This window comes from Pseudomonas piscis, from assembly GCF_009380155.1.
Taxonomy (GTDB): domain Bacteria; phylum Pseudomonadota; class Gammaproteobacteria; order Pseudomonadales; family Pseudomonadaceae; genus Aquipseudomonas; species Aquipseudomonas piscis.
On sequence record NZ_WHUV01000001.1, the window covers coordinates 902,997 to 1,123,671 of the forward strand.

229 protein-coding genes and 2 tRNA genes (1 of these 231 running past the window's edge) are annotated in these 220,675 nt (G+C 63.1%); 164 read left to right on the forward strand and 67 right to left on the reverse strand.

Translation table 11 applies throughout. The features are described from left to right. A protein-coding gene (locus tag GDH07_RS04175) for a Na+/H+ antiporter (RefSeq protein WP_022642570.1) crosses the window boundary here: on the forward strand, positions 1–383 show its end. The gene continues 1,264 nt to the left of window position 1, outside the view; only the last 383 of its 1,647 coding nucleotides appear in the window; its start codon lies beyond the left edge, outside the window; it ends in the stop codon at positions 381–383. 121 nt (positions 384–504) lie between these two features. Here GDH07_RS04175 and dapC read toward each other — a convergent pair whose 3' ends face one another. The 3 genes from dapC to map are packed head-to-tail and all read right to left on the reverse strand — an operon-like array spanning position 505 to position 5,276. Continuing rightward, positions 505–1,704 carry a succinyldiaminopimelate transaminase gene (dapC, locus tag GDH07_RS04180; RefSeq protein WP_152896750.1) on the reverse strand — a complete coding sequence of 400 codons (1,200 nt, stop codon included), beginning with the start codon at positions 1,702–1,704 and terminating at the stop codon, positions 505–507. 39 nt (positions 1,705–1,743) lie between these two features. Further along, positions 1,744–4,446: a [protein-PII] uridylyltransferase gene (locus GDH07_RS04185; RefSeq protein ID WP_022642572.1), complete on the reverse strand. Its 2,703-nt coding sequence runs from the start codon at positions 4,444–4,446 to the stop codon at positions 1,744–1,746. A gap of 47 nt (positions 4,447–4,493) precedes the next feature. After that, positions 4,494–5,276, reverse strand: a complete 783-nt coding sequence (gene map / locus GDH07_RS04190; RefSeq protein WP_152896751.1) for a type I methionyl aminopeptidase — start codon at positions 5,274–5,276, stop codon at positions 4,494–4,496. A 408-nt stretch (positions 5,277–5,684) separates the two neighbouring features. Here map and rpsB point away from each other — a divergent pair, with 408 nt between their 5' ends. The 23 genes from rpsB to ispD all read left to right on the forward strand — a co-directional run bounded on the left by rpsB (position 5,685) and on the right by ispD (position 31,968). After that, positions 5,685–6,422, forward strand: coding sequence for a 30S ribosomal protein S2 (gene rpsB, locus GDH07_RS04195; RefSeq protein ID WP_011059524.1), 738 nt, complete (start codon positions 5,685–5,687; stop codon positions 6,420–6,422). 202 nt (positions 6,423–6,624) lie between these two features. Continuing rightward, positions 6,625–7,491 (forward strand): translation elongation factor Ts, encoded by an 867-nt coding sequence (tsf, locus tag GDH07_RS04200; RefSeq protein WP_022642576.1) that lies wholly within the window; start codon positions 6,625–6,627, stop codon positions 7,489–7,491. 207 nt (positions 7,492–7,698) lie between these two features. Continuing rightward, positions 7,699–8,442 (forward strand): UMP kinase, encoded by a 744-nt coding sequence (pyrH, locus tag GDH07_RS04205; protein ID WP_007924076.1) that lies wholly within the window; start codon positions 7,699–7,701, stop codon positions 8,440–8,442. Continuing rightward, a complete protein-coding gene (gene frr, locus GDH07_RS04210) occupies positions 8,439–8,996 on the forward strand; it encodes a ribosome recycling factor (RefSeq protein ID WP_022642578.1) in 558 nt (185 codons plus the stop codon). Before pyrH ends, frr begins: the two co-directional genes overlap by 4 nt. Before the next feature lie 16 nt (positions 8,997–9,012). Beyond that, positions 9,013–9,768: a polyprenyl diphosphate synthase gene (gene uppS, locus GDH07_RS04215; protein ID WP_053134475.1), complete on the forward strand. Its 756-nt coding sequence runs from the start codon at positions 9,013–9,015 to the stop codon at positions 9,766–9,768. Beyond that, positions 9,768–10,574, forward strand: coding sequence for a phosphatidate cytidylyltransferase (locus GDH07_RS04220; protein ID WP_022642580.1), 807 nt, complete (start codon positions 9,768–9,770; stop codon positions 10,572–10,574). The genes uppS and GDH07_RS04220 overlap by 1 nt, the downstream gene beginning before the upstream one ends. After that, positions 10,571–11,761, forward strand: coding sequence for a 1-deoxy-D-xylulose-5-phosphate reductoisomerase (gene ispC / locus GDH07_RS04225; RefSeq protein ID WP_022642581.1), 1,191 nt, complete (start codon positions 10,571–10,573; stop codon positions 11,759–11,761). The genes GDH07_RS04220 and ispC overlap by 4 nt, the downstream gene beginning before the upstream one ends. A 49-nt stretch (positions 11,762–11,810) precedes the next feature. Further along, positions 11,811–13,163, forward strand: a complete 1,353-nt coding sequence (rseP, locus tag GDH07_RS04230; protein WP_053134478.1) for a sigma E protease regulator RseP — start codon at positions 11,811–11,813, stop codon at positions 13,161–13,163. A gap of 74 nt (positions 13,164–13,237) precedes the next feature. After that, a complete protein-coding gene (gene bamA / locus GDH07_RS04235; RefSeq protein WP_152896752.1) occupies positions 13,238–15,628 on the forward strand; it encodes an outer membrane protein assembly factor BamA in 2,391 nt (796 codons plus the stop codon). 45 nt (positions 15,629–15,673) lie between these two features. Beyond that, the gene (locus tag GDH07_RS04240) at positions 15,674–16,177 is read left to right on the forward strand and encodes an OmpH/Skp family outer membrane protein (protein ID WP_068580411.1); all 504 of its coding nucleotides are present in this window, start codon (positions 15,674–15,676) and stop codon (positions 16,175–16,177) included. A gap of 3 nt (positions 16,178–16,180) precedes the next feature. Then, positions 16,181–17,236, forward strand: a complete 1,056-nt coding sequence (gene lpxD / locus GDH07_RS04245; RefSeq protein ID WP_152896753.1) for a UDP-3-O-(3-hydroxymyristoyl)glucosamine N-acyltransferase — start codon at positions 16,181–16,183, stop codon at positions 17,234–17,236. Between the two features lie 113 nt (positions 17,237–17,349). Then, a complete protein-coding gene (gene fabZ, locus GDH07_RS04250; RefSeq protein WP_007924058.1) occupies positions 17,350–17,790 on the forward strand; it encodes a 3-hydroxyacyl-ACP dehydratase FabZ in 441 nt (146 codons plus the stop codon). After that, positions 17,787–18,563, forward strand: a complete 777-nt coding sequence (lpxA, locus tag GDH07_RS04255; RefSeq protein ID WP_053134480.1) for an acyl-ACP--UDP-N-acetylglucosamine O-acyltransferase — start codon at positions 17,787–17,789, stop codon at positions 18,561–18,563. Before fabZ ends, lpxA begins: the two co-directional genes overlap by 4 nt. Positions 18,564–18,565: 2 nt before the next feature. Next, on the forward strand, positions 18,566–19,696 hold the full coding sequence (lpxB, locus tag GDH07_RS04260; protein ID WP_152896754.1) for a lipid-A-disaccharide synthase: 1,131 nt from the start codon (positions 18,566–18,568) through the stop codon (positions 19,694–19,696). Continuing rightward, on the forward strand, positions 19,693–20,340 hold the full coding sequence (gene rnhB, locus GDH07_RS04265; RefSeq protein WP_172681665.1) for a ribonuclease HII: 648 nt from the start codon (positions 19,693–19,695) through the stop codon (positions 20,338–20,340). The genes lpxB and rnhB overlap by 4 nt, the downstream gene beginning before the upstream one ends. Positions 20,341–20,547: 207 nt before the next feature. Further along, positions 20,548–24,075 carry a DNA polymerase III subunit alpha gene (gene dnaE / locus GDH07_RS04270; protein ID WP_152896755.1) on the forward strand — a complete coding sequence of 1,176 codons (3,528 nt, stop codon included), beginning with the start codon at positions 20,548–20,550 and terminating at the stop codon, positions 24,073–24,075. A 139-nt stretch (positions 24,076–24,214) separates the two neighbouring features. Then, the gene (locus tag GDH07_RS04275) at positions 24,215–25,162 is read left to right on the forward strand and encodes an acetyl-CoA carboxylase carboxyltransferase subunit alpha (protein ID WP_022642588.1); all 948 of its coding nucleotides are present in this window, start codon (positions 24,215–24,217) and stop codon (positions 25,160–25,162) included. 132 nt (positions 25,163–25,294) lie between these two features. Beyond that, positions 25,295–26,611 (forward strand): tRNA lysidine(34) synthetase TilS, encoded by a 1,317-nt coding sequence (gene tilS, locus GDH07_RS04280; RefSeq protein WP_152896756.1) that lies wholly within the window; start codon positions 25,295–25,297, stop codon positions 26,609–26,611. A 274-nt stretch (positions 26,612–26,885) separates the two neighbouring features. Next, complete coding sequence (pyrG, locus tag GDH07_RS04285) at positions 26,886–28,517, forward strand: CTP synthase (RefSeq protein WP_031320990.1); 1,632 nt, start codon at positions 26,886–26,888, stop codon at positions 28,515–28,517. A gap of 5 nt (positions 28,518–28,522) precedes the next feature. Next, positions 28,523–29,368 (forward strand): 3-deoxy-8-phosphooctulonate synthase, encoded by an 846-nt coding sequence (gene kdsA, locus GDH07_RS04290; protein ID WP_031320992.1) that lies wholly within the window; start codon positions 28,523–28,525, stop codon positions 29,366–29,368. Between the two features lie 155 nt (positions 29,369–29,523). Further along, entirely contained in the window at positions 29,524–30,813 is a 1,290-nt protein-coding gene (gene eno / locus GDH07_RS04295; RefSeq protein WP_022642592.1) for a phosphopyruvate hydratase, read from the forward strand. Between the two features lie 172 nt (positions 30,814–30,985). After that, positions 30,986–31,264: a cell division protein FtsB gene (gene ftsB, locus GDH07_RS04300; protein WP_022642593.1), complete on the forward strand. Its 279-nt coding sequence runs from the start codon at positions 30,986–30,988 to the stop codon at positions 31,262–31,264. Beyond that, on the forward strand, positions 31,261–31,968 hold the full coding sequence (ispD, locus tag GDH07_RS04305) for a 2-C-methyl-D-erythritol 4-phosphate cytidylyltransferase (RefSeq protein WP_022642594.1): 708 nt from the start codon (positions 31,261–31,263) through the stop codon (positions 31,966–31,968). The genes ftsB and ispD overlap by 4 nt, the downstream gene beginning before the upstream one ends. Before the next feature lie 37 nt (positions 31,969–32,005). Here ispD and GDH07_RS04310 read toward each other — a convergent pair whose 3' ends face one another. After that, entirely contained in the window at positions 32,006–32,905 is a 900-nt protein-coding gene (locus tag GDH07_RS04310; protein WP_152896757.1) for a LysR family transcriptional regulator, read from the reverse strand. Positions 32,906–33,011: 106 nt separating this feature from the next. Here GDH07_RS04310 and GDH07_RS04315 point away from each other — a divergent pair, with 106 nt between their 5' ends. From GDH07_RS04315 to rpoS, 8 genes are all read left to right on the forward strand, one after another. Next, positions 33,012–34,124, forward strand: coding sequence for an S-(hydroxymethyl)glutathione dehydrogenase/class III alcohol dehydrogenase (locus GDH07_RS04315; RefSeq protein WP_152896758.1), 1,113 nt, complete (start codon positions 33,012–33,014; stop codon positions 34,122–34,124). A 91-nt stretch (positions 34,125–34,215) separates the two neighbouring features. Further along, the gene (gene fghA / locus GDH07_RS04320) at positions 34,216–35,061 is read left to right on the forward strand and encodes an S-formylglutathione hydrolase (RefSeq protein WP_152896759.1); all 846 of its coding nucleotides are present in this window, start codon (positions 34,216–34,218) and stop codon (positions 35,059–35,061) included. Positions 35,062–35,163: 102 nt separating this feature from the next. Beyond that, positions 35,164–35,637 carry a 2-C-methyl-D-erythritol 2,4-cyclodiphosphate synthase gene (gene ispF / locus GDH07_RS04325; protein ID WP_053134494.1) on the forward strand — a complete coding sequence of 158 codons (474 nt, stop codon included), beginning with the start codon at positions 35,164–35,166 and terminating at the stop codon, positions 35,635–35,637. Beyond that, positions 35,634–36,692: a tRNA pseudouridine(13) synthase TruD gene (gene truD, locus GDH07_RS04330; RefSeq protein WP_152896760.1), complete on the forward strand. Its 1,059-nt coding sequence runs from the start codon at positions 35,634–35,636 to the stop codon at positions 36,690–36,692. The genes ispF and truD overlap by 4 nt, the downstream gene beginning before the upstream one ends. Further along, entirely contained in the window at positions 36,680–37,429 is a 750-nt protein-coding gene (surE, locus tag GDH07_RS04335; RefSeq protein WP_152896761.1) for a 5'/3'-nucleotidase SurE, read from the forward strand. Before truD ends, surE begins: the two co-directional genes overlap by 13 nt. A gap of 41 nt (positions 37,430–37,470) precedes the next feature. After that, the gene (locus GDH07_RS04340; protein WP_172681667.1) at positions 37,471–38,106 is read left to right on the forward strand and encodes a protein-L-isoaspartate(D-aspartate) O-methyltransferase; all 636 of its coding nucleotides are present in this window, start codon (positions 37,471–37,473) and stop codon (positions 38,104–38,106) included. Between the two features lie 207 nt (positions 38,107–38,313). Next, complete coding sequence (locus GDH07_RS04345; protein WP_103324142.1) at positions 38,314–39,189, forward strand: peptidoglycan DD-metalloendopeptidase family protein; 876 nt, start codon at positions 38,314–38,316, stop codon at positions 39,187–39,189. Positions 39,190–39,299: 110 nt separating this feature from the next. Continuing rightward, positions 39,300–40,307, forward strand: coding sequence for an RNA polymerase sigma factor RpoS (gene rpoS / locus GDH07_RS04350; RefSeq protein WP_031320993.1), 1,008 nt, complete (start codon positions 39,300–39,302; stop codon positions 40,305–40,307). 515 nt (positions 40,308–40,822) lie between these two features. On the opposite strand, the gene fdxA is transcribed toward rpoS, so the two are convergent. Together fdxA and mutS are read right to left on the reverse strand one after the other, a co-directional pair. Then, positions 40,823–41,146, reverse strand: coding sequence for a ferredoxin FdxA (gene fdxA / locus GDH07_RS04355; RefSeq protein WP_022642601.1), 324 nt, complete (start codon positions 41,144–41,146; stop codon positions 40,823–40,825). A gap of 143 nt (positions 41,147–41,289) precedes the next feature. Next, complete coding sequence (gene mutS / locus GDH07_RS04360; RefSeq protein ID WP_152896762.1) at positions 41,290–43,869, reverse strand: DNA mismatch repair protein MutS; 2,580 nt, start codon at positions 43,867–43,869, stop codon at positions 41,290–41,292. A 184-nt stretch (positions 43,870–44,053) separates the two neighbouring features. On the opposite strand from mutS, the gene GDH07_RS04365 reads away from it, so the two are divergent. The 82 genes from GDH07_RS04365 (at position 44,054) to recX (ending at position 106,787) form a co-directional block, all read left to right on the forward strand. Beyond that, positions 44,054–44,797, forward strand: coding sequence for a LexA family transcriptional regulator (locus GDH07_RS04365; RefSeq protein WP_083456938.1), 744 nt, complete (start codon positions 44,054–44,056; stop codon positions 44,795–44,797). Between the two features lie 522 nt (positions 44,798–45,319). Next, complete coding sequence (locus tag GDH07_RS04370; protein ID WP_022642604.1) at positions 45,320–45,670, forward strand: phage holin family protein; 351 nt, start codon at positions 45,320–45,322, stop codon at positions 45,668–45,670. Between the two features lie 95 nt (positions 45,671–45,765). Further along, a complete protein-coding gene (locus GDH07_RS04375) occupies positions 45,766–46,377 on the forward strand; it encodes a hypothetical protein (RefSeq protein WP_246195900.1) in 612 nt (203 codons plus the stop codon). Continuing rightward, on the forward strand, positions 46,374–46,964 hold the full coding sequence (locus GDH07_RS04380) for a phage baseplate assembly protein V (protein WP_152896763.1): 591 nt from the start codon (positions 46,374–46,376) through the stop codon (positions 46,962–46,964). The genes GDH07_RS04375 and GDH07_RS04380 overlap by 4 nt, the downstream gene beginning before the upstream one ends. Before the next feature lie 43 nt (positions 46,965–47,007). Next, positions 47,008–47,193, forward strand: a complete 186-nt coding sequence (locus tag GDH07_RS04385) for a hypothetical protein (RefSeq protein WP_178124005.1) — start codon at positions 47,008–47,010, stop codon at positions 47,191–47,193. 4 nt (positions 47,194–47,197) lie between these two features. After that, the gene (locus tag GDH07_RS04390; protein WP_053134502.1) at positions 47,198–47,524 is read left to right on the forward strand and encodes a GPW/gp25 family protein; all 327 of its coding nucleotides are present in this window, start codon (positions 47,198–47,200) and stop codon (positions 47,522–47,524) included. Beyond that, positions 47,521–48,402 carry a baseplate assembly protein gene (locus tag GDH07_RS04395; protein WP_124345864.1) on the forward strand — a complete coding sequence of 294 codons (882 nt, stop codon included), beginning with the start codon at positions 47,521–47,523 and terminating at the stop codon, positions 48,400–48,402. The genes GDH07_RS04390 and GDH07_RS04395 overlap by 4 nt, the downstream gene beginning before the upstream one ends. A gap of 1 nt (position 48,403) precedes the next feature. Continuing rightward, the gene (locus GDH07_RS04400) at positions 48,404–49,009 is read left to right on the forward strand and encodes a phage tail protein I (RefSeq protein WP_152896765.1); all 606 of its coding nucleotides are present in this window, start codon (positions 48,404–48,406) and stop codon (positions 49,007–49,009) included. After that, the gene (locus GDH07_RS04405) at positions 49,006–50,979 is read left to right on the forward strand and encodes a phage tail-collar fiber domain-containing protein (RefSeq protein ID WP_152896766.1); all 1,974 of its coding nucleotides are present in this window, start codon (positions 49,006–49,008) and stop codon (positions 50,977–50,979) included. Before GDH07_RS04400 ends, GDH07_RS04405 begins: the two co-directional genes overlap by 4 nt. Continuing rightward, positions 50,976–51,356: a hypothetical protein gene (locus GDH07_RS04410; protein WP_152896767.1), complete on the forward strand. Its 381-nt coding sequence runs from the start codon at positions 50,976–50,978 to the stop codon at positions 51,354–51,356. Before GDH07_RS04405 ends, GDH07_RS04410 begins: the two co-directional genes overlap by 4 nt. Positions 51,357–51,455: 99 nt before the next feature. Then, entirely contained in the window at positions 51,456–52,622 is a 1,167-nt protein-coding gene (locus GDH07_RS04415) for a phage tail sheath subtilisin-like domain-containing protein (RefSeq protein WP_068605581.1), read from the forward strand. Between the two features lie 12 nt (positions 52,623–52,634). Beyond that, positions 52,635–53,144, forward strand: coding sequence for a phage major tail tube protein (locus GDH07_RS04420; protein WP_022643387.1), 510 nt, complete (start codon positions 52,635–52,637; stop codon positions 53,142–53,144). A 12-nt stretch (positions 53,145–53,156) separates the two neighbouring features. Then, the gene (locus tag GDH07_RS04425; protein WP_022643388.1) at positions 53,157–53,462 is read left to right on the forward strand and encodes a phage tail assembly protein; all 306 of its coding nucleotides are present in this window, start codon (positions 53,157–53,159) and stop codon (positions 53,460–53,462) included. 135 nt (positions 53,463–53,597) lie between these two features. Next, entirely contained in the window at positions 53,598–56,204 is a 2,607-nt protein-coding gene (locus tag GDH07_RS04430; protein ID WP_152896768.1) for a phage tail tape measure protein, read from the forward strand. 9 nt (positions 56,205–56,213) lie between these two features. Then, positions 56,214–57,059 (forward strand): phage tail protein, encoded by an 846-nt coding sequence (locus GDH07_RS04435; RefSeq protein WP_152896769.1) that lies wholly within the window; start codon positions 56,214–56,216, stop codon positions 57,057–57,059. Beyond that, positions 57,034–57,240 carry a tail protein X gene (locus tag GDH07_RS04440; protein WP_022643394.1) on the forward strand — a complete coding sequence of 69 codons (207 nt, stop codon included), beginning with the start codon at positions 57,034–57,036 and terminating at the stop codon, positions 57,238–57,240. The genes GDH07_RS04435 and GDH07_RS04440 overlap by 26 nt, the downstream gene beginning before the upstream one ends. 58 nt (positions 57,241–57,298) lie before the next feature. Beyond that, positions 57,299–58,342, forward strand: coding sequence for a phage late control D family protein (locus tag GDH07_RS04445; protein WP_152896770.1), 1,044 nt, complete (start codon positions 57,299–57,301; stop codon positions 58,340–58,342). An 87-nt stretch (positions 58,343–58,429) separates the two neighbouring features. Beyond that, the gene (locus GDH07_RS04450) at positions 58,430–59,581 is read left to right on the forward strand and encodes a glycosyl hydrolase family 18 protein (protein ID WP_152896771.1); all 1,152 of its coding nucleotides are present in this window, start codon (positions 58,430–58,432) and stop codon (positions 59,579–59,581) included. A gap of 51 nt (positions 59,582–59,632) precedes the next feature. Next, complete coding sequence (locus GDH07_RS04455; protein ID WP_022643397.1) at positions 59,633–59,824, forward strand: hypothetical protein; 192 nt, start codon at positions 59,633–59,635, stop codon at positions 59,822–59,824. A gap of 91 nt (positions 59,825–59,915) precedes the next feature. Continuing rightward, positions 59,916–60,407 carry a phage tail tube protein gene (locus GDH07_RS04460; protein ID WP_053134530.1) on the forward strand — a complete coding sequence of 164 codons (492 nt, stop codon included), beginning with the start codon at positions 59,916–59,918 and terminating at the stop codon, positions 60,405–60,407. 8 nt (positions 60,408–60,415) lie between these two features. Next, complete coding sequence (locus GDH07_RS04465; RefSeq protein WP_022643399.1) at positions 60,416–60,763, forward strand: phage tail assembly chaperone family protein, TAC; 348 nt, start codon at positions 60,416–60,418, stop codon at positions 60,761–60,763. A 29-nt stretch (positions 60,764–60,792) separates the two neighbouring features. After that, positions 60,793–61,047 carry a hypothetical protein gene (locus tag GDH07_RS04470; protein WP_031321344.1) on the forward strand — a complete coding sequence of 85 codons (255 nt, stop codon included), beginning with the start codon at positions 60,793–60,795 and terminating at the stop codon, positions 61,045–61,047. Between the two features lie 57 nt (positions 61,048–61,104). Continuing rightward, on the forward strand, positions 61,105–62,502 hold the full coding sequence (locus GDH07_RS04475; RefSeq protein WP_152896772.1) for a phage tail tape measure protein: 1,398 nt from the start codon (positions 61,105–61,107) through the stop codon (positions 62,500–62,502). Positions 62,503–62,540: 38 nt separating this feature from the next. Further along, positions 62,541–62,879 (forward strand): phage tail protein, encoded by a 339-nt coding sequence (locus GDH07_RS04480; RefSeq protein WP_022643403.1) that lies wholly within the window; start codon positions 62,541–62,543, stop codon positions 62,877–62,879. After that, on the forward strand, positions 62,876–64,438 hold the full coding sequence (locus GDH07_RS04485; protein WP_152896773.1) for a pyocin knob domain-containing protein: 1,563 nt from the start codon (positions 62,876–62,878) through the stop codon (positions 64,436–64,438). Before GDH07_RS04480 ends, GDH07_RS04485 begins: the two co-directional genes overlap by 4 nt. Further along, on the forward strand, positions 64,438–64,824 hold the full coding sequence (locus tag GDH07_RS04490) for a hypothetical protein (RefSeq protein ID WP_152896774.1): 387 nt from the start codon (positions 64,438–64,440) through the stop codon (positions 64,822–64,824). Before GDH07_RS04485 ends, GDH07_RS04490 begins: the two co-directional genes overlap by 1 nt. Next, the gene (locus tag GDH07_RS32220; protein ID WP_178124006.1) at positions 64,790–64,960 is read left to right on the forward strand and encodes a hypothetical protein; all 171 of its coding nucleotides are present in this window, start codon (positions 64,790–64,792) and stop codon (positions 64,958–64,960) included. The genes GDH07_RS04490 and GDH07_RS32220 overlap by 35 nt, the downstream gene beginning before the upstream one ends. 159 nt (positions 64,961–65,119) lie before the next feature. After that, complete coding sequence (locus GDH07_RS04495; RefSeq protein WP_152896775.1) at positions 65,120–66,457, forward strand: pyocin knob domain-containing protein; 1,338 nt, start codon at positions 65,120–65,122, stop codon at positions 66,455–66,457. Further along, complete coding sequence (locus GDH07_RS04500; protein WP_152896776.1) at positions 66,448–66,843, forward strand: hypothetical protein; 396 nt, start codon at positions 66,448–66,450, stop codon at positions 66,841–66,843. The genes GDH07_RS04495 and GDH07_RS04500 overlap by 10 nt, the downstream gene beginning before the upstream one ends. Then, positions 66,809–66,979: a hypothetical protein gene (locus GDH07_RS32225; protein ID WP_177409160.1), complete on the forward strand. Its 171-nt coding sequence runs from the start codon at positions 66,809–66,811 to the stop codon at positions 66,977–66,979. The genes GDH07_RS04500 and GDH07_RS32225 overlap by 35 nt, the downstream gene beginning before the upstream one ends. 61 nt (positions 66,980–67,040) lie before the next feature. Next, the gene (locus tag GDH07_RS04505) at positions 67,041–67,724 is read left to right on the forward strand and encodes a phage minor tail protein L (protein ID WP_053134540.1); all 684 of its coding nucleotides are present in this window, start codon (positions 67,041–67,043) and stop codon (positions 67,722–67,724) included. Positions 67,725–67,726: 2 nt separating this feature from the next. Further along, a complete protein-coding gene (locus GDH07_RS04510; RefSeq protein WP_022639481.1) occupies positions 67,727–68,503 on the forward strand; it encodes a C40 family peptidase in 777 nt (258 codons plus the stop codon). Between the two features lie 55 nt (positions 68,504–68,558). Then, positions 68,559–69,191: a tail assembly protein gene (locus GDH07_RS04515; RefSeq protein ID WP_053135694.1), complete on the forward strand. Its 633-nt coding sequence runs from the start codon at positions 68,559–68,561 to the stop codon at positions 69,189–69,191. 64 nt (positions 69,192–69,255) lie between these two features. After that, positions 69,256–69,864, forward strand: a complete 609-nt coding sequence (locus GDH07_RS04520) for a tail assembly protein (protein ID WP_152896777.1) — start codon at positions 69,256–69,258, stop codon at positions 69,862–69,864. Between the two features lie 60 nt (positions 69,865–69,924). Then, the gene (locus tag GDH07_RS04525) at positions 69,925–73,020 is read left to right on the forward strand and encodes a TipJ family phage tail tip protein (RefSeq protein WP_152896778.1); all 3,096 of its coding nucleotides are present in this window, start codon (positions 69,925–69,927) and stop codon (positions 73,018–73,020) included. 286 nt (positions 73,021–73,306) lie between these two features. Further along, positions 73,307–74,026: a hypothetical protein gene (locus GDH07_RS04530; RefSeq protein WP_152896779.1), complete on the forward strand. Its 720-nt coding sequence runs from the start codon at positions 73,307–73,309 to the stop codon at positions 74,024–74,026. A gap of 245 nt (positions 74,027–74,271) precedes the next feature. Then, positions 74,272–74,847 (forward strand): phage tail terminator protein, encoded by a 576-nt coding sequence (locus GDH07_RS04535; RefSeq protein WP_068580478.1) that lies wholly within the window; start codon positions 74,272–74,274, stop codon positions 74,845–74,847. After that, positions 74,844–75,026: a DUF2635 domain-containing protein gene (locus GDH07_RS04540; RefSeq protein ID WP_022642608.1), complete on the forward strand. Its 183-nt coding sequence runs from the start codon at positions 74,844–74,846 to the stop codon at positions 75,024–75,026. Before GDH07_RS04535 ends, GDH07_RS04540 begins: the two co-directional genes overlap by 4 nt. Continuing rightward, a complete protein-coding gene (locus GDH07_RS04545) occupies positions 75,026–76,522 on the forward strand; it encodes a phage tail sheath subtilisin-like domain-containing protein (RefSeq protein WP_152896780.1) in 1,497 nt (498 codons plus the stop codon). Before GDH07_RS04540 ends, GDH07_RS04545 begins: the two co-directional genes overlap by 1 nt. A 63-nt stretch (positions 76,523–76,585) precedes the next feature. Further along, entirely contained in the window at positions 76,586–76,933 is a 348-nt protein-coding gene (locus tag GDH07_RS04550; RefSeq protein ID WP_022642610.1) for a phage tail tube protein, read from the forward strand. After that, entirely contained in the window at positions 76,930–77,226 is a 297-nt protein-coding gene (locus tag GDH07_RS04555) for a phage tail assembly protein (RefSeq protein WP_152896781.1), read from the forward strand. The genes GDH07_RS04550 and GDH07_RS04555 overlap by 4 nt, the downstream gene beginning before the upstream one ends. Before the next feature lie 130 nt (positions 77,227–77,356). Next, on the forward strand, positions 77,357–79,318 hold the full coding sequence (locus GDH07_RS04560) for a phage tail tape measure protein (protein ID WP_246195901.1): 1,962 nt from the start codon (positions 77,357–77,359) through the stop codon (positions 79,316–79,318). Then, entirely contained in the window at positions 79,305–80,543 is a 1,239-nt protein-coding gene (locus GDH07_RS04565) for a DNA circularization protein (RefSeq protein ID WP_022642614.1), read from the forward strand. Before GDH07_RS04560 ends, GDH07_RS04565 begins: the two co-directional genes overlap by 14 nt. Positions 80,544–80,546: 3 nt before the next feature. After that, positions 80,547–81,587, forward strand: a complete 1,041-nt coding sequence (locus GDH07_RS04570; RefSeq protein ID WP_085599305.1) for a phage baseplate assembly protein — start codon at positions 80,547–80,549, stop codon at positions 81,585–81,587. A gap of 83 nt (positions 81,588–81,670) precedes the next feature. Next, complete coding sequence (locus GDH07_RS04575; protein ID WP_022642615.1) at positions 81,671–82,180, forward strand: phage baseplate assembly protein V; 510 nt, start codon at positions 81,671–81,673, stop codon at positions 82,178–82,180. After that, positions 82,180–82,578, forward strand: coding sequence for a phage GP46 family protein (locus GDH07_RS04580; RefSeq protein ID WP_022642616.1), 399 nt, complete (start codon positions 82,180–82,182; stop codon positions 82,576–82,578). Before GDH07_RS04575 ends, GDH07_RS04580 begins: the two co-directional genes overlap by 1 nt. Beyond that, positions 82,568–83,608 carry a baseplate J/gp47 family protein gene (locus tag GDH07_RS04585; RefSeq protein WP_053135669.1) on the forward strand — a complete coding sequence of 347 codons (1,041 nt, stop codon included), beginning with the start codon at positions 82,568–82,570 and terminating at the stop codon, positions 83,606–83,608. Before GDH07_RS04580 ends, GDH07_RS04585 begins: the two co-directional genes overlap by 11 nt. After that, positions 83,596–84,195: a YmfQ family protein gene (locus tag GDH07_RS04590; protein ID WP_053135666.1), complete on the forward strand. Its 600-nt coding sequence runs from the start codon at positions 83,596–83,598 to the stop codon at positions 84,193–84,195. Before GDH07_RS04585 ends, GDH07_RS04590 begins: the two co-directional genes overlap by 13 nt. Positions 84,196–84,205: 10 nt before the next feature. Next, a complete protein-coding gene (locus tag GDH07_RS32450) occupies positions 84,206–85,144 on the forward strand; it encodes a hypothetical protein (RefSeq protein WP_246195902.1) in 939 nt (312 codons plus the stop codon). A 2-nt stretch (positions 85,145–85,146) separates the two neighbouring features. Next, a complete protein-coding gene (locus tag GDH07_RS04600) occupies positions 85,147–85,545 on the forward strand; it encodes a tail fiber assembly protein (RefSeq protein WP_178124007.1) in 399 nt (132 codons plus the stop codon). A 13-nt stretch (positions 85,546–85,558) separates the two neighbouring features. After that, positions 85,559–86,479, forward strand: a complete 921-nt coding sequence (locus GDH07_RS04605) for a glycine-rich domain-containing protein (RefSeq protein WP_152896783.1) — start codon at positions 85,559–85,561, stop codon at positions 86,477–86,479. Continuing rightward, positions 86,479–86,997: a phage tail assembly chaperone gene (locus GDH07_RS04610; RefSeq protein ID WP_152896784.1), complete on the forward strand. Its 519-nt coding sequence runs from the start codon at positions 86,479–86,481 to the stop codon at positions 86,995–86,997. The genes GDH07_RS04605 and GDH07_RS04610 overlap by 1 nt, the downstream gene beginning before the upstream one ends. 138 nt (positions 86,998–87,135) lie before the next feature. Next, positions 87,136–88,065: a gp53-like domain-containing protein gene (locus GDH07_RS04615; protein ID WP_343038157.1), complete on the forward strand. Its 930-nt coding sequence runs from the start codon at positions 87,136–87,138 to the stop codon at positions 88,063–88,065. Beyond that, complete coding sequence (locus GDH07_RS04620) at positions 88,066–88,557, forward strand: tail fiber assembly protein (RefSeq protein WP_022642623.1); 492 nt, start codon at positions 88,066–88,068, stop codon at positions 88,555–88,557. 103 nt (positions 88,558–88,660) lie between these two features. Next, positions 88,661–89,554, forward strand: a complete 894-nt coding sequence (locus GDH07_RS32230) for a gp53-like domain-containing protein (protein WP_178124008.1) — start codon at positions 88,661–88,663, stop codon at positions 89,552–89,554. Beyond that, positions 89,555–90,052, forward strand: coding sequence for a phage tail assembly chaperone (locus tag GDH07_RS04630; protein ID WP_085599285.1), 498 nt, complete (start codon positions 89,555–89,557; stop codon positions 90,050–90,052). It begins immediately after the preceding gene. 12 nt (positions 90,053–90,064) lie between these two features. Then, positions 90,065–90,628 carry a glycoside hydrolase family 19 protein gene (locus GDH07_RS04635; protein ID WP_022642626.1) on the forward strand — a complete coding sequence of 188 codons (564 nt, stop codon included), beginning with the start codon at positions 90,065–90,067 and terminating at the stop codon, positions 90,626–90,628. 30 nt (positions 90,629–90,658) lie between these two features. Next, positions 90,659–91,174 carry a hypothetical protein gene (locus GDH07_RS04640; RefSeq protein ID WP_022642627.1) on the forward strand — a complete coding sequence of 172 codons (516 nt, stop codon included), beginning with the start codon at positions 90,659–90,661 and terminating at the stop codon, positions 91,172–91,174. Between the two features lie 18 nt (positions 91,175–91,192). Continuing rightward, positions 91,193–91,717, forward strand: a complete 525-nt coding sequence (locus GDH07_RS04645; protein WP_152896786.1) for a hypothetical protein — start codon at positions 91,193–91,195, stop codon at positions 91,715–91,717. 3 nt (positions 91,718–91,720) lie between these two features. Beyond that, complete coding sequence (locus GDH07_RS04650; protein WP_053135637.1) at positions 91,721–92,332, forward strand: phage baseplate assembly protein V; 612 nt, start codon at positions 91,721–91,723, stop codon at positions 92,330–92,332. Positions 92,333–92,342: 10 nt separating this feature from the next. Continuing rightward, the gene (locus GDH07_RS04655; RefSeq protein ID WP_152896787.1) at positions 92,343–92,675 is read left to right on the forward strand and encodes a phage baseplate protein; all 333 of its coding nucleotides are present in this window, start codon (positions 92,343–92,345) and stop codon (positions 92,673–92,675) included. Then, on the forward strand, positions 92,672–93,667 hold the full coding sequence (locus GDH07_RS04660) for a baseplate J/gp47 family protein (RefSeq protein ID WP_152896788.1): 996 nt from the start codon (positions 92,672–92,674) through the stop codon (positions 93,665–93,667). The genes GDH07_RS04655 and GDH07_RS04660 overlap by 4 nt, the downstream gene beginning before the upstream one ends. Continuing rightward, on the forward strand, positions 93,664–94,398 hold the full coding sequence (locus tag GDH07_RS04665) for a phage tail protein I (RefSeq protein ID WP_152896789.1): 735 nt from the start codon (positions 93,664–93,666) through the stop codon (positions 94,396–94,398). The genes GDH07_RS04660 and GDH07_RS04665 overlap by 4 nt, the downstream gene beginning before the upstream one ends. Next, entirely contained in the window at positions 94,395–94,931 is a 537-nt protein-coding gene (locus GDH07_RS04670) for a phage tail protein (protein ID WP_068580518.1), read from the forward strand. The genes GDH07_RS04665 and GDH07_RS04670 overlap by 4 nt, the downstream gene beginning before the upstream one ends. Positions 94,932–95,038: 107 nt before the next feature. After that, positions 95,039–95,791, forward strand: a complete 753-nt coding sequence (locus GDH07_RS04675; protein ID WP_152896790.1) for a hypothetical protein — start codon at positions 95,039–95,041, stop codon at positions 95,789–95,791. A gap of 11 nt (positions 95,792–95,802) precedes the next feature. After that, entirely contained in the window at positions 95,803–96,039 is a 237-nt protein-coding gene (locus tag GDH07_RS04680; protein WP_053135617.1) for a tail fiber assembly protein, read from the forward strand. A gap of 87 nt (positions 96,040–96,126) precedes the next feature. Beyond that, positions 96,127–96,330, forward strand: coding sequence for a hypothetical protein (locus GDH07_RS04685; protein WP_022642635.1), 204 nt, complete (start codon positions 96,127–96,129; stop codon positions 96,328–96,330). Between the two features lie 2 nt (positions 96,331–96,332). Further along, complete coding sequence (locus GDH07_RS04690) at positions 96,333–97,499, forward strand: phage tail sheath protein (protein ID WP_022642636.1); 1,167 nt, start codon at positions 96,333–96,335, stop codon at positions 97,497–97,499. Continuing rightward, positions 97,499–98,005, forward strand: coding sequence for a phage major tail tube protein (locus GDH07_RS04695; protein WP_022642637.1), 507 nt, complete (start codon positions 97,499–97,501; stop codon positions 98,003–98,005). Before GDH07_RS04690 ends, GDH07_RS04695 begins: the two co-directional genes overlap by 1 nt. Positions 98,006–98,263: 258 nt before the next feature. After that, entirely contained in the window at positions 98,264–98,833 is a 570-nt protein-coding gene (locus GDH07_RS04700) for a phage tail assembly protein (protein WP_152896791.1), read from the forward strand. After that, positions 98,830–98,955 (forward strand): hypothetical protein, encoded by a 126-nt coding sequence (locus GDH07_RS32635; RefSeq protein ID WP_022642640.1) that lies wholly within the window; start codon positions 98,830–98,832, stop codon positions 98,953–98,955. Before GDH07_RS04700 ends, GDH07_RS32635 begins: the two co-directional genes overlap by 4 nt. A 6-nt stretch (positions 98,956–98,961) precedes the next feature. Further along, positions 98,962–101,463, forward strand: a complete 2,502-nt coding sequence (locus GDH07_RS04705; protein ID WP_152896792.1) for a phage tail tape measure protein — start codon at positions 98,962–98,964, stop codon at positions 101,461–101,463. Continuing rightward, positions 101,463–101,846, forward strand: coding sequence for a phage tail protein (locus tag GDH07_RS04710; protein ID WP_152896793.1), 384 nt, complete (start codon positions 101,463–101,465; stop codon positions 101,844–101,846). The genes GDH07_RS04705 and GDH07_RS04710 overlap by 1 nt, the downstream gene beginning before the upstream one ends. Beyond that, entirely contained in the window at positions 101,839–102,051 is a 213-nt protein-coding gene (locus GDH07_RS04715) for a tail protein X (RefSeq protein ID WP_022642643.1), read from the forward strand. Before GDH07_RS04710 ends, GDH07_RS04715 begins: the two co-directional genes overlap by 8 nt. A gap of 9 nt (positions 102,052–102,060) precedes the next feature. Further along, entirely contained in the window at positions 102,061–103,071 is a 1,011-nt protein-coding gene (locus GDH07_RS04720) for a contractile injection system protein, VgrG/Pvc8 family (protein WP_152896794.1), read from the forward strand. A 56-nt stretch (positions 103,072–103,127) separates the two neighbouring features. Continuing rightward, positions 103,128–103,304, forward strand: coding sequence for a Com family DNA-binding transcriptional regulator (locus tag GDH07_RS04725; RefSeq protein ID WP_083236101.1), 177 nt, complete (start codon positions 103,128–103,130; stop codon positions 103,302–103,304). A 17-nt stretch (positions 103,305–103,321) separates the two neighbouring features. After that, positions 103,322–103,684, forward strand: a complete 363-nt coding sequence (locus GDH07_RS04730; protein WP_176719837.1) for a hypothetical protein — start codon at positions 103,322–103,324, stop codon at positions 103,682–103,684. 153 nt (positions 103,685–103,837) lie between these two features. After that, positions 103,838–104,020 (forward strand): hypothetical protein, encoded by a 183-nt coding sequence (locus GDH07_RS04735; protein ID WP_022642646.1) that lies wholly within the window; start codon positions 103,838–103,840, stop codon positions 104,018–104,020. Positions 104,021–104,170: 150 nt separating this feature from the next. Next, positions 104,171–104,485 (forward strand): hypothetical protein, encoded by a 315-nt coding sequence (locus GDH07_RS04740; protein ID WP_152896796.1) that lies wholly within the window; start codon positions 104,171–104,173, stop codon positions 104,483–104,485. A gap of 189 nt (positions 104,486–104,674) precedes the next feature. Continuing rightward, the gene (locus GDH07_RS04745) at positions 104,675–105,175 is read left to right on the forward strand and encodes a CinA family protein (RefSeq protein WP_053135608.1); all 501 of its coding nucleotides are present in this window, start codon (positions 104,675–104,677) and stop codon (positions 105,173–105,175) included. Positions 105,176–105,258: 83 nt separating this feature from the next. Further along, positions 105,259–106,311, forward strand: a complete 1,053-nt coding sequence (gene recA / locus GDH07_RS04750; protein WP_053135606.1) for a recombinase RecA — start codon at positions 105,259–105,261, stop codon at positions 106,309–106,311. Between the two features lie 8 nt (positions 106,312–106,319). Further along, complete coding sequence (gene recX / locus GDH07_RS04755; RefSeq protein ID WP_022642650.1) at positions 106,320–106,787, forward strand: recombination regulator RecX; 468 nt, start codon at positions 106,320–106,322, stop codon at positions 106,785–106,787. Positions 106,788–106,827: 40 nt separating this feature from the next. Here the strand turns inward: recX and GDH07_RS04760 are convergent, their stop codons facing one another. After that, a complete protein-coding gene (locus GDH07_RS04760; RefSeq protein WP_053135603.1) occupies positions 106,828–107,946 on the reverse strand; it encodes an LOG family protein in 1,119 nt (372 codons plus the stop codon). A 452-nt stretch (positions 107,947–108,398) separates the two neighbouring features. Here GDH07_RS04760 and GDH07_RS04765 point away from each other — a divergent pair, with 452 nt between their 5' ends. Beyond that, positions 108,399–108,593: a hypothetical protein gene (locus tag GDH07_RS04765; protein ID WP_152896797.1), complete on the forward strand. Its 195-nt coding sequence runs from the start codon at positions 108,399–108,401 to the stop codon at positions 108,591–108,593. Here GDH07_RS04765 and GDH07_RS04770 read toward each other — a convergent pair whose 3' ends face one another. Further along, positions 108,594–109,019, reverse strand: a complete 426-nt coding sequence (locus GDH07_RS04770) for a quorum-sensing-regulated virulence factor family protein (protein WP_152896798.1) — start codon at positions 109,017–109,019, stop codon at positions 108,594–108,596. Between the two features lie 189 nt (positions 109,020–109,208). Here GDH07_RS04770 and GDH07_RS04775 point away from each other — a divergent pair, with 189 nt between their 5' ends. Beyond that, a complete protein-coding gene (locus GDH07_RS04775; protein ID WP_152896799.1) occupies positions 109,209–109,919 on the forward strand; it encodes a tRNA-uridine aminocarboxypropyltransferase in 711 nt (236 codons plus the stop codon). On the opposite strand, the gene GDH07_RS04780 is transcribed toward GDH07_RS04775, so the two are convergent. Continuing rightward, a complete protein-coding gene (locus GDH07_RS04780) occupies positions 109,903–110,811 on the reverse strand; it encodes a DMT family transporter (RefSeq protein WP_152896800.1) in 909 nt (302 codons plus the stop codon). The two genes, GDH07_RS04775 and GDH07_RS04780, sit on opposite strands and share 17 nt — an antisense overlap. 233 nt (positions 110,812–111,044) lie before the next feature. Here GDH07_RS04780 and erdR point away from each other — a divergent pair, with 233 nt between their 5' ends. Together erdR and GDH07_RS04790 are read left to right on the forward strand one after the other, a co-directional pair. Then, the gene (gene erdR, locus GDH07_RS04785) at positions 111,045–111,695 is read left to right on the forward strand and encodes a response regulator transcription factor ErdR (protein WP_022642656.1); all 651 of its coding nucleotides are present in this window, start codon (positions 111,045–111,047) and stop codon (positions 111,693–111,695) included. 75 nt (positions 111,696–111,770) lie between these two features. Then, entirely contained in the window at positions 111,771–112,133 is a 363-nt protein-coding gene (locus GDH07_RS04790; protein WP_022642657.1) for a diacylglycerol kinase, read from the forward strand. On the opposite strand, the gene GDH07_RS04795 is transcribed toward GDH07_RS04790, so the two are convergent. Beyond that, complete coding sequence (locus GDH07_RS04795; protein WP_053135597.1) at positions 112,130–113,056, reverse strand: LysR family transcriptional regulator; 927 nt, start codon at positions 113,054–113,056, stop codon at positions 112,130–112,132. The two genes, GDH07_RS04790 and GDH07_RS04795, sit on opposite strands and share 4 nt — an antisense overlap. A 119-nt stretch (positions 113,057–113,175) precedes the next feature. On the opposite strand from GDH07_RS04795, the gene fpr reads away from it, so the two are divergent. Continuing rightward, entirely contained in the window at positions 113,176–113,955 is a 780-nt protein-coding gene (gene fpr / locus GDH07_RS04800) for a ferredoxin-NADP reductase (protein WP_003198368.1), read from the forward strand. A 69-nt stretch (positions 113,956–114,024) separates the two neighbouring features. Here fpr and tsaA read toward each other — a convergent pair whose 3' ends face one another. The 5 genes from tsaA to rimO form a co-directional block, all read right to left on the reverse strand. Then, positions 114,025–114,720, reverse strand: a complete 696-nt coding sequence (tsaA, locus tag GDH07_RS04805) for a tRNA (N6-threonylcarbamoyladenosine(37)-N6)-methyltransferase TrmO (protein ID WP_152896801.1) — start codon at positions 114,718–114,720, stop codon at positions 114,025–114,027. A gap of 11 nt (positions 114,721–114,731) precedes the next feature. After that, positions 114,732–115,193, reverse strand: a complete 462-nt coding sequence (locus GDH07_RS04810; RefSeq protein WP_022642661.1) for a YehS family protein — start codon at positions 115,191–115,193, stop codon at positions 114,732–114,734. Between the two features lie 53 nt (positions 115,194–115,246). Further along, positions 115,247–115,957 (reverse strand): rRNA pseudouridine synthase, encoded by a 711-nt coding sequence (locus tag GDH07_RS04815; RefSeq protein WP_022642662.1) that lies wholly within the window; start codon positions 115,955–115,957, stop codon positions 115,247–115,249. A gap of 82 nt (positions 115,958–116,039) precedes the next feature. Further along, positions 116,040–116,513, reverse strand: a complete 474-nt coding sequence (locus GDH07_RS04820; RefSeq protein WP_152896802.1) for a GNAT family N-acetyltransferase — start codon at positions 116,511–116,513, stop codon at positions 116,040–116,042. Positions 116,514–116,621: 108 nt separating this feature from the next. Next, the gene (gene rimO, locus GDH07_RS04825) at positions 116,622–117,959 is read right to left on the reverse strand and encodes a 30S ribosomal protein S12 methylthiotransferase RimO (protein ID WP_152896803.1); all 1,338 of its coding nucleotides are present in this window, start codon (positions 117,957–117,959) and stop codon (positions 116,622–116,624) included. A 357-nt stretch (positions 117,960–118,316) separates the two neighbouring features. Between rimO and GDH07_RS04835 the strand changes: the two genes are divergently transcribed. Further along, positions 118,317–120,158: a potassium transporter Kup gene (locus GDH07_RS04835; protein WP_413210262.1), complete on the forward strand. Its 1,842-nt coding sequence runs from the start codon at positions 118,317–118,319 to the stop codon at positions 120,156–120,158. 167 nt (positions 120,159–120,325) lie between these two features. Continuing rightward, the gene (locus GDH07_RS32235; protein ID WP_157064370.1) at positions 120,326–120,481 is read left to right on the forward strand and encodes a hypothetical protein; all 156 of its coding nucleotides are present in this window, start codon (positions 120,326–120,328) and stop codon (positions 120,479–120,481) included. Here GDH07_RS32235 and GDH07_RS04840 read toward each other — a convergent pair. The 4 genes from GDH07_RS04840 to GDH07_RS04860 all read right to left on the reverse strand — a co-directional run bounded on the left by GDH07_RS04840 (position 120,463) and on the right by GDH07_RS04860 (position 125,022). Continuing rightward, entirely contained in the window at positions 120,463–121,755 is a 1,293-nt protein-coding gene (locus tag GDH07_RS04840; RefSeq protein WP_053135581.1) for a virulence factor family protein, read from the reverse strand. The two genes, GDH07_RS32235 and GDH07_RS04840, sit on opposite strands and share 19 nt — an antisense overlap. Continuing rightward, on the reverse strand, positions 121,755–124,397 hold the full coding sequence (mprF, locus tag GDH07_RS04845; RefSeq protein ID WP_152896806.1) for a bifunctional lysylphosphatidylglycerol flippase/synthetase MprF: 2,643 nt from the start codon (positions 124,395–124,397) through the stop codon (positions 121,755–121,757). Before mprF ends, GDH07_RS04840 begins: the two co-directional genes overlap by 1 nt. 275 nt (positions 124,398–124,672) lie before the next feature. After that, positions 124,673–124,749: transfer RNA gene (locus GDH07_RS04855), tRNA-Met, on the reverse strand. A 196-nt stretch (positions 124,750–124,945) separates the two neighbouring features. Continuing rightward, positions 124,946–125,022, reverse strand: a tRNA-Met gene (locus tag GDH07_RS04860). A gap of 291 nt (positions 125,023–125,313) precedes the next feature. On the opposite strand from GDH07_RS04860, the gene dinB reads away from it, so the two are divergent. Continuing rightward, entirely contained in the window at positions 125,314–126,378 is a 1,065-nt protein-coding gene (dinB, locus tag GDH07_RS04865; RefSeq protein ID WP_152896807.1) for a DNA polymerase IV, read from the forward strand. A gap of 56 nt (positions 126,379–126,434) precedes the next feature. On the opposite strand, the gene GDH07_RS04870 is transcribed toward dinB, so the two are convergent. From GDH07_RS04870 to GDH07_RS04885, 4 genes are all read right to left on the reverse strand, one after another. Continuing rightward, on the reverse strand, positions 126,435–127,388 hold the full coding sequence (locus GDH07_RS04870; protein WP_022642668.1) for a hypothetical protein: 954 nt from the start codon (positions 127,386–127,388) through the stop codon (positions 126,435–126,437). Between the two features lie 17 nt (positions 127,389–127,405). Beyond that, the gene (locus GDH07_RS04875; RefSeq protein WP_031321022.1) at positions 127,406–129,121 is read right to left on the reverse strand and encodes a proline--tRNA ligase; all 1,716 of its coding nucleotides are present in this window, start codon (positions 129,119–129,121) and stop codon (positions 127,406–127,408) included. A 129-nt stretch (positions 129,122–129,250) separates the two neighbouring features. Then, on the reverse strand, positions 129,251–130,816 hold the full coding sequence (locus GDH07_RS04880; RefSeq protein WP_152896808.1) for an AmpG family muropeptide MFS transporter: 1,566 nt from the start codon (positions 130,814–130,816) through the stop codon (positions 129,251–129,253). 44 nt (positions 130,817–130,860) lie between these two features. Beyond that, positions 130,861–131,214, reverse strand: a complete 354-nt coding sequence (locus GDH07_RS04885; protein WP_343038164.1) for an MGMT family protein — start codon at positions 131,212–131,214, stop codon at positions 130,861–130,863. Between the two features lie 147 nt (positions 131,215–131,361). On the opposite strand from GDH07_RS04885, the gene GDH07_RS04890 reads away from it, so the two are divergent. Further along, positions 131,362–132,369, forward strand: a complete 1,008-nt coding sequence (locus GDH07_RS04890) for a DUF481 domain-containing protein (protein ID WP_152896810.1) — start codon at positions 131,362–131,364, stop codon at positions 132,367–132,369. A 95-nt stretch (positions 132,370–132,464) separates the two neighbouring features. On the opposite strand, the gene GDH07_RS04895 is transcribed toward GDH07_RS04890, so the two are convergent. Then, positions 132,465–132,674 (reverse strand): cold-shock protein, encoded by a 210-nt coding sequence (locus GDH07_RS04895; RefSeq protein ID WP_010445013.1) that lies wholly within the window; start codon positions 132,672–132,674, stop codon positions 132,465–132,467. A 351-nt stretch (positions 132,675–133,025) separates the two neighbouring features. On the opposite strand from GDH07_RS04895, the gene dcd reads away from it, so the two are divergent. Together dcd and GDH07_RS04905 are read left to right on the forward strand one after the other, a co-directional pair. After that, positions 133,026–133,592: a dCTP deaminase gene (gene dcd, locus GDH07_RS04900; protein ID WP_003258001.1), complete on the forward strand. Its 567-nt coding sequence runs from the start codon at positions 133,026–133,028 to the stop codon at positions 133,590–133,592. Positions 133,593–133,697: 105 nt separating this feature from the next. Further along, entirely contained in the window at positions 133,698–133,910 is a 213-nt protein-coding gene (locus GDH07_RS04905; protein WP_022642673.1) for a hypothetical protein, read from the forward strand. 50 nt (positions 133,911–133,960) lie between these two features. Here the strand turns inward: GDH07_RS04905 and GDH07_RS04910 are convergent, their stop codons facing one another. The 7 genes from GDH07_RS04910 to GDH07_RS04940 all read right to left on the reverse strand — a co-directional run bounded on the left by GDH07_RS04910 (position 133,961) and on the right by GDH07_RS04940 (position 141,657). Further along, a complete protein-coding gene (locus GDH07_RS04910; protein ID WP_152896811.1) occupies positions 133,961–134,725 on the reverse strand; it encodes an ABC transporter ATP-binding protein in 765 nt (254 codons plus the stop codon). Positions 134,726–134,738: 13 nt separating this feature from the next. Next, positions 134,739–135,857, reverse strand: a complete 1,119-nt coding sequence (locus tag GDH07_RS04915; protein ID WP_152896812.1) for a succinylglutamate desuccinylase/aspartoacylase family protein — start codon at positions 135,855–135,857, stop codon at positions 134,739–134,741. Between the two features lie 24 nt (positions 135,858–135,881). Further along, on the reverse strand, positions 135,882–136,592 hold the full coding sequence (locus GDH07_RS04920) for an ABC transporter permease (protein ID WP_152896813.1): 711 nt from the start codon (positions 136,590–136,592) through the stop codon (positions 135,882–135,884). After that, positions 136,589–137,317: an ABC transporter permease gene (locus tag GDH07_RS04925; RefSeq protein ID WP_103324186.1), complete on the reverse strand. Its 729-nt coding sequence runs from the start codon at positions 137,315–137,317 to the stop codon at positions 136,589–136,591. The genes GDH07_RS04920 and GDH07_RS04925 overlap by 4 nt, the downstream gene beginning before the upstream one ends. Before the next feature lie 56 nt (positions 137,318–137,373). Further along, positions 137,374–138,156: a transporter substrate-binding domain-containing protein gene (locus GDH07_RS04930; RefSeq protein ID WP_152896814.1), complete on the reverse strand. Its 783-nt coding sequence runs from the start codon at positions 138,154–138,156 to the stop codon at positions 137,374–137,376. 286 nt (positions 138,157–138,442) lie between these two features. Continuing rightward, the gene (locus GDH07_RS04935) at positions 138,443–140,872 is read right to left on the reverse strand and encodes a penicillin acylase family protein (RefSeq protein ID WP_152896815.1); all 2,430 of its coding nucleotides are present in this window, start codon (positions 140,870–140,872) and stop codon (positions 138,443–138,445) included. 146 nt (positions 140,873–141,018) lie between these two features. Further along, positions 141,019–141,657, reverse strand: coding sequence for a glutathione binding-like protein (locus GDH07_RS04940; protein WP_022642681.1), 639 nt, complete (start codon positions 141,655–141,657; stop codon positions 141,019–141,021). Positions 141,658–141,801: 144 nt separating this feature from the next. On the opposite strand from GDH07_RS04940, the gene GDH07_RS04945 reads away from it, so the two are divergent. After that, positions 141,802–142,350, forward strand: a complete 549-nt coding sequence (locus GDH07_RS04945) for a cysteine hydrolase family protein (RefSeq protein WP_152896816.1) — start codon at positions 141,802–141,804, stop codon at positions 142,348–142,350. Positions 142,351–142,403: 53 nt separating this feature from the next. Here the strand turns inward: GDH07_RS04945 and GDH07_RS04950 are convergent, their stop codons facing one another. The 4 genes from GDH07_RS04950 to GDH07_RS04965 all read right to left on the reverse strand — a co-directional run bounded on the left by GDH07_RS04950 (position 142,404) and on the right by GDH07_RS04965 (position 144,135). After that, a complete protein-coding gene (locus GDH07_RS04950; RefSeq protein ID WP_031321030.1) occupies positions 142,404–142,598 on the reverse strand; it encodes an SEC-C metal-binding domain-containing protein in 195 nt (64 codons plus the stop codon). Between the two features lie 6 nt (positions 142,599–142,604). Then, on the reverse strand, positions 142,605–143,090 hold the full coding sequence (locus GDH07_RS04955; protein ID WP_022642684.1) for an LEA/WHy family protein: 486 nt from the start codon (positions 143,088–143,090) through the stop codon (positions 142,605–142,607). Between the two features lie 66 nt (positions 143,091–143,156). After that, complete coding sequence (locus GDH07_RS04960; protein WP_152896817.1) at positions 143,157–143,633, reverse strand: YchJ family protein; 477 nt, start codon at positions 143,631–143,633, stop codon at positions 143,157–143,159. A gap of 4 nt (positions 143,634–143,637) precedes the next feature. Further along, entirely contained in the window at positions 143,638–144,135 is a 498-nt protein-coding gene (locus GDH07_RS04965; protein WP_022642686.1) for a DUF6231 family protein, read from the reverse strand. A gap of 190 nt (positions 144,136–144,325) precedes the next feature. Between GDH07_RS04965 and GDH07_RS04970 the strand changes: the two genes are divergently transcribed. The 3 genes from GDH07_RS04970 (at position 144,326) to GDH07_RS04980 (ending at position 146,236) form a co-directional block, all read left to right on the forward strand. Further along, on the forward strand, positions 144,326–145,015 hold the full coding sequence (locus GDH07_RS04970; RefSeq protein WP_152896818.1) for a PA1041 family peptidoglycan-binding anchor lipoprotein: 690 nt from the start codon (positions 144,326–144,328) through the stop codon (positions 145,013–145,015). Between the two features lie 191 nt (positions 145,016–145,206). Further along, positions 145,207–145,485, forward strand: coding sequence for a DUF1145 domain-containing protein (locus tag GDH07_RS04975; RefSeq protein ID WP_022642688.1), 279 nt, complete (start codon positions 145,207–145,209; stop codon positions 145,483–145,485). After that, positions 145,478–146,236: a collagen-like protein gene (locus GDH07_RS04980; protein WP_152896819.1), complete on the forward strand. Its 759-nt coding sequence runs from the start codon at positions 145,478–145,480 to the stop codon at positions 146,234–146,236. Before GDH07_RS04975 ends, GDH07_RS04980 begins: the two co-directional genes overlap by 8 nt. A gap of 52 nt (positions 146,237–146,288) precedes the next feature. Here GDH07_RS04980 and GDH07_RS04985 read toward each other — a convergent pair whose 3' ends face one another. Beyond that, positions 146,289–146,753: a CopD family protein gene (locus GDH07_RS04985; protein WP_152896820.1), complete on the reverse strand. Its 465-nt coding sequence runs from the start codon at positions 146,751–146,753 to the stop codon at positions 146,289–146,291. Between the two features lie 99 nt (positions 146,754–146,852). Between GDH07_RS04985 and dinG the strand changes: the two genes are divergently transcribed. The 5 genes from dinG to pdxH all read left to right on the forward strand — a co-directional run bounded on the left by dinG (position 146,853) and on the right by pdxH (position 155,058). Continuing rightward, positions 146,853–148,997 carry an ATP-dependent DNA helicase DinG gene (dinG, locus tag GDH07_RS04990; RefSeq protein ID WP_022642691.1) on the forward strand — a complete coding sequence of 715 codons (2,145 nt, stop codon included), beginning with the start codon at positions 146,853–146,855 and terminating at the stop codon, positions 148,995–148,997. A 349-nt stretch (positions 148,998–149,346) separates the two neighbouring features. Beyond that, complete coding sequence (locus GDH07_RS04995) at positions 149,347–151,707, forward strand: beta-galactosidase (protein WP_152896821.1); 2,361 nt, start codon at positions 149,347–149,349, stop codon at positions 151,705–151,707. Between the two features lie 105 nt (positions 151,708–151,812). Continuing rightward, positions 151,813–152,958, forward strand: coding sequence for a serine hydrolase domain-containing protein (locus tag GDH07_RS05000; protein WP_022642693.1), 1,146 nt, complete (start codon positions 151,813–151,815; stop codon positions 152,956–152,958). Positions 152,959–153,098: 140 nt separating this feature from the next. After that, the gene (locus GDH07_RS05005) at positions 153,099–154,385 is read left to right on the forward strand and encodes an OmpA family protein (RefSeq protein WP_152896823.1); all 1,287 of its coding nucleotides are present in this window, start codon (positions 153,099–153,101) and stop codon (positions 154,383–154,385) included. Positions 154,386–154,410: 25 nt separating this feature from the next. Then, positions 154,411–155,058, forward strand: coding sequence for a pyridoxamine 5'-phosphate oxidase (gene pdxH, locus GDH07_RS05010; protein WP_053135537.1), 648 nt, complete (start codon positions 154,411–154,413; stop codon positions 155,056–155,058). A gap of 10 nt (positions 155,059–155,068) precedes the next feature. On the opposite strand, the gene GDH07_RS05015 is transcribed toward pdxH, so the two are convergent. Then, positions 155,069–155,305: a hypothetical protein gene (locus GDH07_RS05015; protein ID WP_022642696.1), complete on the reverse strand. Its 237-nt coding sequence runs from the start codon at positions 155,303–155,305 to the stop codon at positions 155,069–155,071. A 174-nt stretch (positions 155,306–155,479) separates the two neighbouring features. Between GDH07_RS05015 and GDH07_RS05020 the strand changes: the two genes are divergently transcribed. Continuing rightward, positions 155,480–155,944 (forward strand): outer membrane lipoprotein, encoded by a 465-nt coding sequence (locus GDH07_RS05020; RefSeq protein ID WP_031321034.1) that lies wholly within the window; start codon positions 155,480–155,482, stop codon positions 155,942–155,944. A gap of 78 nt (positions 155,945–156,022) precedes the next feature. Here GDH07_RS05020 and nhaA read toward each other — a convergent pair whose 3' ends face one another. After that, the gene (nhaA, locus tag GDH07_RS05025) at positions 156,023–157,210 is read right to left on the reverse strand and encodes a Na+/H+ antiporter NhaA (RefSeq protein WP_022642698.1); all 1,188 of its coding nucleotides are present in this window, start codon (positions 157,208–157,210) and stop codon (positions 156,023–156,025) included. Positions 157,211–157,532: 322 nt separating this feature from the next. Here nhaA and GDH07_RS05030 point away from each other — a divergent pair, with 322 nt between their 5' ends. After that, a complete protein-coding gene (locus tag GDH07_RS05030; RefSeq protein ID WP_022642699.1) occupies positions 157,533–158,627 on the forward strand; it encodes a PLP-dependent cysteine synthase family protein in 1,095 nt (364 codons plus the stop codon). 42 nt (positions 158,628–158,669) lie between these two features. Here the strand turns inward: GDH07_RS05030 and GDH07_RS05035 are convergent, their stop codons facing one another. The 3 genes from GDH07_RS05035 to GDH07_RS05045 all read right to left on the reverse strand — a co-directional run bounded on the left by GDH07_RS05035 (position 158,670) and on the right by GDH07_RS05045 (position 161,741). Continuing rightward, positions 158,670–160,283: an NAD(P)/FAD-dependent oxidoreductase gene (locus GDH07_RS05035; RefSeq protein WP_152896824.1), complete on the reverse strand. Its 1,614-nt coding sequence runs from the start codon at positions 160,281–160,283 to the stop codon at positions 158,670–158,672. 112 nt (positions 160,284–160,395) lie between these two features. Next, complete coding sequence (locus GDH07_RS05040) at positions 160,396–161,070, reverse strand: COG3650 family protein (RefSeq protein WP_152896825.1); 675 nt, start codon at positions 161,068–161,070, stop codon at positions 160,396–160,398. Positions 161,071–161,141: 71 nt separating this feature from the next. Continuing rightward, positions 161,142–161,741 (reverse strand): short chain dehydrogenase, encoded by a 600-nt coding sequence (locus GDH07_RS05045; RefSeq protein ID WP_022642702.1) that lies wholly within the window; start codon positions 161,739–161,741, stop codon positions 161,142–161,144. Between the two features lie 105 nt (positions 161,742–161,846). Between GDH07_RS05045 and GDH07_RS05050 the strand changes: the two genes are divergently transcribed. After that, positions 161,847–162,755, forward strand: a complete 909-nt coding sequence (locus tag GDH07_RS05050; protein WP_022642703.1) for a LysR family transcriptional regulator — start codon at positions 161,847–161,849, stop codon at positions 162,753–162,755. Between the two features lie 245 nt (positions 162,756–163,000). Here the strand turns inward: GDH07_RS05050 and GDH07_RS05055 are convergent, their stop codons facing one another. The 9 genes from GDH07_RS05055 to GDH07_RS05095 all read right to left on the reverse strand — a co-directional run bounded on the left by GDH07_RS05055 (position 163,001) and on the right by GDH07_RS05095 (position 170,641). Further along, positions 163,001–163,501 (reverse strand): DoxX family protein, encoded by a 501-nt coding sequence (locus GDH07_RS05055; protein WP_152896826.1) that lies wholly within the window; start codon positions 163,499–163,501, stop codon positions 163,001–163,003. A gap of 19 nt (positions 163,502–163,520) precedes the next feature. After that, entirely contained in the window at positions 163,521–164,273 is a 753-nt protein-coding gene (locus tag GDH07_RS05060; protein WP_152896827.1) for an HvfC/BufC N-terminal domain-containing protein, read from the reverse strand. Beyond that, positions 164,270–165,154: an MNIO family bufferin maturase gene (bufB, locus tag GDH07_RS05065; protein WP_152897320.1), complete on the reverse strand. Its 885-nt coding sequence runs from the start codon at positions 165,152–165,154 to the stop codon at positions 164,270–164,272. The genes GDH07_RS05060 and bufB overlap by 4 nt, the downstream gene beginning before the upstream one ends. A gap of 28 nt (positions 165,155–165,182) precedes the next feature. Further along, complete coding sequence (locus GDH07_RS05070; RefSeq protein ID WP_022642707.1) at positions 165,183–165,485, reverse strand: BufA1 family periplasmic bufferin-type metallophore; 303 nt, start codon at positions 165,483–165,485, stop codon at positions 165,183–165,185. Between the two features lie 154 nt (positions 165,486–165,639). Further along, positions 165,640–166,341, reverse strand: coding sequence for an ABC transporter ATP-binding protein (locus GDH07_RS05075; protein ID WP_022642708.1), 702 nt, complete (start codon positions 166,339–166,341; stop codon positions 165,640–165,642). Further along, positions 166,342–167,109, reverse strand: a complete 768-nt coding sequence (gene livG, locus GDH07_RS05080) for a high-affinity branched-chain amino acid ABC transporter ATP-binding protein LivG (protein WP_022642709.1) — start codon at positions 167,107–167,109, stop codon at positions 166,342–166,344. Further along, complete coding sequence (locus tag GDH07_RS05085; RefSeq protein WP_085599181.1) at positions 167,106–168,362, reverse strand: high-affinity branched-chain amino acid ABC transporter permease LivM; 1,257 nt, start codon at positions 168,360–168,362, stop codon at positions 167,106–167,108. Before GDH07_RS05085 ends, livG begins: the two co-directional genes overlap by 4 nt. After that, positions 168,359–169,282 carry a high-affinity branched-chain amino acid ABC transporter permease LivH gene (livH, locus tag GDH07_RS05090; protein WP_022642711.1) on the reverse strand — a complete coding sequence of 308 codons (924 nt, stop codon included), beginning with the start codon at positions 169,280–169,282 and terminating at the stop codon, positions 168,359–168,361. Before livH ends, GDH07_RS05085 begins: the two co-directional genes overlap by 4 nt. A gap of 231 nt (positions 169,283–169,513) precedes the next feature. Further along, positions 169,514–170,641 carry a branched-chain amino acid ABC transporter substrate-binding protein gene (locus GDH07_RS05095; RefSeq protein ID WP_022642712.1) on the reverse strand — a complete coding sequence of 376 codons (1,128 nt, stop codon included), beginning with the start codon at positions 170,639–170,641 and terminating at the stop codon, positions 169,514–169,516. A gap of 339 nt (positions 170,642–170,980) precedes the next feature. Between GDH07_RS05095 and GDH07_RS05100 the strand changes: the two genes are divergently transcribed. After that, on the forward strand, positions 170,981–171,286 hold the full coding sequence (locus GDH07_RS05100; protein ID WP_022642744.1) for a DUF2288 domain-containing protein: 306 nt from the start codon (positions 170,981–170,983) through the stop codon (positions 171,284–171,286). A 262-nt stretch (positions 171,287–171,548) separates the two neighbouring features. On the opposite strand, the gene GDH07_RS05105 is transcribed toward GDH07_RS05100, so the two are convergent. Beyond that, positions 171,549–173,729, reverse strand: a complete 2,181-nt coding sequence (locus tag GDH07_RS05105) for a hypothetical protein (RefSeq protein ID WP_031321055.1) — start codon at positions 173,727–173,729, stop codon at positions 171,549–171,551. A gap of 198 nt (positions 173,730–173,927) precedes the next feature. On the opposite strand from GDH07_RS05105, the gene GDH07_RS05110 reads away from it, so the two are divergent. Then, positions 173,928–174,824: an NAD(P)-dependent oxidoreductase gene (locus GDH07_RS05110; protein WP_152896828.1), complete on the forward strand. Its 897-nt coding sequence runs from the start codon at positions 173,928–173,930 to the stop codon at positions 174,822–174,824. Here GDH07_RS05110 and GDH07_RS05115 read toward each other — a convergent pair. After that, complete coding sequence (locus GDH07_RS05115; protein ID WP_152896829.1) at positions 174,715–176,994, reverse strand: putative bifunctional diguanylate cyclase/phosphodiesterase; 2,280 nt, start codon at positions 176,992–176,994, stop codon at positions 174,715–174,717. The two genes, GDH07_RS05110 and GDH07_RS05115, sit on opposite strands and share 110 nt — an antisense overlap. A 144-nt stretch (positions 176,995–177,138) precedes the next feature. After that, a complete protein-coding gene (locus GDH07_RS05120; protein ID WP_152896830.1) occupies positions 177,139–177,507 on the reverse strand; it encodes a YkgJ family cysteine cluster protein in 369 nt (122 codons plus the stop codon). A 280-nt stretch (positions 177,508–177,787) separates the two neighbouring features. Between GDH07_RS05120 and GDH07_RS05125 the strand changes: the two genes are divergently transcribed. Further along, entirely contained in the window at positions 177,788–179,176 is a 1,389-nt protein-coding gene (locus GDH07_RS05125; RefSeq protein WP_281356296.1) for a spinster family MFS transporter, read from the forward strand. 75 nt (positions 179,177–179,251) lie between these two features. Here GDH07_RS05125 and rapA read toward each other — a convergent pair whose 3' ends face one another. After that, positions 179,252–182,101 (reverse strand): RNA polymerase-associated protein RapA, encoded by a 2,850-nt coding sequence (rapA, locus tag GDH07_RS05130; RefSeq protein ID WP_053135497.1) that lies wholly within the window; start codon positions 182,099–182,101, stop codon positions 179,252–179,254. Positions 182,102–182,318: 217 nt separating this feature from the next. On the opposite strand from rapA, the gene GDH07_RS05135 reads away from it, so the two are divergent. After that, on the forward strand, positions 182,319–182,660 hold the full coding sequence (locus GDH07_RS05135) for a hypothetical protein (RefSeq protein ID WP_022642750.1): 342 nt from the start codon (positions 182,319–182,321) through the stop codon (positions 182,658–182,660). On the opposite strand, the gene GDH07_RS05140 is transcribed toward GDH07_RS05135, so the two are convergent. From GDH07_RS05140 to gcvA, 3 genes are all read right to left on the reverse strand, one after another. Continuing rightward, entirely contained in the window at positions 182,657–183,853 is a 1,197-nt protein-coding gene (locus GDH07_RS05140; protein ID WP_152897321.1) for an aminotransferase class V-fold PLP-dependent enzyme, read from the reverse strand. The two genes, GDH07_RS05135 and GDH07_RS05140, sit on opposite strands and share 4 nt — an antisense overlap. A 5-nt stretch (positions 183,854–183,858) precedes the next feature. Continuing rightward, positions 183,859–184,329: a RidA family protein gene (locus tag GDH07_RS05145; protein ID WP_152896831.1), complete on the reverse strand. Its 471-nt coding sequence runs from the start codon at positions 184,327–184,329 to the stop codon at positions 183,859–183,861. A gap of 88 nt (positions 184,330–184,417) precedes the next feature. Continuing rightward, positions 184,418–185,290, reverse strand: a complete 873-nt coding sequence (gene gcvA / locus GDH07_RS05150) for a transcriptional regulator GcvA (protein WP_343038169.1) — start codon at positions 185,288–185,290, stop codon at positions 184,418–184,420. Between the two features lie 175 nt (positions 185,291–185,465). Between gcvA and GDH07_RS32240 the strand changes: the two genes are divergently transcribed. Together GDH07_RS32240 and ccoM are read left to right on the forward strand one after the other, a co-directional pair. Next, positions 185,466–185,609: a hypothetical protein gene (locus tag GDH07_RS32240; RefSeq protein WP_162165142.1), complete on the forward strand. Its 144-nt coding sequence runs from the start codon at positions 185,466–185,468 to the stop codon at positions 185,607–185,609. Positions 185,610–185,753: 144 nt separating this feature from the next. Beyond that, a complete protein-coding gene (gene ccoM / locus GDH07_RS32640) occupies positions 185,754–185,870 on the forward strand; it encodes a cytochrome c oxidase subunit CcoM (RefSeq protein WP_007959205.1) in 117 nt (38 codons plus the stop codon). A gap of 149 nt (positions 185,871–186,019) precedes the next feature. Here the strand turns inward: ccoM and GDH07_RS05155 are convergent, their stop codons facing one another. Both GDH07_RS05155 and GDH07_RS05160 read right to left on the reverse strand, forming a co-directional pair. Beyond that, positions 186,020–187,495, reverse strand: a complete 1,476-nt coding sequence (locus GDH07_RS05155; protein WP_053135489.1) for an inorganic phosphate transporter — start codon at positions 187,493–187,495, stop codon at positions 186,020–186,022. Between the two features lie 372 nt (positions 187,496–187,867). Continuing rightward, positions 187,868–188,068 (reverse strand): hypothetical protein, encoded by a 201-nt coding sequence (locus GDH07_RS05160; RefSeq protein WP_022642757.1) that lies wholly within the window; start codon positions 188,066–188,068, stop codon positions 187,868–187,870. A 664-nt stretch (positions 188,069–188,732) separates the two neighbouring features. On the opposite strand from GDH07_RS05160, the gene pcaR reads away from it, so the two are divergent. The 9 genes from pcaR to pcaC all read left to right on the forward strand — a co-directional run bounded on the left by pcaR (position 188,733) and on the right by pcaC (position 198,314). After that, entirely contained in the window at positions 188,733–189,575 is an 843-nt protein-coding gene (gene pcaR / locus GDH07_RS05170) for a pca regulon transcriptional regulator PcaR (RefSeq protein ID WP_152896832.1), read from the forward strand. Positions 189,576–189,874: 299 nt separating this feature from the next. Continuing rightward, positions 189,875–191,221, forward strand: coding sequence for a 4-hydroxybenzoate transporter PcaK (pcaK, locus tag GDH07_RS05175; protein WP_152896833.1), 1,347 nt, complete (start codon positions 189,875–189,877; stop codon positions 191,219–191,221). A gap of 211 nt (positions 191,222–191,432) precedes the next feature. Continuing rightward, positions 191,433–192,293 carry a CoA transferase subunit A gene (locus GDH07_RS05180; RefSeq protein WP_152896834.1) on the forward strand — a complete coding sequence of 287 codons (861 nt, stop codon included), beginning with the start codon at positions 191,433–191,435 and terminating at the stop codon, positions 192,291–192,293. Then, the gene (locus GDH07_RS05185; RefSeq protein ID WP_022642762.1) at positions 192,290–193,069 is read left to right on the forward strand and encodes a CoA-transferase subunit beta; all 780 of its coding nucleotides are present in this window, start codon (positions 192,290–192,292) and stop codon (positions 193,067–193,069) included. Before GDH07_RS05180 ends, GDH07_RS05185 begins: the two co-directional genes overlap by 4 nt. Further along, on the forward strand, positions 193,066–194,271 hold the full coding sequence (pcaF, locus tag GDH07_RS05190; RefSeq protein ID WP_178124028.1) for a 3-oxoadipyl-CoA thiolase: 1,206 nt from the start codon (positions 193,066–193,068) through the stop codon (positions 194,269–194,271). Before GDH07_RS05185 ends, pcaF begins: the two co-directional genes overlap by 4 nt. A 116-nt stretch (positions 194,272–194,387) precedes the next feature. Continuing rightward, positions 194,388–195,683, forward strand: a complete 1,296-nt coding sequence (locus tag GDH07_RS05195) for an MFS family transporter (RefSeq protein WP_031321069.1) — start codon at positions 194,388–194,390, stop codon at positions 195,681–195,683. Positions 195,684–195,728: 45 nt separating this feature from the next. After that, complete coding sequence (locus tag GDH07_RS05200) at positions 195,729–197,093, forward strand: 3-carboxy-cis,cis-muconate cycloisomerase (RefSeq protein ID WP_053135472.1); 1,365 nt, start codon at positions 195,729–195,731, stop codon at positions 197,091–197,093. Between the two features lie 11 nt (positions 197,094–197,104). After that, positions 197,105–197,893, forward strand: coding sequence for a 3-oxoadipate enol-lactonase (gene pcaD, locus GDH07_RS05205; RefSeq protein ID WP_053135469.1), 789 nt, complete (start codon positions 197,105–197,107; stop codon positions 197,891–197,893). A gap of 22 nt (positions 197,894–197,915) precedes the next feature. Then, on the forward strand, positions 197,916–198,314 hold the full coding sequence (pcaC, locus tag GDH07_RS05210) for a 4-carboxymuconolactone decarboxylase (RefSeq protein ID WP_022642766.1): 399 nt from the start codon (positions 197,916–197,918) through the stop codon (positions 198,312–198,314). Positions 198,315–198,400: 86 nt separating this feature from the next. On the opposite strand, the gene adeC is transcribed toward pcaC, so the two are convergent. The 3 genes from adeC to emhA are packed head-to-tail and all read right to left on the reverse strand — an operon-like array spanning position 198,401 to position 204,162. Then, entirely contained in the window at positions 198,401–199,864 is a 1,464-nt protein-coding gene (adeC, locus tag GDH07_RS05215) for an AdeC/AdeK/OprM family multidrug efflux complex outer membrane factor (protein WP_152896837.1), read from the reverse strand. Then, positions 199,861–203,001: an efflux RND transporter permease subunit gene (locus tag GDH07_RS05220; protein ID WP_022642768.1), complete on the reverse strand. Its 3,141-nt coding sequence runs from the start codon at positions 202,999–203,001 to the stop codon at positions 199,861–199,863. The genes adeC and GDH07_RS05220 overlap by 4 nt, the downstream gene beginning before the upstream one ends. 3 nt (positions 203,002–203,004) lie before the next feature. Then, positions 203,005–204,162, reverse strand: a complete 1,158-nt coding sequence (gene emhA, locus GDH07_RS05225; RefSeq protein ID WP_053135463.1) for an efflux RND transporter periplasmic adaptor subunit EmhA — start codon at positions 204,160–204,162, stop codon at positions 203,005–203,007. Between the two features lie 265 nt (positions 204,163–204,427). Between emhA and emhR the strand changes: the two genes are divergently transcribed. Next, a complete protein-coding gene (emhR, locus tag GDH07_RS05230) occupies positions 204,428–205,060 on the forward strand; it encodes an efflux system transcriptional repressor EmhR (RefSeq protein ID WP_022642770.1) in 633 nt (210 codons plus the stop codon). Positions 205,061–205,223: 163 nt separating this feature from the next. Then, complete coding sequence (locus GDH07_RS05235; RefSeq protein WP_085596116.1) at positions 205,224–206,108, forward strand: DMT family transporter; 885 nt, start codon at positions 205,224–205,226, stop codon at positions 206,106–206,108. 71 nt (positions 206,109–206,179) lie between these two features. Here the strand turns inward: GDH07_RS05235 and GDH07_RS05240 are convergent, their stop codons facing one another. Genes GDH07_RS05240 through GDH07_RS05250 form a run of 3 tightly spaced genes read right to left on the reverse strand, consistent with a single transcriptional unit; the run spans position 206,180 to position 208,752 of the window. After that, positions 206,180–207,229: an alkene reductase gene (locus GDH07_RS05240; RefSeq protein ID WP_053135457.1), complete on the reverse strand. Its 1,050-nt coding sequence runs from the start codon at positions 207,227–207,229 to the stop codon at positions 206,180–206,182. A gap of 35 nt (positions 207,230–207,264) precedes the next feature. Then, positions 207,265–208,431, reverse strand: coding sequence for an MFS transporter (locus GDH07_RS05245; protein WP_053135454.1), 1,167 nt, complete (start codon positions 208,429–208,431; stop codon positions 207,265–207,267). Positions 208,432–208,449: 18 nt separating this feature from the next. Beyond that, the gene (locus tag GDH07_RS05250; RefSeq protein ID WP_152896838.1) at positions 208,450–208,752 is read right to left on the reverse strand and encodes an ArsR/SmtB family transcription factor; all 303 of its coding nucleotides are present in this window, start codon (positions 208,750–208,752) and stop codon (positions 208,450–208,452) included. 154 nt (positions 208,753–208,906) lie between these two features. Between GDH07_RS05250 and GDH07_RS05255 the strand changes: the two genes are divergently transcribed. Next, on the forward strand, positions 208,907–209,497 hold the full coding sequence (locus tag GDH07_RS05255) for an acyl carrier protein phosphodiesterase (protein ID WP_022642773.1): 591 nt from the start codon (positions 208,907–208,909) through the stop codon (positions 209,495–209,497). A 6-nt stretch (positions 209,498–209,503) separates the two neighbouring features. Here GDH07_RS05255 and GDH07_RS05260 read toward each other — a convergent pair whose 3' ends face one another. Both GDH07_RS05260 and olsB read right to left on the reverse strand, forming a co-directional pair. Then, positions 209,504–210,298, reverse strand: coding sequence for a lysophospholipid acyltransferase family protein (locus tag GDH07_RS05260; RefSeq protein ID WP_152896839.1), 795 nt, complete (start codon positions 210,296–210,298; stop codon positions 209,504–209,506). After that, on the reverse strand, positions 210,298–211,053 hold the full coding sequence (gene olsB / locus GDH07_RS05265; protein WP_022642775.1) for an L-ornithine N(alpha)-acyltransferase: 756 nt from the start codon (positions 211,051–211,053) through the stop codon (positions 210,298–210,300). Before olsB ends, GDH07_RS05260 begins: the two co-directional genes overlap by 1 nt. 141 nt (positions 211,054–211,194) lie before the next feature. Between olsB and GDH07_RS05270 the strand changes: the two genes are divergently transcribed. The 9 genes from GDH07_RS05270 (at position 211,195) to GDH07_RS05310 (ending at position 220,561) form a co-directional block, all read left to right on the forward strand. Beyond that, a complete protein-coding gene (locus GDH07_RS05270) occupies positions 211,195–212,091 on the forward strand; it encodes an acyl-CoA dehydrogenase middle domain-containing protein (RefSeq protein WP_152896840.1) in 897 nt (298 codons plus the stop codon). Positions 212,092–212,164: 73 nt separating this feature from the next. After that, positions 212,165–213,262 carry a serine hydrolase domain-containing protein gene (locus tag GDH07_RS05275; protein ID WP_152896841.1) on the forward strand — a complete coding sequence of 366 codons (1,098 nt, stop codon included), beginning with the start codon at positions 212,165–212,167 and terminating at the stop codon, positions 213,260–213,262. Next, complete coding sequence (locus GDH07_RS05280) at positions 213,259–213,588, forward strand: hypothetical protein (protein WP_022642778.1); 330 nt, start codon at positions 213,259–213,261, stop codon at positions 213,586–213,588. Before GDH07_RS05275 ends, GDH07_RS05280 begins: the two co-directional genes overlap by 4 nt. Before the next feature lie 121 nt (positions 213,589–213,709). Next, positions 213,710–214,885, forward strand: coding sequence for a M20 aminoacylase family protein (locus GDH07_RS05285; RefSeq protein ID WP_152896842.1), 1,176 nt, complete (start codon positions 213,710–213,712; stop codon positions 214,883–214,885). 102 nt (positions 214,886–214,987) lie between these two features. Then, the gene (locus GDH07_RS05290; protein ID WP_152896843.1) at positions 214,988–216,298 is read left to right on the forward strand and encodes a citrate-proton symporter; all 1,311 of its coding nucleotides are present in this window, start codon (positions 214,988–214,990) and stop codon (positions 216,296–216,298) included. Continuing rightward, complete coding sequence (locus tag GDH07_RS05295; RefSeq protein WP_152896844.1) at positions 216,295–217,758, forward strand: amidase; 1,464 nt, start codon at positions 216,295–216,297, stop codon at positions 217,756–217,758. Before GDH07_RS05290 ends, GDH07_RS05295 begins: the two co-directional genes overlap by 4 nt. An 84-nt stretch (positions 217,759–217,842) precedes the next feature. Beyond that, positions 217,843–218,616, forward strand: a complete 774-nt coding sequence (locus GDH07_RS05300; RefSeq protein ID WP_152896845.1) for an IclR family transcriptional regulator — start codon at positions 217,843–217,845, stop codon at positions 218,614–218,616. Positions 218,617–218,820: 204 nt separating this feature from the next. Beyond that, positions 218,821–219,402: a YceI family protein gene (locus GDH07_RS05305; RefSeq protein ID WP_022642783.1), complete on the forward strand. Its 582-nt coding sequence runs from the start codon at positions 218,821–218,823 to the stop codon at positions 219,400–219,402. A 1-nt stretch (position 219,403) separates the two neighbouring features. Then, the gene (locus tag GDH07_RS05310; protein ID WP_085596105.1) at positions 219,404–220,561 is read left to right on the forward strand and encodes a phospholipase D-like domain-containing protein; all 1,158 of its coding nucleotides are present in this window, start codon (positions 219,404–219,406) and stop codon (positions 220,559–220,561) included. The last annotated feature ends 114 nt before the right edge of the window (positions 220,562–220,675 follow it).

Here is a 220,675-nt window from a genome sequence, read left to right on the forward strand (position 1 = left end):
GCCCTGACGACAAACGCCGGGGCGAAGTGCGCGATGCCTGGCGCAAGACCGCCGAGGCCGCGATCCACGCACTTGAAGCCGAGGAGGTCGCCGAGTCCGGCGAGGCTCCGGATGCCGCCCAGGCCGCCCTGAGCAGCGAGCTCAAGGGCCGGTTGATGGCCGAGTATCGGCACCAGCTGGAGGTCTACAACGATTCTGCCGAGGCCCAGGCCCTGGCCCAGCAGATGGACCTGCTGGAGCGGCGCCTGCGGCTCAAGGCCCTGCGCGCGCAACGGTTGGAGCTGTATCGCCTGAGCCGCCAGCATCAGATCGGCGACGATGTGCTGCGTGAAGTGCTGGCGGAACTGGATTTGAGCGAGGCGAACCTGGGATCGGTGAAATGACGCTGGTGTAGGAGCGGGCGGGCGGCGATCCGGCTTGCCCGCGATTCAGACGACGCAGTGCACCTGATGCACTGCGTTGTCGCCCATCGCGAACAAGCTTCGTTGCTGCAGGTTCGCGAGATTATTTACGGCGCAATACGAAATCGCGAATCCGCTCGGCAGCCTCGACGCATTCGGCCAGTGGTGCCACCAGGGCCATGCGCACGCGGCCGGCGCCGGGGTTGGTGCCGTCCACATCGCGGGAAAGATAGGAGCCCGGGACCACGGTCACGTGTTCCTGTTCGAACAGGTCGCGGCAGAACGCTGCGTCATCACCGGCCACGTTCGGCCACAGGTAGAAGCTGCCGTCCGGACGCTGCACGTCCATGACCGGTGCGAGAATCGCCAATACCGCATCGAATTTCTCGCGGTACAGCGCACGGTTGGCCCGTACATGGACTTCATCGTTCCAGGCGGCGACGCTGGCCAGTTGGGTCTGCACCGGCATGGCGCAGCCGTGGTAGGTGCGGTACAGCAAGAAGCCCTTGAGGATCTCGGCATCGCCGGCGACGAAGCCCGAGCGCAGGCCTGGCAGGTTGGAGCGCTTGGACAGGCTGTGGAACACCACGCAGCGCTTGAAGTCCTTACGGCCCAGCTCGGCGCAGGCGCTGAGCAGGCCGGGCGGCGGCGATTGCTCGTCGAAATACAGTTCGCTATAGCATTCGTCGGCGGCGATCACGAAGTCGTGCTCGTCCGCCAGGGCGATCAGCTTCTTCAGGGTCGCCAGCGGAATCAGTGCACCAGTGGGGTTGCCGGGCGAGCACAGGAACAGGATCTGGCAGCGCTGCCAGATCTCGGCCGGTACTGCGTCGAAGTCCGGGTTGAAGCCGTTTTCGTCCAGGCAGGGCAGGTAGTGCGGCTGGGCCCCGGCCAGGAACGCTGCACCCTCGTAGATCTGGTAGAACGGGTTGGGGCTGACCACCAGGGCGTCCTCGCCGCGATTGACCACGGTCTGGGTGAAGGCGAACAGCGCCTCGCGGGTACCGTTCACCGGTAACACGTTACGCGCCGGGTCGATCCAGCCTTCCGGCACGCCGAAGCGCCGCTCGCACCAGGCACCGATGGCCTCGCGCAGGGCCGGGATGCCCAGGGTAGTGGGGTACACGGCCATCTGGTCGAGGTTGTTGGCCAGGGCCTCGGCGACGAAGCTCGGCGAACGGTGCTTCGGTTCGCCGATGGACAGGGCAATGGGGCGCTTGTCTGGGTTGGGGGTGACGCCGCCGAGCAAGGCGCGGAGCTTTTCGAACGGGTAGGGCTGCAGCTGGTTCAGAGCGTTGTTCATCGGTGCGGGGTCTCGATCAAAGCGTCGGGTCATGACCTGTCAGATGCTCAGGCGGGTCATTTCGATAGTCGGTTCATGGCTGACGCTCAACTGGCTGACGATCGCATCCTGCAGGCGACTGCACAGCTGGGGGTCGGAAAGGGGCTGGTTGTGCGCGTCGGTAATGAAGAACACGTCTTCCACGCGCTCGCCCAGGGTGGCGATCTTGGCGTTCTGCAGCGACAGGTCGAACTCCAGGAAGATCTTGCCGATGCGCGCCAGCAAGCCCGGGCGGTCGGGAGCGCTGAGCTCCAGCACGGTGACCGGGCGCTGGGCGTCGTTGTGGATGGTCACCTCGGGGGCGAAGGCGAAGTGCTTGAGCTGGCGCGGTACCCGGCGCTGGATGATGGTCGGGTAGTCGTCGGGATTGCGCAGGGCATCGGTCAGGCCCTTGCGGATCTGCTCGACCCGCTCGGGGTTGTTGCCGATGGATTCGCCGTCGTTGTCCAGGACGATATAGGTGTCAAGGGTGAACTGGCTGCTGGAGGTGATGATCCGGGCGTCATGGATGTTCAGGTTGAGCTGGTCCATGGCGGCCACGGTCACGGCGAAGAAATCGTGCTGGTCGGGGGCATAGATGAAGATCTGCGTGCCGCCCTCGAATTCGCGCTGGGTGATTTCCTTGATCAGCACCAGCGAGCCGCCGTCGACCGGCTGCTGGAGGATGGCGTCGCTGTGCCAGGCCACGTCGCCGGCGGTGTGGCGCAGGAAGTAGTCGTCCCCCAGCTGTGACCAGAGTTGCTCGACCTCGTCCGGATCGGTGCCATTGCGCACCAGGATATCCAGGGCCGCGCTCTGGGTCTGGCGGATCTGCTCCTCGCGATCCACCGGGTTCTCCAGGCCGCGGCGCAGGGCGCGCTTGGTCTCGGTGTAGAGCTGGCGCAGCAGGCTGGCGCGCCAGGAGTTCCATAGGCTGGGGTTGGTGGCATAGATGTCGGCCACGGTCATCACGTAGAGGTAGTCCAGGCGGGTCTGGTCCACCACGACCTGGGCGAAGTCGTGGATCACTTGCGGGTCGGAGAGGTCCTTGCGCTGGGCTGTGGTGGACATCACCAGGTGGTTCTGCACCAGCCAGACGATCAGCCGGGTGTCCCATAGCGGCAGTTGGTGGCGGATGCAGAAGGCCTCGGCGTCCACTGCGCCGATTTCCGAGTGGTCGCCTTGCCGGCCCTTGCCGATGTCGTGGTAGAGGCCGGCCATGTAGATCAGCTCCGGCTTGGGCAGCTTGCCCATGAGCTTGCTGGCCAGCGGGAATTTCTCGGAAATGGGCGTGTACTGCAGTTTGCGCAGGTGCTTGATCAGGTTCAGCGTGTGGGCGTCCACGGTATATATGTGGAACAGGTCGTGCTGCATCTGCCCGACGATGAAGCCGAACTCGGGCAGGTAGCGTCCGAGAATGCCGTAGCGGTTCATCCGCCGCAGGTTGCGGTGGATGCCGATCTCGCACTTGAACAGCTCGATGAACAGGCTGGTGTTGCGGATGTCGTGGCGGAAATCGTCGTCGATCAGGTGCCGGTGCTCGCGCAACAGGCGGATGGTGTCGGCGCGCACGCCCTTGATCTCAGGGTGCTGGGCCATCAGCACGAAGATCTCCAGCATCGCGAACGGGGTGCGCTTGAACACCTTGTCGTTGATCGCTTCGATATAGCCGTCGTGCAGCTGGAAGCGGGCGTTGATTGGCTGGGGCGGTGCTTCATCCTCGGGCGCGAGGATCACCTCTTCGAAGTGCTGGATGATCAGGTCGCTCAGCTGGGCGATGCTCATCACCACGCGGTAGTACTGCTGCATGAAGCTTTCGATGCTCTGCTTGGCGTCTTCGCCCTCGAAGCCCAGCAGGGTGGCGATGGAGCGCTGGTGGTCGAGCAGCAGGCGGTCTTCGGCGCGTCCAGCGAGCATGTGCAGGGCGTAGCGCACACGCCAGAGGAACTCCTGGGAGGACGCCAGCAAGGCGTTCTCGCTTTCCAGCAGGAACCCTTCGCCGGCCAGGGCCCGCAGGTTCAGGGTGCCGTACTGGCGGCGGGCGACCCAGAGAATAGTCTGGATATCCCGCAGGCCGCCGGGCGAGCCCTTGACGTTGGGCTCCAGGTTGTACTCGGTATCGTTGTACTTGTGGTGGCGAGCCTTTTGTTCGGCGTGCTTGGCCAGGAAGAAGTCTTTGCTCGGCCACATGTGTTCGGTGCTGGTGACTTCCAGCATGCGCTGGCGCAGGCGCTCGGGGCCGGCGATGGTGCGGCTTTCCATCAGGTTGGTGATCACCGTCAGGTCGGCCCGGGCCTGTTCTGCGCACTCATCCACCGAGCGCACGCTTTGCCCCACCTCCAGGCCGATATCCCAGAGCAGGGTGAGGAAGCGTTCGATGGAATCGCGAAAGATCTCGTGGTCGGCGCTGTCCAGCAGGATCAGCAGGTCGATGTCGGAGTAGGGGTGGAGCTCGCCGCGTCCGTAGCCGCCGACCGCCACCAGGGCGATATCGGCTTCGGCGCTCCAGCTGAACTGGTCCCAGGCCTTTTGCAGGATGTTGTCGATGAACCAGGCGCGGTCTTCGATGAGCCGGCGGATCTCCCGTCCGCTGCGAAAGCGGTTGTCGAGCACTTCCCGTGCCTGGCGGATGGCTTTCTTGAAGGCTGCGATGGGGCTGGCCTTCAATGCCAGTTCCGCCTGGAACTGGCCGCGGTCGAAGAGTTCGGGATCCACCTGCGGCATCGATTGCTTTCCTTTCTATCTATAAGGTCGGGGCGCGGCGGTGTGGATCAGGGCGACACCCGGGCGATGGTGTCGTCGCTGCGCAGGGTGAAGATCTCGTAGCCGGTCTCTGTCACCAGCAGGGTGTGTTCCCACTGCGCCGACAACTTGCGGTCCTTGGTGATGGCGGTCCAGCCGTCGCCCAGGACCTTGGTATCGGCCTTGCCCTGGTTGATCATCGGCTCGATGGTGAAGGTCATGCCGGCCTTGAGCTCCATGCCGGTGCCAGCGCGGCCGTAGTGCAGGATCTGCGGTTCTTCGTGGAACACCTTGCCAATGCCATGGCCGCAGAATTCACGGACCACCGAGAAGCCGTTCTTTTCGGCGTGCTTCTGGATCACTTCGCCGATATCGCCCAGGCGGCATCCCGGCTTCACCAGCTCGATGGCCTTGTACATGCATTCCTGGGTGATCTGCGACAGGCGCTCGGCCCAGACCGGCACGGCGCCGACGTGGAACATGCGGCTGGTATCGCCGTGGTAGCCGTCCTTGATGACGGTCACGTCGATGTTCAGGGTGTCGCCATTCTTCAACGGCTTGTCGTTGGGAATGCCGTGGCACACCACGTGGTTGATCGAGGTGCAGATGGACTTGGGGAAGCCCTTGTAGTTCAGCGGGGCCGGGATGGCGCCTTGCACGTTGACGATGTAGTCATGGCAGATGCGATCCAGTTCTTCGGTGGTGACACCGGGTTTGACATGCTCGGCAATCATTTCCAGCACTTCGGCGGCCAGTTTGCCGGCGACACGCATTTTTGCGATGTCCTCGGGGGTTTTGAGGGTGACGGTCATACAGGCTCTCTTGACGCTCAGGGGGAGCGATAAACACGGGATGGCCAGAAAACCGCGCTCGCCAGGCTTGGCCTGCGATAGGGCCGCGAGGTTTTCGGAAGCCGCAAAGGTGCGATTCTAACAGAGGCTCGGCGCAAATCCGCGGTTGTGCCGGTGCTTGCCTTTATCCAAGGGTGCATTCTGGACCGATTCCAGGGGCAGGGCAAAAAACCGCGCAGATCGGCGGATGTGAAACCGGGTTCCGTTTTTGCCCTTGCTGTGATATAAAATGCGCCGCTTTCCGGGGATGTCCCTGAAAAGCCCAAACCCACACACGTGTCGACACGATGACCTGGGTGCCCTCAGCTCAAGCTGTTGGTTGGTCATTGGGATACGTGGAGGCCTAACCCGACTTATTAAGGAACTATCATGTCCCAAGTCAACATGCGCGATATGCTGAAGGCCGGTGTGCACTTCGGTCACCAAACCCGTTACTGGAATCCGAAAATGGGCAAGTACATTTTCGGCGCGCGTAACAAGATCCACATCATCAACCTGGAAAAAACCCTGCCAATGTTCAACGAGGCTCTGACCTTCGTAGAGCGTCTGGCCCAGGGCAAGAACAAGATTCTGTTCGTCGGCACCAAGCGTTCCGCCGGCAAGATCGTTGCTGAAGAAGCAGCACGTTGCGGTTCGCCGTACGTCGATCACCGCTGGTTGGGCGGCATGCTGACCAACTACAAGACCATCCGTGCTTCCATCAAGCGTCTGCGTGACCTCGAAGTCCAGGCTGAAGACGGTACCTTCGCCAAGCTGACCAAGAAAGAGGCGCTGATGCGCACTCGCGATCTGGAAAAGCTGGATCGCTCCCTGGGTGGTATCAAGGACATGGGCGGTCTGCCTGACGCACTGTTCGTAATCGACGTTGACCACGAGCGCATCGCGATCACCGAAGCCAACAAGCTGGGCATCCCGGTCATCGGCGTTGTCGATACCAACAGCAGCCCGGAAGGCGTTGACTACATCATCCCAGGCAACGATGACGCCATTCGCGCCATCCAGCTGTACATGGGTTCGATGGCTGATGCCGTGATCCGTGGCCGCAACAACGTTGCTGGCGGCACCGAAGTGTTCGAAGAAGCTGCAGCACCGGCGGCTGAAGCCTGAGTAACTGACGCTTAGCGTTTACTCAGTACGCAAAAAGGGGGCTTGGCCCCCTTTTTGCCAACTCGAAAATCATTTCGTAGCGGGCCCCGACAGTTTCTGTAATGCGTGGCTGCTATGAAGTGGGTTCGGGGTAGTGCCCAAGAATTGAGCGCCCGTTCAGTCGGGTGGAATGGTTGATAACCTATCCAAGAGGATTTTGAAAATGGCAGAGATTACTGCAGCGCTGGTCAAAGAACTGCGCGAGCGTACCGGCGAAGGCATGATGGACTGCAAGAAGGCCCTGACCAAGGCCGGCGGCGACATCGAGAAAGCCATTGATGACATGCGTGCCTCCGGCGCGATCAAGGCTGCCAAGAAAGCTGGCAACGTTGCCGCTGAAGGCGCTATCGCCATCAAGGACGACGGTAAAGCCGCCGTTCTGCTGGAAGTGAACTCGCAGACCGACTTCCTGGCTCTGCAGGACGACTTCAAGGCGTTCGTTGCTGCCAGCGTGGAAAAAGCTTTCGCTGACAAGCTGACCGACGCAGCTCCGCTGATCGAAGCTCAAGAAGCTGACCGCCTGATCCTGGTTGGCAAGACTGGCGAAAACGTCAACATCCGTCGTCTGGCTCGCGTTGAAGGTGACGTGGTCGGTACTTACCTGCACGGTAACAAGATCGGTGTTGCGGTTGTCCTGAAAGGCGGTTCCGTAGAACTGGCCAAAGACATCGCCATGCACGTAGCTGCCAGCAACCCTGAGTTCCTGCTGCCATCGCAAGTTTCCGCCGAAGCCATCGAGCGCGAAAAAGGCGTCTTCCTGCAGCTGAACGAAGACAAGATGAAAGGCAAGCCAGCTGACATCGTTGAAAAAATGATTGCTGGTCGTATCAGCAAGTTCCTGGCCGAGGCCAGCCTGGTTGAGCAAGCTTTCGTCAAGGATCCAGAAGTCACCGTTGGTGCTCTGGCCAAGAAAGGCGGCGCTGAAATCGTTTCCTTCACTCGTTTCGCCGTAGGCGAAGGCATCGAGAAGAAAGAAGACAACTTCGCCGAAGAAGTTGCTGCACAACTGGCTGCTGCCAAGCAACAGTAAGACGGTTTTACAACTGTCGCCCGAAAGAGGCTGCCCGCTCACGCGCGCAGCCTCTTTTCAAATGGGTAGGGCAATTTTGTTGTCCGCTCCCGGAACCGGCTTACAAAGCCGTGTTCTGATGGCGCTGTGACAGCGTCAAGCTAGAGTGAACGCAAGCTGCAAACAGCTCGCAAAGAATTTTTAAATACGCCGCAGGAGAGATTCGCAATGGCTCAGCAGGGCAGTGGTTATCAAGCTCGCTATAAACGCATTCTACTCAAGCTTAGCGGCGAGGCCCTGATGGGCTCGGAAGAGTTCGGGATCGATCCCAAGGTGCTGGACCGCATGGCGCTGGAAGTCGGCCAACTGGTCGGTATCGGTGTCCAGGTGGGCTTGGTGATCGGTGGTGGCAACCTGTTCCGTGGCGCCGCCTTGAGTGCCGCCGGCATGGATCGGGTCACTGGCGACCACATGGGCATGCTGGCCACCGTGATGAACGGCCTGGCGATGCGTGACGCGCTGGAACGTGCCAATATCTCGGCCATCGTGATGTCGGCTATTTCCATGGTCGGCGTGACCGATCACTATGACCGTCGCAAGGCCATGCGCCACCTGAACTCCAAAGAGGTGGTGATCTTCGCGGCCGGTACCGGTAACCCGTTCTTCACTACCGACTCTGCAGCGTGCCTGCGGGCCATTGAGATCGACGCCGACGTCGTGCTCAAGGCGACCAAGGTCGATGGTGTTTACACTGCAGATCCGTTCAAGGACCCGCATGCCGAGAAGTTCGATCATCTGACCTACGATGAAGTGCTGGATCGCAAGCTGGGAGTGATGGACCTGACGGCTATCTGCCTGTGCCGCGACCACAAGATGCCGCTGCGGGTATTTAACATGAACAAGCCCGGCGCCCTGCTGAACATCGTGCATGGTGGCGCTGAAGGAACCCTGATCGAGGAAGGCGAACAATGATCAACGAAATCAAGAAAGACGCCCAGGAGCGCATGAAGAAGAGCCTGGAGTCCCTGGCCCATGCGTTCGGCCAGATCCGCACTGGCAAGGCGCACCCCAGCATCCTGGGCAGCGTGATGGTGCCTTACTACGGCGCCGACACTCCTTTGAGCGGCGTCGCCAACGTGACCGTGAAGGATTCCCAGACCCTGCAGGTCGTGCCGTTCGAGCGCAACATGCTGGGGGCCATCGACAAGGCCATCGGCAGCGCCGGCCTGAACCTCAACCCAACCAACCTGGGTGAGTTGCTGCTGATCAAGATGGCGCCGCTGACCGAGGAAACCCGCAAGGGCTTCACCAAGCAAGCGCGCGCCGCTGCCGAGGACGCACGGGTTGCGGTACGCAACATTCGTCGTGACGCCCTGGGCGAGCTGAAGAAGCTGTCCAAGGACAAGGCCATCAGTGAAGACGAGGAGCGCCGCGCCGGTGCCGAAATCGACAAGCTGATCAAGGAGTTCGAGGGCCAGATCGCCAAGGCGACCGAGGAAAAAGAAAAAGACCTGATGGCCGTATAAGGATCAGGACGTTTTCATGGAAAAGACCAAACAGCCTGTGCCGTCTTCAGTGCCACGCCATGTCGCGATCATCATGGACGGAAACAACCGCTGGGCAAAAAAACGCTTCATGCCGGGTGTGGCCGGGCATAAGGCGGGTGTTGATGCGGTACGTGCAGTCATCGAGGTGTGCGCCGAGGCCAAGGTCGAGGTTCTGACCCTGTTTGCCTTTTCCAGTGAAAACTGGCAGCGCCCGGCCGATGAAGTCAGCGCCTTGATGGACCTGTTCTTCAAGGCGCTGCGTCGTGAGGCCAAGCGCCTCAACGACAACAACATCAGCCTGCGGATCATTGGCGATCGTTCGCGTTTCCATCCCGAATTGCAGGCGGCGATGCGCGAGGCCGAAGCCATCACCGCCGGCAGCGATCGTTTCATCCTGCAGATCGCCGCCAACTACGGCGGCCAGTGGGATATCGCCCAGGCTGCCCAACGCCTGGCGCGTGAGGTGCAGGCCGGCCATTTGCGCCCCGACGACATCACTCCGGACTTGCTGCAGGCTTGCCTTGCCACCGGCGATTTGCCGTTGCCCGACCTGTGCATCCGCACCGGTGGCGAGCATCGCATCAGCAATTTCCTGCTGTGGCAGCTGGCTTATGCCGAGCTGTATTTCTCCGACCTGTTCTGGCCGGACTTCAAACACGATGCCATGCGCCATGCGCTGGCCGATTACGCATCTCGCCAGCGGCGCTTCGGTAAGACGAGCGAGCAGGTCGAGGATGGAGCCCGGGTTTAATGCTCAAACAACGAATCATTACTGCGTTGATCCTGCTACCGATCGCCTTGGGTGGGTTTTTCCTGCTCGAAGGCTCGAACTTCGCCCTGTTCATCGGCCTGGTGGTCGCACTGGGTGGTTGGGAGTGGGCGCGGCTGGCAGGGTTCAGTGCGCAGCCGGCGCGAATCGCCTATGCCGTGGCGGTGGCGGCACTGTTGTTCATGATGCACCTGGTTCCAGGTGTCGCTCCATGGATCCTGGGAGCTGCGGTGCTGTGGTGGGGCTTGGCGACATTCCTGGTGCTCACCTATCCGCGTAGCAGCGAACAATGGTCCGGGGCAGCCCCCAAGCTGTTGATCGGCTTGCTGATCCTGCTGCCGGCCTGGCAGGGCTTGGTGTTCATCAAGCAATTGCCGCTGGGCAATTGGCTGATCATGGCGGTGATGGTGTTGGTCTGGGGTGCGGATATCGGCGCCTATTTCTCGGGCCGGGCCTTTGGCAAGCGCAAGCTGGCACCCCAGGTCAGCCCTGGCAAGAGCTGGGAGGGCGTATATGGTGGCCTGGCCCTGAGCCTGGTTATCACCGCGGTGGTGGGGCTGGTTCGTGGCTGGGGTTTTGGCCAGATGGTCGTGGGCCTTCTGGGGGCGGCCATCGTAGTCTTCATCTCGGTGGTGGGCGACCTGACCGAAAGCATGTTCAAGCGCCAGGCCGGCATCAAGGACAGCAGTAACCTGCTGCCTGGCCATGGCGGCGTTCTGGACCGGATCGACAGCCTGACTGCAGCGATTCCAGTGTTCGCAGTGCTGCTGTGGATGACCGCATCGTGAGCGGCGTTCAGCAAATCACGGTCCTGGGAGCTACTGGCTCCATCGGCCTGAGTACCTTGGACGTCATCGCTCGCCACCCGGATCGCTACCAGGTATTCGCTCTCACCGGTTTCAGTCGCCTGGCCGAGTTGTTGGCCTTGTGCGTGCGCCATGTGCCGCGTTTTGCCGTGGTGCCGCAAGAGGCGGCCGCCAGGCGCTTGCAGGAAGATCTGCGGGCTGCCGGGTTGTCGACCCGCGTGCTGGTGGGGGAGCAGGGGTTGTGCGAAGTCGCCTCGGCTCCTGAGGTCGATGCGGTGATGGCGGCGATCGTCGGTGCGGCCGGCCTGCGTCCGACTTTGGCGGCGGTGCAGGCCGGCAAGAAGATTCTCCTGGCCAACAAGGAAGCGCTGGTGATGTCCGGTGCGTTGTTCATGGAGGCGGTGGGGCGTAGCGGTTCGGTGTTGCTGCCTATCGATAGCGAGCACAATGCGATTTTCCAGTGCATGCCGAGGGACTTCTCTCGTGGTCTCGGCCAGGTTGGGGTGCGACGCATCCTCTTGACCGCCTCGGGTGGCCCGTTCCGGCAGACGCCGCTGGCCGAGCTGGAAGATGTCTCGCCGGAGCAGGCTTGCGCTCATCCGAACTGGTCCATGGGGCGCAAGATCTCGGTCGACTCGGCGAGCATGATGAACAAGGGCCTGGAGCTCATCGAAGCTTGCTGGTTGTTCGATGCCAGGCCGGCGCAGGTCGAGGTGGTAGTGCACCCGCAAAGTGTGATCCACTCACTGGTGGACTACGTCGACGGCTCGGTGCTGGCGCAACTGGGGAACCCGGATATGCGTACCCCGATCGCCAACGCCCTGGCCTGGCCGGAGCGAATCGACTCCGGTGTGGCGCCACTTGACCTTTTCGCCATTGCCCGCCTGGACTTCCAGGCGCCCGATGAGCAGCGATTCCCATGCCTGCGCCTGGCTCGTCAGGCGGCCGAGGCAGGCGGCAGCGCCCCGGCGATGTTGAATGCGGCCAACGAAGTGGCGGTCTCGGCATTTCTCGAGCGGCGCATCCGCTACCTGGAGATCGCGAGTATCATCGACGAGGTTTTAAATCGTGAGCCGGTGGTTGCGGTCAACGAGCTGGATGCCGTATTCGCGGCGGATGCCCAGGCCCGGTTGCTGGCTGACCAATGGTTGCAGCGTAACGGGCGATAGGATTCGCGACCCGCGCGAGTGACGGCGAATAGGAATGCGGAGAAAGTAGATGAGCGCGCTCTATATGATTGTCGGCACCCTGGTAGCCCTGGGCGTGCTGGTCACCTTTCACGAATTCGGTCATTTCTGGGTCGCCCGCCGTTGTGGCGTCAAGGTGCTGCGCTTCTCCGTGGGTTTCGGCATGCCCCTGGTGCGCTGGCATGATCGCCATGGCACCGAGTTCGTGATCGCCGCCATTCCCCTGGGCGGTTACGTGAAGATGCTCGACGAGCGCGAGGGCGAGGTGGCGCTCGCGGAGCTCGATCAATCCTTCAATCGCAAGTCCGTTCGTCAGCGTATTGCCATAGTCGCGGCGGGCCCGATTGCCAACTTCCTCCTGGCCCTGGTGTTTTTCTGGGCCCTGGCGATGCTGGGCAGTCAGCAGGTGCGACCGGTCATCGGTGAAGTCGAGGCCGGTAGCATCGCCGCCAAGGCTGGACTGAGTTCGGGTCAGGAAATCATCGCCATCGACGGCGAGCCGACCACTGGCTGGGCGGCAGTGAACCTGCAATTGGTGCGCCGCCTGGGCGAAAGCGGCACGTTGCAGTTGCTGGTTCGTGAGCAAGGCGCCACAGCCGATTCGCCACGCCAGTTGGTGCTGGATAAATGGCTCAAGGGCGCCGATGAGCCCGATCCTATTCGTTCCCTGGGTATCCGCCCCTGGCGCCCGGCCTTGCCTCCGGTGCTGGCCGAACTCGATCCGAAAGGTCCGGCCCAGGCTGGCGGCCTGAAGACCGGTGATCGCCTGCTGGCTCTCGATGGCCAGGCGCTCGATGACTGGCAGCAGGTGGTCGACTGGGTGCGTGTGCATCCTGCGGCCAGGGTCGTCCTGCACGTCGAGCGTGATGGCGCCCGAATCGAGGTTCCCGTGACCCTGGCCAGCCGGGGTGACAGCAAGGCCCCGAGCGGTTACCTGGGGGCTGGTGTGAAGGCCGTCGACTGGCCGCCGCAAATGTTGCGCGAAGTCAGTTATGGCCCGCTGGAGGCGATTGGCGAAGGCGCCCGGCGCACTTGGACCATGAGCGTCCTGACCCTTGAATCACTGAAGAAAATGTTGTTCGGCGAGCTCTCGGTAAAAAACTTGAGCGGACCGATAACCATTGCTAAAGTGGCGGGCGCTTCTGCCCAGTCGGGCATTGCCGATTTCTTGAATTTCCTTGCTTATCTGAGTATTAGCCTGGGGGTTCTGAATTTGTTGCCCATCCCGGTACTGGATGGGGGGCATTTGTTGTTTTATCTGATCGAGTGGGTGCGTGGTCGCCCCTTGTCGGATCGGGTGCAAGGTTGGGGGATACAGATCGGTATCAGCTTGGTGGTCGGAGTCATGCTGCTTGCTCTGGTCAACGATCTGGGTCGTCTGTAACGCTTCGCTGAATTGCGAATCTGCCGCATTTTGCGGCAGTTTGTTTATTGCCAGTTGGAATAAGAAAGGACTTCATGAAACGTCTGCTGCTAACTGCGGTTCTCTCCGTATTGATGATCGCCGAAGTTCACGCCGAGTCCTTCACTATCTCCGATATTCGCGTCAACGGCCTCCAGCGCGTTTCCGCGGGTAGCGTCTTTGGTGCCTTGCCGTTGAACGTCGGCGAGCAGGCGGACGACCGTCGCCTGGTGGAATCCACTCGTGCGCTGTTCAAAACCGGTTTCTTTCAAGACATCCAGCTGGGGCGCGATGGCAACGTCCTGGTCATCACGGTAGTCGAGCGGCCTTCGGTTGCCAGCATCGAGATCGAAGGCAACAAGGCGATCTCCACCGACGACCTGATGAAGGGCCTCAAGCAGTCCGGCCTGGCCGAAGGCGAAATCTTCCAGCGTGCGACCCTCGAAGGGGTGCGTAACGAACTGCAACGTCAATATGTTGCTCAGGGTCGTTACTCGGCCACCGTCGAGACCGAAGTGGTTCCGCAGCCGCGTAACCGTGTCGGCCTGAAGGTGAAGATCAACGAAGGCACGGTCGCGGCCATCCAGCACATCAACGTGGTAGGCAATACGGTCTTCCCCGATGACGACCTGATCGGCCTGTTCGAGCTCAAGACCACCAACTGGCTGTCGTTCTTCAAGAACGATGACAAGTACGCCCGTGAAAAACTCTCCGGTGACCTGGAACGCCTGCGTTCCTACTACCTGGACCGCGGCTATATCAACATGGATATCGCTTCGACCCAGGTGTCCATCACTCCGGACAAGAAACACGTCTATATCACCGTCAACATCAACGAAGGCGAGAAGTACAGCGTTCGTGACGTCAAGCTCAGCGGCGACCTGAAGGTACCTGAAGACCAGGTCAAGGCACTGCTGCTGGTGGAGAAGGGCCAGGTGTTCTCGCGCAAGCTGATGACCACCACCTCCGAGCTGATCACCCGTCGCCTGGGTAACGATGGCTATACCTTCGCCAACGTCAACGGCGTGCCACAACCCCACGATGACGACCACACCGTCGACATCACCTTCGTGGTGGATCCAGGCAAGCGCGCCTACGTCAACCGCATCAACTTCCGTGGCAACACCAAGTCCGAGGACGAAGTACTGCGTCGCGAGATGCGCCAGATGGAAGGCGGTTGGGCATCGACCTACCTCATCGACCAGTCGAAGACTCGTCTCGAGCGCCTTGGCTTCTTCAAGGAAGTTAACGTCGAGACTCCGGCCGTGCCGGGTGTCGATGACCAGGTCGACGTCAACTACGCCGTAGAAGAGCAGGCTTCGGGTTCGATTACCGCCAGCGTTGGTTTCGCCCAGAGTGCGGGCCTGATCCTTGGTGGTTCGATCACCCAGAACAACTTCCTGGGTACCGGTAACAAGGTCAGCATCGGCCTGACCCGAAGCGAATACCAGAGCCGCTACAACTTCGGCTACGTGGACCCCTACTGGACCGCCGATGGCGTGAGCCTGGGCTACAACGCCTTCTATCGCACCACTGACTACAAGGACCTCGATGTCGATGTAGCCAGCTATGCGGTGGATAGCCTGGGTGCCGGTGTCAGCGTGGGTTACCCGATCAGCGAGACTTCGCGCCTGACCTTCGGCCTGACGGCCCAGCAGGACAAGATCAAGACCGGTCGCTACACCGTCGACGAAATCTTCGACTTCGTGAACAAGCAGGGCAAGAGCTACCTGAACTTCAAGGCCTCTGCCGGCTGGTCCGAGTCGACCCTGAACAAAGGTGTATTGGCGACCCGCGGTCACTCGCAAAGCCTGGTGCTGGAAACCACTACCCCGGGTAGCGACCTGTCGTTCTTCAAGCTCGACTACCGTGGCCAGTTGTTCACGCCGCTGACCGACAACTACACCATGCGTTTCCATACCGAGCTGGGTTATGGCGATGGCTTTGGCGATACCAAGGGCTTGCCGTTCTACGAGAACTACTATGCCGGTGGTTTCAACTCGGTTCGTGGTTTCAAGGACAGCACCCTGGGCCCACGCAGTACGCCTAGCCGTGGTGTGGGTGTGACCGGTAACGCTGGTACCGTTAGCGATCCGGATCAAGACCCGCTGCCATTCGGCGGTAACGTGTTGATCCAGGGCGGTGCGGAGTTGCTGTTCCCTCTGCCATTCGTCAAGGACCAGCGTTCCCTGCGCACATCCCTGTTCTGGGATGTGGGTAACGTCTTCAGCTCTCGTTGTGAAAAGACATCCAACACCATCGCGGCGTCGAACGTGAAGCCAGAGTGCAACGATGTCAGCTTAAGCAACCTGGCCAGTTCGGTGGGTGTCGGCGTGACGTGGGTAACTGCTCTGGGTCCATTGAGCTTCGCCCTGGCGATGCCGATCAAGAAACCGAATGACGCTGAAACCCAGGTGTTCCAATTCTCTCTCGGCCAGACTTTCTAACCGTCTGGCCCAAGACAACGACAATGGATTTTGTAGGAGTGCATCGTGCGTAAGTTGACTCAATTGGTTCTCCTGGCCTCCGTTCTGGTCGCGAGCCCGGCATTTGCCGAAATGAAAATCGCCGTCCTGAACTATCAGATGGCTCTGCTGGAGTCGGACGCGGCCAAGAAGTACGCCGTTGACGCCGAGAAAAAGTTCGGCCCGCAGCTGAACAAGCTCAAGACCCTGGAAAGCAGCGCCAAGGGTATCCAGGACCGCCTGGTTGCCGGTGGCGACAAGATGCAGCAAGGCGAGCGTGAGCGTCTGGAGCTCGAGTTCAAGCAGAAAGCTCGCGACTTCCAGTTCCAGTCCAAGGAGCTGAACGAAGCCAAGGCCGTGGCCGACCGCGAAATGCTCAAGCAGCTCAAGCCCAAGCTGGACAGCGCTGTTGAAGAGGTCATCAAGAAAGGTGGTTTCGACCTGGTCTTCGAGCGTGGCGCAGTGATCGATGTCAAACCTCAGTACGACATCACGCGCCAGGTTATCGAGCGCATGAATCAGCTGAAGTAAGCCATGACCGCAATTATGAAACTCGGCCAGTTGGCCGAGTTCCTCGGCGCCACCTTGCGTGGCAACGCGGAGAAGGAAATCACTGGGCTGGCCACCTTGCAGGAGGCTGGCCCAGCTCAGTTGAGCTTTTTGGCAAATCCCCAATATCGCAAGTACCTGGTCGATAGCCAGGCAGGTGCGGTGTTGTTGAAAGCCGCCGAAGCCGAAGCCTATGTCGGTGATGCACTGGTGGTGGCAGACCCTTACCTGTCCTATGCCCGTGTTTCCCACTTCTTCGATCCCAAGCCCAAGGCTCCGGCTGGTATCCATCCGTCCGCGGTAATCGCCGATGATGCCCAGGTCGACCCAACGGCCAGTATCGGCGCCTTTGCCGTGATCGAAAGCGGAGCCCGGATCGACGCCGGCGTAACCGTTGGCGCTCATTGCGTCATCGGTGCCCGTAGCGTGGTGGGCGAGGGTGGCTGGTTGGCACCACGGGTGACCCTGTACCACGACGTGCGCATCGGCAAGCGCGTGGTGATCCAGTCGGGTGCGGTGCTGGGCGGCGAAGGTTTCGGTTTCGCCAACTCGAAGGGCATCTGGAACAAGATCGCCCAGGTGGGCGGCGTGACTATCGGCGATGATGTGGAGATCGGTGTCAACACGGCCATCGACCGTGGAGCCCTGGCCGACACCATCATCGGCAACGGAGTGAAGCTCGACAACCAGATCCAGATCGCCCACAACGTCCAGGTCGGTGATCACACCGCGATGGCCGCTTGCGTTGGGATCTCCGGCAGCACCAAGATCGGCAAGCACTGCATGCTCGCCGGCGGTGTCGGCCTGGTGGGTCATATCGAGATTTGTGACAACGTTTTCCTCACCGGGATGACCATGGTGACCCACTCGATCACCGAGCCGGGTGCCTACTCTTCCGGTACTGCCATGCAACCGGCTGCCGAGTGGCGCAAAAGCGCGGCCCGCATCCGCCAGCTCGATGATCTCGCGCGGCGTTTGCGCCAGTTGGAAAAGCGCGTTGGGGACGTGACCCCCGGCGACAATGCTTCATCAGATGGCTGATACCATTTCCACATCAAGTGTGCACAGCCGCTAGACTGCCTGCTTCCTTGATTTGCTAGAGGGGCGTGCGTTGACCGCATGCTCCCAATCTTTACTACAGGCTTCCCCCCGAAATGATGGACATCAACGAGATTCGCGAATACTTGCCTCACCGTTACCCTTTCCTGCTGGTGGATCGGGTGGTGGATCTGGATGTCGAGGGCAAGTGCATTCGTGCCTACAAGAATGTCAGCATCAACGAGCCGTTCTTCAATGGCCACTTCCCTGCGCATCCGATCATGCCAGGCGTGCTGATCATCGAAGCCATGGCCCAGGCTGCGGGCATTCTGGGTTTCAAGATGCTCGACGTGAAGCCTGCCGACGGCACCCTTTACTACTTCGTCGGTTCCGACAAGCTGCGCTTCCGCCAGCCGGTGTTGCCGGGCGACCAACTGATCCTTGAAGCCAAGTTCATCAGTTGCAAGCGTCAGATCTGGAAGTTCGAGTGCCAGGCATCGGTCGACGGCAAGCCAGTGTGCTCCGCCGAGATCATCTGCGCGGAACGCAAACTATGAGTTTGATTGACCCTCGCGCAATCATCGATCCGACGGCCGTCCTGGCCGACGACGTTGAGGTTGGCCCGTGGTCGATCGTCGGCGCTGGTGTGGAAATCGGCGAGGGTACAGTGATCGGGCCCCATGTGATCCTCAAGGGCCCGACCCGGATCGGCAAGCACAACCGCATCTACCAGTTTTCCTCGGTAGGCGAAGACACGCCCGATCTGAAATACAAGGGTGAAGAAACCCGCCTGGTAATCGGCGATCACAACGTGATCCGCGAAGGCGTGACCATTCACCGTGGCACCATCCAGGACCGTTGCGAGACCACCCTGGGCGACCACAACCTGATCATGGCCTATGCCCACATCGGCCACGACAGTGTGATCGGCAACCATTGCATCCTGGTCAACAACACCGCGTTGGCCGGCCACGTGCATGTGGATGACTGGGCGATTCTTTCCGGTTTCACCCTGGTGCACCAGTACTGCCACATCGGCGCCCACAGCTTTTCCGGCATGGGTACCGCCATCGGCAAGGACGTCCCGGCGTTCGTCACCGTGTTCGGCAACCCTGCCGAAGCTCGTAGCATGAACTTCGAAGGCATGCGCCGTCGTGGTTTCAGCGATGATTCGATCCACGCCCTGCGTCGTGCCTACAAGGTGGTCTATCGCCAGGGGCTGACGGTAGACCAGGCCCTGGCCGAGTTGACCGAAGCCGCCGAGCAGTATCCCGAAGTTGCACTGTTTCGCGACTCGATCCAGTCTTCGACCCGCGGCATCACCCGCTAATCATGAGCACTCTGCGTATTGCGCTGGTGGCTGGCGAAGCCTCCGGCGATATTCTTGGCGCTGGTTTGATGCGCGCCCTCAAGGCCCAGCATCCGGCGGTGGAGTTCATCGGTGTCGGTGGGCCATTGATGGAGGCCGAGGGGCTGGTCTCCTACTTTCCCATGGAGCGCCTGGCGGTCATGGGGCTGGTCGAGGTTCTCGGGCGCCTGCGTGAGCTGCTGGCCCGACGCAAGAAACTGGTGCAGACCCTGATCGCCGAAAAGCCGGATGTATTCATCGGTATCGATGCCCCGGACTTCACCCTGAATATCGAGCTCAAGTTGCGCCAGGCCGGGATCAAGACCGTGCACTACGTCAGTCCATCGGTATGGGCCTGGCGCCAGAAGCGTGTGCTGAAGATCCGCGAAGGCTGCGACCTGATGCTGACCCTGTTTCCTTTCGAAGCCAGGTTCTACGAGGAAAAGGGCGTTCCGGTGAAGTTCGTCGGCCACTCCCTGGCCGATGCCATCCCCTTGCAAGCTGATCGAGCAGCGGCTCGCGCCGAACTCGGTTTGCCCGACGGCCCGCTGGTGGCGTTGATGCCAGGCAGTCGTGGCGGCGAAGTAGGACGCCTGGGCGGCCTGTTCCTGGATGCCGCCGAGTGCTTGCGGGCCATGCGCCCGGGTGTGCGTTTCATTCTGCCTTGCGCCAATGCCCAGCGGCGAGCCCAGGTGGAAGAGTTGCTGGTCGGTCGCGACCTGCCGCTGACCCTGCTCGATGGCCAGTCGCATAAAGCACTGGCGGCCTGCGACGCGGTATTGATCGCCTCGGGTACGGCGACCCTGGAAGCCCTGTTGTACAAGCGGCCGATGGTGGTGGCCTACCGCCTGGCGCCGCTGACGTTCTGGATTCTCAAGCGCATGGTCAAGAGTCCGTACATTTCCCTGCCCAACCTGTTGGCTCAGCGCTTGCTGGTGCCCGAGTTGCTGCAGGATGCTGCGACTGCCGAGGCCCTGGCCAAGACCCTGTCGCCGCTGATCGAGGGTGGCGAGGAGCAGACCAACGGTTTCGACCAGATCCATCGCACCTTGCGTCGCGACGCATCCAACCAGGCCGCTCGGGCGGTGCTGGAACTGATAGGTAAAGCCCAATGAGCAATTCCAAGAAGCAGATGGGCCTGGACTTCACCCTGGTGGCCGATGCTGGCGACCTGGTGGCGGGTGTCGATGAAGTCGGACGTGGCCCCCTGTGCGGTGCGGTGGTTACCGCTGCGGTGATTCTCGATCCGAACCGGCCGATTCTCGGCCTGAACGATTCCAAGAAACTCACCGAGGCCCGTCGCGAACAGCTGTTCGACGAGATCTGCGAGAAGGCCCTGAGCTGGTGCATCGCCCGGGCGGAAGTCGAGGAAATCGACGAGCTGAACATCTTGCACGCCACCATGCTGGCCATGCAGCGGGCGGTGGAAGGCTTGAGCGTGACCCCGAAGTTGGCGATGATCGATGGCAACCGCTGCCCCAAGTTGGCAGTGCCGGCCGAAGCGGTGGTCAAGGGCGATAGCAAGGTCCCGGCGATCGCTGCGGCGTCGATCCTGGCCAAGGTCAGCCGCGACCGCGAGATGGCCGCCTTCGAGCTCATCTATCCCGGTTACGGTATCGGCGGGCACAAGGGGTATCCGACTCCAGTCCACCTGGAAGCCCTGGCGCGCCTGGGCCCGACTCCGATCCACCGGCGCTCTTTCGCGCCGGTACGCCTGGCCTATGAAGCGCGTGAAGCGCTGGGCCTGGTTCAGTCTTGAGGCTGATGTTTTAACCAAGGCCCGGTACAATCCGGCTGCTTTAAAGCTCCACGAACGACGGCAATGGCCTGCCGGCAGTGGCGATGAACCACTATCGATGGTCGCCGCGCGCAGGCCTTGGCTGCCTTGCGCTGTAACGCCGAGTTCGAGTCTTTAAATCGCCCGATGTCCGGGCCTCGTTGTTTTCGCGCTATTTACAGGATCACTATGCCGGCTTCATTCGTTCACCTGCGCCTGCACACTGAATTTTCCCTGGTCGACGGTCTGGTGCGGATCAAACCGCTGGTCAAGGCCCTGACCGGCATGGGCATGCCGGCGGTAGCGGTTACCGACCAGAGCAACATGTGCTCCCTGGTCAAGTTCTACAAGACCAGCATGGGCGCCGGGATCAAGCCGATCTGCGGTGCCGACCTGTGGCTGGCGAACAAGGACGATGCGGACGGCCCCCTGAGTCGCATCAGCCTGCTGGCGATGAATGCCGTGGGCTATCGCAACCTCACCGAGCTGATCTCCCGTGGGTTTACCGAAGGCCAGCGCAACGGGCTGACCATCATCGAGCGCGATTGGGTGGTGCAGGCTGCCGAAGGCCTGATCATGCTCTCGGCGGCCAAGGAGGGCGAGATCGGCATGGCCCTGGTGGCGGGCGACCTTGCGGTGGCCGAGGCCCTGGCCCTGGAATGGATGGGAGTGTTCCCGGATCGCTTCTACCTGGAAGTCCAGCGTACCAATCGTCCCAACGACGAAGAGCAACTGCATGGTGCCGTGGCCCTGGCCGACAAGATCGGCGCGCCGTTGGTGGCGACCAACGATGTGCGCTTCATCAAGCAGGACGACTTCGAGGCCCACGAGACCCGGGTTTGCATCGGTGAAGGCCGTGCCCTGGACGATCCGCGCCGCTCGAAGAACTACAGCGACCAGCAGTACCTCAAGAGTGCCGAGGAGATGGCCGAGCTGTTCAGCGACCTGCCCGAGGCGCTGGAAAACACCGTGGAGATTGCCAAGCGCTGCAACATCACGGTCCAGCTGGGCAAGTACTTTCTCCCCGACTTCCCGACGCCCAACGGCATGGGCATCGATGATTACCTGCGCCATGTGTCCCACGAGGGGTTGGAAGAGCGCCTGGCGGTGCTTTGGCCCAAGGACACCACGCCCAACTATGAAGAGAAGCGCCAGCTCTATCTGGATCGCCTGAAGTTCGAGCTGGATATCATCATCCAGATGGGCTTCCCCGGTTACTTCCTGATCGTTATGGACTTCATCAAGTGGGCCAAGAACAACGATGTACCGGTGGGTCCGGGGCGGGGATCGGGTGCCGGTTCCCTGGTGGCCTATGTGCTGAAGATCACCGACCTCGACCCGCTGGCCTATGACCTGCTGTTCGAACGTTTCCTCAACCCCGAACGTATTTCCATGCCCGACTTCGACGTCGACTTCTGCATGGACGGCCGTGACCGGGTGATCGACTACGTGGCCGAGGCCTACGGGCGTAACGCGGTAAGCCAGATCATCACCTTCGGCACCATGGCCGCCAAGGCGGTGGTGCGCGACGTGGCGCGGGTGCAGGGCAAGTCCTACGGCCTGGCCGACCGCCTGTCGAAGATGATCCCCTTCGAGGTCGGCATGACCCTGGAGAAGGCCTACGAGCAGGAGGAGATGTTGCGCGACTTCCTCAAGACCGATGAGGATGGCCGCGAAATCTGGGACATGGCCTTGAGGCTCGAAGGGGTCACCCGCGGCACTGGCAAGCACGCCGGTGGCGTGGTGATCGCGCCGACCAAGCTCACCGACTTCTCGCCGATCGCCTGTGACGAAGAGGGCGGCGGCCTGGTGACTCAGTTCGACAAGGACGACGTCGAGGCGGCGGGCCTGGTGAAGTTCGACTTCCTCGGCCTGCGGACCCTGACCATCATCAAATGGGCGATGGAGACCATCAATCGCGAGCAGGCCAAGAGCAACCTGCCCGACGTCAACATCGACTTCATCCCGCTGGATGACAAGAAGACCTACGAGCTGTTGCAGAAGGCCGAGACCACGGCCGTGTTCCAGCTCGAATCCCGTGGCATGAAGGAGCTGATCAAGAAGCTCAAGCCCGACTGCCTGGAAGACCTCATCGCACTGGTGGCGCTGTTCCGTCCGGGCCCGCTGCAATCGGGCATGGTGGACGACTTCATCAACCGCAAGCACGGTCGTGCCGAACTGGCGTATCCGCATTCGGACTATCAGTACGAAGGCCTCAAGCCCGTGCTGGCGCCCACCTACGGCATCATCCTGTACCAGGAACAGGTGATGCAGATCGCCCAGGTCATGGCCGGCTACACCCTGGGTGGTGCGGATATGCTGCGCCGGGCCATGGGTAAGAAGAAACCCGAGGAGATGGCCAAGCAGCGTGGTGGTTTCATCGAGGGTTGCGTTGCCAACAACATCGACGCGGACCTGGCCGGTAACATCTTCGACCTGGTGGAAAAGTTCGCCGGTTACGGCTTCAACAAATCCCACTCGGCGGCCTATGGCCTGGTGTCCTACCAGACCGCCTGGCTCAAGACCCACTACCCGGCGCCTTTCATGGCTGCGGTACTGTCGGCGGATATGCACAACACCGACAAGGTGGTGGTGCTGATCGAGGAAGTACGCAGCATGAAGCTGCGTCTCGATGCGCCGGACGTGAACAGCTCCGACTTCAAGTTCACGGTCAACGACGATGGCCGCATCGTCTATGGCCTGGGGGCGATCAAGGGCGTGGGCGAAGGCCCGGTGGAAGCGATCGTCGAGGCCCGGGCCGAAGGTGGCCCGTTCAAGGACCTGTTCGACTTCTGCAGCCGGGTCGACCTCAAGCGCATCAACAAGCGCACCCTGGATGCGCTGATCCGCAGTGGTGCCCTGGACCGCCTGGGGCCTTACTTCCATGACGAGCTCAAGGCCTACCAGGCCAATATCGACCGCAACCGCGCCGTATTGCTGTCGGCCCTGGAAGAGGCGATCAAGGCGGCCGAACAGACCGCCCGGACCGCCGATAGCGGCCACGCCGACCTGTTCGGCGGGTTGTTCGTCGAAGAGGATGCGGACGTCTATGGCAACCACCGCAAGGCTCGTGAACTGACGCTCAAGGAACGCCTGCGGGGCGAGAAGGACACCCTGGGCCTGTACCTGACCGGCCACCCGATCGACGAGTACGAGGGCGAGATCCGTCGTTTCGCCCGCCAGCGCATCATCGACCTGAAGCCGGCGCGCGATACCCAGACCGTGGCCGGGATGATCATTGCCCTGCGGGTGATGAAGAACAAGAAGGGCGACAAGATGGGCTTCATCACCCTCGACGACCGCTCCGGGCGAATCGAGGCCTCGTTGTTCGCCGACTCCTTCATGGCTGCCCAGGCCTTGCTGCAGACCGACGCCATGGTGGTGGTGGAGGGCGAGGTCAGCAACGATGACTTCTCCGGCGGCCTGCGCCTGCGGGTCAAGCGGGTAATGAGCATGGAGGATGCGCGGACCAACCTGGCCGAAAGCCTGCGCCTGAAAGTCCACAGCGATGCGCTCAAGGGCGATCAGCTACGCTGGCTGGGCGATCTGCTCAAGCGCCACCGCGGCGCGTGCCCCATTTCCATGGAGTACAGTCGCGACGATGCCAAGACCCTGCTGCAGTTCGGCGAGGCCTGGCGCATCGATCCGGCGGACAGCTTGATTCAGGCCCTGCGTGACCAGTTCGGGAAAGACAACGTCTTCCTGCAATACCGTTGACGGTGAGGTGCCATCAGTGCGCCTCGTCGTTACTTGAATTTTTAATATCGACCTCATCGCGCCAGTCCCTTAAGGTAGGGCGCGAACAGACAACCGGCCGGCCCCAGCTTCACTGGATGTCGACCCCAGACGGACGCCTATGAACCCGAATTTTCTTGATTTCGAACAGCCGATCGCCGACCTGCAAGCCAAGATCGAAGAGTTGCGCTTGGTCGGTAATGACAATTCGCTGAATATCGGCGATGAGATCTCCCGCCTGCAGGACAAGAGCAAAACCTTGACCGAGGATATCTTCGGCAAGCTCACCAGCTGGCAGATCGCTCGTCTGGCGCGTCACCCGCGTCGTCCTTACACCCTGGACTACATCCAGCACATCTTCACCGAGTTCGACGAGCTGCATGGCGATCGCCACTTCTCCGATGACGCGGCGATCGTGGGCGGCGTTGCCCGCCTGGACGAGCAACCCGTGATGATCATCGGCCACCAGAAAGGCCGCGAAGTGCGCGAGAAGGTTCGCCGCAACTTCGGCATGCCGCGTCCGGAAGGCTACCGCAAGGCCTGTCGCCTGATGGAAATGGCCGAACGTTTCAAGATGCCGATCCTGACCTTCATCGATACCCCGGGCGCCTACCCGGGCATCGACGCTGAAGAGCGCAACCAGAGCGAAGCCATTGCCTGGAACCTGCGGGTCATGGCACGCCTGAAGACCCCGATCATCGCCACCGTGATCGGTGAGGGTGGTTCGGGCGGCGCCCTGGCCATTGGCGTGTGCGACCAGCTGAACATGCTGCAGTACTCCACCTACGCGGTGATCTCGCCGGAAGGTTGCGCCTCGATCCTGTGGAAAACCGCGGAAAAGGCCGCCGACGCCGCCGAAGCCATGGGTATCACCGCCGAGCGCCTCAAGGGCCTGGGGATCGTCGACAAAGTGATCGCCGAGCCGCTGGGCGGCGCCCACCGCGATCCGGCCGCCGCTTCCGCGCTGATCCGTGCCGAGCTCAGCTCGCAACTGGCGATGCTCAAGGAAATGGATAACGACACCCTGCTGGCCCGTCGTTATGACCGCCTGATGAGCTACGGTCTCTGACCGCCCGCCGCTCCGGCTTGCCGGAGCAGGCCTGCTCGCGAACCTGGCGCCGTCGATCGCTCCGATCACGGCGTCTTGTTCATTCTGGGGCAACCGCAAGGCCAGCTGATCGCTGCTGCAGGTCCTGAACGCATGACTCCTCTCGCCGACTCTTTGCTGCAAACCCTGGCTCCCTGGCGCCAGGCCAGCGCGTGGCGCGTGGCCTTCTCCGGGGGGCTGGACTCCACCGTCCTGCTGCACCTGCTTGCCAATCTGGCGCGCCAGCATTGCCTCCCGGCGCTTTCGGCGATTCACGTCCATCATGGCCTGCAACAGGCGGCGGATGCCTGGCCGCAGCACTGTCAGCAAGTCTGCGACGCCCTGGGCGTGCCGCTGCAGGTAGTCAGGGTCCAGGTGCCGGCTGGCGCCAGCCTCGAACGTGCCGCCCGGGACGCGCGCTACAGCACCTTCGAGCAATCGCTGGCGAGCGATGAGCTGTTGCTGCTGGCCCAGCATCGTGACGACCAGGCGGAAACCCTGCTGTTTCGCCTATTGCGCGGTGCCGGGGTGCGGGGTTTGGCGGCGATGCCCCGGTGCCGTCCCCTGGGGCGTGGGCATTTGCTACGGCCCTTGCTTGACGTGCCTCGCGCCGAGCTCGAGCGTTATGCCGCCGAGCATCGGCTGGACTGGGTCGATGACCCTTCCAACAGCGATCACCACTATTCGCGTAATTACCTGCGACATCAGGTCATGCCGGTGTTGCAGTCGCGCTGGCCCCAGGCCGCGGCCAGTCTCGCTCGCAGTGCCGCGCATCTTGGCGAGGCCCAGGGCTTGCTCGGCGAGCTGGCTTCGATGGATCTGCGCGCCGCCGAACAGGACCGGAACCCGCTCTGGCTGCCCTTGCCAACCCTGGCCTTGGCGCCCCTGCGAGAGTTATCCGCTGCGCGCCAGCGCAACGCCCTCAGCCATTGGTTGGCCAGGTTCACCCGCTTGCCGGACACCGATCACTGGGCGGGTTGGGAAACCCTGCGTGATGCCAAGGACGCAGCCCTGCCGATCTGGCGCCTGGCCGATGGCGAGCTGCATCGCGGGAGGACGAACCTGTGGTGGTTGTCCGGAGCCTGGCTGCGGCCGGTCGGGCAGGGGGCTGAGTGGCACGCTCCGCAGCAACCGCTGTGCTTGCCGGATAACGGCCATGTGGCTTTCAGCGGCTCGGTGCCCGATGGCCCGCTGAGCATCCGATATCGTCTTGGCGGCGAGGTGATGCACCTGGGCGATCGCGGCCATCGCGATCTCAAGCGGCTGTTGAACGAGGCCGGGGTGCCGGCTTTCGTCCGTGGCAGATTGCCGCTGCTGTATCGCCGGGAACAACTGTTGGCCGTGGCGAACCTGCCAATGGCCGGCACAAACGCCCGGGGCGCCTGGCAATTGCATTGGCGACCACCGACCAGCGATCAAGGTTTGAGCTGAAAGGGGCTTTCCGGTAGACTACGCTCCCTTCTTGATACAACTTCTGTGGATTCGCCTGAATTGCAGGAGTTGCCGATTACCAAGCAGTCTTTGCTGGGCGATTCCAAAAAATGTGTAGCGAGCAACGTACCGGTGTTTTTGCATCCGGTCTGTCACAACGCGGCGGTTTTTTTGAAACATGCACTGTGATTAATGCAGGTGATCGGGGGCTTCGGCCTTCCTTCGCTTTCCCCGGCGGCACTGACCGCTTTAACGCAGACTTCTAGGGTTTTTCATGACGCGCTACATATTCGTCACGGGCGGTGTTGTTTCTTCATTGGGGAAAGGCATTGCCTCGGCTTCATTGGCGGCCATCCTGGAGGCGCGGGGGCTCAAGGTCACCATGCTCAAGCTGGACCCGTACATCAACGTCGACCCGGGCACCATGAGCCCGTTCCAGCACGGTGAAGTATTCGTCACCCATGATGGCGCCGAGACCGACCTGGACCTGGGCCACTACGAGCGGTTCATCCGCACGACCATGACCCAGAACAACAACTTCACCACCGGTCGTGTCTACGAGCACGTGCTGCGCAAAGAGCGCCGTGGTGACTACCTGGGTGCCACCATCCAGGTGATCCCGCACATCACCGACGAAATCAAGCGCCGTATCATCAAGGGCGCCGGCGATGCCGACGTGGCCCTGGTCGAAATCGGCGGCACCGTGGGTGACATCGAATCGCAACCGTTCCTCGAGGCCATTCGCCAACTGCGCGTCGAGGTCGGCTCCAAGCGGGCGATGCTGATGCACCTGACCCTGGTTCCTTACATCGCCACCGCTGGCGAGACCAAGACCAAGCCGACCCAGCACTCGGTCAAGGAACTGCGCTCCATCGGCCTGCAGCCTGACGTGCTGATCTGCCGTTCCGACCATCCGGTGGACGCCTCGTCGCGTCGCAAGATCGCCCTGTTCACCAACGTTGAAGAGCGTGCGGTGATCTCCCTGGAAGACGTCGACACCATCTACAAGATCCCGGGTGTGCTGCATGCCCAGGGCCTGGACGATTTCGTCGTCGAGCGCTTCGGCCTGCAGTGCAGCAGCGCCGACCTGTCCGAGTGGGACAAGGTCGTGGACGCCAAGCTGAACCCCGAGAAAGAAGTCACCATCGCCATGGTCGGCAAATACATGGAGCTGCTGGACGCGTACAAGTCGCTGATCGAAGCGATGAGTCACGCCGGCATCCAGAACCGTACCAAGGTCAACCTGCGCTACATCGACTCCGAAGACATCGAGAACCAGGGCACCGGCCTGCTGGAAGGCGCCGACGCCATCCTGGTTCCAGGCGGTTTCGGCCTGCGCGGTGTGGAAGGCAAGATCACCGCGGTGCAATACGCCCGTGAGAACAAGGTCCCGTACCTGGGTATCTGCCTCGGCATGCAAGTGGCAGTCATCGAGTTCGCTCGTAACGTCATGGGCTGGAAAGACGCCAATTCCACTGAGTTCGATCGCACCAGCGGCCATCCGGTCGTGGGCCTGATCACCGAGTGGGCCGATTCCACCGGCGCGGTCGAGACTCGTACCGAAGCTTCGGACCTGGGCGGTACCATGCGCCTGGGCGCCCAGGATTGCCAGATCGTCGCGGGCTCCAAGGTCCACGACTGTTACGGCAGCGACGTGATCACCGAGCGTCACCGTCATCGCTACGAAGTGAACAACAACCTGCTGCCGCAACTGATGGAGGCCGGCCTGCTGGTGTCCGGTCGTTCCGAAGACGGCGCGCTGGTGGAAGTGGTCGAGAGCCAGGATCATCCATGGTTCGTGGCTTGCCAGTTCCACCCCGAGTTCACCTCCACTCCACGTGACGGTCACCCGCTGTTCAGCGGTTTCGTCAAGGCGGCACTGGCTCAACACCAGAAGAAGGCGTGAACCTGATGGCGCAGAAGATCATCCGCGTAGGCAACATCGAAATCGCCAACGACAAGCCGATGGTGCTGTTCGGCGGCATGAACGTGCTGGAAAGCCGCGACATGGCGCTGAAGGTCTGCGAAGAGTACGTGCGGGTTACCGAGAAGCTCGGTATCCCCTACGTGTTCAAGGCCAGCTTCGACAAGGCCAACCGTTCGTCGGTGACCTCGTACCGTGGTCCAGGCATGGAGGAAGGGCTGAAGATCTTCGAGGAGATCAAGCGGACCTTCAACGTGCCGGTGATCACTGACGTGCACGAGCCCTACCAGTGCGAACCGGTGGCCAAGGTATGCGACATCATCCAGCTGCCGGCCTTCCTGTCGCGCCAGACCGACCTGGTCGTGGCGATGGCCAAGACCGGCGCAGTGATCAACATCAAGAAAGCCCAGTTCCTCGCGCCCCAGGAAATGAAGCACATCCTGAACAAATGCGTGGAAGCCGGTAATGACCAGTTGATCCTCTGCGAGCGTGGTTCCAGCTTCGGCTACAACAACCTGGTAGTGGACATGCTCGGCTTCGGCATCATGAAGCAGTTCGAGTATCCGGTGTTCTTCGATGTGACCCACGCCCTGCAGATGCCGGGCGGCCGCGCCGACTCGGCCGGTGGTCGCCGCGCCCAGGTCACCGACCTGGCCAAGGCGGGCATGAGCCAGTCCCTGGCCGGCCTGTTCCTGGAAGCCCATCCTGATCCGGACAATGCCAAGTGCGACGGTCCTTGCGCACTGCGCCTGGACAAGCTCGAACCGTTCCTGTCCCAGCTCAAGGCCCTGGACGAACTGGTCAAGAGTTTTCCGACGGTAGAAACCGCGTAAGACCAGTTTCTCCGGTAAAGTACCGCACGATTATTGCTCGGGCCTTCGGGCCTGAGCCTTATCGTCTGCAAGACTGCCTGTTTTTCCCGCCTTGCCGACGGTAGAAGATTTCCTACAGCTGCGTCGTTTTCGTCAACTTTGGAGTGTTTACAACAATGGCAAAAATCGTCGACATCAAAGGTCGTGAAGTCCTCGACTCCCGTGGCAACCCCACTGTCGAAGCGGACGTGCTTCTCGACAACGGCATCATCGGCAGCGCCTGCGCTCCGTCCGGTGCTTCCACCGGTTCCCGTGAAGCACTGGAACTGCGTGATGGCGACAAGACCCGCTACCTGGGCAAGGGTGTGCTCAAGGCGGTAGCCAACATCAACGGTCCGATCCGCGACCTGTTGCTGGGTAAAGACCCAATCGACCAGAAGGCGCTGGATCAGGCGATGATCAAGCTGGACGGTACCGAGAACAAGGCCAACCTGGGCGCCAACGCGATCCTGGCCGTGTCCCTGGCCGCTGCCAAGGCCGCCGCCCAGGACCAGGACCTGCCGCTGTACGCGCACATCGCCAACCTCAATGGCACTCCTGGCGTCTACTCGATGCCGGTGCCGATGATGAACATCATCAACGGTGGCGAGCACGCCGATAACAACGTCGACATCCAGGAGTTCATGGTGCAGCCGGTCGGCGCTAAGTCCTTCTCGGAAGGTCTGCGCATGGGTACCGAGATTTTCCATCACCTCAAGGCTGTGCTGAAGGCCCGTGGCCTGAACACCGCAGTGGGTGACGAAGGTGGTTTCGCCCCGAACCTGGCTTCCAACGAAGACGCCCTGAAGGTGATCTCCGAAGCCGTGGCCAACGCCGGCTACACCCTGGGCACCGATGTGACCCTGGCCCTGGACTGCGCAGCCAGCGAGTTCTACGAAGACGGCAAGTACAACCTGGCTGGTGAAGGCCAAGTGTTCACCAACGAAGGTTTCGCTGAATACCTCAAGGGCCTGACCCAGCGCTACCCGATCATCTCCATCGAAGATGGCCTGGACGAGTCCGACTGGGCTGGCTGGAAGATCCTGACCGACAAGATCGGTGACAAGGTACAACTGGTGGGTGACGACCTGTTCGTGACCAACACCAAGATCCTCAAGGAAGGCATCGACAAGAAGATCGCCAACTCCATCCTGATCAAGTTCAACCAGATCGGCAGCCTGACCGAAACCCTGGAAGCCATCCAGATGGCCAAGGCCGCCGGCTACACCGCGGTGATCTCCCACCGTTCCGGTGAAACCGAAGACTCCACCATCGCCGACCTGGCCGTGGGTACCGCGGCTGGCCAGATCAAGACTGGCTCGCTGTGCCGCTCCGACCGCGTATCCAAGTACAACCAGTTGCTGCGTATCGAAGAGCAACTGAACGGCAAGGCCAAGTACAACGGCCGCAGCGAGTTTCGCGGTTAAGCTGTAGATGGTAAAAAGACACCGGATTGTGTCGGAAAAGTCGCTACAGCGAATTTTTTGCCACTAATCTGATGCCTTAAGAGCACAAGCCTGGTTTTTCCAGGCTTCGTGCTATCAGTAGGTCCGAAGTTGCAGGCATGGCTGTCTTTTTTCACTGGATACCCGATATTCGATGCGCAGTCCCAATTGGTTGTTCCTGGTCTTGCTCTTGCTGCTGGCTGGCTTGCAGTACCGCCTTTGGGTGGGAAATGGCAGCTTGGCCCAGGTCGCCGACCTGACCCAGCAAATTGCCGACCAGCAGGCTGAAAACGAGCGCCTGCTGGAGCGCAATCGCGTACTCGATGCGGAAGTCATGGAATTGAAGAAGGGCATGGAGACCGTCGAAGAACGGGCTCGCCATGAACTGGGCATGGTCAAGGAGGGCGAGACCCTCTACCAGTTGGCCCAATGAGCGATCTGCTGCCGGCCTTCTGGGCCGTGATTCCTGCCGCGGGCGTTGGTGCCCGCATGGCCGCGGACCGTCCCAAGCAGTATCTGCAACTGGGCGGCCGCACTATTCTCGAACACAGCCTTGGCTGTTTCCTCGACCACCCCGGTCTCAAGGGCCTGGTGGTCAGCGTTGCTCCCGACGATCCTTACTGGCCGTCCCTGGCCTGTGCCCAGGATGGACGAATCCAGCGGGTCGACGGCGGTGCGGAACGCTCCGACTCAGTGCTCAACGCCTTGCTCCACCTGCATGCCCAAGGCGCTGCGGATGATGATTGGGTGCTGGTGCACGATGCCGCGCGACCTAACCTCGCCCGGGATGACCTGGACAAACTGCTGGCCGAGTTGGCGGACGACCCTGTGGGTGGCCTGCTCGCGGTGCCGGCCCGGGACACCCTCAAGCGTATCGACTCGCGGGGGCGGGTCCTGGAAACCGTGGATCGCAGCCTGATCTGGCAAGCCTATACCCCGCAGATGTTCCGCCTTGGCGCCTTGCACCGAGCCCTGGCCGACAGCCTGGTGGCTGATGTCGCGATCACCGACGAGGCCTCGGCCATGGAATGGGCCGGCCAGGCCCCACGCTTGATCGAAGGGCGTTCCGACAACCTCAAGGTCACCCGCCCGGAAGACCTGGAGTGGTTGCGCCAGCGCTGGGCCAACCGTCGCTGACCCACCGCTGTAGCCGCAGGCTGCGATAAGCCTGCAGCTACCGCTCCTGGTACTCCGGGCGCCGGGCCAGGCCTTCCTTGAGATAGTCCACCAGCTTGCGCACCTTGGGCGACAAGTGTCGTTGTTGCGGGTAGAGCGCCCATACTGCAGTGTTCGGCGGCTGATGGGCTTCGAGCAGTGAGGCCAGCGCGCCGCTCTGCAGATGCTCCAGCACGTAGTAGTCCGGCAGTTGGCACAGGCCCACTCCCTGCAACGCCGCATCCAGCACCGCCTGTCCGCTGTTGCAGCGCCAGTTGCCTTGAACCCGCTGGGCGAACTCGCGGCCATCCTGTTCCAATTGCCAGATATCCGAACTGCCGACCAGGCAGTTGTGGCGGCTCAACTCCGAAAGGCTATGGGGGCGACCGTAGCGCTCCAGGTACGACGGCGATGCACACAGGTACATGCGCCGGGGAGCCAGGCGGGTCGCCACCAGTCGCGAGTCTTGCAGGCGTCCCAGGCGCACGGCCAGGTCCAGCCCCTCGTGCACCAGGTCCAGGGGCCGATTGCTCAATTCGATATCCACCCGCAACTGCGGATACAGGCCCATGAAGCTGGTCACCAGCGGCACGATGAAGCGCTCGCCGTAGGCCACCGCGCAGGTCATGCGCAGCATGCCCTTGGGCTCGCTGGCCAGGTCGCCCACGGCGCGCAACGCCTCTTCCCGGCCATCCTGCAAGCGCTGGCAATGCTGGAGGAAGGTCTGGCCGGCTTCGGTCAGGGTTACCCGGCGGGTACTGCGGTACAGCAAGCGAGTCTGCAGGCGTTCTTCCAGGCGGGCGATCTGCCGGCTGATATGAGAAGAAGAGACACCGAGGCGTTCTGCTGCAGCGGTGAACTGGCTGCATTCGGCCACGGCGACGAACTCGTCGATGCCTTCCCAGCGGTTTTCACTCATGATGATTGTCTCTGTATAGCAATAATGTTTTGCTTTTGGTCGGATTATTCATCGTGGTGCGCTGTTTTACACTCCCTGTCTCGTTTTTATTCGCTGGAGACCCAGGATGATCAAGTCGCGCGCTGCCGTAGCCTTCGAGGCCAAGAAACCCCTCGAGATCGTTGAAGTCGATGTCGCCATGCCCAAGGCTGGCGAGGTGTTGTTGCGGGTGGTGGCCTCCGGTGTCTGCCACACCGACGCCTACACCCTGTCGGGCGCCGACCCGGAAGGGATCTTCCCGTCGATTCTCGGCCATGAAGGTGGCGCAGTAGTGGAAGCGGTGGGCGAGGGCGTGGCTTCGGTGGCCGTGGGTGACCACGTGATTCCGCTGTACACCCCGGAATGCGGCCAGTGCAAATTCTGCCTGTCGGGCAAGACCAACCTGTGCCAGGCCATCCGTGCCACCCAGGGCAAGGGCCTGATGCCGGACGGCACCACACGCTTCTCCTACAAGGGCCAGCAGCTGTTCCACTACATGGGCACCTCGACCTTCTCCGAGTACACCGTGCTGCCGGAAATCTCCGTGGCCAAGATCCAGAAGGATGCACCGCTGGAGAAGGTCTGCCTGCTGGGCTGCGGCGTGACCACTGGTATTGGCGCGGTGCTCAATACTGCCAAGGTCAAGCCGGGTGACACCGTGGCGATCTTCGGCCTGGGTGGCATTGGCCTGTCCGCGGTGATCGGCGCAGTCAAGGCCAAGGCTTCGCGCATCATCGCCATCGATATCAACCCGGCCAAGTTCGAGATCGCCCGCCAGCTGGGTGCCACCGATTGCATCAACCCCAAAGACTACGATCGCCCGATCCAGGAAGTGATCGTCGATCTCACCGACGGCGGTGTGGACTTCTCATTCGAGTGCATCGGCAACGTGCAACTGATGCGCGCCGCGCTGGAGTGCTGCCACAAGGGCTGGGGCGAGTCGGTGATCATCGGCGTGGCCGGTGCCGGCCAGGAAATCGCCACCCGTCCGTTCCAGCTGGTGACCGGCCGTGTCTGGCGCGGTTCGGCCTTCGGCGGCGTGCGTGGCCGCAGCGAACTGCCGAGCTATGTGGAGATGTCCGAGAAGGGCGAGATCCCGCTGGACACCTTCATCACCCACACCATGGGATTGGAAGACATCAACAAGGCCTTCGACCTGATGCACGAAGGCAAGAGCATCCGTTCGGTCATTCATTTCTAAGGAGCAGCGACAAACTGCAAGCCACAGGCTGCAAGTAGGGGCAACCGCTCTCGCAGCTTGAGGCTTGCTGTATGCGCGCTGGAGGTCCGCCATGAGTCTGGAAAACCTTTCCTGCCAGAAAAGCTTCGGCGGCTGGCATAAACGCTACAAACATCATTCCCAGGTACTGGGCTGCGACATGGTGTTCGCCGTCTACCTGCCGCCGCAGGCCGAGCAGGGCGGCAAGCTGCCGGTGCTGTACTGGTTGTCCGGCCTGACCTGCACCGACGAGAACTTCATGCACAAGGCCGGTGCCCAGCGCATGGCGGCCGAGCTGGGGCTGATCATCATCGCGCCGGACACCAGCCCGCGTGGTGCCGGGGTACCCGGTGACCCGGATGGCGCCTGGGATTTCGGCCTGGGGGCGGGGTTCTACCTCAATGCGACCCAGGAGCCTTGGGCCCAGCACTATCGGATGCACGACTATGTGGTCCATGAGTTGCCGGCACTGGTGGAGGCGCATTTCCCGGCTTCCGACAAGCGTGGCGTCAGCGGCCATTCCATGGGCGGGCACGGGGCCCTGGTTTGTGCCTTGCGCAATCCCGGGCGCTACCGCTCGGTGTCGGCGTTCGCGCCCATCAGCAACCCCATGGATTGCCCCTGGGGGCAGAAGGCGTTTTCCCGTTACCTGGGGGAAGAGCGCTCTCGTTGGCGTGAATGGGATGCCAGTGTCCTGATCGCCGAGGCCAGCGAAAAACTGCCATTGCTGGTGGATCAGGGCGACCGCGATGACTTCCTCGCCACCCAGCTCAAGCCTGAAGCCCTGCAGTTGGCGGCCAAGCAGGCCGGCCATGAATTGACCCTGCGCCTGCAGCCGGGCTACGACCATAGCTACTTCTTCATCGCCAGCTTCATCGATGACCACCTGCGCCATCATGCGCGGGCACTGAACGGCTAGGTCGTACGAGCCTTGGCGCCCGTCCGCGGGGACGCTCGTACCAGCCCTAAGGGCCAGCAAAGCAGGTAGAATCACGCCCTGACTTTTTCGGGGCGTTTTTTTATGCGTATTGGCCACGGCTACGATGTGCACCGTTTCGCTGAGGGCGACTTCATCACCTTGGGTGGTGTGCGTATCGCCCACCACTCCGGGCTGCTGGCCCATTCCGATGGCGACGTGCTGCTGCACGCACTCAGCGATGCCCTGTTGGGGGCTGCGGGGCTGGGTGATATCGGCAAGCATTTCCCTGACACCGATCCGCAATTCAAGGGCGTCGACAGCCGCGTACTGCTGCGTCACGTTGTCGCGTTGATCCATGCCAAGGGCTGGAAGGTCGGTAACGTCGACAACACCATCGTCGCCCAGGCGCCGAAGATGGCGCCGCATATCGCCACCATGCGGGCGCTGATCGCCGAGGACCTGCAGGTCGAGCTCGATCAGGTGAACGTCAAGGCCACCACCACCGAGAAGCTTGGTTTTACCGGGCGCGAGGAAGGTATTGCGGTGCATTCCGTAGCCTTGTTGCTGCGCGCATGAACGAACTGCAACTGTTGGGCCCGCGGGCCTATGGCGATGCCTTGGGCAGCGCGGTCCTCAAGGCCACGGCCGAGGATTTCCAGGTCGATGAGGTCCTGGACATTCCTCTGAGCGGCGATGGCGAGCATTTATGGCTGTGGGTGGAAAAACGCGGCCTGAATACCGAGGAAGCTGCCCGGCGGATCGCCAAGGCCGCCGGGGTCCCGCTGCGTACGGTGAGCTATGCCGGACTCAAGGACCGCCAGGCCCTGACTCGCCAATGGTTCAGCGTGCAACTGCCGGGCAAGGCCGATCCAGACCTGGCGGCAGCCGAAAACCACACCCTGAAGATCCTCAAGGCCAGCCGCCACAGGCGCAAGCTGCAACGCGGCGCCCATGCAGCCAATGGCTTCACCTTGCGCTTGACCGAGCTGCGGGCGGATCACGCGGCGATCGATGCCCGCCTGCAACTGATCGCTCGGCAAGGCATTCCCAATTACTTCGGTGCCCAGCGTTTTGGCCATGACGGCGGCAACCTGGCGGATGCCCGGGACTGGTCGGCACGCCAGGCGTTGCCGGAACAGCGCAACGTGCGTTCGCGCTTGCTGTCCGCCGCTCGTAGCTACTTGTTCAACCAGGCCCTGGGCGCACGGGTGGCCGACGGCAGTTGGCAGCAGGCCCAGGTGGGCGATCTGCTGGCCTTCACCGACAGCCGCAGTTTCTTCATGGCTGGAGCTGAGGAGTGCCACGATCCGCGCCTGGCGATTCTCGACCTGCATCCCACCGGGCCCTTGTGGGGTAAAGGCGACTCGCCTGCCGCCGGTGCTACCCAGATCCTGGAGCAGGGCGTCGCTACCCGTGAACCGGCGCTGTGCGATTGGCTGGTAAAAGCCGGCATGGAGCACGAACGACGCATCCTGCGGCTGCCCATTGGCGGTTTGACGTGGCATTATCCCGTGCCTGACATTCTGCAATTGGAATTCGTCCTGCCGGCCGGATGTTTCGCCACCGCATTGGTGCGCGAACTCGTCGATCTGGTGCCGGTGGGGCAGACGGACAGCCCATGCGTATTCTGATTTCTAACGATGATGGGGTAACCGCACCCGGTATCGCCGCGCTGCATGCTGCGCTGGCCGATCATGCCGAGTGCGTGGTTATCGCACCGGATCAAGACAAAAGCGGCGCCAGCAGCTCGCTGACGCTCGACCGTCCGTTGCATCCGCATACTCTCGGCAACGGCTATATAAGCATCAACGGCACGCCGACCGATTGTGTGCATCTGGGGCTCAATGGCCTTCTGGAGCATGAACCGGACATGGTGGTCTCGGGCATCAACCTGGGGGCCAACCTCGGGGATGACGTGCTGTATTCCGGGACTGTCGCGGCCGCCCTGGAAGGGCGTTTCCTGCAGCGTCCGGCGATTGCCTTTTCGCTGGTCTCGCGGCAGGAGGAGAACCTCGCCACCGCGGCTCATTTCGCGCGCAAGCTGGTCGAGGCGCAAGGCTTGCTGGATCTACCACCACGGACGGTGCTGAACGTGAACATTCCCAACCTGCCGCTCGATCGCGTCCGCGGTATCCAGCTGACCCGCCTGGGCCATCGCGCCCGTGCCGCGGCTCCCATGAAGGTGGTGGACCCCCGCGGCAAGGCCGGCTACTGGATCGCCGCCGCCGGGGACGCCGAGGATGGCGGTCCCGGCACCGATTTCCATGCGGTCATGCAGGGCTACGTATCCGTGACCCCGCTGCAGTTGGATCGCACCTTCAATGATGCGTTCAGGAGCCTGGACGGCTGGCTGGAGGGGCTGCGCTGATGGCCCGTGAGCAAGACGATCTGCTGCGCCGGGGAATCGGCATGACCTCCCAGCGCACCCGTGAACGCCTGATCCAGCGGCTCTACGATGAAGGCTTGTCCAACCCCCAGGTGCTGGAAGTCATCCGGCGCACGCCCCGGCATCTGTTTGTCGATGAAGCACTGGCCCATCGGGCCTATGAAGACACAGCGTTGCCCATCGGCCATAACCAGACCATTTCCCAGCCTTATATGGTGGCCCGCATGAGCGAGCTGCTGCTGGAGGCTGGCCCCCTGGACAAGGTGCTGGAGATCGGTACCGGCTCCGGCTACCAGACCGCGGTGCTGTCGCAGCTGGTGGAGCGGGTGTTCTCGGTGGAGCGGATCAAGGTCCTGCAAGATCGGGCCAAGGAGCGCCTGCAGGAGTTGAACCTGCGTAATGTGGTGTTCCGTTGGGGTGATGGCTGGGAGGGCTGGCCGGCATTGGCGCCTTACAACGGCATCATCGTCACCGCGGTGGCCACCGATATTCCCCAGGCGCTGCTCGACCAGCTGGCACCAGGCGGGCGCATGGTGATTCCGGTTGGCGCCGGTGAGGTGCAACAGCTGATGTTGATCGTCCGCGAAGAACACGGCTTTGCCCGGCATGTCCTGGGAGCGGTGCGGTTTGTACCCCTGCTCAATGGCCCCCTGGCCTGAGCATTTCTGCGAGCTGGGTGAATTCTGTCCGTCAGGCTGTGTCTTAGTGGCGTATCGGTCGTCAACCTGTGGGGCGACGACCCGTGACAAACCCCGGTCGTCCCTGTGCCGTGCCGGCGGTAAAGCGCCGGCGTCCGGTTATACTTGCGTCATTTCATGCCTGAGCCAGGCAATCTATATCGTCAACCATCAGAAAGGGAGCGGCGGGTGAGTCTCACAGTCATTGCGCAGCGTATGGGTACAACAAGCTTTCAGCGACTGATGATTGGCCTTGTCTTGAGTTCCTTGTTGGTTGGTTGCTCCAGCACCAGGTCCAGCAGCGTCGGAGTGGTTGATCGCAACAGCAATGCGGCACCGCAACGCCCGACCGTCACCACCGGCCAGTACGCCGTGCGCCGCGGGGATACGCTGTTCTCCATCGCCTTCCGTTATGGCTGGGATTACAAGGCATTGGCCGCCCGCAACAATATCAGCGAGCCCTATACCATCCATCCGGGGCAAACCATTCGTTTCGATGGCCGCACCGGTACCGCTCCGGCTACCGTGGTGACCAGTACCCAGTCCTCCGGTGCTTCCTCCTCGAGCAAAACCACGGTCATTCGTCGCCCGGTGACGACCACTACATCTCCGGCAACAGGTGCCGCAACCAGCCCGGCGAACAAGCCGAGCCCAGCTCCGGCGCCGGTTCCAGCCACTCCGGCAGGCCCTGCGCCGACCGGTTGGGGCTGGCCTTCCAACGGTGTTCTCATTGGAAAATTTTCTTCAAACGGTAGTTTGAATAAAGGCATTGATATCGCCGGGGATTTGGGACAGCCTGTTTTAGCTGCGTCTGATGGGACGGTGGTTTACGCCGGGAGTGGCTTAAGGGGCTACGGCGAATTAGTCATCATCAAACACAGCGAAACCTACGTCAGCGCTTATGGTCACAACCGTAAGCTTCTGGTTCGGGAGGGGCAGCAGGTCAAAGTCGGACAGACAATTGCCGAGATGGGATCAACTGGTACAGACCGGGTGAAACTGCACTTTGAGATTCGCCGACAAGGTAAACCTGTAGATCCGCTGCAATTCCTGCCACGTCGTTGATCCGTTACCAACCTGTTCCACTCGCTCACGTAGAGGGAACAGGTTCCAGTGTTGCCAGGGATATAGGCGACGCTCGAGCCTGAGGTCGAACTCACCAAAGGACTATAACAATGGCTCTCAGTAAAGAAGTGCCGGAGTTTGACATCGACGATGAAGTTCTCCTTATGGAGAGCGGAATCGATATGGATTCGATGTCGAATAATGAGGGGGCAACTCCACCTTCCGTTCGCACCAAATCCAAAAGCTCCGCTGCGATCAAGCAACACAAGTACATTGACTACACTCGCGCGCTCGATGCGACGCAGTTGTACCTCAATGAAATCGGTTTTTCTCCATTGCTCTCTCCCGAAGAGGAAGTGCACTTTGCGCGTCTATCGCAAAGTGGCGACCCGGCTGGGCGTAAACGCATGATTGAAAGCAACTTGCGACTGGTGGTGAAAATCGCCCGACGCTATGTCAATCGTGGGTTATCGCTGCTGGATCTGATCGAAGAGGGCAACCTCGGCTTGATCCGAGCGGTGGAAAAATTCGATCCCGAACGTGGTTTCCGTTTCTCGACCTACGCTACCTGGTGGATCCGCCAGACCATCGAGCGTGCAATCATGAATCAGACCCGGACCATCCGGTTGCCGATCCATGTGGTCAAGGAACTCAACGTCTACTTGCGCGCCGCCCGCGAACTGACGCAGAAACTCGATCATGAACCCTCTCCCGAGGAAATCGCCAACCTGCTCGAGAAGCCGGTGGCGGAAGTCAAACGCATGCTCGGCCTGAACGAGCGCGTTTCTTCGGTGGATGTCTCGCTGGGCCCGGATTCGGACAAGACCCTGCTGGACACCCTGACCGACGAGCGTCCGACGGATCCTTGTGAACTGTTGCAGGACGACGACCTTTCGCAAAGCATCGATCAATGGCTTTCCGAGCTGACCGAAAAACAGCGTGAGGTGGTCGTACGCCGGTTTGGCCTGCGAGGGCATGAGAGCAGCACCCTGGAAGACGTTGGCCTGGAAATTGGCCTGACCCGTGAACGGGTGCGGCAGATCCAGGTTGAGGGCCTCAAGCGCCTGCGGGAGATCCTCGAGAAGAATGGCTTGTCCAGTGAGTCGCTGTTTCAGTAGCCGCTGACCTGCCTATAAAAAGCCCCGACTGGTTCGGGGCTTTTTCATGGGGGGACGAAAAGTCTTGATTTGGAGGGGCACGTAGGAGAAGCGGAACTGTTCTTAATTCCCATGTAAGCCAAAGATTACTTTTTCGTAATCTATTGGGGCTCGATCACTTCTGAGTTGCCTAAATCGACTTAGGTAATTTTTTATCTAACTGATTTAAAAGGCTTTTTATTTATTGCTGGATTAGGTTGGACAGAATTTCCCGCTGATAGTGCGATTGCCGTTATCTGGGAAGTCTCTAATATCAACCCTGTGTCGACGGATAGACACAGCCATCAAGGATGATGGTCAGGACATCGCAAGAAGCGATTCATCAGGATGATGACAAGGAACACAGGGACTAGGGAAAAAATGTGGGCGGGTCATACCGCCCCTTTTTTTTGCCTGTCGAAAAGTGCAGTCGCAAATCCCTGAGTCCATAAACGCAAAAAGGCCCGCAAGGGGCCTTTTCAAGGAACGCCGAAGTATCAGCGTTCGAGATCCTTGATCTTGCCTTTGACGCCATCCCACTCTTCGGCATCGGGCAACGAATCTTTCTTTTCAGTGATGTTCGGCCAGATCTCTGCCAGCTCGACGTTCAGCTGAATGAATTCTTGCATCTCGTCCGGGACTTCATCCTCGGAGAAGATGGCTACAGCAGGGCATTCAGGCTCGCACAGTGCGCAATCGATGCACTCATCCGGGTGAATTACCAGGAAGTTCGGGCCTTCGTAAAAGCAGTCCACCGGACAGACTTCTACGCAGTCGGTGTACTTGCACTTGATGCAGTTGTCGGTGACGACGAAGGTCATTTCTAATTTTCTCCTCAGGCGGCGGCAGCGGAGCCCCTACAGGATTGGGGTCGCCAGGTTTGGGAGCGATAGTCTGTGGACCAGGCTAATAGTCCACAGCATCCCAAACCGCGCGAGATTCTAACAGCTTGAAGGCGTTCGCGTTAGATGCGTGTCTTCAATGTGTAAAGCATTTCCAGTGCCCGACGAGGGGTCATGTCGTCCAGTTCCAGCTTGGCCAACTCGTCCAGAACCGGGTGTGGCAGGCTGGCGAACAGGTCGCTTTGCTGCGGAACCGAGGTTTTTCCCGGTGCCGGTTTGGCTACTTCATGGGGCAGGCTGGTGGTTTCCAGGCGGCTCAAATGCTCCCGTGCGCGGACGATCACAGCGCTCGGAACCCCGGCCAGCTGGGCTACGGCCAGGCCATAGCTCTGGCTGGCAGGCCCGGGCAGGACGTGGTGCAGGAAGACGATCCGTTCATTGTGCTCGGTGGCATTGAGATGCACGTTGGCCACCAGCGGTTCGCTTTCCGGCAGTACTGTCAGTTCGAAGTAGTGGGTGGCGAACAGGGTATAGGCCCGCAGGTGGGCGAGACGTTCTGCCGCAGCCCAGGCCAGGGAAAGACCGTCGAAAGTGCTGGTGCCACGCCCCACTTCGTCCATCAGTACCAGGCTGCGCTCGGTGGCGTTGTGCAAGATGTTCGCGGTTTCGCTCATTTCCACCATGAAGGTCGAGCGCCCGCCGGCCAAGTCGTCGCTGGAGCCGATTCGGGTGAAGATCCGGTCCACCAGGGACAGCTCGCAGCTTGCCGCCGGCACGAAGCTGCCGATATGGGCCAGCAGCACGATCAGCGCGGTTTGTCGCATGTAGGTGGATTTACCGCCCATGTTCGGCCCCGTGATCACCAGCATCCGGGTGCTGTCGTCCAGGTTCAGGTCGTTGGCCACGAACGGCGTGGTCAGCACTTGTTCCACCACCGGATGACGGCCCTGGCTGATGCGCATGCACGGTTCGCTGACGAAGCGCGGGCAATTCAGGTCCAGGTTCAGGGCGCGCTCGGCCAGGTTGCTCAGCACATCCAGCTCGGCCAGGGCTCCGGCGGTGTCCTGCAGGGGCGGCAAATGGCTGATCAGGGTTTCCAGCAGGGCGTCGTAGAGCATCTTCTCGCGCGCCAGGGCGCGGCTCTTGGCCGACAGGGCCTTGTCTTCGAAGGCTTTGAGTTCAGGGGTGATGAAGCGCTCGGCCCCCTTGAGGGTCTGGCGCCGGATGTAGTCCGCAGGGGCCTGTTCGGCCTGCTTGCTGGGCAATTCGATGAAGTAACCGTGGATGCGGTTGTAGCCGACCTTGAGGTTGGACAATCCGGTACGGGCCTTTTCCCGCGCTTCCAGGTCGATCAGGAACTGGCCGGCGTTCTCGCTCAGCGATTGCAGCTCGTCCAGCTCGGCGTCGTAGCCGGTCTTGAGCACACCGCCGTCGCGGATCACCGCTGGCGGGTTGTCGATGATGGCTTTCTCCAGCAGCGCCGCCAGTTCCGGATAGGTAGCGGTGGTGATAGCCAGTTGTTTGAGGTGCGGCGCTTCCAGTTCGGTCATCGCCACTTGCAGTTCAGGCAATGCCGCCAGGGCGTCCCGCAGGCGTGCCAGGTCCCGTGGCCGAGCGTTGCGCAAGCCGATCCGCGCCAGGATCCGCTCGATATCACCGATTTCCTTCAACTGCGGCTGCAGGCGTTCGAAGTGATAGCCATCGAGCAGGCAGGTGATAGAGGACTGGCGTGCCTCCAGGACCTTCAGGTCACGCAGCGGTCGGTTCAGCCAGCGGGTCAACAAGCGGCTGCCCATGGCGGTCTGGCAGCGATCGACCACCGATTGCAGGGTATTGTCGCGACCGCCCGCCAGGTTGGTATCCAGTTCCAGGTTGCGTCGGCTGGCGCCGTCCAGCACCACGGTATCGTCCAGGCGTTCGTGGCGCAGGCTGCGCAAATGGGGCAGGGCGGTGCGCTGGGTTTCCTTGGCATAGCTGAGCAGGCAGCCGGCGGCGCCGATGGCCAGGGTCAGGGTCTCGCAGCCGAAGCCTTTGAGGTCCTGGGTGGAGAACTGTTGGCACAGGCTCTTGTGCGCCGAGTCGCGCTCGAAGTCCCAGGGGGCACGGCGCCTTGTGCCACGGCGCTTTTCCGCTGGCAGGCCCTGTGGCCAGTCATCCGGGATCAGCAACTCAACCGGATTGATGCGCTCCAGCTCCGCCAGCAGGTTTTCCCAGCCCTTGATCTCCAGGACGCTGAAGTTGCCGCTGGTGATATCCAGCACCGCGAGGCCGAACAGGCGCTCGTCACCCAGTACCGCAGCGATCAGGTTGTCCCGGCGCTCGTCCAGCAACGCCTCGTCACTCACGGTCCCTGGCGTGATGATCCGCACCACCTGGCGCTCCACCGGGCCCTTGCTGGTGGCCGGGTCGCCCACCTGTTCGCAGATCACCACCGACTCGCCGAGCTTGACCAGCTTGGCCAGGTAGCCCTCGGCGGCATGGTAGGGAATGCCACACATGGGAATGGCCTGGCCTGCCGACTGGCCACGTGCGGTGAGGGTGATATCCAGCAGCTTGGCGGCCTTCTTCGCGTCTTCATAGAAGATCTCGTAGAAGTCGCCCATGCGATAGAACATCAGCTGGTCGGGGTGTTGGTTCTTGAGCCGCCAGTACTGCTGCATCATCGGCGTGTGGGAAGACAGATCGGAGGTATTTTTACTCATTGATATATAGGCGGATTCGTTGAATGGCTGATGCAAAGGGGCGCACAGGCCCGGCTTCTTGCTGATGGTCGCAAGGTTACCACGGGTGCCGGCGGCCTCGCAGGCGCCCGGGCAAGCCAGGGGGGCGAATAAATGCATTGAATATGCAAAACAGCATTTGTCATCCCGATAAAGTTCGAGCAATATGCGCTTTATGCAAATACGCAACGTTTCTACCGTCTTAAGAGAGCTGCTGGATCGCGATGGAATCTCCCCCACGGAGCTTCACCGTCGCACCGGTGTGCCTCAATCCACCCTCTCGCGGATCCTCAGCGGGAAGATCGTCGATCCTTCGGACAAGCACATTTCCAAGATCGCCGAGTATTTCCAGGTGAGCACCGACCAACTGCGCGGGCGCGTGGATATCGCCCCGGCCCGCAGTGCGGTGCGCGACGAGATTCATTCGGAACTCAAGGACATAAGCCTGTGGGACGACGATACCCCCGTCGATGACGACGAGGTGTCGGTTCCCTTTCTGCGCGAGGTTGAATTGGCTGCTGGATCAGGAAGATTCGTCATCGAGGAGAGCGAGCGCGCCAGCCTGCGCTTCGGCAAGCGCAGCCTGCGGCATAACGGCGTGCAGTTCGACCAGGCCAAGTGCGTCACGGTGCGCGGCAACAGCATGTTGCCGGTACTGCGTGACGGCGCCACGGTCGGGGTCAATGCCGGCAAGTGCGCCATTGGCGATATCGTCGATGGCGACCTGTACGCCATCAATCACAATGGCCAGTTGCGGGTGAAGCAGTTGTACCGCCTGCCCACCGGTATCCGCCTGCGCAGCTTCAACCGCGATGAGCATCCTGACGAGGACTACAGCTTCCAGGACATCCAGGAAGAGCAGATCAGCATCCTCGGTCACGTCTTCTGGTGGGGCATGTACGCCCGCTAACCCGCCACCCGCAAACCAAGCCCGCCCCTGAGCGGGCTTTTTTTTGTCCTGCAAAACCCCTTCATCCCCAATGCCTATGCGGCTTCCATGCATGGGAGCAAAAAACTCGCATAAATAAATGCATTTACGCATTGACTGCATATGCATGAGTGCATAATATTCGTCTCAAGCCGTTCGAAAACGGCTGCAACAACGCTCTTTAGTGGCACAAGCAAAAGGCAGCGATGAACCGGCCTCGACGGTTCAGAGGGTTGGCAACTGACCCGGGTGTGCAGCGTAAAGCACCAGAAGCAGTTATCCGGCGGACAGGGGTCGCGGTCGGAGGAACAATTTAAATGGGTCCGTACCGCGCCAGTAGCGCCGAAAGACCAAGGATTGCATTACTGAAAAGCCCGGGCGACCGGGCTTTTTGGAATGCCTGCCTAACGTGGGCCGCCAATAGACAGGGACCCCTTGAATCATCGTTTCGAGTTTTTCATCAACCGGCCGCTTCTTTGGCCCCAATCCACACGGGAGACCTGAATGACAAACGAGCAACAAGCGTTGCTGGATATGCCGATCTGGATGGTCATCGTCCTGGCGCTGCTGGGCGGCGTGTCCGGTGAAATGTGGCGTGCCGACAAGGAGGGCGCCCGTGGCTGGGCACTGCTGCGACGCCTGGTGCTGCGTTCTGGGGCCTGTGTGATCTGTGGTGTCTCGGCGATCATGCTGCTGTATGCCGCCGGCGTCTCGATCTGGACCGCCTGCGCCTTCGGTTGCCTGACTGCCATGGCCGGCGCCGACGTCGCCATCGGCCTGTACGAGCGCTGGGCGGCCAAGCGCATCGGTGTGTGCGAGGTGCCCGAGCGTGACTCGCACTCCGATCGATCCTGAACGGCCTTTCATCAACCCCATTTGCACCTGTCGGCAAGCCCGGGCGGGTGCACCTTGCCTGTGCCTGGCCGGTGGAGCGCTGGCCGGCGCTTTTCATGCGTCTTGATCGACAGTGGTACCAGCGCGCCGGCCTGCGGGCCAGGGCCTCGCTGGTATCGCCGTCGACCCGATTCCAGGACTGGACAATGAGCGAACTGACGATATTGCACGACGCTATCGCCGCCACGATCAAGGCGGCGATGCCCGCTGTCCGAGCGGTGGAGGCGTTCCCCGAGACACCCGATGGCCTGGCCAGGCCGGCAATCGTCTTTGCCATCACCGCCATGGATCCAGCTGTTGATCCGGGCGATGGCCGTAGCTGTGTGAAGGCCACGTTCGAGGCCAGCATGCTGGTGGACGCCAACCTGCCAGGGGCAGCTTTGCAAGCGGTCGAACTGGCGGCGCAAATGGCCGACCTGCTGCATTGCCAGCACTGGAACCTCGATTTCGTCGAGGGCACCAGCAGCGTGCGGGCCAAGCCTGCCGACGCCACCAGCGAGTCGTGGCGCAAGAAGGCCTGGACCGTGCAATGGCAGCAGTTGGTGTACCTCGGCCAGGAACAGTGGCCCTGGGCCAACCAGGGCCCGGGGTCGCTGCTGCTCGGTTTCGCTCCTGATACCGGGGCTGGCCACGAAGATGGCTACTTCTCCCCGGAGCAACTGGCATGAGCTTTGTCGCCGCGACTCACGATCGCATGCTCGCCGGCCTGATCATTCCCTGCAGCGTGGTCGGGGTCGACCTGGCCGCCGCCATGGTGCGCGTGTCCGACGGTGCCGGCTGGACCAGCGCCTGGGTGCGCTGGCACAGCCAGGCCGCCGGCAAGGCCCGGCACTGGCGGGCGCCGAGCCTGGGCGAGCAGGGGGCCTTGATCAGTCCCAGCGGCGAGCCGGCCCAGGGCACCTTCGTCCCGGGGCTGTATGGCAACGCCGGGACCCAGCCGGACAACCGCGACCATGTCGAAGTCTGGCGCTTCGACGATGGCGGCTCGCTGGTCTACGACTGGCAGGCCAAGAGCTACAGCATCAGCTTGCCCAGCGGCACGGTGACCATCCAGGTGGCCGGCAGCTCGGCGGTGATCACCGATAGCGCGATCACGGCCAAGGCCGACACCATCACCCTGACCGGGCAAGTCACCTTGAACGGTGATGTGCAGATCAACGGCGCCAGCTTGCAGCACAACGGGGTGAACGTCGGTTCCACCCATACCCATCCGGGCGTGATGCCCGGCGGTGGCTCGACTGCCACGCCGCAATGACCACCCGCCCGCTACCGCGGGCTTTTTTATGCCTGGAGCAACCATGAGCAGCAAGAAAAAGAACACCGGCCCGGTCGTGTTCCGCGACACGGTCTACACCTCCCGCATCCTGGTCCTGCCCGATGGGCGGATGCTGAACGTCGCCAATGGCCAGGTCGCGGTCGAGGCCAGCGACAACCTCGCCCGGGATTACCTGGGCCAGCACCCGGATCTGCAAGCGCAGGAGTGACGCGATGATCGGAATGGATCGCCGCACCGGCCAGTCGTTGTCGGGCATCGCCCATGTGCGCCAGTCCATCGAGGACATCCTGAGCACGCCCCTGGGCAGCCGGCGCATGCGCCCGGAATACGGCAGCAACCTGCGGCGCTTCGTCGACCTGCCAGTGACCGGTGGCTGGAAAAGCGCGGTACAGGCCGAAGTCGCCCGGGCGCTGTTGCGCTGGGAGCCGCGGCTGAAGCTGGAGCAAGTGCAGGTGGTTTCGGTGGTGGCGGGCCAGATCACCTTTCAACTGACGGGCCAATACCTGGGCAATAGTGCGATTTTGGAGGTGACGGCATGAGCACCCTGGATTTATCGGCGCTACCGGCGCCACAGGTGCTGGAAGCCCTGGATTTCGAAGCGCTGTACCAAGACAAGCTGGCGACCTTCCGCCAGCACATGGGCGGTAACTGGAGCGCCGCCCTGGAGAGCGACCCGGTGGTCAAGCTGCTGGAACTGGCGGCCTACCGCGACCTGCAATTGCGCGCCCGGGTCAACGATGCGGCCAAGGCCTTGCTGTTGGCCCACGCCCAGGGCAGCGACCTCGACCAGCTGGCGGCCAACGTCAAGCTCAAGCGCCTGGTCATCCGCCCGGCCGACCCGCAAGCGCTGCCGCCCACGCCGGAGGTCAAGGAGACCGACGACGCCCTGCGCGAACGCATCCAGCTGGCCTACGAAGGCCTGACCACCGCCGGGCCGCGCAACAGCTACATCCTGCATGCCCGCAACGCTTCGGCCCTGGTGGCCGATGCCGCGGCCCAGAGCCCATCGCCGGCCTGCGTCACCGTCACCGTGCTGGGGCTGGAGGGCGATGGCAGTGTCGCCCCCGAACTACTGGCGACGGTGGCCACCGCCCTCAATGACGAGGACGTGCGGCCCCTGGGCGATCGGGTCACGGTACAGAGCGCCCAGGTGCTGCCCTACCGCATCGATGCGGTGCTGCACATGAAAGGCCCCGGGCCGGAAAGCGATGCCGCGTTGGCCGAGGCCCGGCGTAAGCTGGCGGCCTGGATCAATCCGCGCCGGCGCCTCGGGCTGGAAGTGCCGCGCTCGGCCATCGATGCCCAGTTGCACGTCGCCGGGGTCTCCCGGGTCGACCTGGCCAACTGGCAGGACATCGCCCCGACCCCGGCCCAGGCAGCCTACTGCACCGGCTACAGCATCACGCTGGGAGGCTGACATGAGCAGCCTGCTGCCGATCAACGCCACCCCGCTGGAGCGCGCCCTGGCCGCCGCCAGCACCGGCGACACCGCCGTCGTCCTGCGCACCTTGTACAACCCCGACACCTGCCCGGCGCACCTGCTCTCGCAACTGGCCTGGGCCTGGTCCGTGGATCGCTGGGACCCGACCTGGTCCGAGACGGTCAAGCGCAACGCCATCAGGGCCTCGTTCTTCATCCATGCCCGCAAAGGCACCATCGGTGCGCTGCGCCGGGTGGTGGAACCTCTGGGCTACCTGATCGAAGTGGTCGAGTGGTGGCAGATGGTGCCCCAGGGCGAACCGGGCACCTTCGCCCTGAAAGTCGGTGTGATGCAGACCGGCATTTCCGAAGCGACCTACCAGGAGCTGACCCAACTGATCGACGACGCCAAGCCGGTCAGCCGCCATATGAGTGGCTTGGCCATCAGCCTGGAAACCGCCGGGACTATCGGTTACGGCGTCTTCCTGGAGCAGGGCGAAGAGCTCGACGTGTATCCCCCGGCATCTCGCGATATCGAAGTGATCGGCCGTTTGGCGCCGGTCGTGTGCATTGACGAAATAGACACCCTGGATGTGTACCCATGATCGATTCCAACAGTCAGTTCTTCGCCACCCTCACCTCGGTGGGCGAGGCGAAGCAGGCCAACGCCACCGCCCTGGGCATTCCCTGGACCTTCAAGGAGATGGCGGTGGGGGATGCCAATGGCAGCGACCCCGTACCGAACAAGACGCAGACCAAGCTGATCAACGAATGGCGTCGGGCGCCGGTCAACCAAGTGCGAACCGACCCCGCCAACCCGAATGTCATCATCACCGAGCAGGTGATCCCCCCTGATGTCGGTGGGCATTGGCTTCGTGAAATCGGCCTGTTCGATGCCGACGGTGACCTGGTGGCGGTGGCCAACTGTGCCCCTACCTTCAAACCTTTGCTGGCCCAGGGCACCGGCAAGACCCAGATCATCCGCATGAACTTCATCGTGTCGAACACCGCGCAGATCGTGCTCAAGATCGATCCGTCGGTGGTGTTGGCCACCCGGCAGTATGTGGATGACTCGCTGGCCACAGCGCTGCCAGCGAACAAAGCAGCAGGCACTTATCGGCAGGTCACCATCGATAAACGCGGTGTCGTACTCACCGGGACCAACCCGACGACAGTGGCCGGTTATGGCATCACCGATGCGTTCACCAAGCCGGAAACTACGGCGGCAATCGAACAGGCGGTGGCTGCCTTGGTTGCGTCCGCTCCTGGTGCTCTCGACACTCTGAAGGAGCTTGCCGACGCGCTGGGTAATGACCCGAACTTTGCTACCACCATGACCAAAACCCTTGCGGCGAAAGCCAACAAAGCGACGACTTTAGGGGGCTACGGAATCGTAGATGGAGCGACCAAATCGGACCTTAATAGCGCAGTCAGCGGGTTACTGCCTAAAGCTGGTGGCATAGTCTCGGGTCCTATTTATCTGGCAAATGGAACGGGGGACTCGCCAGAAATAGCGTGGAAGACGCCGGAACTTGAAGTCTATGCCGATGTTATAAATAGAACTCTTCGGTTCTTTTCTTACTTCAACGGGCAAACCGAGTTTCCGTTGGTGATTGATGTTCCAGGAAAGTCTGCATCATTTTTCGGTAATACGGCCTGGCACTCAGGCAACTTCAATCCGCAGGAAAAAGCGAATAAGTCCACAACTCTAGCGGGTTATGGAATCACTGATGCCTACTCCAAGGGTGGGACCTATTCTCGAGATGAAGTCAACGAACTATTCGAGGGGCTGTCCGCGTTGCCGGTGGGAGCTATGGTGCCTTTTCCCAAGGGCACGGCAGCTCCGGGTTTCCTGGAAGCCGACGGCAGCGTGCAGAGTATTGCTACTTTCCCCGATTTGGCGGCGTACCTAGGGGACACTTTCAACAAGGGTGACGAGGGCGTCGGGAGCTTCCGATTACCTGATTCTCGCGGTGAGTTTTTTCGAGGCTGGGACCATGGGCGCGGAGTGGATGTGGGCCGGGCATTGGGAACTTATCAAGCAGATGATTTCAAGTCTCACACCCATCTAATCGGTAATCAGAACACCTATGGTAGCGGCAGCTCGGCAGGTCCACTTCATAACGGTGGAAAGTCTGGAGACTTGTCGCAACCCACTGGCGCCGTTGGGGGAGTTGAAACCCGTCCGCGCAACCTGGCAGTAATGTGGTGCATCAAGGCCTGGAACGCCCCCGTCAACCAAGGAACGATTGATATAGCAGCGCTAGCGGCACAGGTTGTCGGGTTCTCGGCTCGTGCGACAGCCCTAGAAGAGCGACCACGGGGCCTTGGTGATGGTCAGGCTTGGCAGAGCGTAACCGCGGTCCGAGTCTCAGGCACTGTCTACACGAACACCACCGGGCGGCCAATCTTTGTGCAAGTGTCGTTTACGACTGGCGGCGTTTATGTCGTTGTCGATGGTGTGAACTTGACGGCATCTGCATATCACGCGGCTTTTATCGTGCCTGCGGGATCGACCTACAAAGTCACATATGGCAGTCCGACAAACCTGACTTGGGTGGAGCTTCGTACATGAGATATTTCAACAACCCCAAAACAAGCGAAGTGCATGCCTACGATGATGATGTCCCTGGGCACTTCATAGCCAGCTATCTGCTACCAATGTCCGATGAGGCGGTTCGATCGTACATTGCCAGTGCAACAGCGCCTCTACTCGACCCAGCGACCGAGGAGCGTAATTGGCGTGATGTCGAGTTAATCTCTTTGCTCTGGTTACGCGAGCGGCACCGTGATCAGATTGAGATAGAAGCACCGACCACACTTACAGTCGACCAATTCAAGGAACTGCTTAAGCATATCCAGGCCCTGCGCAATTGGCCGCAATCCCCCGATTTTCCGCAGATCGAGCACCGTCCGGTGGCGCCGCCCTGGCTCGCCGAGCAAACACGCTAAACGCCCCGCCATCCGGGGCGTTTTCATATCCGCGCCTTAGCGCACCGTCTTCTCTTCCAGCCCCGCCACCCGGGGCTTTTTTATGTCTGGAGCTTATCCATGAGTGGTTTTTTCCACGGCGTCACTGTCACCAACGTGGACACCGGCGCACGCACCATCGCGCTGCCCACGTCCTCGATCATCGGCCTGGTGGACACTTTCACCGAGGGCCCGGGCGTCAGCGCCAAGGCCAATGACCTGCTGCTGATCACCAGCGAGCGCGAAGCCATTGCGGCCTGGGGCCCGAATGCCGCGATCACCAAGGCCTGCCAGGCCATCTACCAGCGGGCCAAGGCGGTGATCGTCGCCTGTGGCGTGACCAAGGTCGAAGATGCCGAGCAGCAGGCTTCGGCGATCATCGGCGGCGTCCTGGCCAACGGCAAGCGCACCGGCCTGCAAGCGCTGCTGGACGGCAAGAGCCGTTTCAACGCCCAGCCACGCCTGCTGGTGGCGCCCAAGCACAGTGCCACCCAGGCGGTCGGTACGGCCCTGGTGGGTCTGGCGGACAAGCTGCGCGGCCTGGCCATCATCGACGGCCCCAACAGCACCGATGAAGCAGCCATGGCCTACGCCAAGAACTTCGGCGCCAAGCGCGCGTTCATGGTCGACCCGGGCATCCAGTATTGGGACACCGCCGCCAGCGCCACTGTCGATGCCCCGGCCTCGGCCTGGGTCGCCGGCCTGTTCGCCTGGACCGACAACGAGTACGGCTTCTGGGCCTCGCCTTCGAACAAGGAGTTCGTCGGGGTCACCGGTACCTCCCGGGCCATCGAATTCCTGGACGGCGACGAGAGCTGCCGGGCCAACCTGCTGAACAACGCCAACATCACCACCATCATTCGTGATGCCGGCTTCCGCCTGTGGGGCAACCGCACGCTGTCCAGCGATCCGAAATGGGCCTTCGTCACCCGAGTGCGGACCATGGACATCGTCATGGACGCCATCCTCTACGGCCACAAGTGGGCAGTAGACCGCTCCATCACCGCCACCTACGTCAAGGACGTCACCGAGGGCCTGCAGGCCTTCATGCGCGACCTGAAGAACCAGGGCGCGATCATCAACTTCGAGGTCTATGCCGACCCCGAGTTGAACACCGCCAGCCAGCTGGAGCAGGGCAAGGTGTACTGGAACATCCGCTTCACCGACGTACCACCTGCCGAGAACCCGAATTTCCGTGTCGAAGTCACCAACCAGTGGCTGACCGAAGTCCTCGATAAAACCGCTTAAGGAGCCGCAGCAATGGCAATGATTCCCGAAACCCTGGCGAACATGAACCTGTTCGTCGATGGCATCAGCTTTCAAGGCGACGTGCCGAGCCTGACCCTGCCCAAGCTCACCCTCAAGACCGAGGAGCACCGGGTCGGCGGCATGGACCTGCCCATCGAGCTGGACATGGGCATGGAGAAGCAAGAGGCCGGCTTCACCACCACCGGTGTACGCCGCGAATCCCTCAAGCTGTTCGGCCTGACCGACAGCAGCGCCTTCAACGGCGTGTTCCGTGGTGCCTTCAAGGGCCTCAAGGGCAAGACCACCCCGGTGATCGTGACCCTGCGCGGCCTGCTCAAGGAAGTCGACATGGGCGACTGGAAGTCCGGCGACAAGGCCGAGATCAAGCACAACGTCGCCGTGAGCTACTACAAGCTGGAAGTCGACGGGCGCCTGATCTACGAGATCGATGCCCTGGGCATGAAACGCGTGATCAACGGTGTCGACCAGCTCGCCGCCCAACGTTCGGCCCTGGGCCTGTAAGGAACTTCCTCGATGTCTGAAGCAATCAATGGCACGCCGTCCTGGATGGTGTTGAGCCCCGAAAACGTGGTGATCAGCCTCAGCAAGGCGGTGTCGATGAACGGCGTGCAGTGCGACAAGCTCACCCTGCGCGCGCCCACCGTGCGTGATATCCGCGCTGCCAACAGCGCGGCGGCCGGCGATGACGAACAGCGCGAGCTGATGCTGTTCGCCAGCCTGGCCGAGGTCGGCAGCAAGGACCTGGAGGGCCTGACCCTCAAGGACTACCAACGCCTGCAGGCCGGTTATTTTCGCCTGGTGCAAGACGACGAGCTTTGACCCGGCAGTGATGAAGGTGGCGGCGAAGCGGCTCGCTCGCGAGCTGCATTTTTGCGCTGAGGAAATCATGACCATGCGCTATTGCGACATGGTCTGGTGGCTCACGGATTGAGCCTGTCACCACGGGGGCGGCAAATGGCGAACAACAAGCTGGTATCGACAGTGATAAAGATCGGCGGCGCCCTGGACTCGACCTGGGATGCTGTCTTCAAGACTGTGGAGGATCGGATCAAGGAGCTCGAAGAGCAGGCCCGCAAAGCCCATAAGTTGCAGAACGCTGTCGGCGAAACCCAGCGCCTGCGCCGGGAACTGAGCCGGGCCCGGAAACAGGGTGCGGCTTCGGTCAGCGACTTGCAGTCCAAGCTGGATACCAATCTGGACAGACTGCGCAAGCAGGGCATCCAGGTACGTAAGCTGAACCAGGAGTACCAGGCCTTGGGCCGCGCGGCCCGAGGCCTAGAGCTTCGGACCAAGGAACAGCAGCAGATCAAGCAGGGCAAGACGGACCTCAAGTCCAGCTACGAGCTGACGAAAAAAGCCGTGGGGGCGCTGGCGGTGCCGGTCAAGATCAACGCCGACTACCAGGCGACGATCCGCGACATCGCCATCAAGGGCAATATCGCCAATACCCCGCAAGAGGCGCAGCTGGCGCGCAATGTCCTCCAGGTTTCCCGGGATTCCGGGCTGGGTCGCGGCGAGGTCGCCAGCCTCATCGCCGGGATGACCGCCAGTGGCACGTCGTTGGACAAGGCCCAGCAGTATGCCGGGTTGGCGGCCAAGTTCGTGGTTGGCCAGGGGGCCGACATCGGCGACACCGCGACCTTGATCCGGGCCCTGGAGACGCAGGCCGGGATCACCGATCCCAAGACCCTGGAGCGGGCCCTGGAGGCCATGGCCCTGCAAGGCCAGGCGGGCAACTTCGAGGCGGCCGACATGGCTCGCTTGCTGCCCGACCTGCTCAAAGGCGCCAAGGACATGAAGCTCACCGGCATGGATGCGGTGAGCCAGGTGGGGTCGATGCTGCAATTGCAGATGTCGACGGCCAACGGCGCCGATCAGGCGGCCGGCAACCTGAAGAACTGGATGGGCGAGATTCGCTCACCGGCCACTGCCGCAGCTTATGCCAAGGCCGGCCTCGATTATGAGGAATTGCTGCAGACCGGCCTGAAAAAAGGCATGTCGACCCTGGAGGCGAGCTTCGCCTTGGCCATGAAGTACATCCAGGTCACCGACCCGGCCAAGGCCGCGCAGATGACCGCGGTCCAGGCGCAGATCAGCCAGCAAACCGATCCGCAGAAGGCCCAGGCGATGCTGGCCGCCCTGGCGCAGTCGCTGTACGGCGACGACCAGTTCGCCAACATGCAGGTCGATGCGGCGTTGCAGGCTTACGCCCAGGGCCAGGATGGGTACCAGAAGCTCAAGCAGGACTCGCTGACGGCCTCCGGCGTGCTGGATAAGAACCAGGCCGAGCGCCGGGGGACGTCGGCGCAGATCTGGAAGGAAGCCGATGGCGCGGTCGACAACCTGCAGCAGGCGTTCGGCCAGGCCCTGACCCCGGCCACGGACCGCTTGGGCCAGAGCATCACCTGGTTGGCGAATGGCATGACCGAGCTGACCAACCAGGCCGCTCCGGCGGTACTGGGGGTGACGGTCCTGGCCGGCGGCTTGCTGGCGCTGAAGAATCTGCAAGCGGCCCATACCCTCGGCAAGGGCCTGTTCAACGTGGCCCGTGGCTCGATGATGGGCAATCCGGACTTCATCCAGAAGGTGCTGGTCACCAACCCGGGGGCACTGGGTGGCGGTGACTACGACATCGACACCAGCCGTGACAAGAAAGGAGGCAAGGGACGCAGGGGTGGCCCGGGCGCAAAACCAGGCCGCAGCTGGCCCGGTAGAGCCGCCCAGGCGGTTAGAAATGCCTTCAGGCCGGGCGTTGTGGGACGGGTTGCAAAAGGAGCGGCCAGCCTGGGCATGTCGACGCTCAGGGGGGCTGCGAATCTGGGCATGTCGACTTGGCGAGGGATCAAGACGGTGGCTCAGTATCTGTGGCCCAAGGTCAAGGGCAAGGGCGGGGGCAACGTGGCGCAGGCTGTGCTGGGTGCGGGTTTCCAGGTTGCCGATACCTACCTGAATGCCAAGACCAAGGACGAAAAGGCCGAAGGCTATGGTCGCGCCGCAGGTGGGCTGGCAGGCGCTATGCTCGGAACCAAGGCCGGTATGGCAGCAGGAGCTGCTATCGGCTCTATCGTCCCAGGGCTTGGAACCGCCATTGGCGCAGGCGTAGGCGGCCTGGTAGGGGGCGCTCTTGGCTACTGGGGCGGTGACGCCCTGGGTGGGCGCCTTGGCAAATCGATGTTCGGCGGCGATGACTCGCTCAAGTCGATGCCCGCCGCCGGCCCGCTGATGATGCGTGACGCCGGCAAGAACATCCCGCCGGTCATGGACGATATCGCCAACTCCTTCAAGAGCGGGCAGACCCCGCCGCTGATGGGCCAGGTGGTGCGTTCCATGCCGCCGGCGCCCGGCACGTCGAGCACCCTGGCCGAACCCTTCAAGGCCCCCTTGGCGCCGGCGATCGAGCAGCAGTTCAGCTTTGCGCCGGCGATATCGGTCACCGTCCAGGGCGATGTCAAGGACCCGGCGCAACTGGCCCGGGAACTGGAGCCCTACCTGCGTTGGCAGTTCGACGAGTACAGCCGCCAGGCCTCGGCTCGCCAGCTGTCCGATGCACCTCACGTTTAAGGAGACGCCATGGCCTACATGGAACAGCTGCAATCGGGGTTGCAATCCCTGGTGGCGGCAGCGGAGGCGGGGCGGCGCAGCGCGGACGAGATGCTGGGGCCCATGAACGGGGCCATCGGCGATATCACCGGCGCCGCCCTGGAGCTGGAGAACCTGCCCGTGGTCGGGCCGCAAGTCGGCACCCGGCTGCGCCGCATCCTGCGCGGTATCGATGCCGCGCAAAGCCGGGTCGGCGAGGTGGCGGCCCAGTACAACCAGGCCGTCACGGTAGCCGGGCAGGTGCAACAGCGCCTCGGCGCCTTGCAAGAGCAGACGGCCAAGGTCGGGGCGGCGATCAACCGTATTGGCGGGCAGATCAGCCCGGCCCTGGGCACGATCTTTCCCAGCAGCCTGTTCGCTGCCAAGGAAACGCCCACCGCCGAAGCGGTCAAGCCGTTTCCGCACCTACTGATCCTCCAACCCCTGGGGGCTGCTTCCCAACCCTATTACTTCAACCTGGACACGGCGGCCTTCGACGATTTGCGGCGCCAGACCAGCTTTCGCTGGACTGGCCAGGAGCGCCTGGGGCGCAGCAGTGCCCAGCAGGCGGTGGGCCTGGGCGACGAACGCATCAGCCTCAAGGGTGCGATCTTCCCCGGGTTCAAGGGCGGACTGGGGCAGTTGCAGGCCTTGCGCAGCATCGGCCGGCAATTGCGCCCCTTGAGCCTGACCACCGGCTACGGCGAGGTCCTGGGCACCTGGTGCCTGACCAGCATCGACGAAGACCAGGGCCATTTGCTGGCCGGCGGTATTCCACGCAAACAGGCCTTCTCACTGGAGTTCGTAAGCTATGGCGACGACTTGCAGAACCTCTGACGGCGATCTGCTCGACACCTTGTGCCAGCACTACTACGGGCATTTGAACGGCACTGTCGAGGCGGTGCTGGATGCCAACCAAGGCCTGGCCGACGAGCCCCAGCCATTGCGGGCCGGGGTGCTGATCCTGCTGCCGGACCTGCCGGCGCCGGAACAGGCGCTGGTCCAGCTATGGGACTGAACCCTGGTCTTGCTTCTGCAAATTCCTTTACTGATCGGCACCCAGTGCGAGGCGTTTTATGACCCCAGAGTTTCGTATCGTTGCCGATGGCCGGGACATTACCAGCCAGATCAACGACCGGTTGCTGTCCCTGCGCACCTCGGACAAACCCGGCATGGAGTCGGACGAATTCGAGCTGCGCATCGACGACCGCGATCGTGCGATGGTGCTGCCCAGCCGTGGCGCCAGCATCGAGGTGTTCATGGGGTATGCCGGCCAGGGGCTGACCCGCCTCGGGCGCTACACCGTGGATGAGGTTGTGGTCTCCGGACCACCGGACACCCTGGAGATCCGCGGCAAGGCCAGCGACATGCGCGGCAGTGGCAAGACCACCCGCAGCGGCAGCTGGGAAGATGTGCCGCTGCAACAGGTGGTCCGCGACCTGGCGGCCCGTAACGGCTGGACCCCGGTGTGCCCGGTGGCGATCAAGGTCCTGCGGGTCGACCAGCTCAACGAGTCCGATTTCAACTTCATCACCCGCCTGGCCCGGCAATACGACTGCACCGCCAAGGTCGCCGAAGGCAAGTTGCTGGTGCTGCCGCGCCAGGCGGGACAGAGCGCCAGCGGCAAGGCCCTGGGCAAGGTCACCATCCACCGCCACGAGGTGAGCCGCTATCAGTTTCGCCTGGGCGACACCAGCAGCCACAAGGCGGTGCAGACCCGTCACCAGGACAAGAAGAGCGGCAAGCTGCAGGTGATCGAACTGGGTAACGACAGTGCCCCGGCCGGGGTGCCCGCGGTGCACACCGACCGGCATATCTACCCGAACAAATCCGCGGCAGAGCAGGCCGCCAAGGCGCGCCTGGCGGCGTTCAACCGCAGCACCGCGGCCCTGCGCCTGGATCTGCCCGGACGCATCGACCTGTTCGCCGAACGCCTGATCGACGCCCAGGGTTTCAAGGCCGGGCTGGATGGCGAGTACCTGGTGGATTCGGTGGAGCAGGTCTTCAGCCCGTCGGGCTGGAGCACCACGGTGGAGTGCAACGCCGGCAAGCAGGGCAAGGCCCGGGCCAAGGGCAAGCCGAAACCCCAGGCCAAGCCGCTGAAGGTGCTGCAACTCTAGGTCGGCGGCGCCCGCTGCAAGCCTTTGGGCGGCCCCTTTGCGGACGTCCGGTTTTTTTCCCGATGCGGTTCACCCGCAGGAGATTTCATGAATTCCAACATCATTCAGCCGGCCTCGACGCGAGGCATCCGGCGGTTCTTGCGTGGCCTGCTTGGCGGCTGCGCCCTGGCACTGGCCAGTGCGGCCCAGGCCACGCCCTTTGTCCTGGCCTACACCGACGGCCAGGTCGAGACCTCCTACAGCAACCTCAAGGCTTTTTATCGCAACCTCTCGGCAGTGGGCCTGGGCAGCACCTACGGCCTGACGGTCACCGGCCAGTTGCACCAGGAGGGCATGAACGACACCACCCGGCAGATCATCGCGTTCGCCAAGTCCAGGTCCTTGCCGCTGTACCCGACGGTATCGGACTACAACCAGGACATCGCGGCCTTCGACCCGGCCATTTCCCACTCCATCGTCAACAACAAGGCCTTGAGTGCCAGCACCATCAAGCAGTTGGTGACGCTGGCCCGGGATAACGGGTTCGCCGGTATCAACCTGGACTTCGAACAGGTTGAACCGCGCAACGCCCAGGCGTTTTCCGCCTATGTCAAAGCCCTGGGCCAGGCCCTGCATGCGCAAGGGCGCAAGTTGATCATCAGCGTGCCGCCCAAGCTCGACGACCAGCAGCCCGAATACCTGCAAGGCTACGACTACCGGGCCCTGGCAGCAGCGGTGGATTACTTCCAGCTGATGACCTACGACCAGGTGGGCCCGGGCTGGAGCAGCGGCGGCTTCCACGGCGAAGTCTGGCCGGGCCCGGGCTCGGGGCTTGACTGGCAGCAAGCGCTGCTGGCCTACGCGGTGACGCGAGTACCGGCCGACAAGCTGCTGTCCGGGCTGGCGGCCTACGGCCAGGACTACAGCATCGGCAATCGGGTGCACTGGTCGGCCTACGAGGAAATCATTGCCGAGCACAACGCCGTCACCCACCTGGACGTCCCCTCGGCCACTCCTTATGCCACCTGGGGTCCGGTCAACAGCTTCGCCGACGGCGTCGAGTGGACTGCGGAGCGAGCGCAGCCGGTGCTCTGGTATGACGACGCCCAGAGCATTCGCAGCAAGGCCGCCCTGGTCGGGCGCCTGGGCCTGGGCGGCACCAGCGTCTGGGCCATGGGCTACGAAGACGCAAGTTTCTGGAGCGCACTGCAGGCCGGCCTGGCCAAGGCCCCGGCGTTGCTGCCCAGCGGACGCGAATGACGCAGTCCCGCGCTCGCTTAATAACCTTCGATGGATACGGAGCACCCAGCCATGAATGACGAAGAACTGGCGGCCATCAATCGCCTGATCGCCGCCCTCCAGGCCCAGGCCGATGGCCAGTCCGCCTTGAACGGCGCGATCCGCCTGCTGGCGCAGAGCAACCAGGCCCTGGTGGACCTGATCAAGAGCCGTGAACCGGACCCCAACGCGCCACCCTACCTGGATGGCTCGCCAACTCCTTGAGCCCTGGCACCGGCGCCTTTGGTCCGCACCCGAGCAACACACCCTCGACCCGCCAACCGCGGGTTTTTCATTGTTTTCTGGAGAACACCCGATGTCGATTCTTACCCAAGGTACGCAAATCTTCGCCCTGGTCCCGCCTGTGACCGGCAGCGGCCCCTACACCGTGCTGGAAGTCGAGCACGTCACTTCCTTCGAGCCCGGCGGCGCGCCTGCTGAGCAGATCGAGGACACCACCCTCGACGCCCAGGAGCGCAGCTACAAGAAAGGCCTGCGTACCCCTGGCACTGCCAGCCTGGGGCTCAACGCCGACCCGGCCAACGCCAGCCATGTGCGCCTGCACCAACTGTCCGAAGCCAATGGCGAGACCAGCATCAAGTGGGTCGTGGGCTGGTCCGACGGCAAGGGCATCGCGCCGACCGTCAACACCAAGGGCGACAACTTCGAGCTGCCGACCACTCGCACCTGGTTCACCTTCGACGGCTACGTCTCGGACTTCCCGTTCAACTTCGCCCTCAACGCCGTGGTCACCACCACCGTGACCATCCAGCGCACCGGTGGCTCCACCTGGATCAAGAAGGCCTGAGCATCGCCATGAACCTCAAGCAACTCAAAGCCAAGGGCGGCATCGTCGATGCCCTGCCCGTGAAGAAGCAGGTGAGCTGGACTCACTTGGACAGCAAGACCGGCAAGGAGGTGACCGACACCTTCACCTTGCACATCCGCCGGCAGTCCTTCGGGGTCATCGAGCGGCTGTTCGCCGACAGCGACAACGAGCAGAGCCGCAACGCCCGCTACATCGCCGCTTCGGTGGCACTGGGCACCGATGGCGGCGAGGCCCTGAGCTACGAGGATGCCTACGGCCTGGAGCCGACCCTGGGGTTTTTGATCCTCAATGCGGTCAATGAGGTCAACGGCACCGGCGGTGCGGCAAAAAACTGACGGCCGCCGATGAGTTCTGGCACGAGTTGGTGCTGAACGGAGTCGGCGGCCGGACGATTGCCGAAGCCAAGGAACGCATGACCTACCACGAAGCCCTGGCATGGGGACGCTATATCGACCGATATGGCTCCTTGCATACCGGTAGGCGGCTGGAGGCGGGCAGCGCCCTGGTGGCGCTGCAGACCCACCGGCTGGGCGGGGGCGTGGCGGAGTTGTTGGACTTCATGCCCCATGAACAACGTTTGGGCCTGTCGCTCGAACGCGCGATGAACGAGTGGCGCTGATCCCAGGCCACTTTTCCCGAACCCGTTTTGACGGGTTTTCATGACCCGGAGAACCCCATGGCAACAGCTTCCCAAGGGCTGGACCTGAGCGGCCTGGAGCGGGCCCTGGACAAGGCCCAGCGCATTACCGACCAGGCCATGCGCAACATGCAGCGGCGCATCGACGAGGCCGGCAAGAAAATCGCCGAGTCCATGACCCTGTCGTCCGCCTCGGCGCTGGACGCCAGCGCCAGTGCCTTCGACGACATGCGCAAGGCCTATGACCCGGCCACCACCGCGGTCGACCAGTACATCAAGAAACAGGGCAGCCTGACGGCGTTGCTCAAGCAGAACAAAAGCGCTGAAACCGACTACGCGCAGACCCTGGAAAAATCGGGGAAAAAACTCGCGACGTATTCCGACGAATTCGACAAGTTGCGCAGCGACGGCGCGCTGGCAGCGGCCCAGGTGGGCATGGGTGCGCGCCAGAAGGAACGGGCCAAGCTCCTGAGCGACAACGACCTGAAGTACGCCCAGGCCCGCAAGGCCCTGGATGCCCAGTTTCCAAAGGGAGCGACCCAGGCGCCGGCCACCTATGCCGACCAGGCCGGGATCAAGTTCCCCTCCGGCGATGCCTACGGCAAAGGCGGTGAGCAGGGTGACGAATACGCCACCAGGCTCGAAGAGCTCAAGACCAAGCACAGCGAAACCGCACTGCAGATCCAGAGCAACTACCAGCAGATGACGGAGGCGATGCAGGACTGGAAGAACGGCGCCTCGGAAGCCTTCGACGACTACATGAACGCCTCCGACAACACCGCAGCCCAGTCGAAGGCCGTGTTCGCCAACGCCTTCGACAAGATGGGCGCGGGTATCGTGCAGTTCGCCACCACCGGCAAGTTTTCCTTTTCCGACTTCGCCAGTTCGGTACTCAAGGACATGGCGATGCTGGCGGCCAAGACGGCCGCATCGCGGGCGTTGAGCTCGCTGTTCAGCATGGCCGGCTCGGCCCTGATGAGCCTGTGGCCGGGTTCTGCTGCGACTCCTGCTGCCCAGCAGTTCACGGTGGATGGCGCCACCACTGTGTTTAAACCACAGCTGGATGCATCCAGCTTGCGCTTTGCCAAGGGCGGGGTCTTCAGCAACACCGTGGCCAGCGCTCCGACCCTGGCGCCCATGGCTTTGTTCGGCGAAGCCGGGCCCGAGGCGATCATGCCCCTGAGCCGGGGCGCCGATGGTTCCCTGGGCGTGGTGGCGCTGGGGGGCGCACCGGCCGGCAGCACCAGCAACCAGCAGGTGGTGATCCAGCAGACCATCAACGTCGGCGAAGGCCAGGGCGCTGCCCAGGGAGCCGGCGCCAACCAGCAGAACCTCGCCAACGCCTATGCCAGCGCCGCCCGACAAGGCGCTGCCGAACAGATCGCCCGTGACCTGAAGCCGGGCGGCCAGATCTGGTCCGTCATCAACGGCCGCTGATACCCAGCGGCCGCGACGGCTCACGCCCGGAGAAAAGCATGACCATCGAAACCTTCGCCTGGGTGCCCAAGGTGGAACCCGTGGGCACCGTCGAATTCCGCCTCAAGTCGGCCCGCTTCGGCGACGGCTACCAGCAGGTGGTCCAGGACGGCATCAACAACAAGACCCAGTCCTGGCCGCTGACCTTCGTCGGCGACGAAAGCCGGATCAAGCCGATCATCGCCTTCATCGACGCCCATCGCGGCGCCACGCCGTTCTACTGGACCCCACCCCTGGGAGAACAGGGGCTGTACCGCTGCAAGACCTACCAGCCCTCGCCGTTGGGCGCAGGGATGTACACCCTCAGCGCCACCTTCGAACAGGCCTTCCATCCATGACCCTCAAAACCATCAAGGCGGGCGCCCAGCCCAATGATGGCACCGGCGACAATCTGCGCAGCGGTGCCCAGATCATCAATGAGAACTTTGCCGAACTGGATCAGCGAGCGGCGCAGGCCAGTACTGAGATCGGTAAGCTCGATGCCCTGACCAAGGCGCTTGCTGACAAGACCGGACCTGGTCTCGACCCCGCTGTGCGAGCGATTCTTACACGCTGGGGGCTAGGAGATTCGGTAACGACCCTCGAAGAGCGCCTGCTTAGCTGGATCACGGTTTCCGCATTGGTGTTCGTGTTCCCTCAAAACGGGCAGAACTCCTTGCCTACCAGGGAGACGGGGTACTACGTCGTGCATTTGCAAAACGCCGACCCCAAATATGCGGCCCAATTGGCTTTTAACGGTTCTATTGGCGTCATGTTCCGTCGGGTCAAGGCCGGTGATGCATGGACGCCGTGGACCCGGCTGATACAACAAGGTGATTTTGGAGTCGGGTCCAAGGACGATGCGGCTTACGTAGGTAACAACCTGAACCCCAACGACTATCTCACCGGTGGTGATGTAGTGGGCCAGTTCAACATGGACGGTACGTTGAGAACCGGTGCCCTGATCGTACAGGCTGGTAGCAACGCCACGGTGTGTGCGCAGCAGTTTGTAGACTGGGCGACCGGAAAAATGTACTCGCGTGCGAAAAGCTCCAGCACCTGGAACCCTTGGCGCGCCGTTGTTGCTGTTGGCGATTTTGGTTTGGGTAGCAGCGATATGGCGCCCGACATGTCCGCAAACTCGGCGAGCGTGACGCGGTTCTATCGATCGTTCAATGATGCCGACAGCGCAAACCTTGGGCTTACCGCAGGGATTCACCTTCAGCGTGACAACGCACGATCTGGCGATATCGCTTTGAGCTGGATCGACGAGTCGGCGTACTTTCGGATCAGCAACAGCATGGGGACGCGCGGGGCTTGGCGCAAGCTGGTCAAGGTAGGGGACTTTGGAGTTGGCGCGGTATCCCTACAAGCATGCAATGATGCCAACGTCATTGAGGCGACAGGGGACCTCCTGCTTCATCCCGGGACGTTAAATGGACCAACTCCAGGGATTTACGGAACCATACGGACGACCTTCTATGAAAGGTCTTCTGGAAACTTTACACAGCTCGCCATTGCCACTAATGGGGTGGGGATGTTCTATCGAGGGTGCATTAATGGTTCGGTTCAGCCATGGATGCGCATCAACGAAGAATCAATAACGAACGGCAATGGGACCGCAGTCAAGTTTTCGGATGGGACCATGATTTGTTGGCACACAAGCGGTGCAGTCCGGACAACCTCAAATCAAGTCTCGGCAGGTGTTTTCCTCGGTGAAGCTGAAATTTTTACTTTCCCCGTCCCATTCGTGACGATAGGTGCCGTGATGCCGACCGTCGCCTACTCCGCGACCGGGTATTGCTGGGCCTCAGTCGGAGAAGGGAACAACCCTTATCAGTGCAGGATTGTAGCGTTCAGCCATACGAACAACGCTCAATACCAAGCCAAATATTTTGCCGTCGGGAGGTGGCGATAATGGTCATTATTAATTTTTCTCCCGTGTGTACGGACAGACTGCCAACTCTCGAATCGGTGTCCATCGAGGGCTACGCCATCACCATCAACGGCGAGTTGTTCGACTTTTCGCCGCTTGAGAAAGGCTACGAACTTTCGCTCGATGCTATCGACTCGCCCCTGTTCGCCGACAAGGCCGTTATGTCCACCGAAGGCGTCCTGTCGATCACGCTGTTCATGCCCTACGACGAAGCCACGGCCACCGATGCCATCCGCTTCCCTGAGCCTGTGACCGTCACCACCGCCGGCCCGGTGGATATCCCCACCGATCACCCCGCACAGCTCCCCGTAACTCCAACCGTCGAGGACGACCATGGACTTCTCGCGGAGCAAGAAAACCTTCACTGAGCAGGACCGGAAAGCCAACGAGGCTCGGGAGTACCTGCGCCAGACCGACTGGCTGGTGGTACGCAAGCTGGAAACCGGCAAGGACGTCCCAGCCGATATCGCAGAGAAACGTGCCGAGGCTCGCAGCCTGATCTAGGCGCAGCCAGCGCCCACCCCACCCGCCATCGCGCGGGTTTCTTTTTGCCTTGTGCAAAGACCTGGTGACCATCGTCGGACTGGCCTCCTGATCGGCTGCTCCTGACCACCGAGTGGAGGGCAAGCCCCTCAGTACCCATCTTTAACAGGCTGTTCATCCATGACCCTCAAAACCATCAAGACGGGCGCCCAGCCCAACGATGGCACCGGCGACAACCTGCGCACCGGTGCCCAGATCATCAATGAGAACTTTGCCGAGCTGGATCAGCGAGCGGCTCGGGCCAGCGCCCAGCTCAGCTCGATCGAAACGGGTGCGACCAAAAACCGGTCGGATGCCGAGCTGCTGACCCGCGCGAACCATACAGGCGCACAACCGGCCAGCACGATCAGCGACTTTTCGCCCGCAGTAAAGATAATCCTCCAGCAGTACGGGTTGGCGGAAAAAATCCGGGATATACCTGAGGGTCAATTAAATGGTCTTTCCGTGAATACCTTCACCTTTTGCAGGCCGGCTGGCGCCGGGATTCTCCCTTCGCAGGTAAACCATTACGTCATTCATCTGCAATTGAACGACGCGGGATTTGCCATGCAAATCGCTGTGAATTTCTTGAGCGGGAAGTCCTATAGCAGAATCAAAGATAACGGCAATTGGCAGGCCCAATGGGTCGCCGGAATCGCCAAGGGGGATTACGGTGTTGGCGCCAAGGATGATGCTCCATTCGTAGGGGTGAACCAGAACCCCGATACATATCTAACCGGTGGGTACGCGGTGGGGCAGTTCACCATCCTGGGTACAAGTTTGACCGGCGTGCTCATTACCCAGGCTGGTAGCAACGCCACGGCGGCATCCCAGCAGTTCGTAGACTGGGCGTCTGGAAAAATGTACTCGCGAGGGAAAAGCTCAAATGCCTGGAGCCCGTGGCGCAGCCTGCTAGCTGCCGGAGACTTTGGCGTTGGCGCAACCGACCCTTTAGACATAACTAATACAGATACCCTTGCAGGCGGAACTTATCGAGTCAAGGACATTACGCCGGGTGGTCCTGGGATATGGGGGTCGCTATACAATTACCCTCACAATAGCAGTTCATTTACGCAACTGGTGGTTAGTATTTCTGATGACTCAGTATGGAGCCGAAGGAAACTAAACGGACAAACGTTTTCATGGGTTCGTCAAACTCCTGAATTCATCGCAAATGCAAATGGAACTGCTGTTAAATATGCAGATGGAACTATGATTTGTTATTTTGCAGCTCCAACTAAAGACGTGACTAACAGGGCGATTGGCTCAATTTTCGCGTCTGATCAAAGATCATTCACTTTCCCAATACAATTTGTTTTCGAACCTATTGTGGTTTGGTCGGCGGGTTCGTCGTCTAATGGCATATGCTGGGGAAGCTGCGACTGGTCGTCTGTTAGTCAAACAAATGGTCGTTTAAATAGCTCATATTCAACTATTGACGGATATTTGCGCTACATAGCTATAGGTAGATGGAAATAATGGTAAAAATTACATTTTCTCCAATTTATGCTCCGACATTTGATCTATTGAAAACTTTGAATGTTGAAGGATACAAACTTACGGTAAACGGAAAGGAATTCGATTTCTCGCCACTTGAGAAGGGCTACGAGCTGTCGCTTGAGGCCATCGGCTCTGAGTTGTTCACCGATAAGGCCGTCATGTCCACCGATGGCGTCCTGTCGATCACGCTGCTCATGCCCTACGACGAAGCCACGGCCACCGACGCCATCCGCTTCCCAGTTCCAGTCACCGTCACTGCCGCCGGCCCGGTGGATATCCCTACCAACCACCCCGCACAGCCCCCCGTAACTCCAACCGTCGAGGACGACCATGGACTTCTCGCAGAGCAAGAAAACCTTCACTGAGCAGGACCGGAAAGCCAACGAGGCCCGGGAGTACCTGCGCCAGACCGACTGGCTGGTGGTACGCAAGCTGGAAACCGGCAAGGACGTTCCAGCCGATATCGCAGAGAAACGTGCTGAAGCCCGCAGCCTGATCTAGGCGCAGCCAGAGCCCACCCCACCCGCCAGCGTGCGGGTTTCTTTTGCCTTGAGGAAACACGATGCCAATTACGGCCGATATCCAGACCCTGGAGCCTGGCGCGTGGGTGGAGCTTTTCGAGCTCGACGCCACCAGCCTCGGCGCCGAACTCTACCGCTTTCACGGTTACCCCCAGCAGTCGTCGATCTTCTGGCAGGGGCTCGAGTATTCCCCCTGGCCGATCCAGGCCGAGGGCTTCGAAATGACCGGCAAGGGCTCGCAGCCGACCCCGACCCTGTCGGTGGGCAACGTCGATGGTTTCATCACCGCCCTGGTGCTGTATTTCGAAGACCTGGTAGGGGCCCGGCTGATTCGCCATCGGACCCTGGGCAAGTACCTGGACGGCCAGCCCGAGGCCGACCCCGAGGAAGAGCTGCCGCCGGACATCTGGTACGTCGAGCGCAAAGTCGCCGAAGACAACGAGGTGGTGCAGTTCGAGCTGTCCAGCGCCCTGGACTTCAACGGCGTGCAACTGCCACGGCGACAGATCGTCGCTAACGTCTGCTGGTGGCTCAGCTGCGGCGGTTATCGCGGCCCTTACTGTGGCTACAACGGCGGCCCGGTGGCGGACGTCAACGACGTGATCGTCACCGATGCCGCCAAGGATAAATGCGGCGGGCGCCTGAGCAGCTGCAAGCTGCGTTTCGGCGAGAACAACCCGCTGCCCTACGGTTCGTTTCCTGCGGCGGGCCTGCTACGGAGCTGAACATGAACAAGGCGAACCTTGCGGCCATCGAGCGCCACGCCCTGGCCGAATACCCCCGCGAGTGCTGCGGGTTGCTGATTCGCGAGGGCCGGCGGCGGGTCTATGTGCCGTGTCGCAATACCGCCGCCACCCCCAGCGAGCACTTTCGCCTGGCTCCCGCGGACTACGCGGCAGCCGAGGAGCGCGGCGAGGTGCTGGCGGTGATCCACAGCCATCCGGATTACCCGGCCACGCCCAGCGAGGCGGATCGGGTGGCCTGCGAGGCCTCCGGGCTGCCCTGGTACATCGTCCAGGTACTGGCGGACGACGCCGGCCAACCGCGTATTGGCCAGTGGGCCCAGCTGGCGCCCAACGGCTACCAGGCACCCTTGGTTGGCCGGGCCTTCGCCCATGGCGTGCACGACTGCCTGAGCATCATCCTCGACTACTACCGGCGCGAGCTGGGTATAGAACTGGGCGACTACCAGCGCGAGGACGGCTGGTGGGACAAGGGCGGCAATCTCTACCTGGAGCACTTGCCCGAGGCCGGTTTCGAGCGGGTAGGGGACCTGCGCCAGGGCGACGTGGTGTTGATGCAGATCCGCTCGCCGGTGCCCAACCACGCGGCCATCTACCTGGCCGATGGCGTGCTCAAGAGCGAGCCGGCGCACTACCCGGCGCCGGGCTCCATCCTGCACCACCTCTATGGCCGCGACAGCAAGCGCGACACCTATGGCGGCTACTGGGACGAGGTCACGGTCAGCATCTGGCGCCATCGCCAGCTCATGGCGTCGGCTTGAGGCCGCTGCCTTTCCCGGCTGCCAACCGGGGATCTTTCTTCCTGGGAGTCATGTGATGAATCAGCAAAAAGTCCGGGTCGTGCGTTTGTACGGCTCGCTGGGAGCCCGCTTCGGCCGGGTGCATCGGTTGGCGGTGGGCAGCGCTGCGGAGGCGATCCGCGCCTTGTGCGTGCTGGTGCCGGGATTCGAGGCCTTCCTGATGGAATCCAAGGATCGCGGGGTGACCTACTCGCTGTTCCTCGGGCGCGACAACCTGGGCCAGGATCGCCTGCATGCTCCTTGCGGCAACAGCGATATTCGCATTGCTCCGCTGCTCATCGGCAGCAAGCGCTCGGGCGGGTTGCAGACCATCATTGGCGTCGCCCTGGTGGTGGCCGCGTCCTATTTTTCCGGTGGCATTGCCGCCGCGGGTGGCAGTTCAACCTTGATCGGGACTACCGGCACCACTGGCTGGACCTTCGCCGCCAGCATGGGCATTTCCCTGGCCATGGGCGGGGTAATGCAGATGATGTCGCCGCAGCTCAAGGGCCTGGGGGCCATGGACCGTCCCGACAACCGCGCCAACTACAGCTTCAACGGCCCGGTCAACACCACGGCCCAGGGCAACCCGGTGGGACTGCTCTATGGCCAGTTGATCGTCGGCAGCTCAGTGATCAGCGCCGGCATCTACGCCCAGGACCAGCTCTGAAACAGCGGTCTGCGTTGTCCATCCCAACCCGCCGCGGCGGGTTTTTTATCGCCAGGAGAACCCCATGGGCTTGGCCGTAGAACCACAAAAGATACAAACCGTGCTGCTGTCCGGCTCCCTGGCACGGCTGTTCGGGCGTGAACACCGGGTGGCCATCAGCGCAGGCTTCAAGGACGTGATGGGTTACTTCCGGCAGTTCCCGGGTTTTGAGCGCTACATGGTGCAAAGCGCCGACAAGAGCCTGCGCTTTGCCGTGTTCAACGGCCGGCGCAACTTGTCCGAGACCGATATCCACCAGCCCCTGGGCAAGCAGGTGATCCGCATCGCCCCGGTGCTCGGCGGCTCCAAGCGCGCTGGGGGCTTGCAGACCATTCTCGGCGCGGTGTTGATGGCCGTGGCCTACTACAACCCCTTCGGCTTTCTCACCGGCCCGGCAGTCACTGCCATGATGATGACCGGAGCGACCTTGGTGATGGGCGGCGTGACGCAGATGCTCGCGCCCATGCCCAAGGGCCTGGGCGCCCAGGAGCGCCCGGAAAACTGCCCCAGCTACAGCTTCAACGGGCCACTCAACACCACGGCCCAGGGCAATCCGGTGGGCCTGCTCTATGGCCAGTTGACCATCGGCAGCACCGTGATCAGCTCCGGCATCTACGCCCAGGACCAACTCTAAGCATTCCCGTCTTCCACCTGCCTGCGATGCCGCGGGCCTCATTTCGCCTGAAGGAAAGCCATGACCGACCACATTCTCGCCGGTAGCAAGGGCGGCGGCGCCAAGCCGCCCCGTCCCTCCGTGGAAGCCCCGGACAGCCTGCACAGCACGGCCTATGCCCGGATCCTCGATCTCGTCAGTGAAGGCGAGATCGTGGGCCTGAAGAACGGCAAGCGCTCGGTGTTCCTCAACGAGACGCCCCTGGCCAACGCCGACGGCAGCCTGAACTTCTCCGGGGTCAGCCTCGAGACCCGCAACGGCAGCCAGGACCAGACCTACATCCCGGGCTTTCCGGCGGTGGAGAACGAGTCCCAGGTGGCGGTGGAACTGCGCAGCGACCAACCCTGGACCCGCGCCATCACCAACCTGCAACTGTCGGCGGTGCGCATCCGCCTGGCGGTCTCGCGCCTGGCCCAGACCAACACCAGCAACGGCGACACCAACGGCTACACGGTGCGTTACGTCATCGAGCTGTCCACCGACGGCGGGGCGTTCGTCGAAGTGCTGCAATCGGCCTTCAGCGGCAAGAGCTCCAGCAAGTACGAGCGCTCCCACCGGGTCGACCTGCCAGCGGCCAAGGCCGGCTGGAGCGTGCGGGTGCGGCGGCTGACGGCGAACTCCAGCAGCGGGGCGATCGCCGATACCACCAGCGTGGAGTCCATCACCGACGTGATCGACGCCAAGTTGCGCTACCCGGGTTCGGCGATCATCGGCCTGCAGTTCGATGCCTCGCAGTTCCAGTCGATTCCCAACCGCTCCTTCGAATTGCAAGGACGGATCATCCGCGTGCCGAGCAACTACGATCCGGCCACCCGGACCTACAGCGGCGTGTGGGACGGCACCTTCAAGTCGGCCTGGACCGACAACCCGGCCTGGATCTACTACGACCTGCTGCTGCACCAGCGTTATGGCCTGGGGCATTTGCTCAACGCCGGCCAGGTGGACAAGTGGGAGCTGTACCGCATCGGCCAGTACTGCGACCAGCCGGTGTCCGATGGCAAGGGCGGCACCGAGCCGCGCTTTACCTGCAACCTCTATCTCTCGGTGCGCGCCGATGCGCTGAAAGTGCTGCAGGACCTGGCCACCACCTTCCGCGGCATGGCCTATTGGGGCGCAGGCTCGGTGATGGCGGTGGCCGATATGCCGGAAGACCCGGTGTACACCTACAGCAACGCCAACGTGATCGACGGCAAGTTCGTCTACGGCGGCTCGGCGAAAAAGACCCGCTACAGCGTGGCCCTGGTGAGCTGGAACGACCCGGCGGACTTCTACCGGCAGAAGGTGCAGTACGTCGACGATCCGGAAGGCATCGCCCGTTATGGCGTGCAGCAGACCGAGATCACCGCCACCGGCTGCACCTCCCAGGCCCAGGCCCAGCGCATCGGCAAATGGGCGCTGCTGACCAACCGCCTGGAAACCGAAAGCGTGAGTTTTTCCGTGGGCCTGGACGGCACCCTGGTGCGTCCGGGGCAGGTGATCCGCGTGGCGGACAACGACCGGGCCGGTCGGCGGATCGGCGGGCGCCTGCGCTCGGCGACCCTGGACGCCCTGGTGCTGGATGCCGACGTCAAGGCCTACCCCGGCGATACCCTGACCTTGATCATGCCCACCGGCAAGGCGATCTCCCGGGTGATCAAGTCCGTGGGTTATCCACTGACCTGGGACAGCACTGGCATCACCTGGGACAGCGGCGCCACCACCCTCGACACCACCGGCTTTCCCGCTGAAGTGCAGCGGGTGGTGCTGGAGAAAAAACTCGAGGAGCTGCCACCGGTGCACTCGATGTGGGCCATCGATTCGCCGACCCTGGCGGTCCAGCAGTTTCGCGTGTTGTCGGTGGCCGAGGACTTCTCCGACTCGGCGATCAAGTACAGCATCAGCGCGGTCAAGCATGTCGCCGCCAAGTTCGCGGCGATCGACAACGGCGCGCGCATCGACCAGCCACCGGTGACGGTGATCCCGCCGAGCGTGCAGAACCCGCCGAAGAACGTGCGGGTGCGCAACGAGCATTTCGTCGACCAGGGCAGCGCGGTCGGGGTCATGACCATCGACTGGGAACGCCCGGACAACGCCATCGCCTACGAGGTGCACTGGCGCAAGAACGACGGGGATTGGGTGTTCGCCGGACGTACCGGGGGCAACGCCTTCGAAGTCAGCGGTATCTATGCCGGGCGCTACGTGGCCAAGGTCCGGGCGATCAACGCCCTGGACATCGGCTCGGTGTTCGCCACCTCGGCCGAGACCGTGCTCAGTGGCAAGACCACACCGCCGCCGATGGTGGCTTCCTTCAACGCCGAGTCGATCGTGTTCGGCATCAAGCTCAAGTGGAGCATCCCGGCCGGGCTGAGCACCGCCGACCTGCAACGGACCGAGATCTGGTACAGCCAGAGCAGCGACGTGGCGACCGCCACCAAGTTTGGCGACTACGCCTACCCGCAGACCGACCTGACCATCATGGGCCTGGCCGCTGGCGTACGGTTCTTCTTCTGGGCGCGCCTGGTGGACAAGATCGGCAACCAGAGTGCCTTCCATGGGCCGATCACCGGACAGTCATCCTCGGATGCCGGACCGATCCTCGAATACCTCAGCGACAAGATCAGCGAGACGCAACTGAGCCAGCACCTGCTGCAGAAGATCGAGTCCGGCGGCGGTGCCCAGGTTGAAGTCGAGACCATGAAGCGCGAGCTGGCGGCGATGTACTCGATCAAGACGCAACTGACGGTGGATAACAAACCCTATCTGGCGGGGATTGGTGTCGGGGTCGAGAACGATAAGGGTGTCATTACCAGTCAGGTATTGGTTGCGGCTAATCGGTTTGCGGTTGTCGATCCTAATACTGCCAAGGCGATATCCCCGTTTGTTATTCAGAATGGTAGTACCTATATAGACTCTGCATATATTGCTAAGGGCTCGATAACCACTGCTCATATTGGTGAGTATATCGAGTCTGATGATTATGAGGCAGGTAGTCGAGGCTGGCGTTTAGATAAGGCGGGGAACCTTGAATTTAATGGGTCTATATCTGGCGGTGGTCATCTAAGTATAACTAATCGCTCAATCAAGGTTATCGACTCTAATAATAAGCTTCGAGTGCATATAGGGGACTTGACAGCATGAGTTTCGGGTTTGCGATATATGACTCTGATCAGAAGCTAGTTAACACGATGACTGGTCAGTCTTTGCGTGTGGTAGAGCGTTTTTCAGTCGGGAAAATTGAGGCTGGAGAAAAAAGCGTACCCGGTTATGGGCCACATAATGCGTACGTATACTCCATACCTAAAGGAGATCCTTCACAGGTTGGTGTCTCGGTATATCTCATGGATGGGAAAATAGTCTGGAGTTACGCCTGGTATTATCGACCAGCCTACATGTGCCCTAGCGAAATAGTTTTGGTGGTAAAAAAATGAACTATGGGATGATTATAAAAAATCCTGATGGAGATACTCTCGTAGACTCTAACTTTCTTAATTATTCTCTAGGTTCTTCAGGAGTGACGGACTGTGGAGTTGGCGTTACTCAAGTATCATTCAAGGCTTCTATCAACTCGGCTAATCTACCTATCATTTGTGTTGCTCAATGGTCAGGGGCAGGACTGATTGGGGGTATTACCGTTTTAGGTGCGCCTGGAGCTTGGACGGGAATTTCAGTCAGGGTAAGAGGCGCAGCAATCAAGTTGGATTGGCAAGTATATGCCACCGACTTGCCTCCAGGAGAACGATGGACACTTTCTGTCTTCAATGAAAAGGATAAGTGTGTATTTGATGCTGGTCGGAGAATGCTCACGTTTTCAGGAGAAATATCCGGAGAAACATCTGGCTGGGTTAAAGCTGGTGGAAGCCCGTTTGTTAACGGTCGTGACGATCTATTTCACTATGGGACGTCGCCGGTTAAGAATGGTCAGTATGTTGCATTAGGCTTGCTGGCGTTCGCTTTTTTTGGGCTCACCAATAGTAACTTTGGTCCGGTTTCTGTGGTGACTGAAGTGGGTTTTGGATGGGAGTCTGCAGGCAGGCCTTTACTTTTTCTAGAGTCGTTTATGGATGCTCCGGCAGGGATGTTTCCATACGGGATCCCAGGGGCCGTATTCTTTGACTTGCCTTCAATGCCGATTCTAAATGTTTAAATTTTATATGCTTTATTGAAATCATCAGGTCGGATGAATACCAGTTGAAAAGACTTTGTGTCGAGGGTGGCTCCCTGCTTTTTTAGATTGGTGTTGTTTCGGCTCTAATGTATTGGGTGTCGTGGGATTATGTAAAGAGCTTTGTAGACGTCCGTTTTTACGGGGCTTGGCTCTCCACATAGCGCAGTAATATCCCTTTGGAACATAAATGACTTATGGGGCTTTAATAGTTATTAGGAAACCTGATGAATATTACCGCTGTTGCCAAACAGCTGCGTAATCAATGTCCGAGTATTGCCGAACATGTGATAGCAGGTCCGGTACCTGCAGCAGCTGCCATATCCTCCCTCGTAGTTGCTTACATTCTGCCTGTGGCGGACCTCGCCACTCCCTCCACCGCACAAAACACCTTCCGCCAGATCATCCGCGACCGCTTCGAAGTCGCCTTGCTCCTCGATGCCACTCACCCGCAACAGGCCCTGGACCAGCTCCATGACCTGCGGGCCGAGGTCTGGCGCGCGCTGGTGGGTTTCAAGCCTGGTGCCGAGTACAGCCCGATCCAGTACGAGGGTGGTGAGCTGGTGCCGGTGGGCAACGAGCGGTTGCTCTATCGCCTGCGCTTTTTCGCCGAGTTTCAGTTGGGGCGCAATCGTTCCGGGCAGCCGGCGGAAACCTGGCATGAACGTGAACTCGACGGCTTGCCGTCCTTTACCGGGGTCACGGTGCGGGTCGATGCCATCGATCCGGCGGATCCCAATTTGAAAAGCCCGGGCCCTGATGGGCGCCTGGAGCTGACTTTCTCAGGAGAGCTGAAGCAATGAGCAAACGCATCACCGTGCTGCCGGCCGCTGGCCGTGCCGTACCCGATCCGGAAGCGGGCGACCTGCTGCCGGTCACCGGCCGTGAAGTCACGGACAACGCCTGGTGGCGTCGCCGTCTGGCCGATGGCGATATCACCATCAACGCCGTGCAAGCGGCACAACCGAAGGGAGCCCAATAATGGCGATCGGATTCAGCAATATCCCCGCGGACATTCGTGTTCCGCTGTTCTATGCCGAGATGGACAATTCGGCGGCCAATAGCGCCTCGTCGGCCATGCGCCGCCTGATCGTCGCCCAGGTCAACGACAACGTGCCCGCCAGCGACGTGGGCAAGCTGGTGCTGGTGTCCAGCGTGGCCCTGGCCAAGAGCATCGGCGGCCAGGGTTCGATGCTGGCCTCCATGTACGAGACCTTCCGCAAGACCGACCCGGTCGGCGAGATCTGGTGCCTGCCGCTGCACAACAGTGAAGGCAGCGTGGCCAAGGGCACTTTGACCCTGACCGGCAGCGCCACCGAGAGCGGCGTGCTCAACCTCTATGTGGGCGGCGTGCGGGTCCAGGCCGCCATCGCCAAGGGCGCCACCGCAGCCCAGGCGGCCACCGCCCTGGTGCAGAAGATCAACACCTCGGCCGACCTGCCGCTGAGTGCCAGCGCCGCCGAAGGCGTGGTGACCCTGAACGCCAAGTGGACCGGCGACAGCGGCAACGACATCAGCCTGCAGCTCAATCGCCTGGGCAAGAGCAATGGCGAGAGCACCCCGGAAGGCCTGGCCATCGTCATCGGCAAGATGGCCGGTGGTGCCGGCGTGCCTGACCAGGTCGCCGCGGTCGCTGCCCTGGGCGATGAGCCGTTCGAGTTCATCTGCATGCCCTGGACCGACGTCGCCAGCCTCAACACCTGGCAAGCGGTCATGGATGACAGCGTGGGTCGCTGGTCCTGGGCCAAGCAGCTGTTCGGCCATGTCTACACCGCCAAGCGCGGCACCGTGGGCACCCTGGTCGCCGCCGGGCAGGCGCGTAACGACCAGCACATGACCATCCAGGCCCTGGAACCGGGCGTTCCGCAACCGGCCTGGGTCCAGGCTGCGGCACTGGCCGCGCGCACCGCGGTGTTCATCTCCGCCGATGCCAGCCGTCCGACCCAGAGCGGCAGCCTGCCAGGCCTGGACCCGGCCGCGGCCAGCGAGCGCTTCACCCTGACCGAGCGCCAGTCGCTGCTCAACTACGGCATCGCCACCGCCTACTACGAAGGCGGCTACGTGCGCATCCAGCGTTCGATCACCACCTACCAGAAGAACGCTTTCGGCCAGGCGGACAACTCCTACCTGGACAGCGAGACCCTGCACCAGTCGGCCTACATCGTGCGCCGCCTGCAAAGCGTGATCACCAGCAAGTACGGGCGCCACAAGTTGGCCGCCGATGGCACCCGCTTCGGCGCCGGCCAGCCGATCGTCACCCCGAGCACCATTCGCGGCGAGCTGATCGCCCAGTACGCCAAGCTGGAGCTGGAAGGCCATGTGGAAAACGCCGAGCTGTTCGCCGAGCACCTGGTGGTGGAACGCGATGCCCGGGACCCGAACCGCATCAACGTGCTGTTCCCGCCGGACTACATCAACGGCCTGCGAGTGTTCGCGCTGCTCAACCAGTTCCGCCTGCAGTACGACAACGTCGCCTGAACGCGCGTTCGACTGTGAATCCAGCCCACCTTGCGTGGGCTTTTTATTGAAGGGAGAAACACCATGGGTCAAGTGATTGCGGGCACCTGCTACGTCAAGGTCGACGGTGCTCAACTGACGATCAACGGCGGCTGCGAGGCGCCGCTGATGTCCACCAAGCGTGAAACCGTCGTGCCGGGTTTCTACAAGGAAGTCGAGGTCACCCCGACGTTCAAGGTCACGGCGCTGCACACCCCGGACTTCCCGCTCAAGCAGCTGGTGGCCGGTACCGACATGACCGTCACCTGCGAATTCAACAACGGCAAGGTCTTCGTCCTGGCCGGCGCCTACCTGGTGGACGAGCCGGTATCCAAGGGCGACGACGCCAGCATCGCGCTGGTGTTCAACGGCGTGAAGGGGACCTGGCAATGACTCAAGTCGTGAAGCTGCAAATGGCCATCGAGGCCCACGGCGAAACGCTCGATGAACTGATCCTGCGCCGCCCGACGGTGCAGGAGGTGCGCAACATCAAGGCGCTGCCGTACCGGATCGACAAGAGCGAGGAAGTGAGCCTGGACATGGATGTCGCGGCCAAGTACATCGCGGTCTGCGCCGGTATCCCACCGTCCTCGGTGAACCAGCTGGACCTGGCCGACCTCAACGGCCTGAGCTGGGCCGTCGCGAGTTTTTTCATGAGTGCGGCGTCGCAGCCATCGGCGACCTGATCGCGGCCGCCTATGACCTGGCCTGGTTCTGGAAGGTTGACCCCGAACAGATGATGGCCAGGCCATTGGATGTGCTCCGCGAGTCACTGGAGCACGCGCAACGGATCAATGCGATGCAGCAGGTGCAGTGATGGCGAATATTCAACAAAGCATGAGCCTGACGAACATCCAGACCACGGTGCACATGTCCGTGGTGGTGCTCGGCGCACAGAAACTCGAAGCCCAGATGTCGGGGATCCGCGCCAGGATCGGCGCCTTCAAGAAGAGCATCGAGGATAGCGGCCTCGGCTCCCTCGACCTGGGCGGCTTCATCAAGGGTGGCGGTCTGCTGGAGCCGTTCATCCATGGCATCAAGCAGGCGATCAAGGCCGAGGACGACCTGCAAGCCAGCAGCCAGCAACTCACCCAGCTCAAGGCACCGCAAGTGCCCCTGGGAGAAACCTCGGCCCACCTCAAGCAGTTCGACGACGCCTTGCAAGGGGTGTCGCTGAAGATGGGCCAGGCACTGCTGCCGGCGGTCAACAACTTGATCACCGGGCTGACCCCGCTGATCAGCAGCATCGGCAGCTTCGTCGCCGACAACCCGGCCCTGGTGGAAGGCTTGGCCGCAGCGGCCGTGGCCTTCACCGTGGTCACCACCGGGGCCATGGGCCTGGCGGCGGTGGTCGGCCTCTTGGCCTCGCCGGTGGGCATCGTGGCGGCGGCGATCGCCGTGGCCGCTGGTTTGATCGTGGCCTACTGGGAGCCGATATCAGGGTTCTTCAGCGGGATCTGGAACAGCCTGCAGCAGGCGGCGCAGGTGGCCTTCGCCACCTTCAAGAGCCTGTTCGGCTGGAGCCCGTTGCAGGCCCTGGCCGGTGCCTGGGGCGCGCTCACGGGGTTCTTCTCCGGGCTCTGGAGCTCGGTGGTCGGCGAGGCGACCCAGGCCTGGGCGCCGCTCAGCGAGTTCTTCAGTGGCTTGTGGCAGGGCATCCAGGCCCTGGCGTTGCCGCTGCTGGATTTCTTCAAGACCTTGTTTTCCTGGAGCCCGCTGGGGCTGGTGATCGATAACTGGCAGCCATTGACCGGGTTGTTCTCGGCGCTGTGGGAGCTGTTGCGGGCACTGTCGGTGCCGGTGATGAGCTTCTTCAAGACCCTGTTCGACTGGTCGCCCCTGGGTCTGGTGATCAACAACTGGCAGCCGCTGCTGGGCTTTTTCGGGCGCTGCTGGGATGGCCTGCGGGCGCTGTCGGAACCGGTGATGAGCTTCTTCAAGACCCTGTTCGACTGGTCGCCCCTGGGTCTGGTGATCAATAACTGGCAGCCGCTGCTGGGCTTTTTCGGGCGCTGCTGGGATGGCCTGCGGGCCCAGGCGGAACCGGTGCTGGGGTTCTTCAAGACTCTGTTCGACTGGTCGCCCCTGGGCCTGGTGATCAATAACTGGCAACCGCTGATGGACTTCTTTTCGGCCACCTGGGACCAGTTGCTGGCGCTGAGCGCGCCGGTGGGCGAGTTCTTTCGGGCGTTGTTCGATTGGTCGCCGATGCCGCTGATCAATGCGGCCTGGGAGCCCGTGGCCGGGTTCTTCAGTGGCTTGTGGGACTCACTGCTGGCGGTCACGGCGCCGGTCCAGGGGGTCTTGCAGGAGCTGTTCAACTGGTCGCCCATGGACATGGTCACGGCCAACTGGCAGCCCATCGCCGACTGGTTCTCGGCGTTCTGGGACAAGCTCAAGGGCACCCTGGGTGGTATCCGGGAAATGCTCGGCGGCAGCTTTGGCGGCTTCATCGCCAAGATCACCGGCAAGGTCGAAGGCCTGACCGAGGCCCAGCAGCGCACCAACGCCGAAGGCAAGGGCCAGTTGGCCCCGGCATTCTTCGGTGCCGAGGCTTCGCCGGCGGCGCGCAACCTGAACCAGGGCTCCGGCGCGTTGGTGCAGCAGAGTGCGGCCAACAATCGCACGCAACTCGAAGGCGGCCTGACGGTGCGCTTCGAAAACGCCCCGGCGGGCATGCGCACCAGCCAGCCGCAGACCAACCAGCCGGGCCTGGCGGTGACTCCGCGCATCGGCTATCGCTCACTTTCCCTAGGAGGTTCCAATGAGCTGGCGTGATCGGTTGTTGCCGGCGTCGTTTCGCGGCGTCGGTTTCTGGGTCGACCAAGCCAAGACCCCGGTGGGCCAGAAGGGCCAGTTGCATGAGTACCCCCAGCGCGACCAGCCCTTCTACGAAGGGCTCGGCCAGCAGGCCAAGGTCCACGACCTGACGGCCTTCATCGTGGGCGAGAACTGCCTGGAGCAGCGCGACCAATTGCTCCAGGCCCTGGAGCAGGGGGCCGGGGAACTGGTCCACCCTTGGCTGGGACGGATGCAGGTCAAGGTCGGCGAGTGCGAAATGACCCATACCCGCCAGGACGGCGGCCTGGTGACGTTCGCCCTCAAGTTCCACCCCGACCAGCCGTTGCTGTTCCCCACGGCGGTGGTCAACTCCCGCGAGCAATTGCTGGTGGCCGCCGACAGCCTGCTGGGTTCGGCGGTGCGGCGCTTCGAGGAGGTCATCAGCCTGATCAAGGCCGCACGGATCGCGGTCAAGGAACTGCGCGATTGCCTCAAGGACGTCTACGCGGTGATCGAGCATGAGTTCAAGGAGCTGATCGACACCTACAAGGACCTGCGCCAGCTGGTGCTGGCGCTCAAGGAGCTGCCCCGGGAGGTCAGCGCCGAGTTCAAGGGCTTGCTCAAGGACATTCGCGAGCTCAAGGACTTCGCCCGCGAGGGTTATCGCGGGGTGCTGGCCAATGCTTCGCAACAGGTCGAGGCGGCGAAGAAGATCGATACGCCCAAGCTCACCACCGGCAAGGATACGGTGGCCGCGGCCCAGGCCATGGCCAACCTGGTGCAGGACATGCTGCTGGTGAAGCTCGGCTACCAGGTCGCGCAGATGCCGGCGGCAGCGCCGGTGGTCAAGCTCAACTCCACGCCCTCGGTGGCCCAGCAGGCGGTCCAGCCGGTACGCCGCCTGGATGTACCGGTGGCCGAGGATGTGCTGAGCCTGCGTGATGCCCTCAATGAGGTGATCTGGCAGGCCGCGCTCAAGGCCGATGCCCTGCATTACCAGGCGCTCAACAGCCTGCGCCAGCAGCTGTTCGGCCATCTCACGGCGGTGTCGTCCACCGGCGTGCGGCTGCTGACCCTGTCGCCCAAGCAGAGCCTGCCGGCCCTGGTGGTGGCCTACCAGCGCTTTGGCGATGCCACTCGGGTGGGGGAGGTGAGCCAGCGCAACAAGGCGGTGCATCCAGGCTTCCTGCCGCCGGCCGATCTGAAAATCGCCGAGGTGTAGGCCATGAACCCAGCACAAGATGCCGTCACCCTGACCGTTGACGGCCTGGACTACGGCGGCTGGAAAAGCGTCGAGATCAGCGCGGACCTGGAGCGCCAGTTCCGCAGCTTCAGCCTCAACATCACCTGGCAGTGGCCGGGGCAACTGGAGGTCAAGCCGATCAAGCCCGGCTCGCGTTGCCAGGTGCGTATCGGCAGCGACCTGGTGCTCACCGGCTACGTGTACAAGGCGCCGGTCAGCTATGACGCGCACCAGGTCAGCCTGAGCATCGAAGGCAGTTCGTTGACCCAGGACCTGGCCGACTGCGCAGCCATCAACCGCCCGAGCCAGTGGCAGGAACAGAGCCTGTTGAGCATCGTCCAGGCCCTGGCGGGCGCCTATGGCGTGGGCGTGGTCAGCGAGATCCCGCAGACCGCCAAGCTCGGCAAGCACAGCATCGTGCCCGGGGAGACGGTGTTCCAGTCCATCGACCGCTTGCTGACCCTGTACCGGGTGTTCTCCACCGATGACGCCGAGGGCCGCGTGCTGCTGGCCAAGCCTGGCAGTAGCGGGCGGGCCAGCGATGCCCTGGAGCTGGGCAAGAACATCCTGTCGGCCAATGCGCCGATGGATTTCAGCCAGGTGTTCTCCGAGTACCGGGTCATCGGCCAGCACAAGGGCAGCGACCAGAAAAGCGGCGCTGCGGTCGCCGAGGTCTCGGGCCAGGCCCGGGACCCGAGCATGGCGCGCAAGCGGGTCACGGTGATCAGCGAAAGCGCGCAGCTGACCCCCGAACTGGCCCAGCAGCGGGCCGACTGGGAGAGCGCCACCCGCATGGGCAAGGCGCTGACCACCAGCTATCGGGTCCAGGGCTGGCGCCAGGGCAACGGCGATTTGTGGCGGCACAACACCCTGGTGCGGGTGATCGATAAGGTCCTGGGCTTCGACCAGGACATGCTGATCTCCAAGGTCACCTATTCGCTCTCCGAACAGGGCTCGATCACCACCTTGCAAGTGGCGCCGCCACACACCTTCGACGCCAACCCCGTCCCCGCGAAAACCTGAGCCGCCCCCGGCGGCGTACAGGCCACCGGGGCCCGCCATTGCCTGCCCGATGCGTCGGGCCCGGGCCAGCCAAGGAATCCACCATGAGCCTACTGACACGCCTGTTGGCGCGCGGCACCGTCGTGCTCGCCAACTCGGCCAACAAATTGCAATCGCTCCAGATGCGCCTGACCGCTGGCGAAGTGAATGATGACATGGAGCATTTCGAGCCCTACGGTTTCACCAGCAATCCGCTGGCCGGGGCCGAAGGCATCGCCACCTTCCTCGGTGGCGACCGCTCCCACGCCGTGGTGCTGGTGGTCGCTGACCGCCGCTATCGCCTCCAGGCCCTGGCGCCCGGCGAGGTGGCGATCTACACCGACGAAGGCGACAAGGTGCACTTCAAGCGTGGCCGGGTGATCGATATCCAGACCGGCACCCTGAACATCCGGGCGGACACGGCGGTGAACATCGATACGCCGACCCTGACCCAGACCGGCAAGATCGTCTCCCAGGGCGACCAGGTGGCCGGCGGCATCAGCCAGATGCGCCACCAGCATGCCGGCGTGCAGCCGGGCCCCGGCCAGACCGGCGCACCGGTGGGAGGCCCATGATGTTCCTCAGCCACGACCTCAAGACCGCGCTGACCCGCGCGGTGCTGATCAGCCTCTACACCTGGCGCCGCGCCGCCGACGATGACGTGCTCGACGATGACGAGCGCTTCGGCTGGTGGGGCGACAGTTTTCCCACGGTGGCCGACGACCGCATCGGCTCGCGGCTGTGGTTGCTGCGCCGGGTCAAGCTGACCCGCCAGACCCAGCTCGACGCCGAGTTCTACGCCCGCGAAGCCCTGCAATGGCTGATCGACGATGGCCATTGCAGCGCCGTGGACATCAGCAGCGAACGCCTCGACGCCCAACGCCTGAACCTGCGCATCGTGCTGGTACTGGCCGGTGGCGAGCGCCTGGACATCAACCCCGAACACAGTTGGCAGGTGACCTATGCCGTTTGAAACGCCTTCGCTGCCGGTGCTGATCAAGCGCACCCAAAGCGACCTGGCCAGCGATTCGCTGCGCCAGTCCGATGCCCAAGTCCTGGCCCGAACCCTCAGCGGCGCCGCCTTTGGCCTGTATGGCTACCTGGATTGGATCGCCGAGCAGATCCTGCCGGACAAGGCCGATGAGTCGACCCTGGAACGGATCGCCGCCCTGCGCCTGAACCAGCCACGCAAGGCCGCCCAGGCGGCCAGCGGCAACGTCAGCTTCATGGCGTCGGCCGGGGCGGTGCTGGATGTCGATACGCTGCTGCAGTCCAGCGATGGCCGCAGCTACAAGGTGACCGCCGCGCGGACCACCAGCAGCGGCCTGAACAGCACCAGCATCGCTGCCCTGGATGCCGGTTCCCTGGGCAATGCCGAGGCCGGCCTGAGCCTGATCCCGGTGCAGCCGATCCAGGGCATCAGCGGCAGCTTCACGGTGCTGGCGCCAGGGCTGGTGGGCGGCGTCGCGCGCGAGAGCCTGGAGTCGCTGCGCTCGCGGGTGATCCGTTCGTACCGGGTCATTCCCCACGGCGGCTCGGCCCAGGACTACGAGACCTGGGCTCTGGAGTGCCCCGGCGTGACCCGCGCCTGGTGCCGCGGCAGTTACCTCGGGCCGGGCACCGTGGGCCTGTTCGTGATGCGTGACGATGATCCGCACCCGGTGCCGGATGCCGCGCAACTGGCCGAGGTGCAAGCGCATATCGAGCCGCTGCGGCCGGTGACCGCCGAGGTCCACGTACTGGCCCCGGTGCAGCAGCCGGTGACCTATCGCCTGCGCCTGAGCCCGGACACCAGCGCCGTGCGCGCCGCGGTGCAAGCCCAGTTGCGCGACCTGCACCACCGTGAAGCCGGTCTCGGCGAAACCTTGCTGCTGACCCATATCGCCGAAGCCATCAGCAGTGCCACCGGCGAGAACGACCACAAGCTGATGGCGCCCAGCGCCGACGTACCGGCCGCCAACAACCAGCTGCTGACCTTCGGAGGTTGCGTATGGCTGGAATGAGAAGCGCGGCCCAGTACCAGGAACAACTGCGCAGCTTGCTGCCCAGCGGCCCGGCCTGGGACCCGGAGCAAGTGCCTGAACTGGAGCAGGTGCTCGAAGGCATCGCCCAGGAACTGGCACGCCTGGATGCCCGGGCCGCCGACCTGCTCAACGAGATGGACCCGGCCGGGGTCAGCGAACTGGTGCCGGACTGGGAGCGGGTGATGGAGCTGCCCGACCCCTGCCTGGGGGCCACGCCGCTGTTCGACGACCGCCGCCTGGCGGTGCGCCGGCGCTTGCTGGCGGTGGGTAGCCAGGCGCTGAGCTACTACGTGGAAATCGCCCGCAGCCAGGGTTACCCCAACGCCACCATTACCGAGCTGGAGGCTCCGCGCATGGGCCGCGCCCGCTTCGGCTCGGCGCACTTCGGCACCTGGCAGGCGCAGTTCATGTGGACGCTCAACACCGGCGGCCGGCTGCTGCTCGGGCGGCGCTACGGCGCCAGCTACTGGGGCGAACGCTTCGGCATGAACCCCGGATCGGCCCTGGAGTGCCTGATCCACCGCAGTGCCCCGGCCCATACCCGGGTGCATATCAATTACGACTAGAGGGCAGGTAATGGACTTTCCCAGAAGTGTGCCCAGCGCGGGACTGGTCAACGGCCGGTTCGCCGACGAAAACCCGCTGACCGGGACGCCCGGCTCGTTGATCACCGCCGCCTGGGGCAATGGCGTGACCGAGGAGTTGCTCAATGTGATTCGTGCGGCGGGCATCACGCCAGCCGAAAGCGAATCGGACCAGTTGCTCAGGGCCTTGAAGAGCGTACTGGCCCAGGATGCCCAGCCCCTGGCCGCGTTGGCCTTTCCCACCGTGGCCACGGCCGACGGGCGTATCGCGGTGACACCGGGTACGGCTGCGGCGGGCGGCACGGTCATGGTACCCGGCGGGGTGCTGGTCAGCCTGGGCGAAGAAGCCCTGGTGGGCATCACCGCCCGTCCGCGGGCGCTGTACAGCGTGCCCTGGATGTCCCCCGACCTGGAGATCAACAGCACCTACTTCTTGCGCATGCAGGTCATGGGTGGGGCGTTGGGTTGCTACCTGCAAAAGGGCACCGACAACGATGCCGTTCCCCCTGCGCTCAAGGGCGCCGCCGGCGCCTCCGGAGGTGGTTTCGATTCCACCTGCATCGACATGCTCCTGGCCAAGGTGGTCACCTCCGGTGCCGGGACCCTGCCCAAGCTGACCTTGCTGGCCAACAAGGCGCGGCTGGAAGCCGTGGGGGGCTGGTCCGGAGCTAGCGGCAGTTACTCGCTGCCCCTGAACTGGGCCAGGAAACCCCGGGCCTATATTTCCGGGCTGTTGGACTACGACGGTAACGTCAAGACCGACTACGGCGTAGTCGCGGAGGACACCGGAGGGGATCTTGCGTCGGTGAAATCAATCATGCCCGCTGGGGGCTTTAGCGATCGCTATATGGGGCGTGTGCTGATTCTGTCCTGGGCACAGAACGTTAGCGCCGCCGGGCTGATCAACGCCCGTGTCAGATGGGAGGCCTAGGAATGAAAGCCATTATCGAACAGGGCGTCGTGACGGCCCTGGTGAGCGGCGATATCGACGGTGGCGTCGAGTTGCCGCCAGGCCTTGCGGTGACCGTCGGCTGGCGCTACCAGGATGAGCTGTTCAGCCCGGCTCCGGACAGCCTTGGCGCCGAACCACAGCAGCCGCTTTTGCAAGCCGAGCGCGACTGGCGCCGCACAACCCTGGCCAGGACCGACTGGCTGGTGGCCCGCCACCGCGATGAACTCGACGCCGATGCCCCGGCGACCCTGGGGCGCAAGCAGTTCGCCAAGCTGCTGGCTTACCGCCAGGCCCTGCGGGACTGGCCGGCCTCGGCCGGCGAGTCGCAAACCCAAGCGCGACCCGAGCCGCCCAAGTGGCTGGCGAAGTTGCCCCACTGACAGGACATGAACCATGGATTACCCGAAAAGCGTACCCAGTGCGGGCCTGGTCAATGGCCGCTTCGTCGATGAAAACCCGCTGACCGGCTCGCCGGGATCGCTGATTCCCGCCGACTGGGGCAATGGCGTCACCCAGGAGATCCTCAACGTCATCAAGGCGGCCGGCCTGGTGCCGGATGAACGCAAGACTGACCAGCTGACCCAAGCCATTGGCGAGTTGCTCGACTTCAAGCGCTTGAAGAATACCCCCACCACCCTGGGCGGCTACGGCATCAGCGATGCTGGCGGGCGGCTGTTGACGGTGAAGCAGTTTGAAACCGTGGGCATCACCCTGTACCGACCCGACCCCAGGGCCAAGCGCATTCGCGTACGCCTGGTGGGCGCCGGTGGTTCCGGCGGCGGCTGCCAGCCGGTGCCCGCAGGTAGTTTCACCGTGGGTGGCGGCGGTGGTTCTGGCGCCTATGCCGAGGGCTTGTTCGATGTGACCTCACAGATGCTGGCGGGGGTGCCCGTAACCCTGGGTGCCGGTGGCGAGGCGCGCGCGGTGGTGGGGGCCAGTGGCGGTAGCGCCTCTTTCGGCAGCTACATGAGCGCCTCTGGGGGTATGGGTGGCCAGGTGATCACCTTTGTGTCGGATTCCCCCGGATTCGTCCAGGGGGGAGCAGGAGGTCAAGTGGTGACGGGCGGCAACCTTTCCAGCGCCCGTGGCATACAGGGCGGTTATGCCATGAACAATCCGAACTGGGGAACGTTGGCGGGCTGCGGTGCAGCCAGTCCGTTCGACGGCGGGACTGCCGCTACCGGACTGAACAACATAGGCCTCCCCGGGGTACGTGGTTCGGGAGGCGGCGGCAGTTGTTCCTTCCTAGCCACTGCCGCCTGCTTGAGCGGCGCCGGTGGCAATGGCTTTTGTGAAATCTGGGAGTACGCGTGATGGCCCGTTATGTCCGTGTGGAAGAGGGCGTGGTGGTCGAGTTGATCGAGACCGGCGACTACGCCATCGCTGATTTGTTCGCCCCGCAGTTCCTCGCATCCATCCACCCTGCGCCCTCGGGGCGCGAAGTGCGGATGGGTATGGAGTTGCAGGCCAGCCCAGTGCCGGCTTCGGCGACTGAGGCAAGTGAGCCGGTGGCTGCGCCGCTGGCGACACCGCCAGGCGACAAGCTGGAAACCATGGCCCGGGCCCATGTGGCCGAGGTGGTGGCCCAGGGGGCGGAGGCCCGGGAGCGGCAATGGCGCAGCGACAGCCTGGAAGCCAGCCAGTGGCTGGCGGCCCGGCACCGCGATGAACAGGACCTGGGCCGTGGCACCAGCCTTAGCGCGCAGCAGTACCTGGAGTTGCTGGAGTACCGCCAGGCCTTGCGCGAATGGCCCGGTTGCCAGGGGTTTCCGGCCGTTGCGGCGCGCCCGCAAGCCCCCCAATGGTTGCCAGGCAACCTGCCTGGCCAATGACCGGCGCGAATCCTTCGAGCCGTTTTCAATCATCTCAAGACGCCTGCCCGCCACCCGGGTGCCGACGTTGCCTGGCCGCTGGCCGAGCCGCGTCGCACCCGGGGCGTAGCGGTGGGCGTCCTTATCAGGACATCACCTGTGGACTATCCAAAAAGCGTGCCCAGCTCCGGGCTGGTCAATGGCCGGTTCATCGATGAAAACCCGGTTGCCGGCACACCGGGGTCGCTGATCCCGGCCAGCTGGGGCAACGCGATCACCGATGAAATCCTCAATGTGCTGTCGGCCGCGGGCATCGCTCCGCTGGAAGGCAGCAACAACCAGCTGATCACCGCGCTGCGCAGCGGCGCGCTGTTCCAGACCAAACCGCAGTTCGACAACGGCAAGTCGGCAGCCACCACCGAGTTCGTGCAACGCGCCCTGGGCTCGCTGCGCGATGTGGCGGTCTACAACGCGGCCACCACCCTGACCGCCGCCGATATCGGTCGTTGCGTGCGCTTCGGTTATGGCGGCTACAGCATCACCTTGCCCGCGGCCGGACCGGCCATCGCCAATGGCAGCGCCCTGTACCTGATGAACACCGGTACCGGGGCCATGACCGTGGTGGTCAATGGTGGCGACAAGATCGCCGTCGGCAACGGCTACCTGAGTAGCTTCGAGTTCGGCGTGGGCGATTCGGTGGTGCTGGTCAAGCATCTCAATGGCGAGTGGACGGCGCTGCTGGGCAGCGTACCGATGCGCTACATGCCGGGTTTTGCGTGCTTGATGGGAGGTACTGGCTACCAGAAATTGCCCAGTGGCTTGATCGTGCAGTGGATCGCCGGTGGCTCCGACAGTAACGGCAACATGATCGTGTCACTGCCTATCCAGTTTCCCAACGCGGTGCTGGGCGGCATTGCCAACGAACTCAATCCCCTGGGCTGGGGTGCCACAGGCCGGACCACGGTCTGGGCCTTCGACCTGCCCAGCAGCAACAAGGCGGTGGTGGTGGCCAAGGCCCGGGACATCATCGGCAACAACGTACCGGTGCCCAATCCCATTGGCGGCCGCATCCTGGTTTGGGGGTATTGAATGAGCAAGTATTTTCTAGCGCAGACCCTGGGTTTCCTGTGCTCCGACGAGCATGAACCGGCGCTGCTGGAGCAGGCGGTGAAGATCACCGACCTGGAGTACCAGAAGCTGTTCGAGGGCCAAGCCCAGGGCCGGGCCATCGCTGCCGACGAGTTGGGCCGGCCGATCCTGGTGGAACGTCCCGGGCCTTCGGCCGAGACCTTGGCGCTGATCGAGCGGGCCTGGCGCGACGGCCAATTGCAGGAGACCGACGGCGTGGTGGCGCGCCATCGCGATGAGCTGGACGCCGGTGGCGCCACCAGCTTGTCGGCGGCTCAATTCCAGAGCCTGCAGGATTATCGGCGACTGTTGCGCCAATGGCCGGCCCAGGACGACTTCCCCGCTAGCGACAAGCGCCCCGTACAAGTGATGCCGGCCCCGGCAGCGGCTCCCGCGGTGAAGCGTACCCGGGCCAGAAAGCCCGCGCAGCCGGCACCGGATGCAGCGTCCTGATGCGGCACTGATATTCATCTTCAGCGTGAGCTGTCCTGACCGAGCACCGCCATAAATGGCGGTGCTCGTCAGTCGAAAAGCCAGAGATGGCAGGAGTTAAACAATGGATTATCCAAGGAGCGTGCCCAGCGTTGGCTTGGTCAACGGCAGGTTCGTGGATGAGGATGCCGTGGCGGGAACCCCCGGGTCGCTGATTTCCGCGAGCTGGGGCAATTCGGTGACCGAAGAATTGCTGAACGTTATCCGGGCCTCGGGTACCACACCGGTCGAAGGGGTGAACAACCAGCTGCTGACGGCCTTGCGTGGCAAGGGTGCTTTCGATACGGCGCCGAAGTTCGATGCGAGCAACAAAGTCGCGACCACCGAGTTCGTGCAAAGGGCCCTGGGCAGTTACTCGGGGCAAGCCAACTATGATCGCGACGTGGCCCTGGCCCCTGGCGATGTCGGCAAGCTGATTGCCCTGACGGCCCCGGTGACCGTGACCTTGCCCGAGTGGGCGGCGGTGGCACCCGGTGGCCTGATCACGGTGTTTGGCTGGGGCGGGGCCTTTACCGTGCAGGGCCGGGCTGGTGACAACCTTTCGCAGATCTCCGGTGCCAGCAGTGGCCCGATGACCTTCACCGCAGGTACCCGGGCGGTATTCCGGCGCAACCTGTATGACCGTGGCTGGAGCCTGGACGATGGCGATGCCGCGCTGAAGTATTCGCCCATGTTCAGCGCTTCGTATGGCGCTTCGGGTTTTCAACGACATCCGAGCGGCATCATCGATCAGTGGGGAATTTGCACCAGCAATGAATCCGGTGACGCCTACGTCACCTTTCCGGTTGCCTTTCCAAATGGCGTGCGCTCCATTGTGGCCAACCATGCCGGCACCGGTGCGGCCATGGTGATTGCAGTATGGAACAAGGTAACCAACCAAGGTTGCCAGCTGAGGGTTTTCAACCACTTGGGGAACAGCTCGCAGTGGCTCATCTATTACCGAGTAGTGGGGTACTGAATGAACAACTCGACGATCTTTTTCAGCCCAAGCACCTGTGGTGCCTACTTGCCGGCGATCCATGGCAGCGATATGCCGGACGATGTGGTGGAGGTGCCCGAGCGCTACTGGCATTCGCTGTTGAGCGAGCTGGCCCTGAGCCCGAAGAAAATGGCCGCCAGGGACGATGGTTATCCGGTCCTGGTCGACTTACCTGCCCCCGATGCGCAGTGGCTACAGGAGAACGAACGTAGCTGGCGCGACGCGCAGTTGCTGCAAACCGATGGGGTGGTGGCCCGGCATCGCGACCAACTGGAGGCCGGGGTAGAAACGACTCTCTCGGCCGCCGAGTTTGCCAGCTTGCAGCAGTATCGCCAGCAGTTGCGCGACTGGCCTGTCCAGCAGGCTTTTCCGCAGCAGGCGCTGCGCCCGCAACTTGCGGTGGCCGAATCGATTTCGGCCGAGTCCAGGAGCTCATCCAACCCACTGTTCGCGCTGTTTCGTGGGAAGAACAAATGAAAGGAATCCTCTATGTCGATCACTGAAGAGCAGTTGCTCAAGATCATGCCGAACGCCCGCCGCCAAGCGGGCGTTTTCGTATCTCCGCTCAACGCTGCCATGGCTCGTCGGCAGATCGATACGCCCAAGCGCCAGGCGGCGTTCCTGGCGCAGATCGGCCATGAATCGGGGCAGTTGCAGTACGTGCGCGAGCTGGGCAACGACCAGTACCTGAGCAAGTACGACACCGGCACCCTGGCCGCGCGGCTGGGCAATACCCCCGAGGCCGATGGCGACGGCCAGCGCTATCGCGGGCGTGGGCTGATCCAGGTCACGGGGCGCAGCAACTATCGCCAGTGCAGCCTCGGCCTGTTCGGCGACGAGCGCCTGCTGGAGTTGCCCGAGCTGCTGGAGCAGGCGCAATGGGCCGCCGAATCCGCAGCCTGGTTCTGGGAGCGGGCGGGGCTCAATGCCCTGGCCGATCGTGACGAATTCAACGCCATCACCCGGCGCATCAATGGCGGCCTGAACGGCCTGGAAGATCGCCGCCAGCTCTGGGGCCGGGCGCGCTCGGTACTGGGCCTGCCGGCAGCCTGAGGCCGCCGGCCTGCGCCAAGGAGAATCAGCATGAACATTCGCAGTTGGCTGGCCGTGGCGGTCATGGCCGGGCTGCTCTATGCCCTGGGCTACATCACCGGGGTCGGCAGCGAGCGTAGCCGCAACCACGTCCTGGACGAGGCGCGCCTGCGCCAGTCCTTCGAACAGGGCCGGGCCCTGGGTACGGTCAAGGAGAAGGTGGTGGTCGAGTACGTCGACCGCATCGTCAAGGTCTACCAGGCGGGCGCCACTATTACCAAGGAGGTCCCTATCTATGTTTCCCAAGCCGCTGATAGCGCTTGCGTGGTGCCTGCCGGTTTTGTCCGGGTGCACGACGCCGGTGCCCACAACCTGCCCGTGGCCGGAGGCCCCCGCGGCACTGATGGCGCCGCCTCGGGCCTTGCACTCTCTACCGTCGCCGCCAGCGTCGTCGACAACTACAACCAGTGCCACGCCAACGCCGAGCAACTGAAGGCGTTGCAGCAGTGGGTGCGCGAATCCCAGGCCCTGTTGCAGGGCGCCCCAGCGGTGGCCCGGCATCCCTGAGGGGAACAGGAGACTTTCATGTCCGTACCGGATATTCGTAAACCTTCCGAACTGCTGCTGGCCATCGAGCGTGGCTTGTGCCAGGCGGAGCCGGGCCTGCAGGTGGGCACGCGCCAGGACTTCGACAACACCTCCGGGCAGCCGTGGCTTTTGCTGGATATCGAGCGCAACCAGCAGGCTCCGCGCTCCAGCCAGGGGCGCCAGGCGCAGTTGCTGCGCATCGTCCTGCAGCTGCGTGTGCCGCGCCAGGCGGGGTCGGCCCAGGCCACCTGGGACCTGGTCAGCCGGCTGCTGACGGTGCTGGCGGATAACCGCTGGGGCTGGTCGGCCGAGCAGTGCGGTGCGGCGGGCAACATCGTCGCGCAGCCTTTGCCGGTGACCGATCCGCAGCCGACCCATGACGCCTGGAGCTTGAGTTTCGAGCAGGCCATCTACCTGGGCCCGACGCTGCTGGACGACCCTGTGGGCAAGCCGTTGTTCGCCCGCACCTGGGAAGTCTCCAGCATCGACGATCCGAGCCAATACCGAGCCCTGGAGGACTGAACCATGTTCGATGCCTTCCTTAGGGTGCAACTGGCCCCGATCATCGAGCGCCTGGCCGAGATGGAAACCGAGCTGGACGACCTGCATCGGCGTGCCGAGAGTTTCTGCCGGATCGGCGTTTGCCATTCGGTGGACGCCGCCAGCAATACCTGCCGGGTCAGTCATGGCGACCTGCTGACCCCGGCCATCCGTTTCTTCAACCCCAGCGCCGGGGAGCAGAGCGAGTCGCGCATTCCTTCGGTGGGCGAGCAATGCCTGTTGCTCAACCACGGCGCGGGGGAGGGCGGGGGCCAGTCGGTGGCTTTGTTCGGCCTCAACAGCCAGCGCTTTCCCCCGGCCGCCACGGTCGCCGGCCTGACCCGTCGGCAATACCGCGACGGCAGCCAGAGCAGCTACGACGACACCAGCCACACCCTGAACTGGAGCAACGGCCCGGCGGCATTCAGCGGCAGCCGTGAAGCGCTGGAGTTGAGCCTGGGCAATGCCCGCCTGGTGATGACTGCCGATGCCGTGGACCTGAGCCTGGGCGCCAGCGGCCTGCGGCTGGACGCCGGAGGTGTGCACTTGCGCGGCCCGCTGGTGGAGCACCAGGGCCGAGTCATCAGTACCGCATAAGGAGTTCGCCATGATCGGCGTTGATAGACACACCGGGGCAGCGGTCGATGACTGGCTGCAATTCGTCCAGCGTGCCACCCGAGCGCTGACCACCCCTTTGGGCACCCGGCAGAAGCGGCCGCTGTACGGTTCGCTGATTCCCCAGTTGCTGGGGCGCAATCTCGGTGATGACCTGCTGGTCCTGGCCCAGAGCCACGCCGCCGAGGCGTTCTACAACAAGACCAACGGCATCGCCGACTTCGAGCCCGAGGTCATCGTCGCCAGTCGCCAGGGCGCGGGCTTGCTGCTGCGCTTCGCCGGGACCTGGAACAACCGCCGGCAATCCTTCGAGGTGGTGACATGAGCATGCTGATTCCCGGGCAGAACCAGCTCGAAGAACCGGAGATCGTCAAGGTCGACGAGTTCGAGCCGTTGCTGGCCGAGTTCAAGGCCTTCGTCCTTGACTATGTGGCTGCCCGCTCCCCGGAGCAGGCGGCCAAGTTGCGCACCAGCCTGGACAACGAAAGCGAACTGCTGACCATGGCCTTGGAGGCCTTCTGTGTGCGCTTGCAGACCCACGAACGCAAGTACAACGCGCGGATCCGCCAGATGCTGGCGTGGTGGGCCACCGGCAGCAACCTGGACGCGCGCCTGGCCGACATGGGCCTGGAGCGCCAGCTGCTGGTGCCGGGCGACGACCAGGCCTTTCCGCCGGTGCCGCCGGTATACGAAAGCGACGACGATGCCCGGCTGCGCTACTACCTCGCGCCCCATGCGCCAGCGGCCGGTTCGCGGATGCAGTATCGACGGGAGATCTTCACCCTGGGGGAGCGGCCGGTGGTCAAGGTCGACTCCGGCGACGCTGGGGTAGTGACGGTCACCTACACCTTCGACCCGGATGGCTTCGCCGCCCAGGTCAAGGATGGCAACGCCCGGCGCACGGCGCCGGGGGAGGTGATGGTGACGGTGCTGTCACGCTCCAGGGATGGCATGCCATCGGCAGAATTGCTTGATGGCGTGCGCAGGCACTTCGCCCGCCCGGATGTGAAGCCGGAAACGGATCGGGTCACCGTCCAGGCAGCGCAAATCTTGCCCTACCGGATTCGCGTGGTGGCCAAGATCAATCCGGGACCCGATTCCGGATTGACCAAGGTCGCGACACAGCAACAGCTCCAGGCCTACGCCGACAGCTGTCACCGCCTGGAGGGGCGGGTCGACCCGAGCTGGATCGATTTCACCTTGCACAAGGCTGGCGCGGTGCAGCTGGAAATCCTCGAACCCTTGCAGCCCATAGTCACCAGTGCATTCCAGGCGCCTTATTGCCTGGGGGTTGAAGTGGAGGTGCGGACTCTATGAACGAAGACAGTGCACCTTCGAGCTTGCTGCCGAGCAACAGCTCGGCACTGGAAAAGGCTCTCGACCTGGGATTTGCCCGGTTGCTGGAGCGTGTGGCACCGCCGTTTCCCCAGTTGATGGACCCGGCCCGTACCCCGGCGCAGTTCCTGCCTTACCTGGCTGCAGACCGTGGGGTCAACGAGTGGGATGCCGGAGCCGGTGAAACCGAAAAGCGCCTGACCGTGGCGTTGTCCTGGCAGATCCAGCGCCAGGCCGGGACCCACAAGGCCTTGAGCCACGCGGTCGAGTCCCTGGGCTTCAAGCCCAATATCGCCGCCTGGTACGAACAACGGCCCCAGGCACACCCCTACACCTTCGATGTGCAGGCCGTCATCGTGCGGGACTGGTCCAGTGGCGATCACAACCGCTTGATACGGCGCATCAACGCCGCCAGGAGCGAGCGCGACGAAGGCACCATCACTGTGGTCCATCAGACCGCCGCCGGCCTGGGCGTGGCCGCGGCCGCCGAGCCGGGCCTGAGCATCGGCGACGACAGCCACCCGGGGGCATTGCCCCGGGTCCGCCTGCATGGGGCTTTGGGCGTGGGCGCTGGGGCCGGTACGCCATTGAGCGATGGCGAGCTGTACCTGGCCGGCGTGCTGCCTGAATTCGGGCTCGATGCCCGACTCAACAATGCTGGGGTTGCCCAGCACTACACCATCAACGACTACGACCTCAGGGCGCAGCTATGACAGAAGACATTACGCGCTTGGTTCGCTTCACTTCCGCCGGTCTGGAGGAAGTGCTGGCGGCCAAGAACCAAGGCTTGAAAGGGCAGATCACCCACATCGGCGCCGGTACCGGTCGCTACGATCCGAGCGGTTCGCAAACCAGCCTTCGCGATGAGCGGCAACGGGTGGCAATCGTGGATTACGAGGACCTGGGTTCGAACCAGCTACGGATGGCGGCGCTGTTCGATGGCGCGGACGAATACGAGATTGGCGAGTTCGGTTTCTACCTGGCCAGCGGTACGTTGCTGGCGGTGTATTCGGTGGCCGGCAAGCTGCTGACGTACAAGGCCGCCGCTGCCCGGGTGCTGCAGAAATTCACCCTGGATATCTCGCCGTTGCCGGCCCAGAGCGTGACCGTGGTGGTCGGGAGCGAGAATCTCAACATCTTGCTGGCAGATGAGCTGGCCACGCTCTCGGCGGCCAGCATCGACCATATGAACCGGGGCCTCGACGTGCTGTTTCGCCTGCGAGCCCTGGAAAAAAGGACCGTCTGACGGGCCTTGAATCAGGCTTGCAGGTGCCAGTGAAGTGGTTCAGTCACTGGTGCTGAATGGGCAACGCCGTTGTGAACAGTCGCAACGCAATCTAAGGAGTTAGGACTTTGAGTACAGAACAGCAACTGGCCGCGGTGGTAAACGCGGCGAACAACTTGACCAATACCGTCACGGGCAAGGTCGGCGAGATCGACCAGGCCATTGCCAACTCTCGCCAGCAATATGACTCGCAACTTGCGGATCTGAAGAATCGACTGCCACGCCTGGCTGTCACCAAGAACTTCACGTTGATGCCCAATGCCGCAGGGACGGCCATTGACGGCTGGGGGACCCATGAACTGGTCACCTCGACCAAGCTTAGGACGATCTCTCCTGTCTCCCAGACCATGGGCCGAGCGGTAGCCGATGTCGAGTTCATGTTGAAGGTGCAGGCCGATGTCCGGGAGCAGTATCCCAACTTTGATATCCGCGCGACGGAGTATTGGCGTGGGGCGATCAACGTCTGGCAGATGAAATGGACCCAGACTGATATCAGTCCCTGGCTTGCCTTTCCCTATGCCAGTGACCAGACGCTGGCCAACGGTGGTGCGGCAGTGCCCTTGAACTCCTATCTGACTTTGGGGGCATTCGTGCGCGTAGTCGAAGGCTCGCTCAGTGGTGCCTGGAGCCACGGTTGGGAGAAAGGAAAGTGGCGCTGGTGTTCGACCGTGATGTCTCCGTCTGGACAGTTCGGAGCGTATTACCACTTGCACCCGGTACGTACCTCGTCCGTCGGGTTGGTTGAAATCATGCTGGCCGGTGCTTGCACCGGCGTGGTCACCGAGCCCGGTGACTGGGGCACCATGCTGGCCATTAGCTAAGGAACAACACCATGAAACCTACCTTTGTACCTGCCGAGCTGCATCCGATCATCAAGTGGGAAATGATTCGCAAGGCGCGCGATGAAGACCTGGCCGCCAGTGACTATGCCGCCATGCCCGACTACCCCATGGGCGAAGCCAATCGTCCGGCGTTCGCCGCCTACCGCCAGGGGCTGCGGGATATTCCCGAGCAGGGCAGCGATCCGGATGCGGTCGCCTGGCCGGCCAAGCCGGAATTCCTCAAGTAACTCTTCCGCCGCGCAAGCGGTTTTTTTACGCCTGAACAAAGCCCCGTCCCGGGGTTTTTGCGTTTTTGTCTCTGGAGAAACATGCATATGGCTATCCGCCAGAAATACACCGTGCTCGTGCCATTCCCCACCGGTGGTGGGCACTGGTCGAGCGTCGGCGAAGAACTCGACCTGCTCGATGTCCAGGCCAGCGCGCTGCGCAGTGCCGGGCGCCTGGAGCTGACCAGCGTCCTCGCGGCGCAGACCCCATCCACCAAGGCCGCCAAGGCCGCGACCAAGAAGGCTGACTGACCATGGCTGAGGTTTTGAACTTCGAGCACAACGGCATTACCGTCAATGCCAGCGAATCCCCCGAGGCCATGGGTGGCCTGGGCGACAACGTCATCGGCCTGGTGGGCACCGCGCCCAACGCCCATGCCTCGCTGGCCAAGAACACGCCGATCCGCATCAGCAACTTCAGCACCCAGGCGTTGCTGGACCCCACCGGCGCCGAGGCCGGCACGCTGTTCCAGGCGGTGCTGCAGATCCTCAAGGTGGTCAAGGTGCCGGTCTACGTGGTGATCGTCGACGAGGGCGCGACCCCGGCCGACACCCTGAACAACGTGATCGGCGGCGACGAGGCGGTGACCGGGCGCAAGCTGGGCCTGGCGGCCCTGAGCAGCGTGCCCGAGGACCTGACCATCATCGGCGCCCCGGGCTTCACCGGCAGCAAGGCGGTGGCCGGTGAGTTCGCCGCGTTCGGCAAGCGCATCAAGGCGCGGGTGGTCCTCGATGGCAAGGATGCCTCGGTGGCCGACCAGGTGGCGTACAGCAAGGAACTGGGCGGCGCCGACCTGGGCTTCGACCGTTGCCTGGTGGTGCACAACCTGCCGGCGGTGTACTCCAAGGCGGCCAAGGCCAATGTGTTCCTGGCCCCGTCGAGCCTGGCCATCGCGGCCCTGGCCAAGGTCAAGCAGTGGGAGAGCCCGGGTAACCAGGTGACCTTCGCCGAAGATGTTTCGCGCAGCGTGGAATACAACATCCTCGACACCTCCACCGAGGGCGACCTGCTCAACCGCTACGGCATCAGCTACTACGCACGCACCGTGCTGGGCGGCTTCTCGCTGCTGGGCAACCGCTCCATCACCGGCAAGTTCATCAGCTACGTCGGCCTGGAGGACGCCATCAGCCGCAAGCTGGTCAAGGCCGGGCAGAAGGCCATGGCCAAGAACCTGACCAAGTCGTTCATGGACCAGGAGGTCAAGCGCATCAACGACTGGCTGCAAACCCTGGTGGCCGACGAGACCATCCCGGGCGGCAAGGTCTACCTGCACCCCGAGCTCAACAGCGTCGAGAAGTACAAGAACGGCACCTGGTACGTGGTCATCGACTACGGCCGCTACGCGCCGAACGAGCACATGATTTATCAACTCAATGCCCGCGATGAAATCATCGAGCAGTTCCTGGAGGACGTTCTCTAATGTTTACCAACCGAGTCAGACAGGCCATCGCGGCCACCCTGCAAGGCCTGCCGCTGTCGGCGACGGTGGAGGAGTTCACGCCACCGAAGATCGAGTTCGAGATGCAGGAAATGCGTGGCGGGCGTTTCATCGGCGAGGAAATGGCCAAGGGCGGCAAGGTCCTGGGGGCCAAGCTGGTGCTGCAAGGCGCAGGTCCGGAAGTCATGCTGGCCCTGGGCGTCAGCGTGGGTGACGACATCCTGCTCAACGTCCGGGAAGCCGGGCAGGACCAGGACGGCAACACCTACTTCGTCTACCACACCGTGGGCGGCAAGCTGAAGTCGCTGGAAGAGGCCCCGCTGAAGATGGGCGACCAGCCCAAGACCACCCTGGACTTGAGCTGCCGTACCTACAACCGCCTGGAAAACGGCGTGCCGGTGATCGACGTCGATGTGCGCACCCAGAAGTTCATGCTCAACGGGGTCGACATCCTCGGCGCGGCGCGGCGTGCGGTGTTGCTGCCCTAAAAGGCGCGACCCTTCCTTGCCAATGCCGGTCAGTCAAGCGCGGTGATCCCCTGTAGGAGCAGCCGGTCGACGCTCGATTGCTCGCGAGGGGCGTTAAAGCCAGTGGATAAACCCTGTTCCCTTGAGTCCATCGCGGGCCAGCCTCGCTCCTGCAAGTTCCCCAACTGACCGGCATTGCCCTTCCATGCCGCCGGTGCCTGCCGGGTCCTGCCCGACTTGCCGTCGGCGGCGTTTTTGTTTTTCCAAGGAATTGATCTCATGTCCTGGACACCTCCGGTCCATGTGCTGCTGGCGCCGATTACCGGCGACGATGGCAGCACCCTTGAGCGGATCGCGCTCAAACCTTTGTTCTACGCTGCGCAAAAAGACGCCCTGGCCCGTGCCGGGGATGATGAAGACGATCAGTTCTTCGCCCTGGCCAAGCTCGCCACGGGGCTGTCCGACAAGGAGCTGGACCAGCTCAAGCGTCCGGACTACGTGAGCATTGCCCAGTACGTACACGATATGTCGACCCGTCCGACTTCTTACTTTCTGGAGCAGGGCGAGCAGGCCGACCCGGACCAGGTACCGCTGCTGTTGCCGCTGGACCTGGCCGGCCAGGGCCGGACCTCGCTGACCCTGGAAATGCCAGCGCTGCGCGCGACCAAGGTGATGAAGAAACTCGCGACGCCCAAGGAACGGGCCGAGTTCATCACTGCCCATTGCACCGGTCTGATGATCCCGGACCTGGCCATGCTGACCGTGCCGGACTGGACCCAGTTGCAGGTGCGCATCGACGATTTTTTAAACAAACCGGCGGACTTCTTTCGCAGCGCGACATCGAAGTGATCCTCGATGTGGTGCCGCTGATCTACTCGGTGACCGAGGCCGAGATCCTGGAGTGGGACGCCGGCAAGGCAATGCGTCGCTACGACATAGCGATGACCCGCCTGGGCCTGAACAAGGAGTAGCGTGCGATGGCACAAGGTAACTTTTCCCTGAGGTTCGCCGCGGTGCAGCAGGCTGGCGGATTGTCCGCCGATGTTGCAGCGACGTTGCAGTGGTCGGCCCCTTTGCCGGAGCGCGATGGCGCCCTTGGCGGCGGGCTCAGGCAACTGGTTCGTGGGCAGGAACGACTGCTGGCGGTGGTCGAATCCCTAAGGGGCGTGCTGGTCTCCCAGCGTTCGTTGCTGATGACCCTCAATGACCGCCAGGTCCTGGCCGCACCTGCTGCGACGCAGCCAGCCAAGGCCTCGGTGCTGGACAACAAGCCCCTGAGCCATCTCAAGCCGGCCATCGGCCTGGATACCGCGATGGTGGAGCTCAAGCGGGTGCTGCCGCTGACTGCCGAGCAGCAGCGGCAGATGGTGGAGCAGCATATCAAGCTGGCCAACGAACCCCTGGTGGCCCCCACCGGCGCCACCGCCACTGACCTGGCACGAGTCGGGCTGGCGGCGGCCAAGGCCGGGGTCGGCGTCGAGGGTTCGGGCGCTTCGGCCCAATACCAGCCGCAGCAGGTGCTGGACTTTGCCCGGGATGCGGCGCTGGTCGGCTCCGGCCTGGAGTTGAAGGTCAAGCAGGCGGGGGACTTGCTGTTGGGCTGGCGCAGTGCGATGCAACTCGACCGAGGTCAACGCCTGGACCTGGCCGATGCCACCCAGCACCTGGGCAGCGGGCTCAAGGTCTCGGCGGCGGACATCGGTTCGATCCTCGGCCGTTATGGCGGCAATGCCGTGGCCGCGGGCATGACCCCGGAACAAGCGGCCGCGCTGCTGGCCGCCTTGCTCAAGTCGGGGGCTGACCAGGCCAGCGCCGGAGTGGCATTGGCCCAGTTCAGCCAGGCCCTGGTCCAGGGTGACAAGGCCTCGCCGGACCAGCTTGCGGCCTGGCGTGAGCTCAAGCTCGATCCACGAGCCGTGGCTCGCGATATGCAAACCCAGGCACCGCAGACGATCCAGGCGGTGCTCGCGGCGTTGCAGGCACGACCGGCCGAACGCCAGGGCGCCATCGCCGCGCAGCTGTTCGCCGACAATGGTGCGTTGCAGGCGCTGTTGCCACGCCTGGACGGGCTGGCCCAGGCCTTTGCCCTGGTGGCGGACAAGCCGCAGTACGCCAGCTCGCTGCGGGATGGCCAGGGGGCGGTGGCCAAGGCTGCCCAGGAGGCCGCGCAAACGCCCCAGGCCCAGTGGAACCGCCTCGATGCCCAGGTTGATGGCTTCAAGAGCTCCGTGGGTTCGGCGGTGCTGGCCGACTATGGCAGTTCGTTGACCGGCGCTGGGGCGGTGCTGCAGAAGTTCGGCGAGCTGGCGCAGATGTTCCCTCATGTGGCCGCTGCCTTGGCGGTCTCGGTGGCTGCGGTTTCGGCGCTGGTGAAGCTCAAGGGCCTCTACACCGATGTCCGTGACCTGTTCTCGTTGGGCAAGAAGCCTCGCGGGCCCCAACCTCCGGCGGGAGGGGCGGGTGGCGGTGGTATTCGCTCACGGCTGGGCCCGGTGTTCTCGCGCATGGCGGGCACGGTTGCGAACCTGGCCGGCAGGAGCGCGGCCGCCGTGCAAGCGGCGGGCAGGGGGCTGGGCGCGACGGTGTCTGGCCTCGGGACCCGGCTGGCCGCGATGACCCGGCAGGCCTCTGCCAGGGTGGCTGCCGGCGCCGGGCAGCTGTCATCGCGGTTGGCCGGCACGGTGTCGAACCTGGCTGGCAGGAGCGCGGCCGCCGTGCAAGCGGCGGGCAGGGGGCTGGGCGCGGCGGTGTCTGGCCTCGGGACGCGGCTGGCCGCGATGACCCGACAGGCTTCTGCCAGGGTGGCTGCCGGCGCCGGCCAGCTGTCATCGCGGTTGGGAACAGCGATGTCCGGGTTGGCCACCCGAGCGGCGGCCATGGCGCGCCTGGCCGCTGAGCGAGTGGGTTCCACGGTGGGCCGGCGTTTGTCCGGCAACGCCCCGCGACTTCCAGGAGGGGGCGGGGGCCGGCTGATGGGCAAGTTGTTCCGGCCCTTGAGCCTGATCGAGGCTGGAGTCGACCTGGTACAAGGCTGGCGCGAGGGTGACTCCGGCAAGGTCGGCGCCGCCGTGGGTTCGGTCGGCGGTGGCCTGGCAGGCACGTATGCCGGGGCCAGCGCCGGAGCGGCGATCGGCACGCTGATCTTCCCGGGTGTCGGTACTGCCATCGGTGGCCTGTTGGGTGGTGCCCTGGGCGGCCTGGCCGGTGGCGAGACCGGTACCTGGCTCGGTGACAAGCTTGGGCGTCAGGCGGACCGCCTGGCCGCGCCGGCGGCGGTCAGCCAGAACCTGGCGGCGGCGCAGGCGGAGAACCGGCAGATCAACTTTGCCCCGGTGGTGCATATCCACGGCCAGGACCAGGCCAGTGCCCAGCAACTGGCCGACCGGGTGGTGCAGCAACTGCAGGCGCAGTGGCTGCCGCTGGCGGGCGATTCACTGGCCGTGCGGCGTGGCGCGGCGTTGACCGATGGAGTGGCGTGATGAAACAACAAATGGCATTGGGAGATTTCATCTTCGGCCTGTCCCGCAGCTTTGCCTATGACTCCCTGGTGCGTACCACCGATGGGGGCTGGAAGCCCCTGAACATCCTGGTGAGCAAACCCCGGACCAACCAGGGCGGGCAGGCCCTGGAAACCTTGAAGATCACCGGCAAGGCCATGTACGGCGTGGCCATGGCGCGCCTCGACGAGTTGCGTGCCTTGCAGGCCCGCCGCGTGCCGCTGCCGTTGATCGACGGCGTGGGGCGCAATTGGGGGCGCTGGGTGATCAAGAGCGTCACCGAAACCCAGAGTTCGGTCATCGACGACGGTACGGCGATGCTGATCGATTGGGTGCTGGATCTGGAGGAGTTCGCCAATGCGTAGGGCTCGAAGCATCGCCGGCGATTCGGCGAACCTGTTGCTGTACCGCGAATTGGCCCGCAGCGACGACGAGGTCGAGGAGGCGTTCTGGCGCCTCAATCCCGGGCTCGCGGAGTTGGGGCCGGTGCTGCCGGCCGGAGTCTGGGTGCTGCTGCCGGAAGTGGAAGCGCGGCCGCGGGCGCTGGCGCCGGTTTCGGCCTGGGATTGAGGAGGCCACATGACACTTGGATTTACACCCGTGGTGGAGATCTACGGCGCCAACTCGGAGCTGATCATGCAGCGCTTGCTGGATTGGCAGCATGTGGATGCCGCGGGCATCGAGTCCGACCAGCTCAAGCTGACCCTGGACATCGAGGGCCTGGAGGGCCTGCCGAGCCTGGGCGGGAAGATCGGCTTGCGGGTCGGCTATCGGGAAACCGGGTTGGTGGACAAGGGCTTGTTCGTGGTGAACCAGCGCACCCCGTTGCTGTTCCCCATGCGCTTGAAGCTGGTGGCCACTGCCGCGCCCTTTGGCGCGGCCGATGAGAGTGGTTTCCGCCAGCGTCGCAGTGCCAGTCATGGGCCAACAACCCTGGGCGCATTGTTTCGCCAACTGGTCAGCCGCCATGGTTTTTCGCCCCGGGTGGCTCCGGAGCTCGAAGGCAAGGTGATCGAGCACATCGACCAGTCCAACGAGACCGACATGGGCTTCCTGACGCGCCTGGCTCGGCGCTACGACGCGGTCACCAAGCCGATCAACGGGCTCTATGTGCTGGCCCGCAGCGGCCAGGTCAAGTCCCTCTCGGGCAAGCCGCTGGAAGATGTGACGCTGAGCGTGACCCGTGACAACCGACCGGGGGACCGGGCCTTCATCACCGCCTCACTCGATGAGGAAGCACGGATGAAGTACAGCGGTTGCATCACTGCCTGGTGGGATGGCGCCGCAGGCCAGGAGCGACGGGTGAGCCTGGGGATCAAGCCGTTCAAGACCTTGCGCCAGCGGTATCAGAGCGAGGCCGAGGCGCGGGCAGCGGCGGAAGGCGAGATACGCAAGCTGGAGCGGGCGGCGCGCAAGGTCAACATCGACTGCCCGGGCAATCCCGCCCTGGCGGCCGAAGGCTTGCTGCTGCTGGATTCAAGCTGGCCGGGGTTCATGCAGGGGCGCTGGTCGATCGACAAGGTGACGGCCAGCGGCAGCCACGAGCAGAGCTATCGCTGCCTGGTGCATGCCAGTTGCATTGGCGCCTAGGTGGCTCGTAGCTCGGACCTGGTGGACTGGGCGGTTGAAATCAAAGGAATTGCAAGATGCTCAAAGAGTGCAGATGCGGTAGTTGCAAACGACTGCTCGCCCGGGTGGGCGAGTTCACGGAGCTCCAGATCAAGTGTTCGCGTTGCGGCACCTTGAATCATGTGAAGGGCTTGAACCTCGGGCGATCGCCATCGAGCGACATGGCTGCGCAATCCAGCGCGCCAGATCATTGAACTCAATAGGTGAAACTGTGGAAGCTGCAAAAATCGGTAAACACTTTCGTGCGCTGTACCCCAATGGGAGCGTGGTGCAATTGGTCGCCCCCTCGGAGAACACCGACGGCCTGTGCATTCGCTACGCCAACGCCGCCGCCGGCAACGGCTATGTGAACCTCTATGCCTCGCCCAAGGCACCTTCGAGCCCGGGCGATATCGACACTCGCATTGTCTTTTGCAGCAACAACCCGGGGCGTGCCGGCGAGCAATCCCAGGTGTTCTTGCCCTATCCGCTGCTGATTCCCGCAGGACACGGTATCTGGGCCAGTAGCGGCAGCTTCCAGGCTGGCGCGGCTCCCACTGGTGGCCTGGGGCTGTCGTGGGATTTGCTGGGCTGACGCCAGGGGCGGGACGGCCTTCGACCTGCCCGGGCATTGTTTTGCATCATCAACGACCGGCAGGGCGGTGATCTGCCGCACGGCTGGCCGGGTGCAAAAACTTCCCGGACAAGGGTGTCCGGGGAGACATTCAAATCGCAAGGAGAAACAAACATGGCTGAGAAATACATTTCGGTTACCGCGGTGAACGGCCAGGCGGCGCTGGTCTCCGTAGGCAGCGTTTCCAAGGTGATCGACCAGGGCAACTACCGGGTGATCTACCAGGGCTCGGACACCAACAACTACCAGGTCACCAATACCCTGGCTTCGTTGAAAGTGGCGCTGAACGCAGTGTAGGTACTGTGGCGAGCCTGAGAAGGTGAGCGCTGTTCGCTCCGGATCCGATGTCTTCGAGGCCAGACACCGGATGCTGTGAAGGCCTGGAGCCTCGAGCGATCCATGTGGCATTCGCCGCTTTTTCATCAAACAACTTCAGGAACATGACCTATGGAACCCATTCGAGTCGGCACTAAATTCATCAATCACAAAGGTTATGGCGATTCTCTGCATACTTTTATCGAACCTGCCCAGAATGTTTCTGGTGCAGTCATCCGGACCTGTTCTGTCAATGGTGGAACGCTTTATTGCAGTAGCGTCAAGCCAACGGGTTATTCATTGAATGCGACGCCCGCGTTCTTCTCCAACCCTCTTGGCGCCCACACCTTGCCCTATGAAGTGCTCATTCCTGCAGGCCAGGGAGTGTGGTGGGCTCCGGTCAATTCAAACTCCAGCGCCATGCTGACCTACGATCTTCTCCCGTGAATGTCTTGATCCGGCAGGGCTAGTCCAGCGAGCAGCTCCTTTGATAGTCCAAGTGTAGTGTCGTGCCGGTTGACCCGACGTGCGAGCTCTTTGCCGGGCCGGGCTCGCTGCTCCTGGGACGGCGTGTCACTTGCAAGCCATGGGGCCTGGTGTAGGTTAGGCACATGCCCGCCTCATCAGGAGATCAACGTGAAAGAAATCACCCAGCTTGCCGCGGAACTTGGCCGTCGCCTGCAGGTTCTCAATGCCCACGTCAGTACGGCGGAGTCTTGTACGGGCGGCGGGATCGCCGAGGCCATCACCCGGGTGCCGGGCAGTTCGGCCTGGTTCGAGGCCGGCTACGTGACCTATTCCAATCGCCAGAAAACCGAGCAATTGGGAGTGCCCACGGGGCTTTTCGAGTCAGTGGGGGCGGTCAGCCGCGAAGTGGTGGAGGCCATGGTCCGTGGCGCCCAGGCTCGCAGCCATGCGCGTTTCGCCGTGGCGGTCAGTGGCATCGCCGGACCGGATGGCGGTTCGCCGCAAAAGCCGGTGGGCACCGTATGGCTGGCCTGGGGCGTGGGCGAGCGGCTGGTGACCGAGTGCCGGCACTTCCCCGGCAACCGCGATGAGGTCCGCCGACAAACGGTGAAGGCCGCCCTAGAGGGGCTGCTGCAACATGCGGCGGCAGAAATCGCAAATCAGGGGTAGGCGATCTGCGAACGCTGTGGAATAATACTGGCTACTTATACAGGTGTTGGCCGTCAGGCCTTATTGATTACGTGAGGACTTTAATGGACGACAACAAGAAGAAAGCCTTGGCTGCGGCCCTGGGTCAGATCGAACGTCAATTCGGCAAGGGTGCCGTAATGCGTATGGGCGATCATGACCGCCAGGCGATCCCGGCTATTTCCACTGGCTCTCTGGGTCTGGACATCGCTCTGGGCATTGGCGGCCTGCCAAAAGGCCGTATCGTTGAAATCTACGGTCCTGAGTCGTCCGGTAAGACTACCCTGACCCTGTCGGTCATCGCTCAGGCACAGAAAGCCGGCGCTACCTGCGCGTTCGTCGATGCCGAGCATGCCCTGGACCCAGAGTACGCTGGCAAGCTGGGTGTCAATGTCGACGACCTGCTGGTTTCCCAGCCGGATACCGGCGAGCAGGCCCTGGAAATCACCGACATGCTGGTGCGTTCCAACGCAGTTGACGTGATCATCGTCGACTCCGTGGCAGCCCTGGTACCCAAGGCCGAGATCGAAGGCGAGATGGGCGACATGCACGTGGGCCTGCAAGCCCGCCTGATGTCCCAGGCGCTGCGCAAGATCACCGGTAACATCAAGAACGCTAACTGCCTGGTTATCTTCATCAACCAGATCCGTATGAAGATCGGCGTGATGTTCGGTAGCCCGGAAACCACCACCGGTGGTAACGCCCTGAAGTTCTACGCTTCCGTTCGTCTCGACATCCGCCGTACCGGCGCGGTGAAGGAAGGCGACGAGGTGGTGGGCAGCGAGACTCGGGTCAAGATCGTCAAGAACAAGGTAGCTCCACCTTTCCGTCAGGCCGAGTTCCAGATCCTCTACGGCAAGGGCATCTACCTCAACGGCGAGATCATCGACCTGGGTGTGCTACATGGCTTCCTGGAGAAATCCGGAGCCTGGTACAGCTACCAGGGCAACAAGATCGGCCAGGGCAAGGCCAATTCGGCCAAGTTCCTGCAGGATAACCCTGAGATCGGTAATGCCCTCGAGAAGCAGATCCGCGACAAGCTGTTGAGCGGTTCTCCAGATACCAAGTCTGCTCCGGTCAAAGAAACCGAAGACGATATGGCTGACGCTGACTTCTGATTGAGCCGATGATCGCCGTACTCGATACCCTCGTCGCGGTGCGGCGAGCTGCAATGGACCTGCTCGCGCGACGCGAGCATGGTCGAGTCGAGCTGACGCGCAAGTTGCGTCAGCGCGGCGCCTCTCCTGAAATGATCGACACCGCCCTCGACCGCTTGACGGAAGAGGGTTTGTTGTCCGAATCCCGCTATCTCGAAAGCTTCATTTCCTACCGTGCCCGTTCGGGCTACGGGCCTATGCGCATCCGTGAAGAGCTTGGCCAGCGTGGTTTGCAACGCAGTGATATCGAACTTGCCTTGCGTGAGTGCGGAATCGACTGGCAAGAGCAACTACGGGATGTCTGGCAGCGCAAGTTCGCCGGGCAGCTACCAGCCGATGCTCGGGAGCGTGCCCGGCAAGGGCGTTTCCTGGCATACCGTGGATACCCCATGGAAATGATCAATCGCGTGTTTAGCCGTCGCGGCCTGGATGATTGAGACGCTGCCCGCCGCATGAAGCGGCGGGCGATGCTGTTGCTCAGTTGGCCTTGCTGGTTTCCCTTTCTCGTGGTGCGGCCCTGGCTTGTTGCCTGGACCAGTTTTCCGGCAGGTTGATGAAGTCGATTAGCTCGCGCAGGCGGCCATTGTCTCGGGCATTGAAAGCGAACGACAGCCGCGCCAGATGGCTGAATTGCACGTCGTCCTGCTCTTCGGTGCTGTAGGCATGCTGGTGGAACTGGCCGCTCAGGCACAGGTCGGCGAATTCCTCGTGCATCCTCTGCAACGCCTGCTCATTGAGGTTGTGGTTCATGCGGATGACGAATTGCTGCTTGAGCCAGCGACTGGAGTGGAAGTTGGCATAGAACTGCTGGATTTCCTGCACCGCTTCTTCGGTGCTGTGCACCAGGCGCATCAACTTCATGTCGCTGGGCAGGATATAGCGATTGGCTTCCAGTTGGTTATGGATGAAATCCAGGGCACCTTGCCAGAACTGCCCACCGGGAGTGTCCAGCAACACCACGGGTACCAGCGGGCTCTTGCCGGTTTGGATCAGGGTCAGCACTTCGAGTGCTTCATCGAGGGTGCCGAAGCCGCCGGGGCATAGGACCAGGGCGTCGGCTTCCTTGACGAAGAACAGCTTGCGAGTGAAGAAGAAGTGGAACGACAGCAAGTTTTCGGTACCGCCAACGGTTGGGTTGGCGTGTTGTTCGAAGGGCAGGGTGATGTTGAAGCCCAGGCTGTGCTCCAGTCCGGCGCCATCGTGGGCCGCGGCCATGATGCCGCCGCCGGCTCCGGTAATGACCATCAGGTCCGAGCGAGCCAGGGCTGCCCCCAGTTCCCTGGCCATGGCATATAGCGGATGCTCGCTGGGAGTGCGGGCCGAGCCGAACACCGTTACCTTGCGCCGGCCCTTGAATTGCTCGAGCACCCTGAAGGCATGCTCCAGTTCCCGCAGGGCCTGCAAGGTGATCTTGGCGTTCCAGCGGTTGAGGTCCTCCTCGGCCATGCGCAGGACGGTAAGGACCATATCGCGATAAAGAGGGATGTTCGGACTGTTGGGGGCGATCAGGGTAAGTTGTTCTTCGACCTGGCTTGTGAGATCGATGCCATTGCTTTGAAAGTGGCGGGCCAGCAGGTCGTTCGTTTGGTAGGGCATTCAGCTTCTCCTTCTGCGCAGAACCTGATGCACGCCCGGCATGTACCAGCGCGCCACGACACTGCCTGTGTCGCTGCCTGCCTGGCTTGGCGGCCTGGGCAGTTCTTCGATCCGGTCACGACTGGCGATTGTGGGGCGTGGCCGGCTCGTCCTCAGAGGTCCTGCTTTCCTTTATTTGAGAAAAAACTCGCACTGCAAGACGCGGTTGGCGGCCTCCTGAACCGCCGTGGGCAATCATCGGGAATCTCTGGACATGGCTCGATCATGTGCCCATGAAGTCTTGGCTGGCAACCGCTTCTTGCTGATTTTTCAGCTGTGCGCGCCGCTTATCAGGAGGGGCGGCAGCACTTGCAAGCTCTGATTTACTAAGTGGTAGCGCATGACCTGGAAGCGAGTCCAGGACGAGGTTTGCGTGGTTTCGTCGGCATCGGCCAGGGGCATGGAGGCAATGGATGACCACGGTCACGCTGGATATTGATCAGCAACTCTACCAGCAGTTACAGGAAGCCGCGGTGGCCCATGGATTGAGCCTGGAGGAGGAGTGTCGCCGCCGTTTGGCGGGAGAGGAACGACCTTCGCCTTACTTACAGGCTCTGGTAGCGGAGTTGCGCGCTGACGATCAACAGCGGCGCGCAACCCACGATTGATCATTTCTTCTTTGAGGCGCCTTGCGCTGGGCAGTCCGATTCCTGGAAGCGCGCGGAGGCCACAGGGCGGTTGGTCCGGTTTTCGGTGAACTCGTAGCGCATGACCGCTCCCTTGGCCATCAGCTTGCGATAGTTGGGGTTGCGGCAGACGCTGGCCCCCAGTTGCAGATAGACGGCCTTGGGGTTGGCGCGCATTTGTGCAGCGTGGGCAGCCTGGACGCTCAAGTGGTTGATCAGTTCCTTGCCGTCAACGGTGTAACCCTGGTCGAGGATGTTCTCGTTGATTTCCCGGGGAGTGCCGATGTTGCTCTCCTCTGCGACCTTCTCCAGCATCTTGCTCAGTTCGAATTCTTGCAGCGACGCCGCCTGGGCACCCAGGGGCAGGGCCAGCAGAAGGGCGACGGTAGGAATGGTAAAGCGCAACATGAAACTCTCCTGGTGCAGTGACTGATGCTTCGACCAGTCACTCGACTGTGCGTTCAGTGGCGTCGGATTATAGGTGCAGAGTCGGGAAGGCGGTACAGGTTTGCATGGAGAGCTCTGATAAACTTGCGCGACTTTTCCCCTTCGAGTCATTTTCGTGTCGATTCCCCCCTCTTGCCGGTGTGGCCAGTGATGAGCCATGCGGTTTCCCGTCTACGCGACCAGCGTATGGCTCGCGTGCTCAAGCCTTTTGTCGCCCGTGGTTCCCGGGCTGAACGCTGCCCGCGTTGCCGGGTGATCCCCAGCCATTGCCTGTGTGCCTGGCGCCCCAAGGTCACGGCCGACTCGGCCATGTGCCTGGTGATGCACGATGTCGAGCCGCTCAAGCCGAGCAATACCGGCTGGCTGATCGCCGACGTGGTTGCCGATACTTCGGCGTTTCACTGGTCGCGCACCGAGGTGGATCCACAGTTGCTGGCGCTGCTGGCCGATCCGCAATGGCAGCCGTATATCGTGTTTCCGGGGGAGTTCGTGGCACCGGAGCGGGTGGTTACCGAGGTCCGGCGCCAGGAGGGCAAGCGTCCGCTGTTCATCCTGCTGGATGCCACCTGGAGCGAAGCTCGCAAGATGTTCCGCAAGAGCCCGTACCTGGAGCATCTGCCGGTGCTGAGTCTTTCGTCCGAGCGGCTTTCACGTTACAAGCTGCGCCGCTCCAAGCGTGACGATCACTTTTGTACGGCGGAGGTGGCGGCGTTATGCCTGGAGCTGGCCGGGGACGACCAGGTCAGCCAGGTACTGGATGCCTACCTCGATGTGTTCAGCACCCATTACCTGTCGGCGAAATTCCAGAAGGCGATCGATCCGGATGACGAAGTCCATGCCCGGCTCAAGCCTTTTGTCTAGCTCCGGCGTTTAGTCGTGGGGCCTGGGGCCAGAGTTGTGCCACCAGCATTCCCGTAAGCATCAGGGCGCAGCCGATGTAGCCGCGCATTTGCAGTGATTCATCCAGCAGCCAGGCTCCGGCAATGGCTGCGAACACCGCTTCCAGGGACAGGATGATCGCCGCATGGGAAGCGATGGCGTCTTTCTGGGCGATCACCTGCAGGGTGTAGCCGATGCCGACGGCAACCACGCCGCCATAAAGAATGGCCGGCCCGGCGTCGACTATGGCAGGCCAGTCGATGGGTTCCAGGCACAAGGCAAGGGCCAGGCTCACCACCGAGCAGGTGGCGAATTGCAGGAAGGCCAGGCGAATCGGATCGTGACGGCTGGCAAAGAGGCCCACCAGGATTACATGGCCGCCCCAGACGAAGGCGCCGATCAGTTGCAGCCAGTCGCCCGGCGCGACATGGAAATTGGCGCCGACACTCAACAGGAACATGCCCACCACGGCCAGTACCGCGCCAAGCCAGGTACCCAGCCCGGTTCGGTGGCCGATCAGCAAGCCCAGCAGCGGCACTACAATGACATACAGGCCGGTGATGAATCCGGCATTGGTGACGCTGGTGAACATCAACCCGACTTGTTGCAGGTTGATCCCCAGGGCGAGCGCCAGGCCCATGAGCACGCCCCCCAGCAGCAGGCCTTGGGTGAGCATGGGTTCGGACGGCCGGTCACCGGCCGGGCGGCGCAGCACCAGTGGTAGCAGGCACAGCGATCCAAGGGCGAAACGCAGGCCGGAATAAAGGAAGGGGCCGATATGGTTCATTCCGGAGGTTTGTGCGACGAAGGCCGAGCCCCAGATCACTGCGGTGACCAGCATCAGGGCGTCGGCACGCAAGGCTTGGCTGCGCATGATGGCTCTCTTATTAGTTAGCTGGCCAAGATGCCGCAAAGCTTCGAACTTGACCACCCCGGCTTCGCTGGGCATGCTTGGCGCCGGTTAGGGCGCCAGCGCTGTTTGAACCGCCGTTTTACTCAGGCTTTTCGCGGCGTTCGTGCTCTTTGGGTGCCGCATTCTGGCGAGCCCCGTGCTTTGGTGAGGATTGAATGCATCAGTCCTGCCATGAAAACAGGATCATCTGAAAAATGGCCACATACGAAATCCTGATTGCCGATGACCACCCGCTTTTTCGCAGTGCGCTGCACCAGGCCGTTACCTTGGGCCTGGGTTCCGACGTGCGCCTGGTTGAAGTGGCGAGCATCGCCGAACTGGAAACCCGCCTTACCGAGAAAGCCGACTGGGACCTGGTCCTCCTGGACCTGAACATGCCCGGCGCCTACGGCTTTTCCGGGCTGGTGCTGTTGCGCGGCCAGTATCCACAGATTCCCGTGGTAATGGTTTCGGCTCAGGAAGAAGCATCCGTGATGGTGCGCTCCCGCGAGTTCGGGGCCAGCGGTTTCATTCCCAAGTCCAGTTCCCTGGAAGTCATCCAGCAGGCCGTGCGCAGTGTGCTCGACGGTGATGTCTGGTGGCCGCCGCAGGCCTTCGAGCAGGTCAGCGTCTCGGACGAGGCCAAGGCCGCCAGCGAGGGCCTGGCAAGCTTGACGCCGCAGCAGTTCCGGGTACTGACCATGGTGTGCGAAGGGTTGCTGAACAAGCAGATCGCTTATGAGCTGAACGTGTCGGAGGCGACGATCAAGGCCCACGTGACCGCGATCTTCCGCAAATTGGGTGTTCGTACCCGGACCCAGGCGGCGTTGCTCTTGCAACAACTTGAGTCAATTTCCGGCCATTGATCGGCTTTTCGTTCACGCTTTTTTGACTTTGGTTGAACTAGCTTCCCCACACCTTTTCTTGCAGTTGCCCAGCTTATGTCGCCTTTCAAAGGTCAAACCGGTCTCAAACGCATCCTCAACGCCACTGGCTATTCCTTCGATGGCCTGCGCGCGGCCTTCACCGGTGAAGCGGCTTTCCGCCAATTGGTGCTGCTCAATGTGATCCTCGTGCCCCTGAGCTTCCTGCTCGATGTCAGCCGGGTCGAACGTGCATTGTTGATCGCCGTCTGCCTGTTGGCGCTGATCGTCGAGTTGCTCAACTCGGCGGTGGAGGCGGCCATCGACCGGATCTCCCTGGATCGCCACCCGTTGTCGAAGAACGCCAAGGACATGGGCAGCGCGGCGCAGTTCATCGCCCTGAGCATGATCACCATCGTCTGGGCGGTGATCCTGATCTAGGGAATGCTCGGTAGCACTATCTCGTCGCTGCGCCGTACACCGGAAGTGAAGGCGCGACAAAGCTCGAGGAACTCGCGCATCGCCGAAGTCTGGTACTTCTGCTTGTGCCAGATGAAATAGAACTGCCGGGCCAGGTCCAGGCCCGGTGTTTCCACCGGTACCAGGCTGCCGCGGCGAAATGCGTCGCGCAGGGCCAGCCTGGAGATGCAGCCAATGCCCAATCCCGATTCCACGGCGCGCTTGATGGCCTCCGTATGCTCCAGCTCCAGGCGAATGTTCAGGGCGCTGCGGTGATGACGCATGGCCTGGTCGAAGGTCAGCCGCGTGCCCGAGCCTTGTTCCCGCAGGATCCAGGCTTCGCGGGTCAGGTCCTCCATGGTGGCGTGGCCACGCTTGGCCAGCGGGTGCTGGGGGGCGCAGAACACCACCAGTTCGTCCTCGACCCAGCTTTGCACTTCTATATCCGGATGGTTGCAGTCGCCTTCGATTAGACCCAGATCAATTTCGTAGTGGGCGACCTGTTGCACGATATGCGCAGTGTTCTGCACATGGAGCTTGACCTGGCTTTCAGGGTGCACCTGCATGAAGCTGCCGATCAGCAAGGTCGCCAGGTAATTGCCGATGGTCAGGGTCGCGCCCACCGACAGCGAGCCGAAACCGGACTTGCCATTGAGCAGGTCTTCGATTTCCTTGGCCTGGTCCAGCAGTGCCACGGCTTGAGGCAGCAGTTGCTTACCCAGGGCGTTGAGGCTCAGGCGTTTGCCGGCCCGATCGAACAGCTGGCAACTGGACTGGCGCTCGAGTTCGGTGATCGAGGTGCTCGCTGCCGATTGCGACAGGGCCAGGAGCCCAGCGGCCCGGGAGACGCTCTCTTGCTGGGCGACGGCGACGAAAACCTGGAGTTGACGGAGAGTGAATCGCATATCGATATAACCGATAACCCTTATCTTAATAATCCAGTTAACAGATATTGTCGCTGCCATTAGAATGCTGTGCAATTGCGCTCATGGTCAGCGCAGGCAATTTCTAGGAGTCCCCGTACATGAGCAACATGAACCACGAGCGTGTCCTCAGTGTTCATCACTGGAACGACACTCTGTTCAGCTTCAAGTGCACCCGCGATCCGGGCCTGCGCTTCGAGAACGGTCAGTTCGTGATGATCGGCCTGCAACAGCCCAACGGCCGTCCGCTTATGCGTGCTTACTCCATTGCCAGCCCGAACTGGGAAGAGCATCTCGAATTCTTCAGCATCAAGGTTCCTGACGGTCCGCTGACCTCCCAGCTGCAGCACCTGAAGGAAGGCGATGAGATCATCATCAGCAAGAAACCAACTGGTACCCTGGTTCTGGATGACCTGAAGCCTGGCAAGCACCTCTATCTGCTCAGCACCGGCACTGGCCTGGCGCCGTTCATGAGCGTGATCCAGGATCCTGAAACCTACGAGCGGTTCGAGAAAGTGATCCTGTGCCACGGCGTTCGCTACGTCAATGAAGTCGCCTATCGCGAGTTCATCACCGAGCACCTGCCGCAGAACGAGTTCTTCGGCGAGGCCCTGCGCGAGAAGCTGATCTACTACCCCACCGTGACTCGCGAGCCATTCGAGAACGAAGGCCGCCTGACCGACCTGATGCGCAGCGGCAAGCTGTTCCGCGACATCGGCCTGCCGCCGATCAACCCGCAGGACGATCGCGCCATGCTGTGCGGCAGCCCGAGCATGCTGGACGAGACCAGTGAAGTGCTCAACAGCTTCGGCCTGACCGTCTCGCCGCGCATGCGCGAGCCGGGTGACTACCTGATCGAGCGCGCCTTCGTCGAGAAGTAAGCGCCTCGCATCGAGCAAAAAGCCCGCGTTGCCTGTGAAGGCAACGCGGGCTTTTTTGTTTGTGCAGGATCAGTTGGCTGGCACCACTGCCAATATCCGGATCAGTCCGGGCTCGGGGTAATGCCAGCGCACGTCCAGGTCCCAGAACTGGGCACCGTACTCGCGCTCCGGACTGGGCACCTGATAGGCCGGACGAGGGTCCTGGGCCAGGCACTGCTCGATCAGTTCCAGCAATGGCTCCTGCAGGCGCAAGGCGTGCAGCTGCGCCTGTTCCAGGGCCTGGGGTTGCCATTGCACCGGAATGAGCACCGGCGCGGTGCTGGCGATTTCATTGCGGGCCCCGGCGATGCTGTCGGCATAGGGCACGTAGGGCTTGATGTCGAGGATCGGCGTGCCATCCAGCAGGTCGATGCCGGAGATCCACAGGCGATTCGCCTCGACCCGGTCCAGCTTGACCACCGACTGGCCTATGCCGTTGGGCCTGTGGGTGGCCCGGGTGGCGAAGACGCCCATGGACTTGTTGCCCCCCAGGCGTGGTGGGCGCACCTTGAGTCGTGGCTTGTCCTCCAGGGCCTGGTGGAACATGAACAGCAGCCAGACATGGCTGACCTGCTCCAGCCCCTGGACCGCGTCGCCCTGGTCGAAGGGCGGCACCAGCTCCAGCACACCGCGGGCGGCTGGTGCCAATTGCGGCTGGCGCGGGATGGCGAACTTCTCCTTGAAACAGGAGCGCACGAAGCCGATGGGGGAGACGCTGTAGGCCATGGTCGCCAGGCTTAGCCGCGCACGCGCAGGGTCAGGCCCTTGAGGAAGTTGCGCAGCAGCTGGTCACCGCAAGGCCGGTAGTTGTTGTGCCCGGACTTGCGGAACAAGGCGCTCAACTCTGGCTTGGACACCGGGAAGTTGGCCGCCTTGAGCACGGCATGCATGTCGTCTTCCTTCAATTCGAAGGCTACGCGCAATTTCTTCAGGATGATGTTGTTGGTCACCGGCAGTTCGATCGGCAGCGGCGGGCGGCTGTCATCCTTGCCGCGCTTGAAGATCACCAGGCCATCGAGGAAGTACGCCATGGTCTGGTCCGGGCAGCGCACGAAGCCTTCTTCCTCGTCCTTCTTCAGGTAGCTGACGATTTCTTCCAGGCTGGCGCTGAAACCGGTGAGCTTGATGATATCGACCATCTTCTGGTCGCTGATGTCGAGCATGTAGCGCACGCTGCGCAGTACATCGTTGTGGATCATGTTGAGGTCCTGGTCTGTGCACCTGTCCTGAACGAGGACAGGGGCTGGGGAATTCAGAATTTCTCTTTGGCCGACAGGTAGCGCCATTGGCCCAGCGGCACCTTGCCGATCGATACGCCGCCGATGCGGATTCGGCGAATGGCGATGACCTGCAGGCCGACAGCCTGGCAGAACAGCGCGATCATCCCGGGTTGTGGATTCTTCAAGGCGAAGCGCAGGCGGTTCTCGCTCTGCCAGCTGGCTTTCACCGGCGGCAGCTCGCGCCCCTTGTAGGTCACGCCGTGGTTCAGGCGGTTGAAGCCGTGCTCGATCATCTGCCCGGAAACCTCGACCAGGTATTCCTGTTCGATCTTGGAGGCATCGGCACTGAGCTTGCGCTGAACCCGCCAGTCCTGGGTGAACACCAACAGGCCGCTGGCGCCGGGTTGCAGGTCGTCGCTGGCATTGAGGCGGGCAAAATGCCCGCGCAGGGGGCGTTTGCCGAAGCGATGCTCATCCGACAGGCTGGCAGCACTGATCGACAGCCGGGCGCTTTCCACGTCCTGGCCGGCGGGCACGTTGAGCAGGATGGTCACAGGCTCCGGAGCGGTGGCCTTGGCCTCGGGGTCGAGGACCACCTTCTGGGCGCCGACCTTGAACTGTGGCTCGTCGATGACTTCGCCATCCACGGTGACCCAGCCGCCTTCGATGAACAGCTCGGCTTCCCGGCGGGAGCAGCCGACCAGTTCGATGAGGCGTTTGGAGAGACGAATCGGGTCGGTCATGACAGGGGCCGTTGTAAAAGAGGGCAGCTATTGTACCTGCCTGGCGCCGGTTAATCGCGGGTCCATTTACCGGGCGTGGCCATTAGCCGCTTCGCGCCTGCGCCTGTGGTTGCTTCAGGCGCATGTGCAGCAGAGGGTAGGGCTGGCCCATGCCATCCTGTTCCGAGCGACCGACGATCTCGAACCCTTGCTTGAAGTAGAACCCCAGGGCCTGGGGGTTCTGTTCGTTGACGTCCAGCTGGATGGCATTCAGGTGTTCCACGGCGTAGTGCAGCAACTGCCGACCCAGGCCCTGGCCGCGGTGGTCCGGATGGATGAACAGCATCTCTACCTTGCCCGCCGCGACCCCGGCGAAACCACTGATGCGCTGGCGCTGGTCGCGGGTACAGATCAGCATCACCGCATCCAGGTAGCGGGTCAGCACCAGGTTCCTCAGCAGTTCGATATAGCTATCCGGGAGAAAATCGTGGGTGGCGCGTACCGAGGCTTCCCAGACCTGGGTCAGTTCCGGGTAGTCGCTGAATTTCGGGGTATGGATGACTGGATGTTGGCGCATGCCGCCTGCTCCTTGGGCTTGGGTTGAAGCACATTCCAGAGCAAACGATAGACCTAAAAAAGCCCCGCATCTCGTTGCGAGAGCGGGGCTTGGCAGTTTTTTTACGCCTTACAGGATCTGGGCCCAGAGATCGTACTCGTCGGCGTCGGTCACCCGGCAGCGGACCTTGTCGCCCGGCTTCAGGTGGCTGGCATTGTCGATGAAGACGTTGCCGTCGATCTCCGGGGCATCGAAGAAGCAGCGGCCCACGGCGCCTTGCTCGTCGACTTCGTCGATCAGTACTTCGATTTCCTTGCCGACGCGCTGTTGCAGGCGTGCCGAGCTGATTTCCTGCTGGTGCGCCATGAAGCGCTCCCAACGATCCTGCTTGACGTCATCCGGCACCACTTCCAGGTCCAGGTCGTTGGCCGGAGCGCCTTCGACCGGGGAATACTGGAAGCAGCCGACGCGGTCCAGCTGGGCTTCGGTGAGCCAGTCCAGCAGGTACTGGAAGTCTTCCTCGGTTTCGCCGGGGAAGCCGACGATGAAGGTGGAGCGGATGATCAGCTCGGGGCAGATTTCGCGCCAGTTCTTGATCCGGGCCAGGGTCTTGTCTTCGAAGGCCGGGCGCTTCATGGCCTTGAGCACTTTCGGGCTGGCGTGCTGGAACGGGATGTCCAGGTACGGCAGGATCTTGCCGGCGGCCATCAGCGGGATCAGCTCGTCGACGTGTGGATACGGGTAGACGTAGTGCAGGCGGACCCAGACGCCCAGGGTGCTCAGGGCTTCGCAGAGTTCGGTCATGCGGGTCTTGACCGGCGCGCCATTCCAGAAGCCGGTGCGGTACTTGACGTCGACGCCATAGGCGCTGGTGTCCTGGGAGATTACCAGCAGTTCCTTGACCCCGGACTTGACCAGGCGCTGGGCTTCGTCGAGCACGTCGCCCACCGGGCGGCTGACCAGCTTGCCGCGCATCGACGGGATGATGCAGAAGCTGCAGCTGTGGTTGCAGCCTTCGGAAATCTTCAGGTAGGCGTAGTGCCGTGGGGTCAGCTTGACGCCCTGTGGTGGCACCAGGTCGATCAGCGGATTGTGGTCCTGCTTCGGTGGCACCACTTCGTGCACCGCGCTGACTACTTGCTCGTACTGCTGTGGGCCGGTCACCGCCAGCACGCTGGGGTGCACATCGCGGATGTTGCCTTCTTCCACGCCCATGCAGCCGGTCACGATGACCTTGCCGTTTTCCTTGATGGCTTCGCCGATCACTTCCAGGGATTCGGCCTTGGCCGAGTCGATGAAGCCACAGGTATTGACCACCACGACATCGGCGTCCTGGTAGGTGGACACCACGTCATAGCCTTCCATGCGCAGTTGGGTGAGGATGCGCTCGGAGTCGACCAGAGCCTTGGGGCAACCCAGGGAAACGAAGCCGACCTTGGGGTTGGCTGGCGCGGTAGGGGTGGACATGTCTAACCTCGGTATAGGTGTCTGGCCGCTCGGCGATCTGGATGGATGCGCTGGCGGTGAACGGGCGCTTTGGGCGCCTCTGATCAAAAAGTGCGCAATTCTAGCGATGAGCAGCGCACTTGACCAGCTTTATGCAGGGAAATACGACGAGTGCTGCGCTATGCTTCGCGCCGTTGCGCACAGGCGAATTCTTGTAGTCAATCAAACGTCTGTAACAACAAGTAAAGCCGCACATGCTGCAATACCAAAGCATAGCGTTTCATTCTAAGAAGCCGGGTCTGGAATCAGGAGTATTGGATGGGTCAGGCAAGTAGTCAGGCGGCGGGCGCCGAGCATTCGGTCGCGCGGCCTTTGAGCATGCTGGTCGCGGCGGTAGGGGTGGTTTATGGCGACATCGGTACCAGCCCGCTCTATACCCTCAAAGAAGTCTTTTCCGGCAGTTATGGCGTCCAGGTCAACCATGATGGGGTGTTCGGCATCCTGGCGCTGATCTTCTGGTCGCTGGTCTGGGTCGTCTCGATCAAGTACGTATTGTTCATCCTGCGTGCCGACAACCAGGGTGAGGGCGGGATCATGGCCCTGACCGCCCTGGCCCGGCGCGCATCGGCCTCCTACCCGCGCTTGCGCTCGGTGCTGGTGATCCTTGGCCTGATCGGCGCCTCGCTGTTCTATGGCGACAGCATGATCACCCCGGCGATCTCGGTACTTTCGGCGGTCGAAGGCCTGGAGCTGGCGTTCAGTGGCCTGGAGCACTGGGTGGTACCGCTGGCGCTGGTAGTGCTGGTGGCGCTGTTCCTGATCCAGAAGCACGGCACCGATCGCATCGGCAAGCTGTTCGGCCCAGTGATGGTGGCCTGGTTCCTGGTCCTCGGAGGCTTGGGCATCCACGGCATCGCCCAGCATCCTGAAGTGCTGCAGGCGTTGAACCCGGTGTGGGCCGTGCGTTTCTTCATCTCCCATCCGGGCATGGGCGTGGCGATCCTGGGGGCCGTGGTACTGGCCCTGACCGGTGCCGAGGCGCTGTATGCCGACATGGGCCACTTTGGGCGCAAGCCCATCGCCCGGGCCTGGTTCGCCCTGGTGTTGCCGGCCCTGGTGCTGAACTACTTCGGTCAGGGTGCGTTGTTGCTGGAGAACCCCGAGGCGGCACGCAACCCGTTCTACCTGCTGGCACCGAGCTGGGCCCTGATCCCGCTGGTGGGGCTGGCGACCCTGGCCACGGTGATCGCTTCCCAGGCGGTGATTTCCGGCGCCTTTTCCCTGACCCGCCAGGCCATCCAGCTGGGGTATATCCCGCGGATGTACATCCAGCACACCTCTAGCGCCGAGCAAGGGCAGATCTACATCGGTGCGGTGAACTGGTCGCTGATGGTCGGGGTGATCCTGCTGGTGCTGGGCTTCGAGTCTTCCGGGGCCCTGGCGTCGGCCTATGGCGTGGCGGTGACCGGTACCATGCTGATCACCAGCATCCTGGTGTCGGCGGTGATGTTGCTGCTGTGGAAATGGTCGCCGGTGCTGATCATGCCGATCCTGCTGGGCTTCCTGCTGGTAGACGGGCTGTTCTTCGCCGCCAACGTACCGAAGATCGTCCAGGGCGGTGCCTTCCCGGTGTTGGCGGGGATCGTGCTGTTCGTCCTGATGACCACCTGGAAACGCGGCAAGGAGCTGCTGGTGGATCGCCTGGACGAAGGGGGGCTGCCGTTGCCGATCTTCATCGGCAGCATCCGCGTGCAGCCACCGCATCGGGTACAGGGCACCGCAGTGTTCCTCACTGCTCGCCCGGATGCCGTGCCCCACGCCTTGTTGCATAACCTGTTGCACAACCAGGTGCTGCATGAGCAAGTGGTGTTGCTGACGGTGGTCTACGAGGACATTCCACGGGTGCCGGCTCAGCGTCGGTTCGAGGTGGACTCCTACGGCGAAGGCTTCTTCCGGGTGATCCTGCACTTTGGTTTCACCGACGAGCCGGACGTGCCCGAGGCCCTGAAGCTGTGTCACCTGGACGAGCTGGACTTCAGCCCGATGCGTACCACCTACTTCCTCAGCCGCGAGACAGTGATCGCCTCCAAGCTGGTGGGCATGGCCCGCTGGCGCGAAGTGCTGTTCGCCTTCATGTTGAAGAACGCCAACGGCAACCTGCGCTTCTTCAAGCTGCCGGTGAACCGGGTGATCGAGCTGGGAACCCAGGTCGAGATCTGAGGCCGCCCAAACAAAAAGCTCCCGCCTGGTGGTTCAAGGAAATGGTAGGAGCGAGGCCTGCCCGCGATGGACTTCAGAGCGCTGCGTTTGCCCAGTAGACGCACGCTACGACCATCGCGAGCAATCGAGCGTCGACCGGCCGCTCCTACAGGGATCACTTCGCTTGAGTGAACAGCAAGACCGCCGCAGGGGTTTTTTGTGCCTGCCTGGATGCCGGGATTGTGTTGCGCCAGGCGAAAAAAAGCCCTCGCTGGGAGGGCTTCTATTTCTCGGGTGTCAGCGTGGCCGATGACCCTGGTACCGTTCAGTTGCTGGCGTTTTGATTGGCCTGGCGCTTCTCGATGATCTCCACCAGACGCTTGGCCAGGGCCGGGTAGTTCTCGTCGAAGTGATGGCCGCCTGGCAGTTTCATCGCTTCGCCAACGGCGGTCTTGTCGGTGCAACCGCTCTCGTTGACTTCTTCCACGCCGTAGATGCAGACCACCTTGGGCGCTGGCAGCTTGGCCATTTCCGGCCCGGTGGCGGCTTCCTTGCCGGCGTTGCCCAGCCAGCCCTCGACTTCGATCTCGAAGCTGCCGGTGCGGGCGAAGGCCAGCAGGATAATGGCGTCGACCCGCTGCTGCTCGGCTTCCGGCAGGCGGTTGTAGATGGCCGGCAGGACGTCGGCGCCGAAGGAGTAGCCGGTCAGGACGAAACGCTTGGTGCCCCACTTCTGCCGATAGTGCTGCATCAGTTCGGTGAGGTCGGTGGCGCTTTGCTCCGGGGTCTTGTGCTGCCAGTAGTAGCGCAGGGTGTCGATACCCACCACCGGATAACCGAGCTTGGCCATTTCCCCGGCCACGTCGCGGTCCAGGTCGCGCCAGCCGCCATCGCCCGAGAGGAACAGGGTCACGGTGTCCTTGGCCTGGCCGGCCGGGACTTCCACCACAGGAATGTTCAGGCCGCCGTTGTCCGAACCCACCAGCAGCTTGCGCAGTTCGTTGTTCAGCACCTGGGGCAGGTGGACGTCGTAGTCGCTGATGCTGGTAGTGGCATTGGGGGTGTCGCGTACGAAGCCGGCGCTTTCGTCATCCGGGTTGTCGTTCCAGGCCACCAGCCAATGGCCATGGCTCATGGTCTTGGGTAGCGGGTCGGTGCAACCCGGCGCCGGGTCGATGGTGAAGCCCACCGATACGGCCTGGGCCTTGTCGTCGTTTTGCGCGGCGATCCAGCGCCAGGCCAGGGCGGCACCCGGGCCGATGCCGCTGACCAGGGTCGCGGGCCCGGCCAACTGTGGCAGGGCGTTTTGCAGGGCCTGTTCCTGCAGCTTGCAGTCGTCCTTGGGCAGGATCACCTGGACGATCTGCGCTGCGCCGCCGCGGCTCAGGGCCAGCAGTTGCTTGTCGCTCAGGGTCGAATCCGGCAGTACGGCGACCAGTACGCGGGCCTTGGCCTTGGTGCCGGGGGTTACACGGGTCAGGGTCGAGCCATCGGCCTGGGGCAATTGCTCCAGGGTCGGTTCGGGCGCGGGGCGATTCCACCACCAATAGCCACCACCTGCGATCAGTGCCAGAACCACCAGGGTGGCCAGCAGATACCGCCAAGTACGTCGAATCATCAGCGTTTCACCAATCCAGTCAGGCCGCCCGCGATCAGGGCGGCGGTGTCGGCCAGTGCTACCAGCGGGTCCAGCCCTGCCGGCACGGCCATGTAACGGGGTTCCCAGTCAGGCTGGAACTTGTCTTTGAAGCGGCGCAGGCCCTGGAAGTTGTAGAGCTGCTCGCCGCGGCGGAACACCATCGAGCCCAGGCGTTGGGTCAGCGGTGCTCCACGGCGCGGTTGCAGGCCGGAAAGGGGCACCATCCCCAGGCTGAAGCGGGCATATCCATGATTTTTATAATGCTGGATCAGGCCGACCATCATGAACTCCATGGTCAGCTTCGGAGCATCCGGGTGCGCGCGCATCAGGTCGAGGCTGGCCAGGTCGTGGCTGTAGGTCTCGAGCAGGTTGGCGAAGGCCACCGGGCGTCCTTCAAAACGAATGATCGCGATGCGGAAGTACTTGAGGTAGTCGTCGCTGAAGCGACCCAGGGAGAAACCCTTCTCCCGGACGTTCTTGCCGGTCAGCCAGGCGTCGGAGATCACCTTCAGTTCGTCCATCGGCGCTTGCCCGGGCTCGTGGATCTCCAGCGACAGGCCGTCGCGGGTACCACGGTTCCAGGTGTAGCGCAGGTCCTTCATCTCCTTGCCCTTGGCTTCCAGGTCGAAGCGCTTGAGATCGACCCGGGCCTCTTCGCCGAGCTTGATCGCGGTCAGGCCGATGTCCATGTAGTAGGGCAGGTTCTCCGCCCGTACCTGGTAGAACACCGGGCGCGCGTGGTGCACATCGCACAGGTCACGGAACTGCCAGATCATCTCGGCACGTTGCTGGGTCGGGCCGATGGGGTCATACAGCGCCACCAGGCTGCGACCGCGACGGGCATACATCAGGAATGCATCGTCGTTGGGGTGGAACAGCAGCGCCTTGTCGCCGGTCAGCGCCAGGCCGCCGTCGGGCTGGGAGGAGGCCATGAGGATCTTCGCCGCCTTGTCCAGTTCTTCGCCGGTGGGCAGGTGGATCACCGGGCGCGCGGTGCGCAGCAGCCAGGTCAGGGATACCACCAGCAACAGGACCGCGGCGCCCAGCAGCGAGCGCAGGCCCCGTGGGGCATCGGCGTCGAGGGTGAACTGCCACCACAATTGGTGGCTGTAGGGCACATCCTGGTAGGCGAACAGCAGCAGCCAGATCGACGCCCCGAGCACGCAGACGCTGGCCACCAGGTACAGCGGCGAGAACGGCAATTCGGTGAGGCGGCTAGGACGATAGAACGAGCGACGGAAGACGGCCAGCAGGCTGGCGGTCAAGGTCATCAGGCAGGCTTCCTCCCAGTCGAAACCCTTGAGCAGGGACAGCACGGCGCCCACCAGCAGCAGGATGGTGGTGAGCATCCAGGCCGCCGACAGGCGCCGGCGCAGGCCCTGGGCCAGCAGCAGGCAGAGCACGCCGATCAGGCTGGCGCCGAAGTGCGAAGCGTCCACCAGGCGATGGGGAATCAGGAAGCCGATGTGCTGCAGGCGGGTATCGATTTCCGGGGTGGCGCCGGAGAACAGCAGCACCACGCCGGAGAGGAACACCAGCACCGCGAGGACCGGAGCCGCCAGGCCCGATGCCGCGCGCAGCGTTTGGCGAGTCTGGAACAGGCGCTGGGCTTCGTTGATCAGCAGCAGCACGCAGGCCACCAGCATCGGCAGCACGACGTAGATCAGTCGATACAGCAGCAGTGCCGCCGCCAGTGGCGCGGCTCCCAGCTTGTCGGCGAAGGCCGCCAGCAGGATCGCCTCGAACACCCCGACGCCGCCTGGTACATGGCTGAGCACCCCGGCGGCCAGGGCCAGCAGGTAGACCAGCAGGAATGCGCCGAATGGCGGAGCCTCGGGCAGTAGCAGGTACAGCACGGTGGCGGCCGCGGCCACGTCCAGGGCGGTGATGATCAGTTGCAGGAGTGTCAGGCGGCGTCCGGGCAGGCGCAGGGTACGACGACCGATCCGCACCAGCAGGTTGTCGCGCAGGGGCTGTTCCGGCAGGCGGCGGCGATAAAGCCCCATGGCCAGCACCGCGCCGAGCAGCAGTACGGCGATGGCGATGCCGGCCAGCAGGCCCTCGGGCAGGCGCAGTGCCGTCGAGGCGGCGGGCAGGTTGCTCAGGGTCGCCAGGGCGGCCAGGGGCGGCAGGGCACAGCCCAGGGACAGGCTGGCGAACAGGGTCATGTGGGCGACGTCGGCAGCGCCCAGCCCGTGCCGTGCATAAAGCCGGTAGCGCACCGAGCCCCCGGAGAGCAGCGACAGGCCGATGGCGTTGCCGATGGCGAAAGCGGTGAATCCGCCCAGGGCCAGGGTGCGCCCGGAAAGATCGACCCCGGCATAACGGCTGGCAGACCACTCATAGCCCAGCAGGATGATGAAGCCGACGATGGTCGCGCCCAGTGCGCCGAGCAGGGCCGGCTTGGGTACTTCCAGGATCGAGTCGTGCAGGGCGTAGAAATCCAGCTCGCTGAGCAGGTGGCGGCAGGCGACCAGGGCAATGGCGAACAGCAGCAAGGTCACCACCAGGCCGAGCGGCTGGCGGTATTTGCTCAGCAGTTCCAGCCAGCGCAAACGAGTGACTGTGATGGGTTGTGTAGCGGTATCGGTGTCTTGTGAATCAGACGTGTTGGCGCGCATCAATCACCTCGTGGATTGTGCGCGACAGGATGGGGGTATCCGGCCAAGTTACCAATCCCTGTGGAAAAATAATTTCAAATATTAACGCGTCTCGGCGTGGCCCGACGACCCGGCGTGGGTGGCGCAAGGACAGGCTTGAGACAGAGCATAGCTTGCATATTGAAGAGTCGAAGCATCGCCAAAGGTTCGCAATACTTTGCCAGGTCTTTGTTGCGAAAGGATTTTTTCTACAGGTACAAAAAAGGCCACTCTTTCGAGCAGCCTTTTTTGATATTTGGTTGCGGGAGCCGGATTTGAACCGACGACCTTCGGGTTATGAGCCCGACGAGCTACCAGACTGCTCCATCCCGCGTCTGTGGGGCGGCATTCTACAGGTGAACGACCGAGTGTCAACCGTTAATGTCCATCAGGGTCAAATAAGCGTCGATTTTTCTACTTCGATGCTTAACCCATGGTCACTCAAGGAGTTTTTCCGAAGTACCCGGGGGAGGACAAAAATCGACGCGCACAAAAAAGGCCACTTCAAAGAAGTGGCCTTTTTCTATATCTGGTTGCGGGAGCCGGATTTGAACCGACGACCTTCGGGTTATGAGCCCGACGAGCTACCAGGCTGCTCCATCCCGCGTCTGATGTGGCGGAATTCTACAGGGAGTTGAGAGGCTGTCAATCATTAATTTTAAAAAATTGCTTTCGGCTCAACCGGTTAGCCGCTTGAGACAGGCTTTGAAAACCGCTTGGAGGTAGATGGCACGGGGCTTTCAGCTCTATTGCCGAGGGACTATCCATTGAGCGGATAAATCCTCGGGTGGCTCTCGTGCACCCGCAGGATGATGCAAGGTACTGGTGCTATATACAGGTGTCGTTAGATACTGGGCGCCTGTCCATTCCGGCGGTCTTCCATGATCCCTGCCTTCCCATGATGCAGCGCAAAATCATCCATATCGATTGCGACTGTTTCTACGCTGCCATCGAAATGCGCGACGATCCGCAATTGGCCCGCAAGCCCCTGGCCGTTGGTGGCTCCGCCGAGCGGCGAGGGGTGATCGCTACTTGCAACTACGAGGCCCGTGCCTACGGGGTGCGTTCTGCGATGTCGTCCCGGCATGCGCTGGCGCTGTGCCCGGACCTGGTCATCGTCAAGCCGCGCATGGATGCCTACCGCGAGGCATCCAGGGAGATCCACACGATCTTTCGCGACTACACCGACCTGATCGAGCCGCTATCGCTGGACGAGGCCTACCTGGATGTCTCCGACAGCCCGAACTTCTCCGGCAGCGCCACGCGTATTGCCCAGGACATCCGCCGGCGCGTTTCCAACCAGTTGCACATCACGGTGTCGGCCGGCGTTGCGCCGAACAAGTTCCTGGCCAAGATCGCCAGTGACTGGAAGAAGCCCAACGGGCTATTCGTGATCACTCCGGGCCAGGTCGAGGATTTCGTCTCCGAGCTGCCAGTGAGCAAGCTGCATGGAGTGGGCAAGGTCACCGCGGACAAACTCAGCCGGCTGGGTATAACCAGCTGCCTGCAGTTGCGCGACTGGAGCAAGTTGGCGCTGGTGCGTGAGTTCGGTAGTTTCGGCGAGCGCCTATGGAGCCTGGCGCGAGGGATCGATGAGCGGCCAGTACAGAATGACAGCCGGCGGCAATCCATCAGCGTGGAGAACACCTACGATACCGATCTGCCGGACCTGGACAGCTGCCTGCAGAAGTTGCCGGAGCTGATGGAAACCCTGGCCGGACGCATGGCGCGCATCGACAGCAGCTACCGACCGGGCAAGCCGTTCGTCAAGGTGAAGTTCCATGACTTTACCCAGACCACCCTGGAACAGGCAGGGGCCGGGCGTGACCTTGAGAGTTATCGGCAGTTGTTGAGCCAGGCCTTCAAGCGTGGCGGCAAGCCGGTGCGACTGCTGGGCATAGGCGTACGCCTGCACGACCTGCGTGGTGGTCACGAACAGTTGGAGTTGTTCAGGGAGTCATAGGGGAGGAGGGCGAGCCAGGCACCAGGAGCATGAGCCCATGGTGCCGGTCGGGACAATCAGTTGCTGCCAGGATCCGCCACCAGGCGGCCGGCGTTCTTGGTCAGGGCCTTGAGAAACTCTTTCTGCAATTCCGGATCGTTGCGGGTGAGCTCAATCAGGCTCTGCTCCAGTTCGCTGGCTTCTTCTTCGAGGCCCAGTTGCGACAGGCGCTTGACCCGGTGCACCCACTCACTGACTTCGTCGTCCTCGAGGTCGTCGTAGATCAACGCGTGGGCCTCCACCAGTTTGCTGCGCAGGCCGGGACTGATGCTCAGGGATGAATCGGAGTGCACCTCGTCCTGGGCATCCTCGACACTGATCTGCAGCTTGCCGATGTGCTTGAGGTCCTGCTCGGAAAACGGGTCGTTCAGGAGGTTCAAGCTCAGCACGCCGTTGCGATCGGTACTCAGCTCGTAGGTCTGCTTGCCAGCCTTGACCTGCACCGGGCGTTCGCTCCAGGGCAGGCTCGAATATTCCACGCGCTTGTCGCGCTGGACCTCGTCGATTGCCGCCAGGTTCTGCTGGGCTCGACCATGGGATGGCATGTTCATGAACGGGTTGACCCCGGAGACGCCGTAGCTGAGCCAATCCTTGGTGACGCTATCCGGCAGGTTGCCCAGGGCGAACACGTTGACCACGTTGGCGCCGACACCGGCCACCAGGGCCACCGCGCCCAGCGGAATCTCGTAGATCTCCCGCCAGGGTTGGTAGGGGGTATAGCGGTCGTAGCGGCGTGTAACCTCGAACTCGGTGACCTCGAAGGTTTTCTGCTCGTGGATACGTACCCGTCGTTGCGGCAGCTCAAGCACCTTGGGCTCGCCGACATCGATCTGCAGGCTGTGGTCGAGCAGCTTGCGCTCGACCCGCTCCTCGTGCTCGCTGCGTTGCGACATCTGGTTGGCGCAGCCGCTGACCAAGAGGGCGCCGCACAAGGCGGCGCCACCGAGGCTTAGGGTGTTTCGCTTGAACATGACTTCTCTATCTGGTTTCAGCGACGGATACGGGCTTGGAGGAAGGACAGCACGTCGGCCACTGGCAGCGCTTGCGCCTCGGCTTCGGTACGGCTCTTGTATTCCAGGTTGCCATCGGCCAGGCCGCGGTCACTGACCACGATGCGGTGCGGAATGCCGATTAGCTCCATGTCCGCGAACTTGATGCCCGGGCTGGTCTTCTTGTCGCGATCATCCAGCAGGACCTCGAAACCGGCAGCGGTGAGCTGCTCATAGAGCTTGTCGGTGGCCTCGCGAACCTGTTCGGTTTCATAGCGCAGCGGCACCAGGGCAATCTGGAACGGAGCCAGGGTGTCGCTCCAGATGATGCCTTTCTCGTCGTTGTTCTGCTCGATGGCGGCAGCCACCACGCGAGATACGCCGATACCGTAGCAGCCCATCTCCAGGGTGACCGGCTTGCCGTTCTCGCCCAGCACTTCGCACTTCATCGCCTGGCTGTACTTGCTGCCCAGTTGAAAGATGTGCCCGACTTCGATGCCGCGCTTGATCTCCAGCACGCCCTTGCCGTCCGGGCTCGGGTCGCCGGCGACCACGTTGCGCAGGTCGGCCACGGCTGGAACCGGCAGGTCGCGCTCCCAGTTCACGCCGAAGTAATGCTTGTCGTCGATGTTGGCGCCGACGCCGAAGTCGCTCATCAGGGCCACGGAGCGGTCGATGATGACCGGCAGCGGCAGGTTCACCGGGCCCAGGGAGCCGGCGCCAGCGCCGATGGCTGCACGCAGTTCGGCTTCGGAGGCCATGACCAGCGGGTCGGCGACGCCTGGCTGCTTGGCAGCCTTGATTTCGTTGAGCTCGTGGTCGCCACGGATGATCAGGGCGATCAGCTTGCCCGGCTCTTCGGCGTGCACTACCAGGGTCTTGACGGTCTTTTCGATTGGCAGGCCGTAGCCTTCCACCAGCTGGGCGATGGTCTTGGCGTCAGGGGTATCCACCAGGCGCATGGTTTCGGTCGGCGCCGGGCGCGAGGTTTCGCGAGGCACGGCCTCGGCCTTCTCGATGTTCGCCGCGTAGTCGGAGCCGTTGCTGAAGATGATGTCGTCTTCGCCGGATTCGGCCAGTACGTGGAACTCATGGGAGCCGGCGCCGCCGATGGAGCCGTTGTCCGCTTCCACTGGGCGGAACTTCAGGCCCAGGCGGGTGAAGATGTTGCAGTACGCCTGGTGCATGCGGTCATAGGTGACCTGCAGCGACGCCTGGTCGGCGTGGAAGGAATAGGCGTCCTTCATGATGAACTCGCGACCGCGCATCAGGCCGAAGCGTGGACGGATCTCATCACGGAACTTGGTCTGGATCTGGTACAGGTTCAGCGGCAGCTGCTTGTAGCTGCTCAGCTCGTTGCGGACCAGGTCGGTGATCACTTCTTCGTGGGTCGGGCCTGCGCAGAAGTCGCGATTATGGCGGTCCTTCAGGCGCAGCAGCTCGGGGCCGTACTGTTCCCAGCGACCGGATTCCTGCCACAGCTCGGCCGGTTGGATGCCCGGCATCAACACTTCAAGCGCGCCAGCGGCGTTCATTTCTTCGCGAACGATGGCCTCGACCTTGCGCATCACCCGCAGGCCCATCGGCAGCCAGGTGTACAGGCCGGAAGCCAGTTTGCGGATCATGCCGGCGCGCAGCATCAGCTGGTGGCTGATCACGACCGCGTCGGAAGGCGTTTCTTTTTGTGTGGCGAGCAGATATTGACTGGTACGCATGGTAGGCCGTTATCGGTTGCTTAAGACTAGAAGTGACGGAGCATTGTACGGGCGCGTGCCGCTGGCGTACAGGATTGCGCTCGGCAGGGGCGGGGGCGCTCTGGAAAAGCCCGCAACCCCTGGGAAACGTTAGGATTCTTCGCCGACGGCGTTGTTGCTGGCCGAGGTTTGTTCCTCGGCTTTCGGGCCGGCGCGATGGCTTTCCTGGAACCAGTGCAGGGCAATCAGGATCAGGGTCGGGACACCGAGGATCGCGGTGATGAGGAAGAAGTCGTGATAGCCGAATTTTTCCACCATGACCCCCGAATAGCCGCCGATCAGGCGTGGCAGCAACAGCATGATGGAGCTGAGCAGCGCGTATTGGGTGGCCGAGAACTTCAGGTTGGTCAGGCTCGACAGGTAGGCGACGAACGCCGAGGTGGCCATTCCGGAGCTGAAGTTGTCCAGGGAAATGGTGACGATCAGCATCTTCAGGTTCGGCCCCATGTCGGACAGCATGAGGAACAGCAGGTTGGTGCCGGCGGATGCGGCGCCACCGATGAACAGGATCGGCAGGATGCCGAAGCGCACGATCAGCAGGCCGCCCATGCCGGCGCCGATCAGCGTCATGATCAGGCCGAAGATCTTGCTGACCCCGGCGATCTGGTCCTTGGTGAAGCCCTGGTCGATGTAGAACACGTTGGCCATGACCCCCATGACCGTGTCCGACATGCGGTAGGTAGCGATCAGCCCCAGCAGCAGGAACGCCTGCCAGCGATAGCGCAGGATGAAGTCGTTGACCGGCGTCAGTACCGGCGCCAGGCCGCGGCGGCCCATGGCCGACAGGCACAGTGCGGTGAGGGTGATATAGAGGATGGCACGCAGGAAGGCCCGATCCTCCAATAGCAGGTCCAGCAAGCTGACGTCGTGGAAGATCACGCTGGCGAAGTCGGTGTTGTAGAGCTGGGTGAAGGTGGCTGGCACCGAGACCAGCAACACGATCAGCACGAATACCGAGATCAGTTGGTGGGCGAAGCTGTAGCGCCCCGCCGACAGCTGGGTGCGCAGGGGCACTGCGGGTTCGCGCATGAGCAAGGTGGTGATCAGCGCCGGGATCATCAGCACCCCGAACAGCACGTAGGTGCCGGTCCAGGCCGAATGCTTGTAGCTGAAGCCGGTGGAGCCGAAACCTTCGGCGAAAAACAGCGCGCCGGCGGTGGCCAGCAGCACCGCCACGCGGTAGCCGGACATATAGCTGGCAGCCAAGGCGGCCTGGCGGCTGTCGTCGGCGATCTCCAGGCGGTAGGCGTCGATGGCGATATCCTGGGTGGCCGAGGCGAAGGCCACGATCACGGCAATGGCGATCAGCCAGGACAGGTGTTTCTGTGGATCACAGAAGCCCATGCCGATCAGGCCCAGGATCACCAGCGCCTGGGCCAGGACCAGCCAGGATCGTCGTCGACCCAGCTTGCCCAGCAGCGGCAGGCGCCATTGGTCGAGCAGGGGCGACCACACCCATTTGAAGGCATAGGCCAGGCCGATCAGGCTGGCATAACCGATGGTTTCGCGGGCCACTCCGGCCTCGCGCAACCACACCGAAAGCGTCGAGAACACCAGCATGTAAGGCATGCCGGCAGCGAAACCAAGCAGCAACAGCACGAGCGTCGAGGGGCTGGCATAGGCGGCAAGTGCGGCGCGCCAGGTTTTACGGGGCATGGGCTGGAGTCTGCCTCAAGGATTACGGAAACAAAGCGCGCACTCTAACCGCTGTGCTCTACCGGACGCCAGCCATGGCGCTGAATATCCACCCTGTTGTTCAGGACACTGACTCCTTCGTCGCGCAGCCGTGCCCGTTGTTCATCCCCCGATGGGCTGCCTGCGGGCAGGCTGATGCGACCGCCGGCACCCAGCACTCGGTGCCAGGGCAGGCTGGTGTCGGCAGGCAGCTGGCTGAGGGTACGTCCGACCCAGCGAGCCGCTCGTCCCAGGCCGGCCATTTCCGCCAGTTGGCCGTAGCTGACCACCTTGCCTTCGGGAACCTGGGCCAGGGTCAGGTATAGCGCCGTGCGTCGGATTTGCGCGGGCGTCTGTGGCTCTTCGCTGTGTTCGGTCACATTCGCGGTTCCAGATATAGGTGTTCGTAGTGACTGAAGGCCGATGAGGATTGAACTCATTCGCAATAGTCGGGTCATTCGTGGTCAGGGCCTATTTCAACTGGAATAATGCCGTTTTTTTCGCAATTCCGAGTTTTGTATTTAGCTATGTTGCCTAGAATTCTCGTGTGTTTCGCAATGCTTGGCGCTTCCTTGCCCGTGCTGGCCGATGTCGTGTGGTTGAAGAACGGTGACCGCGTCAGCGGCAAGATCAAGGTATTCGACGGTGGCAAGCTGCTGATCCAGACCGATTATGGCGGGGCTATCTCCATCGACTGGAAGCAGGTCAAGACCCTGGAAAGCGACCAGGAACTGTTGGTCAAGGAAGATGCCTATTCGGGGGAGAGAGCCAAGTCGCTGCGAGCGTCGGAGGAGGGCAAGGTCGTCCTGGCCAATGGCGAGGCGCCCAGGACGGTGGATCTGGCCAGTATCCAGCAGATCATGAAGCCCAAGCCGCTGGTGGAAGACATCGTGTGGAAGGGCAATGTCGACGTGGCCATGGACTACAAGCGGGCCGAGAAGGATACCGACCGCTATGACATCGACCTCAAGACCTCCGCGCGCCATGGCGCCTGGCGACACAACGCCGAGGCCGAATACAACCGCGAGTTCCAGGACAAGGCGGTGACCACCGATAACTGGCAGGCCGAATACGCCCTGGACCGCTTCATTACCCAGCAGTGGTTCTGGCAGGGCCGCTTGACCTACAAGCGCGACAAGGTCGAGGACCTCGAGCAGCAACGGGTGGTGGGTACTGGCCCGGGCTATCAGTTCTGGGACGACGAACTGGGAGCCTTCTCCCTGGGTTCGCTGCTCAACCGTACGGACTACCGGTATGCCGATGGCGGCAAGGACAACTTCTATTCCCTGGCCATGAAGTGGGACTACAACCGTTACCTGATCGGCAAGCGGGTCGAGTTCTTCACTGCTGGCGAAGTGAGCAGGCCGCTGTCCGGGGTGGCTGATTACGCTCTGGATGCCGAACTGGGCTTGCGCTACAAGGTCACCGATTGGGCTTCGCTGAACCTCAAGGCGGAAAAGGACATGATCCGTGGTACCGAAAACAGCGACCTGGACAAGACTCGCTATACCGTGGGCTTTGGCGTGACCTGGTAACCCCGGGCGCGCTCCAGCGGCAGTTGCGGGAAAAACCTTCGGGCACAAAAAAGCCCCGCTGTTGAGGGCGGGGCTTTTTACTGGATCAGTGCAAGTTAGATAACTTGTACTTCTTCAGCTTGCATGCCTTTCTGGCCGCGAGTAGCGACGAAAGAAACCTGCTGGCCTTCTTTCAGGGTTTTGAAGCCGTCAGCCTGGATGGCTTTGAAGTGTACGAACAGGTCGTCACCGGATTGTGGGGTGATGAAGCCGAAGCCTTTCTCATCGTTGAACCACTTAACGGTACCGGTTTGGCGATTAGACATGGTGTATCTCCTTGGACAAAGTTAACTGCGACTCGGGAAAAGCCCGGGCCGAGACTGAGTGCAAAGAGCAGGAAAAATTCTTGAAGATGGTTGGATCGAAATTCAACATCGTGTAGAGATTCTCAGTGACACAAGCAGCACAGTGGCGCCACCTTAAACCTTTTTCCCGAACGTGCCAATGGCCATTGCGAAGGTTTCTCGGTTTTCGTGATCGGTGACCGGCCATCTGTCTTGTAGCCCTTGAAAAACGCGGGATGGAGCGAGAAAAGCAGCCTGGACTTTGAACCCTGCCCCGCGCCCCGGTAAGATGCCGCACAGAATTTTTCACCTCGTTATTTCAGGACTCCCGCCATGAGCATCAAATCGGACAAGTGGATTCGCCGCATGGCGCAAGAGCACGGCATGATCGAACCGTTCGTCGAGCGCCAGGTGCGCGGCGAACAGGACAGCCGGGTCATCTCCTTCGGCGTCTCCAGCTACGGCTACGACGTGCGCTGCGCCGACGAATTCAAGGTGTTCACCAACATCAATTCGGCCACCGTCGACCCGAAGAACTTCGATGCCGGCAGCTTCGTCGACATCAAGAGCGACGTGTGCATCATTCCGCCAAACTCCTTCGCCCTGGCCCGTACCGTCGAGTACTTCCGCATTCCGCGTGACGTGCTGACCATTTGCCTGGGCAAGAGCACCTACGCCCGTTGCGGCATCATCGTCAACGTCACCCCGCTGGAACCCGAGTGGGAAGGCCACGTGACCCTGGAGTTCTCCAACACCACCACCTTGCCGGCGAAGATCTACGCCAACGAAGGCGTGGCGCAGATGCTCTTCCTGCAGTCCGACGAAGAATGCGAAGTGTCCTACAAGGACCGTGGCGGCAAATACCAAGGCCAGCGCGGCGTCACCCTGCCGCGTACCTGATCCCGTTCGTCTGACGAACAGCGGGAATTCCTCGGCGGGCGGACACTCTATTGCAGTGTCCGCCGGCACGCGCAAGGCGTGCCGGGTACAGCCCAGGAGTGCCCCATGAAGATCGATCCCCGAATAAGCGCCACCTTGGCAAGGCTCGAACCCAATCAGGTTGGAGTACTGGCCTGGAGCTTGCTGGCGCATCCTCCTGTCGACATGGCGGGGGGCATCCCCGGCCAGCCAGATCCCGATACCCCACAGCCCGCCGAGCCCAGCGAGCCTGGCGAGCCGACCCTGCCGGACGAGCCGCCACCCGCGCCTGTGGCCTGAGCCGCAGGGCGCCTGGCACCCGCGCCCGCTGAAGCGGCGCGGGCGACGGGCTACTTCAGGTTGCCGCTGAGGAACTGCTTCAGGCGCTCGCTCCTGGGGTTGCCCAGGACCTCTTCGGGCGCACCTTCTTCTTCCACCAGGCCCTTGTGCAGGAACAGCACCTGGCTTGAGACCTTGCGCGCAAAGCTCATCTCGTGGGTCACCATGATCATGGTCCGGCCTTCCTCCGCCAGCCCCTGGATCACCTTGAGCACCTCGCCCACCAGTTCCGGGTCCAGGGCCGAGGTGGGCTCGTCGAACAGCATTACCTCCGGTTCCATGGCCAGCGCCCGGGCGATGGCCACCCGTTGCTGCTGGCCGCCGGAGAGGAAGGCCGGGTACTGGCTGGCGACCCGGGCCGGCAGGCCAACCTTGTCCAGGTAGCGTCTGGCCCGCTCCTCGGCGTCCCTGGTGCTGACCCCTAGTACCCGGCGCGGAGCCATGGTGATGTTCTCCAGTACAGTCATGTGGCTCCACAGGTTGAAATGCTGGAACACCATCGCCAGCCGGGTACGAATGCTCTGCAGCTGCGTGGGGTCGGCCACATGCATGCCGTGGCGGTCCTTGACCATGCGGATCTGCTGGCCATCCAGGCTCATGGCCCCGTCATCCGGGGTCTCGAGGAAGTTGATACAACGCAGGAAGGTGCTCTTGCCCGAGCCGCTGGCGCCGATCAGGCTGATCACGTCGCCAGTTCTGGCCTTGAGGGAAACACCCTTGAGCACTTCATTGTCGCCATAGCATTTATGCAGGCCTTCAACGGTCAATTTGTACATGGGGCATGCATCCTCAAGGCGAAAGTAGATAGCCGCTGCGATAGGCTTCGCGACCGGCGACATGGGCGACCACCATGCCGGCGGTGGCCATGCGGCGCAGCGAGCGGGCATACATCAGCCCGGCGTTGCGGCAATGGATGGGGGTGACTCGGTCGGTGATCGGGTCGATGATCTCGGCCACTTGCTGTCCGGCTTCCAGGTACTGTCCCGGCAGGGCGGTGAACACCAGCAGCCCGCCCAGCGGCGTCGCCACCGGTTCCACTGCGGCCAGTGGCGTGGCTGGAAACGCCAGTTCCGGCAGCTGCGGTGCCTCGCCAGCGATGGCGCCATAGTGGGTCAGGTAGTCCAGCAGGGCCTGGCAATCGCGGCTGGCCAGCGGGTGATTGACGTCGCCCTGGCCGCGCAGCTCGACGGTGACTGCCAAGGTGCCGGTGGGGATCGTGAAGCGCTCGCCAAAACGTTGCTGCAGTTGCCACCAGGGCAGGGTGAAGCACTCATCGAACGACAAACCGCCCGAGTCGGTGGCCAGCAGGCTCGCCTGGGAGCCGATGTAGCGGGCGAGCGGTTCGATCCGTGGCCAGGCCTCGGGGGTGGTGTACAAATGCGCCACGGCCTCGAAGTCGCAATGCAGGTCCAGTACCAGTTCGGCATCGCAGGCCAGCCGTTGCAGGGTCAGGCGCAGGGACTGCAACTGGGTCTCGGGCCGCTGGCGCGCCAGGGCATCGGCCAGGTGTCGGCGGATCAAGTCGAGATTGTGCTGGGGATCCTCATCGAGCAGGTCCTGGATCGCATCGCCCACCTGCAGGCCGAGGTCGGCGAAGCTGCGATTGAAGTTCTGCCCGCTCTCCAGTTCGTAGCGCCCCAGGGGGACGTCCATCAATACCTGCTCCAGGCCGATGGGGTTGGCCACCGGTACCAGGACGATTTCGTGGCGCAGGCGGCCGGCGGCCTCCAGTTGCCCCAGGCGTTGCTTGAGGTGCCAGGCCACTAGCATGCCGGGCATTTCATCGGCGTGCAGCGAAGCCTGGATGTAGATCTTGCGAGCGGCCTGGGCGGGGCCGTAGTGAAAGCTGTGGACCTGCCGCGCAGTGCCCGGCAACGGTGCGAGCAGGTCGTGGATCTCATGGCGCATTGGGTGTTTTTCCTGCTGCAAGTCCTAGTGGGTCGGGCCAAGGAAGGCCAGCCAGCGGCGTTCGGCCAGGCGGAACAGGCCCACCAGGGTGAAGGTCACGCACAGATAGATGAGCGCGGCGATGCCGAACGACTGGAACGTCAGGAAGGTCGCCGAGTTGGCATCACGGGCGATTTTCAGGATGTCGGGAACTGTCGCGGTGAAGGCCACGGTGGTCGAATGCAGCATCAGGATGACTTCGTTGCTGTAGTACGGCAGCGAACGGCGCAGGGCCGAGGGCATGATCACGTAGGCATAGAGCTTCCAGCCGCTCAAACCGTAGGCCTTGGCGGCCTCGACCTCGCCATGAGCCATGCTGCGGATCGCCCCGGCGAAGATCTCCGTGGTGTAGGCGCAGGTGTTCAGGGCGAAGGCCAGGATGGTGCAGTTCATCGCATCGCGAAAGAACGCATCCAGCACCGGCTGGGCGCGGACGGCGGCGATGCTGTAGATCCCGGTGTAGCAGATCAGCAACTGGATATAGAGCGGCGTGCCGCGGAACAGGTAGGTGTAGAACTGCACCGGCCAGCGTACCAGGCGCTTGGGCGAGACCCGGGCGATGGACAGCGGGATCGATACCACGAAGCCGATGGCGATCGAGGCCGTGAGCAGCCACATGGTCATGGCCAGGCCGGTGATGTGGTAGCCGTCGCTGTAGAGGAACGGGCGCCAGTATTCCTGCAGGAGTTCGATCATCGCACGGCCTCCCGGGCACCCGCGGCATAGCGCCGTTCAAGCCGACGCAGGACGAAATTGGAAGCGCTGGTGATCAGCAGGTAGATCAGCGCCGCCAGAACCAGGAAATAGAACAGCTGGTAGGTGCTCTTGCCGGCATCCTGGGCGGCCTTGACCAGATCGGCCAGGCCGATGATCGACACCAGGGCCGTGGCCTTGAGCATCACCATCCAGTTGTTGCCGATGCCCGGCAGGGCGAAGCGCATCATCTGCGGGAAGACCACGAAGCGAAAGCGCTGGCCGCGCTTGAGGCCATAGGCGGTAGCCGCTTCCACCTGGCCCCGGGGCACGGCGAGGATCGCGCCACGGAAGGTCTCGGTGAAATAGGCGCCATAGATGAAGCCCAGGGTGATCACCCCGGCGCTGAAGGGATTGATCTCGATGTATTCCCACTCCATGAAATCGGTGAAGGAAGTCAGCCAGGTTTGCAGGCTGTAGAAGATCAGCAGCATCAGCACCAGGTCCGGCACGCCGCGAATCAAGGTGGTGTAGAGCTGGGCAGGTATGCGTAGCAAGGCAAGGCTGGAGAGTTTGGCGCTGGCGCCGATCAGGCCCAGCAGCACGCTGACCAGCAGCGATAGGACCGACAATTTGACGGTCATCCAGGTACCTTCCAGCAGCAAGGGGCCGAAACCCTTCAAGCTGAACGCGGAAAGCCCCAGGTTTGTTAGGAGTTGTTCGAACATCGATCAGTGACCCGTGACGATAAAAAAGGCGCCCATCGAGGATGGGCGCCGGCAGGTTATTTACCGCTGTAGAGGTTCAGGTCACCGAAGTGTTTTTTCTGGATGGTGGCGTAGGTGCCATCATCGTGTAACGCTTTGATACCTTTATCCAGGAGCGCTTTCAGCTCGTTGTTACCTTTCGAGATACCCACCGCGGTCTTGGCTGGCAGCAGGGGGTCGTCCACCGGTTTGCTGATCTCATAGTCAGCGCCCTGGGGCGACTTGAGGAAGCCCAGTTCGGCTTGCAGCATGTCCTGGATCGATGCGTCCAGGCGCCCGGAAGTCAGGTCGGCATAGACCTGGTCCTGGTTCTGGTAGGCCTGGGTCTTGATCCCGGCCTTGTCCAGCACGGCCTTGGCGTAGGCTTCCTGGATGGTGCCTTGCTCGTAACCGATGGTCTTGCCCTTGAGCGAGGCGGTGTCTTCGCTCAACCCCGAGCCTTTCTTGAATACGAAGGCGGTGGGGCCGGAGAACAGCTCGTTGGAGAAGTCGATCACTTTTTCCCGGGCCGCAGTCACGGTCATGGACGAGATCACGCCATCGAACTTGTTGGCCTTGAGGCCAGGGATCATTCCGTCGAAGTCGCTTTCGACCCATTTGCACTTGACCTTCAGCTCGGCACAGATGGCGTTGCCCAGGTCGATGTCGAAGCCCACCAGGCTGCCGTCGGCGGCCTTGGATTCGAAAGGCGCATACGAAGGATCGACGCCGAAGCGCAGCTCCTTGTATTCCTTGGCCAGCGCCGAGCCGGCGGCCATGCACAGAGCCAGTGCAGAAAGGGTCAGCAATGCTTTTTTCATTATTCAATCCCTAAGAGCCGATATGAGCGCTTGTGGCGCATGAGTGCTGTTACTGCAACGCATAAGACTTAATGAAAGTAGCAATTTCCGAACCAGAGTCCCGAACAGCTGTTTTAAAAGCCAGGGGAGCCTTGGTGAGGCAGCGCTCGCGCTGAAAGAGGGCGGGTGCTCAGCTGGCGCTTAAGGAACAGCGGTGCCAGCCGGGGATGGTTGCGTACAGGGTGCACGTTGTGGGGGCAGGCCCCGCTCGTACTGGGTGCACGAGCGGGGCGCAAGGACGGGGGAGTTACTTGCCCGGGACCAGGGTCAGGCGGGTCTTGCCGTAGCTGCGCTCGAAGTTCTGCGGCTGCATCGGGAAGCTCAGGTACTGGGCCTTGAACCAGCCATCGATGCCATTGGCGTAGTGGGGGCTGGCCGGGTTGCCGGACTGGCCGCTGCTGTTGAGCCCCATCAAGGGCTCGCTGAGGCCGAAGTCGACGATCATGCGCAAGGCCGGGGCGGCGCTGACGGCAAAGTCCTGGCCCCAGCGGTACGGCGCGGCGTTGATGGTGTTGTGGTCGCCGCCGGCCTGCGATGGCCCGCGGATGGCCTTGCCGTCGTTGCCGATCCAGCTGTAGCTGTGCAGCTTGCCCCACTGCCAGGCCTTGCGATCGTTGCCCAGCAGTTGCTCGCCGGACTTGACCGCGGCGGCCAGGCTGCGGGCCAGGATTGCCGGCTTGTCTTCCTTCTGTGGCGTGCGCGGGTCGTCCCAGAACGGGCTGTCTTCCTGGCCCAGCAGGTGGTCGGCCTGGGCCGAGTAGGACAGGCTGCCGTTGGCGACGAAGGCCTGCCAGGAGGCGGCGGATTCCGGGCCCAGCTTGTCGAGGAAGACCTGCCGGGCGCTCTCCTGCAGGAACAGCTCGTACAGTGCCGCATCCGCCGAGCCGGCGCTGAGCTTGCCATCGAACGCCATCAGGCGGCTGTAGGCCTCGCGGGCCCTGGCCCGGTCGGCATCGGGCAGGGTATCGATGGCCTTCTTCAGCGGTTGGGCCATGCCGGGGGCCTCGAACATCTTCTTCAGCTTGGCAGCGAACAGGGTGGTCTGGTCGTATTGCATGGCGATCAGGCTGCGGTTGTCCTGCTTGCCGCTGGAGGCGAGCTGGGCCAGGCGCTCGGCGCGTTCCGGGGCGTCCCAGGAGTTGGACAGCTGCATGCCGTAGCCACGGGAAATCACCCGCTGGTTGGCGATGGCGAGCCAGCCCTGGGCCGGATCCTGGTCGTAGGGGTGCAGCATCGGATCGGCATAGCCGTCCCAGTCATACCGACCCTCCCAGCCAGGGGAGGGCAGCAGGCCTTCGCCTTCACGACGGTTGGGGAAGCGTCCGGTGACCTGCCAGCCGATGTGGCTGGCATCGGCGAACAGCAGGTTCAGGGCGATGGCGCGGATTTCCCGGCTGGCGTCCGAGGCCTTCTCGGCGCTCTGCGCCCGGGACAGGTCGAAGAACGCATCCAGGCTCCGGTCGTCCTTGAGCTCTGGCATCTGCAGTGCCAAGCCCAGGCCGTTGGCCTGGCTGGCGCCCAGGGCGCTGTTGAGCAAGGGGCCGTGGCGGGTTTCGTACACCGCTTCGCGAAGCGGGCGCTGGCCCTTGACGAAGTAGGTCTCGTTGCGCACGGCCACCGGCTGCCATTTGCCGTTGTTCAAGTAGTACAGGGCATTGCCCTGGCGCTTGAGTTTTTCCAGGAACAGGTCCTGGTTGTCGCCTTGCACCGAGCTCAGGCTCCAGGCCACCTTGCCGTTGAAGCCCTGGAGGATCGCCGGCAGGCCGGGGATCGCGGCACCGGCGGCCTGGTACTTGGGCGCGCGCAACTGGACGTAGTGCCAGGCAGCGGCCTGGCTGTCGCTGGCCAGCAGGCTCCGGCCGTTACGGCTGCGCTGGGGCGCGATGGCCAGGTCGCTGCCACCGCTCAGGCCCAGGGTGTTGAGCCGGGCCAACTGGCTGGCGGCGCGGCTGAGTTCGTCCAGGCCGGGGATCTCGAGGTTCAGGCCCTTGAGCTTCTCGGCCTCGGCCAGGGGCAGGGGCTCGTCGGGGTAGCTGGGGGTCAGCCAGGGCAGCTTGTCGCTGCCGACTTTGCGTGCCAGCACCAGGGCGTTGAGCTCTTCGAACAGGTTGGCGGATTGCCCGAAGTTCAGCAGGCAGAAGATCAGCGCCGAATCTTCGGGTTTCCAGTATTCGGGGGTGTAGCCGTAGGCCGCCAGGTCCGGCGGCAGCTTGTCGCGATAGCGGAACAGGTAGGCGTTGACGCCGCGCGCATAGACCTCGAAAAAGCGCTTGATCCGTGGCGAAGAGGCCTTGTACAGCTCGTCGGCGCTTTTCTTCAGGTTCACCGCGCGCATCAGGCGGTCGACGTCCAGGGCTTCGGCGCCGGACATTTCCGCCAGGCGGCCCTGGGCCAGCAGGCGCAGGGTCACCATCTGGCCGATGCGGTCGCCGGCATGGACGTAGCCCAGGCTGAACAGGGCATCGTGGAAGCTGTTGCTCTCGATCAGCGGCACGCCTACGGCGTTGCGGCGTATCGAGACGTTCTGGGCCAGGCCCTTGAGCGGTTGCACACCAGAGGTGGGAGGCAGGCTGTTCTGGGCGTTCCAGGACTGGCAACCGGCCAGGCTCAGGACGCCGGCTACTGCCGCGGCAACGCCGAATCGGGGAAGAACATGTGAGAAGGCTGGCGAGGCCATGGCAAAGCTCCTGCGGGGGGTAGCGTCGATAAAGGCGCTACGTTAGTGAGCAGGCGTGTGCCGCGCAAGCGGGGCGACAGGTATTTATCGCAGGCCCGGACGAAGGCCTGCGCCGCAGGGTTGCAGGAGCGCTTGCGGGGCCCGGTTCAGGCCGGGTTGACCCGTTCCACTAGGGCGTAGGCACGCTCGGTGGCCGGTCGCGCCTTGATGCCGTTGAACCAGCCATGCAGGTGCGGGAAGTCCTCGAGCCTCTGGCTCTGTTTCTTGTAGGAGGCGACCCAGGGGTAGATCGCCATGTCGGCGATGCTGTAGTCGCGGCCGGCGACGAAGGGCCGGTCCGCCAGGCGTCGATCCAGGACACCGTAGAGGCGGGCGGTTTCGTCCACGTAGCGCTTGACGGCGTAGGGGATCCGCTCCGGGGCGGCGTGGGCGAAATGATGGTTCTGCCCGGCCATCGGCCCCAGGCCCCCCATCTGCCAGAACAGCCATTGCAGGGTTTCCTGGCGTCCGCGCAGGTCCTGGGGCAGGAAGCGGCCGGTCTTCTCCGCCAGGTACAACAGGATCGCCCCGGACTCGAACAGCGACAGTGGCGCGCCGCCGTCGGCTGGCTGGTGGTCGACGATGGCCGGGATGCGGTTGTTGGGCGCGATCTTGAGGAACTCGGCCTTGAATTGCTCGCCCAGGCCGATGTTGACCGGGTACAGGTTGTAGGGCAGCCCGGCTTCCTCGAGGAACAGCGAGATCTTGTGGCCGTTGGGGGTGGTCCAGTAGTACAGGTCGATCATGCAGCGCTCCAGGTGGATGTGACTTGTATAGGGACAACGAACCCCGGCATTGGATCGCTCCGCCGCTGTTCGAGGGCTTGCCCGGGATTGTGGGGTAGTGCTGAAGTGGCAGCCTTCGAACGAATGTCCCAAGGACGAGCCTCCATGCCCCTTACCGCTGATACGGCGCTGATCATCATCGACCAGCAACAAGGCATCCTGCACCCCCGATTGGGGCCGCGCAACAATCCCCAGGCCGAGGAGCGCATGCTGCAGTTACTCGCCCACTGGCGTGAGCGCAACTGGCCGGTGGTCCATGTACAGCACCTGTCACGCTCGCCGGACTCGGTGTTCTGGCCCGGTCAGTCCGGGGTGGAGTTCCAGTCGCGATTTCGTCCCCAGGGGCAGGAGAAGCTGGTCCAGAAGCAGGTGCCGGATGCGTTTTGTGGCAACTCCCTGGAAGCGGACCTGCGGGCTGCGGGGATCGGGCAAGTGGTCATCGTCGGCGTGGCTACCCACAACTCGGTGGAGTCCACGGCACGCACGGCCGGTAACCTGGGATTCGTGGTCTGGGTGGTGGCCGATGCCTGCTTCACCTTCGACAAGCCCGACTTTGCCGGACGGCTGCGGACTGCCGAGGAGGTGCATGCCATGTCACTGGCCAATCTGCATGGCGAATACGCCACGGTGGTGAATCTGGCGCAGCTGCTTTAGGCGCTGCAGCGCTTGCCGGCAAGGCCGCCGGCAGGCGTTGTTTCACGGCTGGATCAGGCGCCGTGGCACTTCTTGAACTTCTTGTTGCTGCCACATGGGCAGGGATCGTTGCGGCCGACGTCTTTCAACGCGTTGCGCACCGGCTCCTGGTGGCCGTGGTTGCAATGCGGGCCGTGGACATGGCCATGGTCGTGATGGTCGTGATCGTGGTTGCAGTCAGGGCCATGGACATGGGGTTGCTGGGTCATTGAAGGTCACTCCGGGATAAAATCGCCGGGAATTATCACGCCATTGCGCTTCAGGTGCACGTCTTTGCCGATGAATAATCCCACTTCCAGCTCGCCTTCCAGGCGATAGGGAATCGGCCGGTCGGGCTTGTGCAGGAGTTTCACCAGGTCACGGATCTGCGGCCACAGGTTGGTGCGCACCGGCACCTTGAAATAGCGACTGCTATGGGGTGTGACGGTGAACCAGTGCTCATGCTCGCCATCGCTGAGCAAAAAGCGCTCCAGGTAGACCCGGTAGGTCAGGCGGCGCACGGTCAGGTCTTCGTCGTTGGGATTGTCCACCCGCAAGTGCAGGGTGAAGCGCTGCTCCAGCAAGTTGGCCTTGACCACCTCGACCTTGACCAGGTGCACCTCGGGATCGATGTCTTCGTCGGCGAACCACGACACGCAACCGGACAGGCCCAACATCCCGAGCAGGCAGAGAATTGGTAGCAGGCGCAGCTCACCGATCATTGCAAGGCTCCCTGTGGTCTCCCCTGTATCCATCCTGGATCGGGGCTGATCGTGGCGGACGAGGGCTCAGCGGCTGAGGTAGCCCGCGCAGCACTTCTTGTATTTCTGCCCGCTGCCGCAGGGGCAGGCATCGTTGCGCGAGGCCTTGAGCTGTACCGTGGGGTCGATGAAGTACCAGCGTCCCTGGTTCTGCACGAACGACGAGCGTTCGCGATGGCTGTGCTCGCCCTGGCTGTCGTGCCAGCGGGCGGTGAAGGTGACGAAGGCATGCTCGGGCTGGCCGCCGAATACCTCCGAGTTTTCCACCTGCAAGCCCAGCCAGGTGCTCTGGGCGCTCCAGTCGCTGATGGATTGGCGATCCAGCCCTGCCTGTTGGGCCGGCAGGGTGGTGGCTACCAGGTAGTCCACCTGCCCCAGCACATAGGCGCTGTAGCGCGAGCGCATCAGGGCCTCGGCGCAGGGTGCGGGATGGCCGGCATGGTAATGGCCGCAGCAGGCGTCCAGCAGGTTGCCGCTGCCGCAGGGACAGATCGAAGCGCTCATCGTGTTACCACCAGTACTTTCCAAAATTTTCCGGGTTCGCCCAGAAGCGTGAATTGAGCCAATCGGGCACTTGCTTGTATTCAAGCAGATCGTAGGTAAACAGCGTCAGCACCTGTTGCTCCCGCTGGAAGCGCTCGCCGGCTTGCAGGGCCAGGGAGAAGAAGTCGGTTTCCTGCCAGCCGCAGGCGGCCAGGTCGGCCAGCACGGCGATGCGGCTGGCGTTGAGGTTGCGGATGCCTCCAAGCAGGTTCTGGCCCTCGCGCTTGGGCAGGTGCTCCAGGCAATCCACCACCAGGGCCAGGTCGAAACGCTGCGCGGCCAGGTCGGCGGGCAAGGGCCCGGGGGCGGCCTGGGCCACTTCGGTGGCCGGATGGGCGGCCTTGAACGCGGCCAGGGCAGGAAAGTCGCTGGCGCCGATCAACAGCAGCCTTTGCGGTGCATAACGGTCCAGCAAGGCAGCCAGTGCCTGCTGCGGGGTACGGGCAGAAATACCGACGCTCATCATCGCTCCTCGATCAGAGCGTCCAAGACTAGCTTGCCGGCATCCGCGGGCCTAGAGCGGTTCTTCATTTATTCGCAAGCCCCCCGTGTTTACGGGGCGAAACAGGCGCTGGCGGTTTGCTGGCGCGGGCCTTCGGCCGGGTCTTTACTCCGTGAATCGGCCCTCGAGCCGATCCCTCAGGAGAAATCAGATGAGCATCATTCGTACGGCAGTACCCCTGGTTCTGTTGACCGGTGTGTTGACTGGTTGTGCAGGTTTGCAAAAAACCGACTGGCCGATCTGCGCCGCGGTAGGCGGCGTCACCGGCGCGGCGCTGGGCGCCACCGAAAGCTCGGCGTGGGCGGGCGGTGGCGCACTGGTTGTCGGTGGCTTGGCGGGCGCCTATTGCTGGGTGCATGGCGATGGCGACGAGGATGGCGATGGCGTTCCGGACAGCCGTGACAAGTGCCCGCATACGCCCAAGGGCGTGCAGGTCGATGCCAGCGGCTGCCCACTGCCTCCTCCCGTGGTGGAAGAAGTCGTGGTGGTCAAGGAAGAAACCATCGTCGTGCGCGATGTGCACTTCCACTTCGACTCGGCCAAGCTGACCGAGGCCGACAAGGCCAAGCTCAACACCATAGTGACTCGCCTGAAGCAAGAGTCTGCCTCGGCACAACTACGGGTGACGGGGCATACCGACAGCGTCGGCAAGGCGGCCTACAACCAGAAACTCTCGGATAAACGCGCTCACTCGGTGGTGGAGTACTTGATCCAGAGCGGTATTCCCCGTGCCAGCTTCGTCTCGGTGACCGGCGCCGGAGCCAGCCAACCCGTGGCGGACAACAAGACCACAGAAGGACGGGCCATGAACCGTCGCACGGAAATCCAGATCAATCGTTGAGTAGACACGCCCGGCGCGGCCCGAGGTGCCGCGCCGAGGCGTCCAAGCGTGGCATGGGGGAGGCGGGCGCAGCGATCCTCGTCGATCCGGTCGCTAACGCACTGTTGTGGGAAGAATTTTCGTCTCCCTCTGGCTTATCCCGGTAATAAGTCGTTACTGTGCGCGCAAAGAAGAACTTACAAGGGGGGCATATGAAGGTCTTATGGGGGCTGGGGAAGTTTCTGACCCTGCTGTTTTGGCTGGTTGTGTTGATCAACCTGGCCAGGCCGTTGATCAATCCACTGCACTTGCTGGTCAACCTGGCGGGTAGCCTGTTGCTGCTGACCCATCTGTTGGAGCTGGTGCTGTTCAACGGCAGCCTCAAGGGCCGTGCCCATCCTTGGCGTGATCGCCTGCAAATCCTGCTGGTAGGTATTTTCCATCTGCAGACCCTTCCAGCCCCCGTTATCGTCGAGGCCGATCATGCGTAAGCTTTGCCCGCTGCTCCTGTTCTTCAGCCCCCTGGTCCTGGCCCAGGAGGTCAGGGTCGAAACCAATTCCTTCATGCGCTTGCCCAATGCCACCAGCAGCCTGGTCCTGGAACGCTTGGACGTGGCCGACTTCGCTACCTTGCTGGTGCCAGCCAATGTCACTGAACTCAAGGTCGAGGACCTGCACCTGGGGCGCGAGGCGCGGATCGCCATAGTGCCCACCGGGCAGAGCCTGCATCTGGTGATCCAGCGGGCACAATTGGACGAGGGCAGTCAGTTCACCTCCCGGGGGGCGCCGGGGACCTATGAAAAGACCGCCAAGCCCGGTCGCAACCTGAACCTGCGGATCGAGTCGCTACAGGCCCAGGAGTTGTCGGTGGATGCCCGGGGTGGCACCGGGGCGCCGGGTTATGTCGGCCTGGATGGAGCCAATGGTGATGAACCAGGCTGCACCTGGGGCCAGGCCGGACGTGGTGCCGATGGGGACAATGGCGGCAATGGCCACCCGGGTGCGGCGGGTGGCCAGGTACGCCTGGAGCTGCCGCGGGATTTCCCCGACGAGCAGATCAAGGTCTGGGTCGATGGCGGTGCCGGCGGTTTGGCCGGGGCCGGTGGCAAGCCGGGCGCGGGCGGTAAATCCAAGGGCTGCCTGGTCTACCGGGCCGACGGTGGCAAGGGCGGACGTCCCGGTGCCCAGGGCGAACCGGGTCCGGAAGGCGTGGCGGGCTCGCTGACCGTGCAGCGTCTTTAACCGGCTTTGCCAGGTGTCATGCCGATCGCCCGCTCCTGCGGGCGATCGCGTTTCAGAGGCTCGGTCGGGCAGCCGCCAGGGCCACCAGCAGCAGGCCGATGATCAGGTTGATACCCACCAGGCGGCGGATCCGCCCGAGCACCGCGGCACCGGCCGGCCAGTCCTGGGCCGCCACCGTCTGGCGCAACTCCGGCAGTTGCAGCGACTGGATACGGATGAACAGCGCGGTCATCACCAGGTATACGCCCATCATGATCTGCACATAGCGCGGTGCGGTTTCAAAGCCGTTGAACCGCAGGTGCAGCAGGCCGATGCCGCTGATCGGCAAGATCACCACTGCCGCCCAGACCCAGGCGAAGAACCGCGGGAACACCTGGGCCCACAGCTGGAGCCGCTGGGGCCCCTCCAGGGCCACCACGGCGGCGGGCCGCAGGACCATCCAGGCGAAGAACATGCCGCCGACCCAGACCAGGGCGGCCAGGACGTGCAGGCTGTAGGCGAGGGCGAAAGCGGTCATTCGGGTACTCCGTTCTGCGCAGGATGAATTAGCGGGGTATGATAGCGGCCGATTCGAACCACTGAAAATTTATCCAGCGTTTTGTGCGCCTGAAGAACCATGATCAGCAACGAACTCAAAACCACGATCCAGGGCGCCTACTCGCGTTTTCTCGAAGCCAAGAGCCTCAAGCCGCGTTATGGCCAGCGCCTGATGATCGCCGAGGTGGCCAAGGTCCTGGGTGACGTCGATACCGACGACGAGGGCCGGCGCAGCGGCGATCCGGCGGTGGTCGCGGTAGAGGCCGGCACCGGTACCGGCAAGACCGTGGCCTACAGCCTGGCGGCGATCCCCACGGCCAAGGCCGCCGGCAAGCGCCTGGTGATCGCCACCGCCACCGTCGCCCTGCAGGAGCAGATCGTCTACAAGGACCTGCCCGACCTGATGCGCAACAGCGGCTTGAACTTCAGCTTCGCCCTGGCCAAGGGGCGCGGGCGCTATATGTGCCTGTCCAAGCTCGACATGCTCCTGCAGGAAGGCCACGCGCAGACCGCCACCGCCCAGCTGTTCGAAGAAGAAGGCTTCAAGATCGAGGTGGACGAGGCCAGCCAGAAGCTGTTCACCAGCATGATCGAGAAACTGGCCGGCAATAAATGGGACGGCGACCGCGACAGCTGGCCCAACGCCCTGGAAGACGCCGACTGGGCGCGCCTGACCACCGACCACAGCCAGTGCACCAACCGCCATTGCCCCAACTTCGGCCAGTGCGCCTTCTACAAGGCCCGGGAAGGCATGGGCAAGGTCGACGTGATCGTCACCAACCACGACATGGTCCTGGCCGACCTGGCCCTGGGCGGCGGTGCGGTGCTGCCCGACCCGCGCGATACCCTCTATGTGTTCGACGAAGGCCATCACCTGCCGGACAAGGCCATCGGCCACTTCGCCCACTACACCAGGTTGCGCTCCACCGCCGACTGGCTGGAGCAGACCGCCAAGAACCTCACCAAGCTCCTGGCCCAGCACCCGCTGCCGGGCGACCTGGGGCGGCTGATCGAGCAGGTGCCGGAGCTGGCGCGGGAGATCAAGACCCAGCAACAGTTCATGTTCACCGCCTGCGAGCAGATCGCCGATTTCAAGACCGGTGAAGACATGGAAGGCCGCGAGCGGCCGCGCCATCGTTTTGTCGGCGGGCTGATTCCCGATCACATGCGCGAGATGGGCATCGAGCTGAAGAAAGGCTTCTCGCGGCTGACCGACCTCTTCACTCGCCTGACCGACCTGCTCAAGGAAGGCATGGATGGCGAGGTCAACATCGGCATCGCCAGCAACCAGGCCGAGGAGTGGTACCCGCTGTTCGGCAGCCTGCTGGCCAGAGCCTCGGGCAACTGGGAACTGTGGACGGCCTTCACCGTCGAGGACCCGGAGGACAACCCGCCCATGGCCCGCTGGTTGACCCTGGCCGAGAGCGGCTCGCTGTTCGATATCGAGGTCAACGCCAGCCCGATCCTGGCTGCGGAAATGCTGCGCCGCAATTTGTGGAACGTGGCCTACGGCGCCCTCGTGACCTCGGCGACCCTGACCGCCCTGGGCACTTTCGACCGCTTCCGCATGCGTGCCGGCTTGCCGAAGAAGGCCGTCACCGCTGTGGTCCCCAGCCCGTTCCACCATGCCGACGCCGGCGTGCTGCGGGTTCCCGACCTGCGGGCCGACCCACGGGATGCCGCGGCCCATACCGCAGCGATCATCCGCGACCTGCCGGAACTGGTGGAAGGCTCCCGGGGCAGCCTGGTGCTGTTCTCTTCGCGCAAGCAGATGCAGGACGTGTTCGACGGCCTGGATCGCGACTGGCGCAAGCAGGTGTTCATCCAGGGCAACCTGTCCAAGCAGGAGACCCTCAACAAGCACAAGGCCCGGGTCGATGGTGGTGATTCCAGTGTGCTGTTCGGTCTGGCCAGCTTCGCCGAAGGGGTGGACTTGCCTGGCGCCTATTGCGAGCACGTGGTGATCGCCAAGATCCCGTTCTCGGTTCCGGACGATCCGGTGGAGGCTGCGCTGGCGGAGTGGATCGAGGCCCGGGGCGGCAACCCGTTCATGGAAATCTCGGTGCCGGATGCCTCCCTCAAGCTGGTCCAGGCTTGCGGCCGGCTGCTGCGTACCGAGCAAGACCGCGGCACCATCACCTTGTTGGATCGGCGCCTGGTCACCCAGCGCTATGGCAAGGCGATCCTCAATGCCCTGCCGCCTTTTCGCCGGGAAATATCTTAGTCGGCCGTTGAAAAACTACCTGCGTTGCCATCGCTGCGTTAAAAACAGGCTGGTGCGCCAGCCCGGTCAAAACGTTCATTTACCACTCGTGAACTGCGCTTTTTCGCCTGTTTTTGCCTTGCGCTGGCTGCCTTGCCTAGGTTTTTCAACGGCCTGTTCGGCCGGCCCGCGCCGCGATGCGCCGGGCAGGCGAGCACGCCGCCCGGCGACGGTTTGGGTATCCACGTCGCCCAAGGTCTTTTCACGGGTTTACCGAGCAGGGCTGCACCTTTGCGCACCCTGCTGTCTATTTCACTTCAATGCTTGAGCACCGGCCGCCCAGCGGCCCTACAAGGAGAAACCGGCCCATATGATTCGCCGCTCGTTGCCCGTCGTACTTGCCCTGTTGTTTGCCGCGCCTGTGTTGGCGGCCCCTGCCGGACAACAAACGTTGTTCAACTTTGTCCGCCCGGCCTCCGTGGTGCAGGTAGCGACCCAGGATGCCAACCTGCCGCAGTACAACGCCGAACAAACGGCCGAAGGTGAAGTGCTGCGGCGGGTGACGTTCAACCCGACACTGCGCCCCAGCTTGCGCCTGAGCCCCCAGGCGGGGGCCTGGGACTGGTCGCAGTCGGGGCTGATGAGCCTGCGTATCCAGAGTGCGATGGACTGGGCCCTGACCCTCTACGTGACCATCCAGAGCAACGATGGCCAGACCCTGGTCAGCCGGGTCGACTTGCCCGCCGGCCCAGCGCAGACGCTGCTGGTGCCCTTGGTGGCCAGCAGTGCCCTGGAGCAGGGCATGAAGGCCGCGCCGCCGATGCCCATGACCGTGGACGGCCAACGCATCCTGCTGGCCAGCAGCGAAGGGCAGCTGGACCGCAGCCAGGTGGTATCGGTGACCCTGTCCCTGGACAACCCCAAGGCTTCGCAAAGCATCCTTCTCGAGCGTTTCGGCGTGCAGGACGGCGAGGGCGTGGTTCGCGCCGTGTATGGCTCCCTGGTGGACGGCTATGGCCAGTCGACCCGGGACCGCTGGCCGGAGAAGGTCGCCAGCGACGAGCAGCTCAAGGCTGCAGCCAGCAAGGAGCAGCAACAGCTCAAGGGCTGGCTCGCCGAGCGTGAAAAGGCCCCCCTGGACCGCTTCGGCGGCCTGAGCCAGGGGCCGGTCTTCAAGGCCAGCGGCTTCTTTCGTACCCAGAAGCGTGATGGCCGCTGGTTCCTGGTGACTCCCGATGGGCATCCGTTCTATTCCCTGGGGGTCAACACCTTGGCAGCGGACAACAACCGCACCTATGTCGCCGGGCGCGAATGGATGTTCAACGACCTGCCCAAGGACGGCGAGCCGCTGGCGGTCTACTACGGCGATGGCGACAACCGTGGCGGCAACGGCGCCGACCGCGGGCGGGGCTACAACAGCGGGCGCTGGTACGACTTCTACCGGGCCAACCTGCAGCGTACTTATGGCGCACCTTGCGCCGCGGCTGGCGCGGCCGTGTCGGCGCCCGATCAGGCGACGCCCTGCGCGGCACCGGGGTTCGACCAGAAGCGCTGGCTCGGCCACACCCTGGACCGCCTGCAAGCCTGGGGCTTCAACACCATCGGCAACTGGAGCGCGCCGGCCCTGGGCCTGGCCGATCGGGTGCCCTACACCTTGCCGCTGTCGATCGTCGGTGATTACGCCAGCATCAGTACCGGCAGCGACTGGTGGGGCGGCATGCCCGATCCCTTCGATCCACGCTTTGCCATGGCCACCGAGCGCGCCGTGGCCATCGCCGCCCGGGATCATCGTGACGATCCGTGGCTGATCGGCTACTTCGCCGACAACGAGCTGGCCTGGGCAGGTCCAGGAAATGACGCGAAATCCCGCTTCGCCCTGGCCTACGGTACTCTGCGCCTGACCACCGATGTCCCGGCCAAGCGCGCCTTCCTCAAGCAACTGCGTGACAAGTATCGCAACCAACAGGGGCTGTCCAAGGCCTGGGGTATCGATCTGCCGGCCTGGGAGTTGCTGGAAGACCCGGGCTTCGAGGCGCCATTGCCAAGCCTCGAGCATCCCGAGATCGAGGCCGACTACCGGCATTTCCAGCGAGTCTTCGCCGATACCTATTTCAAGACCATCGCCGATTCGTTGAAGTGGCACGCCCCCAACCACCTGCTGCTGGGAGGGCGGTTTGCCGTCAGTACACCTGAGGCGGTGGCTTCCTGTGCCCAGTATTGCGACGTGCTGAGCTTCAACATGTACACCCTCAAGCCCCAGGACGGGCAGGATTTCGCCTACCTGCGCAGTCTCGACAAGCCGGTGCTGGTCACCGAGTTCAACTTCGGTTCCCGGGATCGCGGCCCGTTCTGGGGCGCCGTCACTGAACTGGCCCGGGAGGAGGAGCGGGGACCGGCTTATGCCAACTTCCTCAAGCAGGCACTGAGCGAGCCGTCCATCGTCGGAGTGCACTGGTTCCAGTACCTGGACCAGCCGGTGACCGGACGCCTGCTGGACGGTGAGAACGGTCATTTCGGCCTGGTGGGTATTACCGATGTACCGTTCCAGGGCTTCGTCGAGGCCGTGCGCAGGGGCAACCTGCTGGCGCTGGAGCAACTGGGCAAGGCCGCGCAGCTCGCTCGGGCCCAGGCCGAGCAGGCGGCCGCCAGCGGGCCTGCGGCGGAAAACCGGGACGCACCGAGCGCCAGGCCTGAAGCGCACGCCGGTGGCCATTCCGGCAACGGCCACTGAGGACTTTCGGGCCCTGCTCAGGTGGGGCCTGGTTGTTCCCAAATTCCCTTGGGGCTGAAACAATGCGCGCCACGTTGCCGAGCATTGTCGCAGGGGGATTCAGGGGTGCAGATTCAAGGTCATTACGAGCTCAAGTTCGAGGCGGTACGCGAGGCCTTCGCGGCGTTGTTCGAAGATCCCCAGGAGCGTGGCGCCGCGCTGTGTATCCAGGTCGGAGGGGAAACCGTGGTCGACCTCTGGGCCGGCACGGCCGACAAGGACGGCGCCGAGGCCTGGCACAGCGATACCATCGCCAACCTGTTTTCCTGCACCAAGACTTTTGCCGCGGTGACCGCGTTGCAATTGGTGGCCGAGGGCAAGCTCAAGCTGGACGCGCCGGTGGCCGACTACTGGCCGGAATTCGCCGCGGCGGGCAAGGCGGCTATCACCTTGCGCCAGTTGCTGTGCCACCAGGCCGGGTTGCCGGCCCTGCGTGAGTTGCTGCCGCCACAGGCCCTGTACGAATGGCAGACCATGGTCGACGCCCTGGCCGCCGAGCAACCCTGGTGGACACCGGGGGAAGGTCACGGTTATGCCGCCATCACCTATGGCTGGCTGGTGGGCGAGCTGATTCGTCGGGCCGACGGCCGTGGCCCTGGCGAATCGATCGTGGCCCGGGTGGCCAAGCCCCTGGGGCTGGATTTCCATATCGGCCTGGCCGACGAGGAATTCCACCGGGTGGCGCATATCGCGCGCGGCAAGGGCAATGTCGGCGATGCTGCGGCCCAGCGCCTTTTGCAGGTGACCATGCGCGAGCCCGAAGCGATGACCACCCGGGCATTTACCAATCCACCGTCTATCATGACCAGCACCAATAAACCCGAGTGGCGGCGCATGCAGCAGCCAGCGGCCAACGGTCATGGCAATGCTCGCAGCCTCGCCGGCTTCTACAGCGGCCTGCTCGATGGCAGCTTGCTGGAGGCCGAGATGCTCGAGGAACTGACCCGGGAGCATAGCCTGGGCATGGACAAGACCCTGTTGACCCAGACCCGTTTCGGCCTGGGCTGCATGCTCGACCAGCCCCAGGTGGCCAACGCGACCTTTGGCCTGGGGGCACGGGCATTCGGACATCCCGGGGCGGGGGGCTCTATCGGGTTCGCCGATCCGGAGCACGACGTGGCTTTCGGTTTCGTCACCAACACCCTGGGTCCCTATGTGTTGATGGATCCGCGGGCACAGAAGTTGGTGCGAGTTTTGTCGGATTGTCTGTAAAAAGGTTGCTGTTAAGAACTTTTTTGCTTAAACATGCTTGAAAAGCTGCAGGACGGAACCCTGTGGCTTTTATAATTTCCAAGCGTCTGTTTGTAGCGGTTATTTAGACCGAACTTTTTATCTCATTTTGTGGATATCCCATGTCGTCGAACAAGTCTCTAGCCTTGGCCATTTGCCTGACCGTTACCGGTTGCGCACAAACTCCACAAAATGAAGCGGACGGCGGCCATTGGTGGTCGTTCGGAGGCGACAAGGCCGCCAGCAAGGAAGCCGCTCCTGCTCCTGCCGCTGAACAACCAGCCACGGCCGAGGCTGCTCCGGCAGCCCCCGCGGGCAAGCCGGCTGTCGCGGCCAAGGGCGCTCCGGCTGCCGCTGGCAAGACCACGGCTTCCGCCAAGCAGGCAGCGCCAGCGGCCAAGGCAGCCGCACCAGCCAAGACTCCTGCAGGCAAGCCGGCAGCTCCTGCCGCCGAGCCGGCTCCGGTTCCGGTAGCGGCAGCCCCGGCCCCGGCCCCAGAGGCTGAGAGCGCTTCGGCCAAGGCTGAAGGTGGCAACTGGTGGTGGCCATTTTCCTCTTCCAAGGATGCCGACAAGCCGGTAGCCGAGGCCAAGAAGGCCGAAGCTGCTCCAGCTCCTGTCGTGGCCAAGGCCGCTGATGCCGAGAACCCATGGTGGTGGCCTTTCGGCAAGAGCCAGCCCAAGCCCCTGAGCAAGGTCAACGTGGCGGACATCCCGATGCCCGACCCGAAAATTACCCAGGCCTGGCTCGACGACTATGAACCGCGCCTGCGTGAAGCGGTGAAGGACAGCAAGCTGCAAGTGGAGCGTCGTGAGAACGTGCTGGTAGTCACCGCACTGGTGGACGCTTCCTTCAACCCGGATCGCCCGGCGATGCTGCTGCCGGTGACCCTGGGCCCGTTCACCCGCGTGGCCAAGGCTGTGGAAGGCGATCCGAAGACCGCCGTGCTGATTCTCGGCCATGCCGATGCGACTGGTCCGACCCTGGCCAATCAGAAGCTGAGCCGTGACCGCGCCCAATCCGTGGCCGCGATCTTCAGCCTCAGCGGCCTGAAGCAGGACCGCCTGATGCTGCGTGGCATGGGCGCGGTGATGCCGCGTGCCGCCAACGACAGCCCGCAAGGCCGTTCGTTGAACCGTCGGGTGGAAATCATGCTGACCCAGCGCAGCACCCTGTTGGGCCTGCTGAGCAAGTACAACCAGCCGACCCCATCCGAAACCGAAATGGTCGCTATCCAGGACGCCAAGCCACCGGTCCCGGCTCCGGCCAGCAAGAAGGCGGCAGCCCCGGCGAAGAAATCCACCGCGGCCAAGAAACCCACTGCCAAGCCTGCGGCCAAGAAGGCTCCGGCCAAGAAGACCGTGGCCGCGGCCAAGAACCCGACGGCTACCGCCCAGGCCAAGAACTGATCTTCCAGGATAAGGAACAGCAGGCATGACCCAGTCTCTGGCTGACATGCGTCGCGACTACGCTCGTGACGGCTTGTCCGAGGCCCAGGCTCCGGCCGAACCCTTCGTACTGTTTCATCAGTGGTTCGCCGAAGCGGTACAGACCGAGCAGCCACCGGTGGAAGCCAATGCCATGACCCTGGCGACCGTCGATGCCGACGGTCGTCCCCATTGCCGCATCCTGTTGCTCAAGGGACTGGATGAGCAGGGTTTCACCTTCTTCACCAACTATGAGAGCGCCAAGGGCCAGCAGCTGGCCGCGCGGCCTTTTGCCGCCATGACGTTCTTCTGGCCGACCCTGGAGCGCCAGGTGCGGATCGAGGGACGGGTGGTCAAGGTCTCTGCCGAGGAATCCGATGCCTATTATCAGGTACGTCCCTTGGGCAGCCGCTTGGGCGCCTGGGCATCACCGCAGAGCCGGGTGATTGCCGATCGTGGCGAACTGCAAGAGCTGCTCAAGGCCACCGAGGCACGCTTCAGTGACAGCCAGCCCGACTGCCCCGAGCACTGGGGTGGTTACCGGTTGCTGCCGGAGCGTATCGAGTTCTGGCAGGGGCGCCCCAGCCGCCTGCATGATCGCTTGAACTATCGGCTGCAGGACCTGCAGTGGGTGCGTGAACGCCTGGCTCCCTGAAGCTTCTGGATCACTCGCCGGGATAACCTGCCGCAGCGGCTTCCAGCCATTGCGGCAGATCCCGGCGTTTTACTTTCTGGCGTTGGGCTTCGGCCAATTGTTGCAACATGTATTGCTTCTTCTGGGCGTCCGTCCCGGCCATCGATAACGCCAGGTCCCGGTCCGTCCAGCGTTTGATACGTACGTACAGCCACCAGTGGAAGTACAGGCCGGCGATCGTGACCACGAAGATGATGAAGTAATCCATGGAAAATCCTTTGTTCGATAGCGTTATGCTGGAGGCTGGGGCTACCGTAGCGAGAGTGTCCGGAGTTCACGCAGCCTGTACTTGGGCTGAATGAAAGCAATTTTATCCGGGCGGCGCCGTGACAGGTGTCAAGCTGCGGAGTCTAATGATTTATTGTCCCTTGGAGTTGATCCTATGCGTAAGTCTGTTTTGCTGGTTGCGTCCTTTACCACGATGGCCATGTTGCTCGGCGGTTGCGCCTCCAACCTGACCGGTGATTCCTATTCCCGTGATGAAGCGCGTCGTGTGCAAAACGTGCGTCTGGGCACCATCGAATCCCTGCGTCCAGTGAAGATCGAAGGCACCAAGACCCCAATCGGCGGCGCTGCTGGCGCAGTGATCGGCGGTGTGGGCGGCAGCGCCATCGGTGGTGGCCGTGGCAGTATCGTCACCGCAGTCATCGGTGCCGTGGCTGGCGGCCTGCTCGGCTCGGCTACCGAAGAAGGGCTGACCCGTACCCAGGGCGTGGAGATCACCGTGCGTGAAGACGACGGCAGCATGCGCGCCTATGTACAGCAAGTTCAGGAAAACGAAGTGTTCCGTGTTGGCGACCGCGTACGCATCATGACCGTCAACGGCACCAGCCGTGTAACTCGCTGATTATCCTTCAGCCAAACAAAACCCCGGCCAGGCAACTGACCGGGGTTTTGTGTTTTCAGGCGGGGAGAACTTCGCCGATCAGGACGCCAGGGAGGTGCTCTTGCGGCTGGCTGCGGCGGTGACGGCATAGCCGATCAGGGCGGCGAACAGCGAGCCGGTGAGGATGCCCATGCGATCCATGCCGGCATACTCGCTACTGCCCGGGACGAACGCCAGGGAGCCGACGAACAGGCTCATGGTGAAGCCGATCCCGCAGAGAATCGCCACGCCGAACACCTGGCCCCAGTTGGCCCCGGCCGGCAGGGCCGCAAGACCGGTCTTGACCGCCAGCCAGGTCAGGCCGAATACCCCGACCGTCTTGCCCAGCAGCAGGCCGACGGCGATGCCCATCGGCACGAAGTGGGTGAAGCTCTCGACGGTCACGCCGCTCAGGGACAAGCCGGCGTTGGCGAAGGCGAACAGTGGCAGGATGCCGAACGACACCCAGGGATGCAGTGCATGTTCCAGGGCCAGCAGCGGCGAAGGCTCGGCATTGCGGGTGCGCAAGGGAATGCAGAAGGCCAGGGTCACGCCCGCCAGGGTCGCGTGGACGCCGCTCTTGAGGACGCAGACCCAGAGGATCAGGCCGATGATCATGTAGGGCCCGAGTTTGACCACGCCCAGGCGGTTCATCGCCACCAGCGCCGCGATGCAGGCCGCCGCCAGCATCAGCGACAAAGTCGACAGGGCACCGGAATAGAAGATCGCGATGATCACGATGGCGCCCAGGTCATCGATGATCGCCAGGGTCATCAGGAACAGCTTCAGCGAGGTCGGTACCCGCTTGCCCAGTAGCGCCAGGACCCCGAGGGCGAAGGCGATGTCGGTGGCGGTGGGGATCGCCCAGCCGTTGAGGGCCGGCGGGTTGTCGCGGTTGAGGAACCAGTAGATCAGCGCCGGCACCAGCATGCCGCCGATGGCCGCGGCCCCTGGCAGCACTACCTGCGAAGGTTTGGACAGCTGGCCGTCCAGGACTTCACGCTTGACCTCCAGGCCGATCAGCAGGAAGAACAGGGCCATCAGGCCGTCGTTGATCCACAGCAGCAGCGGCTTGGCGATCTTCAAGGCGCCGACCTGGGCCACCACCGGGGTTTCCAGCAGGCCGTTGTACAACCAGGACAGGGGCGAGTTGTTGATGATCAGCGCAAGGATGGCCGCAGCGATCAGCAACAGGCCGCTGGCTGCCTCCATGGCAAAGAAACGAGTGAAAGTACTACGCAGAGGCAAGGGGCGCTCTCCATCTAAAAGCGAACAAGGTGGCACACCCTAACCCGTACAGTTGGTTGTTAAAACAAAAGTTATATTCTTTTTTGTTATATGTAGATGGCAAGCGGCCTGCTGAAAAACGCTCTTGGAAGTTGTGTTTCCAATTGCTTCACAGCTGTACCTGTCAGGGCTGCGAGTTATTTCCTAACATGTCCGGCGGCAGTGGGCCGCAGGGCTTTTCCATCCACGAAAAAATGCCAGCGGTCCCGGACCTGGATCTCCTGCGCCGGGTGCATTTCATCTTCTTGCGCCGGTATGGCGTTCGATCCGACGAGAATAGAACATGAGCGACAATCGCCAGTGGGCCCGCGAGGCCATCCGCATCATCGAAGCCGACTTCCAGCGCAGTGCCGACACCCATCTGATCCCCTTGCCCCTGGCCGGTCATCCGGGCATCGAACTGTATTTCAAGGACGAATCGAGCCATCCCACCGGCAGCCTCAAGCATCGCCTGGCCCGTTCGTTGTTCCTCTATGCGTTGTGCAATGGCTGGCTCAAGCCCGGGGCACCGGTGATCGAAGCCTCCAGCGGCTCCACGGCGATCTCCGAAGCCTACTTCGCGCGACTGCTGGGCTTGCCCTTCATTGCGGTGATGCCGGCCACCACCTCCCAGGAGAAGATCGCCCAGATCGCCTTCTATGGCGGCAAGAGCCACCTGGTGCAGGACCCGACGCAGATCTATGCCGAGTCCGAGCGCCTGGCCCGCGAGAGTGGCGGACACTTCATGGACCAGTTCACCTATGCCGAGCGCGCCACCGACTGGCGGGCCAACAACAACATCGCTGAATCGATCTTCCAGCAATTGCGCTTCGAGCGTTACCCGGAGCCGGCCTGGCTGATCTCCAGTCCCGGCACTGGCGGTACCACCGCGACCCTGGGGCGCTACGTGCGCTATCGCCAGCACCAGACCCGGGTGCTGTGCGCCGATGCCGAACGCTCGGTGTTCTTCGACTACTACAACAGCGGCGATGCCAGTTTGCGCCTGGACTGCGGCTCACGGATCGAAGGCATCGGCCGGCCACGGGTCGAGGCTTCGTTCCTGCCCCAGGTGATCGACGCCATGGTCAAGGTCCCGGACGCCCTGTCCCTGGCCGCCATGCATTACCTGGCCCGGCGCCTGGGACGGCGGGTCGGTGGCTCCAGCGGGACCAACCTGGTGGGGGCGCTGATGGCCGCCCAGCAGATGGCCGCCGCTGGCGAGGCGGGATCGATCGTGGCGATTCTCTGTGACGGCGGCGAGCGTTATGCGACCACCTACTACGATGAGCGCTGGCTGGCGGAGCAGGGCTACGAATTGGCGGAGTTGATCGAAGCGGTAGCGGCCAGTGTCGAGCAGGGAGCCGCCTTGCCTGCCAGCGTGTTGCGCGCCGGCATCTGAAGCCAGGGGGAAGCCGTTGCGGCGGCTCCCCCCATCCTTGCTTCAGGCCTGGATGCCGAGGATGTCGCGGGCCACGGCTTCGGCGATGCGAATGCCGTCGACGCCGGCGGACAGGATGCCCCCGGCATAACCGGCGCCTTCGCCGGCCGGGAACAGGCCCTTGAGGTTCAGGCTCTGCATCGATGCATCACGGGTGATGCGCAGTGGCGACGAGGTGCGGGTCTCGATCCCGGTCAGCACCGCGTCATGCAGGGAGTAACCCTTGATCTGCCGCTCGAAGGCCGGCAGGGCCTCGCGAATGGCCTCGATGGCGAAGTCCGGCAGCGCCAGCGCCAGGTCGCCCAGGCTCACTCCGGGTTTGTAGGACGGCTCGACGCTGCCGACGGCGATGCTGGGCTTGCCGGCGATAAAGTCACCCACCAGTTGTGCCGGGGCCTGGTAATTGCTGCCGCCGAGGACGAAGGCGAGGGACTCCAGGCGCTCCTGGAACTCGATGCCCGCCAGCGGGCCGCCCGGGTAATCCACTTCCGGGGTGATGCCCACGACGATGCCGGAGTTGGCGTTGCGCTCGTTACGCGAGTACTGGCTCATGCCATTGGTGACCACGCGGTTCGGCTCGCTGGTGGCCGCTACCACTGTGCCGCCCGGGCACATGCAGAAGCTGTATACCGAGCGGCCGTTCTTGGCGTGGTGCACCAGCTTGTAGTCGGCGGCGCCCAGCTTCGGGTGGCCGGCGTACTTGCCCAGGCGTGCCTTGTCGATCAGCGATTGCGGGTGTTCGATGCGGAACCCCACCGAGAAGGGCTTGGCCTCCATGAACACGCCCTTGGCGTGGAGCATGCGGAAAGTGTCGCGGGCGCTGTGGCCCAGGGCCAGGACCACATGGCGCGATTCCAGTTGCTCGCCGCTTTCCAGGACTACGCCGGTCAGTTGCTCGCCCTCGGTGAGCAGGTCGGTGACCTTCTGCTCGAAGCGCACCTCGCCGCCCAGGTTGATGATCTCCTCGCGCATCTTCTCGACCATGCTGGTCAGGCGGAAGGTGCCGATGTGCGGCTTGTTGATGTAGAGGATTTCTTCCGGCGCACCGGCCTTGACGAACTCTTCCAGGACCTTGCGGCCATGGTGCTGCGGGTCCTTGATCTGGCTGTACAGCTTGCCGTCGGAGAAGGTCCCGGCGCCGCCTTCGCCGAACTGCACGTTGGATTCGGGGTTGAGCACGCTCTTGCGCCACAGGCCCCAGGTGTCCTTGGTGCGCTGGCGCACTTCCTTGCCGCGTTCGAGCACGATCGGCTTGAAGCCCATCTGCGCCAGCAGCAGGCCGGCGAAGATACCGCACGGGCCGAAGCCCACCACGATCGGTCGCTGTTGCTGCCCGGCGGGGGCCTGGCCGACGAACTTGTAGCTGACGTCCGGCGCCGGGTTGACGTTGCGGTCGTCGGCGAACTTTTGCAGCAGGGCCGCCTCGTCGCGCACGTTGAGGTCGATGGTGTAGATGAACAACAGTTCCGAGGACTTCTTGCGCGCGTCGTAGCTGCGCTTGAACAGGGTGAAGTCCAGCAGGTCGTCGCTGGCGATCCCCAGGCGCTGCACGATGGCGGTGCGCAGGTCTTCATCGGGATGGTCGAGCGGCAACTTGAGTTCGGTGATTCGTAACATGACGGGGTCCGGATAGGCGGTGCGCGACAGTGCGCCGGCTTGCTTTGCACAAACCGGCGATTATAAGCCGCAATCCGCCCTGGCCGTGAGGTTAAAACGGCTGCTCGTCGAATCAGTCGTTGCGCGAGCCGCCGAAATAACCGCAGCCGCGCTGGACCTGGCCGTCCACTCGCAGCTCGGCGCTCAGGTGCTGGACGCTGCCGGTCTGGCTGTCGACGCAACGTTGCGGGGCGACCCAGAGTTCGACGCGCTGGTTGTTGGCTTCGCTGGTGAGGTTGAAGCGGCCATCGCCCAGTTGCTCCTCCAGGTAGGGCAGGGCCAGGGGAGGCTGGCCGTCACGCTCGATGCGCATGCCACGGGCGTTGACGTCGACCTTCCAGTTCGGGTTCTTGCCGCTGGCACGCAGGATCAGGCGCTGGAAGTTGGGATCGCCACAGGCGTTGGAGCGCTCCACCCGATACAGCTGGCGCAGGTCCAGCTGGCCATCGCCGCTGCCGCTGGCGGAGAGTTTGCCTCGCAGGTCGGCGAACAGCTTGCCCTGTTTTTCCGCCAGGGTGGCGGCTTCCTGCAGCACGCTGGTGCCGCCACCATCGCTGACCACGTAGCGCCGGTCTTCGCTGCAAGGCTTGAACAGCAGCTTGCCGTCCGCCGCGCTCAGCTCGCCCTGGACCCGGGTCAACCCGGCCATGGACGGAGCCTGGGGCTGGTCATCGAACAAGGGCGGCATCTGGCAACCGGCGAACAGCGGCAGCAGGGCGAAACAGAGCAGGGAACGGGCGGTGCGCATCAATCGGGCCTCCAGGCGGAAGCCGACACGTTACGCAGCCCGACCGTTCATCACAACCCCGGATTTTTTCGTCAGCCGACGTGGTAAGTCTGGCCGGTCTGCAAGCCTTCCACGCTCTTGGCATAGGCCAGCGCCACGTCCGCTGCCGGCACCGGCTTGAAGCCGCGGAAGTACGGGGCGTAGCTGCCCATGGCTTCCACCAGCACGTTGGGGCTCACCGAGTTGACCCGCAGGCCTCGTGGCAGCTCGATGGCCGCGGCCCGGACGAAGCTGTCCACGGCGCCGTTGACCAGGGCCGCCGAGGCGCCGCTGCGAATCGGGTCATGGCCCAGGATTCCGCTGGTGAAGGTGAAGGAGCCCCCGTCGTTGGCGTACTCACGGCCGATCAGCAGCAGGTTGACCTGGCCCATCAGCTTGTCTTGCAGGCCCAGCTGGAAGTGTTCGGCGGTCATCTCCCCCAGGGGCGCGAAGGTGACGTTGCCGGCGGCGCAGACCAGGGCATCGAAGCGGCCGGTCTTCTTGAACAGGGCGCGGATCGACTGGCTGTCGCTGATATCCACCTGGAAGTCGCCGCTGTTGCGGCCGATACGGACGATGTCATGGCGTTGCGCCAGTTCCCGGTCCACCGCCGAGCCAACAGTGCCGCTGGCACCGATCAGGAGAATCTTCATGGGCTGTTCCTCGTGAGAAGGGAGATGAGGTTGCAGTCTAGAGTGGTTTTTTCCATGGATTAACGCGCTAATAGGCAACCTTTGGTTTTCTGGTGGAAACAATCCATGAGCGAGATGGATGACCTCGCGGCTTTTGCCGTATTGGTGGAGGCCGGCAGTTTCACCCTGGCGGCCCAACGCCTGGGATGCAGCAAGGGCCAGCTGTCCAAGCGCATCAGCGCCCTGGAGGCGCGGTTCGCGGTGGTGCTGCTGCAACGCACCACCCGCCGCCTGGACCTGACCGCCGCCGGTGCCGCGCTGCTGCCCCAGGCCCAGGCGCTGGTGGCCCAGGTGGATCGCGCCCACCAGGCCCTGGCCCGGCTCAAGGACGATGTCGCCGGCCCGGTGCGCCTGACGGTGCCGGTGTCCCTGGGGGAAACCTTTTTCGACGGCCTGTTGCTGGAGTTCTCCCGGCAGTATCCCCAGGTGCAGATCGAACTGGACCTGAGCAATGCCTACCGCGACCTGGCCCGTGAGGGCTTCGACCTGGCGGTGCGCTCCGCGGTGGACAACGACCAGCGCCTGGTGGCCCGGCCACTGCTGGCCTGGCATGAAATGACCTGCGCCAGCCCGGCATACCTGGAGCAATACGGCGAGCCCCGCACGCCCATGGAACTGGCCAACCATCGCTGCTTGCTCAACAGCCACTACAGCGGGCGTGAAGAATGGCTCTACCACCAGCGTCACGAGCTGTTGCGGGTGCGGGTCAACGGGCCGTTCGCCAGCAATCACTACAACCTGCTGAAAAAGGCCGCCCTGGTGGGAGCCGGTATCGCCCGGCTGCCATCCTATGTGCTGCATGGCGAGCTGGCCGATGGTCGCCTGCGCTGGCTGCTGCGGGACTACCAGACCCGCAGCATGCCCATGTACCTGGTGCATCCCTACCAGGGTGGATTACCCAGGCGCACCCAGGTCCTGGCCGATTACCTGATGGATTGGTTCCGCCGCAGTGGCGAAGCCCTGGACCGCTTGTAGCCGCCTCGAGCCGATCCGCCGGCCACGGCCACACGAAGCGAGCTTGGCGCAGGGCCTTTGCGCACGGCCGTTCAGGCGGGTTCTCCGAACGATTCTGCGGCAGCGGCTAAACAAAACGAATTTGGTGCGCTGCCTGTAGCCGCTGTCGAGCGTAGCGAGGCTGCTCCAAGGTCCGCAGGACCTTCCAGCGCCAGCCCGGCCAAGCTCATTATTCAATCGATCCGGCTAAATGATGCAGAGTCGCTTCAATGTCCGAGTCGGCGACGCAGCAGGTGGTCGACGGACATCACCCCAGGCCCGCGAGCCATCAGCAACAGCAGGATGGCGATCCAGGTGCCATGGGTGGGGTAGGCGTCCGGGTAGACGAACAACTGGATAACCAGGGTCATGCCCAGCAGCGCCAGGGCGCTGAAGCGCGTGGCCAGGCCGAACAGGATCAACAGCGGGAAAAAATGCTCGGCAAAGGCCGCCAGGTGCGCCGCCAGCTCCGGGGCCAGCAGTGGTAGTCGGTATTCGCTCTGGAACAAGGGAATGGTCGAGTCCGCCAGGTGCGGCCAACCGAACTCGAACGTCCCGGAAACCAGGTCGATGGCCAGTCCTTCGATCTTGGTCTGCCCGGATTTCCAGAACACCGCGGCAATACTGAAGCGCGCGATGAAGGCCACCAGGCTGTAGGGGATGAGTTCCAGTTTCTGGCAGGCCCGCATCAGCAGGTTGGCGATAGGGGAGTGGGTCCGGGTATTCATGATCAGTCTTCTTCTGCGGTTACAAGTCAATGAGTGCGCCGTGGCCAAGCAGCAGGCCCAGGCAGCGGCCCAGGTCGAAGTCGGCTTGGGCATCCAGGGCCTGGGCGGCGGCGACCGCCAGCGGTTGCCGGGCGCGCAGGCTGTCGGTGAAGGCCAGGCAGCCGGCATCCACCACCAGTACCTCGACCTCCAGGGCGTTGCGTAGCACCAGGATGTGTTGTTCCCGATGCAGATAGAACGATGGCCATTGCCGGCCATCCTGGTGCGCGGCCCACAGGCTGGCCACGGCGTAGCTCGATTGCAGGCTGCGCAGCGATGGATGCAGGTGCAGGTGCAACCGGCCAAGCTGCTCCGGTCGGCTCATGGCTTCTTGCAGTTGCGCCGCTGCCAATGGCCGGGCATCGGCGGCGTGATAACTCTCGACCCGCAAGCGTTCCAGGCGGGTGATATCGCCCAGGTAGGGCAAGGAGGCGGCCGGAGCGAAGTCATCGATGAATTCGGCAAACCCCTCGCCGTAATCGTTGAGCCGTGGGGTGCTGGGAGGCTGGCGCTCGATATAGGTTCGGGCCATGGCCTTGAAAAACGCTTGGCCCACCAGTTGCTCCACCACCGGATAGCTGTCTGCCAGGGCGTTGATCAGCGAGCCCTGCACATTGTTGCGATAGACCGCGAAGCGGCTGGCCGGATCGGCGCCGTTGCTGCTGTACAGGCCCGGCGGGCAGGCCCGCCCGGTGTCCAGCAGGGCCCTGGTGAACTCAGCGTGGCTGCTCATGTGCGCTCCTTGATCTGGCGCAGCAACGCCTCGGCCTTGCCGGCTTCGGCCTGGAGGGTGGCGAAGGGCGGAATGCGATTGTCCCTTTCGATCAGCGTGGCCATGGGGCCGATACGTTCCAGGACTTGCTGGTACAGGGCCCAGACGGCATCGTCCACCGGGGCGCCGTGGTCGTCGATCAACAGGCGATCTCCCAGCCCATCGCGGTCCTCGGCAAAGCCTGCCAGGTGGATTTCCCCTACGGCATGCAATGGCAGCGCCTGCAGGTAGGCCAGGGGCTCACGCTGGTGATTGACGCAGCAGACATGCAGGTTGTTGATGTCCAGCAAGAGGCCGCAACCGCTGCGGCGGACCACCTCGCTGATGAAGTCCGGCTCATCCAGGGTCGAGCGCTGGAACTGCAGGTAGGTGGCCGGGTTCTCCAGCAACAGCTGGCGACCCAGGCGTTGCTGTACCTGGTCGACGTGTTCGCAGACCCGTTGCAGGGTCGGTTGGTCATAGGCCAGGGGCAACAAGTCGTTGAGAAACACCGGGCCATGGCTGGACCAGGCCAGGTGCTCCGAAAAGGACTGGGGCTGGTAGCGCTCGATCAAGGCCGCCAGGCGCGCCAGGTGCTGGCTGTCCAGTGGGCCTTCGCCACCGATGGACAGGCCGACACCATGCAGCGACAGCGGGTAGTGCTCGCGAATCAGGCCCAGGTAGTGATGGAAGGTGCCGCCGTCCACCATGTAGTTCTCGGCATGGACCTCGAAGAAACCGATGTCGGGCCGTTGGCCGAGCACTTGCTTGAAGTGCTCGGTCTTGAGCCCCAGGCCAGCGCGAGGCGGCAGGCTTGGCGCCAAGGCCCGAGTGTCGTCGTGGCGGTGCGGGTTCAGGGGCATGTTCATGATCGACACTCAGGCCGCGGCATCAGGACTTGGCCTTGAAGGCCGCGAGTTGGCCGAAGCCGGTGGGGGAGGTGCTGCTGGCGGTTTTCTCGCAGGTGCCCTTGGGCACCAGTTTCCAGGCGTTGGCCTGATGGTCGGTCTTCGAGGTGCCCGCGCAGGTGGTTCCAGCACCTGCCGCGCAATCGTTCTTGCCCTTCATGGCGACGCCGAAGCACTTCTCCATGTCGCCCTCGGCATGGGCTGTGACCGGCAGGGCGGCGATGCTCAGGGCAGAGCCCAGCGCCAGGACCAGGGCAGTGGCGGACAGGGTACGAGGATGGCTCATGTTGTTTCTCCAGGGTTGGGTTTGGACAAGGAAGCATTTGTGCTCGCTTGTCCTACTAGAGACGGCACCTGGCGATTCGTTACAGCCCCTGGCGATTTTTTATTGGCCCCGAAAAAAAACGGCCCCGAAGGGCCGTTTCTGGTTCCGCTGGCGCTTAGCCGCCGAGATAGGCGTCACGGACCTTGGGATCGGTCAGCAGCGCTTCGCCGGTGCCTTGCATCACCACCCGGCCGTTCTCCAGCACATAGGCGCGGTCGGCGATCTTCAACGCCTGGTTGGCGTTCTGCTCCACCAGGAACACCGTCACGCCGTCGCGGCGCAGCTGTTCGATGATGTCGAAGATCTGCTGGATGATGATCGGCGCCAGGCCCAGGGACGGTTCGTCCAGGAGCAACAGCTTGGGCTTGCTCATCAGCGCCCGGCCGATGGCGAGCATTTGCTGTTCGCCGCCGGACATGGTGCCGCCACGCTGGGTGAAGCGTTCCTTGAGCCGTGGGAACAGGTGCAGGACCTTGTCCATCTGTTCCTGGTAGTCACCCTTGTCGGTGAAGAAGCCGCCCATGGCCAGGTTCTCCTCCACCGTCAGGCGGGCGAATACCCGGCGTCCTTCGGGCACCACGGCGATGCTCTTGCGCATGATCTGCGCCGAGCTTTGTCCCACCAGCTCCTCGCCCAGGTAGCGAATGCTGCCGCTGTGGGCCTGTGGCGAACCGCAGAGGGTCATCAACAGGGTGGACTTGCCGGCGCCGTTGGCGCCGATCAGGGTGACGATTTCGCCTTGGCGGATCTCGACGTTGACGCTGTGCAGGGCCTGGATCTTGCCGTAGTAGGTGGAAACGTTCTCGAACTGCAGCATTTACGCTTCCCCCAGGTAGGCTTTGATCACTTCGGGATTGTCGCGGATCTGTTCCGGCGTACCGTCGGCCAGCGGCGTGCCCTGGTTGATCACGACGATGTGGTCGGAAATGCTCATGACCAGCTTCATGTCGTGCTCGATCAGCAGCACGGTGACGTTGTGCTCTTCACGCAGCACGCTGATCAGCGCCTTGAGATCCTCGGTTTCCCTGGGGTTGAGGCCGGCGGCCGGCTCGTCGAGCATGAGGATCCGTGGCCGGGTCATCATGCAGCGGGCGATTTCCAGGCGTCGCTGCTGACCGTAGGCCAGGGTCCCGGCGGGACGGTTGGCGAACTCGCGCAGGTTGACCTTGTCCAGCCAGTAGCCGGCGTACTCCATGGCCTCGCGCTCGCTCTTGCGGAACGCCGGGGTCTTGAACAGGCCGGCCAGGAAGTTGGTGTTCAAGTGGCGATGCTGGGCGATCAAGAGGTTCTCGACCGCGGTCATGTCCTTGAACAACCGCACGTTCTGGAAGGTCCGCACCACGCCCTTGCGGGCGATCTTGTGGCCGGTCAGGCCCTGGATCGGCTCGCCATCGAGCAGGATGGTGCCGGAGCTGGGCTGGTAGAAGCCGGTGAGGCAGTTGAACACCGTGGTCTTGCCGGCGCCGTTCGGGCCGATCAGCGCCACCACTTGTTTTTCCTTGACGGTCAGGCCCACGCCGTTGACCGCCAGCAGGCCGCCGAAGCGCATGGACAGCCCGGTAACTTTCAGGATCTCGCGGCTCATTTGCGCAGCTCCATGTGAGGACGTTGCATGGGCAGCAGACCTTGAGGACGCCAGATCATCATCAGCACCATCATGGCGCCGAACATCAACATCCGGTATTCGCTGAATTCACGCATCATTTCAGGCAACAGGATCATCACGATCGCCGCGAGGATCACCCCCAGTTGCGAGCCCATGCCACCGAGCACCACGATGGCGAGGATGATCGCCGACTCGATGAAGGTGAAGGACTCCGGGGTCACCAGGCCTTGGCGGGCGGCGAAGAAGCTGCCGGCGAAACCGGCGAAGCAGGCGCCCAGGGTGAAGGCCGAGAGCTTGATCACGGTGGGGTTCAGGCCCAGGGCGCGGCAGGCGATCTCGTCTTCGCGCAGGGCTTCCCAGGCGCGGCCGATCGGCATGCGCAGCAGGCGGTTGATCACGAACAGCGCGAACAAGGCCAGCAGCAGCGCCACCAGGTAGAGGAAGATCACCTTGTTGATCGAGTTGTATTGCAGGCCGAAGAACTCGTGGAAGGTCTGCATGCCTTCCGCTGCCTTGCGCTCGAAGCTCAGGCCGAAGAAGGTCGGTTTCTCGATGTTGCTGATGCCGTTGGGGCCGCCGGTCAGGTCGGTCATGTTGCGCAGCAGCAGGCGGATGATCTCACCGAAGCCCAGGGTCACGATCGCCAGGTAGTCACCGCGCAGGCGCAGTACCGGGAAGCCCAGCAGGAAGCCGAAGGTGGCCGCCATCAGGCCGGCGATGGGCAGGCAGATCCAGAAGCTCAGGCCGAAGTAGTGCGACAGCAGCGCGTAGCTGTAGGCGCCGACGGCGTAGAACCCCACGTAGCCCAGGTCCAGCAGGCCGGCCAGACCGACCACGATGTTCAGGCCCAGGCCGAGCATCACGTAGATCAGGATCAGCGTGGCGATGTCCACCGCGCCGCGGGAGCCGAAGAACGGCCAGACCAGGGCGCCGACGATCAGGGCCAGGATCAGCCAGCGCTGGGTGCTGGGCAGGGTCAGGAAGTTGCTGGCCTTGGCCGGGATCAGCGGCATTTTCGGCGAGGACTTCCACATGGCGCTGATCTGGCTATGGAACAGCACCCGCAGGAACATCAGGACCGAGCACACCGCGATGGTGGCGAGGATGGTCGGGCTGGTGTTGTGCACTTCCAGGTTGATGCCGACGATACTCAGTTTCAGGCCCAGTACCGGATACGCTACTGCCCAGACCAACAGGGCGCTGAACAGCGCCGATTTAAGATTCCTAGTCATACTTTCTCAACCTCCGGACGGCCCAGGATGCCGGTCGGCCGGAACAACAGCACCAGAACCAACAGGCCGAACGCCACCACATCCTTGTACTGGTCGCCGAACACGTCGGCACCAAAGGCTTCGGCCACCCCCAGCACCAGCCCGCCGAGCATCGCGCCCGGGATACTGCCGATGCCGCCCAGGACCGCCGCAGTGAAGGCCTTCAGGCCCACCAGGAAGCCGGCGTTGGGGTTGATCACCCCGTATTGCATGCTCAGCAGCACGGCGGCGATGGCCGCCAGAGCAGCGCCGATCACGAAGGTCAGGGCGATGATGTTGTTGGTGTTGATACCCAGCAGGTTGGCCATCCGGATGTCCTCGGCGCAGGCACGGCAAGCGCGACCCAGGCGAGAGCGGGAGATGAACAGGGTCAGGCCGAGCATGGCGATGAGGGTCACCACGAACACCACGATCTGCATGTAGGAGACCAGCACTTCCTGTGCGCCACCTGGGCCGATGGAGAAGCTGCCCGGGATCAGGTTGGGAATGGACTTGTCCTTGGAGTCCTGCGCCAGCAGAACGGTGTTCTGCAGGAAGATCGACATGCCGATGGCGGAGATCAGCGGGATCAGGCGGTTACTGCCACGCAAGGGGCGGTAGGCGATCCGTTCGATGCTGTAGCCGTAGGCACTGGTGACGACGATGCTCGCGATGAAGGCCGCGGTCATCAGGAGTGGGACGCTGTCGAGTCCCATCATGGCCAGCCCGGCGATGGCGATGAACGCCACGTAGGAACCGATCATGTAGACCTCGCCGTGGGCGAAGTTGATCATTCCAATGATGCCGTAGACCATCGTATAGCCGATGGCGATCAAGGCATACGTGCTGCCAACGGTGAGACCGTTAACCAGCTGTTGGAAGAAGTGATAGATGTCAGGCATTACAACGCTCCTAAAAACCTGATACGCATTTCACTGGTGGAGTCATTTTCCCGTCCAGGCCCCGTAGGTCTGCACCCACTTCGGGCTGGACTTTGCCAGCGAACCGCTGATGACGGTTTTGAGATTTTCAGGTGGGCAGGCTCCCGGATCACGGGAGCGCGGCCCATACATTCGTAAAACAAAGCCCACGGCAAAGCCGTGGGCTTTATCGGCAGTCAGCCAGGGCCAGCCTTACTGAGGCGAGACTTCGGTCTTGGGCTTGCCGAAGTGCCACTCGTAGACCACGAACTTGAAGTCCTTCAGGTCGCCCTTGGCGTCGAAGCTCAGGTCGCCGGTCGGGGTCTTGAAGGTGCCTGCGTGGATGGCTTCGGCGACTTTGGCCGCGTCTTCGCTCTTGGCGTTGGCAATGGCTCCGGCGATCACTTCAACCGCGGAGTAGGAAGGGAATACGAAAGGACCGCTCGGGTCTTCTTTCTTGGCCTTGAACGCATCGGCCAGGGCGACGTTGGCCGGGTCCTGGTCGAAGGACTTGGGCAGGGTCACCAGCAGGCCTTCGGAAGCGTCCTTGGCGATCTGCGAGATGGAGTCGTTGCCGACACCTTCCGGACCCATGAACTTGGCCTTCAGACCTTTTTCCTGGGCTTGGCGCAGGATCAGGCCCAGTTCCGGGTGGTAGCCGCCGTAGTAGACGAAGTCGACGTTGGCTTGCTTGAGCTTGGCCACCAGGGAGGAGAAGTCCTTGTCGCCGGCGTTGATGCCTTCGAACACGGCGACCTTGGTGCCTTTCTTCTCCAGGGTCTGCTTCACGGCGGTGGCGATGCCTTCACCGTATTGCTGCTTGTCGTGGAGCACCGCGACGATCTTGGGTTTCACGTGGTCGGCGATGTAGTTGCCGGCGGCCGGGCCCTGGGCGCTGTCCAGGCCGATGGTGCGGAATACCATCTTGTAGCCACGGGCGGTGATGTCAGGGCTGGTGGCGGCGGGGGTGATCATCACCACGCCTTCATCTTCATAGATGTCGGAGGCGGGTTGAGTGGAGCTGGAGCAGAGGTGGCCGACGACATACTTGACGCCATCGTTGACCACTTTGTTGGCGACGGCCACGGCCTGCTTGGGATCGCAGGCATCGTCGTATTCGACGGCTTCGAGTTTCTTGCCGTTCACGCCGCCCTTGGCGTTGATCTGTTCAATGGCCATCTTGGCGCCACTGAACTGCATGTCTCCGTACTGTGCTACAGGGCCTGTCTTGGGCCCGGCGATACCGATCTTGATGGTGTCAGCTGCGAACGAATGGCCGGCAACACCTGCCAGGACCATAGCGGCAAACAGTTTGGAAATCTGCTTAGTAGCCTTATTCATAGTGCTCCACTCTTACTGTTGTAATTTTTATAGTTCCGGCGGCCTTGAGTCGCAGAACCGAACCAGATATCGCGAATATCCGTCGGAAATGCCCCTGGCAACTGTACCGGTACAGTGTAGTGCGCCGGTCGTTCGCTTGAAAAGCTGGCTGCTGGGGGCAAAAACGCGGAGTGTCGCTTGATTGAAAGAAAAAGACAGATTTGCGGCGTGGCATTTCGCACGTTTCGGCGTCTATCCCTGGCGCTTCTGAGCTTCTCGATCGATGACGCTTTTGCTACCGGGTTTTTCTGCCAGGACACCGACGTTATGATTGCGCCGATTTCTTTTCTGGACAGTCCCATGACTCAAGAACCTAGCACCCTCTATGCCAAGCTGCTTGGTGAGACCGCATCCATCAGCTGGAAGGAACTGGAGCGGTTCTTCGCCAAGGGTGCCCTATTGTGGGTCGATGCCGACCTGGATCTGATCGAAGTGGCCCAGGCCGTGGCCGAGAACCAGGCGGACAAAGTGGCGGCCTGGTTGGCCCAGGGTAACGTTGAAAAGCTGTCTGCGACGCGGGCGTCCGATCTGCTGGAACGCGATCCGACGTTGTGGGCGGTGGTGGTATCACCCTGGATCCTGGTCCAGGAAAGGGCGTCGAGCTGAGGCTGTGCGCTGAACTGGTGCAGGCTTTTGTCGGACAAAAGTGTGTAGCCGAGTAACCGTGAATCCAGTGATGGCACCTTGCCGTAGAGAAAGGCCCCACGGGGTCTTTTGGCCAAGGTGACGTTCACGGAAGGGGAACAGTTTCAAGCCCATCCGACGAGCTGCCCAATTGTTCCCCGGCAGCCTTCGCAAGCGTCCTGATCCTTTCCCTTTGCATGACCCGGGCACCGGCCAGCCGATGAGGCTGGCCGGTGCTCGGGTATCAGTAGGCGGTCTTGCCGGTGTGCTGGTTGAGGGAGATGACCCGGGTCTTGCCGATGCGGTGGCGGTAGATTTCCCGCAGGTACTTGATGGCTTTCTTCACGCAATCGCGCGACAGGCGGATGTCGTTGATCGAGACGAACTTGTCCTTGTCGTTGATCAGCTCGCGGTACTTCTTCTCGTACATCGGCTTGATCGCATACCAGTTGGTGTCGAGGATCTTCGCCGGGTTCTCGAACTCGTTGAGCAGGTCGTCGATGCGGTCTTCGTCGAAGTGGTCGCTGGTGATGAAGTCCAGCACCGAGTTGTCCAGGGTATCGTCGAAGCGGTATGGATTGCGTGCGAAGCAGCGCTTGATGAAAGCCACGATCAACGTCAGGAAGTCGTCCGACAGGCACGGGCTCTTGGCGATCAGGGTGGTCAGCGACAGGTTGGCCGAGGCGCCGATCACCAGTGCATAGCGCTTGAGGGTGGTGTTGGGGAACAGGCTGTTGAGGTGGGTCTTGAGCCGGTTCAGATCCATGTAGGACAGCTTGTAGTCCTTGGGCAGCGAGACGATGGACACCACCGACGAGCAGTTCTTGAAGAAATGCAGGTCATGCAGCGCCGCGGCGTCGAAGCCCGAGGCCTTGTATTGCTCCAGCGCCGCGCGATAACGCTTGGATTCGATCGGCAGCAGGCTGATGCCCTCGATGGCCTGGGTCTGCTTGTTGAAGTGCGGCAGGTCGATGGAGCGGAAGAACAGGTCGTCGATGTTCAGGCGCTGCGGCTCTTTCTCGAACACCTTGAACTTGTCGCCGGTGGGCACCGGTTGCTCGGGCACCACGGATTCGGCATAGGCGATCGCCACCGGGCCGGCCAGGCTCATGAACAGGTCGTTGGCGTCCAGGCGGATGGTCTCGCCGATATCGATGCCGGCGCGCCGGAAGTAGTTCTGGTCGTAGTCGGTGGTCACCGCCTGGGCGGTGAGGATGTTGAAGATCTGCTGGGAGATGTACTGGTTGGCGTGCTTCTCCATGGCGTTGACGTCGATGTTCTGGATGTTGCCGTCATCGCTTTCTTCGGCGTAGCGCATGATGTCGTTGGAGATCAGCATCATCGCGTTCCATGGGCGGATGCGGCCCATGACGCTGGCTTCGCTGCTGTCTTCGTTATCGAAGTTGTAGGAGAAGTCCCACTCCTCGGACAGATACTTGCATAGCAACCGCCCGGCGTTGATGTGCAGGGCCTCGGACATTTCGCTGCGATGGTCGGAGATATTCGGCAGCACGCAGATGCCGCTGGTGAAGATCGGTTCGAAGACGAAGGAGTGCCCGCTCTTGCTGTCGTGCTCGTCCATCGGCTTGGTGTCGAAGGTCTTGTTCATGTACGAGTACTGCTGGGCCAGGCCGAATTCCGAGGCCATGCCCGAGCCGGTACCGCCGCCGGCGCTGAAGATCGAGAAGTACAGGCGCGACTGGTTGGCCTTGATCCCGCAGGAGTCGATCAGGTACGAGTGGATCATCTTCCAGTCGGGGCTGGAGAAACGCTGGGTGTCCTTGTTGAGGATGATCTTGGCCAGGTACTGGCCGAGGATCGGTGCGTTACCGGCACCGCCGGCATGGACTTCCGAGAGGTCCATGATCTTCATCTTGCTGTAGTCGCGGATGAACCCGCTCTTCTCGCCCTTGCGCGAGAAGCGGATGCGCCCGGCGATGTCCTTGTCCAGGTCGCCGAGCATCACCAGCGGCTCCACCAGGAACACCGGCTTGCTGGCCTTGTTCTGGCCCAAGCGCAAGTTCTGGCGGATCCATTGGCCGGGGCTGTAGCCGCCTTCGTAGGACTTGTCTTCGTTGTTGAATTCGTTGAGGTAGAACTTGCGGGCGTTGTACACCAGCTCCGCCACGTCCAGGGCGATGTTGGAGCCGCAGCGGCCGAGGCCGATCAGGCAGACCGAGGGAAATTCCTGGTCGCGGCGGTTTTCCTGCTCGTCTTCCAGGTGCACCGGACGCGGGAATACCGTGTCACGCAGGCCATCGAGGTTGTCGAGGATGCGGTCGGTGTTGGTCTCGGTGAAATACAGGTACTGCTGGGTCGACTGGGGGCGTGAACTGGACAATGGCTTCGTATCTGAGTGGCTTGGTTTGTAGGAGGTCAGCGTCATCTCGGAGACTGCGTTGGCAGGATCGTTTTTAGAAGTCATTGTGCGCCATGTGCCTGGTCAGGTTGGCTCGCGGACGAGGTGTCGGCGGGCCATCACGGAATGGGACCTCGCAGCTTCGTGGAGTGCGAATTTTGCCCAAGGTGCCAGGGTGTTTTCTGAGCGACGCTCGGGGGAATCCTTTCCTGAATCATGATGGATCGGCCAGTATCCGATGATCTTTAATCAAATGAGGGCAATATGATGTCAGCGTTACCTACGCTCGGTTTTGCCGGAATCGGCCTGATGGGGCTGCCGATGTGCCAGCGCCTGCTGGCTGCGGGCTATCCGCTGGTGGTGTGGAACCGCAACCCGCGAAAGTGCGCGCCGCTGGTAGCCGCCGGGGCGCGACAAGTTGCCGCGCCATCGCAGCTCTGCGACCAGGCCGACCTGGTGCTGTCGTGCCTGGCCAATACCGAGGTGGTGCGCGAGGTGGTCTTCGGCGCCGGCGGGATCGCCGAAGGCGCCCGGCCTGGCCAGTTGCTGCTGGACTTGTCGAGCCTGGAACCGGCGGCGACCCGGGAGATGGCCGCCATCCTGGCCCGCGATACGGGCATGGGTTGGGTCGACGCTCCGGTATCCGGCGGCACCCAGGGCGCCGAGGCCGGTAGTCTGGCGATCATGGCTGGCGGTACCGCCGCGGATGTCGAGCGGGTGCGCCCGGTGTTGCTGGCCATGGGGCAGCGGGTCACGCACATGGGCGCGGTGGGCGCGGGCCAGGTGACCAAGGCCTGCAACCAGATGATCGTCGCCTGCAATGCCCTGGTGATTGCCGAGGTGGTGGCCCTGGCCGAGCGTTCCGGGGTCGATGCGCGTTTGTTGGCCGAGGCCCTGGCCGGTGGCTTCGCCGATTCGCGACCATTGCAGATACTCGCCCCGCAGATGGCCGAGAGTCGTTTCGAACCGGTGAAATGGCATGTCCGCACCTTGCTCAAGGACCTGGATGGCGCGGTGAAACTGTCCCGGGAGCAGGGCGCGGCGACGCCGGTCAGCGGGTTAGCTGCGCAGTTGATGCGTCTGCATGGTGGACAAGGCTATCTGGAAAAAGATCCAGCGACTCTGGTTCAGCTCTATCGGGATCCGACAGCCGAGGCTTGAGGGCACCGGCATGGCGCTGGTCGAGTTCGTCCAGCACCTCGGGCAGCTCCAGCAGCGGTACCGGCCGACTGAGCAGGTAGCCCTGCAGGTAGTCGCAGCCGTAGTGCTCCAGCAGCCGCTGTTGCTCCAGGGTCTCCACCCCTTCGGTCACCACCTGCAAGTGCAGGGTATGGGCCATGACGATGATCGCCTGGACGATCTCCATGTCCTGGGTCGACTTGGGGATGTCCTGGATGAACGAGCGATCGACCTTCAGGGTGTTGAGCGGTAGCCGCTTGAGGTAGGCCAGGGACGAGTAGCCGGTGCCGAAATCGTCGATCGACAGCGATACTCCCAGGCCGCGGATCTGCTTGAGCAGCGCCAGGGTGCTGGCGATGTTGCCCATCAGGGCGTTTTCCGTGACCTCCAGTTCCAGGCGCTGGGGGGCCACCTGGGCGTCGCGCAGGGCGCTCTCGATCTCCCCGGCCAGTTCCTCGCGGGTCAGGTTCAGCGCCGAGCAGTTGACCGCGATCTTCAGTTCGCCGCGGCCGTGGCGCGACAGGTAGGCCAGGTCTTCGCACGCCTTGCGTAGCACCCAACTGTCCAACTCGGCGATCATGCCGTTGGCTTCGGCAATGCTGATGAAGCGATCCGGGCTCAACAAGCCATGCTGTGGATGCTGCCAGCGCACCAGGGCTTCGAGCTTGGTGACCCGGGCGCTGCGAAGGTCGTAGATCGGTTGGTAGTACAGCTGCAAGCCCTGGTTGTCGCGCAGCGCATTGCGCAATTCTTCTTCCAGTTGCAGTTCCAGGGTGGCCCGGGTCTTGAGGTTGGAACTGAAGAAATGCAGGCTGTTGCGCCCCGAGTCCTTGGACTGGTAGAGGGCCAGGTCGGCGTTCTTCAGCAGCTCCTCGCAGGTCTTGCCGTCGTCGGGAAAGATACTGATGCCGATGCTGGTGGTCATCACCATGCGCCGCCCGCCCAGTTCGATCGGCTCCTTCATCTTCTGCATGATGCGCTGGGCCATGTTCCTGGCCTCGTCGCGGCCGTACAGGTTGATGAGGATGCAGAATTCGTCACCGCCCAGGCGCGCCACCACGTCCTCATGGTTGCGGGTCGAGTTCTTGATGTGCCCGGCGATGACCTTGAGCAGTTCATCGCCGGCATCGTGGCCGAGGCTGTCGTTGATGCGCTTGAAGTGGTCGATGTCGAGGAACATCACCGCCAGCATGCCGCCGAAGGTGTTCTTCTCCATCAGCTTTTCAGCGAACAGCTGGTTGAAGCCGCGGCGGTTGATCAGGTTGGTCAGGGCATCGTAGTGGGCCACGTGCTGCAGGGATGCGCGAGCCTGGTCGAGCTGTGAGAGCAGGGCGTTGACCCGGCGCAGGTCGCGCTCCTTGTGCTGCAGCTTCTTGTCCGCCAGGGCTGCGCTGATGCCACTGCCGATGACCAGCAGGATGATCGCGCAGACAGCCAGCCCCAGTTGCAGGTTGCCATCGGGCGTCACCGCGATCGGCAGCGCCCCGGCGGGCAAGGCCAGGGTCATGGACCACATGCCGGTGAAGTGCATGAGGACGATGGCGCCGCCCAGTACCAGGCTGCTGGTGTACTTGAGCAACTGGTGGAATATCCCGCTGCCATCGCGCAGGTGCCGGGACAACAAGAGCGCCGCCAGGCTGCAACCGATGGCCACCAGCAGCGACAGTCCCATGATCCGGGGGTCGTAGTACAGGCTGGCGCTGGAGCGCATGGCCGCCATGCCCACGTAGTGCATGGTGCTGATGCCCAGGCCGATCCACAGCGCGGCCAGGCAGTAGCGCCAGAGCGGCAGTTGCATGTGGCTCAGGGTATTCATCGCCAGCCAGGCGGCGATCAGCGCGATGAACAGCGATAGCAGGGTCAGCGGTAGGTCGTAGTGGATTTCCAGCGGCGCCTCGAACGCCAGCATGGCGATGAAGTGCATGGACCAGATGCCTCCGGCCAGGCAGCAGGCGCCGACCCAACGCCACAAGCGCTGGCTGCTTGGCTGCTCGACATGGCTGACGCGCTCGGCCATGTCCAGGGTGGCGAAGCTGGCGGCGCAGGCCACCAGGTAGGCCAGCAGCACTAGAACCGGATTGTGGGTGCAATGGAGGACCACCTGCCCGCTATCCGGAAGCTCGGTAATGAAATGCAGACCCAGCCAATCCATAGCGTGCCCATGTCTTTTTTAGTCGTCTGGCGTCGGCGGATCAGCGCCAACGAGTGCTTGCAGTATAGAAGGCACTCGGTGGCTGCAATGGGCGGTGGCACTTTGGCCCTAATGATTTGCTTATGGGGGTTATCGCCAATGGTGCTAAGCGCTTTCCTCGAACCAGGGCTCATCGTTCGCCGGTTCCAATGGGGCGAGGCCGAACGCGGCCCGGGCGGCATCGCAATCGGCGTTGTGCTGGCCGTCGATCCAGGAAGCCTCGAACTCCCGGCATGGGCTGCCACGCTGGGCATAGATCGAGCAGCTCACACCCTTGCCGACTTCTCCTTCAAGGGCGATGCAGCGTGGCGACTTGCAGTCGGTACCGAGCATCGCTACCCGGCTGGGACTGATGCTCTGCACCAGTTCGTCGGGGACCGTTCCGCCGGACGAGGCGCATTCGCCCCAGAAAAAAGACACACGAAAGTATGAACAGCAGGCACCGCAATTCAGACACGGACTGGCTTCGGACATAGGCGTATTCAACGGGGAAGGGGTGGGAAAGGGGGGAGGCAAGGCGGCTATTCTAGGCTTCGCATCGGGCTTGGGAAGGGGGGGCGCCAGGTATTTTTTCAGCTTCGGCCAAGCCCTTGAAAATATTGGCAAAGCCCCGGTTTACGGGGGCTGTGAGGCGATGCGCGGGCTGCTGGGTGGAGCGTTTGCCGGAGCTTGCCAGGGCGCGGCGCGATGCCCGGGTATCAGGCTGGCGAATGATCACAGACAGTTGCCCCATGGCTGACTAGATTGCAGTTTCCTGGCGTGTGTCTGGCCCAATAACAATAAGAGAGATCGACCCATGGATAACTCGACTCAAGCGGCGAATGCCTGGCGCATTCTGTTCCTGTTGTTTTTGGCAAACCTGTTCAACTTCTTCGATCGCACCATTCCCGCGATCATCATCGAGCCGATCCGCATGGAGTGGCACCTGAGCGATTTCCAGCTGGGGATCATCGGCACCGCCTTCACCATCGTCTACGCCATCGCCGGCCTGCCCCTGGGGCGGCTGGCCGATACCGGCTCGCGCAGCAAGCTGATGGGCTGGGGCCTGGCGGTCTGGAGCGGGCTCACCGCAGTCAACGGCATGGTGGGCAGTTTCTGGAGCTTCCTGCTGGTGCGCATGGGCGTTGGCATCGGCGAGGCCAGTTATGCACCAGCGGCCAACTCGTTGATCGGCGATTTGTTCCCGGCCCACCGCCGGGCCCGGGCCATGGGCATCTTCATGCTCGGCCTGCCCCTGGGCCTGTTGCTGGCCTTCTTCACCATCGGGGCGATGGTCAAGGCATTCGACAGCTGGCGCGCGCCGTTCTTCATCGCTGCGGTACCGGGCCTGTTGCTGGCGGTGTTCATGTTCTTCATCAAGGAGCCCAAGCGCGGGGCGGCGGAAGCCAGCAAGGTGTCCCAGGAACGCATCGAGCGGCCGATCCGCCGGGTGCTGGCGATCCCGACCTTTCTCTGGCTGACCCTGGCCGGCCTGACCTTCAACTTCGCCACCTATGCCTGCAACTCATTCCTGGTACCGATGTTGCAGCGCTACTTCCTGATGCCCTTGCAGGAGGCGGCGGTGGCCACGGGGATCATTGTCGGGGTGACCGGCCTGGTAGGCCTGACCCTGGGAGGCTGGATCGCCGACAAGATCCACCAGCGGGTGGCCAATGGCCGGTTGTTGTTCGCCGCCGGCAGCCTGCTGATTTCCACTTTGTGCACGGCCTGGGCCCTGCATGCCGGGCGGATCGAGATCGGTGTGTTCGTGGCGGTGTTCAGTATTGGCTGGTTGTTTGCCTACAACTTCTACACCTGCGTCTACACCGCGATCCAGGATGTGGTGGAGCCGCGTTTGCGGGCCACCGCCATGGCGCTGTTCTTCGCCGGCCTGTACCTGTTGGGTGGCGGCCTGGGGCCGGTGGTGGTGGGGGCGTTGTCCGACCGCTTTGCCCATGCGGCGATGGACGCCGCCGGGGCCGTGCAGATGACCGAGGCGTTCAAGGCCATCGGCCTGCACGATGCCATGTACCTGATCCCGGTGGCGCTGCTGCTGACCCTGGTGTTCCTGTTCATTGCCTCGCGCAGCTTCGTGCGCGATGCCCAGCGCATGCGCGACGGGCTGGCGCCGGGCGAGGCGGTTGGAGCGCCAGCGACGGCCTGATGGCACGGCTGTTACGGACGACGATAAAAAAGGCCCGCATGTGCGGGCCTTTTTCGTGGTACCGAAGCCGGGGAATCAGCCTGCTACCAGGACCCGGATCGCCTCCAGGCGCAGCGCGGCTTTCTCGAGCATGGCCAGGCCTTGCTCCCGTTGCTTGCGCAGGGCCACCAGCTCGCTGTCGCGGACGGTGGGGTTGACTGCCTGCAACGCGGTCAGGCGCGCCAGCTCTTCGTCCAGGTCGGCCGCCAGGCGCCGTTGTGCCTCGGCCACGCGCTCGGCGTGACGTGGGGCGATCTTGGCTTCGCCGGCGTTGATCTTCGGTGCCAGCTGGTCGCGCTGGGCCTGGATGAACTTGTTGGCGCTGGCCTTGGGCACGCTTTCCAGCTGGTCGTTGAGGGTCTCGAAGGCCACCCGTGGCGAAAGGTCGTTGCCATTGGCGTCCAGCAGGCAGCGCAGGGCTGCCGGTGGCAGGTAGCGGCCCAGTTGCAGCGAGCGTGGAGCGACCACTTCGCTGACGTAGAGCAGTTCCAGCAGCACGGTGCCGGGCTTGAGCGCCTTGTTCTTGATCAGCGCCACGGCGGTGTTGCCCATGGAACCGGACAGCACCAGGTCCATGCCGCCCTGCACCATCGGGTGTTCCCAGGTGATGAACTGCATGTCCTCGCGGGACAGGGCCTGGCCACGGTCGTAGGTGATGGTCACGCCTTCGTCGTCGCCCAGGGGGAAGCTGGCGTCGAGCATCTTCTCGCTGGGCTTGAGGATCAGGGCGTTGTCCGAATGATCTTCACTATCGATGCCGAAGGCGTCGAACAGGGTCTCCATGTAGATCGGCAGGGCGAACTGGTCGTCTTGCTCGAGGATCGCCTCCACCAGCGACTCGCCTTCGCCGGCGCCACCGGAGTTCAGTTCCAGCAGGCGGTCGCGGCCAGTATGCAGCTCGGCTTCCAGGCGCTCGCGTTCACCGCGGGCCTCGTCGATCAGGGCCTGCCACTGGCCGTCGTCGGCATTTTCCAGGAGCGGCAGCAAACGCGGGCCGAACTGGTGCTGCAGGGCGTTGCCGGTAGGGCAGGTATTGAGGAAGGCGTTCAGCGCTTCGTGGTACCACTGGAACAGGCGCTCTTGCGGGCTGGTCTCCAGGTAGGGTACGTGCAGCTCGATCACGTGCTTCTGGCCGATCCGGTCCAGGCGCCCGATCCGCTGTTCCAGCAGGTCCGGGTGCGCGGGCAGGTCGAACATCACCAGGTGATGGGCGAACTGGAAGTTGCGGCCTTCACTGCCGATTTCCGAGCAGATCAGCACCTGGGCACCGAACTCTTCGTCGGCGAAGTAGGCGGCGGCGCGGTCGCGCTCGAGGATGTTCATGCCTTCATGGAAGACCGTGGCCGGGATGCCGGAGCGCACGCGCAGGGCGTCTTCCAGGTCCATGGCGGTCTCGGCGTGGGCGCAGATCACCAGGACCTTGGTGCGCTTGAGCATCTTCAACTGGTCGATCAGCCACTCGACCCGCGGGTCGAATTTCCACCAGCGCTGGTCGTCGTCACTGGCCTCGGGCTGGGCCTGGAAGCTGACTTCCGGGTACAGCTCGGCATGCTCGCCCAGGGGCAGCTCCAGGTATTCGTCCGGGCACGGCAGCGGATAGGCGTGCAGCTTGCGCTCCGGGAAGCCCTGGACCGCGGCGCGGGTGTTACGGAACAGCACGCGGCCGGTGCCGTGGCGGTCCAGCAATTCGCGCACCAGGCGTGCGCTGGCTTCGCTGTCGCCATCGTTGACGGCGGCCAGCAGGGCTTCGCCCTCGTTGCCCAGGAAACCCTGGATGGTCTTGTGCGCTTCGGGGGACAGCCGGCCCTGGTCCAGCAGTTCCTGCACGGCTTCGGCCACCGGCCGGTAGTTCTCGCTCTCGGCGCGGAAGGCCGCCAGGTCGTGGAAGCGGTTGGGGTCCAGCAGGCGCAGGCGGGCGAAGTGGCTGTCCTGGCCCAGTTGCTCGGGGGTGGCGGTCAGCAGCAGGACGCCGGGAATGGTCTCGGCCAGTTGCTCGACCAGGGTGTATTCCGGGCTGGCTTGTTCTTCGTGCCAGACCAGGTGATGGGCTTCGTCCACCACCATCAGGTCCCAGCCGGCGGCGAACAGCGCGTCCTGGGCCTTTTCGTCGTCCACCAGCCATTCCAGGGCCACCAGGGCCAGCTGGGTGTCTTCGAACGGGTTGCTGGCATCGCTTTCGATGAAGCGTTCTTCGTCGAACAGTGCGACCTGCAGGTTGAAGCGCCGGCGCATTTCCACCAGCCACTGGTGCTGCAGGTTCTCCGGAACCAGGATCAGCACCCGGCTGGCACGGCCCGACAGAAGTTGGCGATGGATCACCAGGCCGGCCTCGATGGTCTTGCCCAGGCCCACTTCGTCCGCCAGCAGTACCCGCGGCGCGATACGGTCGGCGACTTCACGGGCGATATGCAACTGGTGGGCGATGGGTTGGGCACGCACGCCGCCCAGGCCCCAGAGTGGCGATTGCAGCTGGCGGCTGGTGTGTTCCAGGGTGTGGTAGCGCAGCGAGAACCAGGCCAGCGGGTCGATCTGCCCGGCGAACAGGCGGTCACTGGCCAGGCGGAACTGGATGAAGTTCGACAGCTGGGTCTCAGGCAGGGTGACGGGCTGGTTCTGTGCGTCGAGACCGTGATAGACCAGCAGGCCGTCGACGTCCTCGACTTCCTGCACGGTCATCTTCCAGCCTTCGAAGTGGGTGATGCTGTCACCCGGGGAAAACCTCACGCGGGTGAGGGGCGCATTCCGTAGCGCATACTGGCGAGTGTCGCCAGTGGCCGGGTAGAGCACGGTCAGCAAGCGGCCGTCCTGTGCCAGAACGGTGCCTAGACCTAGCTCCGCTTCGCTGTCACTGATCCAGCGTTGCCCCGGTTGATACTGCTGCGCCATGCTGCCTGACTCCCGCTTTGAAAAAGCCGACTATCTTAACGGAACCTGCTTGCAGTCCAAAGGATTCTGATGAAAACCCCTGGATAAAAAGTAGCGTAAGCGCTGCGTTCGTCGGGGTAGCGGGCACTATCGGCTGACGACTGGGTCACAGTTTTGCGACCGATGGCTCAAGTCGCCCATGCCGCAGCCGACAGCCTGCTGACAGGAGACCTATAACATGCTGCCACCGATGCTCCCCTTGAGTGCCGTGCCCGTCACTTCACAGCAGGATCCGATCCGCCAGCGGCCGGATATCCCACCCGTGGTGCCGGTGCAGGAGAGCTCCAATGAAAGCACTATCGACCTGCAAAAGCGCGATGCCGAGCAGTCGGCCTTGCTGCTGCGCGAGGAACAGCAGCGTCAGCAGGAACGGCAGCGGCGCCAGCGCGAGGAACAGGACGATCCCGAGCAGCACCTGGCGGTGCCCGGGGACGAGTTGAATGCCGACAACACGGTGCCGGTGGCACCGCTGATCGAGGACGCCCCGCGCCAGGGCCTCTGGGTGGACGTACAGGTCTAGCCCGCCGGCCCCCCTTCGGCCAGCTCTTCGAGCGCCCGCAGCAGGCGCTGGATTTCCCCTTCGGTATTGAGATGGCTCACCGCGATCCGCGCGACGCTGGCCAGGCCCCGGGCCTGCATGTCCAGCGGGGTGTAGGCCACGCCGTTGGCGCCGATGTTGATGCCCTGGCGTGCCAGTCGCGCCTTGAGGGCAAGACTGTCCCAGCCCTTGAGCGTGAAGGCGATCAGCCCGGATTGCCGCCCAGGCGTGCCCAGGTCCTGGCGTTGCAGGCCGGGTATGCGGTCCATGGCTGTGCGCAGCAGCCCGCTGAGGCTTGCGATGCGCTGCTCGATGGCCTGTATGCCGATCTCCTCGAGTTCTTGTAGCGCATTGGCCAGTCCGGCCAGCAAGACCTGCGACACCTCGCTGGTTTCGAAGCGTCGAGCATCACCGCGCAGGCTGAAGCCCTGGCCGTTCCAGGGCGCCGACAGCACATCCCGTTGCTGGGGCTGCAACCGTTCGAGAAAACCAGGCCTCACATAGAGCAGTGCCGTACCCCGCGGGCCGCGCAGGTACTTGCGTCCGGCGGCCTTGAGCACGTCGCAGCCCAGGGCCTGGACATCACAGGGCAGTTGGCCCAGGGCCTGGCCGGCATCGATGAAATAGGGAACATGCCACTGGCGCGCCAGGTGGCCGATGGCGGCTGCGGGGTTGATCAGGCCGCCGTTGGCCGGGAGCCAGGTCAAGGCGATCAGGCGGACCCGTGCATCGAGCATCGACTCCAGGGCCGGGACCGACACCGCGCCATGGCTGTCGCAGGGAATGACTTCCAGTTGCGCCCCCGCTGCGATCGCTGGCGCCATGCAGGCCAGGTTGCCACCCCATTCGTGTCGGCCCACCAGGATCCGGTCGCCGCTGCGCCAGCGGGGCAGGGCGTTGAAGGCCAGGCTCCAGGCGGCCGAGCCGCTGCTGGCGAAGGCGATCGCCTCGGCCGAGGTGTTGAGCAAGCGGGCCGCGAGGCAGCGGGCCCGCTCCGGCCAGTCTGTCGTCGTGGCGGCCTCCATCGGCCCTTGCTGGGCCTCGTGCTGCAACTGCTGGTACATGGCGTCCAGGGTGCCCTGGCTGGGCAGCGAAGCGCCGGCATGGTTGAAATGGCAGACCCGTGCGCAACCCGGCGTGGCTTGGCGTAGCCGGGCGTGCTGGGCCGGGCCCAACAGGGTCACGGTTGCAGCTCGAAGATCCCGTCCACTTCCACGGCGACCCCGGCGGGCAGGCTGGCCACACCCACGGCGGTACGGGCATGCCGGCCCTTGTCGCCGAGGGCATTGACCAGCAAGTTCGAGGCACCGTTGGCTACGCCGCTGTGGCCCTGGAAGTCGCCGCTGGCGGCGATGAACACGCCGAGCCGGCTGATGCTACGCAAGCGCGACAGGTCGTCATCCAGTGCCGCACTCAGCTGGGCCAGCAGGCCGAGGGCGGCCAGTTCGGCCGCCTGGGCGCCTTGTTCCGGCGACAGGTTCTCACCGAGCCGGCCGAGCAGGGCGGGCTGGCCCTGGAGCAGGGGGATCTGGCCGGAGATGAACAGCAGGTTCTGGCTGCGTACGTGATTGACATAGCTGGCGGCTGGCTGGCTGGGCTCCGGTAGTTCCAGGCCCAGTTGCTGTACGCGATGCTTCAAGGAGTGGTTCATGGCGGGTCCTCGGATGAAAGACCAGCAGCATCGGCTTTCGCTCCGGGGGCGACAAACGGATAGATCTAATCCGATGTATCCAAATGGCTCATGGATGTTCGGCCTGTTCTTGCAACCACTGGGCGAAGCAGTGCGCGGTCGGGCTTGCCCCGTTTTCGGCAGTGACCAGCCAGTAGCCGATCTGGCTGTCCAGGGGCGGCAGGTCGAAGGCTTGCACCAGGCTGCCTTGGTCCAGGTGACGCTGGATCAAGCGGCGCCGGCCCATGGCCAGGCCTTGGCCGGCCACCGCCGCCTCCACCACGATGTTGTAGTCGTGCAGCATCACGGGCGGGTGCGGGCTGAGGTCGAAACCATGGCTGGCGCTCCAGTCGTGCCACTCGAAGGGCTGCTGGGAGTGCGCCATCAGCCGTGGGGCCCGGTCCAGGGTCGTGGCCTTGAGTTCGGGGCTGCAGACCGGGGCTAGCTGTTCGGCCAGCAGGCGTGTGGCGCGGACCCTGGGCCACACACCCTTGCCGTAGCGAATGGCCAGGTCGACCTCGGCCCCGGCGACATCCGCCAGTTCGATGGAGGCTTGCAGCTCCAGCTGGATCTGTGGGTAGCGTCGGTTGAAGTCGGCCAGGCGCGGTGCCAGCCACAAGGTGGCGAAGGAGGCCAGCAGGCCGACGCGCAGCACCTTGGGTTCAGGTGCGGCCTGCAATGCCTGGGTGGCCTGGGCGATCTGTTCCAGGGCCGGGTGGATCTGCCGGTGGTAGGCCGCGCCGGCGTGGGTCAGGTCGATGGCCCGGGTGCGGCGGATGAACAGCGGCTGGCCCAGGTGCTCTTCGAGCTTGTGCACCTGATGGCTGACGGCGCTCTGGCTGACGCACAGCTCCTGGGCGGCCTTGCTGAAACTCAGGTGCCGGGCCACGGCCTCGAAGGCGCGCAGGGCCAGCAGCGGCGGCAGGTGCTTGGGCATTTCCACGGTGGCTTTCCTGGGACGGTTCAAGGGGCCATTGTGCGGATAAAAAACTTCCGAGGCAGAGATTTTATTGCGCCGCCACAGGTCAGATGACTGGTCAGGGGCTGCGTCACGCCGCATTATTGCCCCTATTCGCCATTGATCTTTCGTGATGCACGCCATGAATCAAGAACCCAAGTTGATCGACCTGAACGCCGAGCGCGCCAAGCGCGTGCATGACCTCAACGAAAAACGCCTGAATGAAGTGCGCCAGGCATTCGAGCAAGCGATGCCGCTGGGCAAACCGAAGAAAAAACCAAAAAACAAACCGAAAAAGCGCTGAACAGGGCGTTTTCCGTTGATATAGGTCAGTTATTCCCCCTTCCTCTCCCCCCGTTCTTGGCGTCATTGACGCCGGTCAATTTTCCCCTGCGCCTCTTTGGTTAACTTAGCTCCATCGCAACGAGGCACGAGCAGGAGGCTGGTCATGTTTTTCGACAATGTGGTGTTCGCCGGAGTGCTGACAGTCGGCCTCATGGTGCTGTTCTTCGCAGGTTTTGGATTCTTCATCTGGAAAGACGCGAACAAGCGTAAAAAACCTTAAGTCTCTCCAGAGCAACGAGCACGCAAGGCATTTTGGGCAACTTCGGTTGCCCTTTTTTTTGCCTGCAGGAAAGGGTCGGGCATCGAATGCCGGGCATAAAAAAAGGTGCGTCCCCAGGGCGCACCTTTTTTCTGGCCGGGATTTGTTCGTCAGCTGCCCAGGACCTTCGAGGCGGCCCAGAACAGGCCGGCCGACAGGGCCACGGTGGCTGGCAGGGTCAGGACCCAGGCCATCAGGATGGTCTTCACCGTGCCGCTTTGCAGGCCGCTCTTGTTGGCGACCATGGTCCCGGCCACGCCGGAGGAGAGCACGTGGGTGGTGGACACCGGCAGGCTGAACACGTTGGCCAGGCCGATCAGGCCGGCAGCGGTGATTTGCGCCGACATACCCTGGGCGTAGGTCATGCCTTGCTTGCCGATCTTCTCGCCGATGGTCTGTACTACGCGTTTCCAGCCGATCATGGTGCCCAGGCCCAAGGCCAGGGCCACGGCCAGGATCACCCAGAACGGCGCGTACTCGGTGGTGGCGGTCAGGTCCTTGCGCAGCTTGTCCAGGTCGGCTTTTTCACGGGCGGCCAGGCCAGGCAGCTTGCCGACCTTCTTGGCCGTGTCGTCCAGGCACAAGAGGTAGCGACGGACTTCGATGCGGTCTTCCGGAGACAGCGAATGGTAGTCGGAAACGCCCTTGAGGCTGCTCAGCAAGGCGCTGATGGTCGGTTCGGTCTGCTGCGGGTTACAGCGGAACTTGCCAGGGAGATCGTCCTTCACGCTTTTGCCCAGGGCCAGGAATTCGCCCAGGGACTCGTGGTTGCGCTGGTAGAACTGGCTCAGGTGCAGGGTGGCGTCGCGGGTACGCTCGATCTGGTAGGTGGTGCTGTTGAGGTCCAGCACGAACTGCGCGGGCACGATGCCGATCAGCACCAGCATGATCAGGCCGATGCCTTTCTGGCCATCATTGGAGCCGTGGACGAAGCTCACGGCCATGGCCGAGATCACCAGCACCAGGCGGTTCCAGAATGGCGGATGCTTCTTGTCGTCGACCTTGCGGCGCTGTTCCGGGGTCTTGTGCATCTTCGAGATCGGCCGCCACCACTTCAGGCCGATCAATACCAGCGCTGCAATAATGAAGCCGGCCATGGGCGAGAACACCAGGGACGCGCCGATATCGATCGCTTTCTGCCAGTTCACGCCATCGCCCAGGGGGATGTCGTTGAGCAGGGCATTGGCCAGGCCGACACCGAGGATCGAACCGATCAGGGTGTGGGAACTGGAGGCGGGAATGCCGAAGTACCAGGTACCCAGGTTCCAGGCGATGGCAGCGGCCAGCAAGGAGAAGACCATGGCCAGGCCGTGGCCGGTATTGACATTGATCAGCAGCTCGACCGGCAGCAGATGGACGATGGCATAGGCTACGCCGACACCGCCGAGGAGCACGCCGAGGAAATTGAATACACCGGAAAAGAATACGGCCAGGTGCGGCGGCATGGCTTTGGTGTAGATAACAGTGGCAACCGCATTAGCGGTGTCATGAAAGCCGTTGATGAACTCGTAGGCGAGGACAAAAGCCAGGGCGAGCAAGAGGCTCACAAGCACCCAAGCATCCAGTCCGCTGAATAAATCGATCATGAAGGTTTTCTGACCCGGTCATAAGGGGGCGCGATTATGCCAGAAAACCCTGCTAATCAACGCACAAGCTGCTCGCCGGTAACATTCTTCAACGAAAAAACTGACCCGGAGCAGAGTTTTCTCCGATTCCTCCCAGGAACGGCAACCCATTGATTTTATTGGACCGTAACCTGTCGGCTGGCGGCCAGGGGCGGTTTCAATGGGGTTAAAACGCTTGTATGAAATTTCACTCTGAGGGCTTGCCGGGTAGCGTTCCTAGGCTCTATGGCGCGAGGTACCGAGGCTCGGGATGATGAGCATCGATAGCCTGCCTGCCGCCGAGATCATCGTGCGGGCAAGGAAGCAAGCCCAAGAAAACTCAAGCCGCCCGCATCATGGCTGGTCGGCCCTGAGTTCCTTTTCCATTTTCTGCAGTTCCTGGGTGAACGCCTGGTCGCGAATGCTGGCACGTTTGCGCCAAGGTTTGCGTTCAGGTTCGGGCTGGGCGGCATACAGAGTCACTTCGCCACCGTAAACATCCTTGTAACGTTGCTCCTGGCGCTCAAGTTCCGCGCGCAGTTCGTCTTTCGTCACAGTGTTACCTAATTGTGTAAGGTCCATTCCGATGTAACGCATGGCAGGGGCGCGCCTACGGGAAAGCAGACTCCACAGCACTCGGGCTTGGGAGTCGCAATCCTTGCAAACGAGCCTTTAATTGCACGCGGCTACGTCACCGGATGAAAACGCCTGTCGTAGCAACAGCGTCGTCTATTGCAAACGGATTGGCCAAATAGTGTTTGGGGTCAAGCGCTTGCGGCAGGTAATCGGCTACTGCAGCTGATTACCCGAATGAGTTGGAAGGGGTCGGGGCCCGTTTCCCTCATTCGAGCAGTATAGCTTCGGTAAAGAATAACTCTATGACAACGAAGTTTAAAACTGCCAACTTCATTTATGAGTGTTTTGTTACGTTCAAGTTCTAATCATTTTTTGTGCAGGTGTTGTTCTCAGTCACTTTGCCGACGTAATGCGGATGAGTGAGGCACGGTTTGCGCTGATTGTGCTAAATGCGCGGATGATTATTACCTGGAATGAACCAATACCTTGGGTGAATCCATGAATCGCTGATTGTGAGCACCGAACCGGTTGATTGCACTTGCCGATGAGCGGTTCGATAATCGCCCGATATTGCCGTTGCCTGTCGTAGCGCTCGGTTGATACAGCCTGTAATGCCGCAGAACCACGCCGCAGGGAGCCTGGAATGAACGATCAGATGCGCAACTCCTTCACCTCGATGGCACCGCCGATCGTGGCCTCGGCAGCGAAGAGGATCCAGGCGTTCACCGGCGATCCGGACTTCATGACCTCCCTGGCCCGGGGCCTGGCGGTGATCCAGGCGTTCCAGGAACGCAAGCGGCACCTGACCATCGCCCAGATCAGCCACCGTACGGAGATTCCCCGGGCGGCGGTGCGTCGCTGCCTGCACACCCTGATCAAGCTTGGCTATGCCACCACCGACGGACGCACTTATTCACTGCTGCCCAAGGTGCTGACCCTGGGTCATGCCTACCTGTCCTCGACCCCCCTGGCCGTTTGCGCACAACCCTACCTGGACCGCATGAGCGAGCAGCTGCACGAGGCCTGCAACATGGCGACCCTGGAGGGTGACGACATCCTCTACATCGCCCGTTCGGCCACCACCCAACGGCTGATTTCCGTCGATCTTTCGGTGGGCGGCCGATTGCCGGCCTACTGCACCTCCATGGGACGGATCCTGCTGGCTGCGCTGGATGACTCCTCGCTGCACGAATACCTCGAGCATGCCGACCTGCAGGCCAAGACCAGCCGCACCCTGCATACTCCGCAGGCATTGCTGGAGTGCCTGCAGCAGGTGCGTCAGCAGGGTTGGTGCATCGTCGACCAGGAGCTGGAGCAGGGGCTGCGTTCGATTGCCGTGCCGGTGTACGACGCGTCAGGCCAGGTACTGGCAGCCTTGAACGTCAGTACCCATGCCAGCCGAGTCAGCCACGCCGAGCTGGTACAGCGTTTTCTGCCCGGCCTGCTGGGCGTCAGCCGCGAACTCAGCGCCCAGCTGTTCACTTAAGCTGTGCGATAAACGCCCAGATCCGCTCCCGGCGAATTGACGTTGTTTCCCCGGGCTGATTAATGTCGCGCCAGTGTCTTCGACTACGCACATCCACAGCCCGCATTTCCTGTGCGGTCCACCCAGTTGCGCCATCCAATAATAAAGAAGAGGCCAGCCCCATGAGCATGTTCACAGTGCGCCCTTGCCCCCATCACAGCCGCGTCGCCTTGCCTGCCAGCTGATTTGCCCTTGCCGTCATGATCCGGCCTGCCCAGGCGGAATGTTGCGCACCGGTGGTCTTGCATGGATGAACAGCCATGAACCAACCGCAATCCGCAGTAGGGAACTGCCTCGATGTGCAGTCCTTCATCAATGCCCAACCGCTGTCGTCCTACCAGTGGCGGGTGGTGATCCTGTGTTTCTTGATCGTTTTCCTCGATGGCCTGGATACGGCGGCCATGGGGTTCATCGCTCCGGCGCTGTCCCAGGACTGGGGCATCGACCGCGCCAGCCTTGGCCCGGTGATGAGCGCTGCGCTGATCGGCATGGTTTTCGGCGCCCTGGGTTCCGGGCCGCTGGCCGACCGCTTTGGGCGCAAGGCGGTGTTGGTGGGCGCGGTGGCGCTGTTTGGTGCCTTCAGCCTGGCGTCGGCCTATAGCGCCAGCGTCCAGCAGTTGTTGGTCTTGCGGTTCCTCACCGGCCTGGGGCTCGGTGCGGGCATGCCCAATGCCACTACGCTGCTTGCCGAATACACCCCCGAGCGCCACAAATCGCTGCTGGTGACCAGCATGTTCTGCGGTTTCAACCTGGGCATGGCCGCAGGCGGGTTCATCTCCGCCAAGCTGATCCCGGCCTTCGGCTGGCATAGCCTTTTGCTGGTGGGGGGCGTCCTGCCGCTGCTCCTGGTCCTGGTGCTCCTGACCTGGTTGCCGGAATCGGCACGGTACCTGGTGGTGCGCGGTGCTGGCACCGACAAGGTGCGCAAGGCCCTGGCACCCATAGCCCCGGCCCTGGTCCACGAGGCTGGCAGCTTCAGCGTGCCGGAGCAGAAGACGGTGCGGGCGCGCAATGTGCTCGCGGTGATCTTCTGCGCCACCTGCAGCCTTGGCACCCTGTTGTTGTGGCTGACCTATTTCATGGGGCTGGTGATCGTCTACCTGTTGACCAGCTGGTTGCCGACCTTGATGCGCGACAGCGGGGCGAGCCTGGAACAGGCAGCCTTCATCGGTGCTCTGTTCCAGTTTGGCGGAGTGCTCAGTGCGGTACTGGTGGGCTGGGCGATGGACCGCTTCGACCCGCACAAGGTGATCGGCATCTGCTATCTGCTGGCCGGAGCCTTCGCCTACGCCGTTGGCCAGAGCCTGGGCAACATGGTGTTGTTGGCCAGCCTGGTGCTGGTCGCCGGCATGTGCGTCAACGGTGCGCAATCGGCGATGCCGTCCCTCGCCGCTCGCTTCTATCCGACCCAGGGCCGGGCCACTGGTGTCTCGTGGATGCTCGGTGTCGGTCGGTTCGGCGCGATTCTCGGTGCCTGGATGGGCGCGACCTTGCTGGGTATGGGCTGGAATTTCGCGCAGGTGCTCAGCGCCCTGGTGATTCCTGCGGTATTGGCCACCACAGCGGTGCTGATCAAGGGCCGGGTCAGCCACGCCGATGCCACTTGAACCCGGAACCTTGGGCCCGCCTGCCGGCGAACAGTCGGTGGTTGCTAGCGCTGCAGGACAATAGGTAGCTTCGCAACAATGTGTTCGATAATCGAACAGTTAGTCGATTATCGGATTGTTTCGTGGTTTTGCCCCGGCTTAACCTTCAGTCACTGCGGCGCCACCTGAGCGCCTTTCCCCAGTCGCTGGACACTCACCGGGAGCCCCCTCCATGGCTGCAATCCTCTCGCTGCACGAGGCCGTGAAGCAGTTGATCAACGACGGCGACACCGTCGCGCTCGAAGGTTTCACCCACCTGATCCCCACGGCCGCGGGCCATGAAATCATCCGCCAGGGCAAGCAGGACCTGACCCTGGTGCGGATGACCCCGGACCTGATCTACGACCAGCTGATCGGTGCCGGTTGCGCCCGCAAGCTGATTTTCTCCTGGGGTGGCAACCCGGGCGTGGGCTCCCTGCATCGCCTGCGCGACGCCGTGGAAAAACAATGGCCGCGGCCGCTGGAGATCGAAGAGCACAGCCATGCCGACCTGGCCAATGCCTACGTCGCCGGGGCCTCGGGTTTGCCGTTCGCCGTGCTACGGGCCTACGCCGGCTCCGACTTGCCCAAGGTCAACCCGCTGATCAAGAGCGTGACCTGCCCCTTCACCGGTGAAGTGCTGGCGGCGGTGCCTTCGGTGCGCCCGGATGTCACGGTGATCCACGCGCAAAAAGCCGACCGCAAGGGCAACGTCCTGCTGTGGGGCATCCTCGGCGTGCAGAAGGAGGCGGCGCTGGCCGCCAAGCGTTGCATCGTCACCGTCGAGGAGATCGTCGATGACCTCGACGCGCCGATGAATGCCTGTGTGCTGCCGACCTGGGCCTTGAGCGCGGTGTGCCATGTGCCTGGCGGTGCCCATCCGTCCTACGCCCACGGGTATTCCGAGCGCGACAACCGCTTCTACCAGGCGTGGGACCCCGTCGCCCGCGATCGCCAGAGCTTCACCGCATGGATCGACCAGTACATTCGCGGTACTGCCGATTTCAGTGAATTCCAGGCCAAGCTGGCCGCAGCCCGGGAGGCCCGGCAATGACTTACTCCACCAATGAAATGATGACCGTGGCCGCGGCGCGGCGCCTGCGCAACGGTTCGGTATGCTTCGTCGGCATCGGCCTGCCGTCCAAGGCCGCCAACCTGGCGCGTCTCACTTCGTCGCCAGACGTGGTGCTGATCTATGAATCCGGCCCGATCGGTGCCAAGCCCAGCGTCCTGCCGCTATCCATCGGCGACGGTGAACTGGCGGAAACCGCCGATACCGTGGTCCCCACCGGGGAAATCTTCCGCTATTGGCTGCAAGGTGGGCGGATCGACGTGGGTTTCCTGGGGGCGGCCCAGGTCGACCGCTTCGGCAATATCAACACCACGGTGGTCGGCGATTATCACCAGCCCAAGGTGCGCCTGCCGGGCGCTGGCGGTGCGCCGGAGATCGCCGGCTCGGCCAAGAGCGTGCTGATCATCCTCAAGCAGTCCGCCCGGTCCTTCGTCGACAAGCTGGACTTCGTCACCTCGGTCGGCCATGGCGAAGGCGGCGATTCGCGTCAGCGCCTGGGGCTGCCGGGCGCCGGTCCGGTGGGGATCATCACCGACCTGTGCATCATGGAACCTGAGGCAGGCAGCCATGAGTTCGTCGTCACTTCCCTGCATCCGGGAGTGACCCGCGAACAGGTGGTGGAGGCCACGGGCTGGGCCGTCCGTTTCGCCGAACAGGTGGCCCAGACCAGCGCGCCCACCGCGCTGGAATTGACGGCGCTGCGCGAACTGGAGGCTCGCACCGCCGCCGCCCATGGCCAGACCCCGGGAGAAGCCTGATGCGCGACGTATTCATCTGCGATGCCATTCGCACCCCCATCGGCCGCTTTGGCGGCGGCTTGTCCGGCGTGCGGGCCGATGACCTGGCGGCCTTGCCGATCAAGGCGCTGATGGCGCGCAACCAGCAAGTGGACTGGAGCGCCCTGGACGAAGTGTTCCTCGGCTGTGCCAACCAGGCCGGCGAAGACAACCGCAACGTGGCACGCATGGCGTTGTTGCTCGCCGGCCTGCCGGACAGCGTGCCGGGCGTGACCCTCAACCGTCTTTGCGCTTCGGGCATGGAAGCTGTGGGGACGGCGTTTCGTGCCATCGCCAGTGGCGAGATGGAGTTGGCCATCGCCGGCGGCGTGGAGTCCATGTCCCGTGCGCCTTTCGTGATGGGCAAGGCCGAGAGTGCCTTTTCCCGCAGCATGCAACTGGAGGACACCACCATCGGCTGGCGTTTCATCAACCCGTTGATGGAGGCCCGGTACGGGGTGGATGCCATGCCCCAGACCGCCGACAACGTCGCGGATGAGTGGCAGATCTCCCGGGCCGACCAGGACGCCTTCGCCCTGCGCAGCCAGCGCAAGGCCGCGGCGGCCCAGGCGGCGGGTTTTTTTGCCGAAGAAATAGTGCCGGTGCGCATCACCCACAAGAAGGGAGAAACCCTCATCGAGGATGACGAGCACCTGCGTCCGCAGACCACCCTGGAGGCCTTGAACAAACTCAAGCCGGTGAATGGGCCGGACAAGAGCGTCACCGCCGGCAATGCCTCGGGGGTCAACGACGGCGCCGCCGCGCTGATCCTGGCCTCGGCCGATGCGGTGAGGCAGCACGGTCTGACGCCAAGGGCCCGGGTCCTGGGCATGGCCAGCGCCGGGGTGGCGCCACGGGTCATGGGCATCGGCCCGGTGCCGGCGGTGCGCAAGCTTACCCAGCGCCTGGGCCTGGCGGTGGGTGACTTCGATGTGATCGAGCTCAACGAGGCGTTCGCCAGCCAGGCCCTGGCGGTGCTGCGTGAACTGGGGTTGGCGGATGACGCGCACCAGGTCAATCCCAACGGTGGCGCCATCGCCCTGGGCCATCCGCTGGGCATGAGCGGGGCCAGGCTGGTGCTGACCGCCTTGCACCAACTGGAGCGGACTGGCGGCAAGAAAGGCCTGGCCACCCTGTGCGTGGGGGTCGGGCAAGGCCTGGCCCTGGCCATCGAACGGGTCTGACGCCGATTGCCCGTAGCCGTCGAGGCGACTGCGGGGCCACCTTGTCATGGAGACAGTGGAACGGGAGTGTTGCCAAGTATGTCTAGACTGACACTGTCCCCCATGAGTGAAAAGACATGACTACAACTACAAGTCACTACACCGGAGAGGAACGCAGCAAAAGGATCTTTGCCATTGTCGGTGCTTCATCCGGCAACCTGGTGGAATGGTTCGACTTCTATGTCTACGCCTTCTGCGCCATTTATTTCGCCCCGGCGTTCTTTCCCTCGGACGACCCCACGGTGCAGTTGCTCAACACTGCTGGGGTGTTCGCCGCCGGATTCCTGATGCGCCCGATCGGCGGCTGGTTGTTCGGCCGGGTCGCCGACCGCCACGGGCGCAAGAACTCGATGATGATCTCGGTGCTGATGATGTGCGCCGGCTCCCTGGTCATCGCCTTCCTGCCGACCTATGCCAGCATCGGTGCCTGGGCGCCGTTCCTGCTGCTGATGGCGCGGCTGTTCCAGGGGTTGTCGGTGGGCGGCGAGTACGGCACCACCGCCACCTACATGAGCGAGGTGGCGCTCAAGGGCCAGCGTGGTTTCTTCGCGTCATTCCAGTATGTGACCCTGATCGGCGGGCAACTGCTGGCGGTGCTGGTGCTGGTGATCATCCAGCAGTTCCTCGACGAGGCCGAGCTCAAGGCCTGGGGCTGGCGCATTCCGTTCGTGATCGGCGCCATAGCGGCCTTGATCTCGTTGCTGCTGCGCCGTTCGCTGAAGGAAACCAGCAGCCGGCAAACCCGCGAGGACAAGAACGCCGGCAGTGTCGCCGCGCTGTTCAAGCACCATTCGGCGGCCTTCATCACGGTGCTGGGCTACACCGCCGGTGGTTCGCTGATCTTCTATACCTTCACCACCTACATGCAGAAATACCTGGTGAACACCGCCGGCATGCACGCCAAGACCGCCAGCTATGTCATGACTGGCGCCTTGTTCCTGTACATGTGCATGCAACCGCTGTTCGGCATGCTCGCCGACCGCATCGGCCGGCGTAACTCGATGCTCTGGTTCGGCGCGCTGGGGACATTGTTCACGGTGCCACTCCTGCTGGCCCTGAAGACCGTCAGCAGCCCGCTCCTGGCGTTCGTGCTGATTACCCTGGCGCTGGCCATCGTCAGTTTCTACACCTCCATCAGCGGCCTGGTGAAGGCCGAGATGTTCCCGCCCGAGGTCCGGGCGCTGGGCGTGGGGCTGGCCTATGCGGTGGCCAATGCGATCTTCGGTGGTTCGGCGGAATGGGTGGCCCTGAACTTCAAGAACATGGGCATGGAAAACACTTTCTACTGGTACGTTACGGTGATGATGGCCATCGCCTTCCTGTTCAGCCTGCGATTGCCCAGGCAGGCCGCCTACCTGCACCACGACCTTTGAACCACGAGCCTGCGCCCGGGTGGACGCAGGCTGCCAAGGACCCTTATGACCCTAGCTGCGAGCAACCAGCTGTTCGATGCCTATTTCACCGCCCGGCCAATGCGCAGGGTGTTCTGCGACCAGGGGCGGATCCAGGCCATGCTCGATTTCGAAGCCGCCCTGGCCCGGGCCGAGGCCCGGGTGGGGTTGATCCCGGCCAGCGCCGTCGCGCCGATCGAGGCCGCCTGCCAGGCCGAGCTGTATGACTTGCAGGCCCTGGGCGAGGCCATAGTCACGGCGGGCAACCCGGCCATCCCGCTGGTCAAGGCCCTGGGCCGGCAAGTGGCTGCAAACGCCTGCGAAGCCGAGCGCCATGTGCACCTGGGCGCCACCAGCCAGGATGTGATGGACACTGGCCTGGTGCTGCAACTGCGCAGCGCCCTGGACCTGCTGGAACACGACCTTGAGCGCCTGGGCCAGTGCCTGGTGGCCCAGGCCGAGCGATACGCCGACCTGCCCCTGGCGGGCCGGACCTGGCTGCAACATGCCACTCCAGTCACGCTGGGCATGAAGATCGCCGGTTGGCTGGGGGCGGTGACCCGCAGCCGCGAACGCTTGCAGCAACTCAAGCCGCGCTTGCTGGTGCTGCAATTCGGTGGTGCCTCCGGGACCCTGGCGGCCTTGGGCGAGCAAGCGCTACCGGTGGCTCGGGCCCTGGCCGAGGAGCTGCGCCTGGGCCTGCCGGAGCAACCCTGGCACACCCAGCGTGATCGCCTGGTGGAGTTCGCCTCGACCCTCGGCCTGTTGGCCGGCAGCCTGGGCAAGCTGGGCCGGGATATAAGCCTACTGATGCAGACCGAGGCGGCGGAGGTATTCGAGCCGGCGGCGGCGGGCAAGGGCGGCTCCTCGACCATGCCGCACAAGCGCAATCCGGTGGGCTCGGCGGTGCTGATCAGCGCCGCGACCCGGGTTCCGGGGTTGCTGGCGACACTGTTTTGCGCCATGCCCCAGGAGCACGAGCGCAGCCTGGGGCTGTGGCATGCCGAATGGGAAACCCTGCCGGAGATCTGCTGCCTGGTATCCGGTGCCCTGCACCAGGCCCTGTCACTGGCCGAGGGCCTGGAGGTGGATCGCCAGCGCATGGCGCACAACCTCCAGTTGACCCAGGGGCTGGTTCTGGCAGAGGCGGTGAGCATGGCCCTGGCCCAGCGCCTGGGGCGCGAGACCGCCCACCACCTGCTGGAACAATGCTGCAAGCGCGCGGTGGCCGAGCAACGCCACCTGCGCGGGGTATTGGGCGAGGATCCCCAGGTCAGTGCCGAGCTGTCGGCGCTGGAGCTGGATCGCCTGCTGGATCCGGCGCATTACCTGGGCCAGGCCAAGACCTGGGTCGAGCGCGCCGTGGCTGAACATTTTGCCTTGAAGGCCTGAAGGAGATTGCCGTGGGATTCGTGAAACTCGCCGGGGGCGAACTGCATTATCAACTGGAGGGGCCGGAGCAGGCGCCGGTGCTGGTGTTGTCCAACTCTTTGGGTACCAACCTGCACATGTGGGACAGGCAGATGCCGCTCTTCACCGAGCATTTTCGGGTCCTGCGCATGGATACCCGTGGCCATGGCCGGTCCCTGGTCACCGCGGGGCCCTACAGCATCGAGCAACTGGGGCGCGATGTACTGGCGTTGCTCGATGCCCTGGATATTCCGCGTGCGCATTTTTGCGGCCTGTCCATGGGCGGGTTGATCGGCCAGTGGCTGGGGATTCATGCCGGCGAGCGCCTGGGCAAGCTGGTGGTGTGCAACACCGCGGCCAAGATCGGCGACCCTTCGGTGTGGAACCCGCGGATCGAGACGGTGCTGCGTGACGGCCAGGCCGCCATGGTGGCGCTACGGGATGCGTCCATCGCCCGCTGGTTCACCCCGGACTACGCCGAGGCCCATCCGGACCAGGCCAAGCTGATCACCGACATGCTGGCCGCCACTTCGCCCGAGGGCTACGCGGCCAACTGCGCCGCAGTGCGCGATGCCGACCTGCGCGAGCACCTGGCGGCGATCAAGGTGCCGACCCTGGTGATCGCCGGCAGCGACGATGCCGTCACCCCCCCGGCTGGTGGGCACTTCATCCAGCAGCGGGTACAGGGCGCCGAGTACGCCGAGTTCCGCGCCGCACATCTGTCCAACGTCCAGGCCGGGGATGCCTTCAGCACCCGGGTCCTGGATTTCCTGCTGGCCTGAACGGTCGCCCAAGGAGCCATTCGTGGACGAAAAACAACGTTATGCCGAAGGCCTGCAGGTGCGTCGCGCGGTGCTGGGCGAGGCCCATGTCGAGCGCAGCCTGGCAGCCCTGAACGAGTTCAACTCGGAGTTCCAGGACATGATCACTCGTCATGCCTGGGGGGATATCTGGACCCGTCCGGGACTGCCCCGGCATACCCGCAGCCTGGTCACCATCGCCATGCTGATCGGCATGAACCGCAACGAAGAGCTCAAGCTGCATCTGCGGGCGGCCGCCAACAACGGCGTGAGCCGGGGCGAGATCAAGGAAGTGATCATGCAGAGTGCCATCTACTGCGGGATCCCGGCGGCCAACGCCACCTTCCACCTGGCCGAGTCGGTGTGGGATGAACTGGGAGTGGAGTCGCGCCAGGCTCCGTAGGCGAGGGCGGGGCGGTCGACCTTGGCCGTGGACTACAAACGAAAAACCCACCGTGAGGTGGGTTTTTCATGCAGCCGGTTCAGGCTTCAGAACAGATGCAGCTCAGGGGCTTTCTTTTCCGCCGTTTGCTCGTTCTTCGCGCTTTGCTCGCTCCAGCCACCGCCGAGGGCCTTGTACAGGTTGACCTCGCTGGTCAGCTGCGCCAGGCGGTCGGTGATCAGCGCTTGTTGGGCGCTGAACAGCGAGCGCTGGGCGTCGAGGAAGGTCAGGTTGCTGTCGACCCCGATGCGGTAGCGGCGCTCGGCCAGACGGTAGTAGTCCTGGTTGGCACTGACGAAATCACGCTGGGCCTGCAACTGCTGGTTGTAGGTCTGGCGTGCGGCCAAGCCATCGGAGACTTCCTGGAAGGCGGTCTGGATGGACTTCTCGTACTGGGCGACGCTGATGTCCTTCTGGATCTTGGAGTAGTCCAGACTGGCGCGCAGGCTGCCGGCGTTGAAGATCGGCAGGCTGATCTGCGGCTGGAACAACCAGGTACCCGAGCCACCCTTGAACAGGCCGGAGAGATCCGGGCTCAGGCTGCCGGCGTTGGCCGTCAGGCTGATGCGCGGGAAAAACGCCGCGCGAGCCGCGCCGATATTGGCGTTGGCCGCCTTGAGCTTGTACTCGGCCTCGAGGATATCCGGACGCCGTTGCAGCAGCTCCGACGGCAGGCCGGCCGGCAACTCGCTCAGCAGGTCGGCCGACAGTGGCTGGGCCGCCGGCAGGTTGGCCGGGATCGCGCTGCCCAGCAGCAGGGTCAGGCTGTTTTCATCCTGGGCTACCTGGCGGGTGTAGCGCGCCAGTTGCACCCGGGCGTTTTCCACGGAGGTACGCGACTGGCTCAGGTCCAGGGCCGAGGCGACCCCGACCTCGTTGCTGCGCGAAGTCAGGCGGTAGCTTTCCTCGTAGGTCGCCAGGGTTTCCTGGGTCAGCTTCAGCAGCTCCTTGTCGGCCTGCCAGGTGATGTAGGCATTGGCGACACTGGCCACCAGGCTGATCTGGGTGCTGCGCCGGGCTTCTTCAGTGGAGAAGTAGTTCTGCAGCGCTTGCTCGCTCAGGCTGCGTACGCGACCGAACAGGTCCAACTCATAGGCACTGATACCGACGGTGGCCGATTGCTGGCCGGAGATCCGGTCATCGCCGGTCCCGGATACCCGGGCCGGCAGGCGCTGGCGCTGGCCGCTGACGTTGGCGGAAATAGCGGGGAACAGGTCCGCCCGCTGGATCTGGTACTGCGCGGCATAGGCGTCGATGTTCAGCGCCGCGACCTTCAGGTCGCGGTTGTTTTCCAGGGCGACCTGGACCAGCTGCTGCAGGGCCGGGTCATGGAAGAACTGCCGCCAGCCTTGTTCGGCGGCCGCCACGTTGGCGGCCTCCTTTGGCGAATAGGCCGGGCCTTGGGGGAATTGCGCCGCCACCGGCGCGTCCGGGCGCTGATAATCCGGTATCAGCGAGCAACCACTTAGCGCGATGGCGGTGATTGCCAGGGAGAGTAGCGACTTGCTCATTGGCCAGCCTCATTAGAATTTGCTGTGGTTTCTGATTGGTCCGCTTTCCTGCGGCCCATGGACGACACGACGACGAAGAACAGCGGGACCCAGAAGATCGCCAGGATCGTCGCGGTAAGCATACCGCCAATCACGCCGGTACCGATTGCATGCTGGCTACCCGCACCAGCGCCGCTGGAGGTGGCCAGAGGCACGACCCCGAGGACGAAGGCCAAAGAAGTCATGATGATCGGCCGCAGACGCATACGGCAGGCTTCAACCGCGGCGTCGATCAGGGAGCGGCCCTGTTCGTGCAGTTCCTTGGCGAACTCGACGATCAGGATGGCGTTCTTCGCCGCGAGGCCGATGGTCACCAACAGACCTACCTGGAAGTACACGTCGTTGGACAGGCCGCGCAGGCTGGTAGCCATCAGCGCGCCGATGATCCCCAGTGGCACCACCAGCATGACCGCAATCGGAATCGACCAGCTTTCATACAGGGCTGCCAGGCACAGGAACACCATCAGCAGGGACAGGGCGTACAGCGCTGGCGCCTGGGAACCCGACAGGCGTTCCTCGTAGGACAGGCCGGTCCAGGAAATACCGACACCTGGTGGCAGCTTGGCGGCTATGGCTTCGACCTCGGCCATGGCTTCACCGGTGGTGTAGCCGGGGGCCGGAGAACCGAGGATCTCCATGGCCTCCACGCCGTTGTAGCGAGCCAGCTTCGGCGAACCGTAGATCCATTCGCCCTTGGCGAAGGACGAGAACGGCACCATGGTTCCGGCACTGTTGCGCACGTACCACTTCTTCAGGTCCTCGGGGCTCATGCGAGCACCGGGTTGGCCCTGGACGTACACCTTCTTCACCCGACCACGGTCGATGAAGTCGTTGACGTAGCTACTACCCAAGGCGATCGACAAGGTGCTGTTGATATCGCTCAGGGTCACGCCCAGGGCACTGGCACGCTCGTCGTCGATGGTCAGCTGGTACTGCGGTTCATCGTTCAGGCCGTTCGGACGGACCTGGGCCAGCACCTTGCTCTGGGCTGCCATGCCGAGGAACTGGTTGCGTGCCGCCATCAGTTTTTCGTGGCCGATGCCGGCGCGGTCCTGGAGGAACACGTCGAAACCGGTGGCGTTACCCAACTCCAGTACCGCCGGAGGAGCGAAGGCGAACACCATCGCGTCACGGAAGCTGAAGAAGTGCATCTGTGCACGCTGGGCCAGGTTGAACACGCTGTTTTCCGCAGAGCGTTCGCCCCATGGCTTGAGCATGATGAAGGCCATGCCCGAACTCTGGCCACGACCGGCGAAGTTGAAGCCGTTCACGGTGAACACCGAGGCGACGGTGTCCTTTTCCTTGTCCAGCAGGTAGGAACGCATTTCGTCGACCACCACCTGGGTCCGCTCGGCACTGGAGCCGGCTGGTGTCTGGACCTGGGCGAACAGTACGCCCTGGTCTTCTTCCGGCAGGAACGCGGTCGGGATACGGGTGAACAGCCACATCATGCCCACCACGATCAGCAGGTAGGCCAGAAGGTACGGCGCCTTGTGCCGCAGGATGCTGGCGACGCCGCGCTCGTAGCGCTTCACGCTGTAGTCGAAGCTGCGGTTGAACCAGCCGAAGAAGCCGCGCTTCTCGCCATGGCCTTCAGGGATGGCCTTGAGCATGGTGGCGCACAGGGCCGGGGTGAAGATCAGGGCAACCAGTACCGACAGGGCCATGGCCGAAACCACGGTGATCGAGAACTGCTTGTAGATCACGCCGGTGGAGCCGCTGAAGAACGCCATCGGCAGCAGTACCGCAGACAGCACCAGGGCGATACCCACCAGGGCGCCCTGGATCTGGCCCATGGATTTCTTGGTCGCTTCCTTGGGTGACAGTCCTTCCTCCTGCATCACCCGCTCGACGTTCTCCACCACGACGATGGCGTCGTCCACCAGCAAGCCGATGGCCAGCACCATGCCGAACATGGTCAGGGTGTTGATGCTGAAACCGGCCGCCGCGAGGATGCCGAAGGTGCCCAGCAATACCACCGGTACCGTCATGGTGGTGATCACCGTGGCACGGAAGTTCTGCAGGAACAGGAACATCACCAGGAACACCAGCACGATGGCTTCCACCAGCGTGTGCACCACGCTCTTGATGGATTCGGTCACCACTGGGGTGGTGTCGTACGGGAATACCACCTTCATGCCTGGCGGAAAGAAGGGCTCCAGGTCGCTGATGGTCTTGCGCAGCGCCTTGGCGGTATCCAGGGCGTTGGCGCCGTTGGCCAGTTTCACCGCCAGGCCGGAAGCCGGGTTGCCGTTGAACTGGGCGCTGATGGCGTAGTTCTCACCGCCAAGCGCCACGTCCGCGACATCGCCCAGGCGTACTTGCGAACCATCCTTGTTGACCTTCAGCAGGATCGCCTTGAACTGCTCGGCAGTCTGCAGGCGGGTCTTGCCGATGATGGTGGCGTTCAGCTGTTGGCCAGGCATGGCCGGCAGGCCACCGAGCTGGCCGGAGGACACCTGGACGTTCTGCGCGGCGACCGCGGTCTTCACGTCCACCGGGGTCAGGTTGTAGTTGTTCAGCTTGGCCGGGTCGAGCCAGATCCGCATGGCGTACTGGGCACCGAACACCTGGAAGTCACCGACGCCCGGGGTCCGGGAGATCGGGTCCTGCATGTTCGACACGATGTAGTTCGACAGGTCGTCCTTGGACATGCTGCCGTCCTCGGAAACCACGCCGATCACCAAGAGGAAGTTCTTCACCGCCTTGGTCACGCGGATACCCTGTTGCTGTACTTCTTGCGGCAGCAGCGGGGTGGCCAGGTTGAGCTTGTTCTGCACCTGGACCTGCGCGGTATCGGAGTTGGTGCCTTGCTCGAAGGTCGCGGTGATGGTCATGCTGCCGTCGGAGTTACTTTCCGAGGACACATAACGCAGGTTGTCGATGCCGTTGAGTTGTTGCTCGATCACCTGGACCACGGTGTCCTGCACGGTCTGCGCCGAGGCGCCCGGATAGGTCACGGAGATCGCGATCGAGGGCGGCGCGATGCTCGGGTACTGGTTGATCGGCAGTTTGAGGATCGCTAGAGCCCCGACCAACATGATCACCAGGGCGATAACCCAGGCGAAGATCGGACGGTCGATAAAGAATTTCGACATGGTTTACTCCCCTTTGCCGCCTGCAGTCTTGCCAGTTGCCTGGGCAGGGGCCGGGTTCTTCGCAGATACGTTGGTGGCTTCGGTGGCCTTGACCTCGATGCCGGGCTTGACGAACTGCAGGCCTTCGGTGATCAGGCGATCGCCGGCCTTCAAGCCATCTTCCACCAGCCACTGGCTGCCGACGGTGCGGCTGGCCTTGAGCTGGCGCAGCTCGACCTTGTTGTCGGCACCTACCACAAGGGCGGTCGGAGTGCCCTTGAGGTCACGGGTCACGCCTTGCTGTGGCGCCAGGATCGCCGCGCTGTTGACCCCGGCTTGCAGCTGGGCATGCACGAACATGCCGGGCAGCAGGGTGTGCTCAGGGTTCGGGAACACCGCACGCAGGGTCACCGAGCCGGTGGTCTCGTCCACCGAGACTTCGGAGAATTCCAGCTTGCCGTCGAGCTTGTACTGGCTACCGTCTTCCAGGGTCAGCTTGACCTTGGCGGCGTTGTCGCCAACTTTCTGCAGGCGGCCGCTTTCCAGCTCGCGACGCAGCTCCAGCAGTTCCACCGAGGACTGGGTGACGTCGACGTAGATCGGATCCAGCTGCTGGATCACCGCCATGGCAGTGGCCTGGCCATTGCTCACCAGGGCACCTTCAGTGACCGAGGAGCGGCCGATACGACCGGTCAGCGGCGACAGCACCTTGGTGTAGCGCAGGTTGATCTGGGCATTTTGCAGCGAGGCCTCGGACTGAAGGCGGTTGGCCACGGCAGTGTCGTATTCCTGGCGGCTCACGGCCTGCTCGTTGACCAACTGCTTGTAGCGATCGGAAATCGAGCGGGTCGATTGCAGGTTCGCCTCAGCGCTCTTCAGCGTAGCTTCATAGATCGATGGGTCGATCTGATAGAGCTGCTGGCCTTCCTTCACATCACCGCCTTCCTTGAACAGGCGTTTGAGGATGATCCCGTTTACCTGTGGACGAACTTCGGCGATACGGAACGCAGTGGTCCGGCCCGGGAGTTCGGAAGTCAAGGTAAAGGCTTGTGGTTGCAGGGTGACGACGCCGACCTGAGGTGCTTGAGGGGCGGGTGCCGCCTCTTCCTTTTTACATCCGCTGAGCAGCGATGCCAGGGCGACGGCAGTGACCAGAGCGGTAACAGCTGGCTTGAGTTGCATGAAGATCCTCGGGTCAGGCACGCGAGATGCGCACAAGAAAAGTGGAAAGGTAAAAAGAGTTGGCTGAGTGGATAAGTAGCTTGCTAAGGAATATACTTACGTACATGTCTGTTTGTAAATACCTTGGTGGCGTACCCATCCGGTTACAAAAGCTCCCGCAAGTGTTGAATTGTAGGTTGGGTAAACGGCACTCGAGATGTCGTTCCATATTTATTCAGAAGGTCTTTGCGCATCGCTGAAAGATCCTGATCGAGGTTTTACTGCCATGGTCCGTCGTACCAAAGAGGAAGCTCAAGAAACCCGCGCCCAGATACTCGAGGCGGCCGAGAAGGCCTTTTACGAGCGGGGCGTGGCGCGGACCACCCTGGCCGATATCGCGACGCTGGCGGGAGTCACGCGTGGCGCGATCTACTGGCATTTCAGCAACAAGGCCGACCTGGTCCAGGCCATGCTCGACAGCCTGCACGAACCCTTGGGCGAGATGGCGGCCGCCAGCGAGGATGTGGATGAAGTGGACCCTCTGGGTTGGATGCGCAAATTGCTCATTCACTTGTTTCATCAAGTTGCCCTGGACCCGAAAACCCGACGCATCAATGAAATTCTGTTTCATAAGTGCGAGTTCACCGATGAAATGTGCGACCTGCGTCGTCAGCGCCGCGCGGCCAGCCTGGAGTGCAACCTGCATATCGAACTGACATTGAGCAACGCGGTGAATCGTGGGCAGTTGCCCGAAGATCTCGATACAAGGCGGGCAGCCATCAGCATGCGGGCCTTTGTCGATGGTCTTCTCTACCAGTGGTTGTTGGCCCCGGACAGCTTTGTCCTGCATACCGAGGCGGAGCGCTGGGTCGATATCGGGCTGGATATGTTGCGCCTGAGTCCGAACCTTCGTCATTAAGACAAAATGCGTAATTGAATCTGGTTATGTCAAGATCTGCGCAATGAAGCCATGCATCCCCGGACCACAGGGTCGAAACGGGGGGCATTTATATACCGGGCCGGCCCTGTCTTGATAGATAGCGAGCTATGTATTTTGTAGGCAATTTGTTGCGGGGATGTGAATGAGTGTGAGCCCTTCACCATTCAAAGGCGCGGATCATCCCCTGAAGGGTATCGTCCTGATTTGCCTGGCGGTCCTGCTCTTCGCCAGCCACGACACACTGTCCAAGTACCTCTCGGCCTTCTATCCGATCGTGATGGTGGTCTGGGCCCGCTATGTGGTCCATACCCTGTTGATGCTGGTGGTGTTCGTGCCGCGCAGTGGTTTTTCCGCCGTGGTGCGGACCAAGCGCCCCGGCCTGCAATTGCTGCGGGCCCTGTGCATGATTGGCACCAGCCTGCTGTTCACCACCGGCCTGCGCTATATCCCCCTGGCTGAAGCCACCGCGGTCAACTTCCTCGCGCCATTGCTGGTCACCGCCTTGTCCGTGCCGTTCCTGGGTGAGCGGGTCAGCCGCGCCCAGTGGCTGGCGGTGCTGATCGGCTTCGTTGGCGTGCTGATCGTGGTGCGCCCCGGTGGTTCGCTGTTCACCCCGGCGATCCTCTTTCCCCTGGGATCGGCGCTGTGCTTCGGCTTCTATCAATTGCTGACCCGCAAACTCAGCGGCATCGATAGCCCGACCACCAGCAACTTCCTAATCGGCATCATCAACAGCTTGATCATGAGCGCGTTGTTGCCGTTCTTCTGGAGCACTCCGAGCCTGGTCCATGGCCTGTTCATGATCGGCCTGGGCGCCTGTGGCATGTTCGGCCACCTGCTGCTGACCCAGGCGTTCCGCCATGCCGCTCCGGCGATGCTGGCGCCCTTCAGTTACGGGCAGATCCTGTTCGCCGGAATGTACGGCTACCTGATCTTCGGCCATACCCCGGACAGCTACGGCTTGGTGGGCATCGCGGTGATCTGCCTCAGTGGCCTGGCCGTGGCCTGGGCCCAGCGCAAACGCTGATCCTCACGGCATACAGGCAGGCAATAAAAAGCCCCGGCTCTGGTGAACCGGGGCTTTTTCATGGGCAATGCTTACAGCATCGGGTAGTCGATGTAGCCGACCGGGCCCTTGGCATAGAAGGTTTCAGGATGCGGTTCGTTCAGTGGCGCATCGGCTTTCAGGCGGGCCGGCAGGTCCGGGTTGGCGATGAAGGGGACGCCGAAGGCCACCGCGTCGGCCTTGCCTTCGGCCAGCCAGGCATTGGCGCTGTCCTTGGTGAAACGCTCGTTGGCGATGTACAGGCCGCCGAAGGCTTCCTTGAGCCGTGGGCCCAGGCTGTCGGTGCCTTCCTTCTCGCGGGCACAGATGAAGGCGATGCCGCGCTTGCCCAACTCACGAGCGACATACAGGAAGGTCTGCGCCAGGTCGGCATCCCCCATGTCGTGCAGGTCGGCCCGTGGCGACAGGTGCACGCCGACGCGGCCGGCACCCCAGATCTCGATCATCGCATCGGTCACTTCCAGCAGCAGGCGAGCACGGTTCTCCAGGGAGCCGCCATATTGGTCGGTACGCTGGTTGGTGGTGCTTTGCAGGAACTGGTCCAGCAGGTAACCGTTGGCTGCGTGGACTTCCACACCGTCGAAACCGGCGGCCTTGGCATTTTCCGCACCGACTCGGTAAGCCTCGATCACATCGGCGATCTCGGCGGTTTCCAGGGCTCGCGGAGTAGGGAAGTCGGCCAGCGGGCGCACCAGGCTGACGTGGCCCTTGGGCTGGATGGCGCTGGGGCCTACCGGGGTTTCGCCGTCCAGGTAGGAAGGATGGGAAATCCGCCCCACGTGCCACAGCTGCATGAAGATCTTGCCGCCGGCGCCGTGCACCGCCTTGGTCACGTTGGCCCAGCCACGGACTTGGTCGTTGGACCAGATGCCGGGAGTATCCGGGTAGCCCACGCCCATCGGCGTCACCGAGGTGGCTTCGCTGAGGATCAGCCCGGCCGAGGCCCGCTGCACGTAGTACTCGGCCATCAGGGCGTTGGGCACCCGGCCAGCGTCGGCGCGGCAGCGGGTCAGCGGCGCCATGATGATGCGGTTGGACAGTTCGAGGTCGCCGAGCTTGATCGGATCAAAGAGAGTCGTCATGGGGTACAGCCTTCTTCTAAGGGGTAGGGAAGCTATCAGTGGGTTGCCGGAGCCAGTTCGGCGTTGCCGCCCTGGCGGAAAGTGATCAGCGTTACCAACAGGGCCAGGATCGCCAGTGCCGCGGCTGCCAACGGCACGCTGGTGAGGCCGAAGCCGTGGGCGATGACGCTGCCGCCGACCCAGGCGCCCAGGGCGTTGCCGATATTGAAGGCGCCGATGTTCAGGGTCGAAACCAGGTTGGGTGCGGCCTTGCCGAAGGTCACCACGTTGACCTGCAGGGCCGGGACCGCGGCGAAGGAGGCGGTGGCCCAGAGGAACAGGGTGATCTCCGTGGGGATCAGCGCCACGCTGGTCCAGGTCAGCACCGTGGAGACCACGGCCATGGCGGCGAATACACCCACCAGGGTGGCCCCCAGGCGCTTGTCGGCCATCTTGCCGCCGATGATGTTGCCCAGGGTCAGGCCCAGGCCGATCAGCAGCAGGGTCCAGGTCACGCCCTTGGGCGACACCCCGGTCACATCGCCCAGCAGCGGCGCGACATAGGTGAACAGGGTGAACATCGACGCCGCGAACAATGCGGTCATGCCCAGGGACAACCAGATCCCGGCACCCTTGAGGGCTGCCAGCTCCGCACGCATGTCGAGCTTTTCCTCGTCGCGCTTGGCCGGCAGGAACCGCAGCAGGCCGAACAGCGCCACCACGCCGATCACGGTCACCGCCCAGAAGGTCGAGCGCCAGCCGGCTTCCTGGCCCAGCGCAGTTCCCAGGGGTACGCCGAGCACGTTGGCCAGCGTCAGGCCGGTGAACATCAGGGCCACGGCCGAGGCACGCTTGTTGGCCGGCACCAGGCCGGCGGCCACTACAGAACCGATACCGAAGAAGGCGCCGTGGCACAGCGCCGTGATCACCCGTGCGAACATCAGCACGTTGTAGTCACTGGCCAGTGCACACAGCAGGTTGCCGATAATGAAGATCCCCATCAACGTCACCAGGGCAGCCTTGCGTGGCAGCCGGGCGGTAGCCAGGGCCATGAACGGCGCGCCGATGGCCACGCCCAGGGCGTAGCCGGTCACCAGCCAGCCGGCGCCTGGAATCGACACCCCGAGGTCCGCCGCCACATCGGGCAGCAGGCCCATGATGACGAACTCGGTGGTGCCGATGGCGAAGGCACTCAGGGCCAGGATGAGAAGCGAGAGGGGCATTATCGGGTCCTTGTCAGGTCAGAGCTGTTGGCTAATTTGCGTGAGGAACTGCTGGATGGTTTCTTCGTTGCGTTTGAAAAAATGCCATTGGCCGACTTTGCGGCTGCTGACCAGGCCGACACGCTGCAGGGTCGCCAGGTGGGCCGAGACGGTCGACTGCGACAGGCCGCAGCGTTGGTCGATCTGCCCGGCGCACACACCGTGCTCGTTGCTGTGGGTCTGGTCGGGGAATTCGACTGCCGGATCTTTCAGCCAGTGCAGGATTTCCCTGCGAACCGGATGCGCCAGGGCTTTTATTATTTCGTCGAGGTCGATGGACATGGCGTTTCTCACTTTTCCATGAAACGTTGTATCGCGATAAGGCGAAATTTAAATCGTTATTTCGCGATATACCAATATGATTTCGATCTTAGCTCAGTCTTTATCGGTATATCGGGTTATAACGATATGATGTGCGCGGTGCTAAGCTGCGCGGATGAATTATCTCGCACATCTGCACCTCGGCGGCCAGCGCCCGGGTCAATTACTCGGCAGCCTTTATGGCGACTTCGTCAAAGGTCGACTGCAAGGGCAGTTCGCTCCCGAGGTCGAGGCGGCGATCCAGCTGCATCGGCGCATCGACACCTATACCGACAGCCACCCTGTGGTGACGGCGGCGCTGGCGCGTTTCGCCCAGACCCGCAGGCGCTACGCCGGCATCGTCATCGATGTGTTCTTCGACCACTGCCTGGCCCGTGACTGGGCGCAGTACGCCGATCGACCCTTGCAGGCGTTCACTGCCGACGTGTACCGGGCGCTGGCCGCCGAGCCACAACTGCCGGGGCGCCTGGCGCAGATCGCACCCTACATGGCGGCCGATGACTGGCTGGGTTCCTATCGGGACTTCCAGGTGCTGGAGCAGGTCCTGCGGGGGATTGCCCGGCGCTTGTCGCGGCCCGAGGAGTTGACCGCGGCCATGGGCGAGCTGGAACGGCTGTACCAGCCCTTGAGCGAGGATTTTCGCGAGTTCTACCCGCAACTGCAGGCGTTCGCCGAGCAGTACACCGCCCCGTCGCCGGGGCGCTGATTCCACTCAGGCCGCAACCAGTTCGCCATCGCGGCGTGGTTCGGCCGGCTGCAAGGCATCGCCGAACAGGGCTTTCTGGACCGCCTGCTGGGCCTGGAAGGCCAGTGCCGCGCGCTCCTGGCCCTGGCAGGAAATCGGCTTGAGCAGGTGGATCTCCACCTGGCCCTGATCATTGGCGAACAGGCGCAACAGGTGAGACAGCAGGTCGTCGTCGCCGATGAAGGGCGCCAGGTCATCGACCTGACCGTCGCGCAGGTAGCGGATCGCCACGGGTTGCAGGCAGGCCTCGGCCTCGATGGCGCTGGCCAGCAGGCGTCCATGGAAGGTCCGCAGACCACGGCCATCGGTGGTGGTGCCTTCGGGGAACAGCAGCAGCGGATGCTGTTCCTGCAGGTGCCGGGTCATCTGCTTGCGGATCAGCTGGCTGTCGCCGGCGCCACGGCGGATGAACAGGCTGCCGGCCTTGGCGGCCAACCATCCGGCCACCGGCCATGTGCGCACCTCGGCCTTGGACAGGAACGACAGCGGAGTGAGCATGCCCAGCAACGGGATGTCGGTCCAGGACACATGGTTGCTGACCCAGAGCATGGGCTGGCGTGGGAGTTGGCCGTGCACCGTTACTTGGAAGGGCAGGGCGTTGCCCAGGCGGGCCATGAAGAACCGCGACCAGCGCTGGCGGCGGACCATGGAGTTGCTGACCCCCAGGCGCTCCAGCACGCCGAAGATACTGGCCATGCCCAGGCCCAGCGCCACCACCAGCAGCACCCGGGCGATACGCCCGTAGACCCGTAGCCGGCGCATCACACGGCCGCCTTGAAGTGCCGGGCGTAGCGTGGGCACAGCTCGTCGCGCTTGAGCAGGATGAACACGTCGGCCACCTGGAAGTCCTGGTCCCAGCAGGGCTCGCCGCAGATCTTCGCCCCCAGGCGCATGTAGGCCTTGAGCAGTGGCGGCATTTCGGCGATGACGTTGGACGGCAGGTCCAGGTTCGGCAGTGGGTGCCTGGGCTCGGCCCGCAGATGCTCGGTGCTCAGGTAGCGCTCGCGCAGGCGCTGCATGATCGCATGGGCCTGCACTCCACCGTCCTGCATCGGGATGCTGGCGCAACCCATCAGGTAGCTGTAGCCACCCTCGTTGAGGACTTCGGCCAGCTCGCCCCAGAGCACGGCGATGGTGCCGCCGTTGCGGTAGGCCGGGTCGACGCAGGTACGGCCGATCTCCAGGATCGGGCCCTGGAGTTGCACCAGGCCGTGCAGGCTGAACTCTTCTTCACTGTAGAAGCGCCCCAGGCTGCTGGCGGCCTGGTGGTCCAGCAGGCGAGTGGTGGCCACCAGGCACCCGCTGTTCAGGTCGCGTACCCCGATATGGCTGCAATGAACATCGTAGTCGTCCATGTCCAGACCCAGCTCCGCGCCCTTGAGCTTGGCGTTGAACTCGCCGCTGAAGACCTTGAACCGCAGGGCTTGGGCTTCCTGCAGGGCCTGGGCGCCGATCAGGCGTTCGGCTTGCAGGCGGCGTTCAGTACCGGTGTCGTTGATGCGGGCGATCTGAGTCATCGTGAATCTCCGTGCGGGCCAGCGACCCGCCTTGGGTTGCAGCCAATCGACTTTGTTGTGCAAAGTCAGGCTATGTAGCCGCGGTGTCATCGCCATGAAACTTTGGTGATGCTTGTGTGACAGCCCCTGAGGACCTTCGAAATGCCCTGGCAAGCCCTGCTCGAGAGTCATGAACGACTGCCCGCAACCCCTGATCTGGCGGAGGGTTACGGCGTTTTGCTGGCCCGCCTGGGCACTGTCACGCCATTCGAGCTGGCGGTGCTTGGCGGGCGCCTGATGGCGACCCCGGGCCTGGCGTTCCTGGTGGGTTACCAGGCGGCATTGCGCATGTTGTGGCCCAGTGCGCCGCTGAGCCTGGGCGCCTTGTGCGCGACTGAACGTCGCAGCCTGCGCCCGGCGGACATGCAGACCCGGCTGCAGGATCTGCGCCTGCACGGGCGCAAGGATTTCGTCACCGCCGGGGACGCCGCCGACTGGCTGCTGGTGGCGGCCCGTTGCGAGGCCCCCGGGGAGCGGGCGGCGCTGCGGCTGACGGTGGTCTATCCGGGCGAGCCCGGGGTCAAGGTCCAGACCCTGCCGGCGATCGCCCTGATGCCGGAGATCAGCCACGGTTGCCTGCTCCTGGACAATGCCGCCTGTGAACTGCTGGCCGGCGATGGCTGGGATGCCTATGTCAAACCCTTCCGCACCCTGGAAGACATCTATGTTCTCAGCGCCATGGCGGCCTGGCTCCATGGCGTCGGCCAGGACAGCGGCTGGCCGCAGCCGTTGCTCCTGCAATTGCTGGCGTTGCTGGCCGGTTGTGCCGAAGCCAGCCGGCAGAACCCGGCCCTGGCCGGCGGGCACGTCCTGCTGGGTGGGTTGTTCGTGCAGTTCGAAGCCCTGAAGCCGGAGATCGCCATGGCATTCGCCCAGGGGCCCGAGTTCTGGCGCGAACAGTGGAGCCGCGACCAGGCCCTGCTCGAGCTGGCCGCCGGCGCCCGGGCCCAGCGCCTGGCCAAGGCCCTGGCGGCCTTGCAGCAACCGGCTGGGCGCTGAGCCCCGGCGCTTGCAGCAAAACTGTCATGAACCTCGATTAGGCTCGGCCATCGGTTTTTCTCGAGTGTCGTCCATGGCCAAGGGCTCGATCCTGCTGGTGCTGCTTGTCGTGCTCGGCCTGCCGGCCCGGGCCGAGGACTGGCCGGCCGAGCAATGGCCGCGCGAACCCTTGCCCTCGGGTCCGGCGCTCCAGGCCCTGGAGGCCTATGCCTTCGCCCCGCGTGACGACGAGTCGCGCCAGGGGGTACGCACCGATGCCCTGCTGGTGGTGCGTGATGGCCGGCTGGTCTACGAACGCTATGCCGGCGAGACCGGGCCACAGACTCCCCACCTGATCTGGTCCGCCAGCAAGAGCGTGCTGGCGGTGCTCATGGGCGTCGCGTCCGGCGAGGGGCGCTTCAGCCTGCAAGACCCGGCGGTGAATTTCTATCCGGCGCTCAAGCCCCACCCTGGCATCACCATGGCCGACCTTTTGCACTGGGCCTCGGGTCTGGACTGGCAGGAAGACTACGAGTACGCGCCGCTCAATTCATCGGTGGTGGCCATGCTCTACACCCGGGGCCACCGCGACATGGCGGCGTTCGCCGCGCAGCACCAGGCGGCCAGCCCACCGGGCCAGGCCTTTCGTTATTCCAGCGGCGACAGCAACCTGTTGGCGGCCAGCCTGCGCGGCATGCTGGGGGCGCAGCAATATCCGGACTATCCCTGGCGTGCCCTGTTCGAGCCCCTGGGTATCCGCCAGGCAGTATGGGAGCGGGATGCGGCCGGCACCTTCGTGGCGTCTTCCTACCTTTATATGAGTGCCCGGGACCTGGCCCGCATCGGCTTGCTGATGCAGCGCGAGGGGCGCTGGCACGACCGGCAACTGCTGCCCAGGGCCTGGGTCGAGTTCTGCCGCACGCCGTTCGCCGGCTACCGGGCGGGCCAGGACGTTGCCGTGGCGGGTGGGCACTGGTGGCTCAATCGCATCGTGGACGGCGCGCCCCGGCCCTGGCCGGATGCGCCGGAGGATACCTACGCCGCCCTGGGCCATTGGGGCCAGGCGCTGTACATAGTGCCGCAGCAGCGCCTGGTGATCGTGCGCTATGGCGACGATCGCGACGGCAGCTACCAGCACAACGAATTGCTCAAGCGGGTGCTGGCGGCATTTCCTACCCCGGAGCAGCCATGAGCCGCCGAGCCTTCGTCCTGCGCCACCCGCTGCTCTGCCTGCTGCTGGCCGGGTCGCTGGCGCTATCGGGCTGGGCCTGGCAGCAACGGGAGGCGCTCCAGGCATTCCCGGATATCCTCGGCGCCTACACCGCCAAGGAATACTGCTCCTGCCGCTATGTGATGGAGCATCCGGCTGATTATTGCCGCGGGTACGTGCGCCAATACCTGCCCATCAGCAACCTGGTCGATGAGCCGGCATCACGGCGGATCACCGCCAGCGCCCTGGGGCGCACCCACAGCGCCACCTGGCAAGGGAACCGGCAGGGCTGCCGCCTCGATCCCTGAACCGCCTGCTGTTCCATCCTGTGGAACCACATTCGATTGTCCCTGGCGCCGGCTCGCGGTTAGCTACCACCGAGTTGCGTACAACAAGCACGGGAACCCACCCGGCCAGAGGACAGACGCCATGACCCGACACCAGCACATCCTTGCCTGGCTCAATGACATCGCCGGCGACTTGCGTGCCATCCGCCACGACATCCATGCCCACCCCGAGCTGGGATTCCAGGAAAACCGCACCGCGGCTCTGGTGGCTCGCTGCCTGCAAGACTGGGGCTACGAGGTGCACCAGGGCATCGGCTGCACCGGGTTGGTGGGCGTCCTGCGCAACGGCAGCAGCTCGCGCACCCTGGGCCTGCGGGCGGACATGGACGCCCTGCCTATCGTCGAAGCCAGCGACGCGCCCCACAGCAGTCGCCACCATGGCTGCATGCACGCCTGCGGGCATGATGGCCACACCACCATCCTGCTCGGCGCCGCCCGCTACCTGGCGGCCACCCGGCAATTCGACGGCACCCTGAACCTGATCTTCCAGCCGGCGGAGGAGGGCCAGGGCGGTGCCGAGGCGATGCTCGCCGACGGCTTGCTGGAGCGTTTCCCCTGCGATGCGCTGTTCGGCCTGCACAACATGCCGGGCTTGCCGGCAGGGCACCTGGGGTTTCGCCAGGGAGCGATGATGGCGTCCCAGGACCTGCTCGAGGTGGTGGTCGAAGGTGTGGGTGGCCATGGTTCCATGCCGCACCTGGCGGTGGATCCGCTGGTGGCGGCGGCCAGCATGGTCATGGCCTTGCAGACGGTGGTGGCGCGCAACATCGATGCGCAGCGGGCGGCGGTGGTCACCGTCGGCGCCCTGCAGGCTGGCGAGGCCGCCAACGTGATTCCCCAGCAGGCACTGCTGCGCTTGAGCCTGCGCGCCCTCGACGCACCGGTGCGCGAACAGATGCTGGAACGGGTCAGGGCGATCATCCAGACCCAGGCCGCAAGCTATGGCTGCACCGCCAGCATCCTCCATCGCCCGGCCTATCCGGTGCTGGTCAACAGCCCGGCCGAGACCGAGTTCGCCCGGCAGGTGGCCGTGGAACTGCTGGGGGACAGCGCAGTGGATGGCAATACGCCAAAGCTGATGGGCAGTGAGGACTTCGGCTGGATGCTCCAGCGTTGCCCGGGCAGCTACCTGTTCATCGGCAATGGCGTGGGGCAGCCGATGGTGCATAACCCGGCCTACGACTTCAACGACGACATCCTGCTCACCGGCGCTGCCTACTGGGGCGCCCTGGCGGAGAGTTGGCTCAAGCCGCTCTGAGCGTCGTTCTCCAGGTATTTGCCAGTTCCCCGGGTGCCCTTGCGTGCGCCCGGCACTTCAACGAGCCCGCAAGAAGGCTCAAAAGTCCGTGTGGAGCTTTCCATGAGCCTTTCGACCCCCGCTGTTTCCAAGACCCGGCAGGTGGTTGCCGCCGTCATCGGCAATGCCCTGGAGTGGTACGACTTCATCATCTACGGCTTTCTCGCCAGCTTCATCGCCCGCCAGTTCTTTCCCGGCAGCGACGAATACACTTCCCTGCTGATGGCCCTGGCCACCTTCGGCGTGGGCTTCTTCATGCGTCCGGTGGGTGGTGTGTTGCTGGGCATCTACTCCGATCGCAAGGGGCGCAAGGCGGCCATGCTGTTGATCATCCAGTTGATGACTCTGGCCATCGCGATCATCGTCTTCACTCCCACCTACGCCGCCATCGGGCTCGGCGCGCCGTTGCTGGTGGTGGTGGCGCGCATGCTCCAGGGGTTCGCCACCGGCGGCGAATATGCCAGTGCCACGGCCTACCTGGTGGAGAGCGCACCGCCCCACCGCAAGGGCCTGTACGGCTCATGGCAATTGGTGGGGCAGTGCCTGGCGGTGTTCAGCGGTGCGGCGATGGCGGCGGCGGTGACGCATTTCTTCTCGCCCCAGGCCCTGGAGCAGTGGGGGTGGCGCCTGCCCTTCGTGTTCGGCCTGCTGATCGGTCCGCTGGGCCTGTGGATTCGCAAGTACATGGACGAACCACAAGCCTTCGTCGAGGCCCGCAAGCAGGTGCGTGGCAAAGGCCCGGGGCTGCTGGAGATCATCCGTACCCATCGCCGGGGCATCCTGGTGGCCATGGGCCTGGCCTGCGGTGCCACGGTGTCGTTCTATGTGCTGCTGGTGAACATGCCGACCTTCGCCCACAACAATCTCGGCCTGCCCCTGGACCAGGTGCTGCTGGTGCAGATGCTTGCGGTGGCGCTGATGACCCTGGTCATCCCGCTGGCCGGGGCATTGTCGGACCGTCATGGCCGGCGGCCGGTGCTGATGGTCTTCACCCTGGTGTTCTTCGTCATGGTCTACCCCTTGTATGCCTGGGTCGCGGCCGCACCGTCCATCGAGCGCCTGCTGGTGATGCAACTGCTGCTGTGCAGCGCCATTGGCGGTTGCTTCGGCCCTGCGCCCACTGCCCTGGCCGAGCAGTTTCCCATCGAGGTGCGTTCCACCGGCGTATCGGTGGCGTATAACGTCGCAGTGATGCTGTTCGGTGGATTCGCACCGCTGGTGGTGACCTGGCTGAGCAAGACCATGGCCACGCCGGTGGCGCCTGCGTTCTATGTATTGCTGACGTCGATGCTGAGCTTGCTGGCCATCTACTGCCTGCACGATCCGCTCCGGCAGAACAAACCCACTACCTTGCCCCTGGGAGGTGCGTCTTGAGCAAGCTTCACGAACCCGTGGCTGGCGACTCGATCGTCGAACTCGATGCCCTGGCATTGTCCGCGGCGATCCATGGCCGCGAACTGTCCTGCCGGGAGGTGATGCAGGCCTACCTGGCGCAGATCGAGCGCGTGAACCCGCAGGCCAATGCCCTGGTTTCGCTGCGTGCGCCCGAAATACTCCTGGACGAGGCCGACCAGCGCGACCGGCAATTGGCCCGGGGCCAATCCCTGGGCTGGATGCATGGCATGCCGCAGGCGATCAAGGACCTGGCAGCCACCGCCGGGTTGACCACCAGCCTTGGCTCGCCGCTGTTCGCCACCCAGGTGCCCGGCGAGGATGCCATCAGCGTGGCCCGGGTACGCGCCAGCGGGGCGTTGATCGTCGGCAAGAGCAATGTCCCGGAGTTCGGCCTGGGCTCGCATACCTACAACCAGCTGTTCGGCACCACCGGCAATGCCTACGACAGCAACCTGAGCGCCGGCGGCAGTAGCGGCGGGGCGGCAGTGGCCCTGGCGCTGCGCATGCTGCCGGTGGCCGATGGCAGCGACATGATGGGCTCGCTGCGCAACCCGGCGGCGTTCAACAACGTGTTCGGCATGCGCCCCTCCCTGGGCCGTGTGCCCCATGGCCCGGCACCGGAGCTGTTCGTCCAGCAACTGGCCACCGAAGGCCCCATGGGCCGCACCGTGGCCGACGTCGCCCGGCTGCTGGCGACCCAGGCCGGCTACGATCCCCGCGCGCCTCTGTCGCTGAAGGATGACCCGGCCGCGCTGGGGGCCTCCCTGCAGCGGGATGTACGCGGGCTACGCCTGGGCTGGCTGGGGAACTACAACGGTTACCTGGCCATGGAGCAGGGGGTGCTGGCGCTGTGCGAGAAGGCCCTGGGGGATTTTCTCGACCTGGGTTGCGAGGTGGACAACTGCCAGCCGGAGTTCTCCCTGGCCCAGCTGTGGGATTGCTGGCTGGTGCACCGGCACTGGCTGGTCCAGGGTTCCCTGGGCCTGCTGTACAACGATCCGGACAAGCGTCGCTGGCTCAAGCCCGAGGCCCGCTGGGAGGTGGAGGGCGCGGCCAGTCTCGGCGCGGCCGATGTGTATCGCGCCTGCCAGAGCCGCAGCGATTGGTACCGGGCGCTGCTGCGGTTGTTCGAGCGTTACGATTTCCTGCTGTTGCCCACCGCCCAGGTGTTTCCTTTCGATGCACGCCAAGCCTGGCCACGCCAGGTCGCCGGGCAGGAAATGGACACCTATCACCGCTGGATGGAAGTGGTGATCGGCCCGACCCTGGCCGGCTTGCCCTGCATCAGCATCCCGGTGGGCTTCAACCTGGCCGGCCTGCCCATGGGCATGCAGATCATCGGCCCGCCCCAGGCCGACCTGGCCGTGCTGCAACTGGCCCAGGCCCATGAGCAGCTCACGCAGTGGGTGCGCCGGCGACCTCCTGGCAATATCCGGTAATCAGGCAGGGGCAATGGCGCGGTCGAGGGGGCCCGCATCTTGCTGGGAAATTCCTTACCCATCCTCAAGCAGAGAGTCCGGACCATGGCCAGCAAGTTAGAAAGCGCAGGCGTGCGTTCAGTGGAGCGGGCCTTGGCCATCGTCGAGCTGTTGGGCCAGCACCAGGCCCTGGGCCTGGAAGAGTTGCACTACCTGACCGGCCTGCCCAAGGCCACGGTGTCGCGCCTGTTGCTGACCCTGCAAGAGCAGGGTTGGATCTACCGTGGCCTGAGCGACAGGCGCTATTGCCTGAGTGCCCGCAGCCTGTTCGGTGACAGCCGGCAGCGCTTCAAGCGCCAATTGGCCGAGCGCGCCGGGCCCTGGCTGCTGGAGCTGAGCGCCCGCACCGGGCTGGTCAGCGACCTGTCGAGTTTCGACGGCGAGCAGCTGGAGGTCCTGGAGAGCGTGGTGCCCGAGGTCTTGCGCAAGCGCTATCCGAGCAGTAGCAGCCGCGTGGTCGGCCAGCACGCCAGCCTGTTTCATTCAGCCATGGGCAAGGCCTGCCTCGGTGCCTTGCCCTGGGCGGAAGTCGAGCGCCTGGCAGCACGCGAAGCCGAGCCGATCGAGGCCTGGCTGCAACCAAGCGTGCAGTTCCAGCACGAGGGGTTCGGCCAGCGTACCGAGGGCTATTGGGAATACCCGGTGCGCCTGCCGTTCCTGATCCGTGCCGTGGCCCTGCCGCTGCAGGTCGACGGCCGGGTGGTGGGCAGCATTGCCCTGCATTGGCCGCAGGATCTGTCCTGTGTCGAGCAGGTACGCCATCAGTACCTGGGGCTGTTGGCCGAGACGGTCGGGCAATTGCAGAAGACCTTCGCCTGAATCCCGCCCGTCGCCGTGGCCTCCCCACATCGACGCATGGGCGCCTTGCCCTGATCAGCCATCGTGCAGGTGGCCTGGCCATGATTGCCGACACCTCTTTTGGCACCGTATCAATCGCCTTTAGCCCCGGCTAACGGTGTCCCGAGGGTTTGCCAGCCTCCGGACGCCCGGTTAAGGTGGCGCCTTCTGTTCTCGGGAGCTTGCATGCGTACCTCGATCCGCCTTCTTCTCAGCCTGCTGGCAGTGCTGGCCCTTCCGGCCCAGGCCAACTGGTACCTGGACAACGAGTCCTCGCGTATTTCCTTCGTGACCACCAAGAACGCCAGCATTTCCGAGGTCCAGCGCTTCCTGGTGCTGCATGGCAAGGTCGATGGCAAGGGACTGGCCCAGCTGCAGCTGGAGCTGGACTCGGTCAGCAGCGGCATCCCCCTGCGTGACGAACGCATGCGCCAGGACCTGTTCCAGGTCCAGCAGTTTCCCGAGGCCCGGGTCACTGCGCAGATCAACCTGCGGCCGATCAACGACCTGGCCAATGGCGCGCAGATCGAACTGCTGCTGCCGATCACGGTGAGCCTGCACGGCCAGGAGCACACCTACAACGCCGAGTTGCTGGCCACGCGCCTGGACGAGCGGCGTTTCCAGGTGGTGACCCTGGAGCCCCTGGTCCTCAACGCCGAGGATTTCAACCTGGCGCCGGGCCTGGACAGCCTGCGCAAGGTCGCCGGTTTGTCGGCCATCAGTTTCTCGGTACCGGTGGGTGCGGTGCTGATCTTCACGGCGCGCTGAAATGCGCGGAGCGGTTTTCCCCTGGCGCGAAGGCAACCGCTTCGAGTTACTGGTCGACGGGCCCGAGTTCTTCCCACGCATGCTGGTGGCCATTGCCCGCGCCCAGCAGCAGGTGGAGCTGGAGTTGTACCTGGTGGAAGCCGGCTCCTGCGCGCAGGCCATGGTCCAGGCGCTGGTCCAGGCCGCCGAGCGCGGCGTGCGGGTACGCTGCCTGTTCGACGACTATGGCAGCCTGGCCTTCACCCAGGCCCTGCGCCGCAGCTTGACCGACGCTGGCGTCGAGCTGCGCTTGTACAACCGCCTGCAGTGGCGCCAGGGCTGGCTCAACCTCTATCGCGATCATCGCAAGCTGCTGTTGGTGGACCGCTCCCTGGCGGTGGTAGGGGGAACCGGGGTCACCGACGAATTCTGGCTGCCGGAACGCAACAGCTGCGACTGGCACGAGGTGATGGTGCAGATCAGCGGCCCGATGGTGGCTGACTGGCAGGTGCTGTTCGACCGCCAATGGGATGCCAACCCGCATCGCGGAGCCTGGAAACCCAACGCCGATTTCGGCCTGCAACGCTTGCCGCGCCTGCCCGATAGCGGCGAGGGCATGGGCCGGGTGGCCTATGCCGATGCCCGCCAGCATCGCGATATCCTGCATTCGTTGATCCGGGCCCTGCACAGCGGCCAACGACGGGTCTGGCTGGCCACGCCGTACTTCCTGCCCACCTGGTCGGTGCGTCGCTCGCTGCGCAAGGCGGCGGCCCGGGGCCTGGATGTGCGCCTGCTGCTGACCGGCCCCCGTACCGACCACCCGGCGGTGCGCTATGCCGGGCACCGCTACTATCCGCGCCTGCTCAAGGCCGGGGTGCGGATCTTCGAATACCAGCCCTGTTTCCTGCACCTGAAGATGGTGCTGGTGGACGATTGGGTGAGCGTCGGCTCATGCAACTTCGACCACTGGAACCTGCGCTTCAACCTGGAAGCCAACCTGGAAGCCCTGGACCCGGCGCTGACCGCCGCAGTGGTGGCGAGCTTCGAGAGGGACTTTGTCCAGAGCGAGGAGGTCAGCCTGGCGGTGTGGCGCAACCGGCCTTTGTGGCGCCGGATCAAGCAGCGGATCTGGGGCTGGGTCGATCGCCTGGTGGTCAACCTGCTGGATCGGCGCGGCTGACCGTCACGGCTGATACGGCTGACTGTAGCCGCTGCCGCAGGCTGCGCATGAGCGCGAAGCGGTCGCGGCGGTCGTGGGTCCGATGGAGGCTTGGCGAGAGATCGACAAGCAAGG

What these genes read in the sequence shown, in the direction of transcription:
- GDH07_RS04925 (WP_103324186.1), bottom strand. Translation starts at nt 137,317, where the DNA reads ATGTTCGAACAACTCCTAACAAACCTGGGGCTTTCCGCGTTCAGCTTG.
- GDH07_RS05110 (WP_152896828.1), top strand. Translation starts at nt 173,928, where the DNA reads ATGATGTCAGCGTTACCTACGCTCGGTTTTGCCGGAATCGGCCTGATG.
- GDH07_RS05275 (WP_152896841.1), top strand. Translation starts at nt 212,165, where the DNA reads ATGGCCAAGGGCTCGATCCTGCTGGTGCTGCTTGTCGTGCTCGGCCTG.
- GDH07_RS04665 (WP_152896789.1), top strand. Translation starts at nt 93,664, where the DNA reads ATGAACGAAGACAGTGCACCTTCGAGCTTGCTGCCGAGCAACAGCTCG.
- lpxA (WP_053134480.1), top strand. Translation starts at nt 17,787, where the DNA reads ATGAGTTTGATTGACCCTCGCGCAATCATCGATCCGACGGCCGTCCTG.
- GDH07_RS04910 (WP_152896811.1), bottom strand. Translation starts at nt 134,725, where the DNA reads ATGTACAAATTGACCGTTGAAGGCCTGCATAAATGCTATGGCGACAAT.
- uppS (WP_053134475.1), top strand. Translation starts at nt 9,013, where the DNA reads ATGGAAAAGACCAAACAGCCTGTGCCGTCTTCAGTGCCACGCCATGTC.
- GDH07_RS05115 (WP_152896829.1), bottom strand. Translation starts at nt 176,994, where the DNA reads ATGGATTGGCTGGGTCTGCATTTCATTACCGAGCTTCCGGATAGCGGG.
- GDH07_RS04315 (WP_152896758.1), top strand. Translation starts at nt 33,012, where the DNA reads ATGATCAAGTCGCGCGCTGCCGTAGCCTTCGAGGCCAAGAAACCCCTC.
- GDH07_RS04870 (WP_022642668.1), bottom strand. Translation starts at nt 127,388, where the DNA reads ATGTTCAAGCGAAACACCCTAAGCCTCGGTGGCGCCGCCTTGTGCGGC.
- GDH07_RS04375 (WP_246195900.1), top strand. Translation starts at nt 45,766, where the DNA reads ATGCGTCTTGATCGACAGTGGTACCAGCGCGCCGGCCTGCGGGCCAGG.
- GDH07_RS04875 (WP_031321022.1), bottom strand. Translation starts at nt 129,121, where the DNA reads ATGCGTACCAGTCAATATCTGCTCGCCACACAAAAAGAAACGCCTTCC.
- dapC (WP_152896750.1), bottom strand. Translation starts at nt 1,704, where the DNA reads ATGAACAACGCTCTGAACCAGCTGCAGCCCTACCCGTTCGAAAAGCTC.
- GDH07_RS04450 (WP_152896771.1), top strand. Translation starts at nt 58,430, where the DNA reads ATGAATTCCAACATCATTCAGCCGGCCTCGACGCGAGGCATCCGGCGG.
- GDH07_RS04525 (WP_152896778.1), top strand. Translation starts at nt 69,925, where the DNA reads ATGACCGACCACATTCTCGCCGGTAGCAAGGGCGGCGGCGCCAAGCCG.
- dnaE (WP_152896755.1), top strand. Translation starts at nt 20,548, where the DNA reads ATGCCGGCTTCATTCGTTCACCTGCGCCTGCACACTGAATTTTCCCTG.
- GDH07_RS04975 (WP_022642688.1), top strand. Translation starts at nt 145,207, where the DNA reads ATGAAGGTCTTATGGGGGCTGGGGAAGTTTCTGACCCTGCTGTTTTGG.
- GDH07_RS04890 (WP_152896810.1), top strand. Translation starts at nt 131,362, where the DNA reads ATGTTGCCTAGAATTCTCGTGTGTTTCGCAATGCTTGGCGCTTCCTTG.
- GDH07_RS04430 (WP_152896768.1), top strand. Translation starts at nt 53,598, where the DNA reads ATGGCGAACAACAAGCTGGTATCGACAGTGATAAAGATCGGCGGCGCC.
- GDH07_RS05155 (WP_053135489.1), bottom strand. Translation starts at nt 187,495, where the DNA reads ATGATCGATTTATTCAGCGGACTGGATGCTTGGGTGCTTGTGAGCCTC.
- GDH07_RS05075 (WP_022642708.1), bottom strand. Translation starts at nt 166,341, where the DNA reads ATGCTGCAGTTCGAGAACGTTTCCACCTACTACGGCAAGATCCAGGCC.
- GDH07_RS04565 (WP_022642614.1), top strand. Translation starts at nt 79,305, where the DNA reads ATGAGCTGGCGTGATCGGTTGTTGCCGGCGTCGTTTCGCGGCGTCGGT.
- pyrH (WP_007924076.1), top strand. Translation starts at nt 7,699, where the DNA reads ATGGCTCAGCAGGGCAGTGGTTATCAAGCTCGCTATAAACGCATTCTA.
- GDH07_RS04500 (WP_152896776.1), top strand. Translation starts at nt 66,448, where the DNA reads ATGGAAATAATGGTAAAAATTACATTTTCTCCAATTTATGCTCCGACA.
- GDH07_RS05260 (WP_152896839.1), bottom strand. Translation starts at nt 210,298, where the DNA reads ATGCGCCGGCTACGGGTCTACGGGCGTATCGCCCGGGTGCTGCTGGTG.
- map (WP_152896751.1), bottom strand. Translation starts at nt 5,276, where the DNA reads ATGACCGTCACCCTCAAAACCCCCGAGGACATCGCAAAAATGCGTGTC.
- frr (WP_022642578.1), top strand. Translation starts at nt 8,439, where the DNA reads ATGATCAACGAAATCAAGAAAGACGCCCAGGAGCGCATGAAGAAGAGC.
- fdxA (WP_022642601.1), bottom strand. Translation starts at nt 41,146, where the DNA reads ATGACCTTCGTCGTCACCGACAACTGCATCAAGTGCAAGTACACCGAC.
- GDH07_RS04340 (WP_172681667.1), top strand. Translation starts at nt 37,471, where the DNA reads ATGACCTCCCAGCGCACCCGTGAACGCCTGATCCAGCGGCTCTACGAT.
- GDH07_RS05280 (WP_022642778.1), top strand. Translation starts at nt 213,259, where the DNA reads ATGAGCCGCCGAGCCTTCGTCCTGCGCCACCCGCTGCTCTGCCTGCTG.
- GDH07_RS05220 (WP_022642768.1), bottom strand. Translation starts at nt 203,001, where the DNA reads ATGTCGAAATTCTTTATCGACCGTCCGATCTTCGCCTGGGTTATCGCC.
- GDH07_RS04650 (WP_053135637.1), top strand. Translation starts at nt 91,721, where the DNA reads ATGTTCGATGCCTTCCTTAGGGTGCAACTGGCCCCGATCATCGAGCGC.
- GDH07_RS05055 (WP_152896826.1), bottom strand. Translation starts at nt 163,501, where the DNA reads ATGAATACCCGGACCCACTCCCCTATCGCCAACCTGCTGATGCGGGCC.
- tilS (WP_152896756.1), top strand. Translation starts at nt 25,295, where the DNA reads ATGACTCCTCTCGCCGACTCTTTGCTGCAAACCCTGGCTCCCTGGCGC.
- GDH07_RS04395 (WP_124345864.1), top strand. Translation starts at nt 47,521, where the DNA reads ATGAGCACCCTGGATTTATCGGCGCTACCGGCGCCACAGGTGCTGGAA.
- GDH07_RS04380 (WP_152896763.1), top strand. Translation starts at nt 46,374, where the DNA reads ATGAGCTTTGTCGCCGCGACTCACGATCGCATGCTCGCCGGCCTGATC.
- GDH07_RS04770 (WP_152896798.1), bottom strand. Translation starts at nt 109,019, where the DNA reads ATGTTGCGCTTTACCATTCCTACCGTCGCCCTTCTGCTGGCCCTGCCC.
- GDH07_RS32220 (WP_178124006.1), top strand. Translation starts at nt 64,790, where the DNA reads ATGGACTTCTCGCGGAGCAAGAAAACCTTCACTGAGCAGGACCGGAAA.
- GDH07_RS04915 (WP_152896812.1), bottom strand. Translation starts at nt 135,857, where the DNA reads ATGCGCCATGAGATCCACGACCTGCTCGCACCGTTGCCGGGCACTGCG.
- GDH07_RS04655 (WP_152896787.1), top strand. Translation starts at nt 92,343, where the DNA reads ATGATCGGCGTTGATAGACACACCGGGGCAGCGGTCGATGACTGGCTG.
- kdsA (WP_031320992.1), top strand. Translation starts at nt 28,523, where the DNA reads ATGGCGCAGAAGATCATCCGCGTAGGCAACATCGAAATCGCCAACGAC.
- GDH07_RS05040 (WP_152896825.1), bottom strand. Translation starts at nt 161,070, where the DNA reads ATGCGCACCGCCCGTTCCCTGCTCTGTTTCGCCCTGCTGCCGCTGTTC.
- GDH07_RS05105 (WP_031321055.1), bottom strand. Translation starts at nt 173,729, where the DNA reads ATGACTTCTAAAAACGATCCTGCCAACGCAGTCTCCGAGATGACGCTG.
- GDH07_RS04725 (WP_083236101.1), top strand. Translation starts at nt 103,128, where the DNA reads ATGCTCAAAGAGTGCAGATGCGGTAGTTGCAAACGACTGCTCGCCCGG.
- GDH07_RS04440 (WP_022643394.1), top strand. Translation starts at nt 57,034, where the DNA reads ATGGCGACGACTTGCAGAACCTCTGACGGCGATCTGCTCGACACCTTG.
- GDH07_RS04405 (WP_152896766.1), top strand. Translation starts at nt 49,006, where the DNA reads ATGATCGATTCCAACAGTCAGTTCTTCGCCACCCTCACCTCGGTGGGC.
- GDH07_RS04760 (WP_053135603.1), bottom strand. Translation starts at nt 107,946, where the DNA reads ATGCCCTACCAAACGAACGACCTGCTGGCCCGCCACTTTCAAAGCAAT.
- GDH07_RS04435 (WP_152896769.1), top strand. Translation starts at nt 56,214, where the DNA reads ATGGCCTACATGGAACAGCTGCAATCGGGGTTGCAATCCCTGGTGGCG.
- GDH07_RS04820 (WP_152896802.1), bottom strand. Translation starts at nt 116,513, where the DNA reads ATGCGCCAACATCCAGTCATCCATACCCCGAAATTCAGCGACTACCCG.
- recA (WP_053135606.1), top strand. Translation starts at nt 105,259, where the DNA reads ATGGACGACAACAAGAAGAAAGCCTTGGCTGCGGCCCTGGGTCAGATC.
- GDH07_RS04445 (WP_152896770.1), top strand. Translation starts at nt 57,299, where the DNA reads ATGACCCCAGAGTTTCGTATCGTTGCCGATGGCCGGGACATTACCAGC.
- GDH07_RS04465 (WP_022643399.1), top strand. Translation starts at nt 60,416, where the DNA reads ATGAACCTCAAGCAACTCAAAGCCAAGGGCGGCATCGTCGATGCCCTG.
- GDH07_RS04555 (WP_152896781.1), top strand. Translation starts at nt 76,930, where the DNA reads ATGACTCAAGTCGTGAAGCTGCAAATGGCCATCGAGGCCCACGGCGAA.
- GDH07_RS04580 (WP_022642616.1), top strand. Translation starts at nt 82,180, where the DNA reads ATGTTCCTCAGCCACGACCTCAAGACCGCGCTGACCCGCGCGGTGCTG.
- GDH07_RS04970 (WP_152896818.1), top strand. Translation starts at nt 144,326, where the DNA reads ATGAGCATCATTCGTACGGCAGTACCCCTGGTTCTGTTGACCGGTGTG.
- rpoS (WP_031320993.1), top strand. Translation starts at nt 39,300, where the DNA reads ATGGCTCTCAGTAAAGAAGTGCCGGAGTTTGACATCGACGATGAAGTT.
- GDH07_RS04475 (WP_152896772.1), top strand. Translation starts at nt 61,105, where the DNA reads ATGGCAACAGCTTCCCAAGGGCTGGACCTGAGCGGCCTGGAGCGGGCC.
- pcaK (WP_152896833.1), top strand. Translation starts at nt 189,875, where the DNA reads ATGAACCAACCGCAATCCGCAGTAGGGAACTGCCTCGATGTGCAGTCC.
- GDH07_RS04185 (WP_022642572.1), bottom strand. Translation starts at nt 4,446, where the DNA reads ATGCCGCAGGTGGATCCCGAACTCTTCGACCGCGGCCAGTTCCAGGCG.
- GDH07_RS05095 (WP_022642712.1), bottom strand. Translation starts at nt 170,641, where the DNA reads ATGAATAAGGCTACTAAGCAGATTTCCAAACTGTTTGCCGCTATGGTC.
- GDH07_RS04940 (WP_022642681.1), bottom strand. Translation starts at nt 141,657, where the DNA reads ATGATCGACCTGTACTACTGGACCACCCCCAACGGCCACAAGATCTCG.
- rimO (WP_152896803.1), bottom strand. Translation starts at nt 117,959, where the DNA reads ATGTCCACCCCTACCGCGCCAGCCAACCCCAAGGTCGGCTTCGTTTCC.
- GDH07_RS05195 (WP_031321069.1), top strand. Translation starts at nt 194,388, where the DNA reads ATGACTACAACTACAAGTCACTACACCGGAGAGGAACGCAGCAAAAGG.
- emhA (WP_053135463.1), bottom strand. Translation starts at nt 204,162, where the DNA reads ATGCAACTCAAGCCAGCTGTTACCGCTCTGGTCACTGCCGTCGCCCTG.
- ispD (WP_022642594.1), top strand. Translation starts at nt 31,261, where the DNA reads ATGAGCGATCTGCTGCCGGCCTTCTGGGCCGTGATTCCTGCCGCGGGC.
- GDH07_RS04980 (WP_152896819.1), top strand. Translation starts at nt 145,478, where the DNA reads ATGCGTAAGCTTTGCCCGCTGCTCCTGTTCTTCAGCCCCCTGGTCCTG.
- fabZ (WP_007924058.1), top strand. Translation starts at nt 17,350, where the DNA reads ATGATGGACATCAACGAGATTCGCGAATACTTGCCTCACCGTTACCCT.
- GDH07_RS04390 (WP_053134502.1), top strand. Translation starts at nt 47,198, where the DNA reads ATGATCGGAATGGATCGCCGCACCGGCCAGTCGTTGTCGGGCATCGCC.
- GDH07_RS04715 (WP_022642643.1), top strand. Translation starts at nt 101,839, where the DNA reads ATGCGTAGGGCTCGAAGCATCGCCGGCGATTCGGCGAACCTGTTGCTG.
- pdxH (WP_053135537.1), top strand. Translation starts at nt 154,411, where the DNA reads ATGACCCAGTCTCTGGCTGACATGCGTCGCGACTACGCTCGTGACGGC.
- ispF (WP_053134494.1), top strand. Translation starts at nt 35,164, where the DNA reads ATGCGTATTGGCCACGGCTACGATGTGCACCGTTTCGCTGAGGGCGAC.
- GDH07_RS04550 (WP_022642610.1), top strand. Translation starts at nt 76,586, where the DNA reads ATGGGTCAAGTGATTGCGGGCACCTGCTACGTCAAGGTCGACGGTGCT.
- GDH07_RS05285 (WP_152896842.1), top strand. Translation starts at nt 213,710, where the DNA reads ATGACCCGACACCAGCACATCCTTGCCTGGCTCAATGACATCGCCGGC.
- rapA (WP_053135497.1), bottom strand. Translation starts at nt 182,101, where the DNA reads ATGGCGCAGCAGTATCAACCGGGGCAACGCTGGATCAGTGACAGCGAA.
- GDH07_RS05185 (WP_022642762.1), top strand. Translation starts at nt 192,290, where the DNA reads ATGACTTACTCCACCAATGAAATGATGACCGTGGCCGCGGCGCGGCGC.
- pcaR (WP_152896832.1), top strand. Translation starts at nt 188,733, where the DNA reads ATGAACGATCAGATGCGCAACTCCTTCACCTCGATGGCACCGCCGATC.
- erdR (WP_022642656.1), top strand. Translation starts at nt 111,045, where the DNA reads ATGGCCACATACGAAATCCTGATTGCCGATGACCACCCGCTTTTTCGC.
- GDH07_RS05310 (WP_085596105.1), top strand. Translation starts at nt 219,404, where the DNA reads ATGCGCGGAGCGGTTTTCCCCTGGCGCGAAGGCAACCGCTTCGAGTTA.
- livG (WP_022642709.1), bottom strand. Translation starts at nt 167,109, where the DNA reads ATGAGCCGCGAGATCCTGAAAGTTACCGGGCTGTCCATGCGCTTCGGC.
- GDH07_RS04905 (WP_022642673.1), top strand. Translation starts at nt 133,698, where the DNA reads ATGAAGATCGATCCCCGAATAAGCGCCACCTTGGCAAGGCTCGAACCC.
- ftsB (WP_022642593.1), top strand. Translation starts at nt 30,986, where the DNA reads ATGCGCAGTCCCAATTGGTTGTTCCTGGTCTTGCTCTTGCTGCTGGCT.
- fghA (WP_152896759.1), top strand. Translation starts at nt 34,216, where the DNA reads ATGAGTCTGGAAAACCTTTCCTGCCAGAAAAGCTTCGGCGGCTGGCAT.
- GDH07_RS04930 (WP_152896814.1), bottom strand. Translation starts at nt 138,156, where the DNA reads ATGAAAAAAGCATTGCTGACCCTTTCTGCACTGGCTCTGTGCATGGCC.
- GDH07_RS04400 (WP_152896765.1), top strand. Translation starts at nt 48,404, where the DNA reads ATGAGCAGCCTGCTGCCGATCAACGCCACCCCGCTGGAGCGCGCCCTG.
- GDH07_RS04835 (WP_413210262.1), top strand. Translation starts at nt 118,317, where the DNA reads ATGCTGGTCGCGGCGGTAGGGGTGGTTTATGGCGACATCGGTACCAGC.
- GDH07_RS04610 (WP_152896784.1), top strand. Translation starts at nt 86,479, where the DNA reads ATGGCCCGTTATGTCCGTGTGGAAGAGGGCGTGGTGGTCGAGTTGATC.
- GDH07_RS05270 (WP_152896840.1), top strand. Translation starts at nt 211,195, where the DNA reads ATGCCCTGGCAAGCCCTGCTCGAGAGTCATGAACGACTGCCCGCAACC.
- rseP (WP_053134478.1), top strand. Translation starts at nt 11,811, where the DNA reads ATGAGCGCGCTCTATATGATTGTCGGCACCCTGGTAGCCCTGGGCGTG.
- tsaA (WP_152896801.1), bottom strand. Translation starts at nt 114,720, where the DNA reads ATGGCCTACAGCGTCTCCCCCATCGGCTTCGTGCGCTCCTGTTTCAAG.
- GDH07_RS04705 (WP_152896792.1), top strand. Translation starts at nt 98,962, where the DNA reads ATGGCACAAGGTAACTTTTCCCTGAGGTTCGCCGCGGTGCAGCAGGCT.
- GDH07_RS04540 (WP_022642608.1), top strand. Translation starts at nt 74,844, where the DNA reads ATGAGCAAACGCATCACCGTGCTGCCGGCCGCTGGCCGTGCCGTACCC.
- dinB (WP_152896807.1), top strand. Translation starts at nt 125,314, where the DNA reads ATGATGCAGCGCAAAATCATCCATATCGATTGCGACTGTTTCTACGCT.
- GDH07_RS04710 (WP_152896793.1), top strand. Translation starts at nt 101,463, where the DNA reads ATGAAACAACAAATGGCATTGGGAGATTTCATCTTCGGCCTGTCCCGC.
- GDH07_RS05015 (WP_022642696.1), bottom strand. Translation starts at nt 155,305, where the DNA reads ATGGATTACTTCATCATCTTCGTGGTCACGATCGCCGGCCTGTACTTC.
- ccoM (WP_007959205.1), top strand. Translation starts at nt 185,754, where the DNA reads ATGTTTTTCGACAATGTGGTGTTCGCCGGAGTGCTGACAGTCGGCCTC.
- GDH07_RS04740 (WP_152896796.1), top strand. Translation starts at nt 104,171, where the DNA reads ATGGAACCCATTCGAGTCGGCACTAAATTCATCAATCACAAAGGTTAT.
- GDH07_RS32225 (WP_177409160.1), top strand. Translation starts at nt 66,809, where the DNA reads ATGGACTTCTCGCAGAGCAAGAAAACCTTCACTGAGCAGGACCGGAAA.
- dinG (WP_022642691.1), top strand. Translation starts at nt 146,853, where the DNA reads ATGATCAGCAACGAACTCAAAACCACGATCCAGGGCGCCTACTCGCGT.
- GDH07_RS04950 (WP_031321030.1), bottom strand. Translation starts at nt 142,598, where the DNA reads ATGACCCAGCAACCCCATGTCCATGGCCCTGACTGCAACCACGATCAC.
- GDH07_RS04935 (WP_152896815.1), bottom strand. Translation starts at nt 140,872, where the DNA reads ATGGCCTCGCCAGCCTTCTCACATGTTCTTCCCCGATTCGGCGTTGCC.
- pyrG (WP_031320990.1), top strand. Translation starts at nt 26,886, where the DNA reads ATGACGCGCTACATATTCGTCACGGGCGGTGTTGTTTCTTCATTGGGG.
- GDH07_RS04960 (WP_152896817.1), bottom strand. Translation starts at nt 143,633, where the DNA reads ATGAGCGCTTCGATCTGTCCCTGCGGCAGCGGCAACCTGCTGGACGCC.
- GDH07_RS04765 (WP_152896797.1), top strand. Translation starts at nt 108,399, where the DNA reads ATGACCACGGTCACGCTGGATATTGATCAGCAACTCTACCAGCAGTTA.
- GDH07_RS04495 (WP_152896775.1), top strand. Translation starts at nt 65,120, where the DNA reads ATGACCCTCAAAACCATCAAGACGGGCGCCCAGCCCAACGATGGCACC.
- fpr (WP_003198368.1), top strand. Translation starts at nt 113,176, where the DNA reads ATGAGCAACATGAACCACGAGCGTGTCCTCAGTGTTCATCACTGGAAC.
- GDH07_RS05300 (WP_152896845.1), top strand. Translation starts at nt 217,843, where the DNA reads ATGGCCAGCAAGTTAGAAAGCGCAGGCGTGCGTTCAGTGGAGCGGGCC.
- mutS (WP_152896762.1), bottom strand. Translation starts at nt 43,869, where the DNA reads ATGAGTAAAAATACCTCCGATCTGTCTTCCCACACGCCGATGATGCAG.
- surE (WP_152896761.1), top strand. Translation starts at nt 36,680, where the DNA reads ATGCGTATTCTGATTTCTAACGATGATGGGGTAACCGCACCCGGTATC.
- eno (WP_022642592.1), top strand. Translation starts at nt 29,524, where the DNA reads ATGGCAAAAATCGTCGACATCAAAGGTCGTGAAGTCCTCGACTCCCGT.
- GDH07_RS05135 (WP_022642750.1), top strand. Translation starts at nt 182,319, where the DNA reads ATGCTGCCACCGATGCTCCCCTTGAGTGCCGTGCCCGTCACTTCACAG.
- GDH07_RS04985 (WP_152896820.1), bottom strand. Translation starts at nt 146,753, where the DNA reads ATGACCGCTTTCGCCCTCGCCTACAGCCTGCACGTCCTGGCCGCCCTG.
- GDH07_RS04590 (WP_053135666.1), top strand. Translation starts at nt 83,596, where the DNA reads ATGGCTGGAATGAGAAGCGCGGCCCAGTACCAGGAACAACTGCGCAGC.
- GDH07_RS04815 (WP_022642662.1), bottom strand. Translation starts at nt 115,957, where the DNA reads ATGACCGACCCGATTCGTCTCTCCAAACGCCTCATCGAACTGGTCGGC.
- GDH07_RS04420 (WP_022643387.1), top strand. Translation starts at nt 52,635, where the DNA reads ATGGCAATGATTCCCGAAACCCTGGCGAACATGAACCTGTTCGTCGAT.
- GDH07_RS04385 (WP_178124005.1), top strand. Translation starts at nt 47,008, where the DNA reads ATGAGCAGCAAGAAAAAGAACACCGGCCCGGTCGTGTTCCGCGACACG.
- GDH07_RS04410 (WP_152896767.1), top strand. Translation starts at nt 50,976, where the DNA reads ATGAGATATTTCAACAACCCCAAAACAAGCGAAGTGCATGCCTACGAT.
- GDH07_RS04545 (WP_152896780.1), top strand. Translation starts at nt 75,026, where the DNA reads ATGGCGATCGGATTCAGCAATATCCCCGCGGACATTCGTGTTCCGCTG.
- GDH07_RS04690 (WP_022642636.1), top strand. Translation starts at nt 96,333, where the DNA reads ATGGCTGAGGTTTTGAACTTCGAGCACAACGGCATTACCGTCAATGCC.
- GDH07_RS04515 (WP_053135694.1), top strand. Translation starts at nt 68,559, where the DNA reads ATGAATCAGCAAAAAGTCCGGGTCGTGCGTTTGTACGGCTCGCTGGGA.
- GDH07_RS05250 (WP_152896838.1), bottom strand. Translation starts at nt 208,752, where the DNA reads ATGTCCATCGACCTCGACGAAATAATAAAAGCCCTGGCGCATCCGGTT.
- truD (WP_152896760.1), top strand. Translation starts at nt 35,634, where the DNA reads ATGAACGAACTGCAACTGTTGGGCCCGCGGGCCTATGGCGATGCCTTG.
- GDH07_RS05200 (WP_053135472.1), top strand. Translation starts at nt 195,729, where the DNA reads ATGACCCTAGCTGCGAGCAACCAGCTGTTCGATGCCTATTTCACCGCC.
- GDH07_RS05035 (WP_152896824.1), bottom strand. Translation starts at nt 160,283, where the DNA reads ATGTTACGAATCACCGAACTCAAGTTGCCGCTCGACCATCCCGATGAA.
- adeC (WP_152896837.1), bottom strand. Translation starts at nt 199,864, where the DNA reads ATGAGCAAGTCGCTACTCTCCCTGGCAATCACCGCCATCGCGCTAAGT.
- GDH07_RS05050 (WP_022642703.1), top strand. Translation starts at nt 161,847, where the DNA reads ATGAGCGAGATGGATGACCTCGCGGCTTTTGCCGTATTGGTGGAGGCC.
- rpsB (WP_011059524.1), top strand. Translation starts at nt 5,685, where the DNA reads ATGTCCCAAGTCAACATGCGCGATATGCTGAAGGCCGGTGTGCACTTC.
- mprF (WP_152896806.1), bottom strand. Translation starts at nt 124,397, where the DNA reads ATGCGCGCCAACACGTCTGATTCACAAGACACCGATACCGCTACACAA.
- GDH07_RS04685 (WP_022642635.1), top strand. Translation starts at nt 96,127, where the DNA reads ATGGCTATCCGCCAGAAATACACCGTGCTCGTGCCATTCCCCACCGGT.
- GDH07_RS04275 (WP_022642588.1), top strand. Translation starts at nt 24,215, where the DNA reads ATGAACCCGAATTTTCTTGATTTCGAACAGCCGATCGCCGACCTGCAA.
- GDH07_RS04485 (WP_152896773.1), top strand. Translation starts at nt 62,876, where the DNA reads ATGACCCTCAAAACCATCAAGGCGGGCGCCCAGCCCAATGATGGCACC.
- olsB (WP_022642775.1), bottom strand. Translation starts at nt 211,053, where the DNA reads ATGACTCAGATCGCCCGCATCAACGACACCGGTACTGAACGCCGCCTG.
- GDH07_RS32230 (WP_178124008.1), top strand. Translation starts at nt 88,661, where the DNA reads ATGGATTATCCAAGGAGCGTGCCCAGCGTTGGCTTGGTCAACGGCAGG.
- GDH07_RS04780 (WP_152896800.1), bottom strand. Translation starts at nt 110,811, where the DNA reads ATGCGCAGCCAAGCCTTGCGTGCCGACGCCCTGATGCTGGTCACCGCA.
- GDH07_RS04530 (WP_152896779.1), top strand. Translation starts at nt 73,307, where the DNA reads ATGAACTATGGGATGATTATAAAAAATCCTGATGGAGATACTCTCGTA.
- GDH07_RS04965 (WP_022642686.1), bottom strand. Translation starts at nt 144,135, where the DNA reads ATGAGCGTCGGTATTTCTGCCCGTACCCCGCAGCAGGCACTGGCTGCC.
- emhR (WP_022642770.1), top strand. Translation starts at nt 204,428, where the DNA reads ATGGTCCGTCGTACCAAAGAGGAAGCTCAAGAAACCCGCGCCCAGATA.
- lpxD (WP_152896753.1), top strand. Translation starts at nt 16,181, where the DNA reads ATGACCGCAATTATGAAACTCGGCCAGTTGGCCGAGTTCCTCGGCGCC.
- GDH07_RS04600 (WP_178124007.1), top strand. Translation starts at nt 85,147, where the DNA reads ATGAAAGCCATTATCGAACAGGGCGTCGTGACGGCCCTGGTGAGCGGC.
- GDH07_RS04700 (WP_152896791.1), top strand. Translation starts at nt 98,264, where the DNA reads ATGTCCTGGACACCTCCGGTCCATGTGCTGCTGGCGCCGATTACCGGC.
- tsf (WP_022642576.1), top strand. Translation starts at nt 6,625, where the DNA reads ATGGCAGAGATTACTGCAGCGCTGGTCAAAGAACTGCGCGAGCGTACC.
- GDH07_RS04630 (WP_085599285.1), top strand. Translation starts at nt 89,555, where the DNA reads ATGAACAACTCGACGATCTTTTTCAGCCCAAGCACCTGTGGTGCCTAC.
- GDH07_RS05235 (WP_085596116.1), top strand. Translation starts at nt 205,224, where the DNA reads ATGAGTGTGAGCCCTTCACCATTCAAAGGCGCGGATCATCCCCTGAAG.
- GDH07_RS04415 (WP_068605581.1), top strand. Translation starts at nt 51,456, where the DNA reads ATGAGTGGTTTTTTCCACGGCGTCACTGTCACCAACGTGGACACCGGC.
- recX (WP_022642650.1), top strand. Translation starts at nt 106,320, where the DNA reads ATGATCGCCGTACTCGATACCCTCGTCGCGGTGCGGCGAGCTGCAATG.
- livH (WP_022642711.1), bottom strand. Translation starts at nt 169,282, where the DNA reads ATGCCTGACATCTATCACTTCTTCCAACAGCTGGTTAACGGTCTCACC.
- GDH07_RS05100 (WP_022642744.1), top strand. Translation starts at nt 170,981, where the DNA reads ATGACTCAAGAACCTAGCACCCTCTATGCCAAGCTGCTTGGTGAGACC.
- GDH07_RS04795 (WP_053135597.1), bottom strand. Translation starts at nt 113,056, where the DNA reads ATGCGATTCACTCTCCGTCAACTCCAGGTTTTCGTCGCCGTCGCCCAG.
- GDH07_RS04560 (WP_246195901.1), top strand. Translation starts at nt 77,357, where the DNA reads ATGGCGAATATTCAACAAAGCATGAGCCTGACGAACATCCAGACCACG.
- GDH07_RS04620 (WP_022642623.1), top strand. Translation starts at nt 88,066, where the DNA reads ATGAGCAAGTATTTTCTAGCGCAGACCCTGGGTTTCCTGTGCTCCGAC.
- GDH07_RS32450 (WP_246195902.1), top strand. Translation starts at nt 84,206, where the DNA reads ATGGACTTTCCCAGAAGTGTGCCCAGCGCGGGACTGGTCAACGGCCGG.
- GDH07_RS04490 (WP_152896774.1), top strand. Translation starts at nt 64,438, where the DNA reads ATGGTCATTATTAATTTTTCTCCCGTGTGTACGGACAGACTGCCAACT.
- GDH07_RS04840 (WP_053135581.1), bottom strand. Translation starts at nt 121,755, where the DNA reads ATGATTCGACGTACTTGGCGGTATCTGCTGGCCACCCTGGTGGTTCTG.
- GDH07_RS04460 (WP_053134530.1), top strand. Translation starts at nt 59,916, where the DNA reads ATGTCGATTCTTACCCAAGGTACGCAAATCTTCGCCCTGGTCCCGCCT.
- GDH07_RS04670 (WP_068580518.1), top strand. Translation starts at nt 94,395, where the DNA reads ATGACAGAAGACATTACGCGCTTGGTTCGCTTCACTTCCGCCGGTCTG.
- GDH07_RS04735 (WP_022642646.1), top strand. Translation starts at nt 103,838, where the DNA reads ATGGCTGAGAAATACATTTCGGTTACCGCGGTGAACGGCCAGGCGGCG.
- GDH07_RS04480 (WP_022643403.1), top strand. Translation starts at nt 62,541, where the DNA reads ATGACCATCGAAACCTTCGCCTGGGTGCCCAAGGTGGAACCCGTGGGC.
- GDH07_RS05180 (WP_152896834.1), top strand. Translation starts at nt 191,433, where the DNA reads ATGGCTGCAATCCTCTCGCTGCACGAGGCCGTGAAGCAGTTGATCAAC.
- GDH07_RS05120 (WP_152896830.1), bottom strand. Translation starts at nt 177,507, where the DNA reads ATGTCCGAAGCCAGTCCGTGTCTGAATTGCGGTGCCTGCTGTTCATAC.
- GDH07_RS04720 (WP_152896794.1), top strand. Translation starts at nt 102,061, where the DNA reads ATGACACTTGGATTTACACCCGTGGTGGAGATCTACGGCGCCAACTCG.
- GDH07_RS04995 (WP_152896821.1), top strand. Translation starts at nt 149,347, where the DNA reads ATGATTCGCCGCTCGTTGCCCGTCGTACTTGCCCTGTTGTTTGCCGCG.
- bufB (WP_152897320.1), bottom strand. Translation starts at nt 165,154, where the DNA reads ATGCCCCTGAACCCGCACCGCCACGACGACACTCGGGCCTTGGCGCCA.
- GDH07_RS04425 (WP_022643388.1), top strand. Translation starts at nt 53,157, where the DNA reads ATGTCTGAAGCAATCAATGGCACGCCGTCCTGGATGGTGTTGAGCCCC.
- GDH07_RS05145 (WP_152896831.1), bottom strand. Translation starts at nt 184,329, where the DNA reads ATGAACCACTCCTTGAAGCATCGCGTACAGCAACTGGGCCTGGAACTA.
- GDH07_RS04310 (WP_152896757.1), bottom strand. Translation starts at nt 32,905, where the DNA reads ATGAGTGAAAACCGCTGGGAAGGCATCGACGAGTTCGTCGCCGTGGCC.
- GDH07_RS05240 (WP_053135457.1), bottom strand. Translation starts at nt 207,229, where the DNA reads ATGACGACTCTCTTTGATCCGATCAAGCTCGGCGACCTCGAACTGTCC.
- GDH07_RS04370 (WP_022642604.1), top strand. Translation starts at nt 45,320, where the DNA reads ATGACAAACGAGCAACAAGCGTTGCTGGATATGCCGATCTGGATGGTC.
- GDH07_RS04520 (WP_152896777.1), top strand. Translation starts at nt 69,256, where the DNA reads ATGGGCTTGGCCGTAGAACCACAAAAGATACAAACCGTGCTGCTGTCC.
- GDH07_RS04575 (WP_022642615.1), top strand. Translation starts at nt 81,671, where the DNA reads ATGAGCCTACTGACACGCCTGTTGGCGCGCGGCACCGTCGTGCTCGCC.
- GDH07_RS04660 (WP_152896788.1), top strand. Translation starts at nt 92,672, where the DNA reads ATGAGCATGCTGATTCCCGGGCAGAACCAGCTCGAAGAACCGGAGATC.
- GDH07_RS04640 (WP_022642627.1), top strand. Translation starts at nt 90,659, where the DNA reads ATGAACATTCGCAGTTGGCTGGCCGTGGCGGTCATGGCCGGGCTGCTC.
- GDH07_RS04810 (WP_022642661.1), bottom strand. Translation starts at nt 115,193, where the DNA reads ATGATCCACAACGATGTACTGCGCAGCGTGCGCTACATGCTCGACATC.
- GDH07_RS04510 (WP_022639481.1), top strand. Translation starts at nt 67,727, where the DNA reads ATGAACAAGGCGAACCTTGCGGCCATCGAGCGCCACGCCCTGGCCGAA.
- GDH07_RS05085 (WP_085599181.1), bottom strand. Translation starts at nt 168,362, where the DNA reads ATGACTAGGAATCTTAAATCGGCGCTGTTCAGCGCCCTGTTGGTCTGG.
- GDH07_RS04505 (WP_053134540.1), top strand. Translation starts at nt 67,041, where the DNA reads ATGCCAATTACGGCCGATATCCAGACCCTGGAGCCTGGCGCGTGGGTG.
- GDH07_RS05290 (WP_152896843.1), top strand. Translation starts at nt 214,988, where the DNA reads ATGAGCCTTTCGACCCCCGCTGTTTCCAAGACCCGGCAGGTGGTTGCC.
- GDH07_RS05060 (WP_152896827.1), bottom strand. Translation starts at nt 164,273, where the DNA reads ATGAGCAGCCACGCTGAGTTCACCAGGGCCCTGCTGGACACCGGGCGG.
- GDH07_RS04645 (WP_152896786.1), top strand. Translation starts at nt 91,193, where the DNA reads ATGTCCGTACCGGATATTCGTAAACCTTCCGAACTGCTGCTGGCCATC.
- GDH07_RS04680 (WP_053135617.1), top strand. Translation starts at nt 95,803, where the DNA reads ATGAAACCTACCTTTGTACCTGCCGAGCTGCATCCGATCATCAAGTGG.
- GDH07_RS04695 (WP_022642637.1), top strand. Translation starts at nt 97,499, where the DNA reads ATGTTTACCAACCGAGTCAGACAGGCCATCGCGGCCACCCTGCAAGGC.
- GDH07_RS05020 (WP_031321034.1), top strand. Translation starts at nt 155,480, where the DNA reads ATGCGTAAGTCTGTTTTGCTGGTTGCGTCCTTTACCACGATGGCCATG.
- lpxB (WP_152896754.1), top strand. Translation starts at nt 18,566, where the DNA reads ATGAGCACTCTGCGTATTGCGCTGGTGGCTGGCGAAGCCTCCGGCGAT.
- GDH07_RS04585 (WP_053135669.1), top strand. Translation starts at nt 82,568, where the DNA reads ATGCCGTTTGAAACGCCTTCGCTGCCGGTGCTGATCAAGCGCACCCAA.
- GDH07_RS05245 (WP_053135454.1), bottom strand. Translation starts at nt 208,431, where the DNA reads ATGCCCCTCTCGCTTCTCATCCTGGCCCTGAGTGCCTTCGCCATCGGC.
- GDH07_RS04955 (WP_022642684.1), bottom strand. Translation starts at nt 143,090, where the DNA reads ATGATCGGTGAGCTGCGCCTGCTACCAATTCTCTGCCTGCTCGGGATG.
- GDH07_RS04535 (WP_068580478.1), top strand. Translation starts at nt 74,272, where the DNA reads ATGAATATTACCGCTGTTGCCAAACAGCTGCGTAATCAATGTCCGAGT.
- GDH07_RS04790 (WP_022642657.1), top strand. Translation starts at nt 111,771, where the DNA reads ATGTCGCCTTTCAAAGGTCAAACCGGTCTCAAACGCATCCTCAACGCC.
- GDH07_RS05070 (WP_022642707.1), bottom strand. Translation starts at nt 165,485, where the DNA reads ATGAGCCATCCTCGTACCCTGTCCGCCACTGCCCTGGTCCTGGCGCTG.
- bamA (WP_152896752.1), top strand. Translation starts at nt 13,238, where the DNA reads ATGAAACGTCTGCTGCTAACTGCGGTTCTCTCCGTATTGATGATCGCC.
- rnhB (WP_172681665.1), top strand. Translation starts at nt 19,693, where the DNA reads ATGAGCAATTCCAAGAAGCAGATGGGCCTGGACTTCACCCTGGTGGCC.
- GDH07_RS05045 (WP_022642702.1), bottom strand. Translation starts at nt 161,741, where the DNA reads ATGAAGATTCTCCTGATCGGTGCCAGCGGCACTGTTGGCTCGGCGGTG.
- GDH07_RS04775 (WP_152896799.1), top strand. Translation starts at nt 109,209, where the DNA reads ATGAGCCATGCGGTTTCCCGTCTACGCGACCAGCGTATGGCTCGCGTG.
- GDH07_RS04365 (WP_083456938.1), top strand. Translation starts at nt 44,054, where the DNA reads ATGCGCTTTATGCAAATACGCAACGTTTCTACCGTCTTAAGAGAGCTG.
- GDH07_RS04880 (WP_152896808.1), bottom strand. Translation starts at nt 130,816, where the DNA reads ATGCCCCGTAAAACCTGGCGCGCCGCACTTGCCGCCTATGCCAGCCCC.
- GDH07_RS05305 (WP_022642783.1), top strand. Translation starts at nt 218,821, where the DNA reads ATGCGTACCTCGATCCGCCTTCTTCTCAGCCTGCTGGCAGTGCTGGCC.
- GDH07_RS05005 (WP_152896823.1), top strand. Translation starts at nt 153,099, where the DNA reads ATGTCGTCGAACAAGTCTCTAGCCTTGGCCATTTGCCTGACCGTTACC.
- GDH07_RS05255 (WP_022642773.1), top strand. Translation starts at nt 208,907, where the DNA reads ATGAATTATCTCGCACATCTGCACCTCGGCGGCCAGCGCCCGGGTCAA.
- GDH07_RS04220 (WP_022642580.1), top strand. Translation starts at nt 9,768, where the DNA reads ATGCTCAAACAACGAATCATTACTGCGTTGATCCTGCTACCGATCGCC.
- GDH07_RS04945 (WP_152896816.1), top strand. Translation starts at nt 141,802, where the DNA reads ATGCCCCTTACCGCTGATACGGCGCTGATCATCATCGACCAGCAACAA.
- GDH07_RS04635 (WP_022642626.1), top strand. Translation starts at nt 90,065, where the DNA reads ATGTCGATCACTGAAGAGCAGTTGCTCAAGATCATGCCGAACGCCCGC.
- GDH07_RS04920 (WP_152896813.1), bottom strand. Translation starts at nt 136,592, where the DNA reads ATGATCGAACTCCTGCAGGAATACTGGCGCCCGTTCCTCTACAGCGAC.
- dcd (WP_003258001.1), top strand. Translation starts at nt 133,026, where the DNA reads ATGAGCATCAAATCGGACAAGTGGATTCGCCGCATGGCGCAAGAGCAC.
- GDH07_RS05030 (WP_022642699.1), top strand. Translation starts at nt 157,533, where the DNA reads ATGAGCGACAATCGCCAGTGGGCCCGCGAGGCCATCCGCATCATCGAA.
- GDH07_RS04895 (WP_010445013.1), bottom strand. Translation starts at nt 132,674, where the DNA reads ATGTCTAATCGCCAAACCGGTACCGTTAAGTGGTTCAACGATGAGAAA.
- GDH07_RS04570 (WP_085599305.1), top strand. Translation starts at nt 80,547, where the DNA reads ATGAACCCAGCACAAGATGCCGTCACCCTGACCGTTGACGGCCTGGAC.
- GDH07_RS04605 (WP_152896783.1), top strand. Translation starts at nt 85,559, where the DNA reads ATGGATTACCCGAAAAGCGTACCCAGTGCGGGCCTGGTCAATGGCCGC.
- GDH07_RS04455 (WP_022643397.1), top strand. Translation starts at nt 59,633, where the DNA reads ATGAATGACGAAGAACTGGCGGCCATCAATCGCCTGATCGCCGCCCTC.